Origin of the sequence: Rhodococcus sp. BP-349, assembly GCF_019835845.1 — a bacterium.
Classification (GTDB): domain Bacteria; phylum Actinomycetota; class Actinomycetes; order Mycobacteriales; family Mycobacteriaceae; genus Rhodococcoides.
Window position 1 is genome coordinate 285,329 of record NZ_JABUDR010000001.1, and the last position, 227,832, is coordinate 513,160.

At 68.8% G+C, this 227,832-nt stretch carries 228 protein-coding genes, 1 tRNA gene, 1 pseudogene and 3 riboswitches (1 of these 233 running past the window's edge); of the genes and pseudogenes, 141 read left to right on the top strand and 89 right to left on the bottom strand.

Annotation, left to right across the window (positions count from 1 at the left end):
• Positions 1-9: 9 nt before the first annotated feature.
• The 6 genes from HQ325_RS01345 to HQ325_RS01370 all read right to left on the bottom strand — a co-directional run bounded on the left by HQ325_RS01345 (position 10) and on the right by HQ325_RS01370 (position 6,895).
• A complete protein-coding gene (locus HQ325_RS01345; protein ID WP_222626388.1) occupies positions 10-147 on the bottom strand; it encodes a hypothetical protein in 138 nt (45 codons plus the stop codon).
• Between the two features lie 239 nt (positions 148-386).
• Positions 387-1,013, bottom strand: coding sequence for an isochorismatase family protein (locus HQ325_RS01350; RefSeq protein WP_222626389.1), 627 nt, complete (start codon positions 1,011-1,013; stop codon positions 387-389).
• Positions 1,010-2,899 (bottom strand): hydantoinase B/oxoprolinase family protein, encoded by a 1,890-nt coding sequence (locus tag HQ325_RS01355; protein WP_037186312.1) that lies wholly within the window; start codon positions 2,897-2,899, stop codon positions 1,010-1,012. Before HQ325_RS01355 ends, HQ325_RS01350 begins: the two co-directional genes overlap by 4 nt.
• Positions 2,900-2,934: 35 nt before the next feature.
• Positions 2,935-4,989 (bottom strand): hydantoinase/oxoprolinase family protein, encoded by a 2,055-nt coding sequence (locus tag HQ325_RS01360; protein ID WP_222626390.1) that lies wholly within the window; start codon positions 4,987-4,989, stop codon positions 2,935-2,937.
• Positions 4,990-5,027: 38 nt separating this feature from the next.
• Positions 5,028-6,233, bottom strand: a complete 1,206-nt coding sequence (locus tag HQ325_RS01365; RefSeq protein ID WP_056443476.1) for a CaiB/BaiF CoA-transferase family protein — start codon at positions 6,231-6,233, stop codon at positions 5,028-5,030.
• Positions 6,230-6,895 carry a GntR family transcriptional regulator gene (locus HQ325_RS01370; RefSeq protein WP_222626391.1) on the bottom strand — a complete coding sequence of 222 codons (666 nt, stop codon included), beginning with the start codon at positions 6,893-6,895 and terminating at the stop codon, positions 6,230-6,232. Before HQ325_RS01370 ends, HQ325_RS01365 begins: the two co-directional genes overlap by 4 nt.
• Positions 6,896-7,032: 137 nt before the next feature.
• Between HQ325_RS01370 and HQ325_RS01375 the strand changes: the two genes are divergently transcribed.
• Complete coding sequence (locus HQ325_RS01375; protein WP_222626392.1) at positions 7,033-7,929, top strand: hydroxymethylglutaryl-CoA lyase; 897 nt, start codon at positions 7,033-7,035, stop codon at positions 7,927-7,929.
• A 76-nt stretch (positions 7,930-8,005) separates the two neighbouring features.
• Here the strand turns inward: HQ325_RS01375 and HQ325_RS01380 are convergent, their stop codons facing one another.
• The 4 genes from HQ325_RS01380 to HQ325_RS01395 all read right to left on the bottom strand — a co-directional run bounded on the left by HQ325_RS01380 (position 8,006) and on the right by HQ325_RS01395 (position 11,094).
• Positions 8,006-8,407, bottom strand: a complete 402-nt coding sequence (locus tag HQ325_RS01380) for an ASCH domain-containing protein (RefSeq protein WP_222626393.1) — start codon at positions 8,405-8,407, stop codon at positions 8,006-8,008.
• Between the two features lie 347 nt (positions 8,408-8,754).
• Positions 8,755-9,264: a GNAT family N-acetyltransferase gene (locus tag HQ325_RS01385; RefSeq protein ID WP_222626394.1), complete on the bottom strand. Its 510-nt coding sequence runs from the start codon at positions 9,262-9,264 to the stop codon at positions 8,755-8,757.
• Complete coding sequence (locus HQ325_RS01390; RefSeq protein WP_222626395.1) at positions 9,261-10,472, bottom strand: MFS transporter; 1,212 nt, start codon at positions 10,470-10,472, stop codon at positions 9,261-9,263. The genes HQ325_RS01385 and HQ325_RS01390 overlap by 4 nt, the downstream gene beginning before the upstream one ends.
• Positions 10,450-11,094, bottom strand: a complete 645-nt coding sequence (locus HQ325_RS01395) for a TetR/AcrR family transcriptional regulator (protein WP_308014210.1) — start codon at positions 11,092-11,094, stop codon at positions 10,450-10,452. Before HQ325_RS01395 ends, HQ325_RS01390 begins: the two co-directional genes overlap by 23 nt.
• Before the next feature lie 149 nt (positions 11,095-11,243).
• Between HQ325_RS01395 and HQ325_RS01400 the strand changes: the two genes are divergently transcribed.
• The 8 genes from HQ325_RS01400 (at position 11,244) to HQ325_RS01435 (ending at position 18,876) form a co-directional block, all read left to right on the top strand.
• Positions 11,244-12,047 (top strand): SDR family NAD(P)-dependent oxidoreductase, encoded by an 804-nt coding sequence (locus HQ325_RS01400; RefSeq protein WP_042574244.1) that lies wholly within the window; start codon positions 11,244-11,246, stop codon positions 12,045-12,047.
• Between the two features lie 57 nt (positions 12,048-12,104).
• Positions 12,105-13,232: a DUF5938 domain-containing protein gene (locus HQ325_RS01405; RefSeq protein ID WP_056443486.1), complete on the top strand. Its 1,128-nt coding sequence runs from the start codon at positions 12,105-12,107 to the stop codon at positions 13,230-13,232.
• 1 nt (position 13,233) lies between these two features.
• Complete coding sequence (locus HQ325_RS01410) at positions 13,234-14,766, top strand: AMP-binding protein (RefSeq protein ID WP_222626397.1); 1,533 nt, start codon at positions 13,234-13,236, stop codon at positions 14,764-14,766.
• Between the two features lie 98 nt (positions 14,767-14,864).
• On the top strand, positions 14,865-15,149 hold the full coding sequence (locus tag HQ325_RS01415; RefSeq protein ID WP_222626398.1) for a hypothetical protein: 285 nt from the start codon (positions 14,865-14,867) through the stop codon (positions 15,147-15,149).
• A 138-nt stretch (positions 15,150-15,287) separates the two neighbouring features.
• Positions 15,288-16,181 carry a LysR family transcriptional regulator gene (locus HQ325_RS01420; protein ID WP_222626399.1) on the top strand — a complete coding sequence of 298 codons (894 nt, stop codon included), beginning with the start codon at positions 15,288-15,290 and terminating at the stop codon, positions 16,179-16,181.
• 75 nt (positions 16,182-16,256) lie between these two features.
• On the top strand, positions 16,257-17,384 hold the full coding sequence (locus HQ325_RS01425; RefSeq protein WP_222626400.1) for a TDT family transporter: 1,128 nt from the start codon (positions 16,257-16,259) through the stop codon (positions 17,382-17,384).
• A gap of 35 nt (positions 17,385-17,419) precedes the next feature.
• Entirely contained in the window at positions 17,420-17,989 is a 570-nt protein-coding gene (locus HQ325_RS01430) for a hypothetical protein (protein ID WP_222626401.1), read from the top strand.
• Entirely contained in the window at positions 17,989-18,876 is an 888-nt protein-coding gene (locus HQ325_RS01435) for a polysaccharide deacetylase family protein (protein WP_222626402.1), read from the top strand. The genes HQ325_RS01430 and HQ325_RS01435 overlap by 1 nt, the downstream gene beginning before the upstream one ends.
• Here HQ325_RS01435 and HQ325_RS01440 read toward each other — a convergent pair.
• From HQ325_RS01440 to HQ325_RS01450, 3 genes are read right to left on the bottom strand one after another with little or no spacing between them, the layout of a single operon-like run.
• A complete protein-coding gene (locus HQ325_RS01440) occupies positions 18,857-19,033 on the bottom strand; it encodes a hypothetical protein (protein ID WP_222626403.1) in 177 nt (58 codons plus the stop codon). The genes HQ325_RS01435 and HQ325_RS01440 overlap by 20 nt on opposite strands.
• On the bottom strand, positions 19,030-19,581 hold the full coding sequence (locus HQ325_RS01445; RefSeq protein ID WP_222626404.1) for a DUF2231 domain-containing protein: 552 nt from the start codon (positions 19,579-19,581) through the stop codon (positions 19,030-19,032). Before HQ325_RS01445 ends, HQ325_RS01440 begins: the two co-directional genes overlap by 4 nt.
• Positions 19,578-20,093 carry a polyketide cyclase gene (locus HQ325_RS01450; RefSeq protein WP_222626405.1) on the bottom strand — a complete coding sequence of 172 codons (516 nt, stop codon included), beginning with the start codon at positions 20,091-20,093 and terminating at the stop codon, positions 19,578-19,580. The genes HQ325_RS01445 and HQ325_RS01450 overlap by 4 nt, the downstream gene beginning before the upstream one ends.
• Before the next feature lie 81 nt (positions 20,094-20,174).
• Here HQ325_RS01450 and HQ325_RS01455 point away from each other — a divergent pair, with 81 nt between their 5' ends.
• A complete protein-coding gene (locus HQ325_RS01455; protein ID WP_222626406.1) occupies positions 20,175-20,921 on the top strand; it encodes a 3-hydroxybutyrate dehydrogenase in 747 nt (248 codons plus the stop codon).
• Here the strand turns inward: HQ325_RS01455 and HQ325_RS01460 are convergent, their stop codons facing one another.
• Together HQ325_RS01460 and HQ325_RS01465 are read right to left on the bottom strand one after the other, a co-directional pair.
• Complete coding sequence (locus HQ325_RS01460) at positions 20,922-21,734, bottom strand: GAF and ANTAR domain-containing protein (RefSeq protein WP_308014211.1); 813 nt, start codon at positions 21,732-21,734, stop codon at positions 20,922-20,924. It lies immediately after the preceding gene.
• A 202-nt stretch (positions 21,735-21,936) separates the two neighbouring features.
• Positions 21,937-22,395, bottom strand: coding sequence for a hypothetical protein (locus HQ325_RS01465; protein WP_222626407.1), 459 nt, complete (start codon positions 22,393-22,395; stop codon positions 21,937-21,939).
• 42 nt (positions 22,396-22,437) lie between these two features.
• On the opposite strand from HQ325_RS01465, the gene HQ325_RS01470 reads away from it, so the two are divergent.
• Positions 22,438-23,091 carry a DedA family protein gene (locus HQ325_RS01470; protein WP_051613522.1) on the top strand — a complete coding sequence of 218 codons (654 nt, stop codon included), beginning with the start codon at positions 22,438-22,440 and terminating at the stop codon, positions 23,089-23,091.
• Here HQ325_RS01470 and speB read toward each other — a convergent pair.
• Positions 23,055-23,996 carry an agmatinase gene (gene speB, locus HQ325_RS01475; RefSeq protein WP_027506493.1) on the bottom strand — a complete coding sequence of 314 codons (942 nt, stop codon included), beginning with the start codon at positions 23,994-23,996 and terminating at the stop codon, positions 23,055-23,057. The two genes, HQ325_RS01470 and speB, sit on opposite strands and share 37 nt — an antisense overlap.
• Positions 23,997-24,071: 75 nt before the next feature.
• Between speB and HQ325_RS01480 the strand changes: the two genes are divergently transcribed.
• From HQ325_RS01480 to HQ325_RS01520, 9 genes are all read left to right on the top strand, one after another.
• Positions 24,072-24,644: a helix-turn-helix domain-containing protein gene (locus tag HQ325_RS01480; RefSeq protein WP_222626408.1), complete on the top strand. Its 573-nt coding sequence runs from the start codon at positions 24,072-24,074 to the stop codon at positions 24,642-24,644.
• Positions 24,641-26,344: an NAD(P)/FAD-dependent oxidoreductase gene (locus tag HQ325_RS01485; protein WP_222626409.1), complete on the top strand. Its 1,704-nt coding sequence runs from the start codon at positions 24,641-24,643 to the stop codon at positions 26,342-26,344. The genes HQ325_RS01480 and HQ325_RS01485 overlap by 4 nt, the downstream gene beginning before the upstream one ends.
• 62 nt (positions 26,345-26,406) lie before the next feature.
• Positions 26,407-27,192, top strand: coding sequence for a M23 family metallopeptidase (locus HQ325_RS22915; protein ID WP_374107176.1), 786 nt, complete (start codon positions 26,407-26,409; stop codon positions 27,190-27,192).
• A gap of 47 nt (positions 27,193-27,239) precedes the next feature.
• A complete protein-coding gene (locus tag HQ325_RS01495) occupies positions 27,240-28,091 on the top strand; it encodes a triacylglycerol lipase (RefSeq protein ID WP_222626410.1) in 852 nt (283 codons plus the stop codon).
• 366 nt (positions 28,092-28,457) lie between these two features.
• Positions 28,458-28,925 carry an RNA polymerase sigma factor gene (locus HQ325_RS01500; protein ID WP_222626411.1) on the top strand — a complete coding sequence of 156 codons (468 nt, stop codon included), beginning with the start codon at positions 28,458-28,460 and terminating at the stop codon, positions 28,923-28,925.
• Entirely contained in the window at positions 28,922-29,494 is a 573-nt protein-coding gene (locus HQ325_RS01505; RefSeq protein WP_222626412.1) for a methylated-DNA--[protein]-cysteine S-methyltransferase, read from the top strand. Before HQ325_RS01500 ends, HQ325_RS01505 begins: the two co-directional genes overlap by 4 nt.
• A gap of 19 nt (positions 29,495-29,513) precedes the next feature.
• On the top strand, positions 29,514-31,292 hold the full coding sequence (locus tag HQ325_RS01510) for an acyl-CoA dehydrogenase (protein ID WP_222626413.1): 1,779 nt from the start codon (positions 29,514-29,516) through the stop codon (positions 31,290-31,292).
• Positions 31,293-31,577: 285 nt separating this feature from the next.
• The gene (locus HQ325_RS01515) at positions 31,578-32,264 is read left to right on the top strand and encodes a GntR family transcriptional regulator (RefSeq protein WP_222626414.1); all 687 of its coding nucleotides are present in this window, start codon (positions 31,578-31,580) and stop codon (positions 32,262-32,264) included.
• A gap of 11 nt (positions 32,265-32,275) precedes the next feature.
• Entirely contained in the window at positions 32,276-33,487 is a 1,212-nt protein-coding gene (locus HQ325_RS01520) for an MFS transporter (protein ID WP_222626415.1), read from the top strand.
• On the opposite strand, the gene HQ325_RS01525 is transcribed toward HQ325_RS01520, so the two are convergent.
• Both HQ325_RS01525 and HQ325_RS01530 read right to left on the bottom strand, forming a co-directional pair.
• The gene (locus tag HQ325_RS01525) at positions 33,470-34,768 is read right to left on the bottom strand and encodes a M1 family metallopeptidase (protein ID WP_222626416.1); all 1,299 of its coding nucleotides are present in this window, start codon (positions 34,766-34,768) and stop codon (positions 33,470-33,472) included. The two genes, HQ325_RS01520 and HQ325_RS01525, sit on opposite strands and share 18 nt — an antisense overlap.
• Entirely contained in the window at positions 34,768-38,628 is a 3,861-nt protein-coding gene (locus tag HQ325_RS01530; protein ID WP_308014212.1) for a Pls/PosA family non-ribosomal peptide synthetase, read from the bottom strand. The genes HQ325_RS01525 and HQ325_RS01530 overlap by 1 nt, the downstream gene beginning before the upstream one ends.
• Before the next feature lie 163 nt (positions 38,629-38,791).
• Positions 38,792-38,907, top strand: a riboswitch (SAM riboswitch).
• A gap of 63 nt (positions 38,908-38,970) precedes the next feature.
• Between HQ325_RS01530 and HQ325_RS01535 the strand changes: the two genes are divergently transcribed.
• The 3 genes from HQ325_RS01535 to HQ325_RS01540 are packed head-to-tail and all read left to right on the top strand — an operon-like array spanning position 38,971 to position 40,773.
• Positions 38,971-40,224: an aminotransferase class V-fold PLP-dependent enzyme gene (locus HQ325_RS01535; protein WP_222626417.1), complete on the top strand. Its 1,254-nt coding sequence runs from the start codon at positions 38,971-38,973 to the stop codon at positions 40,222-40,224.
• The gene (locus tag HQ325_RS22920) at positions 40,221-40,298 is read left to right on the top strand and encodes a putative leader peptide (protein WP_371831743.1); all 78 of its coding nucleotides are present in this window, start codon (positions 40,221-40,223) and stop codon (positions 40,296-40,298) included. Before HQ325_RS01535 ends, HQ325_RS22920 begins: the two co-directional genes overlap by 4 nt.
• A 58-nt stretch (positions 40,299-40,356) precedes the next feature.
• Entirely contained in the window at positions 40,357-40,773 is a 417-nt protein-coding gene (locus tag HQ325_RS01540) for a hypothetical protein (protein WP_222626418.1), read from the top strand.
• A gap of 3 nt (positions 40,774-40,776) precedes the next feature.
• On the opposite strand, the gene HQ325_RS01545 is transcribed toward HQ325_RS01540, so the two are convergent.
• Positions 40,777-41,268, bottom strand: a complete 492-nt coding sequence (locus HQ325_RS01545; protein ID WP_222626419.1) for a YbaK/EbsC family protein — start codon at positions 41,266-41,268, stop codon at positions 40,777-40,779.
• A gap of 68 nt (positions 41,269-41,336) precedes the next feature.
• Here HQ325_RS01545 and HQ325_RS01550 point away from each other — a divergent pair, with 68 nt between their 5' ends.
• Positions 41,337-42,167, top strand: coding sequence for a crotonase/enoyl-CoA hydratase family protein (locus HQ325_RS01550; RefSeq protein ID WP_222626420.1), 831 nt, complete (start codon positions 41,337-41,339; stop codon positions 42,165-42,167).
• A gap of 24 nt (positions 42,168-42,191) precedes the next feature.
• On the opposite strand, the gene HQ325_RS01555 is transcribed toward HQ325_RS01550, so the two are convergent.
• The gene (locus HQ325_RS01555) at positions 42,192-42,644 is read right to left on the bottom strand and encodes a histidine kinase (RefSeq protein ID WP_222626421.1); all 453 of its coding nucleotides are present in this window, start codon (positions 42,642-42,644) and stop codon (positions 42,192-42,194) included.
• A 107-nt stretch (positions 42,645-42,751) separates the two neighbouring features.
• Positions 42,752-43,243 (bottom strand): inorganic diphosphatase, encoded by a 492-nt coding sequence (locus tag HQ325_RS01560; RefSeq protein ID WP_222626422.1) that lies wholly within the window; start codon positions 43,241-43,243, stop codon positions 42,752-42,754.
• Positions 43,244-43,425: 182 nt separating this feature from the next.
• On the opposite strand from HQ325_RS01560, the gene dacB reads away from it, so the two are divergent.
• From dacB to HQ325_RS01675, 23 genes are all read left to right on the top strand, one after another.
• On the top strand, positions 43,426-44,814 hold the full coding sequence (gene dacB / locus HQ325_RS01565; RefSeq protein WP_308014213.1) for a D-alanyl-D-alanine carboxypeptidase/D-alanyl-D-alanine-endopeptidase: 1,389 nt from the start codon (positions 43,426-43,428) through the stop codon (positions 44,812-44,814).
• 34 nt (positions 44,815-44,848) lie between these two features.
• A complete protein-coding gene (locus HQ325_RS01570) occupies positions 44,849-45,871 on the top strand; it encodes a zinc-dependent metalloprotease (protein WP_222626423.1) in 1,023 nt (340 codons plus the stop codon).
• A 31-nt stretch (positions 45,872-45,902) separates the two neighbouring features.
• Positions 45,903-46,880 carry a tRNA lysidine(34) synthetase TilS gene (gene tilS / locus HQ325_RS01575; protein WP_222628769.1) on the top strand — a complete coding sequence of 326 codons (978 nt, stop codon included), beginning with the start codon at positions 45,903-45,905 and terminating at the stop codon, positions 46,878-46,880.
• A 10-nt stretch (positions 46,881-46,890) separates the two neighbouring features.
• Positions 46,891-47,445, top strand: a complete 555-nt coding sequence (gene hpt, locus HQ325_RS01580; RefSeq protein ID WP_027506476.1) for a hypoxanthine phosphoribosyltransferase — start codon at positions 46,891-46,893, stop codon at positions 47,443-47,445.
• 4 nt (positions 47,446-47,449) lie between these two features.
• Entirely contained in the window at positions 47,450-48,796 is a 1,347-nt protein-coding gene (locus tag HQ325_RS01585) for an amidase (RefSeq protein ID WP_222626424.1), read from the top strand.
• Between the two features lie 204 nt (positions 48,797-49,000).
• Positions 49,001-51,631, top strand: a complete 2,631-nt coding sequence (ftsH, locus tag HQ325_RS01590) for an ATP-dependent zinc metalloprotease FtsH (RefSeq protein WP_222626425.1) — start codon at positions 49,001-49,003, stop codon at positions 51,629-51,631.
• A gap of 104 nt (positions 51,632-51,735) precedes the next feature.
• Positions 51,736-52,362 carry a GTP cyclohydrolase I FolE gene (folE, locus tag HQ325_RS01595; protein WP_027506473.1) on the top strand — a complete coding sequence of 209 codons (627 nt, stop codon included), beginning with the start codon at positions 51,736-51,738 and terminating at the stop codon, positions 52,360-52,362.
• 45 nt (positions 52,363-52,407) lie between these two features.
• The gene (gene folP / locus HQ325_RS01600; RefSeq protein ID WP_222628771.1) at positions 52,408-53,235 is read left to right on the top strand and encodes a dihydropteroate synthase; all 828 of its coding nucleotides are present in this window, start codon (positions 52,408-52,410) and stop codon (positions 53,233-53,235) included.
• Positions 53,232-53,597 carry a dihydroneopterin aldolase gene (folB, locus tag HQ325_RS01605; RefSeq protein WP_204869743.1) on the top strand — a complete coding sequence of 122 codons (366 nt, stop codon included), beginning with the start codon at positions 53,232-53,234 and terminating at the stop codon, positions 53,595-53,597. The genes folP and folB overlap by 4 nt, the downstream gene beginning before the upstream one ends.
• Positions 53,594-54,121: a 2-amino-4-hydroxy-6-hydroxymethyldihydropteridine diphosphokinase gene (gene folK, locus HQ325_RS01610; protein ID WP_222626426.1), complete on the top strand. Its 528-nt coding sequence runs from the start codon at positions 53,594-53,596 to the stop codon at positions 54,119-54,121. Before folB ends, folK begins: the two co-directional genes overlap by 4 nt.
• Positions 54,118-54,585, top strand: coding sequence for a DUF3180 domain-containing protein (locus tag HQ325_RS01615; protein WP_222626427.1), 468 nt, complete (start codon positions 54,118-54,120; stop codon positions 54,583-54,585). Before folK ends, HQ325_RS01615 begins: the two co-directional genes overlap by 4 nt.
• 79 nt (positions 54,586-54,664) lie before the next feature.
• Entirely contained in the window at positions 54,665-55,780 is a 1,116-nt protein-coding gene (locus tag HQ325_RS01620; RefSeq protein ID WP_222626428.1) for a DUF6779 domain-containing protein, read from the top strand.
• A 140-nt stretch (positions 55,781-55,920) separates the two neighbouring features.
• Entirely contained in the window at positions 55,921-56,847 is a 927-nt protein-coding gene (locus HQ325_RS01625; protein ID WP_222626429.1) for a Rossmann-like and DUF2520 domain-containing protein, read from the top strand.
• A gap of 10 nt (positions 56,848-56,857) precedes the next feature.
• Positions 56,858-57,787 carry a pantoate--beta-alanine ligase gene (panC, locus tag HQ325_RS01630; protein WP_222626430.1) on the top strand — a complete coding sequence of 310 codons (930 nt, stop codon included), beginning with the start codon at positions 56,858-56,860 and terminating at the stop codon, positions 57,785-57,787.
• A 187-nt stretch (positions 57,788-57,974) separates the two neighbouring features.
• The gene (gene panD, locus HQ325_RS01635; protein WP_027506465.1) at positions 57,975-58,415 is read left to right on the top strand and encodes an aspartate 1-decarboxylase; all 441 of its coding nucleotides are present in this window, start codon (positions 57,975-57,977) and stop codon (positions 58,413-58,415) included.
• Complete coding sequence (locus HQ325_RS01640) at positions 58,415-59,209, top strand: type III pantothenate kinase (protein ID WP_222626431.1); 795 nt, start codon at positions 58,415-58,417, stop codon at positions 59,207-59,209. Before panD ends, HQ325_RS01640 begins: the two co-directional genes overlap by 1 nt.
• 139 nt (positions 59,210-59,348) lie before the next feature.
• Entirely contained in the window at positions 59,349-59,885 is a 537-nt protein-coding gene (locus HQ325_RS01645; RefSeq protein ID WP_222626432.1) for a cysteine dioxygenase family protein, read from the top strand.
• Positions 59,885-60,331 carry a rhodanese-like domain-containing protein gene (locus HQ325_RS01650; RefSeq protein WP_222626433.1) on the top strand — a complete coding sequence of 149 codons (447 nt, stop codon included), beginning with the start codon at positions 59,885-59,887 and terminating at the stop codon, positions 60,329-60,331. The genes HQ325_RS01645 and HQ325_RS01650 overlap by 1 nt, the downstream gene beginning before the upstream one ends.
• Complete coding sequence (lysS, locus tag HQ325_RS01655; RefSeq protein WP_222626434.1) at positions 60,258-61,886, top strand: lysine--tRNA ligase; 1,629 nt, start codon at positions 60,258-60,260, stop codon at positions 61,884-61,886. The genes HQ325_RS01650 and lysS overlap by 74 nt, the downstream gene beginning before the upstream one ends.
• Positions 61,887-61,997: 111 nt before the next feature.
• Positions 61,998-62,351 (top strand): Lsr2 family protein, encoded by a 354-nt coding sequence (locus HQ325_RS01660; RefSeq protein ID WP_222626435.1) that lies wholly within the window; start codon positions 61,998-62,000, stop codon positions 62,349-62,351.
• A gap of 387 nt (positions 62,352-62,738) precedes the next feature.
• Positions 62,739-65,273, top strand: coding sequence for an ATP-dependent Clp protease ATP-binding subunit (locus HQ325_RS01665; RefSeq protein ID WP_027506459.1), 2,535 nt, complete (start codon positions 62,739-62,741; stop codon positions 65,271-65,273).
• A gap of 103 nt (positions 65,274-65,376) precedes the next feature.
• On the top strand, positions 65,377-66,126 hold the full coding sequence (locus tag HQ325_RS01670; protein ID WP_222626436.1) for a VOC family protein: 750 nt from the start codon (positions 65,377-65,379) through the stop codon (positions 66,124-66,126).
• Positions 66,127-66,192: 66 nt separating this feature from the next.
• Positions 66,193-66,630, top strand: coding sequence for an OsmC family protein (locus HQ325_RS01675; RefSeq protein ID WP_222626437.1), 438 nt, complete (start codon positions 66,193-66,195; stop codon positions 66,628-66,630).
• Positions 66,631-66,664: 34 nt separating this feature from the next.
• On the opposite strand, the gene HQ325_RS01680 is transcribed toward HQ325_RS01675, so the two are convergent.
• Positions 66,665-68,080 (bottom strand): serine hydrolase, encoded by a 1,416-nt coding sequence (locus HQ325_RS01680; RefSeq protein WP_222626438.1) that lies wholly within the window; start codon positions 68,078-68,080, stop codon positions 66,665-66,667.
• Between the two features lie 96 nt (positions 68,081-68,176).
• Complete coding sequence (locus HQ325_RS01685) at positions 68,177-68,503, bottom strand: antibiotic biosynthesis monooxygenase (RefSeq protein WP_222626439.1); 327 nt, start codon at positions 68,501-68,503, stop codon at positions 68,177-68,179.
• A gap of 36 nt (positions 68,504-68,539) precedes the next feature.
• Here HQ325_RS01685 and HQ325_RS01690 point away from each other — a divergent pair, with 36 nt between their 5' ends.
• Positions 68,540-69,328: an alpha/beta fold hydrolase gene (locus HQ325_RS01690; RefSeq protein WP_222626440.1), complete on the top strand. Its 789-nt coding sequence runs from the start codon at positions 68,540-68,542 to the stop codon at positions 69,326-69,328.
• On the opposite strand, the gene HQ325_RS01695 is transcribed toward HQ325_RS01690, so the two are convergent.
• On the bottom strand, positions 69,260-70,132 hold the full coding sequence (locus tag HQ325_RS01695; protein WP_222626441.1) for an A/G-specific adenine glycosylase: 873 nt from the start codon (positions 70,130-70,132) through the stop codon (positions 69,260-69,262). The two genes, HQ325_RS01690 and HQ325_RS01695, sit on opposite strands and share 69 nt — an antisense overlap.
• Positions 70,133-70,201: 69 nt before the next feature.
• Between HQ325_RS01695 and HQ325_RS01700 the strand changes: the two genes are divergently transcribed.
• Together HQ325_RS01700 and HQ325_RS01705 are read left to right on the top strand one after the other, a co-directional pair.
• Positions 70,202-70,894, top strand: a complete 693-nt coding sequence (locus tag HQ325_RS01700; protein WP_222626442.1) for a carbonic anhydrase — start codon at positions 70,202-70,204, stop codon at positions 70,892-70,894.
• A 42-nt stretch (positions 70,895-70,936) separates the two neighbouring features.
• A complete protein-coding gene (locus tag HQ325_RS01705) occupies positions 70,937-71,644 on the top strand; it encodes a hypothetical protein (protein WP_222626443.1) in 708 nt (235 codons plus the stop codon).
• 201 nt (positions 71,645-71,845) lie between these two features.
• Here the strand turns inward: HQ325_RS01705 and disA are convergent, their stop codons facing one another.
• The 3 genes from disA to HQ325_RS01720 all read right to left on the bottom strand — a co-directional run bounded on the left by disA (position 71,846) and on the right by HQ325_RS01720 (position 75,141).
• A complete protein-coding gene (gene disA, locus HQ325_RS01710; protein WP_222628773.1) occupies positions 71,846-72,937 on the bottom strand; it encodes a DNA integrity scanning diadenylate cyclase DisA in 1,092 nt (363 codons plus the stop codon).
• A gap of 121 nt (positions 72,938-73,058) precedes the next feature.
• Positions 73,059-74,480 carry a DNA repair protein RadA gene (radA, locus tag HQ325_RS01715; RefSeq protein WP_222626444.1) on the bottom strand — a complete coding sequence of 474 codons (1,422 nt, stop codon included), beginning with the start codon at positions 74,478-74,480 and terminating at the stop codon, positions 73,059-73,061.
• A 52-nt stretch (positions 74,481-74,532) separates the two neighbouring features.
• Positions 74,533-75,141, bottom strand: a complete 609-nt coding sequence (locus HQ325_RS01720; RefSeq protein WP_222626445.1) for a copper chaperone PCu(A)C — start codon at positions 75,139-75,141, stop codon at positions 74,533-74,535.
• A 235-nt stretch (positions 75,142-75,376) separates the two neighbouring features.
• Here HQ325_RS01720 and HQ325_RS01725 point away from each other — a divergent pair, with 235 nt between their 5' ends.
• From HQ325_RS01725 to HQ325_RS01760, 8 genes are all read left to right on the top strand, one after another.
• A complete protein-coding gene (locus tag HQ325_RS01725) occupies positions 75,377-75,865 on the top strand; it encodes a CarD family transcriptional regulator (protein WP_027506450.1) in 489 nt (162 codons plus the stop codon).
• A 7-nt stretch (positions 75,866-75,872) separates the two neighbouring features.
• Positions 75,873-76,553: a 2-C-methyl-D-erythritol 4-phosphate cytidylyltransferase gene (ispD, locus tag HQ325_RS01730; RefSeq protein WP_222626446.1), complete on the top strand. Its 681-nt coding sequence runs from the start codon at positions 75,873-75,875 to the stop codon at positions 76,551-76,553.
• Positions 76,554-76,563: 10 nt separating this feature from the next.
• On the top strand, positions 76,564-77,076 hold the full coding sequence (gene ispF, locus HQ325_RS01735) for a 2-C-methyl-D-erythritol 2,4-cyclodiphosphate synthase (RefSeq protein ID WP_222626447.1): 513 nt from the start codon (positions 76,564-76,566) through the stop codon (positions 77,074-77,076).
• Positions 77,077-77,087: 11 nt separating this feature from the next.
• The gene (cysS, locus tag HQ325_RS01740) at positions 77,088-78,494 is read left to right on the top strand and encodes a cysteine--tRNA ligase (RefSeq protein ID WP_222626448.1); all 1,407 of its coding nucleotides are present in this window, start codon (positions 77,088-77,090) and stop codon (positions 78,492-78,494) included.
• The gene (gene rlmB / locus HQ325_RS01745) at positions 78,494-79,450 is read left to right on the top strand and encodes a 23S rRNA (guanosine(2251)-2'-O)-methyltransferase RlmB (protein ID WP_027506446.1); all 957 of its coding nucleotides are present in this window, start codon (positions 78,494-78,496) and stop codon (positions 79,448-79,450) included. Before cysS ends, rlmB begins: the two co-directional genes overlap by 1 nt.
• 152 nt (positions 79,451-79,602) lie before the next feature.
• Positions 79,603-80,151: a dihydrofolate reductase family protein gene (locus HQ325_RS01750; RefSeq protein ID WP_222626449.1), complete on the top strand. Its 549-nt coding sequence runs from the start codon at positions 79,603-79,605 to the stop codon at positions 80,149-80,151.
• 19 nt (positions 80,152-80,170) lie between these two features.
• The gene (locus HQ325_RS01755) at positions 80,171-81,007 is read left to right on the top strand and encodes a DUF4436 family protein (protein ID WP_222626450.1); all 837 of its coding nucleotides are present in this window, start codon (positions 80,171-80,173) and stop codon (positions 81,005-81,007) included.
• A gap of 48 nt (positions 81,008-81,055) precedes the next feature.
• On the top strand, positions 81,056-81,685 hold the full coding sequence (locus tag HQ325_RS01760; RefSeq protein ID WP_222626451.1) for a heme-binding protein: 630 nt from the start codon (positions 81,056-81,058) through the stop codon (positions 81,683-81,685).
• Here HQ325_RS01760 and HQ325_RS01765 read toward each other — a convergent pair whose 3' ends face one another.
• From HQ325_RS01765 to HQ325_RS01790, 6 genes are read right to left on the bottom strand one after another with little or no spacing between them, the layout of a single operon-like run.
• Entirely contained in the window at positions 81,686-82,528 is an 843-nt protein-coding gene (locus HQ325_RS01765; RefSeq protein WP_222626452.1) for a biotin-dependent carboxyltransferase family protein, read from the bottom strand.
• A 13-nt stretch (positions 82,529-82,541) separates the two neighbouring features.
• A complete protein-coding gene (locus tag HQ325_RS01770; protein ID WP_374107203.1) occupies positions 82,542-83,132 on the bottom strand; it encodes an allophanate hydrolase subunit 1 in 591 nt (196 codons plus the stop codon).
• A 2-nt stretch (positions 83,133-83,134) separates the two neighbouring features.
• Positions 83,135-83,890, bottom strand: coding sequence for a LamB/YcsF family protein (locus tag HQ325_RS01775; RefSeq protein ID WP_222626454.1), 756 nt, complete (start codon positions 83,888-83,890; stop codon positions 83,135-83,137).
• Positions 83,891-83,907: 17 nt separating this feature from the next.
• Positions 83,908-84,780, bottom strand: a complete 873-nt coding sequence (locus HQ325_RS01780; RefSeq protein WP_222626455.1) for a metal ABC transporter permease — start codon at positions 84,778-84,780, stop codon at positions 83,908-83,910.
• A 2-nt stretch (positions 84,781-84,782) separates the two neighbouring features.
• Positions 84,783-85,586: a metal ABC transporter ATP-binding protein gene (locus HQ325_RS01785; protein WP_222626456.1), complete on the bottom strand. Its 804-nt coding sequence runs from the start codon at positions 85,584-85,586 to the stop codon at positions 84,783-84,785.
• The gene (locus HQ325_RS01790; RefSeq protein WP_222628776.1) at positions 85,583-86,518 is read right to left on the bottom strand and encodes a metal ABC transporter solute-binding protein, Zn/Mn family; all 936 of its coding nucleotides are present in this window, start codon (positions 86,516-86,518) and stop codon (positions 85,583-85,585) included. The genes HQ325_RS01785 and HQ325_RS01790 overlap by 4 nt, the downstream gene beginning before the upstream one ends.
• A 162-nt stretch (positions 86,519-86,680) precedes the next feature.
• Here HQ325_RS01790 and HQ325_RS01795 point away from each other — a divergent pair, with 162 nt between their 5' ends.
• Positions 86,681-87,769 carry a LacI family DNA-binding transcriptional regulator gene (locus HQ325_RS01795; protein WP_222626457.1) on the top strand — a complete coding sequence of 363 codons (1,089 nt, stop codon included), beginning with the start codon at positions 86,681-86,683 and terminating at the stop codon, positions 87,767-87,769.
• On the opposite strand, the gene otsB is transcribed toward HQ325_RS01795, so the two are convergent.
• Positions 87,766-90,318 carry a trehalose-phosphatase gene (gene otsB, locus HQ325_RS01800; protein WP_222626458.1) on the bottom strand — a complete coding sequence of 851 codons (2,553 nt, stop codon included), beginning with the start codon at positions 90,316-90,318 and terminating at the stop codon, positions 87,766-87,768. The genes HQ325_RS01795 and otsB overlap by 4 nt on opposite strands.
• 232 nt (positions 90,319-90,550) lie before the next feature.
• On the opposite strand from otsB, the gene HQ325_RS01805 reads away from it, so the two are divergent.
• A complete protein-coding gene (locus HQ325_RS01805; RefSeq protein WP_222626459.1) occupies positions 90,551-90,844 on the top strand; it encodes a WhiB family transcriptional regulator in 294 nt (97 codons plus the stop codon).
• Positions 90,845-90,974: 130 nt separating this feature from the next.
• Complete coding sequence (locus HQ325_RS01810) at positions 90,975-91,244, top strand: DUF2277 domain-containing protein (RefSeq protein ID WP_222626460.1); 270 nt, start codon at positions 90,975-90,977, stop codon at positions 91,242-91,244.
• Here HQ325_RS01810 and HQ325_RS01815 read toward each other — a convergent pair.
• Entirely contained in the window at positions 91,241-92,401 is a 1,161-nt protein-coding gene (locus HQ325_RS01815; RefSeq protein WP_222628778.1) for a globin domain-containing protein, read from the bottom strand. The two genes, HQ325_RS01810 and HQ325_RS01815, sit on opposite strands and share 4 nt — an antisense overlap.
• Before the next feature lie 206 nt (positions 92,402-92,607).
• On the opposite strand from HQ325_RS01815, the gene clpB reads away from it, so the two are divergent.
• Positions 92,608-95,154, top strand: a complete 2,547-nt coding sequence (clpB, locus tag HQ325_RS01820; RefSeq protein ID WP_222626461.1) for an ATP-dependent chaperone ClpB — start codon at positions 92,608-92,610, stop codon at positions 95,152-95,154.
• On the opposite strand, the gene HQ325_RS01825 is transcribed toward clpB, so the two are convergent.
• The 3 genes from HQ325_RS01825 to HQ325_RS01835 form a co-directional block, all read right to left on the bottom strand.
• Positions 95,058-96,326 (bottom strand): GTP-binding protein, encoded by a 1,269-nt coding sequence (locus tag HQ325_RS01825; protein WP_222626462.1) that lies wholly within the window; start codon positions 96,324-96,326, stop codon positions 95,058-95,060. The genes clpB and HQ325_RS01825 overlap by 97 nt on opposite strands.
• A gap of 22 nt (positions 96,327-96,348) precedes the next feature.
• Positions 96,349-98,121, bottom strand: a complete 1,773-nt coding sequence (locus HQ325_RS01830; protein WP_222626463.1) for an EAL domain-containing protein — start codon at positions 98,119-98,121, stop codon at positions 96,349-96,351.
• Between the two features lie 62 nt (positions 98,122-98,183).
• A complete protein-coding gene (locus HQ325_RS01835) occupies positions 98,184-99,779 on the bottom strand; it encodes an MFS transporter (RefSeq protein ID WP_222626464.1) in 1,596 nt (531 codons plus the stop codon).
• 194 nt (positions 99,780-99,973) lie between these two features.
• On the opposite strand from HQ325_RS01835, the gene HQ325_RS01840 reads away from it, so the two are divergent.
• Complete coding sequence (locus tag HQ325_RS01840; RefSeq protein ID WP_222626465.1) at positions 99,974-101,602, top strand: HNH endonuclease signature motif containing protein; 1,629 nt, start codon at positions 99,974-99,976, stop codon at positions 101,600-101,602.
• Positions 101,603-101,620: 18 nt separating this feature from the next.
• On the opposite strand, the gene HQ325_RS01845 is transcribed toward HQ325_RS01840, so the two are convergent.
• A complete protein-coding gene (locus tag HQ325_RS01845) occupies positions 101,621-103,027 on the bottom strand; it encodes an amino acid permease (RefSeq protein ID WP_261777620.1) in 1,407 nt (468 codons plus the stop codon).
• 118 nt (positions 103,028-103,145) lie between these two features.
• Between HQ325_RS01845 and HQ325_RS01850 the strand changes: the two genes are divergently transcribed.
• Positions 103,146-103,994, top strand: coding sequence for a hypothetical protein (locus tag HQ325_RS01850; protein WP_222626466.1), 849 nt, complete (start codon positions 103,146-103,148; stop codon positions 103,992-103,994).
• A 70-nt stretch (positions 103,995-104,064) separates the two neighbouring features.
• Here the strand turns inward: HQ325_RS01850 and HQ325_RS01855 are convergent, their stop codons facing one another.
• Complete coding sequence (locus HQ325_RS01855) at positions 104,065-109,533, bottom strand: biotin carboxylase N-terminal domain-containing protein (RefSeq protein ID WP_222626467.1); 5,469 nt, start codon at positions 109,531-109,533, stop codon at positions 104,065-104,067.
• A gap of 234 nt (positions 109,534-109,767) precedes the next feature.
• Between HQ325_RS01855 and HQ325_RS01860 the strand changes: the two genes are divergently transcribed.
• From HQ325_RS01860 to pyrE, 4 genes are all read left to right on the top strand, one after another.
• Complete coding sequence (locus HQ325_RS01860) at positions 109,768-110,397, top strand: hypothetical protein (RefSeq protein ID WP_222628783.1); 630 nt, start codon at positions 109,768-109,770, stop codon at positions 110,395-110,397.
• Positions 110,398-110,452: 55 nt separating this feature from the next.
• Positions 110,453-111,241, top strand: a complete 789-nt coding sequence (locus tag HQ325_RS01865) for an SDR family oxidoreductase (RefSeq protein WP_222626468.1) — start codon at positions 110,453-110,455, stop codon at positions 111,239-111,241.
• A 69-nt stretch (positions 111,242-111,310) separates the two neighbouring features.
• A complete protein-coding gene (locus HQ325_RS01870) occupies positions 111,311-111,877 on the top strand; it encodes a hypothetical protein (protein WP_222626469.1) in 567 nt (188 codons plus the stop codon).
• Positions 111,878-111,901: 24 nt separating this feature from the next.
• Complete coding sequence (gene pyrE, locus HQ325_RS01875; RefSeq protein ID WP_308014217.1) at positions 111,902-112,438, top strand: orotate phosphoribosyltransferase; 537 nt, start codon at positions 111,902-111,904, stop codon at positions 112,436-112,438.
• A gap of 19 nt (positions 112,439-112,457) precedes the next feature.
• Here the strand turns inward: pyrE and thiD are convergent, their stop codons facing one another.
• The 4 genes from thiD to HQ325_RS01895 form a co-directional block, all read right to left on the bottom strand.
• Positions 112,458-113,246 (bottom strand): bifunctional hydroxymethylpyrimidine kinase/phosphomethylpyrimidine kinase, encoded by a 789-nt coding sequence (gene thiD, locus HQ325_RS01880; RefSeq protein WP_222626470.1) that lies wholly within the window; start codon positions 113,244-113,246, stop codon positions 112,458-112,460.
• Positions 113,247-113,321: 75 nt separating this feature from the next.
• Complete coding sequence (locus HQ325_RS01885; protein WP_222626471.1) at positions 113,322-114,809, bottom strand: hypothetical protein; 1,488 nt, start codon at positions 114,807-114,809, stop codon at positions 113,322-113,324.
• A 205-nt stretch (positions 114,810-115,014) separates the two neighbouring features.
• Positions 115,015-116,256: an MFS transporter gene (locus HQ325_RS01890; RefSeq protein ID WP_222626472.1), complete on the bottom strand. Its 1,242-nt coding sequence runs from the start codon at positions 116,254-116,256 to the stop codon at positions 115,015-115,017.
• A complete protein-coding gene (locus HQ325_RS01895; protein ID WP_222626473.1) occupies positions 116,253-116,702 on the bottom strand; it encodes a MarR family winged helix-turn-helix transcriptional regulator in 450 nt (149 codons plus the stop codon). Before HQ325_RS01895 ends, HQ325_RS01890 begins: the two co-directional genes overlap by 4 nt.
• 71 nt (positions 116,703-116,773) lie before the next feature.
• On the opposite strand from HQ325_RS01895, the gene HQ325_RS01900 reads away from it, so the two are divergent.
• On the top strand, positions 116,774-117,472 hold the full coding sequence (locus HQ325_RS01900; protein WP_222626474.1) for a lysoplasmalogenase: 699 nt from the start codon (positions 116,774-116,776) through the stop codon (positions 117,470-117,472).
• On the opposite strand, the gene HQ325_RS01905 is transcribed toward HQ325_RS01900, so the two are convergent.
• Entirely contained in the window at positions 117,393-117,899 is a 507-nt protein-coding gene (locus tag HQ325_RS01905) for a methylated-DNA--[protein]-cysteine S-methyltransferase (protein WP_222626475.1), read from the bottom strand. The two genes, HQ325_RS01900 and HQ325_RS01905, sit on opposite strands and share 80 nt — an antisense overlap.
• The gene (locus tag HQ325_RS01910; protein ID WP_027506420.1) at positions 117,896-118,306 is read right to left on the bottom strand and encodes a hypothetical protein; all 411 of its coding nucleotides are present in this window, start codon (positions 118,304-118,306) and stop codon (positions 117,896-117,898) included. Before HQ325_RS01910 ends, HQ325_RS01905 begins: the two co-directional genes overlap by 4 nt.
• A 110-nt stretch (positions 118,307-118,416) precedes the next feature.
• On the opposite strand from HQ325_RS01910, the gene HQ325_RS01915 reads away from it, so the two are divergent.
• From HQ325_RS01915 to HQ325_RS01925, 3 genes are read left to right on the top strand one after another with little or no spacing between them, the layout of a single operon-like run.
• Positions 118,417-119,235 carry an SDR family oxidoreductase gene (locus tag HQ325_RS01915; RefSeq protein ID WP_222626476.1) on the top strand — a complete coding sequence of 273 codons (819 nt, stop codon included), beginning with the start codon at positions 118,417-118,419 and terminating at the stop codon, positions 119,233-119,235.
• Between the two features lies 1 nt (position 119,236).
• Positions 119,237-119,911: an RNA methyltransferase gene (locus HQ325_RS01920; RefSeq protein WP_261777622.1), complete on the top strand. Its 675-nt coding sequence runs from the start codon at positions 119,237-119,239 to the stop codon at positions 119,909-119,911.
• Positions 119,912-119,958: 47 nt separating this feature from the next.
• Positions 119,959-121,056 (top strand): glycoside hydrolase family 76 protein, encoded by a 1,098-nt coding sequence (locus tag HQ325_RS01925; RefSeq protein ID WP_222626477.1) that lies wholly within the window; start codon positions 119,959-119,961, stop codon positions 121,054-121,056.
• 26 nt (positions 121,057-121,082) lie between these two features.
• Here HQ325_RS01925 and HQ325_RS01930 read toward each other — a convergent pair whose 3' ends face one another.
• On the bottom strand, positions 121,083-121,760 hold the full coding sequence (locus HQ325_RS01930) for a DedA family protein (protein WP_051613508.1): 678 nt from the start codon (positions 121,758-121,760) through the stop codon (positions 121,083-121,085).
• A gap of 15 nt (positions 121,761-121,775) precedes the next feature.
• Positions 121,776-122,609, bottom strand: coding sequence for a DedA family protein (locus tag HQ325_RS01935; RefSeq protein ID WP_374107177.1), 834 nt, complete (start codon positions 122,607-122,609; stop codon positions 121,776-121,778).
• Positions 122,610-122,800: 191 nt separating this feature from the next.
• On the opposite strand from HQ325_RS01935, the gene fbaA reads away from it, so the two are divergent.
• Positions 122,801-123,841, top strand: a complete 1,041-nt coding sequence (gene fbaA, locus HQ325_RS01940; protein ID WP_204869798.1) for a class II fructose-bisphosphate aldolase — start codon at positions 122,801-122,803, stop codon at positions 123,839-123,841.
• Between the two features lie 14 nt (positions 123,842-123,855).
• On the opposite strand, the gene HQ325_RS01945 is transcribed toward fbaA, so the two are convergent.
• A complete protein-coding gene (locus HQ325_RS01945) occupies positions 123,856-124,407 on the bottom strand; it encodes a hypothetical protein (protein WP_222626478.1) in 552 nt (183 codons plus the stop codon).
• 57 nt (positions 124,408-124,464) lie between these two features.
• On the opposite strand from HQ325_RS01945, the gene HQ325_RS01950 reads away from it, so the two are divergent.
• The 8 genes from HQ325_RS01950 to HQ325_RS01985 all read left to right on the top strand — a co-directional run bounded on the left by HQ325_RS01950 (position 124,465) and on the right by HQ325_RS01985 (position 131,117).
• Positions 124,465-124,881, top strand: a complete 417-nt coding sequence (locus HQ325_RS01950) for a DUF3151 domain-containing protein (protein ID WP_222626479.1) — start codon at positions 124,465-124,467, stop codon at positions 124,879-124,881.
• Positions 124,882-124,891: 10 nt separating this feature from the next.
• Positions 124,892-126,064 carry an aromatic acid exporter family protein gene (locus HQ325_RS01955; protein ID WP_222626480.1) on the top strand — a complete coding sequence of 391 codons (1,173 nt, stop codon included), beginning with the start codon at positions 124,892-124,894 and terminating at the stop codon, positions 126,062-126,064.
• 154 nt (positions 126,065-126,218) lie between these two features.
• Positions 126,219-127,091 (top strand): hypothetical protein, encoded by an 873-nt coding sequence (locus tag HQ325_RS01960; protein ID WP_222626481.1) that lies wholly within the window; start codon positions 126,219-126,221, stop codon positions 127,089-127,091.
• 129 nt (positions 127,092-127,220) lie between these two features.
• Positions 127,221-128,135: a cation diffusion facilitator family transporter gene (locus HQ325_RS01965; protein WP_222626482.1), complete on the top strand. Its 915-nt coding sequence runs from the start codon at positions 127,221-127,223 to the stop codon at positions 128,133-128,135.
• 221 nt (positions 128,136-128,356) lie between these two features.
• A riboswitch (cobalamin riboswitch) is annotated at positions 128,357-128,486 on the top strand.
• Between the two features lie 33 nt (positions 128,487-128,519).
• Entirely contained in the window at positions 128,520-129,203 is a 684-nt protein-coding gene (locus tag HQ325_RS01970; protein ID WP_222626483.1) for an energy-coupling factor ABC transporter permease, read from the top strand.
• Positions 129,196-129,522 (top strand): energy-coupling factor ABC transporter substrate-binding protein, encoded by a 327-nt coding sequence (locus HQ325_RS01975; RefSeq protein ID WP_222626484.1) that lies wholly within the window; start codon positions 129,196-129,198, stop codon positions 129,520-129,522. The genes HQ325_RS01970 and HQ325_RS01975 overlap by 8 nt, the downstream gene beginning before the upstream one ends.
• A complete protein-coding gene (gene cbiQ / locus HQ325_RS01980; protein ID WP_222626485.1) occupies positions 129,523-130,278 on the top strand; it encodes a cobalt ECF transporter T component CbiQ in 756 nt (251 codons plus the stop codon).
• Positions 130,275-131,117, top strand: a complete 843-nt coding sequence (locus HQ325_RS01985; protein ID WP_222626486.1) for an energy-coupling factor ABC transporter ATP-binding protein — start codon at positions 130,275-130,277, stop codon at positions 131,115-131,117. Before cbiQ ends, HQ325_RS01985 begins: the two co-directional genes overlap by 4 nt.
• Here the strand turns inward: HQ325_RS01985 and HQ325_RS01990 are convergent.
• Complete coding sequence (locus HQ325_RS01990) at positions 131,114-131,776, bottom strand: hypothetical protein (RefSeq protein WP_027506407.1); 663 nt, start codon at positions 131,774-131,776, stop codon at positions 131,114-131,116. The genes HQ325_RS01985 and HQ325_RS01990 overlap by 4 nt on opposite strands.
• 293 nt (positions 131,777-132,069) lie before the next feature.
• Between HQ325_RS01990 and HQ325_RS01995 the strand changes: the two genes are divergently transcribed.
• The 3 genes from HQ325_RS01995 to HQ325_RS02005 all read left to right on the top strand — a co-directional run bounded on the left by HQ325_RS01995 (position 132,070) and on the right by HQ325_RS02005 (position 135,357).
• On the top strand, positions 132,070-133,359 hold the full coding sequence (locus HQ325_RS01995) for an adenylosuccinate synthase (RefSeq protein WP_027506406.1): 1,290 nt from the start codon (positions 132,070-132,072) through the stop codon (positions 133,357-133,359).
• A 127-nt stretch (positions 133,360-133,486) separates the two neighbouring features.
• A complete protein-coding gene (locus tag HQ325_RS02000) occupies positions 133,487-133,849 on the top strand; it encodes an LGFP repeat-containing protein (RefSeq protein ID WP_056443694.1) in 363 nt (120 codons plus the stop codon).
• 44 nt (positions 133,850-133,893) lie between these two features.
• The gene (locus HQ325_RS02005) at positions 133,894-135,357 is read left to right on the top strand and encodes a PLP-dependent aminotransferase family protein (protein WP_222626487.1); all 1,464 of its coding nucleotides are present in this window, start codon (positions 133,894-133,896) and stop codon (positions 135,355-135,357) included.
• Positions 135,358-135,388: 31 nt separating this feature from the next.
• Here the strand turns inward: HQ325_RS02005 and HQ325_RS02010 are convergent, their stop codons facing one another.
• Positions 135,389-135,550 carry a hypothetical protein gene (locus HQ325_RS02010; protein ID WP_222629216.1) on the bottom strand — a complete coding sequence of 54 codons (162 nt, stop codon included), beginning with the start codon at positions 135,548-135,550 and terminating at the stop codon, positions 135,389-135,391.
• 158 nt (positions 135,551-135,708) lie between these two features.
• On the opposite strand from HQ325_RS02010, the gene HQ325_RS02015 reads away from it, so the two are divergent.
• Complete coding sequence (locus HQ325_RS02015; protein WP_204869810.1) at positions 135,709-135,942, top strand: DUF3072 domain-containing protein; 234 nt, start codon at positions 135,709-135,711, stop codon at positions 135,940-135,942.
• Here the strand turns inward: HQ325_RS02015 and HQ325_RS02020 are convergent.
• Entirely contained in the window at positions 135,939-136,337 is a 399-nt protein-coding gene (locus HQ325_RS02020; RefSeq protein ID WP_222626488.1) for a helix-turn-helix domain-containing protein, read from the bottom strand. The genes HQ325_RS02015 and HQ325_RS02020 overlap by 4 nt on opposite strands.
• A gap of 146 nt (positions 136,338-136,483) precedes the next feature.
• Between HQ325_RS02020 and HQ325_RS02025 the strand changes: the two genes are divergently transcribed.
• Positions 136,484-137,341, top strand: coding sequence for an NmrA family NAD(P)-binding protein (locus tag HQ325_RS02025; RefSeq protein ID WP_222626489.1), 858 nt, complete (start codon positions 136,484-136,486; stop codon positions 137,339-137,341).
• Between the two features lie 9 nt (positions 137,342-137,350).
• Here the strand turns inward: HQ325_RS02025 and HQ325_RS02030 are convergent.
• Positions 137,351-139,285, bottom strand: a pseudogene (locus HQ325_RS02030) (acetoacetate--CoA ligase).
• A 165-nt stretch (positions 139,286-139,450) separates the two neighbouring features.
• Here HQ325_RS02030 and HQ325_RS02035 point away from each other — a divergent pair.
• Entirely contained in the window at positions 139,451-139,858 is a 408-nt protein-coding gene (locus HQ325_RS02035; protein ID WP_222626490.1) for an STAS domain-containing protein, read from the top strand.
• A gap of 7 nt (positions 139,859-139,865) precedes the next feature.
• On the opposite strand, the gene HQ325_RS02040 is transcribed toward HQ325_RS02035, so the two are convergent.
• Genes HQ325_RS02040 through HQ325_RS02050 form a run of 3 tightly spaced genes read right to left on the bottom strand, consistent with a single transcriptional unit; the run spans position 139,866 to position 143,104 of the window.
• Complete coding sequence (locus tag HQ325_RS02040) at positions 139,866-141,047, bottom strand: zinc-dependent alcohol dehydrogenase (RefSeq protein WP_222626491.1); 1,182 nt, start codon at positions 141,045-141,047, stop codon at positions 139,866-139,868.
• Between the two features lie 35 nt (positions 141,048-141,082).
• Complete coding sequence (locus HQ325_RS02045) at positions 141,083-141,997, bottom strand: SDR family oxidoreductase (RefSeq protein WP_222626492.1); 915 nt, start codon at positions 141,995-141,997, stop codon at positions 141,083-141,085.
• Between the two features lie 45 nt (positions 141,998-142,042).
• On the bottom strand, positions 142,043-143,104 hold the full coding sequence (locus HQ325_RS02050) for an NAD(P)H-binding protein (protein WP_222626493.1): 1,062 nt from the start codon (positions 143,102-143,104) through the stop codon (positions 142,043-142,045).
• Positions 143,105-143,199: 95 nt separating this feature from the next.
• Here HQ325_RS02050 and HQ325_RS02055 point away from each other — a divergent pair, with 95 nt between their 5' ends.
• Positions 143,200-143,901 carry a GAF and ANTAR domain-containing protein gene (locus HQ325_RS02055; protein ID WP_222626494.1) on the top strand — a complete coding sequence of 234 codons (702 nt, stop codon included), beginning with the start codon at positions 143,200-143,202 and terminating at the stop codon, positions 143,899-143,901.
• Positions 143,902-143,910: 9 nt separating this feature from the next.
• On the opposite strand, the gene HQ325_RS02060 is transcribed toward HQ325_RS02055, so the two are convergent.
• Entirely contained in the window at positions 143,911-144,843 is a 933-nt protein-coding gene (locus HQ325_RS02060; RefSeq protein ID WP_261777623.1) for a DAPG hydrolase family protein, read from the bottom strand.
• A gap of 209 nt (positions 144,844-145,052) precedes the next feature.
• Here HQ325_RS02060 and HQ325_RS02065 point away from each other — a divergent pair, with 209 nt between their 5' ends.
• From HQ325_RS02065 to HQ325_RS02090, 6 genes are all read left to right on the top strand, one after another.
• Complete coding sequence (locus HQ325_RS02065; protein WP_222626495.1) at positions 145,053-145,637, top strand: TetR/AcrR family transcriptional regulator; 585 nt, start codon at positions 145,053-145,055, stop codon at positions 145,635-145,637.
• Between the two features lie 102 nt (positions 145,638-145,739).
• Positions 145,740-146,417 (top strand): methyltransferase, encoded by a 678-nt coding sequence (locus HQ325_RS02070; protein WP_308014218.1) that lies wholly within the window; start codon positions 145,740-145,742, stop codon positions 146,415-146,417.
• Between the two features lie 46 nt (positions 146,418-146,463).
• The gene (locus tag HQ325_RS22280) at positions 146,464-146,637 is read left to right on the top strand and encodes a CDGSH iron-sulfur domain-containing protein (protein ID WP_261777872.1); all 174 of its coding nucleotides are present in this window, start codon (positions 146,464-146,466) and stop codon (positions 146,635-146,637) included.
• A gap of 46 nt (positions 146,638-146,683) precedes the next feature.
• Positions 146,684-147,142 (top strand): transcriptional repressor, encoded by a 459-nt coding sequence (locus HQ325_RS02080; RefSeq protein WP_308014219.1) that lies wholly within the window; start codon positions 146,684-146,686, stop codon positions 147,140-147,142.
• Complete coding sequence (locus tag HQ325_RS02085; protein WP_222626497.1) at positions 147,139-147,576, top strand: hypothetical protein; 438 nt, start codon at positions 147,139-147,141, stop codon at positions 147,574-147,576. The genes HQ325_RS02080 and HQ325_RS02085 overlap by 4 nt, the downstream gene beginning before the upstream one ends.
• A gap of 16 nt (positions 147,577-147,592) precedes the next feature.
• Entirely contained in the window at positions 147,593-147,817 is a 225-nt protein-coding gene (locus tag HQ325_RS02090) for a hypothetical protein (RefSeq protein ID WP_222626498.1), read from the top strand.
• A 110-nt stretch (positions 147,818-147,927) separates the two neighbouring features.
• Here HQ325_RS02090 and HQ325_RS02095 read toward each other — a convergent pair whose 3' ends face one another.
• The gene (locus HQ325_RS02095; RefSeq protein WP_222626499.1) at positions 147,928-149,256 is read right to left on the bottom strand and encodes a lipase family protein; all 1,329 of its coding nucleotides are present in this window, start codon (positions 149,254-149,256) and stop codon (positions 147,928-147,930) included.
• 73 nt (positions 149,257-149,329) lie between these two features.
• A complete protein-coding gene (locus HQ325_RS02100) occupies positions 149,330-150,136 on the bottom strand; it encodes a transglutaminase family protein (RefSeq protein ID WP_222626500.1) in 807 nt (268 codons plus the stop codon).
• 254 nt (positions 150,137-150,390) lie between these two features.
• Here HQ325_RS02100 and HQ325_RS02105 point away from each other — a divergent pair, with 254 nt between their 5' ends.
• Both HQ325_RS02105 and HQ325_RS02110 read left to right on the top strand, forming a co-directional pair.
• Complete coding sequence (locus HQ325_RS02105) at positions 150,391-150,819, top strand: hypothetical protein (protein WP_222626501.1); 429 nt, start codon at positions 150,391-150,393, stop codon at positions 150,817-150,819.
• Between the two features lie 254 nt (positions 150,820-151,073).
• Complete coding sequence (locus tag HQ325_RS02110; RefSeq protein ID WP_222626502.1) at positions 151,074-151,625, top strand: hypothetical protein; 552 nt, start codon at positions 151,074-151,076, stop codon at positions 151,623-151,625.
• A 158-nt stretch (positions 151,626-151,783) separates the two neighbouring features.
• On the opposite strand, the gene HQ325_RS02115 is transcribed toward HQ325_RS02110, so the two are convergent.
• Positions 151,784-151,857: transfer RNA gene (locus tag HQ325_RS02115), tRNA-Gly, on the bottom strand.
• Positions 151,858-151,929: 72 nt separating this feature from the next.
• Here HQ325_RS02115 and dcd point away from each other — a divergent pair.
• The 4 genes from dcd to HQ325_RS02135 all read left to right on the top strand — a co-directional run bounded on the left by dcd (position 151,930) and on the right by HQ325_RS02135 (position 156,403).
• Positions 151,930-152,496 carry a dCTP deaminase gene (gene dcd, locus HQ325_RS02120; protein WP_027506388.1) on the top strand — a complete coding sequence of 189 codons (567 nt, stop codon included), beginning with the start codon at positions 151,930-151,932 and terminating at the stop codon, positions 152,494-152,496.
• Between the two features lie 98 nt (positions 152,497-152,594).
• Positions 152,595-154,178 (top strand): Hsp70 family protein, encoded by a 1,584-nt coding sequence (locus HQ325_RS02125; protein ID WP_222626503.1) that lies wholly within the window; start codon positions 152,595-152,597, stop codon positions 154,176-154,178.
• A gap of 64 nt (positions 154,179-154,242) precedes the next feature.
• On the top strand, positions 154,243-155,346 hold the full coding sequence (locus HQ325_RS02130; RefSeq protein ID WP_222626504.1) for a hypothetical protein: 1,104 nt from the start codon (positions 154,243-154,245) through the stop codon (positions 155,344-155,346).
• Positions 155,347-155,458: 112 nt separating this feature from the next.
• Positions 155,459-156,403, top strand: a complete 945-nt coding sequence (locus tag HQ325_RS02135) for an Hsp70 family protein (RefSeq protein ID WP_222626505.1) — start codon at positions 155,459-155,461, stop codon at positions 156,401-156,403.
• Positions 156,404-156,406: 3 nt separating this feature from the next.
• Here HQ325_RS02135 and HQ325_RS02140 read toward each other — a convergent pair whose 3' ends face one another.
• Together HQ325_RS02140 and HQ325_RS02145 are read right to left on the bottom strand one after the other, a co-directional pair.
• A complete protein-coding gene (locus HQ325_RS02140; protein WP_222626506.1) occupies positions 156,407-156,850 on the bottom strand; it encodes an ATP-binding protein in 444 nt (147 codons plus the stop codon).
• A 49-nt stretch (positions 156,851-156,899) separates the two neighbouring features.
• Positions 156,900-157,430 (bottom strand): DUF6328 family protein, encoded by a 531-nt coding sequence (locus tag HQ325_RS02145; RefSeq protein WP_222626507.1) that lies wholly within the window; start codon positions 157,428-157,430, stop codon positions 156,900-156,902.
• Positions 157,431-157,642: 212 nt separating this feature from the next.
• Here HQ325_RS02145 and HQ325_RS02150 point away from each other — a divergent pair, with 212 nt between their 5' ends.
• From HQ325_RS02150 to HQ325_RS02160, 3 genes are all read left to right on the top strand, one after another.
• Positions 157,643-158,917, top strand: a complete 1,275-nt coding sequence (locus HQ325_RS02150; RefSeq protein ID WP_222626508.1) for an EAL domain-containing protein — start codon at positions 157,643-157,645, stop codon at positions 158,915-158,917.
• A gap of 76 nt (positions 158,918-158,993) precedes the next feature.
• Positions 158,994-159,641, top strand: a complete 648-nt coding sequence (locus HQ325_RS02155) for a PhoU domain-containing protein (protein ID WP_222626509.1) — start codon at positions 158,994-158,996, stop codon at positions 159,639-159,641.
• A gap of 271 nt (positions 159,642-159,912) precedes the next feature.
• Positions 159,913-161,316, top strand: a complete 1,404-nt coding sequence (locus HQ325_RS02160; protein WP_222628797.1) for a sugar transferase — start codon at positions 159,913-159,915, stop codon at positions 161,314-161,316.
• A gap of 9 nt (positions 161,317-161,325) precedes the next feature.
• Here HQ325_RS02160 and HQ325_RS02165 read toward each other — a convergent pair whose 3' ends face one another.
• Positions 161,326-161,595, bottom strand: coding sequence for an ANTAR domain-containing protein (locus HQ325_RS02165; RefSeq protein WP_222626510.1), 270 nt, complete (start codon positions 161,593-161,595; stop codon positions 161,326-161,328).
• A gap of 193 nt (positions 161,596-161,788) precedes the next feature.
• On the opposite strand from HQ325_RS02165, the gene HQ325_RS02170 reads away from it, so the two are divergent.
• Genes HQ325_RS02170 through HQ325_RS02185 form a run of 4 tightly spaced genes read left to right on the top strand, consistent with a single transcriptional unit; the run spans position 161,789 to position 165,496 of the window.
• A complete protein-coding gene (locus tag HQ325_RS02170) occupies positions 161,789-162,535 on the top strand; it encodes a GAF domain-containing protein (protein ID WP_222626511.1) in 747 nt (248 codons plus the stop codon).
• Positions 162,532-163,272 (top strand): ANTAR domain-containing protein, encoded by a 741-nt coding sequence (locus HQ325_RS02175; protein ID WP_222626512.1) that lies wholly within the window; start codon positions 162,532-162,534, stop codon positions 163,270-163,272. Before HQ325_RS02170 ends, HQ325_RS02175 begins: the two co-directional genes overlap by 4 nt.
• Before the next feature lie 41 nt (positions 163,273-163,313).
• A complete protein-coding gene (locus tag HQ325_RS02180) occupies positions 163,314-164,732 on the top strand; it encodes a cytochrome P450 (RefSeq protein WP_222626513.1) in 1,419 nt (472 codons plus the stop codon).
• Between the two features lie 23 nt (positions 164,733-164,755).
• Complete coding sequence (locus HQ325_RS02185) at positions 164,756-165,496, top strand: hemerythrin domain-containing protein (RefSeq protein WP_222626514.1); 741 nt, start codon at positions 164,756-164,758, stop codon at positions 165,494-165,496.
• On the opposite strand, the gene HQ325_RS02190 is transcribed toward HQ325_RS02185, so the two are convergent.
• On the bottom strand, positions 165,480-166,304 hold the full coding sequence (locus HQ325_RS02190) for a GAF and ANTAR domain-containing protein (RefSeq protein ID WP_222626515.1): 825 nt from the start codon (positions 166,302-166,304) through the stop codon (positions 165,480-165,482). The genes HQ325_RS02185 and HQ325_RS02190 overlap by 17 nt on opposite strands.
• Positions 166,305-166,530: 226 nt before the next feature.
• Between HQ325_RS02190 and HQ325_RS02195 the strand changes: the two genes are divergently transcribed.
• Positions 166,531-167,277 carry a GAF and ANTAR domain-containing protein gene (locus HQ325_RS02195; RefSeq protein ID WP_222626516.1) on the top strand — a complete coding sequence of 249 codons (747 nt, stop codon included), beginning with the start codon at positions 166,531-166,533 and terminating at the stop codon, positions 167,275-167,277.
• Here HQ325_RS02195 and HQ325_RS02200 read toward each other — a convergent pair.
• Positions 167,262-167,987: a TetR/AcrR family transcriptional regulator gene (locus HQ325_RS02200; RefSeq protein ID WP_308014221.1), complete on the bottom strand. Its 726-nt coding sequence runs from the start codon at positions 167,985-167,987 to the stop codon at positions 167,262-167,264. The genes HQ325_RS02195 and HQ325_RS02200 overlap by 16 nt on opposite strands.
• 82 nt (positions 167,988-168,069) lie before the next feature.
• On the opposite strand from HQ325_RS02200, the gene bluB reads away from it, so the two are divergent.
• The 8 genes from bluB to atzF all read left to right on the top strand — a co-directional run bounded on the left by bluB (position 168,070) and on the right by atzF (position 177,724).
• Positions 168,070-168,717 carry a 5,6-dimethylbenzimidazole synthase gene (gene bluB, locus HQ325_RS02205; protein ID WP_222626517.1) on the top strand — a complete coding sequence of 216 codons (648 nt, stop codon included), beginning with the start codon at positions 168,070-168,072 and terminating at the stop codon, positions 168,715-168,717.
• A gap of 9 nt (positions 168,718-168,726) precedes the next feature.
• On the top strand, positions 168,727-170,073 hold the full coding sequence (locus HQ325_RS02210; protein ID WP_222626518.1) for a putative nucleotidyltransferase substrate binding domain-containing protein: 1,347 nt from the start codon (positions 168,727-168,729) through the stop codon (positions 170,071-170,073).
• Positions 170,070-170,894 carry a Fic family protein gene (locus HQ325_RS02215; RefSeq protein WP_222626519.1) on the top strand — a complete coding sequence of 275 codons (825 nt, stop codon included), beginning with the start codon at positions 170,070-170,072 and terminating at the stop codon, positions 170,892-170,894. The genes HQ325_RS02210 and HQ325_RS02215 overlap by 4 nt, the downstream gene beginning before the upstream one ends.
• Positions 170,895-170,996: 102 nt before the next feature.
• Positions 170,997-172,574 carry an amino acid permease gene (locus tag HQ325_RS02220; RefSeq protein WP_222626520.1) on the top strand — a complete coding sequence of 526 codons (1,578 nt, stop codon included), beginning with the start codon at positions 170,997-170,999 and terminating at the stop codon, positions 172,572-172,574.
• Positions 172,571-173,392, top strand: a complete 822-nt coding sequence (locus HQ325_RS02225; RefSeq protein ID WP_222626521.1) for an urea amidolyase associated protein UAAP1 — start codon at positions 172,571-172,573, stop codon at positions 173,390-173,392. The genes HQ325_RS02220 and HQ325_RS02225 overlap by 4 nt, the downstream gene beginning before the upstream one ends.
• Positions 173,389-174,033, top strand: coding sequence for an urea amidolyase associated protein UAAP2 (locus tag HQ325_RS02230; protein WP_222626522.1), 645 nt, complete (start codon positions 173,389-173,391; stop codon positions 174,031-174,033). The genes HQ325_RS02225 and HQ325_RS02230 overlap by 4 nt, the downstream gene beginning before the upstream one ends.
• Positions 174,030-176,051 carry a 5-oxoprolinase/urea amidolyase family protein gene (locus HQ325_RS02235; RefSeq protein ID WP_222626523.1) on the top strand — a complete coding sequence of 674 codons (2,022 nt, stop codon included), beginning with the start codon at positions 174,030-174,032 and terminating at the stop codon, positions 176,049-176,051. The genes HQ325_RS02230 and HQ325_RS02235 overlap by 4 nt, the downstream gene beginning before the upstream one ends.
• Entirely contained in the window at positions 176,048-177,724 is a 1,677-nt protein-coding gene (gene atzF, locus HQ325_RS02240; protein WP_222626524.1) for an allophanate hydrolase, read from the top strand. The genes HQ325_RS02235 and atzF overlap by 4 nt, the downstream gene beginning before the upstream one ends.
• Positions 177,725-177,754: 30 nt before the next feature.
• Here atzF and HQ325_RS02245 read toward each other — a convergent pair whose 3' ends face one another.
• Entirely contained in the window at positions 177,755-177,949 is a 195-nt protein-coding gene (locus HQ325_RS02245; protein ID WP_222629218.1) for a hypothetical protein, read from the bottom strand.
• 112 nt (positions 177,950-178,061) lie between these two features.
• On the opposite strand from HQ325_RS02245, the gene HQ325_RS02250 reads away from it, so the two are divergent.
• From HQ325_RS02250 to HQ325_RS02265, 4 genes are read left to right on the top strand one after another with little or no spacing between them, the layout of a single operon-like run.
• Positions 178,062-179,981: a hypothetical protein gene (locus tag HQ325_RS02250; RefSeq protein WP_222626525.1), complete on the top strand. Its 1,920-nt coding sequence runs from the start codon at positions 178,062-178,064 to the stop codon at positions 179,979-179,981.
• Positions 179,978-180,166 carry a hypothetical protein gene (locus HQ325_RS02255; RefSeq protein ID WP_222626526.1) on the top strand — a complete coding sequence of 63 codons (189 nt, stop codon included), beginning with the start codon at positions 179,978-179,980 and terminating at the stop codon, positions 180,164-180,166. Before HQ325_RS02250 ends, HQ325_RS02255 begins: the two co-directional genes overlap by 4 nt.
• The gene (locus HQ325_RS02260; RefSeq protein ID WP_308014222.1) at positions 180,163-180,618 is read left to right on the top strand and encodes a hypothetical protein; all 456 of its coding nucleotides are present in this window, start codon (positions 180,163-180,165) and stop codon (positions 180,616-180,618) included. Before HQ325_RS02255 ends, HQ325_RS02260 begins: the two co-directional genes overlap by 4 nt.
• On the top strand, positions 180,615-181,913 hold the full coding sequence (locus tag HQ325_RS02265) for a hypothetical protein (RefSeq protein WP_222626527.1): 1,299 nt from the start codon (positions 180,615-180,617) through the stop codon (positions 181,911-181,913). The genes HQ325_RS02260 and HQ325_RS02265 overlap by 4 nt, the downstream gene beginning before the upstream one ends.
• 76 nt (positions 181,914-181,989) lie before the next feature.
• On the opposite strand, the gene HQ325_RS22925 is transcribed toward HQ325_RS02265, so the two are convergent.
• On the bottom strand, positions 181,990-182,184 hold the full coding sequence (locus HQ325_RS22925) for a DUF2946 family protein (RefSeq protein WP_374107204.1): 195 nt from the start codon (positions 182,182-182,184) through the stop codon (positions 181,990-181,992).
• Between HQ325_RS22925 and HQ325_RS02270 the strand changes: the two genes are divergently transcribed.
• The 3 genes from HQ325_RS02270 to HQ325_RS02280 all read left to right on the top strand — a co-directional run bounded on the left by HQ325_RS02270 (position 182,105) and on the right by HQ325_RS02280 (position 186,310).
• A complete protein-coding gene (locus HQ325_RS02270) occupies positions 182,105-184,021 on the top strand; it encodes a CocE/NonD family hydrolase (protein WP_374107178.1) in 1,917 nt (638 codons plus the stop codon). The two genes, HQ325_RS22925 and HQ325_RS02270, sit on opposite strands and share 80 nt — an antisense overlap.
• A 92-nt stretch (positions 184,022-184,113) precedes the next feature.
• Positions 184,114-184,233: riboswitch (cobalamin riboswitch) on the top strand.
• A 41-nt stretch (positions 184,234-184,274) separates the two neighbouring features.
• On the top strand, positions 184,275-185,297 hold the full coding sequence (locus HQ325_RS02275) for an ABC transporter substrate-binding protein (RefSeq protein WP_222626529.1): 1,023 nt from the start codon (positions 184,275-184,277) through the stop codon (positions 185,295-185,297).
• Positions 185,294-186,310: an iron ABC transporter permease gene (locus HQ325_RS02280; RefSeq protein WP_222626530.1), complete on the top strand. Its 1,017-nt coding sequence runs from the start codon at positions 185,294-185,296 to the stop codon at positions 186,308-186,310. Before HQ325_RS02275 ends, HQ325_RS02280 begins: the two co-directional genes overlap by 4 nt.
• A 37-nt stretch (positions 186,311-186,347) precedes the next feature.
• On the opposite strand, the gene HQ325_RS02285 is transcribed toward HQ325_RS02280, so the two are convergent.
• Positions 186,348-187,223, bottom strand: coding sequence for a type IV toxin-antitoxin system AbiEi family antitoxin domain-containing protein (locus HQ325_RS02285; RefSeq protein WP_222626531.1), 876 nt, complete (start codon positions 187,221-187,223; stop codon positions 186,348-186,350).
• A gap of 87 nt (positions 187,224-187,310) precedes the next feature.
• Positions 187,311-187,952, bottom strand: a complete 642-nt coding sequence (locus HQ325_RS02290; RefSeq protein WP_222626532.1) for a class I SAM-dependent methyltransferase — start codon at positions 187,950-187,952, stop codon at positions 187,311-187,313.
• Positions 187,953-188,063: 111 nt separating this feature from the next.
• Between HQ325_RS02290 and HQ325_RS02295 the strand changes: the two genes are divergently transcribed.
• Complete coding sequence (locus HQ325_RS02295; protein WP_222626533.1) at positions 188,064-189,245, top strand: RtcB family protein; 1,182 nt, start codon at positions 188,064-188,066, stop codon at positions 189,243-189,245.
• A gap of 37 nt (positions 189,246-189,282) precedes the next feature.
• Here HQ325_RS02295 and HQ325_RS02300 read toward each other — a convergent pair whose 3' ends face one another.
• Positions 189,283-190,113, bottom strand: a complete 831-nt coding sequence (locus HQ325_RS02300) for an SDR family oxidoreductase (RefSeq protein WP_222626534.1) — start codon at positions 190,111-190,113, stop codon at positions 189,283-189,285.
• Positions 190,114-190,130: 17 nt separating this feature from the next.
• Positions 190,131-191,870 (bottom strand): bifunctional diguanylate cyclase/phosphodiesterase, encoded by a 1,740-nt coding sequence (locus tag HQ325_RS02305; protein WP_222626535.1) that lies wholly within the window; start codon positions 191,868-191,870, stop codon positions 190,131-190,133.
• Between the two features lie 340 nt (positions 191,871-192,210).
• On the opposite strand from HQ325_RS02305, the gene HQ325_RS02310 reads away from it, so the two are divergent.
• The 3 genes from HQ325_RS02310 to HQ325_RS02320 are packed head-to-tail and all read left to right on the top strand — an operon-like array spanning position 192,211 to position 195,555.
• Positions 192,211-193,182, top strand: a complete 972-nt coding sequence (locus tag HQ325_RS02310; RefSeq protein ID WP_222626536.1) for a diiron oxygenase — start codon at positions 192,211-192,213, stop codon at positions 193,180-193,182.
• Between the two features lie 4 nt (positions 193,183-193,186).
• Positions 193,187-194,839 (top strand): FAD-dependent oxidoreductase, encoded by a 1,653-nt coding sequence (locus HQ325_RS02315; protein ID WP_222626537.1) that lies wholly within the window; start codon positions 193,187-193,189, stop codon positions 194,837-194,839.
• 14 nt (positions 194,840-194,853) lie between these two features.
• Positions 194,854-195,555, top strand: coding sequence for a TetR/AcrR family transcriptional regulator (locus HQ325_RS02320; protein ID WP_222626538.1), 702 nt, complete (start codon positions 194,854-194,856; stop codon positions 195,553-195,555).
• A 49-nt stretch (positions 195,556-195,604) separates the two neighbouring features.
• Here the strand turns inward: HQ325_RS02320 and HQ325_RS02325 are convergent, their stop codons facing one another.
• A complete protein-coding gene (locus tag HQ325_RS02325) occupies positions 195,605-195,961 on the bottom strand; it encodes an SRPBCC domain-containing protein (protein WP_222626539.1) in 357 nt (118 codons plus the stop codon).
• A gap of 76 nt (positions 195,962-196,037) precedes the next feature.
• Here HQ325_RS02325 and HQ325_RS02330 point away from each other — a divergent pair, with 76 nt between their 5' ends.
• From HQ325_RS02330 to HQ325_RS02340, 3 genes are all read left to right on the top strand, one after another.
• On the top strand, positions 196,038-196,541 hold the full coding sequence (locus HQ325_RS02330) for a hypothetical protein (RefSeq protein ID WP_222626540.1): 504 nt from the start codon (positions 196,038-196,040) through the stop codon (positions 196,539-196,541).
• 1 nt (position 196,542) lies between these two features.
• The gene (locus HQ325_RS02335) at positions 196,543-197,181 is read left to right on the top strand and encodes a DUF6226 family protein (protein ID WP_222626541.1); all 639 of its coding nucleotides are present in this window, start codon (positions 196,543-196,545) and stop codon (positions 197,179-197,181) included.
• A 75-nt stretch (positions 197,182-197,256) separates the two neighbouring features.
• Positions 197,257-198,114, top strand: a complete 858-nt coding sequence (locus HQ325_RS02340; RefSeq protein ID WP_222626542.1) for a DUF72 domain-containing protein — start codon at positions 197,257-197,259, stop codon at positions 198,112-198,114.
• Here the strand turns inward: HQ325_RS02340 and HQ325_RS02345 are convergent.
• A complete protein-coding gene (locus HQ325_RS02345) occupies positions 198,063-199,502 on the bottom strand; it encodes an HNH endonuclease signature motif containing protein (RefSeq protein WP_222626543.1) in 1,440 nt (479 codons plus the stop codon). The two genes, HQ325_RS02340 and HQ325_RS02345, sit on opposite strands and share 52 nt — an antisense overlap.
• A gap of 337 nt (positions 199,503-199,839) precedes the next feature.
• Here HQ325_RS02345 and HQ325_RS02350 point away from each other — a divergent pair, with 337 nt between their 5' ends.
• The 5 genes from HQ325_RS02350 (at position 199,840) to HQ325_RS02370 (ending at position 202,814) form a co-directional block, all read left to right on the top strand.
• Entirely contained in the window at positions 199,840-200,202 is a 363-nt protein-coding gene (locus tag HQ325_RS02350) for a hypothetical protein (RefSeq protein ID WP_222626544.1), read from the top strand.
• Complete coding sequence (locus HQ325_RS02355; protein WP_222626545.1) at positions 200,199-200,360, top strand: hypothetical protein; 162 nt, start codon at positions 200,199-200,201, stop codon at positions 200,358-200,360. Before HQ325_RS02350 ends, HQ325_RS02355 begins: the two co-directional genes overlap by 4 nt.
• A 56-nt stretch (positions 200,361-200,416) precedes the next feature.
• Complete coding sequence (locus HQ325_RS02360; RefSeq protein ID WP_222626546.1) at positions 200,417-201,160, top strand: polyprenol monophosphomannose synthase; 744 nt, start codon at positions 200,417-200,419, stop codon at positions 201,158-201,160.
• Positions 201,161-201,267: 107 nt separating this feature from the next.
• Positions 201,268-202,053: a GAF and ANTAR domain-containing protein gene (locus tag HQ325_RS02365; protein WP_222626547.1), complete on the top strand. Its 786-nt coding sequence runs from the start codon at positions 201,268-201,270 to the stop codon at positions 202,051-202,053.
• Positions 202,050-202,814, top strand: a complete 765-nt coding sequence (locus tag HQ325_RS02370; protein WP_222626548.1) for a GAF domain-containing protein — start codon at positions 202,050-202,052, stop codon at positions 202,812-202,814. The genes HQ325_RS02365 and HQ325_RS02370 overlap by 4 nt, the downstream gene beginning before the upstream one ends.
• A gap of 66 nt (positions 202,815-202,880) precedes the next feature.
• Here the strand turns inward: HQ325_RS02370 and HQ325_RS02375 are convergent, their stop codons facing one another.
• Complete coding sequence (locus HQ325_RS02375) at positions 202,881-203,918, bottom strand: diguanylate cyclase (RefSeq protein WP_222626549.1); 1,038 nt, start codon at positions 203,916-203,918, stop codon at positions 202,881-202,883.
• A 148-nt stretch (positions 203,919-204,066) separates the two neighbouring features.
• Positions 204,067-204,549 (bottom strand): Lrp/AsnC family transcriptional regulator, encoded by a 483-nt coding sequence (locus HQ325_RS02380; protein WP_222626550.1) that lies wholly within the window; start codon positions 204,547-204,549, stop codon positions 204,067-204,069.
• 82 nt (positions 204,550-204,631) lie between these two features.
• Here HQ325_RS02380 and HQ325_RS02385 point away from each other — a divergent pair, with 82 nt between their 5' ends.
• Positions 204,632-206,281: a polysaccharide biosynthesis tyrosine autokinase gene (locus tag HQ325_RS02385; protein WP_222626551.1), complete on the top strand. Its 1,650-nt coding sequence runs from the start codon at positions 204,632-204,634 to the stop codon at positions 206,279-206,281.
• Entirely contained in the window at positions 206,278-206,865 is a 588-nt protein-coding gene (locus HQ325_RS02390; RefSeq protein WP_308014223.1) for a YdcF family protein, read from the top strand. Before HQ325_RS02385 ends, HQ325_RS02390 begins: the two co-directional genes overlap by 4 nt.
• An 18-nt stretch (positions 206,866-206,883) precedes the next feature.
• On the opposite strand, the gene HQ325_RS02395 is transcribed toward HQ325_RS02390, so the two are convergent.
• The 3 genes from HQ325_RS02395 to HQ325_RS02405 form a co-directional block, all read right to left on the bottom strand.
• The gene (locus HQ325_RS02395; RefSeq protein ID WP_222626552.1) at positions 206,884-207,249 is read right to left on the bottom strand and encodes a hypothetical protein; all 366 of its coding nucleotides are present in this window, start codon (positions 207,247-207,249) and stop codon (positions 206,884-206,886) included.
• 84 nt (positions 207,250-207,333) lie between these two features.
• The gene (locus tag HQ325_RS02400) at positions 207,334-207,846 is read right to left on the bottom strand and encodes a low molecular weight phosphatase family protein (protein ID WP_222626553.1); all 513 of its coding nucleotides are present in this window, start codon (positions 207,844-207,846) and stop codon (positions 207,334-207,336) included.
• 26 nt (positions 207,847-207,872) lie between these two features.
• Positions 207,873-208,985 carry a GGDEF domain-containing protein gene (locus HQ325_RS02405; protein WP_222626554.1) on the bottom strand — a complete coding sequence of 371 codons (1,113 nt, stop codon included), beginning with the start codon at positions 208,983-208,985 and terminating at the stop codon, positions 207,873-207,875.
• Between the two features lie 113 nt (positions 208,986-209,098).
• Here HQ325_RS02405 and HQ325_RS02410 point away from each other — a divergent pair, with 113 nt between their 5' ends.
• Together HQ325_RS02410 and HQ325_RS02415 are read left to right on the top strand one after the other, a co-directional pair.
• On the top strand, positions 209,099-210,421 hold the full coding sequence (locus HQ325_RS02410) for an NAD(P)/FAD-dependent oxidoreductase (RefSeq protein WP_222626555.1): 1,323 nt from the start codon (positions 209,099-209,101) through the stop codon (positions 210,419-210,421).
• A 145-nt stretch (positions 210,422-210,566) separates the two neighbouring features.
• The gene (locus tag HQ325_RS02415) at positions 210,567-212,132 is read left to right on the top strand and encodes an Hsp70 family protein (protein ID WP_222626556.1); all 1,566 of its coding nucleotides are present in this window, start codon (positions 210,567-210,569) and stop codon (positions 212,130-212,132) included.
• 202 nt (positions 212,133-212,334) lie between these two features.
• On the opposite strand, the gene HQ325_RS02420 is transcribed toward HQ325_RS02415, so the two are convergent.
• From HQ325_RS02420 to HQ325_RS02430, 3 genes are read right to left on the bottom strand one after another with little or no spacing between them, the layout of a single operon-like run.
• Positions 212,335-212,871 carry a YdcF family protein gene (locus HQ325_RS02420; protein ID WP_308014224.1) on the bottom strand — a complete coding sequence of 179 codons (537 nt, stop codon included), beginning with the start codon at positions 212,869-212,871 and terminating at the stop codon, positions 212,335-212,337.
• 5 nt (positions 212,872-212,876) lie between these two features.
• A complete protein-coding gene (locus tag HQ325_RS02425; RefSeq protein ID WP_222626557.1) occupies positions 212,877-214,439 on the bottom strand; it encodes a sugar transferase in 1,563 nt (520 codons plus the stop codon).
• Positions 214,436-214,726 carry a phosphopantetheine-binding protein gene (locus HQ325_RS02430; protein WP_308014225.1) on the bottom strand — a complete coding sequence of 97 codons (291 nt, stop codon included), beginning with the start codon at positions 214,724-214,726 and terminating at the stop codon, positions 214,436-214,438. Before HQ325_RS02430 ends, HQ325_RS02425 begins: the two co-directional genes overlap by 4 nt.
• 180 nt (positions 214,727-214,906) lie before the next feature.
• On the opposite strand from HQ325_RS02430, the gene HQ325_RS02435 reads away from it, so the two are divergent.
• Both HQ325_RS02435 and HQ325_RS02440 read left to right on the top strand, forming a co-directional pair.
• Entirely contained in the window at positions 214,907-215,683 is a 777-nt protein-coding gene (locus HQ325_RS02435) for a GNAT family N-acetyltransferase (RefSeq protein WP_222626558.1), read from the top strand.
• 230 nt (positions 215,684-215,913) lie between these two features.
• Positions 215,914-217,173 (top strand): glycosyl hydrolase family 28-related protein, encoded by a 1,260-nt coding sequence (locus HQ325_RS02440; protein WP_261777626.1) that lies wholly within the window; start codon positions 215,914-215,916, stop codon positions 217,171-217,173.
• A gap of 3 nt (positions 217,174-217,176) precedes the next feature.
• Here the strand turns inward: HQ325_RS02440 and HQ325_RS02445 are convergent, their stop codons facing one another.
• The 8 genes from HQ325_RS02445 to HQ325_RS02480 all read right to left on the bottom strand — a co-directional run.
• Positions 217,177-218,529: a glycosyl hydrolase family 28-related protein gene (locus HQ325_RS02445; protein ID WP_222626559.1), complete on the bottom strand. Its 1,353-nt coding sequence runs from the start codon at positions 218,527-218,529 to the stop codon at positions 217,177-217,179.
• Positions 218,526-220,211 (bottom strand): alpha/beta fold hydrolase, encoded by a 1,686-nt coding sequence (locus HQ325_RS02450; RefSeq protein ID WP_222626560.1) that lies wholly within the window; start codon positions 220,209-220,211, stop codon positions 218,526-218,528. Before HQ325_RS02450 ends, HQ325_RS02445 begins: the two co-directional genes overlap by 4 nt.
• A 68-nt stretch (positions 220,212-220,279) precedes the next feature.
• The gene (locus HQ325_RS02455; RefSeq protein ID WP_222626561.1) at positions 220,280-222,271 is read right to left on the bottom strand and encodes a Wzz/FepE/Etk N-terminal domain-containing protein; all 1,992 of its coding nucleotides are present in this window, start codon (positions 222,269-222,271) and stop codon (positions 220,280-220,282) included.
• Entirely contained in the window at positions 222,262-223,668 is a 1,407-nt protein-coding gene (locus tag HQ325_RS02460; protein WP_222626562.1) for a hypothetical protein, read from the bottom strand. The genes HQ325_RS02455 and HQ325_RS02460 overlap by 10 nt, the downstream gene beginning before the upstream one ends.
• Before the next feature lie 36 nt (positions 223,669-223,704).
• Positions 223,705-224,706, bottom strand: a complete 1,002-nt coding sequence (locus tag HQ325_RS02465) for a glycosyltransferase (protein ID WP_222626563.1) — start codon at positions 224,704-224,706, stop codon at positions 223,705-223,707.
• The gene (locus HQ325_RS02470; protein ID WP_222626564.1) at positions 224,703-226,106 is read right to left on the bottom strand and encodes a lipopolysaccharide biosynthesis protein; all 1,404 of its coding nucleotides are present in this window, start codon (positions 226,104-226,106) and stop codon (positions 224,703-224,705) included. The genes HQ325_RS02465 and HQ325_RS02470 overlap by 4 nt, the downstream gene beginning before the upstream one ends.
• Positions 226,096-227,271: a glycosyltransferase family 4 protein gene (locus tag HQ325_RS02475; protein ID WP_222626565.1), complete on the bottom strand. Its 1,176-nt coding sequence runs from the start codon at positions 227,269-227,271 to the stop codon at positions 226,096-226,098. Before HQ325_RS02475 ends, HQ325_RS02470 begins: the two co-directional genes overlap by 11 nt.
• A protein-coding gene (locus tag HQ325_RS02480) for a glycosyltransferase family 4 protein (protein ID WP_222626566.1) crosses the window boundary here: on the bottom strand, positions 227,268-227,832 show its 3' portion. The gene runs 518 nt beyond the window's last position; the window shows 565 of its 1,083 coding nt (coding positions 519-1,083); the start codon falls outside the window, past its right edge; it ends in the stop codon at positions 227,268-227,270. Before HQ325_RS02480 ends, HQ325_RS02475 begins: the two co-directional genes overlap by 4 nt.

The window sequence follows — 227,832 nt, forward strand, 5'->3', positions numbered from 1 at the left end:
GACATGGCATCACGTACCGCCGACGAGGGAATTCGTCGGCACCGTCCCTCTCGACCGCGGCGCGATGGCGCGGCGCTCCGGTACCTCGACGAGTGGCGTGACCACGTCGAGCGCATGGAACGGCGCGTCGCTCGCGGTGGCGCCCACCCCGTGTCACGTGCATGGGAATGGACCGGCCCCACAGGGTGCCCGATGTGTGACGGTGACCTTTCGACCGATGCCCGGGCGCGTCTCGCCGGGCTGCTGCACAACGGCGGGCGGCGCGCTCATCGCCTCGCGGTCGCCGTCGACACCCTCGATACTCGCTTACGCTCGGCGACAGTCGAATCGGAGCGACCGCAATCGATGCCGTGGTGGCAGCGACGAGTGCCGTGGATGTGACGCAGTCATCCTGACCGTCCCCAGTGCCCCACCGCCTCGTCGAGGGTGAGAACGTCCGCGTACTTCGCACGCAGGTCGAGCAGGTTCGACTCGTGCATCCCCGCCTCCCGATCACCACATGCGTCCGCGACCACGAGTGGCCGGAATCCGTGTTGCAGAGCGTCGGTGGCGCTGGCGCGGATGCAGCCACTGGTGGTCAGGCCGCAGATGTAGAGGGTGTCGACACCGCGTGCGGTGAGGGTCGCGGCGAGCGACGTGCCGAAGAAGGCACTCGCGTACTGCTTCGTCACGACGGTCTCGCCCGCGGTGGGCCGCGGGGCCGACGGGAAGTCGCCGAGCGCCGAGCCCTCCTCGAACACGCTCAGCGCCGGGATCTTCCGCATGAACAGCCCACCGTCGGCGCCGCCGGCCTGATAGCTCACGCGAGTGAAGACGACCGGTACCCCGGCGTCGCGGGCTGCCGCGACGAGAGTCGCGGCAGCGGCGACGGCGTCCTCCACGGGAGCGCGCAGGGGCGACCCGTCGACGAGGTACGCCTGCACGACGTCGACCACCAGTACCGCCGCGCTGCGCCCCGGTCCGAGATCGCCGGCGAAACCCGACTCGCGATACGACCCGAGTGTGTCCGTCACGCGCGCACCGCCTTCCGTACGTTGACGGGCGGACGCGGCGCCGGCAGACCGGTCTCCTCCTCGCACCGTTCGAGGATGACCTCCAGGGACGGACCCTTGTCGAACACCTCGATCTCGCCCCGCTCGGCTGCCATGCTCTCGCGTCGGCCCGCGGATGCGTCGGCATCGATGACACCGTCCGCGTCGCAGACGACGCCGTAGCCGGTCAGGGCGCCGTCGGCGCTGACAAGGCCGCGACGCACCTCGAGCGCCACCAGCTCGGGATCGCGCGTCAGCGGGTCGCCCCAGCCGCCGCCGCCCCACGTCACGAAGTGCAGTACATCGCCCCGCGACACCTCGACGTCGTGAATCTTGCTGGGGAGGATCTCCGTCTCACCCGACGCGCGGATCAGCCACTTGCGTCCGCGCGCACCGGGTTTGCCGCCGTTCACACCCCACGGATAGGTGAGCCAGCGATCGTCGTGGATCGCGATGGTGCCCGGCTCCTCGAAGTAGTAGGCCACGTCCACGCCGTTGCCGCCGCGATGCAGACCGGCGCCGCCCGTGTCGGTGACCGTCTCCCACCGCTCGATGCGCAGCGGGTAGTACGACTCGAGATACTCGCAGGGGATGTTGACGAACGACGGCCACAGCGAATGTCCGTCCGGACCGTCACCCATCGGTCGGCCGGGGATGCCACCGAAACCGATGGAGTACAGCTGGAACCACTCACCGTCCCGCGGTCCGCCGTCGTAGTGGCCCGAGTACATGAAGTGGGGTGACGACGAGAACCCGGCGGCATTGAGGATGTCGGGGTTGTTCTTGCCCAGGAGCCCACCGAAGAGGTCGAACACCCGCCCGATGCCGTGGTTGCGGCCGTTGAGCGCCGCGGGATAACGCGGTTTCCAGAACGAGTCCTCGGGAATGGTGACGTCGATCAGTGGGTAGAAGCCGTCGTTCCAGAGGATCTGCGGATCCGCCACGGTGATGACGTAGATCCCGAAGAACATTCGGACGAGGTTCTCGTTGATGAAGTAGTTGATCGGACCGACCGCCTGCGGCGCCGCCTTGCTGAAGTCGAGGTGGATCTTCTCGCCGTGCCGGGTCAGTGTGATCGCGAGTTCGTAAGGTCCGTAACCACATCCGTCGTCGCAGATGAAGTCGTTGAACTCGATGGTCTCGCCGTCGACGAAGAGCATCGCGAGCAGCACCTTCATCGCCTGGTAGTTGCGGTCCAGCAGTGCGTCGAGGGCGGACAGGTAGACGTCGACACCGAACCTGTCGCACAACTCGACGATGCGCCGGGACGCCGTCGAACACGCGGCGACGAGGCCGTTGAGATCGGCTCTGTTCCAGTCGGGCTTGCGGACCTGGTTGAGGATGATGTCGAGCGCGGTCTCGTTGAGCTGCCCCTCGCTGTACAGCTTGAAGGGCGGGATGATGACGCCCTCCTCGAAGATGGTGTGCGCGTCGGTGGGCATCGACGACGGGGTCTTTCCGCCGACGTCGGACATGTGGCCGAACATCGACGACCATCCGACGACGCGGCCGCTGTGGAAGATCGGCAGCACGATGAGCCAGTCGTTGGCGTGGCTGATGGCGGCACCGCACGCGTACGGATCGGAGGTGAGGAGGATGTCGCCCTCACCGACGGTCCCGTTGAAATTGTCGAGGAAGTCGGGCACGGACAGACCGAACTGCCCGACGACCATCTTCCCGCTCGGATCGGCGATGAGCGGGAACTCGTCGTGCTGCTCGCGGATACCGGGTGAGAGTGCGGTACGGAAGAGCACCTCGTCCATCTCGTATCGCGCGTTGCGGAGCGCGTTCTCGATGATGTCGAGCGTGATCGGATCCACGGGAACCGTGGTGAAGGGCGTGGTCGAGGTCTCGATGATCGTGGCCATCAGGTCTCCTGAGATGAGTTCCGGGCGAGGGGGGATCAGCGGGGAGCGATGAGAAGGCTGGCGCTGGAATGGACCGTGGCGGCGTGACCGGAGAGGACCAACGTGGTCGAGTCCATCTCGGTGATCACGGCGGGTCCCTCGACGACGTTGCCTGCCAGCAACTTCGCCCGGTCGTAGATGCCGGCCTTCGCGTACTCGCCGTCCATCCACACGTCGTTCGTGGACACCAGTGCGGCCGACGGATCCGCACCGCCCTCCTCGAGCGGCTGGAAGGCCACGTCCGGTCGCGGCCCGCTGACCGTGACGCGCAGGTTGATGACCTCACGTTCGTTCTTCAGCAGGAAGGAGAAGAGACGCTCGTGTTCGGTGTCGAAGGCCGTTCCCAGCGTGGACAGGAGGTCACCGGACTCGAGTGCGCTCGCGTCGAGGTCTACGGGGATCTCGAAGCCCTGGCCCTGGTATCGGAGATCCACCTGGTACTTCGCCGTCTGCTGATCGGTGGGCACGCCCTCGGCCGACAGTCGTGCGGCCGCGGACGTCGCGAGTTCCGCCAGGGCGGTGCGCAGCTCGGCGTCGTCGGTGTCGGAGAACGCACGGATCATCGTGCGAGCGCTCTCGTCGCGGACGCAGGTGGTGGCGTCTCCGTAGGCGCAGAGGACGCCGGGCGACGGCGGGACGATGACAGGCCACGCGCCGGTGAGGCGCCCGAGTGCGTTGGCGTGCAGCGGACCTGCGCCACCGAACGACACCAGTGCGAAGTCGCGGGGGTCGTAGCCCTGCTGCACGCTCACCAGTCGGAGTGCGCCGAACATGTTCTCGTTGACGATGTCGACGATGCCCGACGCCGCTTCCTCGGGACTGCCGAGCCCGATGGCGTCGGCGATGGTCGCCACTGCCGTCCTGCTCGCGTCGACGTCGAGGGTCACCTCACCGCCCGCGAGAGCGGCGGGCAGGTACCCCAGTACGACGTTGGCGTCGGTCACCGTCGGCTCCGTGCCGCCGTTGCCGTAGGCCGCGGGCCCGGGGTCGGCTCCCGCGGACTGCGGACCCACCCGCAGCGCCTTCGTGAGCTCGGGGACATGGGCGATCGACCCGCCGCCGGCACCGACCGTCCGGACGTCCACACTGGTGGCGCGCACAGCGAGGTCGCCGACCTTGGTCTCACGACCGATCCGCGGCTCACCGCCGAGGACCAGTGCGACGTCCGTCGACGTGCCGCCCATGTCGAAGGTCAGGAAGTCGGAGTAGCCGGCCTGCTCGGCGAACCACACCGCGCCGGTGACGCCTCCCGCCGGGCCCGACAGCAGCAGGGACACCGGTGACTCGGCCGCCTTGGCCGACTGCACCAGACCACCGTCGCTGCGCAGGATCGACAGCGGCGCCGTGATGCCCTTCTCCTGCAGCGACCGGTCGAGGTTCCGCACGTAGCGGGAGACCTCCGGCTGCACGTAGCTGTTGGCCACCGTCGTCAGAGTGCGCTCGTACTCGCGCATCTCGGGCAGTACCTGGCTCGAGATGGAGACCGGAATGCCGGGCAGCTCGCTCTCCGCCCAGGCAGCGACCTGCTTCTCGTGCGCGTCGTTCGCATACGAGTTGATCAACGAGATGGTCAGCGCCTCGATGCCCGCACCTGCCAGTCGACGCAGTTGCGCGCGGGCCTGCTCCTCGTCGAGAGGAGTGATCTCCGACCCGTCGGCAGCCAGTCGTCCAACCACCTCGACGGTGTTCTCGAGCGCCGCGAGCGGTTCCGGCTTGGGCCAGATGATCCACCCCGCGAGCCCGCCCGGGACGAAGGAGCGCGCGATCTGCAGCACCTGGCGAAACCCGTCCGTGGTGACGAGCCCGACGCGCGCACCGCGTCCCTGCAGGATGGCGTTGGTCGCGACCGTGGTGCCGTGCAGAACCTGCCCGATCTCCGACGGCTCGATCTCGGCCTCCGCGCAGACCTTCGCGATGCCGTTGAGCACACCGATCGACTGGTCCGCAGGGGTGGACGGTGTCTTGGCTCTGAAGGTGGTGCCGGTCGTCTCCTCGAGAAGCAAGACGTCGGTGAAGGTGCCGCCGACGTCGACGCCGAGTCGATAACGCATGGTGTTCTCCCGTGCTGTGAGGGTGAGAGGAGCGAGGGTCAGATGATGCCGCGCTCCGCGAGCGCCGCCCGGTCGGATTCCGTGACTCCGAGGAGTCGGCCGTAGATGTCGGAGTTGTGCTCTCCCAGTTCGGGTCCGGCGTGCCGCACCGAGCCGGGACTGTCGCTGAGCTTCGGTGCGACGTTCGCCATGGGGATCTCGCCGAAGTCCGGGTGCGCCAGGCGCACGATGGCCTCGCGCGCGGCGAAGTGTGGATCGTCGAACATGTCCCGCGCCGTGTAGATGCGCCCGGCGGGAACGCCCGCCTCGTGCAGAAGGTCGAGCACGGTGTCGGTGTCGAGGGCGGACGTCCAGGCCCCGACGATGTCGTCGAGCTCGGTCATGTTCTTCCCGCGCGCCTCGTGATCGCGGTAGCGGGCGTCCTCGATCAGGTCGGTCCGGTCCATCGCGGTGACCAGTCGGCCGAACACCGAATCCTGGTTGGCGGCGACGAGAATCATCTCGCCGCCCAGGGTGGGATAGACGTTGCTGGGCGCGATGTTCGGCAGCACGGAGCCGGTCCGCTCACGCTGGTACCCGCCGATCTCCCACTCGGGCAGCAGGGATTCCATCATGGCGAGCACCGCTTCGTAGATGGCCGAGTCGACGAGCTGCCCCCGTCCGGTGTTCTCCCGGTGATGCAGCGCGGTGAGGACGCCGATCGTGGCGAACACGGCTGCGAGTGAATCACCGAGGGAGATGCCGGTACGAGACGGCGGCATCTCGGGATTGCCGGTGACGTAACGGATTCCGCCCATGGCCTCGCCGATGGACCCGAAGCCCGCCCGCGGTGCGTAGGGGCCGTTCTGGCCGTACCCGGTGACCCTGGCCATGATGAGGCGCGGGTTGATCTCCCGCAGTGCGTCGAACCCGAGCCCCCAGCGCTCCATCGTGCCGGGGCGGAAGTTCTCGACCACGATGTCGGCGTCCGCGATGATCCGGCGGGCGAGATCCTGACCCTCGGCGCTGCGCAGGTTGCAGGTCACGGACTTCTTGCCGCGCGCGACGACGGGCCACCACAGGGACTTGCCGTGCGGCTTCTCCCGACCCCACTGGCGCATCGGATCGCCGGTGCCGGGCGGCTCGAGTTTGATCACCTCGGCGCCGAAGTCGGCCAGCAACTGTCCGCAGAAGGGGCCGGCGAGAAGCTGACCCATCTCCACGACACGCAGATCGGACAGTGGGCCGGTGGGTGCCTCGCTCATGAGGACTCCTTCGTCTCGTCGGTCGTGAGGGCTTGGAGCAGAACATGTTTGGCGGCGCGGACGTGGGCGCGCATCACCGAGTCCGCCCACGTCTCGTCGCCGGCGCGCAGAGCCGCGACCAGGTCGCGATGGTGGGCGTGACTGCGTGCGAGATCGACGGGGGCATAGCGATGGAAGGTGCGCATCACCAACGGCAGCTGGATCACCGCTCCGAGCATCGAGATGAGGCGGGTGCTGGCCGCGGCGGTGCGCACGATGGCGTGGAACTCGTCGTTGAGCTGCGCCATCAGGTCCAGGCGTTGATCCGCTCCGTCCGCGGCCGCGGTCTCCATGAGGTCGCACAGCTCGGCGAGTCGGTCGACGTCCTTCTCGCCGATACGTGAGGCCGCCCGTGCCGCGGCCATGGCCTCGAGCGTCATCCGCAGGTCGTAGATCTCCTCGAGGTCGTCCGCCGTCCACTGGTACACCCGAGCCCCGCGATGCGGCAGAACCTCGACGAGTCCCTCCATCTCGAGCTGTCGCAGCGCCTCACGCACCGGTGTCCGGCTGGTCTCGGTGAGTTCGGCGATCTCGACCTCTCCGAGACGTGCACCGGGCGCATACGTCCCGGACACGATGCTGTCGCGGATGTGCGCGTAGACGCGGTCGACGGCTCTCGCCATGGATGCGACTCCCTGTGGTCGGTGGTGAATTGTTCACAATGTAGGCCGATTACGATGGCGTGTCCCGGTAATCGTCGTTAAATTGTCGTTTCCGATCCGCTATTGCATACAACGGCGTGTCGGCGCAGGATGGGCCCATGACTGCGGTGCAACTTGTCGAGGTGGGTCCCCGTGACGGACTGCAGAACGAGGACGCTGTCCTCTCCGTCGACGACAAGATCGAACTGATCACGCGCAGCGTCGCCTCGGGTGCCACGCGCATCGAGGCGGTGAGCTTCGTGAACCCGAAGCGGGTGCCGCAGATGGCCGGCGCCGAGGAGGTCATGGCAGGCGTCCCGCGCGGCGGCTCCGTCTCGTACATCGGGTTGGTGCTCAATCGACGTGGACTCGACCGCGCACTGGCGGCCGGCGTCGACGAGGTCAACGTCGTGGTCGTCGCGACGGAGGAGTTCAGCAGGCGCAACCAGGGGTGCTCCGTCGACGAGGCGGTGGCGGCGGCGCACGACATCATCACGGATGCGCGTACGGCGGGGGTGCCGGGCACGGTCACCATCGCCGCATCGTTCGGATGCCCGTTCAGCGGTGAGGTGGATCCGGTGCGAGTCGGCGAACTCGTCGCGCGGATCGCCGAATGCGCACCGGCCGAGATCGCCCTCGCCGACACCATCGGCGTGGGAGTGCCGGCACAGGTTCGTCGACTGGCGGAGCTCGCCACCCGGAACGCTCCGAACATCCCGCAGCGCTGGCACTTCCACAACACGCGCAACACCGGTTACGCCAACGCGCTGACAGCACTGGAGACGGGGGCGCAGGCCCTCGACGCCAGCATCGGCGGCTTCGGTGGGTGCCCTTTCGCGCCCGCCGCCACCGGGAACATCGCGTCCGAGGACCTGATCTACGCGCTCGACCGCTCCGGCGTCGAGACGGGCGTGAGCATGGACGTGCTGGTCGATGCCGCGACCTGGCTCGGCTCGGCGCTGGGCAAGGACGTGCCGGGGTTCCTCGGGCGTGCGGGTGGCTTTCCTCCGCGGTGAACTGCGGGAAGGCCGGCCGGCCGGCCGTGACGGGAAGGCCGGAGGCCGGCCGTTTCCCAGCGGGAAGGCCGGAGGCTCAGACGACCCGGAACCGTTCGAGGACCACGAGAGTCGAGTCGTCGATGGTGAGGCCGACCAGCGTGTCCGCCATCTCGTCGGATCGCCAGAACCGTTCGTGCCCGGCACGCCATGCGGCGACGTCGGCGTGACCCTCACCCTCCGCGACGGCATGCGCATCGTCGACGTCGCCGAGAGCGCTGACGCGTACGTCGGTGATCTCGATGACGCAGGCAGTGGCGCTGCCGGAGTCGATCACCCTGTGACGCTCGCCCACTCGGGGCAGCGGCTCGTTCTCGTACTCCACCCGCAGTGAGGTGGTCGCCGTCTTGCGGCCTGCGACGATCGCCGACACGAGGGCGTCGCGTAGCGGCCCGGGGAAGGCGAACTCGGCCACGGGGAGAGAGTCGATGTCGGCCATTCCTCGAGTATGGCGCACGCGGGTGGGGTTCCCGCGGACGTTCCCGGTTGCTGCGGACGCTGCAACACCTACGAGAACCTTTGCGGTCAGCGGGAAGGCCGGAGGCCGGTCGAGGTCACCGGGAAGGCCGGAGGCCGGTCGAGGTCAGCGGGAAGGCCGGAGGCCGGTCGAGGTCACCGGGAAGGCCGGAGGCCGGTCGAGGTCAGCGGGAAGGCCGGAGGCCGGTCGAGGTCAGCGGGAAGGCCGGAGGCCGGTCGAGGTCAGCGGGAAGGCCGGAGGCCGGTCGAGGTCAGCGGGAAGGCCGGAGGCCGGTCGAGGTCAGCGGGAAGGCCGGAGGCCGGTCGAGGTCAACGGCTCAGCGAGTACACGAGCGTGTCCGTCCACTCACCCTTGCACCAGCAGTCCTGCAGGCGCAGTTCCTCGTCGCGCAGTCCCACGCGCTGGGCGAGACGTGCGGAGGCTGCGTTGCGCGCATCCATCTCCGCGGTGACGCGCCGAACCCTGTCCAGGGCCAGTACTTCCTCGAGCACTGCCTGCACCGCTTCGGTGGCGTAGCCGTGGCCGGAGACGTCGCGCGCGAAGGTCCACCCGAGTTCGACGGTGTCCTCGGCGACGAACCACGCGGAGACGGTGCCGATCACCCGGCCGTTCAGCTCGACCAGCGCGTTCAGCGCACCGTTGTCGAGACTCGTTCGCTCGCACCGTCTCTGCACCGCGATCCGCGCCTCCTCCGCCGTCCACGGCTCGTGCATCAGGTACCGGCAGACCTCGGGATCGGTGTAGAAGTCGAGCCGGTGCTCGTCGTCCGGGGAATAGGTGCGCAAGGTGAGCCGCGCGGTGGCGGCGACGACGGTCACGAGCGCGGCCTCGTCACCGCTGCCAGCACGAGGAGGAGAGCCGCCGCAGCACCGCCGATCAGGAATCCTGTACCAGGAGAACGCGAGTCGACCACCACGCCGATACCCGCGGAGGCGAGGGCGGCGCCCGCGTTGACGGCGGTGTTGATCCAGCTCGACGCCTCGGTGCGCACGTCCGCGGTGGTGAGGTGATCGGACAGCAGGTACCCCGTCACCAGGGCGGGGGCGATGCAGAAGCCCAGCAGGAACAGCCCGACGTGCAGCGGCACCGTCGTCGAGACCGACGACAGCACGGTGGTGAGGACGGCCATCGTCAGAACCGTCGTCAGGAGTCGACGGGTCAGCGAGCTGGCCCAGCTCCGGCGCCCGTACAGCAGTCCACCGCAGACACTCCCGGCTCCGAGGGCTGCCAGAAGTGTTCCGACCGATCCGATGGCTCCCTGCTTCGCGGCGAACGCGGTGGCGGCGATCTCCACGGTTCCCAGGACGGCCCCGACTCCCGCCATCGCCGTCAGGACTCCGATGAAGCCGGGCCGGCGGAGCGGACGCGACGAGGGGGTGGTCCCTCTGGTGCGCGGGCCGTGTCCGCGCGAGTGCCGGCTGGTGGTCATGCCGACCGTGCCGACGACGGCGACGCATCCCGTGGCGGCGAGTGCGATCGACGGGGACAGGGCGGTGACGAGGGTGGCGCCGAGGAGGGGGCCGATGGTGAACATCGACTCCTCGCTCACGGCATCGAGACTGTAGGCGCGGGTGCGGGTCGGGCCCGGCGGCGTCAGCGAACTCCAGACGACACGCATCGAGGCACCGAGTGGGGGAGGGAAGAACCCGGTGACCAGACTGCCGAGCACCAGGGACCAGGCAGGGGCATCGACGTACGTCAGAACGGCCAGAGTGCCCAGGGCCGTGGCGAATCCGACGGCCATCGAGACGAGGGCTCGCCGCTGACCGATGCGGTCGACGAGACGTGCCCGATACGGCGACGCCACCACGTTGGCGACACCGAACGCACCCGTCGCGGAACCCGCGACCGCGAACGATCCGGTGGCGCGCTGCACCGCCAACAGGATTACCAGTCCGACCATCGCGAAGGCCAGACGGCCGAGCAGTGCGGGGAGGAAAGCACGTGCGGCACCGGGTAGTCGGACGATGCCGAGATAGCCGAGCGGATCGGCGGCGCGGTCGTCAGTGGGAGGTGGGTACGCCACCGGTCACCATGTCGAAGACGGCGTCGAGTTGAGCCCGGCCCTCGTCGACGTCGGGGTGGCGCTCGGCGATCTGGTTCAGCAGGGCTCGCTGGAAGATGCCGTCGATGGTGATGTAGGCGGTGGCCGGCGTGAGAACAGGCGCCGCTCCGACCAGGTCGCAGTACCGGGCGACGACGCGCCAGATCATCTCCTCGCGCCGGGACTCGATCTCGAGGACGTCGGCGCGGAAGGAGGAGTCGAACAAACTCTGATTGCGCAGGTCGTACCAGAGGCGGTGGATCGCCGCGTCGGCCAGCAGAGTGCCGAAGAAGGTCTCGGTGAACGAGCGGCGCAGCTGCTCGGCGGACTCGGCGCCGGCGACGACGTCGTCGTACCGCGTCACGCAGATCTCCTCGTACTGCCGCACGGCATGCGCGATGAGATCGAGCTTGTTGGAGAAGTAGTAGTGCAGGACGCCGTGCGAGTACTCCGAATTCTGGGCGATCTCGCGGAGGCTGGTGCGGGCGTAACCGAGTTCCGCCAACGTCGCCAGAGTCGCCAGTGCGAGCTCGCTGCGACGCGCCTCGAACTTGTCTCGAGAGCGCTCCTCGACGCGAAGTCGGGGGTCGGTGGTCTGGGTCACCACGAAAGCATACCGCCGCATCGACGAACTCTTGACAGTCGTCAAGATTTTTCTTGACGACTGTCAAGACCGGTCCCTAGTGTTGCCTGCATCACATCGGACAACGGATGTGATCCACGCGTAGAACGCTTCGAACAAGGAGAGCGGACATGACGAGTTACGACCTGACCGGACGAACGGCACTGGTCACAGGCGGCGCGCAGGGCCTCGGCGCAGGAATGGCGCAGGCTCTCGCGGCGGCAGGAGCGTCCGTCGCCATCGCCGACATCAATGCCGCGGGTGGTCAGGAGACGGTCGAGGCGCTGCGGGCCACAGGGGCGAAAGCGGAGTTCGTCCAGCTCGACGTCACGGACGACGCGGCCTGGGAGGCGGCGGTCGAGTCGACCATCGGCGCACTGGGCGGCCTCGATATCGTCGTCAACAACGCGGGTATCGAGGTCACCAGCCTCATCGCCGATCTCGATGCCGAGGCGGCGTCCGCGATGCTTCAGGTCAACGTCATCGGCACCGCACTCGGCGTGAAGCACGCGTTCCGCGCGATGCGCCCCGGTGGCAAGGCAGGCAAGGGCGGATCGGTGGTCAACATCGCCTCGGTCGCCGCCACCATCGCGTTCCCCGGAATCAGCCTCTACTCCGCTACGAAATCGGGCATCGACCGACTGACCCGGGTCGCGGCCGCCGAATCCGGGAAGCTCGGCTACGGCGTGCGCGTCAACTGCATCTATCCGGCACTGACCCCGACCGCGATGGGCAACAAGCTCGCGGTCGACACCGCGGAACTCGGCCTGTTCCCGTCGGTCGAGGCGGCAGTGCAGACCGTCGTGGAACTGACGCCCCTCGGTCGACTCGGTCAGGTCGACGACATGGCGGACGCCGTGGTGTTCCTGTCGTCCGACGCCGCGAAGTTCATCACCGGCGCGGGGCTCCCCGTCGACGGCGGCATGGGCATGTGACCTGCCGCCCCACCAGCACGGCTCTCGACCACCCCACTTCGAACCAGGAGATCAACCATGCCCACTGACAAGCGCGTCGTCGTCTACGGAGCGTCCGGCTACACGGGTCGACTCATCTGTGAGTACCTGCGCGAGTACAACATTCCCTTCCTGGCCGCCGGCCGCGATCACGCCCGACTGAAGGACGCCGTGAGCGCCGTCCCCGGTATCGACACCGTCGAGCACGAGATCGTCGAGGTCGAGCACACCGTGGAGGCGCTGACCGAGGCCTTCCGTGGCGCGACCGTGGTGCTCAACACCGTGGGGCCGTTCGCCCGCTACGGCCACGAGGTGGCGCAGGCCTGCCTGGCCATCGGTGCGCACTACACCGACACCAACGGCGAGCAGAACTGGATGATCGACGCCGAGGCGCAGTACAGCGCCGATTTCGCCTCGCAGGGACTGGTTCTCACGCCGGGCCTCGCGCAGATGTACTCCATCGGTGAGATCGCCGCGAACATCTGCCTGGAGAACCCGGGTCTGAACAGCCTGGACATCCAGGTGTTCTGGAAGGGACACCCCACCGTCGCCTCGACCAACACCATCCTCACCAACGCCGCGTTCTCCAAGGCGTACTACCTGGAGGAGAACGAGTACGTCGAGTGGCCCGCCGACGCCGGGCTCTACACCGTGAGCGTTCCCGGTCAGCACGATCTCGGCCTGGCGTTGCCGTGGGGCGGCACGTCGCATCCGGTGTGGTTCAAGAACGACCCCCGGGTCACCACCGCGAAGGCTCTCGGCGGTGTCTTCAATCCGCCTCTGATGAAGGCGGTTCCGCTGTTGGTGGCCGCCGCCCTCGAACAGATGGAGGGCAAGTCGGACGAGGAGAAGTACCGCATCATCGACGAGCAGTCGTCCGCGATCCGCAGCGAGATGCCGCCGAGGGAGAACCCGCGCCTGAACACCTCCCTCGACTCGGTGTACGCATCGGGTCCGCTCGGCCGCGCACACTGCGTCATCCACGGCAACTGCAACTACAAGCAGACCGCACTGCTCAACGCACACGGGGCTGCCGCACTCCTGCAGGGAGCTCCGCGCAAGGTCGGATTCGCCTCCAGCTGTGAGGCGTTCGGTCATCGCGAGTTGCTCGGCACGCTGCGGGCGTTCGGTCTGGTCCTGGACCCGATCGTCTCCGTGCACCGCTGAGATGCGACTCTCCGACTACCTGGACAAGGGCGTCTCGCTCGGCCGTGGGGCACCGTGCCTCACGGCCGGGGGTGACACCTCCACCTACGGTGAGGTGTACGACCGGTCGGTCGAGATCGCCGCGGCGCTGCAACACGACGGTGTCGAGGCCGGCGATCGCGTCGCCGTCCTGTCCGGTAACGACCCGCTGGCGCTGACGTGCGTGTTCGGCATCTCGCGCGCCGGCGCGGTGTGGTGCCCGGTGAATCCGCGGAACGAGGCCGACGAGAACCGCCAGCTGTTCGATCTCTTCGGATGCCGAACTCTGTTCTTCCAGAGCCGATTCACCGATCTGATCGACCGGATCCGAGGCGATCTGCCGCACCTCGTCCGACTGGTCTGCCTCGACGGTGACACGGAGTGGTCGATCCCGTTCGAGTCGTGGCTCGCCGAACACCGCGGCGAGCTCGACGTGGGCAGGCGGCCGCCGCGGGGGCTCGCGATGCTGGCGGGAACGGGCGGCACCACGGGAAAGCCGAAAGGGGTGCGGCTGACCGAGGACAACATGATGACCTCGACGGCGCTCGCGCTGATGAGCTATCCCTTCGGTGTGCGTCCGCGGTATCTCGCGCTGGCGCCGCTCACACACTCCGCCGGTGTGCTGACGTTCCCGATCCTGAGTCTCGGCGGCGAGGTGGTCATCATGGCGGCCCCCGACATCGGGGAGTTCCTGGCGCTGATCGAACGGCACCGCATCACCCACGCGTTCCTGCCTCCGACGGTGATCTACGGCGTGCTCGACCACCCGGATCTGGATCATCGGGACCTGTCGTCTCTCCGCTGCCTCTGGTACGGGGCGGCCCCGATGTCGCCGACGCGGCTCGAGGAAGCGCTCACGCGCATCGGGCCGGTGCTGGGGCAGCTGTTCGGACAGACCGAGGCGCCCAACATGATCGCCACCCTGGCGCCGGCGGACCACTTTCGTCCGGACGGCACGGTGGCGACGGAACGGCTCACCTCGGCCGGTCGTCCGACACCCTTGACCACGGTCGCGATCATGACCGAGAAGGGCGACCTCGTCGGCACCGGTGAGCGTGGCGAGATCGTCGTGCGCGGTCCCCTGGTCATGGACGGCTATCACGAGAATCCGGTGGCGACGGCAGAGGTGGGCGCTCACGGTTGGCACCACACGGGCGACATCGGGTACCTCGACGACGAGGGGTTCCTCTTCGTCGTCGACCGTGCCAAGGACATGATCATCACGGGCGGATTCAACGTCTACTCGGCCGAGGTGGAGCAGGCACTGCTCGCGCATCCTGCGGTCAAGGAGTCGGCCGTGGTGGGACTTCCCGACGAGAAATGGGGAGAACGGGTGGTGGCCGCGGTCGAACTGCGCTCGGGTCAGGACGCCGAGGTGAGCGAGATCATCGCGTTCGTCAAGTCCCGCATCGGCAGTGTGAAGGCGCCCAAGGAGATCGAGATCTGGGACGTCCTGCCGCGCTCGAAGGTGGGAAAGATCCTCAAGAACGAGGTCAGGGCGACCATGACGACGTGATGCGTGGTCACGTGAGCGCCAACTCGACCTCTGGACACGGCGGAAGGCCGGGCCTATCGTGAACAGACCGATCGGTACGTACGGCCAGGAGGTCCATCATGTCTCGTCGAATCACCCGCGCACTCGTCGGCGCCACGGCCGCCGGCGCCGGAGCAGTCGCCATCGCCCTGTCGGGCGGGGCAACGGCGTCGGCGGCACCCGCTCAGGGGCCCATCTACTGGCAATCGTTCGGCGTGCTCGTCATTCCGGCGAGCGAGAACTGCCAGAACACGGCGGAACGGTATCGCGAGCGGGGCGACATCATCCTGGTCGACTGCGCCATGAATCTCGCGTACCCCGGCTATCAGCTCGTCGGAATGCGTACGGATCTTTTCGGGAGCTGATCGCCGGCGAACTCTACTGAGGAAGCGCCGCGCAGCTCGACCTCTGTACAGGGCGGAAGGCCGGGTCCACCGTCGACGGACCTCACAGTACGTCCAGCCAGGGCCCGAAACCACCGGCCCAGTCACTACGGTGGGCAGATGCCACTGTCGCCGCGAGTCCCGGATCTCGGAGCCCTCGACGTGATGGTGTCCGTTGCCCGGTTGGGAAGCATGACGGCGGCCGGCCGGGAACACGGGTTGAGTCAGCAGGCGGTCAGCGCACGTGTGCGTGCGGCGGAGCGGGACATCGGTGTCCGCATCTTCGATCGCGGGGCGAGCGGTGTCGCCCTGACCCCCGAGGGCGTCGCGGTGATGGAGTGGGCGGGCGGCATCCTCGACTCGGCCGAGAAGTTCGCGACCGGAGTGACATCGCTTCTGCACGAGGGCAATGCGACGCTGACCATCGCCGCCAGCATGACCATCGCCGAGCACCTGGTTCCCGCGTGGATGCTCTCGATGCGCAGGAAGTCGCCCGACGTCCAGGTGCAGATGCGACTGATGAACTCGGCGGAGGTCGCCGAGCAGGTGCTGGACGGGCGCGCGGACATCGGCTTCGTCGAAGGGCCCGACGTGCCGGCCGGGCTTGGGGTCGCCGTCGTCGCGCACGACGAGTTGGTCATCGTCACCGGACCGACCCACCCTTGGGCGACGAGCCGCGAGGCCTCGGTGGAGCTGCTGCAGTCGACGGCTCTGGTGCAGCGCGAGCCGGGGTCGGGAACCCGCACCACGTACGAGAGCGCCGTCCGCCCGACGGTTCCGCCGCTCATCGAGCTCAACTCCGTCACCGCTGTCACGTCGGCTGCCATATCGGCGAATGCGCCGGCAGTGGTGTCGTCCCTCGCGGTGCAAGGGGAGCTGCGGAGCGGCGCGTTGGTGCGCATCGTCATCCCCGGTCTGGCGATGACACGGGAACTGCGCGCGGTCTGGAGCCTGTCGTCGGCGTTGCGCGGTTCCCGTCGCGACTTCGTCGACATCGCCGCTGCTCGGCGGTAGCCCACAACCAGCAGTTGTGGGGTGACAATAGCCCGACCACTACAGACTCTCGCCGTCCCGGCGCACCGTGAAGGCATGACGACTTTCCGGACCGCCACACCGCATGGGATGCTCCGCGACCTGGACTCGCCCGGCAGCGTGATCGAGCACATCACGCCGAACTGGTTCGCATCGGTGATGGGGACCGGAATCGTCGCCACTGCCGCAGCAACGCTGCCCGTGCAGAATGTCGTGCTCCACGTGGCAGCCGTCGTCATGTGGCTGCTCGCCTCGGCCGTGCTCGTCGTCGTGTCGACCGTGTTCGCCGCGCACTGGGTCGCGCACCGCAGCGTCGCGCTGGCGTACACGGCCCACCCCGTGATGATGCAGTTCTACGGAGCGCCACCCATGGCTCTGCTCACCGTCGGTGCCGGTGCGAGTCTCGTCGGCGTAGACATCCTCGGGCAGAGCCTGGCCACCTCGATCTTCGTCGTCCTCTGGACGGTGGGTACCGCGCTGGGGCTCGCGACCAGCGTCGTCGTCCCGTACGTGATGATCACCCGCCGCCGCAGCGCCGACACGGTCGCGCTCCCGGCATGGCTGATGCCCGTGGTGCCGCCGATGGTCTCGGCATCCACCGGTGCACTTCTCCTCCCGCACATCGCCGACGGGCAGTGGCGGCTCGCGATGCTCGTCGGCTGCTACGCGCTGTTCGGATTGGCACTCGTGACCGGGCTGATGGTGACGACCGCGGTTCTCGGCCGATTGCTGCACGGCGACGTCCTCCCGGTCCAGGCTGCACCGACGATATGGATCACTCTCGGCGTCATCGGCCAGTCCGTCACCGCGGCCAACCTCCTGGGTGCCGATGCGGCGATGGTGTTCACCGGTGACCGGAGCGAGGTGGCGGTGGTCCTGCGTGCGGCGGGAATCCTCTTCGGAATGGTGATGGGCGGCTTCGGAGCGATGATGTTCGCCCTGGCCACGGCGCTGACCGTGCACGCGGCGCGCCGAGGACTGCGCTACTCGTTGGCATGGTGGTCGTTCACCTTCCCCGTCGGAACGTGCGTGACCGGTGCGGCGGCGTTGGGGCGCGCGCTGGAGTCGTCCGTCGTCGAGGCACTGGCGGTCGTGCTGTTCGCCGTGCTGGTGGCGGCATGGACGACGGTGGCGACGAGGACGGTGCGCGAGGCGTATCGCGGCCGGGTGTTTCTTCCGGCGTGAGAGTCGCACGACGGCGAAGTGGGCACACTGGAGGCATGGAGATCACCGGCCACCTCACGTCCGACGAGTTCTGGACCCAGCAACGCGCGATCGAGGATCAGATCCGCGCCGAGTCCACCACCTTTCCCACCTACACGGTGGCGGGTTGGAGCGGGGCGCGCGTGATGGGTCCGTGGAAACGGGAGAACGACGTGCTGACCAACGTGACACTGCGGCACGGTGAGGTCGACTGGGACGGCGACGGCATCGACGGTCCTTTCGTCGAGGTCACCACCACCACGAAGGACGCACACCGCACGGCGCTGAAGGCGATGCTGTCGGCGATCGGTCTGACGCCGATGTCGCCCGAGTACAAGCGGCGACGCGGCGCCATCGCGGCGACGGAGGCGCGTCGCGTCGTCGTGCCGGTGGACGGCGCGGACACCGACTTCGAGGTGCACGGCGGGCAGGAACGGTGGTGGGCGTCGGCGACGGTGGGCGACCACGGTGTGGTGATCGAGGCGCGGCGCCACCCTGTCGAGGCGGTGGCGCTGACGTCGGAGACCGATATGGAGCCCTATCTCGACGGCCTCCGCGCCGCGATCCGTACGAGTCGGGGCGAGTGATGGCACTGCCCTCGCACGGCCGATTCCCGTATTCGCCCATCACGTCCCGTCAACCGTTCTCGTGGCCGGGCGGCGCATCCCTCGCGGTGTACGTCGCCGTCAACTGCGAGCACTTCCCGTACGACGACGGGGCTCCCGGGCTGGGATGGACCCCGGGAATGGACCAGCCGAACACCTACAACTGGGGTTGGCGCGAGTACGGCAACAGGGCGGGCGGCTTCGCATTGGCCGACACGTTGCGCGACAGCGGGATTCGCCCGACTCTGCTCGTCAACGCCGAGATCTACGAGCATGCTCCCGATCTGGTGGCGGCGTATCGCGCACTCGGCGCGGACGTCGTCGCCCACGGCCGCACCAACGCCGAGCAGCCGAACCAGCAGGACGAGGACGCGGAACGTCGCACCATCGAGGCGGTACGACGGGCGATCGAGTCACACGAGGGATCGCCGGCTCGGGGTTGGATGAGCCCCGGCGCGAACCCGAGCCGGGTGACGGAGGACCTGTTGGCGGAGCAGGGCTTCGAGTACACGCTCGACTGGCCGATCGACGACCAGCCGGTGTGGATGGCCACGCGCGGTGGACCTCTACTGAGTGTTCCGTACCCGCACGAGGTCAACGACCTTCCGGTGTTCGTCCATCACCACGGGTCCGCGGAGGATTTCGAGCACATCGTCGTCGACTCGTTCGACGAGCTGAAGGAGCAGTCGCGGCGCGCACCGCGCGTGTTGGCCATCTCCACCCACACGTTCCTCACCGGGCAACCGCACCGGCTCAGACGCTTCCGTCGCGCGCTGGACCACCTGACGTCGCATGCCGACGGTGTCTGGTTCACCACCGCCGGCGACATCGCGGAGCACTATCGGACGGTCACTCCGCCGCCCGCATGACGTAGTCGTGCAGCTGCGCCTCGGTCAGGTTCGCCTCGGTGAGTGCCGCGAGGGCCTCCGGATCGAGGTTCTCGGCACTACCGTCTGCGAAGCGCCGTGCACCCTCGGCCGTGACACCGCGTGCTCGCAACTGGGCGAACACCTCGTCGGTACTCACACGCCCGCCGGGAGTGCCCGTGCCGCGACTCCCGCCCCCATGTTGTACCCGAGATGACCGCCGAGAGCGCCGCCCAGCCCGGCGACGGCGAATCCGGCGAGTGCGAGCGCTTTCGACGTGGTGTCCGGCGACGATGACGCGTCCGCTGCCTTCGCGCGTCGGCGGTACGACGCCGTGAAGAGTGCCAGCGCGACGGCGTTGGTGCTCGCGTGGATCAGACCCACTCGACGCTGTTCCGCGCTGAGTGTCGACCACGTGGCCCACCCCGTCACCAGTGCCGTCGGGGCGGTCACCAGTCCGGCACCGATGAGGCGCCGCGCTGCCGCGGAGTCTCCACCGGTGACATCGAGAAAGACTGCGCTGGTCCACAATCCGACCGAGGAGTAGGCCATGATGGGATGCATCGGGTGGCCGACGAAGGTGCCACGGAGGAGACCGTCGATCTTCGTCCCCTCGAGAGCGGATCGGAGCTTCCCGGCGATGGGGTCGCTGACCGGATCGAGGAACGTCGCCTTCTCGAGCGGGTGGAACAGCGGTGTGAGATTCATACTCTGTCGGATACCCGCAGCGGTCGAGGGTAACCGCGGCGCACGGTGCGCTCGAGAATGCCGAGGGTCACGCGCAGGGACGATCCGGACACCACGGGGAAGATGTCACGCTCCCGCCAGTCGGGATGGATGTCGGACCAGTCGTAGTAGGACGTGACGAGGGTGCCCTCCGTGCCGTCCTCGAAGGAGTGCGGCGCGAGCCGGTACCCGTAGCGGTGGCCGATGGGCGGTCGGACCGTGCCGACGATCGTCCACGAGATGTCCCGATCGCGCTCGAAGGTCGCGATGGTGACCTCGACGTCGTAGGTACCCATCGGGAGGTCGCCGAGTGCCTCGCGATCCATGTGCACGACGAAGGTGTCTCCCGCGGACGTCACGGGTGCGCCGTCCGCGCTCATCAACATGCCCGAGCCGTCGATGGCGACGTGGCCGTCGGGATCGCAGAGCACGTCGAAGACGTCCGCCGCGGGCAACGGCATCACGCGCTGGAACTCGAGTCGTTCGTCGGTCATGGGTCCAGTCTGCACTTGTGCAGGAAGCGGGTGCGCAGGTCGTCATTGAAGACGGAGCGCGACGGGCACAGACTCGTGACCATGACGGACCTCACAGGACGATCGGCTCTCATCACCGGTGGTGCCAGCGGAATCGGGGCCGCGATCGCCCGCGCTCTCGCGGCGAACGGCGCTCGGGTCACCGTCGCCGACCTCGACGGTGACGCCGCCACGGCGCTGGCACACGAGATCGGGGGAGAGGCGTGGCAGGTGGACCTCTCCGACGTCGACGCGCTCACGGACCTCACCCTCGAGACCGACATCCTGGTGAACAACGCGGGAATCCAGCACGTGTCGCCGATCGAGGACTTCGACCCGGTGATGTTCCGGCGCATCCTGACACTCATGGTGGAGGCGCCGTTCCTGCTGGTGCGTGCCGCTCTGCCGCACATGTACGAGACCGGGTACGGGCGCATCGTCAACATGTCGTCCGTGCACGGCATCCGGGCGTCGGCCAACAAGTCGGCGTACGTCACGGCGAAGCACGCCCTGGAGGGACTGTCGAAGGTCACCGCCCTCGAAGGCGCTGAGCGGGGCGTCCGCAGCAACTGCGTCAACCCCGGCTACGTGCGAACACCCCTCGTGGAGAAGCAGATCGCCGATCAGGCGCGCGTCCACCGCATCGACGAGTCCGAGGTGCTCGAGAAGGTGCTGCTGACCGAGAGCGCGATCAAACGGATGGTGGAGCCGGAGGAGGTGGCCGCACTGGTGTCCTTCCTCGTCGGAGACGAGGCGTCGATGATCACCGGTGCCGCCTACACGATGGACGGCGGCTGGAGCGCGAGCTGATCACTCGCCCCGCGAGACGCTCTCCACGAAGTCGCGGGCGATGTCGCGAAGCTTGCGGTTGGCACGCTGAGATTCCGTGGACAACATGCCGAACGCGGTGTCGCTGTCGACGCCGTGCAGCGCCATGAGGATGCCCTTGGCCTGCTCGATGGGGGCGCGGTGCTCGAGTGCGTCCTGCAGGCCCGACGCGACCTCGCGGGCCGACCGCACCCGGGCGTAGTCGCCGATCGCGGTGGACACGGTGGAGGTCAGCAGCTCGAGGATCGACTCGTCGATCGCCCCGAACGCATCGGGGGCGGTGCCGTACAGGTTGAACGATCCGAGCTTCATGTCGGCGGTGTGCAGGGGCGCGGCGAGGAACGAACGCACGCCTTCCTCGCGAGCAGCGTGTACGAACTCCGGCCAGCGCTGCTGCGCCGCATCGACGTCGACGCGGACGATCTCGCCGGTCCGGGCGGCCTCGAGGCACGGACCCTCACCGATCTCGTACTGATGGCGGTCGACCTCGAGCGTGCGGTCGTCGGTGTGCACGGCCGTGTACGTCAGGCCGCCGAACAGGATGCTCACACCGACGCTCGACGCACCGTCGACGGCCTCGTGTGCGATCTCCGCGGTGCGCTTCAGCAGCACCGCCAGATGATCGTCGTCGCGGACGCTGCCGCCGACCGCGCTGAGCATGGCGGCGAGTCGACGGGGAGCGACCGACCCGGTGGCCACCTCGGTGACCAATTCCGCCGCACGCGACGTGGACCCGGCCGCGTCTGCGCGTACCGAGTCCGCTGTCGCCGCCACGGCGCTGTCCCTGCTCTCCACGGTTGAGAATCATCGCACGACGCGGGGACACCAGCAGCGACTCCGGTTGAGTTGGGTGGCCAGCGGGTATCGCAAGCATCAGGTACTCGTGTTGTCCGGACATCACGAAGTGCCAGAGCCGTCGAGTGAAGAAGCCCGCCGATGTCTCGGAGACCCCCACTGTGTGCCTGCGCACCGGTGGGGTTCTTCGTGTGCGGTGGGCTCAGCCACGGCGTGCGTGCTCCTCGATCACGGCGGCATTGAGCGCGGCCGCGGCGCTGACGATCGCGGCGGCGTCGTCCGGGTCGCACTCGCCGTCCGCGACGCGCGCGACGGCATCCTGCATGCGTACGCACAGTGCGGCGACGGAATCGTCGTCGGTCGGCTCGTCCGCCACGGCGCTCACACCCGCCGGTTCGTCGTCGGCCGGCTCGGTCTGACGGACGTCCTCGATCACGTCGTCGCGCCCGGCGTCCGCGAGTCGCTCGAACTCCTCGGCCGGCGTCTCGGGACGGTAGTTGCGAGGGCTGCCGTTCACCACGGTGCGCGTGCTCGGCGACAGCGCCACGAAGTTGACCCGATCCCCGCCGGGATCGCCGCTGACCCGGAAGACCCGATCCGGGCGTGTGACACTGCGCACGGTCATGCCGTCCGCGATGGCGTGTGGATTGCGTGGAGCCACGTCCGACCTCCATTCACTGGTTGTGGGGGCCATCATGGTCGTATGACTTCCGTGATGGAGCGCCTGCTGGACATCGCACCGATCTGGGTGTTCCTCATCGTCTTCCTGCTGGTGTTCCTCGAGGACGCGATCTTCGTCGGTTTCGTGATTCCCGGAGAGACGGCCGCGGTCATCGGCGGCGTCGCGGCGAGTCAGGACCACGTGAGTGTCGTCGCGATGGCGGCGGTCGTGGTCGTCGCGGCCGTGGTGGGTGACTCGGTGGGCTTCGAGATCGGCAAGCACTTCGGCCCACGACTGTTGGCCATGAAGATTCTGGACAAGCGTCGCGACAAACTGGACAAGGCGCGGGACCTGTTGGCGCGCAAGGGCGGGACGGCCGTCTTCCTCGGCCGGTTCGTCGCCTTCTTCCGAGCGGTGATGCCGGCGTTGGCCGGAATGTCGCGCATGCCGTACCCGAAGTTCCTCGCGTACAACGCACTCGGTGGGCTCGTCTGGGGGACGGGGTTCGTGGTGCTCGGATTCGTCGCCGGCAACTCGTACGAACAGGTCGCGAAGACGGTGGGACGGGACGCGGCGATCATCGTGGTCGCGGTGGTGGTGATCGCGCTGATCGTGTGGCGCGTCCGGGCTCATCGCTCCGAGAAGGGCGCGGCGCGGGCCTACGATCCCAGCGCGAGCACCGACAGCAGCTCGTAGGCCACGTGTGACGCGGCGATTCCGGTGATCTCCGCGTGGTCGTACGCGGGCGCGACCTCCACGATGTCCGCACCGACGATGTTCGCTCCCACCAACCCGCGCAGGGTGTTCAGCAGTTCCCGCGACGTCATGCCGCCCGCCTCGGGTGTGCCGGTACCCGGGGCGTGGGCCGGGTCGAGAACGTCGATGTCCACCGAGACGTACACCGGGCCCGTGTCGAGACGGCGGCGCATCCGCTCGACGATCGAGGCCACCCCGTCCGTCTCGTAGTCGTCGGACCGGATGATCTGGAACCCCAGGACAGCGTCGTCCTCGAGGTCCTTCTTGCCGTACAGCGGACCGCGGATCCCGATGTGCTGCGACCGCTCCAGGTCGATCAACCCCTCCTCGCTCGCCCGTCGGAACGGCGTTCCGTGCGTGAAAGGTGCACCGAAGTACGTGTCCCACGTGTCGAGGTGGGCGTCGAAGTGCAGCACGGCGATCGGACCGTGGTCGCGGTGCAGCGCGCGCAGGATCGGCAGCGCGATGGTGTGGTCGCCACCGAGAGTGAGGACCGTGCTGCCGTCCTTGCGCAGATCGGTGATCGCGTGCTCGACGGTCGTCAGGGCTTCGGCGATGTCGAACGGATTGACCGCGATGTCGCCGGCGTCGGCCACCTGGCGGTGCGCGAACGGCGACACGTCCAGCGCAGGGTTGTACGGCCGGAGCAGCTTGGACGACGCGCGGATGTGGCCGGGACCGAAGCGCGCGCCCGGCCGGTAGCTCACGCCCGAGTCGAAAGGCACTCCGACGATGCTCACGTCCGCACGGGATACCTCGTCGAGCCGTGGCAGCCGCGCGAAGGTCGACGGTTCCATGTACCGCGGGTACCGCGATCCGTCCAGAGGTCCCCTGATGTCGGTCATGAGCAGTGATGTTTCCCCACTCGAGCCAGTTGGTCAACACTTGTTTCCTGGCGGTGGGCAGGGCATGATCGCGGCGTGTCCACCATCGGAAACCGGCTCCGGGAGGCCCGGGCCGCTCGTCGTCTCACTCTCGACGCGCTCGCGTCGACAGTCGGTGTGACCAAGGGGTACCTGTCCAAGGTCGAGAACGACCGCGCGTCCGCGTCCGTCGCCGTCCTGGTGCGCTGGTGCGACGCGCTCGAGATTCCCATGGGGTCCCTGTTCGACGACGTTCCGCACGGGGACGTCGTCCGCGCCGGCGAGTACCCCCCGATCGCCCTCGGAGGACACGCCCAGTCGGAGCATCTGCTGACCCCGCCGGGCGAACAGCGCGTGCAGGTCATCCACGGCAGGATCGAGCGCGGGGGAGGCAGCGGCGACGAGTCGTACGCACTACCGGCGGAGGTCGGGTTCGTCCTGGTGCTCGCCGGTCGGCTGATCCTGACGCTCGACGAGCGCACCGTGCAGCTCGACGACGGTGACGCGGTCACCTTCGACCCCCGTCGTCGACACAGCTTCCGCGCGGAGGTCGAGACCACGGTGCTGTGGGTCCTGACGCCGTCCCTGCCCTCTCGCCACGACAGAACCAGAATCGAGACGACCCCATGACCACGCCCGTCACGCCCGACAGCTCTGCCCGGGAGGACCGGGAACCACCGGTCACGATGTTCGGACCCGACTTCCCCTTCGGTTACGACGATTTCATCGCCCACCCGGCCGGGCTCGGGTCGGTCCCTCCGGAGCGCCGCGGCACCCGCGTCGCCATCGTCGGTGCCGGTCTCGCCGGCACCGTCGCCGCCCGCGAGTTGCTGCGGATGGGACTCGAACCCGTGGTGTACGAGGCCGGCTGGATCGGCGGCCGCATGCACTCGGTTCCCCTCGGCGGGCATGCCGACATCGTCGCGGAGATGGGCGCCATGCGGTTCCCGCCGTCGTCCACCGCGCTGTTCCACTACCTCGACCACCTCGGTATCGAGACCACTCCGTTCCCCAACCCGCTCGCCGAGGCAACGGCCAGCACCGTCATCGATCTCAAGGGCACCAGTCACTACGCGCGGCAGCTGACCGATCTCCCCGACGAGTACGCCGAGGTGGCCAGGGCGTGGCAGCGCACGCTCGAGGAACAGTCGGAACTCGTCCCTCTCCAGCGCGCCATCCGCGCCCGGGACGCGGCGGCGGTCAAGCGCATCTGGAACGACCTCGTGGTGCGACTCGACGACACGACGTTCTACGGCTTCCTCGTCGGATCCCCCCACTTCGCGTCGTTCGCACGTCGAGAGTTGTTCGGGCAGGTCGGTTTCGGCACCGGCGGCTGGGACACCGACTTCCCCAACTCGATTCTCGAGATCCTGCGCGTGGTGGCCACGGAGGCGGACGATCACCACCGCGGCATCGTCGGCGGATCCAGCCGCCTGCCGCGCGGTCTGTGGTCGGAGGCCGTGTCGGACGCGGCGCACTGGCCGGCGGGCACTTCGGTCGAGTCGCTGCACGGCGGCACACCGCGGCCGGGCGTCACGGAGATCCGGCGACGGACCGACGACGGCACCGGCGGTCACACCTTCGCGGTGACCGACACTTCGGGCCGGACAGACGAGTTCGCCTCGGTCGTCGTGACCGCGCAGAGCTGGATGCTCCTCAACACCATCGACACCGACGACGATCTGCTGCCCATCGATCACTGGACGGCCGTCGAGCGTACCCACTACATGGGGTCGACCAAGGTGTTCGTGCTCGTGGACCGACCGTTCTGGAAGGACGTCGACCCCGAGACGGGTCGAGAACTGGTCAGCATGACCCTCACCGACCGGTTGAGCCGGGGAACGTATCTCCTCGATCACGGCGACGATCGGCCCGGCGTGATCTGCCTGTCCTACACGTGGAGCGACGACTCGCTGAAGCTGATACCGCTCTCACCCGACGAGCGGTTGACGCTGATGCTGGGATCGCTCGAGGAGATCTATCCCGGCGTGGACTTCCGCAGCCACATCGTCTCCGATCCGGTGACGCTGTCGTGGGAGACCGAGCGCCACTTCATGGGTGCCTTCAAGGCCAACCTGCCCGGTCACTACCGCTATCAGGAACGCCTCTTCTCGCACTTCGTGCAGCACGAACTCGCCCCCCGGCATCGCGGGATCTTCCTCGCCGGAGACGACATCTCGTGGACGGCGGGATGGGCCGAGGGCGCCATCCAGACCGCGCTCAACGCGGTGTGGGGAGTCATGAACCACCTCGGCGGATCGACGCACCCGGACAATCCCGGGCCGGGCGACGTCTTCGCGAGCATCGCCCCGCTCCGCCTCGGGGACTGATGTCGCGACCAGCGCGATGAATCTCGGTCCGGGAGGACTTACCGAGCGGTAGCGTTCCTCCGGTGGTTCAGTTGCTCTCGCGCTCACAGGCGGCCGATCGGCCGACCGTGACGACGCCTGCGACCGTTCCGGTGCGAACCGTCTCGGCGCAGGCACTGGCCATCGTGCTCGTGCTCGCAGTCGCGGTGCTCGCATTCCACCTGACCCGGCCGACGGCCGAGGACCCGGCTGTCGGGGCGGTCGCCGTCCCCGCTGCGGATCTGCGGCCGAGCTTCCTGGCGGAACCGGAGCGCAACCTGGGCCCGCTGCGCCAGATCGCGAAGGTCAACCGCGCCACCGCGGAGGAGGAGTACGCGGCCGCCATCGCCGTGCTCTCGACCGCGGCGAGCGCCGAGGAGAAGGATCGCCGGCTGTACGAGTTGCCGCCGGCCGTGATCGGCGCCCGCATCGGCAGCTACGCCTCGCCGGCTCGCGGCACGTACACGTCCGGTTTCGGCCCGCGGTGGGGAACGATGCACAACGGCATCGACATCGCCGGTCCGATCGGCACACCGATCCTGTCGGTGGCGGACGGCCAGGTGATCGAGGCCGGCCCTGCGAGCGGCTTCGGGTTGTGGGTGCGCGTGCGACACGACGACGGCACCGTGTCCATCTACGGTCATGTGGACACCCTGGTCGCGGTGGCCGGTCAGCGGGTCGCGGCGGGGCAGCAGATCGCGACGATGGGGAACCGCGGCGACTCCACCGGGCCGCACCTGCACTTCGAGACCGTCGTCGCGGACAAGCACGTGGATCCCGAACTGTGGTTGATCGGCCGCGGTATCTCGCTCGGACCGGAAGGCGACTGACGAGTCCCATCCGTCACACCAGTAACACGCTCGGATACGATCAGGGCATGAGACGGGCACTTCTGACGGCGGCGACGGCACTCGCCGTGGCCGTGGGCACCGCACCTCTCGGCGCCGGTCCGGCCGCGGCCGACACCGCCGGCTCCTGCTCACCCGAGCATCCCCGTCCCGTCGTGCTGGTGCACGGCACCTGGGTCGACGGTCCGGACACCTGGTCCACCCTCACTCCGCAGCTCGAGGCGGAGCGCTACTGCGTCTTCACTCTCGAGTACGGCTACCGCGCCGAGCCCGGCGAGAACCTGCTGCAGACCTACGGCGGCGACGACATCGCCGCGTCCGCGCGAGAACTGCGCGCCTTCGTCGACGACGTCCGATCACGCACCGGCGCCGCCGACGTGGACGTCGTCGGGCACTCCCAGGGCGGGGTCGTGGCGCGGCAGTACCTGAAGTTCGAGGGTGGAGCCGAGGCCGTGCACACCCTCGTCACCCTCGGCGCCACCAATCACGGCACCACGTTCTCGGCGGGTCAGCTCATCGGTTCGCTCGCGCAGCAGTTCGGACTGCCGGTCGGCGAGGTCGCCGCCGCGGCCGTCGGACCGTCGTTCGTCCAGCAGATGGTCGGCTCGTCGTTCCTCGACGTGCTCAACGCGGGCGGCGACACCGTCCCGGGCGTCGACTACACCGTGATCGCCACCCGCGCGGACACCGTCTCCACGCCGCCCGAGAACACCTTCCTCGCCGCGGGCCCGGGAGCGAGCGTGGACAACGTCTGGGTGCAGGACGGCTGCCCGAGCAACGCCGCCGGGCACATGGAACTGACCACCGACCCCCGCGCACTGTGGATGGTGCAGCGCGGGCTCGACCGGTCCTACGCCGATCGGGTCCCCAGCCCCTGCTGAGTGCCGGGTGCGCTGGGCTGGTGCGGTGGCCGGCTGGAAGGGGTGTGCACACGGCTGGCGTGGGGTGAACACCCGTTGCTGCAGGCTGGAGAGTGTGTGCGGTTCATGCAGGGGGTGTGCACACGGCCGGCTGCACCTCGCGCTGCGGTGCCTGGCCTGAAGGTGTGTGTGCACGGCTCGCCACGCCACGCCCCGCCGCCTTACCCGGCCGGAAGGGGTGTGCACACGGCTGGCGTGAGGTGAACACCCGTTGCTGCAGGCTGGAGGGTGTGTGCGGTTCATGCAGGGGGTGTGCACGCAGCTCGCTGCACCTCGCGATCCCGCCGATTCTCACGTTCCGCCGCCCTCACGCGTTTACTGATCGTGATGCTTCCGTTCGAGACCGTCGTGGCGACCCACGGCCCCGTGGTGCTGCGGGTCTGTCGCGCCGTGGTCGGTCCCGTCGACGCCGACGACGCGTGGTCGGAGACCTTCCTCGCCGCACTCCGGAAGTACCCCGACCTGCCCGAGGACGCGAACGTGCAGGCCTGGCTGGTGACCATCGCGCACCGCAAAGCCGTCGACGTTCATCGCGCGGCGGCTCGTCGGCCCGTGCCCACCGACTCCGTTCCGGACGTCGCCACGACGGTGCCGGACGAGAACCACGCCCTGTGGTCGGCGGTCGCGGCTCTGCCCGACACTCAGCGACTGGCCGTCGCGTACCACCACATCGGGGGCCTTCCCCATGCAGTTGTCGCTGCGCTGCTGGGTAATTCGACCACCGCCGCCCGGCGCGCGTGTGCCGACGGCATCGCGACCCTGCGCCGCACGACCACGAGGAGTGAGTTGCTGTGACCACCGCTGCCGATCTGACCGCGCTCCACGAGCGGCTGACGCACCGCGCCGCCGAGGAGGGACTGCTCGACGTCGCTTACCGCACCCTCGACTCACCCGTCGGCACGCTCCTCGTGGCGGCCACCGAGCGAGGCGTCGTGCGCGTGGCCTTCGACGTCGAGAACCACGACACGGTCCTGCAGATGCTGGCCACCCGCATCAGTCCGCGGGTGCTCCGAGTTCCGGCCCGGCTCGACCCGGTGGTCCGCGGGCTCGACGCGTTCTTCGCCGGGGCGTCCCGCGTCGTCGACGTCGACCTCGATCTGCGCCTCGCTGCCGGGTTCCGTCGCGACGTCCTGACGCATCTTCAGCGCATCCCCTACGGCGAGACCCGGAGCTACGCAGCCGTGGCCGCGGAGACGGCGAGCCCCACAGCAGTCCGCGCCGTGGGGTCGGCTTGCGCGCGCAATCCGCTGCCCCTGGTCATCCCATGTCATCGCGTGGTGCGGTCGGACGGAACGCCCGGTCGTTACGCCGGCGGTGAGGCCGCCAAGCAGCTTCTGCTGGAGCTCGAGACACGGAACTACTAGGCGGTATTAGTCTCGAAGCATGTCCTCTGCTGCCGATGTTCCCGCGCACCTCGTTCTGTCTCGCCGCGATCTCGAGTTCCTCCTCTACGAGTGGCTCGACGTCGAGTCGTTGACCGAGCGGAAGCGTTTCTCCGACCATTCCCGCGAGACGTTCGACGCGGTGATGGAGCTCAGTGAGCAGATCGCGGTGAAGCACTTCGCGCCGCACAACAAGAAGGCGGACGCGAACGAGCCGCACGTCGGCGAGGACGGCAAGGTCGTCCTGATTCCCGAGGTCGAGCAGGCGCTGAAGGTATTCAACGACGCCGGCCTCATCTCCGGGCAGTTCGACGACTCGCTCGGCGGCATGCAGCTGCCGACCACGGTGTCGAAGGCGTCGCTTGCGTGGTTCCAGGCCGCGAACACCGGCACCGCGACCTATCCCTTCCTCACGATCGGCAACGCCAATCTTCTCATCGAGTACGGCAGCGAGGAGTTGGTCGACGCCTACGTCCGGCCCATGCTCGAAGGTCGTTTCCACGGGACCATGTGCCTGTCCGAGCCCGGTGCCGGATCATCGCTCGCGTACATCACCACCAAAGCCGTCGAGCAGGGTGACGGCACCTACGCGGTGACCGGAACCAAGATGTGGATCTCGGGCGGCGAGCACGAGCTCGGCGAGAACATCGTGCACCTCGTCCTCGCCAAAATTCCCGGCGGTCCGGCGGGTGTGAAGGGCATCTCGCTCTTCGTCGTACCGAAGACGCTGGTGAACGCGGACGGGTCGCTGGGCGAGCGCAACGACGTGAACCTCGTCGGCCTGAACCACAAGATGGGGTACCGCGGAACCACCAACACGCTCCTCGCATTCGGCGAGAACGGTGGCGCCACAGGCTATCTCGTCGGCGAGCCGCACAAGGGCCTGTCGTACATGTTCAAGATGATGAACGAGGCGCGCATCGGCGTCGGCATGGGCGCGACCGCGCTGGGCTACACCGGCTACCTGCACTCGGTGGCGTACGCCCGGGACCGTGCGCAGGGCCGGCCCGTCGGTGACAAGGATCCGGCCGCCCCGCAGGTGCCGATCATCGACCACTCCGACGTCCGCCGCATGCTGCTCGCGCAGAAGTCCTACGTCGAGGGCGGTCTGGCCCTGGGCCTGTACTGCTCGCGACTGGTCGACGAGCAGATCACCGGCGAGCAGGACGCGGCGGATCGCGCCGGGTTCCTCCTCGACGTGCTCACCCCCATCGCCAAGGCGTGGCCGTCGCAGTGGTGCCTCGAGGCCAACAACCTCGCGATCCAGGTGCACGGTGGATACGGCTACACCCGCGACTACAACGTCGAGCAGTTCTACCGCGACAACCGTCTCAACCCCATTCACGAGGGAACGAACGGCATCCAGGGCCTCGACCTCCTCGGACGCAAGGTCGTCGCGCAGGGCGGCCGCGGGCTCCAACTCCTCGTCGAGACCATCACGGAGACCATCGACGCGATGTCGGGCGAGTACGCCGACGCCCTGCGAGCGGCAGTGGATCGCCTCGTGGCCGTCACCGGCACGCTGTGGGGTCAGGGCGACGCCGAGGTGGCGCTGGCCAACTCGTCCGCGTACCTCGAGGCGACCGGTCACGTCGTCGTCGCGTGGCTCTGGCTCGACCAGCTCCGCGCGATCGGCGACAAGGAAGGCGCCTTCTACGACGGCAAGCGCGTCGCGGCGCAGTACTTCTTCCGGTACGAGCTCCCCAGGACGGGCCCGCAGTTCGACCTGCTCGAGAACCTGGACCGTACGACGCTGGACCTCGACACCGCGGTTCTGTAGGGCAGCGCTTGCCGGGTGTGGTGCTGCCGGGCGCACCGCGCGGTGTTGCGCGCACCGTTCAGCGTGCGCAGAGAGTCGGGCGCTGCGCGTGGGGAGGCACCGCACTCCGGGTGGTGCGGTGCGCGCCTGATCACGGGTGCTGCCGGGCGCACCGCGCGGTGTTGCGCGCACCGTCCAACCTGCGCACACCACCGCGCGCAGCGCCCGGACGCCCGGCGACGGTACCCAGTAATCCCAGTCACACCTACCTGGTCAGGTCGCGCAGCGACTGCTTAGATACAAGATGTGCGCAACACAGATGCAACCGAGACGTCGTCCGACCGGGCGTACGCGACGGTCAAGGAGCTCATCGTCTCCGGCGAGCTGCCGGGCGGGGAGCTGATCAGCGAGGGGCAGATCGCCGAGCGCACCGGCACCAGCCGCACCCCGGTCCGCGAGGCCTTCCTCAGGCTCGCGGCCGAAGGATGGATGCGGCTCTACCCCAAGCGCGGGGCCCTCGTGGTTCCCGTCGCCCCCGACGAGGCCACCCATCTCGTCGCCGCCCGTCGACTGGTCGAGACCGGATCGCTCGAGGCATTCGCGCACGACTCGGGCAGCCGGGCCTCCGCCGCCGCACAGATGCGGGAGAGCCTCGACCGGCAGTGCGTTCTCGCGGTGGCGGGCGACTCCCTCGGCTTCGCTGCCGAGGACGCAGACTTCCACACCATCGTCGTCACGCACGGGGACAACCCGCTGCTGTCGACCTTCTACTCAGGATTGCGCGACCGGCAGCGCCGCATGACCGCGAACTCCGTGGCGCGCAATCCGGACGTGTTGGCGTCGATCATCGACGACCACACCCGTCTCACCGCACTCGTCGAGCAGGGCGACGTCGCCGCGTACGACGACGCCCTCTCCCTCCACATGGCAGCCACGCACGCGCTGCCGCGTGCCTCGCGACCGGCCTCCGGCCTGCCCGACGGAATCCGCTGAAGGACCCCACCATGACCGTTCTCGACCGCACGACCACCACCCGCACCTGGCTGCCCGTGGCGCTCGGCATGCTCGCCGTCGCCTGGGGCGGCAACGAGTTCACGCCGCTCCTCGTGATGTACCGCGAGGGTCACGGCTTCTCGCCCGTCGTCGTCGACGTGTTCCTCTTCGCCTACGTCGTCGGCATCGTGCCGGCCCTGCTGATCGGCGGCCCGCTCTCGGATCGCTACGGACGGCGGCCGCTCATGGTGCCCGCGCCGGCCGTCGCCGCCGCGGGATCTCTCGTCATCGCCCTCGGCGCGCACTCGGCCCCGATCCTCGCGACCGGCCGCGTGCTCAGCGGCATCGCGTTGGGACTGGGCATGGCCGTCGGCGGCAGTTGGTTGAAGGAGCTGTCCGCGGACGGCTCGGGGGCCCGCCGCGCCGCGATGTCGCTCACGGGCGGATTCGCCACGGGCGCAGGGGTCGCCGGGGTGCTCGCGCAGTGGGCGCCGTGGCCCGAGGTGCTGCCGTACCTGGTGCACGTCGCGTTGGCAGCGCTGGCCACCGTGGCCCTGCTCGGGGTGCCCGAGACGCGAGCGCGCGCGGTGGACGGCGCCTCGTTGCTGTCCGATCTGCGCATCCCGTCGGCGGGTCACCGTAGGTTCGTGTCCGTCGTTCTTCCCATGGCGCCGTGGGTCTTCGGCGCGGCCAGCGTCGCGTACGCAGTGCTGCCCGGTCTGATGGCCGACCACTCCGGCGCGTTCCCCATCGCGTTCTCCGCACTGCTCGGCGTGGTCGCGCTGTCGTCCGGCTTCGCCATCCAGGCTGTCGGCCGACGCATCGACACCGCGTCGAGTGCGCGCGCCGTCCTGGTCGCGCTGGGGATCATCGTCGTCGGCATGGTGCTGGTCTCGGTCGCCGCCGACGTGCTGACGATCCCGATGGCGCTGCTCGCCGCCGCGGTGCTCGGGTGCGGCTACGGCATGGCGATGGTGTCGGGCCTGCAGGAGGTGCAGCGCATCGCGGGACCGCGTGATCTGGCCGGACTCACCGCGGTGTTCTACTCGGTGACGTACCTCGGCTTCGCGGTGCCGGCGATTCTGGCGCTGCTCGTGCAGGAGTTCCCCGGCGCGATCACCTACCCCGAACTGTTCACGGCCGGTGCGGTTCTCGCCGCGATCTCATTGGCGCTCGTCGCGACGAGAACGCGGTCGCACCTGCCGTCAGGGCAGTCGGGGTAGCCGCTTCTTCTCGAGCCAGGACTCCCAGAACTCGTCGGTGCTGCCGTACTGCTTCGCCAACCCGACGAAGTCCGACGTCGCCACGGTGGCGTGGCGGAAGGTCGTGGTCCACTCGCGGATCAGATCGAAGAACGCCGCGTTGCCGATGGTGCGCCGAAGTGCGTGCAGGGCAAGGGCTCCGCGCTTGTACACGCGGTCGTCGAACATGTCCTCCGGTCCCGGATCTCCCAGCACGATGTCCTGCGGAAGGGACGACAGGCGGCTGTGTGCGCGGGTGGCCTCCTGGTGCGCGGACGGTCCGCCCGAGCTCTCCGACCAGATCCACTCGGAGTAGCAGGCGAAGCCCTCGTGCAACCAGATGTCGCTCCACCGCGCGATGGTGAGGCTGTTGCCGAACCACTGGTGCGCCAGTTCGTGGGCGACGAGTCGCTCGTACTCGCGGTCGCCGTCACAGTGATTGGCGCCGAAGATCGACAGCGTCTGTGCCTCGACGGGGATCTCCAACTCGTCGTCGGTGACGACGACGGAGTACGACTCGAACGGATAGGGGCCGAACGACTCGACGAACGTCTCCATCATCTGCTGCTGACGGCCGAAGTCGTGATCGAAGTTCTGGCGCAGATGCGCCGGCAGGATCGCGTCGATCGGCACGGGGGAGTCGCTGACCCGGTGTTTCTCGTACTGGCCGATCTGCACGGTCGCGAGGTACGAAGCCATCGGTTCGGGCTGGTCGTACACCCAGGTGGTGCGCGAGGACTTCACGTCCTTCCGCGTCAGTGTCCCGTTCGAGACGACGTGGTACGGGGAGTCGGCGGTGATCGAGAGGGTGTACGCCGCTTTGGAACTGGGATGGTCGTCGCACGGGAACCACGATGCAGCGCCGTTGGGTTGGCTCGCGACGAGGGCGCCGTCGGTGAGCTCCTCCCACCCGACCTCGCCCCACACGCTGCGGATCGGTGCGGGGTTGCCGCTGTAGGCGACGGTGGTGGTGAAGGAGGCACCCTCGTCGATCGCACGCTGCAGCGTGACCGTCAGCTTGCCGCCCCGGTGGGTGAATCGGACACCGCGCATGCCGGCGACACTCACCTTGGACGGGCTGAGCGCCGGACCCATGTCGAGGGAGAACTTGGTGATCGACCGGGTCGCGACAGCGTGCACGACGGCCTTGCCGGACAGGCGGTTCGACTGCACCTTGTACTCGAGGTCGAGCTCGTATCGCTCGACCGAGTACCCCCGGTTGCCGTTCTGCGGCAGGTACGGGTCGATGGGAGAGTCCGGCATCACTTCTCGGTCCAGGGTGCGATGGGGTTGCCCTGCCACCGGCTCGACTCGGGGACGGTGTCGCCGCGCATCACCAGCGAGGCCGGTCCGACCGTGGCACCCGCCCCGATTCCCGCTGCGGGCAGTGCGACGCAATGCGGGCCCAGCGTGGCTCCCGCCCCCAAACTCACCGTGTCCATGCTCATGATCCGATCATGGAACAGATGTGTCTGCACGACGCACCCTCTGTTGACGGTGGCACCGTCGCCGAGCGTGATGAGGTCGGCCTCCGGCAGCCAGTAGGTCTCACACCAGACTCCCTTCCCGATGTGGGCGCCGAGCCAGCGCAGCCACAGGTTCAGCACCGGGGTTCCCTCGGCGGCGCGGGCGAACCACGGTGCCGCGACGACCTCGACGAATGTGTCGGCCACTTCGTTGCGCCACACGAACGAACTCCACAGCGGGTGCTCCACCGCACCGATGCGGCCGACGAGCGACCACTTGGCGACGGCGGAGATTCCGGCCGCGACGGCGCCGGCGATCAGCAACACGACACCGCTGAGCAGGGCGGCGGCCCAGTAGCCCAGCGTTCCGGCGATCCAGGTCAGGGCGGCGAGGACGCCGAACCCGATGCCGAACGACACGACGACGGGCACGAGTCGACAGGTCTCGACCACGGCGCGGGCGATCTTGAGTCGCCGCGGCGGGTCGAAGGTGCGGGTGGTGTCGGACGAGTTGGGCGCTCGGCGCAGGCGCACCGGCGGGCTGCCGAGCCACGACGATCCCGACTTCGCCTTGGCGGGTGCGGCCGACAGCACGGCGACGAGGCCGTTCTTCGGCACGCGTCGACCCGCGGCCGCCATGCCGGAGTTGCCGAGGAACGCACGCTTGCCCACCTTGGCCTCGCCGAGCAGCATCCAGCCGCCGCCGAGCTCGTAGCTGGCGATCATGGTGTCGTCCGCCAGGAACGCACCGTCGCCGACTGTCGTGAACTTCGGGACCATCAGGACCGTCGACGCCTCCACGTCCTTGCCGATGGTCGCGCCGAGCAGCCGGAGCCATCCCGGAGTGAGCAGACTCGCGTAGAGCGGGAAGAGGAATGTACGGGCCGAGTCCATCAGGCGTTCGGTGGCCCACACCTGCCAGCCGATGCGACTGCGTACCGCGTGGTGGCCGGGAATCAGCCCGATCGACAGCAACCGCACGGACACGAGCGTGACCGCTGCGAAGACGAGCAACGACACCGCGGTGGCGGGAGCGAGCAGCGCCAGCCCGAGGCCGATCGCACCGGGCAGCGTGGTCGCGTGCGCGACTCCGACGGCGACGAGGAGCAGGCCCGCGGCAATGGACAGGAGGGGAAGTCCCGACAGCAACAGCGACGTCACGCCGTAGACGGGCACCCAGCCGCGACCGCGCGGCGGCGCCTCGTCCGGCCACGGGTGCATCGCCTTGCCGACCTTCGCGGCGGGCGAGCCGGACCACTGCTGACCGGCCTTGACCTTGCCGGAGACGGCCGATCCCGCGGTGATCTCGGCGCGGCGGCCGATCCTGGCTCCGGGGAGCAGGGTCGACCGCGCACCCACCGTCGCGCCGGCACCGACCTCGATCGAGCCGATGTGCACGACGTCGCCGTCGATCCAGTAGCCGGACAGGTCGACCTCCGGCTCGAGCGAGCAGCCGTCACCGAGAGTCAGCATGCCGGTGACCGGAGGCAGGGTGTGCAGATCGACGTCGCGGCCGACGGTCGCACCGAGTGCGCGGGCGTAGTAGACCATCCACGGCGCGCCCGACAGGTTCGAGGCACCGCTGGCGTCGGTCAACCGGTTGGCGGTCCACAGCCGGAGGTGCACGCTGCCGCCGCGCGGATGGGCGCCCTCCGTGACACCGCGCATGAGGAGCCGCGATCCGGCGACGGAGATCGCCATCCGGCCCACGGGCGTCACGAACAGCAGGAACCCGAGCGCGAGCCACCACCAGGACACCGTCGGCAGCCAGGGGCGGGGAGCGAACCAGCTGAACGTGTTCGCCATGATGCCGAGCCAAGTGACCCACTGCAGCCCGGTCAGCGTCGTCAGCGGCAGGGTCGCGAGGACCTGCACCACCTGAGCCGTCCGGGGTGTGGGGACGACGATGCGCTTCTCGGTCACCGGCGGGGGGACGAGCGAGTCGAGCAACGCGACGAGCGAGCCGAGACGCGGATGGTCGTAGAGCTGCGCCACCGTGATCTCGGGGAAGCGCTCGCGCAATCGAGTCACGAGCAGTGCGGCCGAGAGCGATCCGCCACCGGCAGCGAAGAAGTCCGAGTCCAGGGATCCGATCTCGGCGCCCAGCACGTCGCTCCACAGCTCGGCCACCCAGCCGGCGGTCCCGGCGAGAGAGGCGTCGTCCGGAGTCGAGCCGCGCTTGGGCAGCGGCCACGGCAGGGCCGCGCGGTCGACCTTGCCGGACGTGCGGGTGGGCAGTTCGTCGACGAGTGCGAGACGCGGAACCATCGCGGCGGGAAGCTGTTCCGCGAGGAGTTCGCGCGCGCGGACGAGGTCGAACTCCGGGTCGGTGCTGGCGAGATAGCCCACCAGCACGGGTGTTCCGGAGCCGGTGGTCCGCACGGCGGCGGCAGCGCCGCTGACGCCGGGGAGGGCCTGCAGGGCGTTGTCCACCTCGCCGAGCTCGATGCGGCGCCCGCCGACCTTCACCTGATCGTCGGCGCGGCCCTGGAAGAGCAACCCCTCGAGCTCGAGCCGCACGAGATCGCCGCTGCGGTAGGCGCGGTCCCATCCGAGAGTCGCCATGGGAGCGTACTTCTCGGCGTCCTTCACCGGATCGAGGTAACGCGCGAGGCCGACGCCGCCGATGACGAGCTCGCCCACCTCGCCCACCGCGACCGGCTCCTCGTCCGGGCCCACGACGGCGAGGTCCCATCCGTCGAGCGGCAGCCCGATGCGCACCGGTCCGACACCGTCCATGAGAGCTGCGCAGGCGACGACGGTGGCCTCGGTGGGGCCGTAGGTGTTCCAGACTTCGCGGCCCGGAACAGCCAGTCGCTCAGCGAGATCCGGCGGGCAGGCCTCGCCGCCGAAGATGAGCAACCGAACGTCCTCGAGCGCTTCGCGAGGCCACAGCGCCGCGAGGGTCGGCACCGTCGACACCACGCTGATGTCACGTGCGACGAGCCAGGGGCCGAGGTCCATGCCGCTGCGCACGAGGGACCGAGGCGCGGGAACGAGGCAGGCGCCACTGCGCCACGCGAGCCACATCTCCTCGCACGACGCGTCGAACGCCACGGAGAGCCCCGCCAGCACCCGATCGCCCGGGCCCATCGGTCGGTCCTGCAGGAACAGTCGTGCCTCGGCGTCCACGAACGCCGCCGCGTTGCGATTGCTCACCGCGACGCCCTTGGGCTTGCCGGTCGAGCCCGAGGTGAAGATGACCCAGGCGTCGTCGTCGGGTGTGGGACGGCCGACCGGGCGCCCGGTCCCCGCGGTGTCGGTTCGGGTGACGCCGCCGTCCGCGATGATCGCGGTGACGCCGGCCTCCGAGAACACCAGCTCGGCGCGCTCGTCCGGGTCGTCGACGTCCACCGGGACGTAGGCCGCACCGGCGGCGATGACCGACAGGATGGCCGCGTAGAGCGAGTAACTGCCCGACGGCATGCGGACCCCGACGCGATCGCCGGCGCAGACGCCGTGTCGGGACAGCCACCGAGCGCCCTCGTCGATGTTGTCGAGCAGTTCGCTGTAACTGATGGTGGTGTCGCCGTCGTCGATGGCCGGCGCATCGGGGAATGCCCGCGCGGTGTCCTCGAGGATGTCGACGAGGGTGCGCACCGGGGCCGCCATGGAGGAACGGAGGTAGGCCTCGGGAACACGGGTCTGCAGTGACAAGACGAACGGCCTCTCGCATCGAACAGGGACGACGGAACGCTGGCGGGTGTGACGACACGTTATTGCACGCTCAGTTTGCGGGTTGGTGAACAACTCCGCCGACCCGGCGCGCGTGCGGCGAACCAGTTGACAACTCGAGCGACCGTTTGCCATCCTGCTTCCAGGTCACGAGTACCAGCATCAAGCCCCGGCTCGCTGGTCGGCAACCCTCCTCCGCGGTGGGGTGCTCCGGGTGACGACCTGGCCGCGCTCCGACGACGGAGGCGGCAAGCGCGGATCGACGCCTCTCGTCAGATCGCGGCCCTCGTGCCGTGCGTCGATCCCTCGACGGAGGGATTCATCATGACCACAGTTCTGCAGCGCCCCATCGCATCCGTGCACGGCCGCGACCAGCAGGTGACGTGTGCCGACGGCCGCACCACTCGCAGCATCGATCTCGACTACGCGGCCAGCGCTCCCGCGCTCGACGCGGTGGTCGAGCGAGTCCGAGAGGTGTTGCCGCACTGCGCGAGTGTGCACCGCGGCGCCGGCCACAAGTCGCAGGTCTGCACCCGGGAGTACGAGTCCGCCCGGAACACGGTGCACCGCTTCTGCGGCGCGGATCCCGACGACGTGGTCGTGTTCACGCGCAACACCACCGACGCGCTGAATCTTCTGGCGGGCTGCGTTCCGGGGGACACGGTGGTGTTGGACATCGAACATCACGCGAATCTGCTGCCGTGGCGGAACCGCCGGGTGGTGCGATCGGCGGACTCGGTCGAGGAGACTCTGACTCGGCTCGGCGACGAACTCGCGTCCAGACCTGCTGCGCTGCTTGCCGTCACGGGTGCCTCCAACGTGACGGGCGAGATCCTGCCCCTCGATCGACTCGCGGATCTGGCGCACCGGCACGGTGCCCGCATCCTCGTCGACGGGGCACAACTCGTTCCGCACCGCGCCGTGGACATCACCGCGGCGGGCATCGACTACCTGGCTTTCAGTGGTCACAAGCTGTACGCGCCCTTCGGAGCGGGAGTGCTCGTGGGACGGCGTGACTGGCTCGACGTGGCCGAGCCGTATCTCGCGGGTGGTGGAGCCACCCGGCACGTGTCCGTCCTCGGTGCGTCGGTCGACATCGACTGGGCGCCGTCCCCGGCGCGGCACGAGGCCGGCACCCCCAATCTCCTCGGTGCCGTCGCGATCGCTGCGGCATGCGACGAGATCGGCGCGATCGGCCACGGCGCCATCGCTGCCCACGACCATGAGTGCACGGACGCCCTGCTCGGCGGACTCGCCGCTCTGGCCGGTGTATCGGTCCTCCGCCTGTGGAGCGACTCCGCCGACATCGTCGGCATCGTGTCCTTCACCGTCGACGGTGTCGACGCGGGTGCACTCGCCACCGCGCTGGCCGATGATCACGGCATCGCGGTGCGGGCCGGGAAGTTCTGCGCCCATCCCCTCCTCTCGCGGGTCGGCGCGGCCGACGGTGCCGTGCGGGCGAGCATCGGGCTGGGGACCACCGCCGACGATGTCGACCGGTTCGTGGAGGCGGTGCGTGTGACGTGCCTCTCACTGCGGGATCGCGTCACCACCGGATCGTTAGCATCAGCATCATGACGAGGAGCAGGTTGTGGGGTCGACGACACGTCGATCTCTGCCGTGCGACCTCGAGCGCCTGTCCGGTCCGGTGATCGTGCGACTCACTTCACCTCACAGCCACCGCTGCACCCACGACTGACTGGACAACTCATGACCACGGTGTCTTCCGACTCCCTCGTCTTCCTCGACGGCGTCTCCGAGCCCTCCCCGGACGTCGTCCGTTTCTCCGCCGCCGATCTCTCCGAGGCCCAGAGCCGCTACGCGACCCTCAAGGCCGAGCACCCCGGTGCTCGTGTCGTGGTGGACATCGACGTGCACATCGCCGCCGACGCCCGGACCGCGCGCCGCGAGGTGCTGGCGTCGGACAGCAAGCCTCGCCCCGGCACGCTGCAGTACGTCGGCACCGCGTCGGGTCTCGCGGGCCTCGTCGCCGACATCGTGACGGTCGACGTGGCGGACGGCGTGACTCTGCGTCCGGTGGTGGAGCAGACACGGGAGTCCGTGGTCCGGGCCATCACCACCGAGGTCGTCCCCGCCCTGGAGGTCCGGCGCCTGCGCGCGTCCTGAGGCTCAGACGTCGCGGGCCTCGGGGCCCATGTCCACAGCGAGCCCGGCGGTGATGCGCAGCAGTTCGGGGTAGGTCGTGCGAAAGAGGGTCGCGGGGTGACCCGCTGCGGCCCACAGCCGTTCGAAGCGTTCCAGCGCCGTGTCGACGAACGTCGGGAGATTCGTGGGGTGGCCCACGGGCGCGATCCCGCCCACAGGTTGCCCGGTGGCGTGTTCGACCACGTCGATCGGTGCGCGGGTCAGCGTGCCCTCGAGACGTCGACCGGTGGCATCGAGGTCCACGTTGTGTGCACCCGACACCAGCAGCAGCACCGGGTCGGTGTCGAGCAGGAACACCAGCGACTTGCAGACGGCACCGAGCGGGACCCCGCTGACCGCCGCGGCCCGACGCGCCGTGTGCGTCGGCTCCGGTTGCGTCACGATCACGCCGTGATGACCTCGAGCGATCAGAACGTCCGACACGTGTGCCGCAGCGGGATGGTGGATCCGCGTCATGGTCGCAGGATAGTCAGTCCACGCCGCCGCGACATCCGGTGAGCGGGAGCGCTGGCTATCCTGACCGGATGACACACACGGATGCGTGGAAAGCCTTCACGGTGACGACCGACGCTCATGTCGCGACGGTGACCCTCGTCGGCCCGAACAAGGGCAATGCGATGGGTCCCGACTTCTGGTCGGAACTGCCTCTCGTCTTCTCCGCGCTGGACGCGGACCCGGAGGTACGCGCCATCGTGCTCGCCGGCTCGGGCCGCAACTTCAGCTACGGTCTCGACCTGCCCGCCATGGCAGGCGATTTCGGTGCGGTCATGGGGGACAAGGCGCAGGCCGGTCCGCGCAGCACGTTCCACGACATGATCAAGCGCATGCAGGCGTCGATCAACGCGGTGGCCGACTGCCGCAAGCCCGTGGTGGCCGCCGTGCAGGGGTGGTGCATCGGCGGTGGGATCGATCTCATCTCGGCCGCCGACATCCGCTACGCGAGTGCGGACGCGAAGTTCAGTGTGCGCGAGGTGAAGGTCGCCATCGTGGCGGACATGGGGTCGTTCGCCCGTCTGCCCGCGATCATCGGCGACGGTCATCTTCGCGAACTCGCGTTGACCGGAAAGGACATCGACAGTGCCCGGGCGCAGCAGATCGGTCTGGTCAACGACGTGTTCGACGACGCGGAGGCCGTGCTCGCCGCAGCGCGTGCCACGGCCACCGAGATCGCGGCGAACCCGCCTCTCGTGGTGCACGGGATCAAGGCGGTTCTCGACCACGGTCGCGTTGCGGCAGTGGAGGATTCGCTGCGCTACGTCGCCGCGTGGAACGCCGCGTTCCTGCCGTCCGAGGATCTGACGGAGGCCATCACCTCGGTGTTCGAGAAGCGCCCCGCGTCGTTCCAGGGCAAGTAGAGAGACCCCGGTGGAACGGCCCGATCAGCGGAAGGCGCTCTTCGGGTCGTTCCACAGCTGATCGGTGAAGTCCTCGAGGACGACGAGCACCACCGAGTCCTCCGCGCGGCGCAGGATCGACTTGCTCGCCCGGACCTGGAGGATGTCGCCCTTCGAGTCCGTCATGCGCCAGAGCGAGTCGGCGCGGGTGGCGACGGTGGTCAGGAACGTCTCGGCGATGTTGACGCCGAGCGGTTCGTTGGCCGGGAAGATGTCCTGCAGTGTCAGGGTCTCGCTCGACCGGGGGGACTCCTCGTCGAAGCCCATCAGTTCGTCGAAGGCCTCGTTGGCGAAGACGACCGTGCCGCCGGGTTCGACGGCGAGGACGGCCAGCGGGATGCGGTCGAGCACGACGGTCACCGGCAGAGACGGGAACTGCGTCGTGGTCGAGACAGCCTCGGACGTGGGATTTCTCCGGTCGCTCACAGCGTCACTCATCGGTGGTACCGCACCCTTACGTCGTGGCTCGTCGTCCTGACACGGCCCGGGGGACCGCGGATGCGATGCTATCAGCGGACAGCACCGCATCCGGGTTTCCGAACGTCTTAGTGCTCGCCCTGATTCTTCAGTCGCTCGACCGATGCCTCGAACTCCGCCTCGGCCTCGGCGCGACCGACCCAGTTGGATCCGGTGACGTGCTTGTTGGGCTCGAGATCCTTGTAGTGCAGGAAGAAGTGCTCGATCGCGTCGAGCTCGAACTGCGAGACGTCCGAGAGATCCTGGATGTGGTCCCACCGCGGATCGCCCGCCGGGACGCACAGCACCTTGTCGTCGCCGCCGGCCTCGTCGACCATCTTGAACATCGCCACGGGGCGAGCCTCGACGAGGACGCCGGGGAACACCGACTCCGGCAGCAGGACGAACGCGTCGAGCGGATCGCCGTCCTCGCCGAGGGTGTTCTCGATGAAGCCGTAGTCCGCGGGGTAGCCCATCGCCGTGTAGAGGTAGCGGTCCAGGCGCACTCGCCCGGACTCGTGATCGACCTCGTACTTGTTGCGCTGACCCTTGGGGATCTCGATGGTCACGTCGAACTTCACGTCCACTGTCCTTTGCTCGGTGGCCCTCGTACCTGCTCGGTGGCCACGTACTGTCGTGCAGTCGTCTGTCGGGCGCATCGAAGGACGCGCCGGTGGTCAGACAGTAACCGGCCGCGTCGATAGGGTGCGAGGAGAGGGGCACCGCCGGAGAACGGCCACGGGCCCGCGAGTGGAGGAGAGACGTGAGCTCAGGGAAGCGGCCGTCCGGCACGCCGTTACGCACGCGCGTGCTGCTGATCGTTGCCTCGGTCGTGGTGCTCGTGCTGGCGATCGTCGGCGTCGCACTCATCACTCCCACGCTCTCCGAGGACTCGACGTCCGTGGCGACGTCGCCCGAGCCGTCGCCCGTTCTTCCCGCCCCGCAGGTGGTTCCGGTCTCGCCCGACGCTCCGAAACCGAGCCCGGCGGGCCTCGCAGCCGTGCTCGCCGCACCGCTGCGCAATCCCGATCTGGGCCGCTTCACCGGATCCGTCGCGGACGCGATCACCGGCGAGGTGCTGTGGAGCGCCGATGCGGACACCCCCATGACGCCGGCGTCGACCACCAAGATCCTCACGGCCGCGGCCGCCATGATGGCGCTGCCCGCAGACCATCGCGTGACCACCAAGGTCGTGGCGGGCGACGCGGCCGGCCAGGTGGTCCTCGTCGGTGACGGCGACCCCACGCTCACGGCGGAGCCGGTCGGACGACCCGGGTTCTACGACGGGGGAGCCCGCATCGACGACCTCGCCGAACAGATCCGCAGGTCCGGCACCACCGTCACGTCCATCGCCGTGGACGGCGGCGCGTACTCGGGGCCGGAGCAGGCGCAGGGCTGGTTCCCCGGCGACGTGGCCGCCGGATACATCGCACCCATCGAACCGATCACCCTCGACGGGGGTCGCTCGGTACCGACGGTCGACGAGTCGCCACGCAGCGCCACTCCCGGTCTCGACGCCGGTCGGGCGTTGGCACGCGCTCTCGGCCTGGACCCGGCCGTCGTGACGGACGGTCGCGCGCAGTCCGGTGCCGGATCTCTCGCGACGGTGCAGTCCGCGCCTCTGCGGCAGCGGCTCGGGCAGATGCTGGGGTTCTCGGACAACGTGCTCGCGGAGGCCGTCGGGCGCGAGATCGCCGAGGAGGTGGGTCGACCGGCATCGTTCGACGGGGCCACCGACGCCGTTCTGGAGACACTGCAGAAGAACGGCGTCGACGTCACCGGGGTCACGCTCGAGGACACCAGCGGACTCTCCGTCGACAATCTCATTCCTGCTCGGGTGCTCGGCGCACTCGTCACCCGGGCCGCCGGGTCCGGTACCGAGAACCTTCGGCCGATGCTCGACTACCTGCCCGTCGCCGGCGCCACGGGTACGCTCGCCGCCCGCTACGCGTCGGGTGACCGTACGGCCGCCGGGTGGTTGCGCGCCAAGACGGGAACGCTCTCGACCGCCAGTGCGTTGGCCGGATACGTGACCGACGAGAGCGGCCGGGTGTTGACGTTCGCGTTGATGTCCAACGACAAGCCGCCCGAGGTCGGTCGTCCGGCCCTGGACGCACTCGCGTCGACGCTCCGCTCCTGCGGCTGCACCTGACCGGTCGATTCCGAGAGAGAACAGGGGTGAGGGCATGTCCGACACTGGTGTGATCGATTGGGGTCTGGCGGCCCGGACGGGCGCCCGGCTCGCACCGCGGGGGCCGAAGACGTCGCGGTACACCGCGGACGCGGCGCTGCGCGAGCTCGCGGACGCGTCGGTGCGCGCCGAGGGCCCCGTCCGCGAGGTCACGGGACTCGCCGACGGTCTGCCGGTCCCCGCGGCGCGCGTGCTCGATCGGCCGGAGTGGATCGCCGCCGCGTCCGAGTCGATGCGGCACCTGGTCAGCGACTCCGACGGCGACGACAGTGCGTTCCTCGGCGGCAAGCCGGGCGGCGTGCAGGCGGGCGCGATGCTGGCGTTCCTGTCGACGGCCATTCTCGGGCAGTACGACCCCTTCACCGGGCCGGACGGCACGCTGCTGCTGGTGGCACCGAACATCGTCTCCGTCGAGCGGTCGCTTCGCCTGCGGCCCAGCGACTTCCGGCTGTGGGTGTGTCTGCACGAGGTGACGCACCGCGTGCAGTTCTCGTCGTCGCCGTGGCTCGCGGGCTACATGAAGGACAACGTCACCACGCTGCAGGGCGGCGCGGACGAGCCTCTGGCCGACGTCGTGGGACGCCTCGCGGCGGCGGTGCGGTCCCGCGGGCAGGACGGCGGCGACGGCGGCATCATCGGTCTGCTCCGGGCGACGCAGGCACCCGCACAGCAGGAGGCACTCGATCGTCTGCTGGTGCTCGGAACGCTGCTCGAGGGCCATGCCGACCACGTGATGGACGCGGTGGGTCCCGCGGTGGTGCCGTCGGTCTCGGCGATCCGCAAGGCCTTCGACGCCCGTCGCACGCGGAAGCAGAACCCGGTGCAGCGCGTGATCCGCGCACTGCTCGGGATGGACGCGAAGATGGCGCAGTACGTCCGCGGCAAGGCGTTCGTCGACGCCGTCGTCGGCCAGGTGGGCATGGAGCGCTTCAACACGGTGTGGACCGACGCGGACACGTTGCCGCTGCTCTCCGAGATCGAGGCGCCGGAGAAGTGGACGCAGCGAGTTCTGGGATGACCGGCGTCCCGGCGTGACCGGGGCACGCCCGATGCCGGAGGGCCCGCACCTGCTCACGGTGCGGCGGGCGGTGCGCTCATGGTTCCGTGAGCACTGCCCGGAGCGCAGTGTCGTCGTCGGTCTGTCGGGGGGTGCGGACTCGCTGGCGCTCACCGCCGCCTGTGTGGCCGAGGGCGCGCAGGTGCACGCCGTGGTCGTCGACCACGCGCTGCAGGCGGGTTCGGCCGACGTGGCGCACAGGGCCGCCGAGCAGGCACGAGACCTCGGGTGTTCCCGCGCCGAGGTGAGGACCGTGTCGGTGACCGGGGCGGGTGGACCCGAGGCCGCGGCCCGGCGCGCCCGGTACGCCGCTCTCGACGCGGTCCGCGGTGACCGCCCGATCCTGCTGGGCCACACGCTGGACGATCAGGCCGAGACCGTCCTGCTCGGACTCGCCCGCGGATCCGGGTCCCGATCGCTGCGGGGGATGGCGGCCTGGGACCCGCCGCGAGGTCGGCCGCTGTTGACCGTGCGCCGCGAGTCCACCGTCGGCGCGTGCGCCGAACTGGGTCTCGCCGCGTGGGACGACCCGCACAACCTCGACCCGTCCTTCGTCCGGGTCCGACTCCGCGGCGAGGTGCTCCCGCTGCTGGAGGACGTGCTGCACGGCGGCGTCGCCGGCGCGCTCGCGCGCACCGCCGACCAGCTGCGCGAGGACGGCGCCGTTCTCGACGCACTCGCCGCGGACATCGCCGTGTCCGCCCGCGTCGGCGACGCGCTGGAGGTGTCCGCCCTCGTGGAGGTGCCGGGTGCACTCCGTCGGCGGGTGATCCGTGAATGGCTGGCCGACCGGGGAGTGCCGCTGCGCAACGAGGCGCAGGTGCGCGCCGTGGACGATCTCGTCGGCGCGTGGCGCGGCCAGGGCGGCGTCGCCGTGGCCGGGGGCGGCCCGGTCGAGAGGTTGGTCGTCGAGAGACGACGTGGCAAGCTCGACCTGGTTCGGTGGACCGGCCGGGCCGCGAGCGAGTGAAGGGACACCCGTGTACGAGGGCGACATCGCATCGATCCTGATCTCCCGAGAGGAGATCGACAAGCGTATCGCCGAGCTGGCCGAGGAGATCGCCGCTCGCTATCCGGTGGGGGCTCCCGAGGGTGATCTGCTGCTCGTCGGAGTTCTCAAGGGCGCCATCATGTTCATGACGGATTTCGCACGCGCACTGCCGATCCCGAGCCAGCTCGAGTTCATGGCGGTCAGTTCGTACGGATCGTCCACGTCCTCGTCGGGCGTCGTCCGCATCCTCAAGGACCTCGACCGCGACATCCACGGCCGCCACGTCCTCATCGTGGAGGACATCATCGACTCCGGTCTGACGCTGTCGTGGTTGATGAAGAACCTCGCCACGCGCCAGCCCGCATCGCTCGAGGTGGTCACCCTGCTCCGCAAGCCCGACGCGGTGAAGGTGGACGTCGACGTCGCGAACGTCGGCTTCGACATCCCGAACGAGTTCGTCGTCGGCTACGGACTCGACTACGACGAGCGTTACCGCGACCTGCCCTACATCGGACTGCTGGAACCCCGGGTCTACGGAGGCTGATCGAATGTCGCGCGAACAGGTCGGCCCCACCGCCACGTCCATCGCGGACGACGTCCGGAACGGCCGGGTCCAACCTGCCGCGGTCGCCCGAGAAGCGTTGGACCGCATCGCCGCTCGGAACGACGACCTGCACGCGTTCGTCGTGGTACGTCCCGACGAGGTGCTCCGGGAAGCGGACGCCGTCGCTGTTCGCGCGGATCTGCGCGCCCTGCCGCTCGCCGGCGTCCCGGTGGCGATCAAGGACAACGTCGCGGTGGCGGGCTACCCGATGCGCAACGGATCGCTCGCGACGTCCGACACGCCCGCCGCCACGGACCACCCGGTGGTCGCGCGCCTGCGCGGCGCGGGCGCTGTGGTCGTCGGTCTCACGTCGGTTCCCGAGCTGTGCCTGTGGGGTGCGACGGACGGCGCCGACGGTATCGCCCGCAATCCGTGGAACCGTGACCTCACTCCGGGCGGATCGTCCGGTGGCGCTGCCGCCGCGGTCGCCTCGGGCATGGTGCCCGTCGCCCACGGCAACGACGGCATGGGCTCCATCCGGATCCCGGCCGCGAACTGCGGACTGGTCGGCATCAAGCCGGGGTTCGGCCTCGTCCCGTCCGAACTGGGCAACGGCTCGTGGTTCGGCATGTCGGAGAACGGCCCGCTGACCACGACCGTTGCCGACGCGGCGCTCCTGCTGTCGGTCATGGCGGACGATCCGGATCTCGCCTACGTCGACGCTCCCGAGACCACGCGCATCGGGGTCGCCGTGGAGTCGCCGTCGCCGATCGTGCGAGTGGATCCCCACTTCCGGCAGGCCGCACTCGACGTCGCCCGGGAGCTCGAGCGGATCGGGCACCGCACCAGCACCGCAGCGCTGCCCTACCCGGCGAGTCCACTCGGGCAGCTCGCCCGCTGGACGGCCGGCGGAGCCGCGGACGCCGCCGGGCTCGACGTGTCGGCGCTGCAGAAGCGAACCCGTCGCCACATCGCGGTGGGTCGGCGAGCGGCACGGTTCGTGCGGCCGTCGCAGACCGAGACGCTCACGCGACGCATGCGCTCGTACTTCGAGAGTGTCGACGTGGTGCTGACGCCGGCGCTCGCCGCGCCGCCGATCCGTGCGGACCGGTGGAGCGAGCGCGGGTGGGCAACCAACATGGCGGCCAACATTCGCTACGCACCCTTCGCGGCACCGTGGAACCTGCTGGGGTGGCCCGCCGTGAGTGTGCCCGCGGGACTCCATCCCGAGTCGGGGACTCCGCTGGCCGTGCAGCTGGCGGGCCCTCCCGGGTCCGAGCGTCGACTGCTGGCGCTCGCGGCACAGATCGAACAGCATCGGCCCTGGCCACGCACCGCGGCCGACCGGTAACACTCGTCACGCGCCGCGGTGCGCGGGAACCTCACCGCGTGTCGGCGCGTTGACCGAGATGTGCGCGCCGCCCGGCCGTCCGCATCCGCGGTAACCTGGCTTGTCCGGTGCGCAACCGGCAACGATCGAGAACTGCTGCCGGCCGACCGACGCGAACCATGACCACCTGCCTGTGAGTCCGACTGCCATCGAGGGCGACGCTGTATGAACCGCAAGACTTTGTTCCGCAACCTGGCGATAGTCGCCGGCATCCTGTTGGTGATCTTCGCCTTCAGCTACTTCGGCGACGACACGCGGGGGTGGAAGAGTGTCGACACGTCGGTCGCCGTCGCGCAGCTCGACGACCAGAACGTGCAGACCGCGCAGATCGACGACCGCGAGCAGCAAGTCCGTCTGACGCTGAAGAGCGGCAACGACGCCACCGGCAACGAGACGCAGATCATCTCGCAGTACCCGGACGCCGCGTCGCAGCAGATCTTCGACAAGGTCGCCGCGTCGGGTGCCGAGAGCTACGACACCGAGGTGACGCAGGACAGCTGGTTCACGTCGATCCTGGTGTTCCTGCTCCCCATGATCATCCTGCTGGGCATCTTCATCTTCGTGATGTCGCGCATGCAGGGCGGCGGGCGTGGCGGTGTGATGGGCTTCGGCAAGTCCAAGGCCAAGCAGCTCACCAAGGACATGCCGAAGACGACGTTCGCGGACGTAGCAGGCGCGAACGAAGCGGTCGAAGAGCTCTACGAGATCAAGGACTTCCTGCAGAACCCGGCCCGCTACCAGGCCCTCGGCGCGAAGATCCCCCGCGGCGTGCTGCTCTACGGCCCTCCCGGAACCGGCAAGACGCTGCTTGCCCGCGCCGTCGCCGGTGAGGCCGGCGTGCCGTTCTTCACCATCTCCGGTTCCGACTTCGTCGAGATGTTCGTCGGTGTCGGTGCCTCACGTGTGCGCGACCTGTTCGAGCAGGCCAAGCAGAACAGCCCCTGCATCATCTTCGTCGACGAGATCGACGCCGTCGGTCGCCAGCGCGGGGCCGGTCTGGGCGGCGGACACGACGAGCGCGAGCAGACTCTCAACCAGCTGCTGGTCGAGATGGACGGCTTCGGTGAGCGCACCGGCGTCATCCTCATCGCCGCGACCAACCGCCCCGACATCCTCGATCCCGCGCTGCTGCGCCCGGGTCGTTTCGACAGGCAGATCCCGGTCGGCGCCCCCGACCTCGCAGGACGCCGCGCGATTCTCGCGGTGCACTCGAAGGGCAAGCCGATCGCGCAGGACGCCGACCTCGAGGGTCTGGCCAAGCGCACCGTCGGTATGTCGGGCGCGGATCTCGCGAACGTCATCAACGAGGCCGCACTGCTGACGGCGCGGGAGAACGGCACCGTGGTCACCGAGGCCGCTCTCGAGGAGTCGGTGGATCGCGTCATCGGCGGACCCCGCCGCAAGAGTCGCATCATCAGCGAGCACGAGCGCAAGATCACGGCGTACCACGAGGGTGGTCACACCCTCGCGGCGTGGGCGATGCCCGACATCGAGCCGATCTACAAGGTCACCATCCTCGCCCGCGGCCGCACCGGTGGTCACGCGATGACGGTGCCGGAGGACGACAAGGGTCTGATGACGCGCTCCGAGATGATCGCGCGCCTCGTCATGGCGATGGGCGGCCGCGCTGCCGAGGAGCTCGTCTTCCACGAGCCGACCACGGGAGCATCGTCCGACATCGACCAGGCCACCAAGATCGCTCGCGCCATGGTCACCGAGTACGGCATGAGCAGCAAGCTCGGCGCCGTCCGGTACGGCCAGGAGCAGGGTGATCCGTTCCTGGGCCGCTCGATGGGCGTCCAGTCCGACTACTCGCACGAGGTCGCCCGGGAGATCGACGGGGAGGTGCGCAACCTCATCGAGGCCGCGCACACCGAGGCGTGGGCCATCCTGAACGACTACCGCGACGTCCTCGACATCCTGGCGACCGAGCTGCTGGAGCGCGAGACGCTCACGCGCAAGGACCTGGAGAAGATCTTCACCGGCGTCGAGAAGCGTCCCCGCATCACGGCCTTCAACGACTTCGGTGATCGAGTTCCGTCGTCCAAGCCGCCGGTGAAGACCCCGCGCGAGCTCGCGACCGAGCGCGGGGAGCCGTGGCCGCCCGTCTCGATCGTCAAGGAGCCGAGCTACGCCGGTCAGGCCCAGAACGGTCAGGCACAGAACGGCCAGAACGGCCACGCCCAGAACGGGCATGGCCAGAACGGTAACGGTCAGAACGGGCAGGGCCAGAACGGGCATGGCCAGAACGGGTCGACCCCGAACGGTCAGGGTGGAGCACATCGCGGCGGCCGTCCCGGCTCCTCGATGCCCGACTACGGCGCACCGGCCGGTTGGTCCGCACCGGGATGGCCTCCTCGCGAGAACGAGGCACCGCGGTACCCGGAGCCGCAGGGTTACGGGCAGCCGCAGGGTTACGGGCAGCCGCAGGGCTACGGCCAGCCGCAGGGCTACGGCCAGCCCCAGGGTTACGGGCAGCCTCAGGGTCAGGGTGACCCGCAGGGCTACCAGGGTCCGCGTGGGTACCAGGAACCGCGCGGGTACGACGAGCCCCAGCCCTACCAGGAACCGCAGCCATACCAGGAGCCGCATCCCTACCGGGAACCGCAGGCGTACCAGGAACCGCAGCCGTACGGGCAGTACCCCGGTGCGGGTGTGGGGGAGCCGGCTCAGCCCGAGCCGCGTTACCGCAACCCGCAGAACCCGGAGGGGCAGTACCAACCTCCGCGTGACGAGGCCGAGGATCCCCAGCTGCCGCCGAACACCCAGCGGTGGGAGGGCCCGGACGCGCGCTAGAGTCGCTCGTCCGACCCTCTCGTCCGTGCGGCCGCACCCGCCCGCACATCACCTCCGGCTGCTCGGATCCATCGGCAGCGCGGCCGTCAGCGAAGGGACCTCCCGTGTCCGTCAACCAAGCCGATCAGTCGATCGACGAGCCTGTGTCCGTGGTGTCCGGTCGGACGTTCGATCAGGAGCGCGCCGAGGCGGCCGTCCGTGAGCTGCTGCTCGCGGTGGGTGAGGACCCCGAGCGCGAGGGGCTGAAGGACACCCCGGCTCGAGTGGCGCGTGCATACAGGGAGATGTTCGGCGGACTGTTCGTCGATCCTGACGAGGTGTTGGGAACGACGTTCGACGAGGCGCACCGCGAGCTCGTCCTCGTGCGGGACATTCCGATGTACTCGACGTGCGAGCACCACCTGGTGTCCTTCCACGGCGTCGCGCACGTCGGCTACATCCCGGGTAAGTCGGGCCGGGTGACGGGCCTGTCGAAGTTGGCGCGGGTCGTCGACCTGTACGCGAAGCGGCCACAGGTGCAGGAACGTCTCACCTCGCAGGTCGCCGACGCGATGATGCGCAAGCTCGAACCGCGCGGAGTCATCGTGGTGATGGAGGCCGAGCACCTCTGCATGGCGATGCGGGGAATCCGTAAGCCGGGCGCCAGCACCACCACCTCCGCCGTGCGCGGTGTGTTCCAGTCCAGCGCGGTGTCCCGGTCCGAGGCGCTGGATCTCATTCTTCGCAAGTAGGCACCGCTCGTGTTCACGCTTCCGCACGCCGACGGGCCCGTGGTGATGGGCGTCGTCAACGTCACGGCCGACTCGTTCTCGGACGGCGGCCGCTGTCTTGACGTCGACGCCGCGGTGCGGCACGGCCTCGAACTGCACGCCGCGGGTGTCGACGTCGTCGACGTCGGGGGCGAGTCGACGCGCCCCGGCGCCGACCGGGTCGACCCGTCCGTCGAGGCGGAGCGCGTCGCACCGGTGATCGCGGAGCTGGTGGCCCACGGCGTGTGCGTCAGCGTCGACACGATGCGGGCGTCCGTGGCGAGTGCGGCGATCGGTGCGGGCGTGTCCATCGTCAACGACGTCTCCGGTGGCCGCGCCGATCCCGACATGGCGGGTGTCGTCGCCGATGCCGGTGTCGCCTGGGTGCTGATGCACTGGCGATCCACCGTCGACTGGACCCATCGACCCGGCGCCGCCGAGGAGCACGACTACGGCGACATCGTCGAGGACGTGCGCAGCGGACTTCTCCGCCAGGTCGACGCGGCCGTGGCCGCCGGGGTGGACAGTTCCCGCATCGTCCTCGATCCGGGGCTCGGCTTCGCCAAGAACGCGGAGCACAACTGGGCGTTGCTCCGCCGACTCGATCGTCTCGTCGACACGGGCATTCCCGTGCTGGTGGGTGCGTCCCGCAAACGATTCCTCGGCACTCTGCTCGCCCGCGACGGGCAGCCTCGCCCTCCGCACGGCCGCGACGCTGCGACGGCCGCGATCTCGGTGCTGTCCGCCGTGGCGGGCGCCTGGGGGGTGCGCGTCCACGACGCCGTCGGCACTCTCGACGCTCTCGCCGTGCACCGGCAGTGGCACGGCCCGACCGAACCGAAAGGAACGACATGACCGATCGCATCGAGCTGCGCGGATTGACCGTGCGCGGCAATCACGGTGTCTTCGACCACGAGAAGCGCGACGGTCAGGACTTCCTGGTCGATCTCGTCGTCCACATGGATCTCGCCCCGGCCGCGGCATCGGACGACCTGACGAAGACGGCGCACTACGGTGAGCTGGCCGAGGCCGCCGCCGCGGTGATCGCGGGTCCGAGTCGCGATCTCATCGAGACGGTCGCGAGCGAGATCGCCGACGGTGTCCTGACGGATCCGCGCGTGGAACGCGTCGAGGTCACCCTGCACAAGCCGTCGGCTCCGATCCCCCTGACCTTCACGGACGTGGCCGTCGTGGTCACCCGATCGAGGTCTGCATGACCCGCGCGGTGCTTTCGATCGGGAGCAACATCGGGGACAGCGAACAGCAGTTGCGGGCCGTGGTCGAGGGTCTCGGAGACGCCGTCGTCGCAGTGTCGACCGTGTTCGCCACCGCCCCGTGGGGCGGCATCGACCAGCAGGACTTCCTCAACGCCGTCGTGATCGTGGACGACGAGAACACCGACTGCCGGGGCTGGTTGCGACGGGGACAGCAGTTGGAGACGGCCGCTCACCGCGAGCGGGTGCAGCGCTGGGGACCGCGGACCGTCGACGTGGACATCGTCGTGTGCGACGACGTCGTCAGTGACGATCCCGACTTGATCCTTCCGCATCCCCTGGCGCACGAGCGTGCCTTCGTCCTCGCACCGTGGCTGGACGCCGACCCCGATGCCGTGCTGCATGGCCGGTCGGTACGCGACCTGCTGGCCGAGCTGCCGGAGTCCGAACGTGCCGGCGTGCGACGCACGGAGACACGGCTGTGGGATCCGGTGCGCTGCGGGAGTGCCGGCGGTGACTCCACGTGAGCCCGACGCGTGTGCGCGATCTCGTCGCGCTCGCGGCGTTCGCCGTGGTGGCCACGTGGATCCTCGCCTCGTCCTTCTACGGTTCGGTTCCGCCGATCTCCACGTTCGCGGGTGCCTCGCTGTATCCGGTGGCGGGCGTCCTCGTGGTCGTGGGACTGCTGGTGCGGTCCCGATTGCGCACCCGCAGGATCGGCCCGGGGCCCGGCCAGCTGCATCCGATCACGGTCGCGCGCGCCGTCGCGCTGGCCAAGGCCGCGGCCCTCGTCGGTGCAGCGGCGGCGGGAGTATGGGCCGGTCTGCTGATCCATCTGTTACCGCTGCGATCTTCGGTACGCGCGGCCTCGGAGGACACGCCGGGAGCGCTCGTCGGCCTCGTCGCCGGAATCGTCGCCGTGGCCGCTGCCTTGTGGCTCGAGCACTGCTGCCGGACACCGGACGACGGAGCCGACGAGCCCGCCCACTGACACGATCGCGGCCGTCCTCGGACACCCCGTCCGTGCATGGTGAAGTGCGACAGCCGCCCGAGCCGTTACCCTGGGATTCATGACGGACACCGGCAGGAGCAAGGCGAACCGTCGCACGAAACGCGGCGGCAACCACACGGCTCTCGCCGGTCTGGTTCTGCTGGGCGTGGTGGCCAGCGTTCTGATGATCCTCAGTGACAGCGTTCCGCTGCTGCGCGTGGGCATCGTGGCAGCGCTGTGGGCCGCCGTTCTCGGCGCGTTCGCGATGACGAAGTATCGCCGCGACGCCGCGGTGGATCAGATGAAGGCGCGCGATCTGCAGACCGTCTACGAGCTCCAGCTCGAGCGGGAGATCGCCGCGCGCCGCGAGTACGAGCTCGGCGTCGAGTCCCGGGTGCGCGCCGAGATCGGTGCCGACGGCGACGAGATGCGTGCTCTCCGAGCCGAACTCGCGTCTCTGCGCCGCAGTCTCGAGATGCTGTTCGACGGTGAGTTGCCGGACGACCGTGCTGCCATCGCCGGCGAGGCGATGCGGATGCGGGAGCTGGCAGAGCGCTCCTACAGCGGCTACGAGCCGGCGCCGTCGGGTCTGTACGTCCCCGGATCGCGCACCCGCCCGCCGAGCTTCGCCCCCGATCCGACCTACTCCCGGCCCGGGTTCGCCACTCCCTTCGACGACCCGGTCACGGCGGAGACGTCGGTCATCGGCGGCGAGTTCGATCACGACGGCACCTTCCATCCGGCACCCGCACAGCAGTCGTCCGCACAGCAGGTACCGCGCACCCCCGAGTGGAACCCGTCGAGTCACCGCGCCGACAGCATCCCCGTCGCCCCCGAGCCGGACCCCCTTCCCGAGCCGGAACCCGAGCCCGAGCCGGAACCGCTGCCGGAACCCGAACCCGACCCCGAACCCCTGCCGGAGCCCGAGCCGCTCCCCGAACCCGAGCCGCAGCCCGAACCCGACCCGCTGCCGACCCTGGACGTCGAACCCGAACCCGAGCTCCCCGCGCCCGCTGCACCCACGCAGTCGGGCGGTCGACGACGCGCTGCGGATCCGGACGTCGAGTCCGACGCACCGGTCGACGCAGGATCGGGAGCACATTCGAGTGGGCGCTCTGTCGCGGACATCCTCGCGGGGATGGGCACCGCGGACGCGTCGACAGGATCGGGTCGCCGGCGCCGCCGTGCCGAGTAGTGGCCTCGCCGAGTGAAATCTGCGCCGCGGGTGTGACCGGCGTCGCATGGCGGTCGGTCGACGCCGGACACTAGTGTGGGCGTCGATGAGTCCGGTACCCGCCGAGCGGGACTGGAACTGTATCCCCGAGAGGACCCTTCTTGTCCCCCGATCGAGTCACGTCCGACCCCGCCCCGGCGCGCCTGTCCGTCGGCGTCGTGTCCGCAGGCCGGGTCGGTACCGCGCTGGGTGAGGCGCTCGAACGAGTCGGCCACGTCGTGTTCGGCTGTGCCGCCGTCTCCGACGCGTCCCGGCGCCGCGCCGAGACCCGCCTCCCCGACGCGGAGATCCTGCCGGCCACGGATGTGGCGCGGCGCAGTGAACTGCTGATCCTGGCGGTGCCGGATCAGGAACTGGACGCGCTGGTCCGCGGGTTGGCGCGCACCGATGCGGTGTCGCCCGGAACTCTCGTGCTGCACACGTCCGGCGCCAACGGTGTCGGCATCCTCGCGCCGCTGGCGGGCCGAGGAGTGGTGACGATGGCCGTGCACCCCGCGATGACCTTCAGCGGCAAACCCGAGGACACCGACCGTCTGGCGACCGCGTGCTTCGGCATCACGGCGGCCGACGAGATCGGCCTCGCGATCGCGCAGGGACTGGTGCTCGAGATCGGCGGCGAGCCCGTGGGTGTGCCCGAGGAGGCGCGCACGCTGTACCACGCGGCGCTCGCCCACGGGTCGAATCACCTGGTGACTCTGGTCGTCGACGCCCTCGACGCACTGCGGGACGCGCTGGCCCACGAGGAACTTCCCGGCCAGCAGCCGGTGGAACAGCGTCCCGGTGGTGTGGCGGAGCGGGTTCTGGCGCCACTGCTGTCGGCGGCATTGGACAACGTGCTGCGCAGCGGACAGGGCGCGTTGACCGGTCCGGTGGCGCGGGGCGACGGGGCGACGGTGTCCAGGCATCTCGACGCGTTGACCGATCTCGACCCGCGGATCGCCGCGGGCTATCGCGCGATGTCACTGCGTACGGCCGAGCGGGCCGGCGCGGACGACACCGTGATGAACGTCCTGCGGGACAACGAATGAGGAGGCAGCCGTGAGTGCACTCGACGGCGCGTACACACCGGGTGAACTGACGGTGCATCACGCACCCGATGTCGTCCGGTCGGTCACCCGAGCCCTGCGCTCGGCGGGACGCCGAGTCGCGCTCGTGCCCACCATGGGTGCGTTGCACGCCGGTCACGTCCAGCTCGTGGAGATGGCGAAGCGGAGCGGCGCTGTCGTCGTGGTGTCGATCTTCGTCAACCCGCTGCAGTTCGGGGCGGGGGAGGATCTCGACGCGTACCCGCGCACCCTCGACGCCGACCTGGACGTGCTGCGCGCAGCCGGGGTGGAACTGGTCTTCGTCCCGAGTGTGCAGGACATGTACCCGCACGGTCCGCGGACGACGGTGCACCCCGGTCCGCTCGGTGCCGAACTCGAAGGCGCTTCGCGGCCCGGCCATTTCGCCGGGATGCTGACGGTGGTCGCGACGCTGCTCGGCATCGTCGCACCCACCACGGCCTACTTCGGGGAGAAGGACTACCAGCAGCTGGTCCTGATCGACCAGATGGTGCGCGACCTGAACATCGACGTCGAGATCCGGGGAGTCCCCATCGTCCGCGAATCCGACGGTCTGGCCCTGTCCTCGCGCAACCGGTACCTCGACGAGAACCAGCGGTCCCTCGCGGTGGCCCTGTCGGCAGCGCTGATCGCCGGCACCCATGCTGCCGAGGGTGGTTCGGATGCCGTTCTGGCGGCGGCGCAGTCGGTGCTCGACACGGTGCCGGAGGTGGACGTCGACTACCTCGAGGTACGCGGAGCCGATCTCCGTGACGCACCCGAGGAGGGCGACGGCCGGTTGCTGGTCGCCGCCCGCGTGGGCACCACGCGCCTGCTCGACAACGTGGGCGTCGCTCTCGGTACCGGATTCCAGGGTCGCGATCCGGAATCGGCAGCCGGACAACGCCACCTCGGCCACTCCTGACTCCGCGCCAACCGACCGGCCTCCGGCCTGCCCGCGCCAACCGACCGGCCTCCGGCCTGCCCGCTCCAACCGACCGGCCTCCGGCCTGCCCGCTCCAACCGACCGGCCTCCGGCCTGCCCGCTCCAACCGACCGGCCTCCGGCCTGCCCGCAACTCCCGCCCGGCTCCAGACAGGTAAGGACTGACCATGCTCCGCACGATGATGACCTCGAAGATCCACCGCGCCACCGTGACCCACGCCGATCTGCACTATGTGGGGTCGGTGACCATCGATCAGGATCTGCTCGATGCCGCTGCACTGCTCGAGGGTGAGCAGGTGACCATCGTGGACATCGACAACGGTGCTCGGCTCGAGACCTACGTCATCGCGGGACAGCGCGGTTCGGGAGTGGTCGGGATCAACGGCGCCGCAGCGCATCTGGTGCATCCCGGCGACCTGGTGATCATCATCGCCTACGGCATCCTCGACCCCGCCGAGGTCGCCGAGTACGCCCCGAACGTGGTGTTCGTCGACGCCGACAACCGCCCCGTGCAGGTCGGCACCGATCCGGCGGACAGCCCGGCCGGATCCGGGCTGATCTCGCCGCGCACTCTCACCGCGGACACGCGGGACACGGTCTCGGTCTGATGCTGCTCACCGTCGACGTCCGCAACACCAACATCGTGTTGGGCGTGTTCACCGGTAGCGGTGATCACGCGCGGCTCACGCGGCAACGCCGGATGCGGACTGACCCGTCGATGACGGCGGACGAGCTGGCGTTGACGTTCCGCGGTCTCCTCGGTCCCGACGTGGACACCATCACGGGTGTAGCGGCGCTGTCGACAGTGCCGTCGGTGCTGCGTGAGATCCGCACGATGTTGGGGCGATACTGGTCGCACGTTCCCCACGTGGTCGTGGAGCCCGGTGTGCGCACCGGAGTGCCTCTGCTGGTGGACAACCCGAAGGATGTGGGCGCCGATCGCATCGTCAACAGCCTCGCGGCTCACCACCTGTACGACGCCCCGTGCATCATCGTCGACTTCGGGACGTCCACGTGTGTCGACGTCGTGTCGGCCAAGGGGGAGTTCCTGGGCGGATCGATCGCGCCCGGACTCGAGATCTCCATGGACGCGCTCGCGTCCCGCTCCGCGGCGCTGCGCAAGGTCGAACTGGTCCGGCCCCGAGGCGTTCTCGGCAAGAACACCGTCGAGGCCATGCAGTCGGGTGCGATCTTCGGCTTCGCCGGCCTCGTCGACGGGATCGTCGACCGGGTGTGCCTCGAGGTGCCCGGCTTCGACGGCGACGACGTCGTCGTGGTGGCCACCGGCGACACGGCGTCGCTCGTCATGGACGACTCCTCGTCGATCGATCGCATCGAGCCGGACCTCACGCTGGCGGGACTGCGGCTGGTCTACGAGCGCAATCAGGCCCGTCGCCGCTGATCGAGGCCACGAATGTCGAGGTGGCGCGCTGCCGAACTGTGTGCCACACTTTCGGGGTGACTGATCGTACGGGTGCTCGGGAGTGTTGTCGGGGCTGACGCCTGCCCTGACTGTCATCACACCTCCCTGGAGTCCTGCCGTGCTCTCGCTCTCTGCTGTCGCCCCCACGTCTCTGCGTCCCGCCGATCTGCTGCGCCTCACCGATCAAGGTGCGGCCGATGTGCTCGACGGTCGCCATGATGCGCTCCTCCCGCCCGGTGGTGTGTTCCCTACCGGTGAACGGTGGTGTGTCCGTCTGCATTCGGACGATCTGGTCGACCTGTGGCTCATCAGCTGGGTACCGGACAAGTCCACCGAACTGCACGACCACGCCGGTTCGCTCGGCGCACTGACCGTCTTGAGCGGCTCGCTCAGCGAATACCGTTGGAACGGCGCGGGTCTGCATCACCGCCGCCTCGACGCGGGTGATCAGGCGTCCTTCCCGCTCGGGTGGGTCCACGACGTCACCCACGCCCCGGATCCGATGCCGGACCCGGTGACCGTGAGTGGTCCGACACTGAGCGTGCATGCGTACTCGCCGCCGCTGACGGCCATGTCCTACTACGAGATCGGTGAGCGCGGTGCTCTCCGCCGTACCCGGTCCGTCCTGACCGATCTGCCCGAGGGAGACGCGTGATGACGACTCGACCCACCACCCGATCGAGCATCGACGACATGCTCGACCGCGCACGGTCCACGTACCGCCGCACCGACGTCTCCGAGCTGGCCGATGCCGTCGCCCGCGGCGCGGTGCTCGTCGACATCCGCCCCCAGGCTCAGCGCGTGCTGGAGGGAACCATGCCCGGCGCGCTGGCCATCGAGCGCAATGTCCTCGAGTGGCGGTGCGACCCGACGAGCAGCGCACGCCTGGCCATCGCGGTGGACCACGACGTCGAGTGGATCGTGTTGTGCTCCGAGGGCTACACCTCGTCGCTCGCCGCCGCGGCGCTGCAGGAACTGGGGCTCACGCGCGCGTCCGACGTCATCGGTGGGTACCGCGCCATCGTCGATGCCGGACTCACCGGCGTCGTGGGGAGTGCGCGGCACTGCCTGCGCGAAGGGCGCACTCTCGTCGCGCACTGACCTCTCTATAGGCTGGGCAGTCGTGACCGAGACTCCACGCGCAGACACCGACCCCGCCGCCGTTCCCACCGACGACACCCCGGAACAGGTGCGCATCCGCCGCGAGAAGCGCGCGCGGCTGCTGGAGTCCGGGCGCGAGGCGTATCCGGTGTCGGTCGCGAGGACGCACTCGCTGGCCGAGGTACGGGCGGCCCATCCCGCACTCGAGCCGGACGCGCACACCGGTGAGCAGGTGGGGGTGGCCGGTCGCGTCATCTTCCTGCGCAACACCGGCAAGCTCTGCTTCGCGACGCTGCAGGACGGCGACGGCACACAGCTCCAGGCCATGATCTCCCTCGCCGGTGTCGGTGAGGAGTCGCTGGCGCTGTGGAAGTCGGACGTCGATCTCGGCGACATGATCTTCGTGCACGGCGAGGTGATCAGCTCCCGACGCGGCGAGCTGAGCGTCATGGCGGACGAGTGGCAGATGGCGTCCAAGTCGCTGCGCCCCCTGCCCGTCGCCCACAAGGAGATGAACGAGGAGTCCCGCGTCCGCCAGCGGTACGTCGACCTGATCGTGCGCCCCGAGGCGCGGGAGAATGCCCGCCGCCGCGTCGCCGCGCTGCGCGCACTGCGTGACGGGCTCGAGCGCCGCGGATTCCTGGAGATCGAGACCCCGATGCTCCAGACGCTGCACGGCGGCGCCGCGGCCCGGCCGTTCACGACGCACTCGAACGCGCTCGACATCGACCTGTTCCTCCGCATCGCTCCCGAACTGTTCCTCAAGCGGGCGGTCGTGGGCGGCATCGACCGGGTCTTCGAGATCAACCGCAACTTCCGCAACGAGGGCATCGACTCCACGCACTCGCCGGAGTTCGCGATGCTCGAGACGTACGAGGCCTACGGCACGTACGACGACTCCGCGGTGATGACGCGCGAGCTCGTGCAGGAAGTCGTCCAGGCCGTGTACGGGTCGCTGCAGGTCACCCTCGCGGACGGTTCCGCGTACGACTTCGCGGGCGAGTGGACCACCATCGAGATGTACCCGTCGTTGTCGGCGGCCGTCGGCATCGAGGTGACACCGGCGACTAGCCCGGGCGACCTGCGTGCGCTGGCCGATCGGGTGGGTCTCGCCGTGCCGACGGACAAGGGATGGGGCCACGGCAAGCTGGTCGAGGAGCTGTGGGAGCACAGCTGCGGGGACCAGCTCCACACTCCGACGTTCGTCCGCAACTTCCCCGTGGAGACGTCGCCTCTGGTCCGCGCCCATCGCAGCATCCCCGGTGTGGTGGAGAAGTGGGATCTCTACGTGCGGGGCTTCGAGCTCGCCACCGGTTACTCGGAGCTCGTCGACCCCGTCGTGCAGCGCGAGCGCTTCGTCGATCAGGCCCGGCTGGCGTCTGCCGGCGACGACGAAGCCATGGTGCTCGACGAGGACTTCCTCACCGCCATGGAGTACGCGATGCCGCCCACAACGGGTACGGGAATGGGCATCGATCGCCTTCTGATGGCACTCACGGGGCTCGGTATTCGCGAGACCATCCTCTTTCCATTGGTGCGTCCCGACCGCGGCTGAGGGCCGAAAAGAACATTCCACCCGGTACGCTGCAGTGTCTCGGTAATGCGCGCTATTATCGAACTCGCTCGGCGAAGAGTGTCGCCGTGTTCGGAGGGGGGAATGCGTCGAATGGTCAAGAAGGTGACGGTCACGCTGGTCGACGACGTCGACAACGTACCGGCTGACGAGACGGTGTCGATCGGATTGGACGGCACGTGGTTCGAGTTGGATTTGTCCAACTCGAACGCCGATGAGCTGCGGAAAGTGATGGACCAGTGGATCCAGCACGCGCGGCGGGTGTCGACGCGGACGACCGGGGGAGGGTCGGCCGCGAGCACGTCCGGGGGCACGCGGACGCGCGGCGCGGCGGATCGCGCGCGCAGTGCTGCAATACGGGAATGGGCGCGCACGCAAGGTTTCGAGATCAGCGCGCGGGGTCGCATATCGTCCGAGATCGTGCGCGCGTGGGAACTCTCTTCTTGATTCTGCCTACCAGTCGGAGTCATTGTCATTCAATCGGATGACAATGACTCCAATGGATGGGCGAAATGTCCGTCACGGCTCATCACGCCGACCCATTGCCGATGGTGCCGATCAGGAGTAGGCCGTTCGCTGCGGGCGAAGGCAGGAACGGCGAATCCACCGCTGCGCGTGGTAACGAATCTCTGCTGTAGTGCGTTGTGTCTGCATACAAGGGTGCCGGTGTCGCCTGTGAGGGCGCGCCGAGGGCGCGGAAGCCACCGTTCGCCGTCGGATGAACTTCCCCGGCGGAGCGGCACTCGAAGGTCACGGCAACTAGAGTGAGAGTCGGGCTCGAGGTTCGGACTAGAGGGTCCGACGCCTGCCCCGTCATCAGTGTGAGGGAGAGCGATGTTCGAGAGGTTCACCGACCGCGCACGGCGCGTCGTCGTCCTGGCCCAAGAAGAGGCCCGGATGCTCAACCACAACTACATCGGCACGGAGCACATCCTGCTGGGTCTCATCCACGAGGGTGAAGGCGTGGCGGCGAAGTCTCTGGAGTCGCTCGGGATCTCCCTCGAAGGTGTACGCAGCCAGGTCGAGGAGATCATCGGCCAGGGCCAGCAGGCACCGTCCGGGCACATCCCGTTCACCCCGCGTGCCAAGAAGGTCCTCGAGCTCAGCCTGCGTGAGGCGCTGCAGCTCGGACACAACTACATCGGCACGGAGCACATCCTGCTCGGCCTCATCCGTGAGGGTGAGGGTGTGGCGGCGCAGGTGCTGGTCAAGCTCGGCGCCGATCTCAACCGCGTGCGCCAGCAGGTCATCCAGCTGCTGTCCGGATACCAGGGCAAGGAGCCCAGCGAGTCCGGTAGCAGCCGCGGCGAGGCGGGAACACCGTCCACGTCGCTGGTGCTCGACCAGTTCGGTCGCAACCTCACGCAGGCCGCACTCGAGGGCAAGCTCGACCCGGTCATCGGACGCGCGAAGGAGATCGAGCGCGTCATGCAGGTGCTGAGTCGCCGCACCAAGAACAACCCCGTACTCATCGGTGAGCCGGGTGTCGGCAAGACCGCCGTGGTCGAGGGCCTCGCGCAGGCGATCGTCAACGGCGAGGTTCCCGAGACGCTCAAGGACAAGCAGCTCTACACGCTGGACCTGGGCTCGCTCGTCGCCGGCAGCCGGTACCGCGGTGACTTCGAGGAGCGCCTCAAGAAGGTGCTCAAGGAGATCAACACCCGCGGCGACATCATCCTGTTCATCGACGAGCTGCACACGCTCGTCGGCGCGGGTGCTGCCGAGGGCGCGATCGACGCGGCCTCCATCCTGAAGCCGAAGCTCGCTCGTGGTGAACTCCAGACCATCGGTGCCACCACGCTGGACGAGTACCGCAAGTACATCGAGAAGGACGCCGCACTCGAGCGTCGTTTCCAGCCGGTGCAGGTCGGCGAGCCGTCGGTCGATCACACGATCGAGATCCTCAAGGGTCTGCGTGACCGGTACGAGGCGCATCACCGCGTCTCGATCACCGACAGCGCACTCGTGGCGGCCGCGACCCTGGCCGACCGGTACATCAACGACCGCTTCCTGCCGGACAAGGCGATCGACCTCATCGACGAGGCGGGCGCGCGCATGCGCATCCGTCGGATGACGGCGCCGCCGGACCTGCGCGACTTCGACGACAAGATCGCCGATGCTCGTCGGGAGAAGGAGTCCGCGATCGACGCGCAGGACTTCGAGAAGGCCGCCAACCTGCGCGACAAGGAGAAGCAGCTCGTCGCGCAGCGCGCCGAGCGCGAGAAGCAGTGGCGTAGCGGAGACCTCGACGTCATCGCCGAGGTCGACGACAACGAGATCGCCGAGGTCCTGGGCAACTGGACCGGCATCCCCGTGTTCAAGCTGACCGAGGAGGAGACCACGCGTCTCCTGCGCATGGAGGACGAACTCCACAAGCGCATCATCGGCCAGGTCGAGGCGGTCAAGGCGGTCTCGAAGGCCATCCGCCGTACCCGCGCAGGACTGAAGGACCCGAAGCGTCCGTCCGGCTCGTTCATCTTCGCCGGCCCGTCCGGTGTGGGTAAGACGGAGCTGTCGAAGGCTCTGGCGAACTTCCTGTTCGGCGAGGACGACGCGCTCATCCAGATCGACATGGGCGAGTTCCACGACCGGTTCACCGCATCGCGTCTGTTCGGTGCGCCCCCCGGATACGTGGGCTACGAAGAGGGTGGCCAGCTCACCGAGAAGGTGCGCCGCAAGCCGTTCTCCGTGGTGCTGTTCGACGAGATCGAGAAGGCTCACCAGGAGATCTACAACACGCTCCTGCAGGTGCTCGAGGACGGTCGTCTCACCGACGGCCAGGGTCGTACGGTCGACTTCAAGAACACCGTGCTGATCTTCACCTCGAATCTCGGTACGTCGGACATCTCCAAGGCCGTCGGGCTGGGCTTCTCCTCGGGTGAGGGCAGTGGCTCCAACTACGAGCGCATGAAGCTCAAGGTGCACGACGAGCTGAAGAAGCACTTCCGCCCCGAGTTCTTGAACCGCATCGACGACATCGTCGTCTTCCACCAGCTCACCAAGGACGAGATCATCCAGATGGTCGATCTCATGCTGGCGCGAGTGGAGGTTGCGCTCAAGAACAAGGACATGGCCATCGAGGTCACCGACAAGGGCAAGGCGCTCCTGGCCAAGCGTGGATTCGACCCGGTGTTGGGTGCGCGTCCGCTGCGTCGCACGATCCAGCGCGAGATCGAGGACCAGCTGTCCGAGAAGATCCTGTTCGGCGAGATCGAGCCGGGTCAGATCGTGCTGGTCGACGTCGACAACTGGGACGGCGAGGGACAGGGCGAGGACGCGGTCTTCACCTTCCGCGGCGAGAAGAAGCCGATCAGCCTTCCCGACGAGTTGACCGTCGACCTGGCGAAGTCGGGCGAGAGCTCCGAGTAGTACGTACGCACGGCAACGGGCGGGACCCTCACGGGTCCCGCCCGTTCTGCGTTCGTGGTGTCTCTCGCGATGAGTTCGGCCGCACCGCGCGGTCTGTACCGGTATGGCCACAGCAAGCGTGAACAGCATCCTGCTCTCCAGTGACGACCCGGACGCCCTCTCTCGGTGGTACGAGACGGTGTTCGAGGCCACTGTCTCGCGTGACGAGCACCCGTACCAGGTGCTCGACCTCGACGGCTTCTTCATCATGTTCGACAGGCGGGACGACGTCGCGGGTCCGAGCACGGCCGGCGCCCGCATCATCCTCAACGTCGAGATCGACGACCCCGTCGCGACCGCCGCCAGGATCGACGAACTCGGCGGCGAGTGGGTCAGTCCCCTCGAGAATCGCGACGGGCACCACTTCGCGACGGCGAAGGATCCCGACGGCAACTGGATCCAGCTGGTCCGGCTCAGCGACGAGGCAGAGGCCGAGATGGGTCAGCCGACGACGCCGTTCTCCGGTTTCGCCGTCCGCGACATCGACGAGACGGCGGAGTTCTACTCGACCGTGCTGGGGATGCGGGTGATGCGCAACAGCATGGGCATCCTCATGATCCGCATCGACCGTCGTACCACCGTGATCGCGTACCCGAAGCCCGATCACGAGCCGGCGTCGTTCACCGTTCTCAACATCCCCGTCACCGACATCCACGCGTCGGTGGCTGAGCTGACAGAGAAGGGCGTCTCGTTCCTGCGCTACGACGGCTTCCCGCAGGGGGACAACGGCGTCATGACGAACAACGGCCCGTCCATCGCGTGGTTCACCGACCCGTCCGGCAACGTGATATCGGTGATCTCCCGCGAAGGCTGACCCCTTACCGAGTCGAGCTGTCTACGCTGGGTATCGACAGTGATCCGACTCGATACAAGGACGGCAATGCCCACACGCACAGCACGGACAGCATGGAACGGTTCACTCGAGGAGGGCTCGGGACAGGTCGAGCTCTCCAGCTCCAAGGTCGGCACGTACGACGTGTCGTTCCCGAAGCGTGCGGCGGACGACGCGGGCGGCACCACCAGCCCCGAGGAGCTCATCGCCGCGGCGCACTCGTCCTGCTACGCCATGCAGCTCTCGGCCGTCATCGCCGAGGCCGGTGGCACTCCGCAGAGCCTCGACGTCACCGCCGAGGTGTCGCTCGGACCGGACGAGGTCGGCTTCAAGCTGACCGGCATCGCGATCACGGTGCGCGGTGAGGTCGACGGTCTGGACGCCGACGGTTTCGCCAAGGCAGCGCAGAACGCCAAGGAGACCTGCCCGGTGAGCAAGGCTCTGACAGGCGTCGAGATCACGCTCGACGCCGCGCTGGAGAGCTGACCCACCTGCGGGGCCCCGGGTGTGAACCCCGGGGTCACCGCAGCAGGTCGAAGGTGTCCTGGACGACGGCGAACGCGTAGGCGTTGTCGAGCGGCCCGATCGCCTCGTCGGTCTGCAGCTGGGTGGCCACCACCCAGTCCTGGCCCTGCGCATCGGTCAGCAGCCACGACCCGGACACGTCGCCCGCGGCATTCCCGTTCTTGTAGCCGACGTACGGCCACCGGCCGGGATCGACCTCGGCACCTGGGTTCAGTGCGAGGATCTGGCGCACCGTGTCGCTCTGCGGACCCGTGACCAGTGCCGCGTACGCGCGGCAGATGTCGTTCGCGCTGCCGAACCACTCGACTCCGTCCGGGGTACCGGGTCTCGTCGCAATGCCCTGGTAGTCGAGATCGGCATTCAGCGGATCCACGGGCTCGCTGTCGATGGTGCGATTCTCGATGCCGGCCAGGATGTCGCGACGTGTCTGGGTGTCGGCGTTTCGCCACTGCGCACGCAGATCCGGCCGACCCCAGCCGAGAACGAAGAACTCGCGTGTCGTCGGGAACGGCGTCAGCGCCGCAGGATTCGCGTTGCCCATGATCGTCACCTCGGACTCGACGGCGTCCCGTCCGATGCGGTCGATCAGCAGATCGGTGGCCGTGTTGTCGCTGATCGCGATCATCGCGTCCGTCGCCTCGCGCACTGTCACCGGGGTGCCCTCGGGCGCGAACTGCAACTGGCCCGACGGGGCGGACTTGCGTGCGTCGGTCACGATCAGCTGCTCGTCCCACGACAGCGTCCCGTTGTCGACTGCCCGGGCGACCGCGCCGAGCACGTACAGCTTCGCGACGGAGGCGAGCGGCAGAGAGTCGTCCGCGTTGAGGCTGTGGACGGGAGCGCAGGTGCCGTTCGTCACCCGCGAGGCGACGTAGGACGTGCGAGCACCGAGGGCGGTGAGCGCGGCGTCCGACGAGGCGAAGGAGTCGACGCCCTCGGTGTCGGGCAGAGCCTGGATCCCGGACAACAGGCCGTCCTCGGTGGCGCGCAGTCGCAGCGTCACGGGAGCGTTCCGGCCGGTGTCGAGCTGCACGGTGGACTCGAGGCCGTCCTCGGTCCGCTCGCCCACGGTGAGGGGTCCACTCGCCAGGATCTGCGCGACGGGACCGAGCAGCCCGCCGACCTGAGCCAGTGCCTGCGCCAGTTCCGGTGCGGCGAACGAGTCGATCGCGGCCGGGTCGAGTGTGGTGGGGTCGGACGCCGTGATCCAGCCGAGGACCGTGTCGGTGACCGTCGTGATGGGTGCGTCGGTCACCGGTGCAGCGGTCGTGTCGGCGGGTTCCGTCGTCGACCCGTCGCCGCGCGCGGCTCCGGACTCGAGCAGCGGATCGACGCCTGCGGAGCATCCAGCGAGCGTCAGAGTCGCGGTGACGGCAGCGGCCAGAAATGCGTACCTACGTGACGTGGGCATGTGGTGACGACCTCGTTCCCGCTCGAACAGCTGCGGCTCGAACTGCTGGGGTTCGAACTGCTGGAAAACCGACCTTACCTACAGTCGTGTCCGGGTTTACCGGTCGGCCGGTCCGTCTCGGCGGGCCGGAACGTCCAGCACGACGTCGAACTCCAGTAACGAGGCGCCCGACGCGACCGGCTTCGCCCGCTCACCGGAGTGGGCCTCGCGAGCCGGCCCACCCGACCAGGCCTGGAACGACTCCTCGTCCTCCCACTGCGTGACGACGAAGTAGCGGTTCTCGCCCTTGACCGGGCGGAGCAGCTGGAAGCCCAGGAAACCGGGCGAGCCGTCGACCGATCCGGCGCGGGCGGCGAAGCGCTTCTCGAGTTCGGGGCCGGCGCCCTCGGGCACCTCGATGGCGTTGATCTTGACCACTGGCATGGACCCGAGGCTACCTGCGACGGTTACGGTCGAACGATGCTGGACGACCACGGCGGCTCCGGAGTGCCCCTCGTGCTGCTGCACGGGCTGATGGGCGGCCCGGACACGTGGCGGCGACAGGTTCCCTGGTTGAGGGCGCACGGCCACGTCCTCGCCGTGCGGGCAGCGGGACACGGGCGCGCTGCTCCGGCGACCCTCGCGACGGAGGCTTTCGTCGACGAGCTGAGCGAGGCGCTGGCTCCGTTCGAGTCCGTGATCCTGATCGGGCACTCCATGGGCGCGCTCCACGCGTGGTGCCTCGCGGCGCGCGAACCGGAGCGGGTGCGCGGCATCGTCGTCGAGGACATGGCACCGGACTTCCGCGGTCGCACCTCCGACGGGTGGGCCGCCGTCATCCGTGCGTGGCCCCACCCGTTCCCCGACGAGGCTGCGGTCCTGGCGTACTTCGGTGACGTCGCGGGGCAGTACTTCCTCGACTCCTTCGAGCGGACGCCGGACGGGCTCCGTCTGCACGGTGACGTGGACACGTTCGCGGCGATCTCGGACGAGTGGGGACGACGCGACTTCTGGGACGAGTGGCGAGCGGTGCGTGCTCCCGCGCTGTTGCTCGAGGCGGAGCACACGGTCACTCCAGCGGGTCAGATGGCGAGAATGGCTGCACTGCATCACGACTCGACGTACGAGGTGGTCGCCGGTGCCGGGCATCTGGTGCACGACGATCGGCCGGGGGAGTACCGGCGCGCTGTCGAGTCGTTCCTACGAGCCCTCCCCGGCGAGCGCGAAGGCGCCGGCGGACGTCTGCTCGACGAGCCCGTCGACCAGTAGCGAGTTCAGGGCACGGTCACGTTGGCCGGGATCGGTCGTCCACACCAGATCGAGCTCCGCCTTCTCCACCGGACCCATCGTGGAGCGCAGCACGTCCATCAGCTTTCCGCGTACCTGCCGATCGGTTCCGGCGAACTTCTGCACCTTCCTCGGCGGGCCGTCGTGCGCCGGCCGACCGGCCTCGACCCACGCGCACGACGGGAGCGGACAGTCCGCGCACGCGGGATTGCGTGCGGTGCAGATGACGGCGCCGAGCTCCATCAGTGCCGCCGACAGAGTGGCCGCGGTGGCGACGTCCTCGGGTAGCAAGGCCTCGGTGTCCGCGAGATCTCGTGTGGTGCTCGGGTTTCCGGGCTCGGCGCGACCGTGGACCGCACGGGCGACGACGCGCCGCACGTTGGTGTCGACGACGGGGACTCGCTGTCCGTAGGCGAAGCAGGCGACGGCGCGCGCGGTGTACGCCCCCACACCCGGCAGGGTCAGCAGCGTCTCGACGTCCGACGGCGTCTCGTCGCCGTGGTGCTCGGCGAGGACGGCGGCGCAGTCGTGCAGGCGCGCGGCGCGACGGGGATAGCCGAGCTTGCCCCAGGCCCGCAGGACGTCGGCTCGCGACGACGCGGCCATCGCGGACGGTACCGGCCATCGCTGCACCCACTCGACCCAGATCGGAGCGACCCGCGCCACCGGTGTCTGCTGCAGCATCACCTCGCTCATCAGGATCTGCCACCCGCTGACACCGCCACGGCGCCACGGCAGATCGCGTGCCTCGCTGTCGAACCAGTTCACCAACGCATCCGTGTCCATCTGGTGACTCCTCCCGGTTCCTCGGTCCCGTGCGGGCGGGATCGGCCCCCATCGGACACAATGAACCCCATGCCGAATACGAGTCCCCGCTCAGCATGGAACGCACTCGTCGAGGGTAATCGCCGATTCGTCGACGGCCGCCCGGAGCATCCCAGCCAGGGGGTGGATCACCGCGCGTCGCTCGTCGACGGTCAGCACCCCACCGCGATCGTCTTCGGATGCTCCGATTCCCGGGTCGCGGCCGAGATCATCTTCGACCAGGGCCTCGGCGACATGTTCGTCGTCCGCACGGCCGGCCAGGTCGTCGACTCGGCCGTCCTCGGTTCCCTGGAGTTCGGCGCCGAGGTCCTCGAAGCGCCCCTGATCGTCATTCTCGGCCACGACAGTTGCGGTGCGGTCAAGGCGACCATCAATGCCCTGGACGAGGGCACCGTCCCCGGTGGCTTCATCCGCGACATCGTCGAGCGGGTCACGCCGTCGGTTCTCAACGCCCACCGACTGGGGTACACGCGCGCCGACGACGTCGAGGCGCGCCACGTTCTCGAGACCGGAAAGCTGCTGATCGATCGGTCGTCGATCCTCGAGAAGCGCGTCGCCGCGGGCACGCTCGCCATCGTCGGGCTGACGTACAAACTGGCCGACGGCAAGGTCGAGTTCCAGGGCGCGCTGGGCGACATCGGACCCGTCGAGATGGGGGCGACCGACCGGACCGACTCGAGTGATCTGCTCACCTCGTCGGCGATGACGAGCGACACGCCGTAGTAGGTGCCGCTCGGTCACCGCGTCGGCACATACGGTTGACCTGTGCTCGAGCCGAACGGACCTCTGCCTCCCGAGATCTACTGGCGACGCCGCGCGCTCGCGATCGGTGGCGCAGTGGTGGTCATCGGACTCGTGGTGTGGCTGGTGGTGTCGCTCGCCGGCGGCGGGTCGCAGGATTCCGAGTCCACCGCGGCATCCGCCTCGCTCGCACCGTCCGCTGCCACGACCTACCGTCCCGACGCGTCCGCGACCGGAGGTTCTGCTCCGGCCGGCGGTTCCGGGGGCGGCGGCGGAGACGCCGCGTCCTCGTCGTCGGCGACGTCCACGTCCGCCACGACGTCCGCTGCGCCCGTGGCTCCCGGTCAGTGTGCAGACCAGTCGCTCGCCGTGAAGGCCTCGCCCGATCAGCCGTCCTACCCCGCGGGGCAGGAGCCGGCGTTCACCGTCGTCGTCACCAACATCGGAACCTCGTCGTGCGAGCGGGATCTCGGCTCGGGTCTGCAGCAGGTGCTGGTCTACACCCTGGAGGGTCAGCGACTGTGGTCGAACGTCGACTGCTTCCCGTCGACGACTCCCGACATCCGCACCCTCCAGCCCGGTGAGCAGGCTCCGTTCGCGGTGAAGTGGTCCGCCACCACCTCCGAGCCGGGGTGCGCGGCGCCGCGTGAGCCTGTCGGGCCCGGCGGCTACAGCGTCGTCGGTCAGCTCGGTCAGCTGCGCAGCGCGCCGGAGACGTTCAACATCACGTAGCGCCGCATTTGCCGACCGTTGTCGTATTCGCTGACGCTGCAGTGCAACGTCCCCAGAACTGCTCGGGGTCACCCGTGGTAGCGAACTGTTCCCTGAATCGGATTGCACACCGGCGCCTCATCGAAGTCGGCTTGTGACGTCTCGGTCTTCACACCGTCGTCGGTCGGCTCCACGATGGCGGGCAGCACTCTCCGACGAGGCTCAGTCGAACGGCCCCGAGATGCTGGCCTCGGCCATGCGGGACAGGCCTTCTCGGATGTGGCGGGCCCACAGCCCGCCGATCCCCTCGACGGACTGCAGGTCGGCTGCCGTGGCGGCCAGCAGGGTCTGCAGGGTCCCGAAGTGCCCGACCAGTCGGTGGATCTGCGTGAACTGCAGCCGCGGAACGCGGGTGAGCAACCGGTAGCCGCGGGGACTCATCGGTGCGTCGAGCGCCTCGATGGTGCCGGGGTAGCCGAAGGCGCGAGCGATGACCGTGAGGTCGAGCAGGTCGACGTCGGTGAGCCGATCGAGTGCGGCGAGCGACCGTTCGACGGCCGCCGTGGTGGGTGTGTCGGTGCCGGCGAGGTAGTCGCGGACGACGAGTTGGCGCGCGGAGTCGTTGTCGCCCACCAGTTCTTCGAGCTGCAGGGCGAGCTGGCGCCCGTCGATACCGAGCTCGAGAACGTTCTGTTCGATCTCGACGGACACGCGCCGCACCATCTCGAGGCGCTGCGCGACGGTGAGCGCGTCCCGCAACGTCACCGAGTCCTCGATCTCCGTCACAGAGAGCTGGCGACCGACCTCGTCGAGGCGCGCCTTGTACCGCTCGAGGGTGGCGACGGCCTGGTTGGCGCGGGAGAGGATGGTCGCCGAACCCTCGATGACGTGCCTCGTTCCGCCGACGTAGACGCTGAGGATGCTCATCGACTGGCTGACGGACACCACGGGGTAGCCGGTGTGGATCGCGGTGCGCTCGGCGGCGCGGTGGCGGGTACCGGACTCGACCGTGGGGATGGTGTGGTCGGGGACGAGTTGCACGTTGGCGCGGACGATGCGCGAGCCGTCGGTGGACAACACGACGGCGCCGTCCATCTTGGACAGCTCGCGGAGCCGGGTGGGGGCGAATTCGACGTCGAGGTCGAAGCCGCCGTCGCAGATGCTCTCGACCTGCTCGTCGTAGCCGAGGACGATCAGTCCGCCGGTGCGCCCGCGCAGGATGCGCTCGAGACCGTCGCGCAACGTGGTGCCGGGGGCGAGATCGGCGATGGCGTCGCGCAGGGAGGAGTGAGGTGTCGGGAAGCCGACGGGCAGGTCCGGAGTCGTCACGGTGTCGGTCACTGGTCCCCCTCCCACGTCGTTCCCGGTTGCCGGTGGTGCAGGGTCAGGGTACCGGTACTCACCGCACCGGCGTTCCGTCCGCGGGCCGGGTGGTCTACTTCCGCTTACGCTCGAAGGCTCCCTGCATCGCACCGGCGACGTCGGTGACCCGGACCACCCGCATTCCCGGTGGATCACCGGCCGTGTCGTCCTTCACGCCGCGACGCTGGTCGGACGGGACGATCGCGGAGGTGAAGCCCAGGCGAGCGGCCTCGGCGAGGCGCCGGTCGACGCCGACAACGCGGCGGACCTCCCCGGCCAGTCCCACCTCGCCGAGCACCACCATTCCCGGGGGCAGGGCGGTGTCTCGGGCCGCGGAGGCGACCGCGAGTGCCAGCGCGAGATCGACGACCGGCTCGGTGGTCCGCATGCCGCCGATCGTGGCGGCGTAGACCTCCCGGCTGCTGAGCTGCACGCCGCAGCGACGTTCGAGGACCGCGAGGATCATCGACACCCGGGCGGCGTCGAGACCACTGACGGCCCGCCGGGGCGTGGGCATGTGGGACGGCGCGACGAGGGCCTGGACCTCCGCGAGCAGTGCCCGCTTGCCGTCCATCGTGACGGTGACTGCGGTGCCCGGGACCGAGTCGGCGCGGTGGTGCAGGAACAGGCCGGACGGATCGCTGACGCCGTGGATGCCGCCCTCGCGCAGTTCGAAGCAGCCCACCTCGTCGGCGGCGCCGAAGCGATTCTTGACACCCCGGACCATCCGCAGAGTGGAGTGCTTGTCGCCCTCGAAGTGCAGGACGACGTCGACGAGGTGCTCGAGCGAACGGGGCCCGGCGACCGCGCCGTCCTTGGTGACATGGCCGACGAGGATGACGGCCGTGCCGCTGCCCTTCGCGAGGGAGGTCAGCGCCGAGGTGATGGCACGAACCTGCGTGACGCCGCCGATGACACCGTCCACGTCGGACGCCTGCATGGTCTGCACCGAGTCGACGACCACGAGGGTGGGAGAGACCTGCTCCACGTGGCCGAAGATGGTGGCCAGGTCGTTCTCCGCGGCGAGGAACACGCGTTCGTGCACGGCACCCGTTCGATCGGCGCGCAGACGCACCTGGCCCGCGGACTCCTCGCCCGTGACGTACAGCGCGATGTCCTGCGGGCTGCGGTCGGCCCACTGCTTGACCACCTCGAGCAGGAGGGTGGACTTGCCGACGCCCGGTTCACCCGCGAGCAGCACCACCGAGCCGGGCACGATGCCGCCACCCAGCACGCGGTCGAGCTCGTCGACCCCGGTGGGACGGGCGATGGAGGACGTGCTGGAGACCTGCGTGAGCGGAAGCGCCGGCGACGTCGGGATCATCGACGCGCCGCCCGCACGCACGGCGCTCGCGCCGGGGCGGGACGACACGGAGGCGAGGAGGGTGACCTCGTCCATGGAGCCCCACGTCTCGCACTCGGGGCAGCGGCCGACCCACTTGGCCACAGTGTGCTGACAGGCCGAACAGCGATAACTGGTACGAGTCTTGGCCACTCGCGAAGACTAGAGGTGGCTACCGACAGGAAAGCTCGGCCGACAGGGAACGTCAGCCGTTGGCTGCCTCGTCCAGGCGCGGGGTGACGGGGCCCGGGTCGACGGGCACGCTGACGGTGACGTCGCCGGCCTGCTGGAAGGTGAAGGTGACCGGGACGGTGAGGCCGGGTCGCACGTTCTCGGACAGATCCTCCATCACGGCGGTGATGGACTGCGATCCCTCGGGGGCCGTGGGGTCCTGGTCGGCAGGCACGCCGGATGCGACGGACGCCTGCGCCGGGATCTCGATGGAGGTGCCGCCAGTGGGGCCCGTGACGACGACGTCTGCAGCATCGCCGGTGTCGATGCCGGTGATGCGGTCCGGGGTGGTCTCGCTCGTGTTGATCGCCGTGAAGATCAGTTCCGCACGGCCGCCGGGCTCGAGGGTGAACTCCTCGGAGGACGGGTAGGCGACGTGCACGTTGCGCAGGGAGATGGTGCCCTGGTCCGCGCCGTTGCCGTTGACCGCGGCGACCTGCGTCGCCGTCTGGGCGATCTGCCCGGCGCTGCACGCGGAGAGGCTGATCACCGCGCCGAGAGCGAGCGCGACGCCGGTCGCGACTCGGGTAGGCCGGATCCGGGCGGTAGATGCGGTCACTGGTCGTCCTCCACTGGTCGTCATCGAGAGTTGTGCCGACGGGCGGCCACCACCACGCAGCGTAGTAGTTCGCCGTCCGGACGTGTGGATCGGGTGACGCCAGTCGGTGCCGGAGCGGGCCGAACGACCTGCTCGATACATGTATCCCGCCCCCTGTCAAGAGCGTCCCCACCAGCCCTGTGCCCCTGACCTGCACCGTTGGAACGACCCCGGATCGGAGGCGTGTTAAACTGGCCATATCGAAAGGGGCACCGAACACATGATTTTCAAGGTCGGAGACACCGTCGTTTACCCGCACCACGGAGCGGCGCTGATCGAAAATATCGAGACACGCACCATCAAGGGCGAGGCCAAGGAATACCTCGTTCTCAAGGTAGCCCAGGGTGATCTCACCGTTCGAGTTCCTGCCGACAACGCCGAGTACGTGGGTGTCCGGGACGTCGTCGGCCAGGAGGGTCTGGACAAGGTGTTCCAGGTTCTCCGCGCGCCGCACACCGAGGAGCCCACCAACTGGTCGCGCCGCTACAAGGCCAACCTGGAGAAGCTCGCGTCCGGTGACGTGAACAAGGTGGCCGAGGTCGTGCGCGATCTGTGGCGTCGTGAGCAGGATCGCGGCTTGTCCGCAGGTGAGAAGCGCATGCTGGCGAAGGCGCGTCAGATTCTGGTCGGCGAGCTCGCACTCGCCGAGGGAACCGACGAGGTCAGGGCGGACTCCATGCTGGACGAGGTTCTGGCCGCGGCGTCCTGACGCGCGTGTGACGGACGTCGTCGCGCTCGTTCCGGCTGCCGGATCGGGCGTACGCCTCGGGGAGAACATGCCCAAGGCGTTCGTGGAACTCGCGGGACGCACTCTGCTCGAGTGGGCGCTGGACGGCCTGTCGGCCTCCGGCGCCCTTTCTCGTGTCGTGGTGGTGGTCCCGAACATCCTGCAGGACACGACTTCTCGTCTGGTCGAGTCCTGCGTCCTGCCGGTGGACGTCGTCGTCGGCGGAGCCGAGCGCACCGATTCGGTGCGGGCCGGCCTCGCGGTCGCCGGTGCGGCGGACATCGTGCTCGTGCACGATGCCGCACGCTGCCTGACGCCGCCGAGCCTGATCACCCGCGTCGTCGAGGCGGTCTGCGCCGGCGCGTCGGCCGTGGTGCCGGTGCTGCCCGTCGTCGACACCATGAAGTCCGTCGACGCTCACGGTGTGGTCACCGGAACCGTCGACCGTGCCACGCTGCGCTCGGTGCAGACGCCGCAGGGATTCGACGGGGTGACCCTGCGCCGCGCCTACGACTCCTTCCCCGAGACGGCCACCGACGACGCCGGTCTGGTCGAACGTCTCGGAGTCGACGTGCACACGGTCGTCGGCGATGCCGAGGCCTTCAAGATCACCACCCCGATGGATCTGGTCCTGGCTCGCGCACTCGTCGCCCGCCGGACACAGTCGTGAGAGGGAGACCATGCGCGTAGGGATCGGTTCCGACGTCCACCCGATCGAGGTGGGGCGAGAGTGCTGGATCGCCGGACTGCTGTTCGAGGACGCCGACGGCTGCGCCGGACACTCCGACGGCGATGTCGCGGCGCACGCCCTGTGTGACGCGTTGCTGTCCGCGGCCGGTCTGGGAGATCTGGGCTCGGTGTTCGGCACCGGTCGCCCCGAATGGGACGGCGTCAGCGGCGCCACCATGCTCATGCACGTCCGCGAGCTTCTCGCACAGCACTCGATGCGCGTGGGTAACGCAGCGGTCCAGGTCATCGGCAACCGACCGCGTGTCGGTCCGCGTCGGGTGGAGGCGCAGACACTGCTCTCGAACATCCTGGGGGCGCCCGTCTCCGTCTCGGCCACGACGACCGACGGGCTGGGCCTGACCGGCCGCGGCGAGGGTGTGGCCGCGATCGCCACCGCTCTCGTGCTGGAGAGCGCGGTCCCGGAGGCCGGTCGCGTGGTACAGGACGAGCCGAATCCCCGGTAGGATCGGCCGTCGTGACCCTGCGCTTCTACGACACCGCGACCAGGGCCGTGCGTGAGTTCACTCCGCTGGCCCCCGGACACGCCTCGGTGTATCTGTGCGGCGCCACGGTGCAGGGGCATCCCCACATCGGTCACGTGCGCAGCGGAGTCGCGTTCGACGTCCTCCGACGATGGCTGACGGCCGCCGGCTACGACGTAGCCTTCGTCCGCAACGTCACCGACATCGACGACAAGATCTTGAACAAGGCCGCGGACGCGGGTCGTCCGTGGTGGGAGTGGGCGGCGACGTACGAGCGATCCTTCACCGCGGCGTACGACGCGCTCGGTGTCCTTCCTCCGTCGGCCGAACCGCGCGCCACGGGCCACATCACGCAGATGGTCGAGCTGATCGGTCGGTTGATCGACGCGGGTCACGCGTACGCGGCCGCCGGCGACGTCTACTTCGACGTGCGGAGCTGGGGTGAGTACGGCGCCCTGTCCGGGCACAAGCTCGACGACGTCCACCAGGGCGAGAGCGTCGGCGCGGGCAAGCGGGATCCGCGCGACTTCACGCTGTGGAAGACGGCCAAGCCCGGCGAGCCGTCGTGGCCGACGCCGTGGGGGCCGGGCCGACCGGGGTGGCACATCGAGTGCTCCGCCATGGCCGAGGCGTACCTGGGTTCCGCGTTCGACATCCACTGCGGCGGACTCGACCTGGTGTTCCCGCACCACGAGAACGAGCTTGCCCAATCACGTGCTGCCGGTGACGGTTTCGCCCAGTACTGGTTGCACAACGGCTGGGTCACGATGAGCGGCGAGAAGATGTCGAAGTCGCTCGGCAACGTCGTGTCCATCCCGACCATGCTCGAGACGGTGCGCCCGCAGGAGCTGCGCTACTACCTCGGCAGCGCGCACTACCGGTCGATGCTCGAGTACTCCGCGGAGGCACTGCAGGAAGCGGCATCGGCCTACCGGAGCATCGAGGCGTTCGTGACGAAGACCGCGGAACGCGCGGGCGAGGTGCCGATCGGTACCTGGACGCCCGCGTTCGCCGAGGCGCTCGACGACGATCTCTCGGTGCCCAAGGCGCTCGCCGAGATCCACGGACTCCGCCGCGAGGGCAACAGTGCGTTGGCCGCGGGGGATCTGGACAAGGCCGTGGAGGACGCGTCGTCCGTCCGCGCCATGACGTCGATCCTCGGCGTGGATCCCCTCGATCCGCACTGGGCGTCCGGCTCGGCCGACGCGTCGGCGGAACGGGCGGCGCTCGATCTGCTCATCGCGGACGACCTCGAGCTGCGCAGCGCCGCCAAGGCAGGCAAGGACTGGCCGACGGCCGATCGTATTCGTGACCGCCTCGCCCGCGCGGGCGTGGAGGTCACCGACACCCCGAACGGCCCGGAATGGTCGATCGCACAGCCGGAAGGCACGGAGAAGTAATGGCAGGCAATTCGAGTCGTCGCGGAGCGGTGCGCAAGACCGGCACCAAGAAGGGCCAGACCGTCGGGTCCGGCGGCAAGCGCAGCAAGGGCCTCGAGGGCCGCGGCGCGACACCGCCCGCGGCCGAGCGCACCAAGCACGCCCGGCGCGCACGGCCGACCAGCCGGGACGCGTCCGGCTCGGGTCGCGGCCGCCCGCCGGTCCGCAAGACCGAGGACGGTCCGGAGAACGTGCTGGGCCGCAACCCGGTGCTGGAGTGCCTGCGCGCGGGAGTGCCGGCGACGGCGCTGTACGTCGCGTCGGGCACCGAGGCCGACGATCGGCTGAAGGAGAGCGTCCAGATCGCCGCGGACAAGGGCATCTCGATCCTGGAGGTCTCCCGCACCGATCTCGATCGGATGAGTGCCAACGGCATGCACCAGGGCATTGCGCTCCAGGTGCCGCCGTACCGGTACGCCCACCCCGACGATCTCCTCTCGCAGGCGCGCCAGCGTCAGGAGCCGCCGCTGCTGGTCGCTCTCGACAACATCACCGACCCCCGCAACCTCGGTGCCGTCGTCCGGTCGGTCGCGGCATTCGGCGGGCACGGCGTGGTCATCCCGCAGCGACGCAGCGCGAGTGTCACGGCCGTCGCGTGGCGCACCAGTGCCGGCGCGGCAGCGCGTCTCCCCGTCGCCCGTGCGACCAATCTGACTCGGACACTGAAGGACTGGGCCGACAAGGGCGTCATGGTCGTCGGTCTCGACGCCGACGGTGACACCTCGCTGGACGACTTCGACGGCACCGGGCCGATCGTGGTGGTCGTGGGTTCCGAGGGCAAGGGTCTGTCCCGCCTGGTCCGCGACAACTGCGACAGCATCCTGTCGATCCCGATGGCCGGTCCGGTGGAGTCGCTCAACGCCTCCGTCGCAGCGGGTGTCGTGCTCGCGGGCATCGCGCGGCAGCGCCGGGGCTGATCCGACTCAGCGGACGCGGACGGGGGGCGCACACCTCTTGCCTGAACCGCACACCCTCTGCAGCCGGCGGTGAGGGGTGTGCGCTCACCGGAGAGGGTGTGCACACGCTCCGCAGTGCGACCGGTGTCGGCGGTCGGGTGCAGAATGGCCCCGTGACCAGGACCACCTACTTCACCGCCAGCACCCTCGACGGCTACCTGGCCGACGAGAACGACTCGCTCGCGTGGCTCTTCCGTCAGGACATCGACGAGGCCGGTCCGATGAACTACGGCGACTTCATCGCGGACATCGGCGCGATCGTCATGGGCGCCACCACCTACACCTGGATCCTCGACCACAACGCGTCGACGCGGGAGCCATGGTCGTACGACATGCCGGCGTGGGTGGTGACCCATCGAGATCTCGTGGCCTCCGAGCACGACGTTCGATTCGCCGCCGGAGACGTCGCCGACCTGTGGCCGGCCATCGAGGAGTCCGCCGGCGGGAAGGACGTCTGGATCGTGGGTGGCGGCGATCTGGCAGCGCAGTTCGCCGAGGCCGGTCACTTGGACCGAATCGTCGTCTCGATAGCGCCGGTCACCCTCGGTGCCGGCAGGCCACTGTTCCCGCGTCGGTTCGATCTCCGTCTCGTGGACTTCGCTCGGAACAGCGCGTTCCTCTGCGCGGAGTACGAGGTGCTGGAACCGCACGCCCAGACCTGAGCCCTGTCATCATCTGTCCATGACAGCGGCGGGTCGCAGAGTGCGCGGTGTGGTCCTGGTGGCCGTGGTGATCGCCGCGTACGTCGCGGTGGTGCTCATCTACGCGGTGGGAAGCCCGCCGAACGGCCCCGATCTCCGTGAGGCAGCGCCCGACGCCGCGCTCGTCTACCTCGACGTGGACACCGTGTCCGGTGAGAACTTCTCGCTCGACGCCCGCGTGTCCGTGTACCCGGGGACCGAGCTGACCGATGCCGACGGCAACCTGGTCGACGACCTGATCGTCGACGTCACCCCGACTGCGAGCGCCGGCACCCTGACGTTCCCCAGCGGTACCCGAGTGGGCCCGCTCCCGGTCTCCCTGTACGCGGACGGCGACATCCGGCACTGGCCGTTCGACACCTACGACGCGTCATCGATCCAGGTGCGGGTGTTCTCCGGCGCCGGCGCGGACCGGCAGCCCGTACCCGCCGAGATCGTGGTGACGGACTCCCTCACGTCGTGGAGTGTCGAGGCCGTCGACATCGACGCGTCGTCGGCGCAGGCCTTCGATATCCGGATCTCCCGCACGGTCGGAACCACCATCTTCGACATCGCGATCTGTGTGGTTCTGGTGGTGCTGCCGCTGTGCACGCTGTTCGTGTCGATCCAGACGCTGCGCCGCCGCAAGCAGTTCCTGCCGCCGATCATGACGTGGTTCGCGGTGACGCTCTTCGCGGTGCTGCCCATCCGCAACCTGTTCCCCGGCGCTCCGCCGATCGGGTCGTGGGTCGATTACACGGTGGTGCTGTGGGTGGTGGCAGGACTGGTGACGGCGATGGTGCTCTACGTCGTCGCGTGGTGGCGCCAGGGTCCCTAGGTCGAGCGCCGACCGGGGCCGGGGCTCGTCCGCGCGTACCGTCGAGTCATGATCGAACGGCTGAGGACGACGGTGACACAGGTGGCCGAGGCCGCACTGGGAATCGTGGGGGTTCGTGTGGGTACCGAGGAACCGCCGCACACCACCGAGACGCTCACGGATGCCGTGGAGATTCGCCGATACGAACCCCGGATCGCGGCGGAGACCGTTGTGGACGCCGACGAGGAACGCGCGCGCAACGAGGGCTTCCGTCGGCTGGCCGGGTACATCTTCGGCGGCAATCGGGGATCCGACACGATCGCGATGACGGCGCCAGTGGCTCAGTCCGCCTCGCGCGGGCAGACCATCGCGATGACGGCACCCGTGTCGCGCGCCGCGAGCGACGAGGGATGGGTCGTCCGGTTCTTCATGCCGTCGCGATGGACGATGGACACTCTTCCGGCGCCGAAGGACGATCGGGTGCGCCTGGTGGAGGTGCCGGCCGAGACGGTGGCGGTGCTGCGATTCAGCGGTGACCGCGGTGCGGAGGCCGTGGCCGCGCGTACCGCCGAGCTGCTGGACACCCTGCACTCCCGCGGCATCGACACGACCGGCGAGCCGATGTCCTGGTTCTACGACCCGCCCTGGACGGTGTCGTTCCGCCGGCGCAACGAGATCGCCGTTCCCGTCGCCCGGTGATCAGACGCTGAAGCGGATCGTCTGTCCCGGAGCGCACTGCGCCGCGGATCCCAGATCCGCCGACGCCACGACGGCGATCACCGGGTAACCGCCGGTCACCGGATGGTCGACGAGGAACAGCACGGGCAGTCCCGACGGCGGCACCTGCAGTGCGCCGGTCACCATGCCCTCGCTCGGGAGCTCGTCGTCCCGCGATCGTGAGAGTGGCCTCCCCTCGAGTCTCATGCCGACGCGATCGGAATCCGTCCCGACCGTCCAGGGCTGGGCGAGCAGCAGGTCGAGCGCGTCGTCGGTGAACCGGTCCGCGCGCGGGCCGGGAATCACCCGCAGGGTCGTACGGTGCTCGAACGGGTACGGATTCACGTCTGCTCGAGGCCAGTCCTGGGCGTCGTGACCGATCGGCAGCAGGGCGCCGGGCGCCACTCGCTCGGGTCCGATACCGGACAGGGAGTCGGTCGATCGGCTCCCCAGTACCCGAGGCACGTCGATGCCACCTCGGGCGGCGACGTAGGTGCGCAGTCCCACCGGTGCCCAGTCGAGGCGGATCTCGGCGCCCGACCCCACCACGACCACGGCGCCGTGCCCCTGCGGTACGCCGTCCACCGTGAACGGGGCCGGAGCCCCCGTCACCGCCAGAACCACCTCGGCACGTGCGCGCAGCACCAGCCCGCCGAGCGTCACCTCGAGCGTCGCCGCGTCGACAGTGTTCCCCACCAACCGATTCGCGGCGTCGTGCGAGCGACGATCGGCCGCGCCGGACGTGCCGACGCCGAGGGAGGACCACCCAGTGCGTCCGCGGTCCTGCACGGTCGTCAGCGGCCCGGTTGCCAGTACCTCGAGCATCACGTCACCGCACTCATGACGACACCGCACGGAACTGCACGCGCGTGCCCGGCGCGAGCAGCGCGGGATCGTCACGGTCCACGTCCCACAGCGCCGCGTCGGTGTTGCCGATGATCTGCCACCCGCCGGGCGACGATGTCGGGTACACCCCGGTGTACTCGCCGGCCAGCGCCACGGATCCCGCCGGCACCGAGGTGCGCGGATCGGCGCGGCGCGGGATCGACAAAGGATCGGATCCGACCAGGTACGCGAAGCCGGGGGAGAAGCCACAGAACGCAGCAGTCCAGACTTGGCCGGTGTGCACGGCGACGATGTCCAGTCCCGTTGTCGCACAGACGTCGTCGAGATCGGGGCCGTCGTATCGGACGTCGATCGTGATCGTGTCACCGGAGTGGCCGAGCACCTCCGCCGGTGGCGTCTCGCGGAGCCACGCCGACACCCGTGCGGGTTCCGCGTCCTCGGTGAGAATCACCAGCACGGTGGCGGCGGCGGGGATCATCTCGGCGATTCCCGGATGTCCGCCGGACCACCCGGCGTGGTGTGCCGCGACCGCGCGGACGTCGTCGAGATCGACCAGCAGAGCGCGGTCGCCCGCCGGGGCGATCCTCACGACACGAACGGGGTCAGGGTGACGCCGTTGCGCGACAACACCGCACGTACGGCGAGGGCCATGTCCACCGCGGCGGGAGTGTCGCCGTGCAGGCACACCGAGTCGGCGTTCACCGGCACCGTCACCCCGTCGACGGAGTCCACGACGCCCTCGGTGACCATTCGCAGCACGCGCTGCGCCACGTCGTCGATGTCGGACAGGACCGCGCCGCTCTCCCGTCGTGAGACCAGGGTTCCCTCCGCGGTGTACCCGCGGTCGGCGAACGCCTCGGTGACGGTGCCCAGGCCGGCGTCCGCGGCGATCTCGAGGAAGGCCGAGCCGGGCAGCCCGAGCACGGGGAGCGAGGCGTCGTACGCCAGTACGGCGTCGACGACGGCACGGGCCTGGACGTCGTGGTGCACGATCGTGTTGTACAACGCACCATGTGGTTTGACGTACCGCACGCGTCCGCCGACGGAGCGGGCCAGGCCGTCGAGAGCCCCGATCTGATAGATCACGTCGGCGTGCAGATCCTCCGCGGTGATGTCGAGGAAGCGCCTGCCGAAGCCCACGAGGTCCCGGTACCCCACCTGGGCGCCGATACGCACGTCGGACCGGACGGCGTCGGCGCACGTCCGCAGCAGCGTGGCCGGATCACCCGCATGGAAGCCGCACGCGATGTTGGCGCTGGTGACCACGCGCAGCATCGCCGCGTCGTCACCGAGCGTCCAGGTGCCGAAGCCCTCGCCGAGATCGGAGTTCAGATCCACCATCTACAGGAGCGTAACGGTCAGGCGTGGACGATGGTCTTGCGTGCCGGGGTGCGACGACCCACCGCCCGGCAGACCAGGTAGATCACGAACGAGATGGTGGTGACGAACGTCGACACGGGAACGCCCGGAGCGAGCGAGAGCAGGATGCCGCCCACCGCGGCGGTCTCGGCGAACAGGATCGACAGCCAGGTGGCGGTGACCGGGTTGGCGGTGACGCGGGACGCCGCTGCCGCGGGCGTGATGAGGAGCGAGAGCACCAGCAGGGCGCCGACGATCTGGACGCCGAGCGCACACGCGACACCGACGAGGATCGCGAACACGATGGACAGCAGTCGCATCGGTACGCCGCGCGCCTCGGCGCCCTCGGGGTCGGTGCTCGCGAACAGCAGCGGCCGGTAGACCACGAAGAGCACGACGATGACGACGAGCGCCACCGCGAGCAGCAGGCCGAGACCCGTGCTGCCGACGCCGACGATCTGCCCGACCAGCAGTGAGAAGCTGGTGCCGGTGCGACCGGGATAGGCCCACAGGAACAGCACCGACAGGCCGAGTCCGAAGCTCATGATGACGCCGATGACGGAGTCGCGTTCGCGCGCACGACGGCCCAGCAGGGCGAACAGGACCGCCGCGATGACGGACCCCAGGATGGCGCCGACCCCGACGGCCAGCCCCACCAGCAGCGCCGCGGACGCACCGGTGAGGGACAGCTCCGACGAGCCGTGGACGGCGAACGACCACTGTCGACTGACGATGAGGGGGCCGAGTGCCCCGGCGAGCACACCGAGGATCGCTGCCGCAATGAGTGCCTGCTGCACGAAGTCGTAGGTGAGGAGATCCGCCGTCGTGCCGAAGTCGAATGCCTTGCTCAGGGCGTCGAGAACCTTGTCCATGCCTACTCCGACTCGTCCACGTGGTGTGTTCCGCCGGCGCTCCCGAGGGCGTCCATGGCGTCTCCGGTACCGACGACCACCAGCCGCCCGCGGACGCGCAGGACCTCGACGTCGGTGTCGTACAGCTCGGAGAGCACCTCGGAGGTCATCACCTCCGCGGTGGTGCCGATGCGGAACTTTCCGTCGACGAGGTAGACCACCCGGTCGACGATCGGGAGGATCGGGTTGAGCTCGTGCGTCACGAACACCACCGAGGTGCCGTGCGAGCGCCGACGTTGGTCGATCAGGTGGGCAACGACCTGCTGATTGGCGAGGTCCAGGCTCAGCAGCGGTTCGTCGCAGAGCAACACGTCCGGATCGCCGACCAGTGCCTGCGCGACGCGCAGCCGTTGCTGCTCGCCGCCGCTCATCTGCCCCAGGGGTGCGTCGGCGAAGGCCTCCGCACCGACGGAGGCGATGGCCGTGCCCACGGCCTCGCGACGGGCGTGGCGGCCCCGGAAGCCGATGCCCCAGCGGTGTCCGTCCCACCCGAGTCCGACGAAGTCGCGCCCACGCAGCGGAACGCCCTCGTCGATGGCCTTCTGCTGGGGGATGTAGCCGACGGAGGATCGACCCCCGGCGATGGTCGCGGTGCCGGCGGTGAGGTGGGCCTGCCCGAGCAGCACCTTCAGGAGCGAGGTCTTACCGGAGCCGTTCGGGCCGAGCACGGCGACGAACTCTCCCGGTGCGACCTCGAGGTCGAGATCGGACCAGAGCACCCGATCGCCGTAGGCGAGGGTGGCTCCGCTCAGTCGAACAGCGGTCACACGACCCCCAGCGCGTCGGCGAGGTCCTGCGCCGCCGTGCGCTGCCAGGAGACGTAGTCCTGCCCGGCGGGCAGGGTCTCGGTGACCTCGACGACGCGGATGCCGTTCTCCTCGGCGATGCGGCGCACGTCCTCGGTCACGGCGTCCTCCGTCTGGATGTTGTAGACGAGTACGTCGACGCCCTTGCCGGTGAACAGGTCACGCGTCGCGGCGACGGCGGCGGGCGAGGGATCGTTGCCCTCCTCGATCGCGTCCTCGAAGTCCTCGGGGGTCTTGTCGTCCACCCCGGCTCCTTCCAGCAGGTAGTGCGCGATCGGCTCCGTCTGCGCGACGGGTGCGCCCGGCTTCTGCTGGGCGATGCGATCCGTGATGTCGGTGATCTCGTGGATGTCGTCGTGGAACGCCTCGGCGTTCTCGGTGTAGTACGCCGCGTTGTCGGGGTCGACCTTACCGAGTTCGGTGGCGATCGCCTCGGCGGTGGCCGCCGCGATCTCCGGGTCGTACCAGACGTGCTCGTTGGTCTCCCCCGAGTGGTCGTGGGCATGGTCCTCGCCCGCGGCGTGATCAGCGTCGTCCGCGTGCCCCTCGAGCAGCGAGTAGGCGTCCACGCTGGGCACGTCGCCCGCGGAGCCGAGCACGTCGTCGACGAACTCGTCGTAGCCGCCGCCGTTGTACACGACGAGCGAGGCCTCGGACAGTGCCGCGGCGTCACCGGGGCTGGCCTCGTAGGAGTGCGGATCCGCGGACGGATCCGAGATGATCGCCGTGACGTCCGCCCGGTCACCGACGACGGCCTCGGCGACGGAGCCCCACACGTTGGTGGACGCGACGACGGTGGGTCGGCCGGACTCGGTCGTGGCGGAGTCGCCGGAGCTGCAGCCCACCAGGGCGGTCGCCGTCAGGGCGGTCGTACCCAGGGCGGTGACGAGCATGCGGAGGGAGATTCGGGCGGGTGCGTACACGGGGGGTGCTCCTGGGTCGGTGGAACGTTATCGCTAATGGAAACCGTTGTCGCGACCTTACCGCCCCACCGCCCCGCAGGCGAAACCGTGCCGGAGCCGACGCTCGCGACCCCGACCGGATACCGTCACGTCATGGCGAGGTCGACGGAACCGCGACGGATGGCCACGCTCGCATCGCTGGCCGCCGAGTTGAACGTCTCGCGCACCACCGTGTCCAATGCCTACAACCGCCCGGACCAGCTCTCACCCGAGATGCGGGAACGTGTCCTCGATGCGGCCAGGGCCCGCGGCTATCCGGGGCCGGACCCGGTCGCCCGTTCACTCCGTACCCGGCGCGCCGGTGCGGTGGGGCTCGTCCTCACCGAAGCGCTCAGTTACTCGTTCTCCGATCCCGCCGCCGTGCAGTTCCTCACCGGCCTCGCGGAATCGTGCGAGCGAGCCGGACGCGGTCTGCTCCTGATACCCGCGGGACCGGCCTCGACGCCGGAGGAGGCCGCGGCCGTCGTGCAGCAGGCCGGCGTGGACGCCTTCGTCGTGTACTCGGTGTCCGACGACGATCCCCATCTCACTGCGGTCCGCGATCGTCATCTGCCGACGGTGGTGTGCGATCAACCTCGGGACGCGGAGGACACCTCACTCGTCGGGATCGACGACAGGGTGGCGATGCGGCGGATGGCCGAGGAGGTGCTCGCGAAGGGCCACACCCGCGTCAGCGTGGTGTGCATGCGACTGCGCCGCGACCGGCACGACGGACTCGTCGACACGGAACGTCTGAGCGGCATCACCTTCCACGTCCAACGCGAGCGACTCGCCGGCATCCGAGACGCGATGATCGCGGCGGGTGTCGATCCCGACATCGTGATCGTCGAGCGCTTCGATCACACGCGGGAGGCCGGCCGGTCGGCGGCCGCCGAGGCGCTCCGGGCGGCACCGGACACCACCGCGCTGGTGTGCACGTCCGACGTGCTGGCTCTGGGCGCGCTCGATCACTGTGCCGCGCAGGGCGTCTCGGTGCCCGCGCAGATGTCGGTCACCGGCTTCGACGGGGTCGACGAGGCGCGCCGCATCGGCCTGACCTCGGTGCAGCAGCCGGTCCTCGAGAAGGGTCGGCTCGTCGGTGAGATCGTGCTGGGCGTCAGTCATTCCGGGGTGGACCGGACCGAGCACCTCCCGACGCATCTGCTCGCCGGGGTGACACTCGGTCCGGTGCGGACCGGCTAGCGGGCCAGCAGCTGGGCGCAGCGCAGCAGGCCGAGGTGGCTGTAGGCCTGCGGGTGGTTGCCCAGCGAGCGTTCGGCCACGGGGTCGTACTCCTCGCTCAGCAGGCCCGTCGGGCCTGCCGCGGCGACGAGCTGGGTGAAGAGCGCCTCCGCCGGAAGCCGTTGCCCGATCAGGAGATACGCCTCGACGAGCCAGGCGGCGCACAGGTGGAACCCGCCCTCGCCGCCGGGCAGCCCGTCGTCGTGGTGGTAGCGGTACACCGTGGCGCCGCTGCGCAGCTCGGCCTCGGTCGCGGTGACCGTCGCCGCGAAGCGCGGGTCGCTCGGATCGACGAGTCCGGACAGGCCGATGTGCAGTGTGGCCGCATCGAGATCGGTGCCGCCGTACGCGGCCGTGAAGGACTGCGCCTCGTCGCTCCAGCCCTTGTCGAGCACCTGACGACGGATGACGTCGCGCAACGTGCTCCACCCGAGTTGGGCGTCGCGGCTGTAGGTGTCGGCGAGCCTGATGGCGCGATCGACCGTCAACCAGCACATCACCTTCGAGTAGACGTGGTGGCGCGGGTTCCCGCGGATCTCCCAGATGCCGTTGTCGGGTTCGGACCATCTCCGTTCGACGGCGTCGACCATGGCGCACACGAGGTCCCAGTCCTGATCGGTCAGGATCTCGGTGTGTTCGGCGATGCCGCTCGCGGTGCGCGAGTCGGCCAGCGTCGTGATCAGGTCCACGATCGGACCGAACACGTCGAGCTGCACCTGCTGATTCGCCGCGTTGCCGACGCGCACCGGACGCGATCCCGCATAACCGGGAAGCGCGTCGATGACGGCCTCGGGCGGCAGCGACTGACCCCACAGCGTGTAGAGCGGATGCAACCGCTCGGGTCCGGTGACGGTCTGCAGGACGTCGTGCACCCACAGCAGGTAGTTCTCGGCTTCGGAGCGTGAGCCGAGCGACACCAGTGCCGACGCGGTCAGGGCGGCGTCGCGGAGCCAGCAGTAGCGGTAGTCCCAGTTGCGGACGCCACCGATCTCCTCGGGAAGCGACGTGGTCGCGGCGGCCATGATGGCCCCCGAGTCGGCGTGCACCAGACCGCGCAGCGTGAGTGCGGACCGCTTCATCAGGTCGGGCTTGAGCTGCGGCAGCGTGAGGCCGGCAGCCCAGTCGTGCCAGTACGACTCGGCCTGCGCGCGACGCTCCGCTTCGGGCACCTCGGACGGGCCCAGGTCCGATGTGCCGCAGCGCAGTTCGAGGACGACGGGACCGGTCGACGGATCGATCTCGGCCCGTGCGGTCTCCTGGCCGTGCTCGCTGGTGACGGTCCACGTGATGCCCGGCGCCCGCAGCACCATCGGGTCGTTGGTGCCGAACACGCGCAGGCCGTCGTCCTCGGCCTCGAGCCGGACGCGTGCCTGTCCGAACTCCGGACGCGGGGCGAAGGTGACCACGGCCCTGGCCTTGCCGGTGATCACGCGGGTGAAGTCGGTGCGATCGCTCGGCACGTCGTGGGCGAGGTAGTCGTCGACCTGCAGGCTCGCCCAGCGGGTCTGCACGGTCATGGTGCTGTCGATGTACTGCTGGCTCAGGGGGAGGGACGGACGCAGCGGGCCGACGGTGAAGTGGCCCGCCTCGTCGCCGCCGAGCAGATGTGCGAAGACGGCGGCGGAGTCGGGTTCGGGGTGACACAGCCACGTGAGGCCGGCTTCGGGCGTCAGGAGGGCGACCGACCGTGGGCTGGCCATCATGGTGAGACGTTCGATACGCGGTGCGTCCGCACCGGAGAGCCAGGTGCGGCGCTCCTCCAGCAGGAAGGCGAGCGCCGCGGCCACCTGCTCGAGCGTGTCGACGCGATAGCCGGCGAGCGACTCGCCGTCGCCGACCTTGACGCCGATGTCCGGCCCGTGCAGGCGTCGGAACGCCTTCTCGTCGGTGACGTCGTCGCCGAAGAAGACGGCGGCCGAGGCGCCGCCCTGATGGCGCAGGATGTCGAGGGCCTGGCCCTTGTCGGTCGCGATGACGGCGAGTTCGATGACGGACTTGCCCTCGGTGACCTGCACACCGTCCCAGGTGGCGGCACCGGCACGGACCTCGTCGAGGGCGCGCTGTCCGGCCTCCGGCTCGGCGTTGCGCACGTGCAGCGCAGCGCTGGCGGGCTTGGTCTCGACGCTGATGTTCGCGCCGCGGGACGCGACCGTGCGGAGCTCGGCGACCACACGCTCGAGCAGTGCCGTCGCCTCGCCGCCGAGCTCGGTGACGAAGCCGGCGTCGAACTCGGACCCGTGGCTGCCCACGAGCTGGACCTCGACGGGTAGGCGGGAGAGGATCGCCAGGTCACGCAGCGCGCGCCCCGAGATCACGGCGGCCTGCGTGCCGTCGAGACCGGCCAGTGCGCGGAGCGCGCGGACCGATTCCGGTAGCGGGAACGCCTTCTGCGGGTCGGAGACGAACGGCGCCATCGTGCCGTCGTAGTCGGAGGCGACCAACAGCCTCGGAACCCGTGCGACGCCGACGAGGGCGCGCCGAAGGTCGAGGGGGAGGTCCACAGCGCTCACAGCGCACGACCTGGACGGTGACCGGGGCTTCTCACTCGGTCAAACCTAGGCGACGGAGGCCCTGCTCGCCTCATCGGGGAGAGGGGTCGGTGGCGGAACCCGGCAGGTGTCTGTGACGCGGGATGACTGCAATTCGTCGGTCACAACTCTTCGCATTAACTTTTTGGACGATTGTTCGTAATGTAATACTGAGAGCGTGACGTCGCATACGAGGCGAACAACGAGGAGCGTCATGTCGAAGCCCGTCCAGTTGCCCGAGCCTATTGCCACGACCTGGGAGTGGCAGTTGCACGGGCTGTGCCGCGGTATGGATTCTGCTGTCTTCTTTCACCCGGAAGGTGAACGGGGACATAAGAGAACAGCCCGTGAGGAGCAGGCGAAACGGGTATGCGAGCAGTGCCCCGTGCTGATGAGGTGCCGTGATTACGCGGTCGCCGCCGGTGAGCCGTACGGCGTCTGGGGTGGTTTGTCGGCGCCCGAGCGGATGATCGGAAATGCGCTTTCCGATCGGCGCGCAATCGGTTGAACAGATGATTCTCTGGTGATCGAAAACTGCACGAGGCTGGAAATAGTGGACACTGTCCGACACGGTGCCCGTACGTCGTGAGAATATTCGGGTATTCCCCTCGGGCAGTGCCCGGTCTACCGTGATTCACATGTGCCGAAACATCACCGAACTGCGCGGCCTCGAGCCTGCGGCGACGGACGAGGAGATCGAGGCGGCTGCACGCCAGTACGTCCGCAAGGTCAGCGGTCTCCGCACGCTGTCGGACGCGAACCGGAACGCCTTCGAGACCGCCGTGGCCGAGGTCACGGCGTCGACCACCCGGTTGCTGAGCGTGCTCCCGCCCCGCAAGCAGCCGCCGCAGACCGTGCCGCCGCTACGCCGGCCGGCGCACGCGCACCAGCACTCGCTCCAGCACTAACCCAGGGGATCGTGCTGGACGTTCTGCATCGGCGTCCCCACCTTGCGCAGTGCATACAGGGTGGTGCGCACCATCGACGGCGATCCGCACACCTGGATCTGCCGATCGGCCCACGATCCGAACCGGGTGACCACCTGCCCGAGCTTGCCCACCATGGTGTGGTTCATGCCCGGCGGGAACTCGCGCGCAGGACCGGGCCGCCACCACGGTTCCTCGGGCTGTTCGACCACCGGCACGATGGTGAGCCACGGGTTGGTGCGCGCCAGGTTCCACAGCGTGTCCAGGTCGTAGAGGTCGCTCGGATACTCGCCTCCGACGAACAGATGTACCCGCGGATTGCTGCTCCGCATCGCCATGTCCATCAGCTGGGCACGGAGCGGCGCGATTCCGGTGCCGCCCGCGATCATCAACACGTCCTCGCTGCCCGGCGCGGTGTCCAGGCTGAGTCCACCCAGCGGCGGCCCGAGCAGCCAGCGGTCTCCCACCGTGGTCTCCGAGACGATGGCCGGACTCACCCAGCCGGCCGACACCCGACGGACGTGGAACTCGATGCCGCGGTAGTCGTTGGGTGCGATCGCGGGGGAGAGGTACCGCCACATCCGCGGGCGCTGCGGGATCTGCACGCTGAGGTACTGGCCGGCGGCGAACGGAATGTCGGCGTCCGTCTGCAGGCGGACGATCGCGAGATCTTCGAGTACGCGATGGTGTTCGACCACCGTCGCTCCCCAGTACGGCGGCAGGTCCTCGGTGTCGGCCCCGACGGCCATCGAGTTGCAGATCATGGACACCACGCGGCGCCACGCATCGTCGGTCTCCACGGTCCAGACGCTCGGGTCCACCGTGGTGCGGAACGCGTCGACCAGCGCGTTCTGGGCGGCGAGGAAGTGCGCGCCGGTCAGGCCGTGCTTGCGGTGGTCACGCCCGAGTTGATGCAGGAAGGGTAGGAACTCGCGGTCGTCGAGGTGGCGGACGACGTGATCGACGGCACGTAGGAGGCGGTGGCGCTGCTGATCCATCGCGGCGGGGAAGAAGCCGCGGAAATCGGGGTACTCGGCGAACAGCCGAGCGTAGAAGGCGCCGGCCACGGTGTCCGCACCGTCGTCGGACAGCGCGGAGGCAACTCCGGCGCGCACTCGCGCCAGGGCCTGCGGGTCCAGCAATGGGCACCTTCGATAGTCGTGGCGGGTGACGGGTTCGTGTGCGAGTGGTGTGTCCGAGAGTAGTGGTCGTGTCCGGTCACGGCCAGCGCGCTGGGCGGCGCCCTCCTGCGTGGTGCGGCGTCAACAAACTTGAGCGGAATAGACTCAAGTCGACTAAGGTTGTTCTCGTCGACACACCCGTTCGACCCGAAGGAAGGTGACCGGTGGACTCGTTCACTCCCACCACGAAGACCCAGGCAGCGTTGACCGCTGCACTGCAGTCGGCATCCGCAGCGGGCAACCCGGACATCCGGCCGGCTCACCTGCTCGTCGCACTGCTCGACCAGACGGACGGCATCGCCGCGCCGTTGCTGAAGGCTGTCGGCGTCGACCCGAGCGCGATCCGCTCGCAGGCGCAGACTCTGGTGGACCGTATGCCGTCGGCCACCGGCTCCACCACCCAGCCGCAGCTCGGACGTGACGCGCTGGGCGCGATCACCGCCGCTCAACAGCTGGCCACCGAACTCGACGACGAGTACGTCTCGACCGAGCACCTGGTGGTCGGACTCTCGACGGGCGATTCCGACGTCGCGACGCTGCTCCAGAGGAACGGGGCGACACCGGCGGCGTTGCGCGAGGCGTTCACCACCGTGCGTGGGAGTGCCCGCGTCACGAGCCCGGACCCGGAGGCCACGTACCAGGCTCTGGAGAAGTACTCGACCGACCTCACCGAGGCCGCACGCAGCGGCAAGCTCGATCCGGTGATCGGCCGCGACACCGAGATCCGCCGTGTGGTGCAGGTGCTCTCGCGCCGCACCAAGAACAATCCGGTGCTGATCGGTGAACCGGGTGTCGGCAAGACCGCCATCGTCGAAGGCCTCGCCCAGCGAATCATCGCCGGCGACGTTCCGGAGAGCCTGCGCGGCAAGACCGTCGTGTCACTCGACCTGGGGTCGATGGTGGCGGGCGCGAAATACCGCGGTGAGTTCGAGGAGCGGCTCAAGGCAGTCCTCGACGACATCAAGAACTCGGCCGGCCAGGTCATCACGTTCATCGACGAGCTGCACACCATCGTCGGCGCGGGTGCGACGGGCGAGTCCGCCATGGACGCGGGCAACATGATCAAGCCGATGCTCGCGCGTGGTGAGCTGCGGTTGGTGGGCGCCACGACGCTCGACGAGTACCGCAAGTACATCGAGAAGGACGCCGCACTCGAGCGGCGCTTCCAGCAGGTGCTGGTCGGTGAGCCGTCCGTGGACGACGCCGTCGGCATCCTGCGCGGCCTCAAGGAGCGGTACGAGGTGCACCACGGTGTGCGCATCACCGACTCCGCCCTGGTCGCCGCTGCCACGCTGTCGGATCGCTACATCACCTCGCGGTTCCTACCGGACAAGGCCATCGACCTCGTCGACGAGGCCGCGTCCCGCCTGCGCATGGAGATCGACTCCCGTCCGGTCGAGATCGACGAGATCGAACGCGTCGTGCGCCGACTCGAGATCGAGGAGATGGCGCTGGCCAAGGAGACCGACGACGCGTCGAAGACCCGTCTCGAGAAGCTGCGCGGCGAGCTGGCGGACAGCAAGGAGAAGCTGGCCGAACTCAGCACGCGCTGGCAGAACGAGAAGAACGCCATCGATTCGGTGCGCGACCTCAAGGAGCAGCTCGAGGCGCTGCGCGGCGAGTCCGAGCGGGCCGAGCGCGACGGTGACCTCGGCAAGGCCGCGGAGCTGCGCTACGGACGCATCCCGTCGTTGGAGAAGGAGCTCGCGGAGAAGACCGCGGCCACCGTTCCTCAGGGTGACGTGATGCTGAAGGAGGAGGTCGGTCCGGACGACGTCGCAGATGTGGTCGCGGCGTGGACCGGTATCCCCGCCGGCCGGATGCTCGAGGGCGAGACGGCGAAGCTTCTCCGCATGGAGGACGAGCTGGGCAGACGTGTCGTCGGTCAGGACGACGCGGTCCAGGCCGTGTCCGACGCAGTGCGCCGTGCTCGTGCCGGTGTGTCCGATCCGAACCGGCCCACCGGGTCGTTCCTGTTCCTCGGACCGACGGGCGTCGGCAAGACGGAGCTCGCGAAAACGTTGGCGGACTTCCTGTTCGACGACGAGCGCGCCATGATCCGCATCGACATGAGCGAGTACAGCGAGAAGCACTCGGTGGCTCGACTGGTCGGTGCCCCGCCCGGATACGTCGGGTACGAGGCCGGCGGTCAACTCACCGAGGCCGTGCGTCGTCGGCCGTACACGGTGGTGCTGTTCGACGAGGTCGAGAAGGCGCACCCGGACGTGTTCGACATCCTGCTCGCCGTGCTCGACGAGGGCCGTCTGACCGACGGTCAGGGCCGAACGGTGGATTTCCGCAACACGATCCTGATCCTCACCTCGAACCTCGGTGCGGGTGGCGACCGGGACCATGTCATGGCGGCGGTGCGCAGCGCGTTCAAGCCGGAGTTCGTGAACCGGCTGGACGACGTGGTCGTCTTCGACGCTCTGAGCGAGGAGCAGTTGCAGTCCATCGTCGACATCCAGCTGCTGCAACTGCAGCGCCGCCTGTCGGCTCGTCGACTCACGCTCGACGTCACGCCGTCGGCCCGGTTCTGGTTGGCCGTACGGGGTCACGATCCGCAGTACGGTGCCCGACCGCTGCGTCGACTCATCCAGCAGGCCATCGGCGATCAGTTGGCCAAGCTGTTGCTGGCGGGCAAGGTCGTCGACGGTGACACTGTCACGGTGGGCACGTCGGAGGACGGCGCGACGCTCGAGCTGAGCTGAGACGTCCACGCGGGCAGCGGGTCCGGATAGCCTCTCCAGGCGTCCGGGCCCGCTGCCGTCTCCGCGTCCGTCAGGAGTGCGGTGTCGAGGAGATCGCGGATCAGGTGTGCGCGCAGTCGAACCCCGATGATCACGATCTCCTGCCCCGCCGGAACCTCGATCTCCCGCCAGGGCTGCGCGCCGTCGATGGTGAGTGTCGGACCCGCCTGTGACCACACCGCAGCCCGGTCGGGGCGCGAGGCGATCCAGCAGAAACCCTTGCTGCGCAGAACCCCCTGCAGTCGATCGAGCGCGCGGTCCAGCCGCGTCGGGTGGAACGGTCGATCGGCGGTGTACACGAAGCTGGAGATACCGAACTCCTCGCTCTCCGGTACGTGTGTGCCCGTCAGTTCGTCGTCCCATCCCGGCGCGTGCAGCGCGGCCTCGGGATCGTAGAGGCCGGTGTCGAGAATGCGGGCGGGGTCGACGACCCCCTTCACCGTGCGCATCACCTCGGCACGCGGATTGAGCCGTCGCACAGCGGCTTCCGTGGCTCCGGCGAGAGTCTCGGACACCAGATCCGTCTTGCTGATCAGGACGACGTCGGCAAATTCCACCTGGTCCACCAGGAGGTCCGAGATGGACCGCTCGTCACCCTCGGCGACGTCGAGGTCACGCTCGTCGAGTGTGTCGCCGCGGGAGATCTCGGTGAGAAAGGTGGACGCGTCCACGATCGTCACCATGGTGTCCAGGCGGGCCAGGGTGCCGAGGCTGACGGGCGCTACGCTCTGCGAATCGGCGTCTCGGGGTTCGGTGTCTCGGGGCAGCTCGAAGACCCAGTCGAACGATGCCGCGACGGGCATGGGCTCCGACACACCTGTCGACTCGATCAGCAGGTAGTCGATGTCGCCTGCCGACGCCAGCGTGCCCACGGCCTCGATCAGGTCGTCGCGGAGCGTGCAGCAGATGCAGCCGTTGGTGAGTTCGACGAGCCGCTCCTCGGTGCGCACCAGCGTCGTCGACCCGGTGACCGATCCGTCGATGAGCCTCGCGTCGATGTTGATCTCGCTCATGTCGTTGACGATGACCGCGACCCTGAGGCCCTCCCGATTCGCGAGCACGTGTTCCAGGACTGTGGTCTTGCCTGCACCGAGGAAGCCGGACAGGACGGTGACGGGGAGAAGAGAGGCCATCCCTAAATGATAATCATTGTCATCAAGAGGTAGGGTGCGGGGTGTCCCTGTCCAGCAGTTCCGAGGCGGGTGCGGGGCGTCCGAGCAGATATCCCTGCACCAGGTCCGCTCCGACCTCGCGTGCCGTGGCGAGTTCCTCGGCGGTCTCCACGCCCTCGAAGATGCAGACGGCTCCGATCTCCCTCGAGAACGTCACGATGCTGACGGCGGCGGCGCGGCGCATGGAGTCCGAATCGATGCCGCGCACGATCGAGGCGTCGAGCTTCACCACGCCGGGGCGTAGTTCCACCAGCTGGCGCAGACCCGAGTAGCCGGTCCCCACGTCGTCCACCGAGATCAGGATGCCCGCCGAGCGCAACATCTCGACGGCGACTCCCATCCCGTCGTAGTCGTCGATGCGATCATGCTCGGTGACCTCCACGATCCAGCGCCTTCCCCTGTCTCCGCGTCCGATCAGATCCGCAGCGAGATCGCTGGAGAGGATGGTGTCCGCGGACGTGTTGACCGCCACGAACGCGCCCGGTGGAAGCACGCTCGACGCTGCGATCGCCGCGTGGATGGCACTGAGTTCGAGGTCCACGCGCAGGCCGACGGTCGACGCGTCCGCGAACCACGTCTGCGGGGAGCCGTACCCGTCGGGGAATCGCGACAGCGCCTCGTATCCGACGACGGCTCCCGTGTCGGTGGTGCAGACGGGTTGGAAGACGATGCTCGGGCCGCCCGACGCGATGAGTGCCGCGATGCGCTCCCGCATGTCCGTCGACGCGGAGGCCCTGGTGGCGTGGCGTCGCTGCAGCGTCGCCTCCGCGCGCGTCATCAGGTGGTGCAGCGTGGTGCCCACATCGGCATGCGGGTCGACCGTCTCCACCACCGACCCCGTCAGGACGGTGACCGGTGCGCTCCGCAGAGGTGTGTTCTCGAGTCCGGTGGACAGGTCCCGCATGGCGCGATCGGTGGAACCGTCCGGACCGACGAGCAGCACACACAGGAACTGCGAGGTGCTCAATCTGGCGGCAATGGCATCGGCCGGCGCATCGGCGGTGAGTCGCTCGGCGATCTCCTCGAGCACCTCCCGACCCGATCCGCGACCGAATCGCTGCTCGACGTCCGCGAAGTCCGCGATCTCCACGAAGACCCCGTGCGCGGTAGGACGACTCTGCGCGGACTGCCACTGCGACGTCACCCGGTTGTAGAGCCCGCGTCGCGTGAGCAACCCGGTGAGTGGATCGCGTTGCGAGGCCTCGACCTGTCGGCGGAGGAAGGAGACGTACATGCGGATCACGAAGGGTGTGGCGAACATGCTCATCAGTGCGAGCGTGCGAGACAGCACGATCCAGATCTCCGTGCCCTGCTCGACCGAGACGGCGGCGAGGACGAGGAGCACCCCGCACGAGAAGGCGACATGCACGTTGAGCGTTCGTGTGTCGGTGAACGCCGCCGCGAACAGCGACACCAGCACCAACACGGCGCACGACGGCATCGACAGGAATGCGGAGTCGAACATCGCCACGACCGCGAGTACACCGACATCGGCATAGACCACGTAGGCGGTCTCGAAGTGTCGCGGACGTGTGGTCATGAACCATGCGACCGCCACGGGAACGGTCGTGGCGGAGAACAGAAGTAACCACGCCGCGCCGCCCGGCCGGAGGGCGTCGGAGGGTAGGAGGAGGAGTCCGGCGACACCGACGAGCACCGTGATGCCCGCGATGACGGCGCGAGATCGTTCTGCTGGTCTCGGCGTCAACGCGAGAAACGACAGAACCGGATCAGGGCTGATCCGCTGTGATCTCACGAGGACTCGTTTCGACGGTCTGCGCCGGAGTGCGCTGGGAGTCAGCACACTCCGACGTCAGACTACCGGCGACGAGTGCGTGCTGCGGCCAGAACCGAGTCTGCCGCAGGCTTCCACGGCATGCAGACCGCGACGGCCACGGCGCACGCCAGGCAGGCGGACACCGTGACGTACGAGGCGAACTGGAATCCTTCGAGACTCGCGGACTTCATCGCCAGTACGAGTTCCGCCTTCTGCTGTTCGAACAGCGACGGCGTGGGACGCTTCGCCATCTCGATCACCGCGATGACGGTTTCCGATGCGAAACCCTTCTCGCCGTCCGTCATCAGCGACGAGGGCACCGCGTCGATCAACGGTGTGACGCGAGCGGAGTAGACCGACGCGACGATCGAACCCAGCACCGCCACGCCGAGTGTCCCGCCGATCTCGCGTGTCGTGTCGTTGACGGCCGATCCGGCGCCGGCGCCGTCGAGGTCGACCGCGGACATGATGGAATCGGTCGCCGGTCCCTGGACGATGGCCAGGCCCAGTCCCATCAGGACCATCGACAGCAGGACCGGGCCGACATAGGGGGTGTCCACCTCGATCTGGCCGGCGATGGCCATCCCCGTGCTGACGATGAGCAGACCCGAGACGATGACGGCGGTGGCACCGAAACGTTGAGCGACGACCGTGGCGAGGGGAGCGCCGATGCCGACGGCTGCCGCGAACGGCAGTGAGTGCAGGCCGAACTCGAGCGGTGAGTACTCGCGGACGCCCTGGAAGTACTGGGTGATCATGAACAGGAAGCCGAACATGGAGAAGTAGCCGACGGCGATGGACAGGGCAGGGAGCGAGAAGCGACGGTTCGCGAACAGTGTCAGATCGAGAACCGGAGCGGCTGTGCGCTTCTCCCATGCGATGAAGCCCGTGATCGCCACGGCCGAGAGCACATAGCCGGCGATGGAGGTGGCCGACAGCCATCCGCGATGCGGGGCCTCGATGATGGTCCACACCAGTGCCGTGATGGCCACCAGCGAGGACACGAGCCCGACGACGTCGAAGCGACCGACGTGCTCGGCGCGCGACTCCGGGACGAGAACCCGAGCGGCGAGGGCCACGACGAGTGCCACCGGCACGTTGATCCAGAATACCGAGTGCCACGAGAAGTGTTCCAGCAGATAGCCTCCCGCGGTGGGCCCGATCGCGATGGCGAAGCCGGCCATGGCTGTCCAGGCGGCGATGGCCAGTGCCTTCTCGCGAGGGTCGGCGAAGATGGTGATGATCATGGCCAGCGTCGCCGGGAACACTGCCGCCGCGAAGACGCCCATGACGGCGCGTGCTGTGATCACCTGGCCGAGGTCACCCGAGAGCGCCCCCACGACCGAGAGCGCCGCCACCCCGAGCAGGCCGATGATCATGACGCGGCGACGACCGTACCGATCGCCGAAGTGCCCGAGCGCCAACAGGAAGCCGGCGAAGGTCAGTGTGTAGGCGTCGACCACCCACTGCAGGCCGGACATCGAGGTCTGCAGCTCGACGCCGATGGACGGCAGCGCGACGTTGACGATGGTGTTGTCGAGGACCACCAGGAGTTCGGCCGCGCAGATGACGAGGAGCGCCAGAGCGCGGCCTCGCCCCGACAGCGAGGTGGTGGGTGGTGCTTGATGCAGTGCCATGGAATCTCGCTCCGTCTGTTCTATGCTATTGGGCATAGAATGTGTGCAGACGGTAACTGTGTCCTTGTGTCACGGTCAATCCAGTGTGGTGGCCGTCACGCGAGTCGGTCAGTCGACGGGGCCGGTGTCCGGCCGAACACGTCGTGTTCCAGCACGACCAGACGGTGTCGGTGGGCGCTGCTACCTTCGCACACATGTTCGAGTCGGGGTGGGCGCAGCAGAATCCGGAGGCCATGGGCCTTCCGGTGGCGCTGACCGATGCGTCGATCGAGGAGGCTCTGGACACCGTCGTTCACGCCACCGCCGGCCTCGGCTTCCTGGAGTGGACTCGATACCGGGCGGCCGCGCACCTCCACGCCCTGATCGTCGCGCCGGTCGAGGCCTCGGACCGCCGATGCCTGGACGCGGCGACGCAGTGCGCCGCCCGCATCGCCACCGTGCTGTCCGTCAGTCAGGGTGCCGCCGACGGCATTCTCTTTCGCGCCCTCGTGTTGCGCGATCGCCTGCCGCGTGTCGCAGAGTGCCTGCGGGACGGGCTGCTCGCGCCGAAACACCTGCACACCATCGTCACTCGTACCGATCTGGTGGACGGCCGCGAGTACGCCGACGAAGTCGACGCCGAGATCGCTGCCGCCCTTCGGCGTCGCCGTTCGTGGTCCGACACCCGGCTGCGGGACATGGTCGACTGCATCGTTCATCGTCATGATCCGGATGCGGTGCGTGAGAGGCGCATCAAGGCCAAGGAGAATCGCTCCTTCTGGGTCGAGAACGCTCCCGACGGCATGGCTGCCGTCGGTGCCACCATGGCGGCCGAGGACGCGCTGCTCGTCGCATCTCGTGTCGAGGCTCTTGCTGCAAACGTCTGCTCACGCGATCCCCGCAGCCGCAACGCTCGCGCGTCCGACGCTCTGTTCGCGCTCGTCACCGGCACCGGATTCGGTTGTCAGTGCGGCGATCCCACGTGCACACACTCGGAGACCGACCCCGACTCGATCAGTGCGACCACCGTCGTCGTGCACGTGGTCGGTGACGCGGCCACCCTGGATGCGGCCACCCTGGATGCGGCCACCCTGGATGCGGCCACCCTGGATGCGGCCACCCTGGATGCGGCCACCCCAGCTGCATCGAGCCCTGAAGGTGCAGCCCCCGACACTGGAGGCCCCGATGCAGCGACCCCGGTGTCGGACACCTCCGGCCGCTCCGGCTTCCTGCACGGCTACGGCGTCATCTCGCCCGGTCACCTGCGGGATCTGGCGGACCGTTCCGATGCCGTCCGGCGCCCGATGGATCCGCAGCGCGCAGCCCACCAGCCGGCCGACCCGTACCGACCCAGCGCGGCACTCGAGACGTTCGTCCGTGCCCGCGACCAGTACTGCACCTGGCCTGGATGCAACAACCCGGCGGTGACGGACGACCTGGACCACGTCACCGAGTACGACCACGAGGACCCGGCCGCCGGTGGACAGACCACGGCGACGAATCTCAACGGCAAGTGCCGCTTTCACCACACTTTGAAGACGTTCACCGACTTCCTCGACGATCAGTGTCCCGATCCGGAGCTACCCGGCAGAGTCCTCTCGACCGTCACCACGCCGGAGGGTCGCACCGTTCCGGGCCCGGCTCACAACGGATACGACCTCCATCCGGAACTGGCCGAGATCACCTTCGACGACCCGGTGGTGCACCCGCCGCCCGAGCCCGGTTCGGCACCGATGAGACGGCGCACTCGCCTCGCGGCCCTTCATGCGCGGCGACGCGCCGAACGGGCTCGCAACCGCCGAGCTCGAGAAGCCGCAGCGATCGACGACCCGCCACCGTTCTGAGCGACGGTGGCGGGGCGATCAGACGTGCGCGGATTCGGCGGCAGTCACGCGTCGCTGACGCAGCACACCGGCCACGACGGTGACTGCTGCCAACACCGCGGAGAAGCCGATGGCCGTCCGCTGCTCCGGCATGATCACCATCATCACGAGGACGACGACGATGAAGCCGATCGCCAGATAGGTCAACCACGGGTACAGCCACATGCGGACCGGAGGGCGGCGCCCCTCGCGGTCGAGCGTGCGCCGCAACACCAACTGGCTGGCTGCGATGGCGAGGTAGACGAAGAGAGCCACGGCACCGGTCGTCGCGAGGAGGTACCCGAACAGCTTCTCCGGTAGCGCGTAGTTACCGATGACGGCCACGAATCCGAGTGCAGTGGAGGCGAGCACGGCCACGTAGGGCACGCCGCGGCTCGATACCTTGCGGACCACCGCGGGCGCGTCGCCACGTTCGGACAGTGAGAACAACATGCGGCTCGCCGTGTACAGCGCAGAGTTGAGGCAGGACGCGACGGCGGTGAGGATGACGACGTCCATGATGCGGTCCGCGTGCGGAATGTTCATCTGCCCCAACACGAACTGGTACGAGCCGGTCTCCGCGTCGAGTTCCGCGGCCGGGACCAGGGCGACGACGATGAAGATCGAGCCGAGGTAGAAGATCATGATCCGCCAGATCACCGAGTTGACCGCGCGCGTGATGCCCTTCTTCGGATCGGGCGACTCCGCGGCGGCGATGGTGACGATCTCGGTGCCCATGAACGAGAACATCGTCGTCAGCATGGCGGCGATGACGGCGCCGAAACCGAAGGGCATGAACCCGCCGTCCGACCACAGGTGCGACACCCCGCTGACGTCGCTGCCCGGCAACAGGCCCAGGATCGCGAGAACGCCGAGCGCGATGAACCCGATGATGGCGACCACCTTGATGAGCGCGAACCAGAACTCGAACTCGCCGTAGTTGCCCACGCTCAGCAGGTTGGTGACGGTGAGGATCAGAGTGATGGCGAGAGCCCAGATCCACTGATCACCGCCGATCCACGACGACATGATCAGCGCACCTGCCGTGGCCTCCACCGGGATCACCAGCACCCAGAACCACCAGTACAGCCACCCGACGGAGAACCCGGCCCAGTGGCCGAGCGCGCGGGTCGCGTACGTGGAGAAGGACCCGGTGTCGGGATTGGCGGTCGCCATTTCCCCGAGCATGCGCATCACCAGGACGACGAGAACGCCGGCGAACAGATACGACAACAACACGGCGGGACCGGCCAGGTTGATCGCGGTCGCGGAACCGACGAACAGCCCGGCGCCGATCACGCCGGCGATCGAGATCATGGTGATGTGACGCGGTTTCAGGCTGGTTCCCAGAGCGGCGGGTCGTCCGGTCGCGCCGATCGGGTCCGCGTCCTTGTTGTCGATCGACATGTCAGTTCTCCTCGTGAGATGCGAACCTTCCGAGTCGATCACAACGGTCGGTTCGGTGCGCGGCGCACGGCACATCTCGTCCGAATTGCCCGGTCTTCTCGGGGACTATCCTGAGGTCATGACGACGCCGACCGGACCGCGCGACAACGACGACTCGGCTCGCGACCGCGACCAGCCGACGGAGTACCTCGGCAGTCCCGGCCACACCTCGGATCCCGGCCAGGCCTACGGGCAGTCCGGCTACAACCCGACCGAGGCGCTCCCGGCCGGCGACTGGTACGCCCAGCAACCGCCGTACGAGCAGGGCTACCCCCAGCAGCAGCAGTATCCGACCCAGGGCTATCCGACCCAGCAGGGCTACCCGACCCAGCAGGGCTACCCGACCCAGCAGGGTCACCCGACTCAGGGCTATCCCCAGTACCAGCAGCCCCAGTACCAGCAGAACCAGTACGGCGAGGCGCCCTTCCTCGAGAACGGCGACGATAAGCCCCCACGCGGTCCGAAGACGGCACTGATCGTCGCGGCAGCGCTCATCGTCATCGCGCTCATCGGTACCGGGGTCTATCTGCTGTTCGACTCGACGTCGTCCTCGCGCACAGCGGCACCGGCCATCACTCCGCGATCCGCCCCGCCCACGACCACGGCCCCGCCGTCGACGAGCGTTCCGCCGCTCGGCTCGCTGCCCGGCCTCGACCAGATCCCCGGGGGAGTGGGTGAGGCACTGGGGTCGCAGGGCGCTTCCGTGGGCACGATCATCTCGAACGACGGCACCACCATCGTCATGGACGGGATCGGCGGGTCCACCGTCACCGTGGTGACGAACGCGAACACACAGATTCTCGCTCTCGGTGCACTCACCGTGGCCGATCTTGCGCCCGGCACCTCGATCGTGGTGCAGGGCACCCCGCTCGCCGACGGCTCCATCACCGCCGAGGTCATCGTCAGCGCCGGCATCAGCTTCAACTGACACCACCGGCTCGAACGAGAAACACCCTCCCTCGCACCGCGCGAGGAAGGGTGTTTCTCTGTCTGCAGGGTCAGGCCTGTCGAGCCATTCCGCGCTCGATCGCCGCGACGATCTGCGGGCGCAGTTCGGCGGCCGCCACGATGTGGTGCACCGAGCCGACGGTCCGCGCTCGCTCGATGTTGTGCACCGCCTCGAACTCGGACGCCACCTCACCGAGCTTCTCCGAGCGCACCGCGGTGCGGGTGGCCGAGAGCTCCACCTGCAACCGGGCCCGCTCCGTGTCGTCCTCGGAGGAGTTCATGCGCGCCTCCAGATCGCGGACGGACGGGTCGGATGCGGTGCGCTTGTTGACGTCTCGCGTGAAGACGACCGCCGCGGCCGGCGCACCACCGAGGACGGACGCGAACGAACCCTCGACCGCGAGCACCTCCATGTTCTCGTTGAGTGCTCCGGAGAACACCACGAACGCGCCGCCGTGGTACCGAGAGACCACGCAGAACACGATCGGACCGTCGAAGTTGACGATGGCACGGCCGATCTCGGCGCCGTACTCCAACTGGAGATTGCGCAGCGATTCGGGTGAACCGTCGAAGCCGGACAGGTTGGCCAACACGACCAGGGGGCGATTGCCGCTGGCCGCGTTGATCGCACGAGCAGTCTTCTTCGACGAGCGCGGGAACAGCGTTCCCGACGTCCACTGGTCCGGGCCGTCGGACGGGAACCATCCCTTGCGCGAGATGGCGCGTGACTCGATGCCGATCACCGACACCGGGTAACCGGCGAGGTGAGCGTCGAAGACGACGGACGTGTCCGCGTCGGCCATGTCGGCCCACCGCTCGAGCACGGCGTGGTCCTGATCGACCACGGCGCGCATCACGGTGCGGATGTCGAACGGCTTCTTGCGCTCGGGGTTGGTGGCCGAGGAGAAGATGTCGCCGACGGTCTTGAAGTCGCTCGACGGGTGCACGTGCGGGTAGGTCCGCACGTCGCGGTCGACCGGGTCGACGGTCGTCGTGCGGCGCGGGAAGCGTTCTCCCGGTGCGCGATAGGCGTGGTCGTAGTGCGCGAAGAGGACGTCGCACGCAGCTCCGAGGTTCGGAGCCCAGTACTGCGCCTGCCCGTTGGGGCCCATCACGCGGTCGTAACCACCGATGCCGAAGTTGTCCTCCGCGGAGACGCCACCGGAGTAGTCCAGGGACTGCTTGCCGGTGAGCACCATCGCGCTCTCCGGCGTCATCACCAGGATGCCCTTGGTGTGCATGAGCATCGTCGCCTCGGCGTTCCAGTACGGCTGCGCACCGACGTTGATGCCCGCGACGATCACGTTGATCTCGTGACCGGCCTGCGTGAAGGTGATGATGCGGCGCAGAGCCCGCGACACCCAGTCCATGTTCTCCGTGCCGCTGCCCATGGAGATGGTGGCGCCGGACGAGAGCGCGAACCACTCGACCGGGACGTTCATCTCCTCGGCCAGGTCGATCGCGGCGACGACGCGCGCACACTCGGCCTCGGCCACCGTGCCCAGCGCCTTGGTCGGGTCACCGAACAGGGCGACGCGGGTCATGCCCTCCGGGTACAGCGCCGTCGGCGTGGACACCAGGCCCACGATGATGCCGGCGGTGTTCTGGCCGTACGGACGCGAGATGGGCTGCAGCGCACCGGACTCGTCCAGGTCGTACTCGACGAAGGAACCGTCGCGCTTGGTCAGCACGGGGATCAGCTCGTACGGGTACACGGTGCCGCGTGCCTGCGAGCGCTGCACGTTCTGCGTGTACGTGTCCAGCGGGCGCATGGGCTCGGTGGGCGGGTCGGTGATCTTGGTGACCACACCGGTGCCGGGTCGGTACGAGAAGCGCAGAGCCTGCATGGTGGGCTCCGCGCCGGGACGCACCACGACGCGGGCCATCATGGTGATCTCCTCGAGACCGGCAGCCACGGTGAGCGGCGCGAGATGCCGGGCCACGATGCGCAACTTGTCGAGGGGCAGGTTCAGCACCGGCCACACGTAGAGAACGACGCGGTTGTGGTCGAGGCGGCGGTTACCGCGGCGAGCCTGAGCGCGGCGGATGCCGTCGAGGCACGCGGAGAGCGTGCGCTCGATGGCGGGAACCGAGACCACGTTGCCCTGGGCGTCGAACTGCACTGCGGCGTCGCGGATCTCGGCCAGGGCGACCAATCGCTCGTCCTTGGGGTTGTCCTTCGCCACCAGATCGAACAGGTACGTGCCGGGTGCGGACGGGATGCGGGTGCCGTCGAAGTTCTTCAGGCGCCACAGATCCAGTCGTTGACCGGTGAGCGGATGCAGGTCGCGGAGCGAGACGTCCTCGGTGAGAACACCTGCCTGCGGCCGGAACGTCACCTGGCGCGAGATACCGGTGCCGCGTCCGAAGACGGTGACCGTGACGCGCCGCCACGACGTGGTCGCCGGGTGGGCGGAGATCTCGGAGCGCAGTTCCTCGACCACCTGGTCGCCGTCCTCCGGCGCGGTCGGCCACGAGAGGTAGAGGTCCACCGCGAGGTTCTCGGGTGCCGGCCCCGCGGTCTCGGTGAGCGCCACCAGCGTCGAGGATAGGCCGGCGCGATCGGTCATGGTCGAGAGCAGGTTGACCTTGCCGCCGACGAGGGTGAAGGTGCCCGAGACATAGTGCTGCCCTTCACGATCGAAGGCCTTCACGTCCTCGAAGTCACGGATCTCGTAGTACTGGCGGGTGATCACCTCGAGCAGGGCACCCGGGTCTGACATGCGCTGGGAGAGCAGTTCGACGAGCGGCTCCTCGGTGGCGACCAGGGCGTCGATGCGCTCCTGGTGATCGTCGGAATCGGGCCGCTCGGACAGGTACTGCAGACTGCCGCGCACACCGTCGTAGACCTGCTCACGCGCCCTGCGGATCTGCGGCTCGTCGAACAACTGGAAGCGGAGGTTGCGAGCGACGTCGCCGATCACCGGGTACCGCACCTGGGTCGCGACGACGAGGCGGTCGAGCACCTCGCCGACGGCGCTGTCGGCGTCCGGAGCGACCGACGGGTCGGCGATCCAGCGATCGAGGAGCGCGGCGATGGCCGGGACCTGGTTCTCGATGCGCTGCTGCGCCAGGAAGAGTCGGTAGACGGCCTCCTCGAGATCGGTGCCACGGTCCAGATCGTTCTTGTCGTAGTGCCGCAGTGCGCGAGCGAGCTTGTCGCGGAACTCGTCCGGCAGACCCTGGACGTCGGCGTCGAGCGACTGCAGGAAGGCGTGGAAGTGCTCGCGCGGACTGTGGACGCGCTCGTCGGTGCCCTCCTCGTCCATCGTCGGCCGGTTGCGCGTGAGTTCGCACATGTCGGCGAAGGTGGTGAGCAGGTCCAGCTCGGCGCGGACCAGCTCGCCGTCCTTGCGTGGGAGTGCTCCGCGCAGCGCGTCGTACTCGGCGATGGTGGCGAGCGCACGGGACGCGCTCACGTCGAATCCGCTGAGGAGAGCGCGCAGTTCGTCGAGACGTGCCAACGCGTCGAGGCGGTCGTCACGGACAGCGTCGCCGCACGGCGAGCGGAACTCGACCCGGGCGGTGGTGGAGGCGGCGGCAGTCTCACCGATCGGATCGACGCGCAGCAGCGCCGCACCGTTGTCGACCTGAGCGTTGACGACGGCGAGTACCTCGCTGACCCGGCCGGCCGAGGCGGCACGCACCGCGGTCTCCATCTTCATGGCCTCGAGCACCACGAGGGTCTGTCCGGCCTCGACCTCGTCGCCCACGGCGACCGGGACGGCGACGACGACGGCGGGCGCGGGGGCGCGCACCAGGCCCGCCTCGTCCTGACTGATCTGGTGGCTCACGCCGTCGACCTCGACGAGATACCCGGCGGGGCCGGGCACGGTGACGACGGAGTAGCGGGTGCCGTCGATCTCGGCGCGACGCTCGAACGTGCCGAGCCGCTCGATGTCGATGGTGATCTCGTGGTCGTCGACCGCGACCAGGTAGCGGTGCGGTCCCACCTGTCCGACGGTCAGGCGGTAGCCCTGGCCCTGGTAGTTGAGCTCCACCGTGCGGCCGATGTCATGGCTGGCGCGGGGACGGCCGCCACGGGCGGAGAGCAGGAACTTGGCGCGCTCACGGGCCTCGTCCGCGTCGTAGGCGTCGACGGCCGCGGCGATCAGTGCGACGTCGGCGACGCGGGTGGGGCCCTCCGCGGTGCCCGCGCCGGTGCGGTCGAGCCAGCCGGTGTCGGCGGTGGCGTCGACGAGCTCCTCGCGATCGAGCAGGTCGAGCAGGAACGACTTCGTGGTGGTGCCGCCGTCGATGACGACGGTGGTCTCGCGGAGCGCGGTGCGGAGCCGGGCGAGGGCCTCGGAACGGTCACGGCCCCACGCGATCACCTTCGCGACCATGGAGTCGTAATCGGGCGGGATGACGTCGCCCTGGGCGATGCCCGTGTCGACGCGCAGGCCCGATCCGAGCGGGAACTTCAGCAACCGGACGGTGCCGGGCGCCGGCGCGAAACCGTTGTCGGCGTCCTCGGCGTTGAGTCGTGCCTCGACGGCGTGACCGAACTCGGTCGGGCAGTCGCCCTCGAGCACGTGGCCGCCGGCGACGAGGATCTGCAGCTTGACCAGGTCGAGGCCCGTCGTGACCTCGGTGATGGGGTGCTCGACCTGCAGGCGCGTGTTGACCTCGAGGAAGGTGAAGATCTTCTGCTCGGGCTGGTAGAGGTACTCCACCGTGCCGGCGCCGTGGTAGCCGGCGGCGCGGACCAGCTCGGCCGAGGCGGTGCGCAGCTCGTCGGCCTGCTCCTTGGTCAGGACGGCCGAGCTCGATTCCTCGATGACCTTCTGGTTGCGACGCTGGATCGAGCAGTCGCGAACGCCGGGTGCCCACACGTTGCCGTGCGTGTCGGCGATGACCTGGACCTCCACGTGGCGCGCTTCGGTGACGAGCCGCTCGAGGAAGACGACCGGGTCGCCGAAGGACCGCTCGGCCTCACCCTGGGTGCGCTCGAGTGCGAGTTCGAGCTCGTCCTCGGCGAAGACCTTGCGGATGCCGCGACCGCCACCACCGCTGCGGGCCTTGATGATCAGGGGATAACCGATGGCGGCGGCGTGCCGACGTGCATCGGCGCGGGTCTCGACGGGACCACCGCTCCACGGCGCGACCGGGACGCCCACCTTCTCGGCGAGGATCTTGGCCTCGACCTTGTCACCGAGCAGGCGCATCGAGGCCGCGGACGGGCCGATGAACGTGATGCCAAGGCGCGCGCAGATGTCGGCGAAGGTCGGGTCCTCGGCGACGAAGCCCCAGCCGACCCACACGGCGTCGGCACGGGCCTCGACGAGCGCGCGCTCGAGTTCGGCGTAGTCGAGGTACGGGTTCTTCCCGCCCGTCTTGCGGAGCGTGACGGCCTCGTCGGCCTGGCGGACGAACATCGCCTTCCGCTCGGCGTCGGTGTGCAGAGCGATGACGCGCAGAGGCTCGGCGGACCGCGATTCGTTGTTCAGCTCGCGTACCGCTCGGATGAGGCGAACAGCTGCTTCGCCTCGGTTGACTACTGCTATGCGTGTGAACATGCGCTCCGCCGTCTCGAAGGGAAAGTGTCTTCCGAGCCAGTGTGACGGTCGACGGGCGTACTGGCGAGTACATCCCACCGACGCCGCGCAGGGTCGTGATCGGTCACTGACCTGTGGCGATGCGCTACCCACGGGTATACCGACGGGTAACGACGACGAGGGTCCGACCGCGGCGGCGCACCTCCGAACAAGCGTCGTGCCCCGGGAAAAGTACAGTGGAGCGCGATGACAGCGATGTGGTTCGGCCTTGCTCTGATCGCACTCCTCGGTGCGGTGGCACTGCTGTACATCGATCGCGCCCGTCGCGGACAGCAGGGCAGGGTGCGCCAGATCTGGGCGAAAGCGCAGGGCTACCACTACGTTCCCGCGGATTCCGACCTGCCGTCGACCTTCTCGCGCGCGGCCATGGCGAACCAGGAGTTCCTCGGTGCCGTCGACGTGGTCGAGGGTGTGCGACGCGGCGAGGAGTTCGTCCTGTTCGATCTCGAGGACGCCGCGACCGTCGTGGCGGTGCGCCGCGAGGTGGGATCCGACGTCGACCTCGATCTGCGGTCCCGCACGACGCCGCCGCCCAAGGAGGCCGACATGCAGCTGCTCGGCTCGCTGGGTCCCCGCATCATCTTCGCGACGGACCTCGACGTGGCCCGGCGAGTCTGTGACCAGCGCATGGTCGCCTTCACGCACTCGGTGCCCGACGTGGTGCAGTTGCTGTGGAGCGAGGGCCCGTGGACGCTGGGCACCGTTCCGGTGGGCAGTTCGGGACGCGACTGGGACGCCGCGATCGACGCCGTCACGCGTCTGTCCGGACTTCTGCACGTGTTGCCGCCCTCGCGGCGCCGGCCGGCGTCGCAGCGCGACGACTGATCCTTTCATCAGCCACGTGCTGCCGTGAGGAACCTCACCCGATAGTCTCGTGCGCATGTCGACTCCAACACCGCGGCCCATCGCACTCGTCACCGGTCCGACGTCCGGCATCGGCGGCGGATTCGCTCGCCGTCTCGCCGCCAGCGGCCACGACCTCGTCCTGGTCGCCCGCGACACCGTCAGGCTCGAGGCACTGGCCGACGAGCTCCGCGCGTCGTACGGCACCTCGTCGGAGATCCTGGGAGCGGATCTCGCGACCGAGGAGGGCCGCGCCGCCGTCGTCGCCCGACTGCAGGAGGGCGTGCAGGTCCTGATCAACAACGCGGGCTTCGGTACGTCCGGTGAGTTCTGGACGGCCGATACCGCGCTGCTGCAGTCGCAGCTCGACGTCAACGTCACTGCCGTCATGCAGTTCACCCGCGCAGCGCTGCCGCCGATGATCGCGGGCGCGAAGGGCTCCGTGATCAACGTGGCCAGCGTCGCCGGCCTGATGTCGGGTCGCGGTTCCACGTACTCCGCGTCGAAGGCGTACGTCGTCTCGTTCAGCGAGGGTCTCGCGGGCGGTCTCGCCGGCACCGGCGTCCGCATCCAGGCACTGTGCCCGGGCTTCGTGCGGACGGAGTTCCACGAGCGCGCCGGCATCGAGATGTCGTCGATTCCGTCGTTCATGTACCTCTCCGTGGACCAGGTGGTCGACGCCTCGCTCGCCGACCTGGAGAAGAACACGGTGCTGAGTGTGCCTGGGCTTCAGTACAAGTCACTGACTTCGGTATCGCGTCTGGTGCCCCGTACCATCGCTCGCCGCGTGGTCTCCCTGGTCGGCAGTGCGCGCGGTCGCACGTAGGCCCCAGCGGCACCGACGAACCCTCGACCTCGGGTCGACGTTCACACTCGACGGCGCTATGTTTCTGATGTGACTGTTGTGGCCCTGGTGGCGTTCGTGATGATCATCGGTATCGGCTGGATCGTGTCGGTCGTCCGGCGGACCCGTCGGTCGGCCGACTCCGTCGCTGCCGGACTGAACCTGCTCGAGATCGAACTCGATCGACGACGTGCCGTGATCCCCGATCTCGTGCGCGCTGCCGTCGACGCCGATCTCGACCGCGCTGCCGTGAACCAGCTCGTCGGGGCGCGGTCGCTGTCGGCCATGATGCGCGATCGTCGCGCGGAGCTCGGCGCGCGGGCGGGCGCCGAGAACGCGTTGTCGGTCGCCCTCCACGAGGTGTTGTTCGACGGCCGGGCCGGTGGGCCGCAGGGGTGGGACTTCAGCTCGCCCGCAACGGAACTCGATCGCATCGAGCACCGCGTCGCCGGAGCCGTCCGTGTGTACAACACGCAGGCGTCGTCGTTGGCGTCCCTCGCCGACTCGCCGCTGTCGGGCCCCGTCGTCCGGCTGCTGGGCGTCCAGGCGCCCGAGGTGTTCGCCGAGACGGCCGACGCCGACACGGCATGGTTGCGGGCGCCGCAGCACGCTGCCTGAGTGCACCCGATAGATTCACTGCTCGTGGCAGCTACCGAGAAGTCCGAACTGGCAGAACTGGTCCGCGAACTGGCCGTCGTGCACGGGAAGGTGACGCTGTCGTCGGGCGCTGAAGCCGACTACTACGTCGATCTCCGCCGCGCGACGCTGCACCACCGCGCCGGTGCCCTCATCGGGCAGCTCATGCGAGAACTGGTGTCGGACTGGGATTTCGGCGCCGTGGGCGGACTCACTATGGGTGCCGACCCCGTCGCTTTGGCGGTCATGCACGCGCCGGGCCGTCCCATCGATGCGTTCGTCGTCCGCAAGGCGGCCAAGGCCCACGGTATGCAGCGCCAGATCGAGGGCCCGAACATCGTGGGCACACGGGTCCTGGTCGTCGAGGACACCACCACCACCGGCAACTCCCCGCTCACGGCCGTCGCGGCTCTGCGGGACGCCGGTGCCGTCGTGGTGGGCGTCGCGACGGTGGTGGACCGCGCCACCGGCGCCGACGCGGTCATCGCGGCCGAGGGTCTCGAGTATCGGTCCCTTCTCGGTCTGGGCGACCTGAACCTCTGAATCTCGAGATAGACGAGCTCTACTGCCAGCCGACGGCGGTGAAGGGCGCGCTCGTCGTCACGCGGCCGACGATGCCGGCGTGCGCGAAGTCCTTGGCCGCGGCCACCGCGTCCTGGACCGAGGAACCCTTCGCCAGCTCGGCGGTGATGGCGGCGGCAAAGATGCAGCCGGCTCCGGAGACGCGCTCCTCGCCGATCTTCGGCGCACGGAACACCGAGACGTCGGTGCCGTCGAACAGGACGTCGACGGCCTCGTCGCCCGGCAGACCCGCGCCGCCCTTGACCACCACGTAGCGAGGTCCGAGGTCCGCGATGCGGCGGGCGGCCTCCGCCAGATCGTCGACTGACCCGATCGAGTCCATCCCCGACAGGGTCTGCGCCTCGAAGAGATTCGGCGTGACGACGGTCGCGAGCGGGAGGATCTCGGCTCGCAGGGCGTTGTCCGTGTCCAGCGCCGCGCCCGGCTCCTGGCCCTTGCAGATCAGGACGGGATCCACGACGACGTGGCGCCACGGCTGCGCTCGGAGCGACTCGGCGACGGTGGCGACGGTCTCGGGTGTGCCGAGCATGCCGATCTTCACGACGTCCAGGGAGTGGGCGGCCGTCGCCGCCTCGATCTGGTCGGCGATCACCGGCCCGGCGATGGGGACGAAACGGTGGCCCCACCCGGCCTTCGGATCGAACGACACGATGCAGGTGATGGTGCCGACGCCGTAGACCCCGAGCCGCTCGAACGTCTTGAGGTCGGCCTGCAGGCCGGCGCCTCCCGTGGCTTCGGATCCGGCGATGACGTAGGCGAGAGTCGGCATCACTCCATCATCCCAAAACGCCGAGAGCGCGCGGGTGCGGGGCCGAGAGAGGCTCCGCACCCACGCGCTCGGTCGTCAGGAGCGAGTGCCCTTGCGACGGGAGAGAGCGAAGGCTCCGACACCCGCGACGGCGACGACGGCCACGCCGGTGCCGATCGCCGCGACGGGCAGTCCACCCTCGTCGTTCGAGGCACTCGCCTGGTCCGACCCCGCCTGGTCCGACCCCGCGAGGCTCGACTCGGACGACACGAGACCGATCTCCGGCAGTTCACCGGCGACGATGACGTTGCCCTCCTCGTCGTCGGTGAAGTAGTCGACCACCTTGAACGTGCGCGTCGGGCCGTCGACGTAGAAGCCGATGAGACGAATTCCGGAGGCGGTGACCTCCACTGTGGTGGAGTCGATGGCCGCGACCTCGACGTCCTCCTTCTTCTCGTCGCCGACCTCGACCGTGACGGTCTCCTTGGCGGCGTTCTCCGCGGCAGCCTCGTCGGCGGCCTTCTTGTCCGCGGCATCCTTCGCAGCTGCGTCGGCCTCGGCCTTCGCTGCTGCGGCGGCCTCGGCTGCTGCTGCCGCCTCGGCGTCACCGGCTGCTTCGAGCCGCTTCGCGTTCTCCTCGGCGACCGTGGCGGCCACCTGCGTCGTCGCTGCCTTGACGACAGCGGCGAAGAGCGTCGACGCCTTCGCGTACGCGGCCTGGATCGCCGTGGTGACCTTGGCGGCGTCGAGCGTGGCGAACGCGTCACCCACAGCCTTCAGCGACTCCTCGGCTGCCTTCGTCGCCTCCTCCGCGGCGGTGCGTGCGGTCGCTGCGGCCTCGGCCTTGGCGACGGCGTCGGCGCGAGCGGCCTCGGCCTCGGTCGGGTCGGCGGCGGCGTCGCCCTCGAGTTCGTCCGCCTTGTCCTTCGCGTCGTCGGCCTCGGTCTGCGCGGTGTCGGCCTTGGCCTTCTCCTCGTCGGCCTTCGCCTCGGCGGCGTCCGCATCTTCCTGAGCCTTGGCGGCGACACCGGCGGCGACGATGCTCTCCTGCTCGGCGACCGCGGCGGACTCCTCGGCCTTGGACGCGTCGAGCTCGGCCTCGGCCTCCTCGACCTCGGCTTCGGCAGCCGCGTCGCCGCCCTGCGCTGCGGCGATGGCGGTCTCGAGGAATGCCTGCGCCTTCTTGATCGCCTCGACGGCGGCCTTGGTGGCGTCCTTGGCAGTCTGGAGTGCCTTCTTCTCGTCCTCGGTCAGCTTCGCGTCGATGTCGACCTTGATGGAGGAGTTGCCCTCGTCGTCGACCACGACGGAGCCGGTGACCTGCGGCAGCGGGCGGGCCGGGGGAGCGGTGGTGGGCACGGTGGTCACCGGCGGCGCATCCGTGGACGTGGGGGCCGGCACGGTGGTCGACGTGGCGGGAGCCTCGGTGGTGGTGCTCGTGGACGACTCGCTGCTCTCCGAGCTGTCAGTGGGATCCTCGGCGAGGGCCACGGCGGGTGCGGCGACGGCCAGCGACACGGCGAGCACGGCGCCCGCTGCAGCGAGCCGCGTCCTGCGGGCACGGGTGATGGACTTGTCCGACATGAATGGCCTTTCGATACCGAAGACGGCATTCCTGCCGTATCCGAGAAGCGGTGAAGAATGGTGTACGCGTCCCCCGACCGAACAGAACGTACCTGCCGGTCCGCCTAGACTTTTACTTCAGAGTTACTTCGTCATCGAAGTGTGACCTTTGGTGCTCACGGGACTGATGTGATGAAAGTGACTGGTGTGTTTAAGTTTTCCCTGGTCAGTCGCCCACTGTCAGCGCTGCCGCCTCGTCGACGCTGTGCGGAGCGGGGTCGTGGTCGTCGACATGTGCGAGGACCTTCCGGCCGGTCGCGAGGACACCGATCGCCAGGAATGTGCAGGCGGCGCCCACCCAGAACGGCACGTGCACATTGGATTCACCGAGCTTGCCGGCGAGGTACGGCGCGGCAGCACCACCGGCGAACCGCACGAAGCTGTAGGCCGCGGAGGCGGTGGACCGTTCGACCGGCGCCGAGATCATGACGGTCTCGGTGATGAGCGTGTTGTTGACGCCGAGGAACAGTCCGGCGAGGACGACGCACACGATCAGGACCGGCTTGCTCTCCGTGAACAGAGCCATCGCGGCGAGGTCGGCTGCGAAGAGGAGCAGTGCCAGCATCATCATGTTCAGCGTCCCGAACCGGCGCTGCAGGCGCGGCGCGAGAAACACCGAGGCCACCGCGAGTGCGAGTCCCCAGCCGAAGAAGATGAAGCCGATCGCGTAGGTGCCGAGGTCGAGCGGGAACGGCGTGTAGGCGAGCAGGGTGAAGAATCCGTAGTTGTACAGCAGTGCCGTGATGCCGACCGTGAGCAGCCCGCGGTGCCGCAGTGCGCGGAAAGGGTCCGCGAGAGAGGTTCGGTGCGTGGGCTTCTCGCCCTCCGGCAGCATGACGACGAGCAGCACGACGGCCACGGCCATCAGGACGGCGACGCCGAAGAACGGGCCTCGCCAGCTGATGCTGCCCAGGACGCCGCCGACGAGCGGGCCGGTGGCGATACCGATGCCCAGTGCGGCCTCGTACAGGATGATGGCCCGCGCGACGCCACCGCTCGCGGCGCCGACGATGGTCGCCAGGGCGGTCGCGATGAAGAGTGCGTTGCCCAGTCCCCAGCCGGCGCGGAAGCCGACGATCTGGGTGATGGTGCTCGACGAGCCCGCGAGCGCCGCGAACACGATGATGATCGCGAGACCGGCCAGCAGCGTCTTCTTGGGGCCGAAGCGCGACGAGACGACGCCCGTGACGAGCATGGCCACGCCTGTCACCAGCATGTAGGACGTGAACAGGAGAGACACCTGCGATGGTGTCGCGTCCAACTGTTCGCCGATGGGCTTGAGAATGGGATCGACGAGGCCGATGCCCATGAAGGCGATGACACTGGCGAACGCCACTGCCCACACGGCCTTCGGTTGCTGCAGAAGGCTCGGCTGGGACGCGTCCTTCTTCTCCTCGATCGTCGTCACGGGTGTTCCTTTCGTGCTGTGTTCTTGAGGACCGCGCGCAGGTCGTCGAGGCCCTCGACGATGCGTCGGAGTTGGTCGGGATCGGGCTCGCCCAGGTGGCGGAGCAGTCCGTCGCCGATGGCGCGACGCGAGTCGGCGAGCCAGGTGCGTCCGCGGTCCGAGATCGAGACGACCACGGCGCGGGAGTCCGTCGGATCCGTCATGCGGTCGACGAGTCCGTTCTCGTGGAGCGTGCGCAGCAAGGCCGTCGCCGAGGGTTGCGAGCATCGGTCGAGGCGGGCGAACTCGCTGATCCGGATCGCGCCGTACTCGTCGAGCAGGGAGAGGGCGCGCGACCACGTACGGGGATGCTCCGCGGGCGCGACCGAGGCCGCGAGCCGGGTGAAGCGCGAGGTCGTGGTGACCAGTTCGGACAGCAGGGTCCGTAGCTCGTCGGTTCGCATCATCGTCTGCACCCGCTTAACGTTACATAAGCTAACTATCGAAATCCAGTGTGGGGTCGGTTACGGTGTCGACCATGCAGTCCGGGTCGTCCGCCACGCTGGTCCGCAGGGCCACGGCCCTGGCCTACGCCGTCGCTGCGGCGGGCACCATCGTCGGTGCCGCCACACATCGACCCGTCGTGCAGGCGGTGTGCAAGCCGCTCCTCATGCCGATTCTCGCGGTGCGGTCCGGCGCCCACCGCTCGCCACTGCTGGCTGCGGGACTCTCGGCGGCGACGCTCGGCGACGTCGCGATGATCGATCCGGACGACGATCGCCGGTTCACCGCGGGGGCGTCGTCGTTCGCCGTCATGCAGGGTTGCTGGTCGGTGCTGTTGTATCGCAACGGTTCTCGTGTGCGACCGCACCATGCTCTGCTTCGAGCGGCGGGATGGGCGGGCGGCGCCGTGCTGGCCACGAGACGCGCCCCGGCCATTGCACCGATCTCCATGGCCTACGGCGTCGCCCTCGGTGCCATGTCCGTTCTCGGTGCGGACGGCGGTACCCGTGCCGTCGTCGGATCGACGCTGTTCACCGTCTCCGACGGCATGGTGCTCGTGCGGCGGACCACGTCCGACGCGCGCCTGCGCGACGTCCTCGAGGTCGCGGTGCTCGCGACCTACATCGGCGCTCAGTACGCGCTCGTCGACCCCCTCACGGGAACAGTGTCGGGGTGCCCGACTCGAGATCGAGCAGCAGGCGTTTGCGCTCGACGCCGCCGGCGAAACCGGTGAGGCTGCCGGACATTCCGATGACGCGGTGGCACGGCACGACGATCGACAACGGATTGCGGGCGTTGGCCGACGCCACCGCTCGCACCGAGGTGGGCCGGCCGACGGCGACGGCCAGAGCGGAGTACGTCCACGTCTCGCCGTAGGGAATCGTCCGGAGCGCGGCCCACACCTCGTTCTGGAACTCGGTGCCCACCGGGGCCAGCTCGAGGTCGAAGCGGCGGCGCCGGCCGCCGAAGTACTCCGCCAACTGATCGCGGATCTCGTCGAACCCGTCCGCCCGGGCGGTGCCGATCCGGCCGGGAGCCGGTGCCGGACGGTGACCGGGAAAGTAGACGCCCGACAGCGCCGTCCCGGTGCGCACGACGGTGAGAGGACCCACCGGGGTGTCGAGAACGGTGTGGTGCCGGGTCGAGTCGGTCGGTGTCACAACCGGATCCGCGTCCGGTCGTCGGGATCGACGACGACGGGAACGGTCGCGCCGACCTCGTACCGGACGGACCCCGTGCGTCGGACGGTGCCCGGGTAGGACCCCGACCCGGGCACGGTGATCGTGAGGTCGACCTCCGTCTCGGCTCCGACCTCCCGTACCTCGTCGACGACGGCCCACCCCTCGAGCCCGTGGTCGCGCATGCGGCGTTCGTCGGCGGTCGGGCGCCCGGCAGCCATCATCGCGAGTCCCAGTGCCGCGCCGAAGCCCGCGACCAGCGCAGCGATCTGATACGGAACGGTGCCGTCCGGGGCCTTGGGGAGCAGCACGAGCGCCCAGACCGCCAGCACGACGACGTAGATGGCGGTGACCACGGCCACCGCCCGACCCACTCTCTCGTGGTCCATCGACTCGGATCCCTCCCGTGAGCGCCTCCGAGGACGCCGGAAGCTACTCGGCGGTAAGTTTTCGGCTCACCGCTCTGTTGCAGCTCAGCCCGACCCTTTACTCTTCAGACATGTCTCAACCTACTCCGGCCGACCTCCGGTCTTCCCGCTCCACTGTCTTCATCACCGGCGCAGCAGCCGGCATCGGGCGGGCCACCGCACTCACGTTCGCCGCCGCCGGGTACCACGTCGGTGCGTACGACATCGACGAGACGGGGCTGGCCTCGCTCGCCAAGGAGATCGCGGCGAAGGGCTCGACGTCGACGACGGGAATCCTCGACGTCACCGACACCGCGCAGTTCACCGAGCGACTGAAGGAGTTCGACGAGGCGGCGGGCGGGCGACTCGACGTGCTCATCAACAACGCGGGCATCCTCATCGCGGGCCAGTTCGCCGAGCAGGCCATCGAGACGCATCGCAAGCAGTTCGACATCAACGTCGGCGGCGTGCTGAACGGGCTGCTCGAGGCCTTCCCGTACCTGAAGAAGACGCGCGGCGCCCAGGTGGTGAACCTGTGCTCGGCCTCCGCCATCTACGGCCAGCCCGAGCTCGCCACCTACGGCGCGACCAAGTTCGCGGTGCGCGGCCTCACCGAGGCGCTCGACCTCGAGTGGCACAAGCACGACATCGCCGTGAAGGCCATGTGGCCGCTCTTCGTGCAGACCGCCATGACCAAGGGGATCCAGACCGGCACCACCGGCTCGCTGGGCATCAAGCTCACCGCGCAGGACGTCGCCGACGCGATCTTCAAGTCGACGCAGCCCGCCAAGCGGATCTATCACAAGGTGCACTTCCCGGTGGGGCTCCCGTCCAAGGCGCTGTCCATGGGCTCGCGGTTCTCCCCGGTCTGGTTGACCCGCGAGGTCAACCGCCGTCTGTCCCATTCCTGAGTTGACCGAGAACGACCGCAGCGACGAGGCGGGTGCCACCGAGTGGGGTGAGCACCCGCGCGGCGCACCCGCCTGGGACGTCGAGCGTGACGGGCCTCGGCCCACCGATCCCCGCTACGACCCGGAACTCCTCGACGAGGGGGATCGGCGCAACGTCGTCGACGCGTACCGGTACTGGACGCGCGAGGCCATCGTCGCGGACCTGGACACGCGCCGGCATCCGATGCACGTGGCCATCGAGAACTTCGCGCACGACGCCAACATCGGGACGGTCGTCCGCACGGCCAACGCGTTCGGCGCCGCCGCGGTGCACATCGTCGGGCGTCGACGGTGGAACCGTCGCGGTGCGATGGTCACCGACCGCTACCAACACATCGAGCATCACGCCGACGTCGGCGGACTGATGGCCTATGCCGCCGAGGCCGGTCTGACGGTGGTGGCCGTCGACAACGTGCCCGGGTCCGTCCCGCTCGAGACTGCCGTTCTCCCGCGGAATGCGCTTCTGCTCTTCGGTCAGGAGGGCCCGGGCGTGACCGACGGCGCGCGCGCCGCCGCGTCGATGACGGTGTCCATCGCGCAGTTCGGCTCCACCCGCAGTATCAATGCCGGTGTCGCAGCCGGGATCACGATGCACGCCTGGATCCGGCAGCACGCGGATCCCGACCTGGCCTGGTGACCGTGCCCGACGGCTTCCGAGCCGAGGGGTACTGGCAGGATCGAACCATGCACGACACGTGGTCCTCCAGGGCGGATGCCGCCGAGGAGGCCGTCTTCTCTCGCCACGTCCGCCGTCTGTGGGGACTGCCGGGAACGGCGCTGGGTGTCGTGGCATGGCCGCCGGTCCGACGTGAGCGGTTGTTCTTCCGATGGCACTACTGGTGGCAGGCACATCTCATCGACTGCGTGGTCGACGCCGAGGAGCGGGCGCCGTCGGCGCGCCGCCGACGACGGCTGGCCCGGATCGCGCGCACGCACCGGCTGCGCAACCTCACCGGCTGGACCAACTCGTACTACGACGACATGGCGTGGCTGGGGCTGTCCCTCGAGCGAGCACAACGTCTGCACCTCGTCGACAATCGCACCGCGATCGCGGCCCTGGAGTCGGAGCTGTTCGACGCCTGGGATCCGGCGCACGGGGGCGGTATCCGCTGGTCCAGGAAGAGCGACTTCTTCAACGTGCCGGCCAACGGCCCGGCGGCGGTGCTGCTCGCACGGACCGGCAAGCTGTGGCGCGCCCAGGCCATGGCCGACTGGATCGACGCGACTCTCGTCGATCCGACGACCCATCTGGTGCTCGACGGCATCCACGCCGACGGCCGTGTCGAGACGCCGATCTACTCCTACTGCCAGGGCGTCGTGCTCGGCGCCGAGACCGAACTCGCGATCAGCCTCGGTGACGACAAGCACCGCGAGCGCGTGCATCGACTCGTCGCCGCCGTGCAGCAGCACCTCACCAAGGACGGTGTGATCGTCGGCGGCGGGGGAGGGGACGGCGGCCTGTTCAACGGGATCCTCGCCCGCTACCTCGCGCTGGTGGCGACGTCGTTGCCCGGAGACTACGACGAGGACCACGAGGCGCGCTCGGTCGCCGCCGACATCGTGCTGGCGTCGGCGGAGGCCGCATGGGACAACTGCCTGTCGATCGAGGGTCTGCCTCTGTTCGGCAGCGACTGGTCCGCCATCGCCAAGCTGCCCTCGTTCGGCGCGTCGATCGCCCGGTTCAGCGCCGGCACCGTCACGTCGTCGTCCGTACCGGAGCGCGACTTCTCCGTCCAGCTCGGCGGCTGGATGTTGATGGAGGCGGCGCACAGCCTCGGCTGAACGTCAGACGTCAGAGGTCGTGCACTTCAGAGATCGTGAACTTCGGTGGTCTCCACCGGCTTCTTCATCTCCTTGCGGTACTGGTACAGACCGAAGATGGTGCCGACCACGATCGAGACGATCATCAGCGTGAGCACGGTGGGGAACAGCCACGACACCTTGTCGAGCACCGCTCCGAAGTAGAAGCCGATCAGCAGCAGCACGGGTGCCCAGATGAGCGCACCCAGGGTGCTGGCGATGGTGTAGCGGCGGTGGTTCATCCCACCGGCACCGGCGACCATCGGACACAGGGTTCGCACCCACGGGATCCAGCGCGCGACGAGCACCGCCCAGAAACCGTGCTTCTCGAGGAGTCGGTTGACCTTCTCCAGATTCGCGGTGTTGACGTACTTGCCGTTCTTACGCGCCACGAGGCGATGACCGGTGCGTTTACCGATCATGTACCCCACCTGATTACCGGCGATGGCGGCCAGGAACGCGCCCGCGGACAGCGCCCACACGTGCGAGGTGCCCGAGGCGTGGGCGGCCAGTCCGATACCGGCGGTGATCAGCAGCGAGTCGCCGGGAAGGAAGAGGCCCACGATGACGGCGCACTCGAGAAACACGAAGGACACCACGATGAGCCAGACCAGGGTGGGCCCGGCCGATTCGAGGAATCCCATCGCGCCGCCTTCGGCGAGCACGGTGCTACCGGCGAGAAGCATGAACGGGGGACCGATCTACGAGGACGAGTCGCGCGGAGCGGGCTCGGTGCGCTGGACGGGCTCGGACCACTGAGCTGGTTCCGACCGCTGAGCAGTGTCCGACCTCTGGGCCGGCTCGGACCACGTGGACGGCTCGACCTTGCCGTCGAGCTTGCCGTCGAACGCGTCGACGGCCTCACCGAGCGGGGTGCGGCGCGAGGAGATGATCCGCTTGCCGACCTCCCAGGCGATGGGCAGGACGGAAACGGCGACGATGAGCAGGAAGATGATGTCGACGTTGTCGCGGATGACAGCGATCTGGCCCAGCAGGTAGCCGAGCAGCGTCACACCCGAGCCCCAGACGATGCCGCCGACGACGTTGTAGGTGATGAACGTGCGGTAGCGCATGCCCGAGGCGCCGGCCACGACCGGCGCGAACGTACGCACGATGGGTACGAAGCGCGCCAGGAAGATGGTGATGGGGCCGTGCTTCTCGAAGAACGCGTGCGACTCGTCGATGTAGCGCTTCTTGAGGAAGCGGGCGTCGTCGGTGAACAGGCCCGTGCCGGCCTTCTTGCCGATGAGATACCCCGCCTGATCACCCAGCACCGCGGCGATCGGAATGGTCACCAACAGCACCCACAGCGGTGCGAACGGCTCGATCTCCGCGCTCTTCGACGCGGCGATCAGACCGGCCGTGAACAGCAGCGAATCGCCTGGGAGCAGCGGGAACAGCAGGCCCGACTCGATGAACACCACCAGCAGCAGACCGACCAGGACCCAGGTGCCGAACGAGTTCAGCAGGTTGACGGGATCGAGGAACCCCGGCAGCAGGGCGAGGTCGGTCACGGAGGCGGCCACGGTAGTCACAAGCGCCCACAGTACCGGCGAGAGCAGTCGATACCCGCACGCCGAGTGGCTGGTAGTACAACTCACGAGCAACTCTCAGCAACTACCGGCGAGTAGATCGGGCAGGGCGCGACCGTCGTCACCTCGGTTGACATACTGCTAGTGACCGCACCTGATCAGGTGCCCCGTTCGCTCACCGTGGAGGTTTCTTCGTGCCGATCGCAACTCCCGAGGTGTACGCCGAGATGCTCGGCCGCGCCAAGGAACACCAGTTCGCTTTTCCCGCCATCAACTGCGTGGGATCCGAGTCCGTCAACGCGGCCATCAAGGGCTTCGCCGACGCGGGCAGCGACGGCATCATCCAGTTCTCCACCGGTGGCGCGGAGTTCGCGTCCGGCCTCGGTGTGAAGGACATGGTCACGGGCGCCGTCGCGCTCGCCGAGTTCGCCCACGTCGTCGCCGCGAAGTACGACGTCACCATCGCGCTGCACACCGACCACTGCCCCAAGGACAAGCTGGACACCTACGTGCGTCCGCTCCTCGCGGTGTCGCAGGAACGCGTCGACGCCGGGAAGAACCCCCTCTTCCAGTCGCACATGTGGGACGGCTCCGCGGTGCCGATCGACGAGAACCTCGAGATCGCCAAGGATCTGCTGGCCAGGGCCGCGGCCGCCCGCATCATCCTGGAGATCGAGATCGGCGTGGTCGGCGGCGAGGAGGACGGCGTCGAGGCGGAGATCAACGACAAGCTGTACACCTCGAACGAGGACTTCCTGAAGACGGTCGAGGCGCTCGGTGCCGGCGATGCCGGATCGCGCTACCTGTTGGCCGCGACGTTCGGCAACGTCCACGGCGTCTACAAGCCGGGCAACGTCAAGCTCAAGCCGTCGGTACTCGCGGACGGTCAACGCGTCGCCACCGAGAAGCTCGGACTCGCTGCAGGCTCCAAGCCCTTCGACTTCGTCTTCCACGGCGGATCGGGCTCGGCCAAGAGCGAGATCGAGGAGGCCCTCGAGTACGGCGTCGTGAAGATGAACGTCGACACCGACACCCAGTACGCGTTCAGCCGGCCCATCGCCGGCCACTTCTTCAGCAACTACGACGGCGTGCTGAAGGTCGACGGCGAGGTGGGCAACAAGAAGGCCTACGACCCGCGCAGCTACCTCAAGAAGGCCGAGGCCGGTATGACGGCGCGCGTCGTCGAGGCGTGCAACGACCTGAAGTCCGCCGGTCGGAGTGTGTCAGCAGGCTGACCCCACGAGCGCGGTCAGGCGCAGACCTTCCAGGTCTCGCCGTCCAGCGCGAGGTCGAACGTGCGCGCCGAGGGCTCCGCGCCCTCGGTGCGCGCGGTGACCTGCGCGATCGCCGTCGTCTGATCCGGCGGTTCCGCCTCGGTGATCTGCCCCGGCGGCTCCGCCGCTTCTGAGATCTGGATGGTGTCGACGCTCTGGACCACCGGGACCGTTCCGGAGGCGACGGCGGCGTCGTGCGTCGCGGCGAAGTCGGCGTCGGAGATGCCGCCGTAGAACGACGCCAACGCGCCGCACGTGACGCCGCGCAGAGCAGTCAGGTCGCCGTCACGCAGCGCCGTGGTGAAGGTGTCGATCGAGGTGCGGATCTTCTCGTCGTCGCTGGGGCCCGACACGCTCGTGCCGCCGCGCAGCAGTGCGAACGCCACGACACCCGCGATCGCCAGAACCGCCACGAGGGCCGCCGCGATCCAGGGGCCGCGCCGCCGTCCGTGCGAGGGTGCCGCCGGACTCGAGGCGCGGGGTTCGATGCGGCGCGGTGCGGCGGGGTGCGAGTTATCCGGGGACACGCGTGCACCTTATCCAGCGCCCGACGTCTCTCGCGCGCTCCGTGGGAGACTGTCTCCATGACTTCCTTCGGTGATCTCCTCGGTCCCCAGCCCACCCTGCTGCCCGGCGACGACGAGGCCGAGTCCGCTCTGCTGAACCACACGGCCCCCGAGGAGGTCGCCGCGGCGCACCCCACCGCGTCGATCGCGTGGGCCTACCTCGCCGAGGCCGCCCTGTCCGACGGCCGCACCATCACCGCGTACGCCTACGCGCGCACCGGCTACCACCGCGGGCTCGATCAGTTGCGTCGCAACGGCTGGAAGGGCTTCGGACCCGTGCCGTACAGCCACGAGCCCAACCGTGGTTTCCTGCGCTGCGTGGCCGTCCTGGCCCGCGCCGCGCAGTCGATCGGGGAGACGGACGAGTACGCGCGCTGCCTCGACCTGCTCGAGGACTGCGATCCGCGCGCCGCGGACGCACTCGGCGTCGGCTAGTACCGGCTTCATGGGCCGATTCGGGAGCTACCCACGATTCACGGCCCCGCATCTCGGCCTGCGCACCCGCGGTTCTGCGCGGATCGACGCGTCGCTGCGGCGACTGAGTGTCTCCGGGCTGCCGATCATCCAGTGCGCGCTCGCCGCGGGCATCGCGTGGTTCGTGGCGACGGAGGTCGTCGGGCACGTCACGCCGTTCTTCGCGCCGATCGCGGCCGTCGTCTCGCTCGGCGTGTCCCTCGGGGCGCGGATGCGACGCTCGGCCGAACTCGTCGTCGGCGTCACGGTCGGCATCGGTGTCGGTGACGCGATCATCGCCCTCATCGGGACCGGCCCGTGGCAGATTGCCCTGGTCGTCGCGCTCGCGATGTCGACCGCGGTCTTCCTCGACAGCGGCGCCATCATCGCGATGCAGGCGGGGTCGTCGGCCGTGCTGGTGGCGACGCTCATCCCGCCCGGCAACGCCGGCGGATTCAACCGCATGGTCGACGCGTTGATCGGCGGACTGGTGGGACTCGCCGTCGTCGCGGTCGTGCCCACGCATCCCGTGCGCCGCGCGCGCAAGGACGCGGCCACTGTCATCGCCACGTCGGGCCGGGTGCTCCAACTCGTCGCGGACGGTCTCGTGGCCAACGACGCGGAACCGATCGCCAAGGCGCTGAAGGCCGCGCGCGCGACCCAACCCGCCATCGACACGATGCGCACCGACCTCAAGGGCGGGCGTGAGATCAGCCGCATCTCCCCGCTGTACTGGAACAGCAAGCAGCGTCTGGCCGAGCTCGCCGCGACGGCGGACCCGCTGGACAACGCGGTGCGCAACATCCGGGTGCTCGCTCGGCGCTCCCTGTCCCTGGTGCGTGACGACGAGATTCTCGACCCCCGACTGGTCGACCTGGTCGAGAAGCTCGCGCAGGCCACCGAGGTTGTGCGGAAGATGATGCTCGCGGATCCCGGCGAGCAACCCGACCGAGCCGAGGCGGCGCGGGTTCTCCGGCACGTGGCGGTCGGTGCGAAGGCGGAGCTCATGCAGGACGCCGGCCTGTCGGCGGTGGTGGTGCTCGCGCAGATCCGGTCCATCGTCGTCGACCTGCTCCAGGTGGCGGGGCTCTCGCGGATCTCCGCGCTGGCGACCCTGCCTCCGACCGTCGACCACCCCGCCGTGCCGCCGGAGCTCGACTACTAGGGTTCCCGCGGGCGTTCCGTGTTCCCGCGGACGCTGCAACCCCTCCTCGAGTACGGAAGCCCTGCGGGAGCTGCAGGTACACAGGACGAGGATGCTCCACAGGCGGGCGACAGGAAGGCGTGTCCCCGTCCGCGCGTGATCGACACTCACCGTCATGGACCTGCACCGCCGCGCGACCGGTGACGTGACCGATGCGGCGCTGCGCGGTCTGGTGAGGCGCGGCGAACTGGTCCGCGTGAGCCGCGGCTCCTACGGCCCCGGCTCGGAGTGGGCGTCGGCATCACCAGACGAGCGCTACCGCCTGCGCGTGCTCGGAGTCATGGCGGGACGTACCGCGGTGGCCGTCGCCAGTCACGAGTCCGCGGCGGCGCTGCATCGGCTCCCACTGCTCGCTCCCGACCGAGCCCGGGTGCACGTGAGCGTCGACGGTCGAGGAGGTGGTGCGTCGACGAGGAAGGTCGCCGAGCACCGGGTGCCACTGTCCCTGCTGGACGTCACCACCGTCGACGGTGTGCAGGTCACGACGCCGACGCGGACGGCGCTCGACATCGCGTGCACAGTGGGACTCGATCGTGCGCTGTGCGCTGTCGAGTCCGCACTCCGCACGGAGGCGCCGGATCTGCAGGAGTGCCTCGCACGGCTCGGGCGCCGTCGCGGGATCGCCACCGCCCGCCGCGCGGTGGACCTCGCGAGCCCTCTCACCGAGAGCATCGGCGAATCGTGGAGCCGAGCCCTGATGATGCAGTGGCCCGAGATTCCCTCGCCGAGGCTGCAGCATCGCTTCCTCGACGATCGTGGTCGCATCGTGGCCCGCACCGATTTCGACTGGGACGGTCGGCTGGTGGGCGAGTTCGACGGGCTGATGAAGTATCGCGGCGGAGCACAGTCGGTGATCGACGAGAAGCTGCGCGAGGACGCCCTCCGCGCGCTCGGCTGCCATGTGGTGCGGTGGACGTGGGACGACCTGCGTCATCCCGAACGGCTACGGCGTCTGCTTGCGGCCGGGATGGCCATCGCGTTCCGCTGACGCCGGAGGTCTCTGGGTTCCCGCGGCCGTTCCGTGTTCCCGCGGACGCTGCAACCCCTCCTCGAGTACGGAACCCCTGCGGGAAGCGTGACTCCCCATATGCACACATTCGCATGTATGGTCTCGATCATGGGAGCGGGGCACGGACATGCGCACACACCGGCGGCAGGTGCAGCCGGCACCGGGCGGCTGCGACGCATGGGGATCGCGTGGTTCGTGCTCGTCGCGTTCTTCGCCCTCGAGCTGACCGTCGGCCTGATCATCAACTCGCTCGGCCTGCTCGCCGATGCCGGGCACATGCTCACCGACATCATCGGCATGTCGATGGGGCTCATCGCGCTCACCATGGCCCGGCGCGGATCCAATTCCGCCGCAAGGACATTCGGGTGGCACCGGGCCGAGGTGCTCACCGCTGTCGCCAACGCGGTGCTGCTGCTCGGGGTCGCGGTGTTCATCTTCGTGGAGGCGATCCGCCGCATCGGGGACCAGCCGGACATCCCGGGCCTCGCGATGGTGCTGACGGCCGCCGCGGGACTCGTCGCCAACATCGTCGTCATGCTCCTCATCCGCGCCGACGCGAAGGACTCCATCGCGGTGCGCGGGGCCTACCTCGAGGTGCTCGCGGACACCGTGGGCAGCGTCGGAGTGCTCGTCGCCGGCGTGCTGCTCCTCGCGTTCGACTGGACGTGGGCGGACATCGTCGTGGGTATCGCCATCTCGCTGTGGGTGGTGCCGCGGGCACTCTCGCTCGCCGGCCAGTCGTTGCGCATCCTCACGCAGGCCAGTCCGTCGTCGGTGGACATCGGTGCGCTCGAGGCCGACCTGCGGGCGCTGCCCGGAGTCGTCGACGTGCACGACCTGCACGTCTGGACCCTCACCACCGGCATGGACGTCGCCACGGTGCACATCACGTCGGACGGTTCCGGATCGGTGATGCTGGCCCGCGGGAAGGAAGTGCTCTCGGCCTACGGCTTGGACCACGCCACCGTGCAGGTCGAGCCCGCGGTGCACGGTGCCACCTGCCGCGACGAGCTCACCTGGTAGCAGGCTGGTCGGGACGGTGGCGGGCAGGCCGGAGGCCGGAGGCCGGTCGGGATGGTGGCGGGCAGGCCGGAGGCCGGTCGGGAGAACCTGCGGGCAGGCCGGAGGCCGGTCGGGAGAACCTGCGGGCAGGCCGGAGGCCGGTCGGGATGGTGGCGGGCGGCCGGAGGCCGGTCGGGAGAACCTGCGGGCAGGCCGGAGGCCGGTCGGTGAACAACTGTGCGACCATGACCCGGCAGGTCAGTACCTGCGACGTGCTGGCGAGGGGAATCCGGTGAGAATCCGGAACGGTCGCGCCACTGTGAGCGGGCCTCGTCGTCCGTGAGTCAGATCGCCGATCCGGCACGTGAGACTCGATTCGGACGCGCAATCTGAGGAGTTCCACTCGTGCACATCGCCGAGGGTTTTCTGCCACCCGTTCACGCGGCAGTCTGGACGTGCGCCGCGGCGCCGTTTGTCGTTCACGGCGCTCGCGCCGTCGTCGTCCAGGTCCGGGAGAACCCCCGCAGCCGTCTGCTGCTGGGTGCTGCCGGTGCCTTCACCTTCGTTCTCTCCGCCATCAAGCTGCCGTCCGTCACGGGCAGCTCGAGCCACCCCACCGGAACAGGGCTGGGGGCGGTGCTGTTCAAGCCGCCGGTCATGGCGTTCCTCGGCACGGTGGTGTTGCTCTTCCAGGCGTTGCTGCTCGCGCACGGCGGCCTGACGACGCTGGGGGCCAACGCGTTCTCCATGGCGATCGTCGGCCCGTGGGTGGGGTACGCCGCGTTCCGTCTCACCGGCAGGCTCGGCGGTGGTCTGTCGCTGTCGGTGTTCTTCGCGATGATGCTGGCCGACCTGTCGACGTACTGCACGACGTCGGTGCAGATCGCGCTCGCGTTCCCGGATCCGCAGAGCGGCGTGCCCGGAGCCGTCACCAAGTTCCTGTCCATCTTCGCCGTGACGCAGATTCCGCTCGCCATCGCGGAGGGTCTGCTGGGTGTGCTGGTGTTCCGCGTCCTGCGGACCGTGGCGACGCCGGAGCTGCGGGACCTCGGAGTGCTCCGCCGCGAGAAGGGTGCCGTCGATGCGTAGGAACGTCGTGATCAACCTGCTGCTCGTCCTCGGGATCGTCCTCATCGTCGGCGCCGCGCTGATGCTCGACGCGGGACGCAGCGGCGACGAGGAGCGATTCGTCGGTACCGACTCGGCCGCCACGTCGCAGATCGAGGAGGACCACCCGGACTACGTGCCGTGGTTCGAGTCGGTGTTCTCGCCGACGTCGGGCGAGGTGGAGTCGGGTCTGTTCGCGCTGCAGGCAGCGCTGGGTGGGCTCGTCCTCGGGTACGTGCTGGCGGCACTGCGCGGTCGGCGCACGCTCGACGCGCTCCGCGCCGAACTCGAACGGACGTAGGTGCAGGGTCTCGCGGTCGACGACGCGGCCTGGGCCAGTCCGTGGCGCACGCGTGCGGTGGGAGACAAGGCGGCACTGTCGCTGGGCCTCGTGCTGTGCGCGCTGCTGCTCCCGCCGTGGCCCGGTGCGCTGATCGTCACCGTGGTCGCTCTCGGTGCCGCCGTCGGAGCGGCCCGCACACCACTCCGGCCGGTGCTGCGTGCGCTCACCGCGCCGGCGGCGTTCATCGCGCTCGGCGCCGTCTCCGTCGCCGTCACGGTGACCGCCACGCCGGACTGGAGTGTCGGGGTCACGGCCGACAGCGCGCGGCGGGCGCTGGAGGTGTCCGGTCACGCGATCGCCGGGACGTCGGCTGTGCTCTTGCTGGCCGTCACGACGCCGATGATCGACATCCTGTCCGGGCTGCGACGGCTGCGGGTACCGCAGGCATGCATCGACGTCGCCGCCGTGATGTACCGCTTCCTGTTCGTGCTGCTGTCGTCGGTACGCACCATCCGCCAGTCGCAGACCGCCAGGCTCGGGTACTCCTCGCCGCGTCGGTCGCTCCATTCCGCGGGCCTGCTGACAGCCGCCGTGCTGATCAAGTCGTGGGACCGGGCCTCTCGGCTCGAGGCGGGGCTGGCGGGTCGCGAGTTCGGCGACGCGGTCTCGGCGGATCCGGTCGACCGGCAGCGCAGTTCGCCCACCTTTCTGGTGGTCGTCGTGGCGGTGCTGGGAGCCGTGGTGGCGCTGTCCCTGCTGGGACATCGCGCATGAGCCACCGCACGCTCACCGCCCGCGACCTCGAGGTGCGGTACCAGGAGGGGCCGCCGGTGCTGGCCGTCGCGAGCCTGAGCGTTCCCGCCGCGGCCAGGGTGGCGCTCCTGGGCGCCAACGGCTCGGGCAAGACGACCCTGCTGCGGTGCCTGTCCGGAGCGATCGTTCCCGACGGCGGCCGGGTGGAGATCGACGACGTCGCGCTGCGCCACACCCGGTCGGGTCTGCGGGCGCATCGCCAGGAAGTGCAACTGGTGCTGCAGGATCCGGACGATCAGCTGTTCTCGGTCGACGTGTACAGAGACGTCGCCTACGGTCCGGTCAACCTCGGCCTGGGGCCCGACGAGGTGCGCGAGCGCACGGAGGCGGCGCTCGAGGTGATGGGCATCGATCATCTGCGCTCCCGGCCGACGCACCAGCTGTCCTACGGTGAGCGCAAGCGTGTCGCGACGGCCGGCGCCGTGGCCATGCGGCCGTGCATCCTGCTGCTCGACGAACCGACGGCCGGGCTCGATCCGCAGGGCGTCGACGAGATGTTCGCCGCGCTGCACCGCCTGGAGAATCACCACACCACGGTGGTGCTGTCGACGCACGACGTGGCCCTGGCACTGGAGTGGTCGCACTCGGTGGCCGTGGTCGTGGACGGCGCTGTGGTGCAGGGGGATCCGGTGACGTTGCTGTCGGACACCGACCTGCTCGGACGGGCCAGGTTGCGGACACCGTGGCCGTTGGCGCTCGCGGCGGACCTCGTCCGGGACGGCATGCTCGAACCGGGATCGAGGCCACGGGACGCCGAAGAACTACGAAAGATGCTGAGCAGCAGTATCAGTAGGCGCTAACGTACGAGCAACCACTGCTTGTCGTGGCGGTAGATGGTGGACCTGGTGGTCTCGCGGGGGATGTCGATGCCGTCCTTCGTCAGACGCGCCGCCGTGGCGCCGAGCTGCATCGCCCGGCCGGTGATCCAGCGTCGGCGGAACAGTCCGCGCTTGCCCTGCACCCGAGCGCGGAGTCCCGGCATCTCGAGCGTCGGGGTGACCTCGATGCCCGGCACCTCACCGGAGAAGAGCTTGGTGTCGTCGACGTAGGCCTCGCCGACGAGGTGTCCCGACGGCCCCGAGACGGTGGCGAGCCCGACGACGGCCGATCCGGCGTCGTCACGGATGAGAGGAGTGGGCGAGGCGGTGCCGGACAGCGCGACCTTGGCGGCACGCGATCCGGTGCCGACGCGGAAGAGGTGGCTGGCCTCGCTGGCGGTCTCGGCGACGTAGGCGAGCTCGATGTCGAGACGGTCGCGTCGCATCAACCGGGTGAGGACGGCGGCGAGTGAGGCATCGGTTCCGAGCACGATCAGCCTGGGGTCGTGCACCGCATCCAACTCCGCCAGCAGGGCATCGCACTCCTCCTTCGACGGCACCTCGGGCACCGCGGTGAGCGGTAGCGAGGACAGCGCGATGGGCAGCAAGGGCCTGCCGCACTGCAAGACGAACGGAGTCACGCGAATTCCTTCTCAGCCGGATGGGGTCTGCCCCACCCTAATCAGCACACGGTCGTCGTGGACCGCGGGAAGGCGCTTGCCCGGTCTCGATTACGCGTCGCTTTGACCGTGCCGCCGCGACAGAAGACCAGGCAGTACGGTCGGCGGTCGGCTGTGAGCGGCACGTGTCGCCTCGGGCGGTACACTGTGTCACCGGTCATGGTCGGTGCGCGTTCCGCACGTCACGAAGTGCGTCCCGACACGTGCCACAGCCCGGGATGGTCCGGCTGTCCACCCGAGTGATGGAGCAACACATGCCGGCAATCGTCCTCATCGGCGCCCAGTGGGGCGACGAGGGCAAGGGCAAGGCCACCGATCTGTTCGGCGAGCGACTGCAGTGGGTGGTGCGCTACCAGGGTGGCAACAACGCCGGCCACACCGTGGTGCTGCCGAACGGCGACAAGTTCGCGCTCCACCTCATCCCGTCGGGCATTCTCTCGCCCGGTGTGAACAACGTGATCGGCAACGGCGTCGTCGTGGATCCGGGTGTGCTGCTCACCGAACTCGACGGCCTCGAGAAGCGGGACGTGGACACGTCGAAACTGCTGCTCAGCGCCGATGCGCACCTGATCATGCCGTACCACGTGGCCATCGACAAGGTCACCGAACGCTTCCTCGGTGCCCGCAAGATCGGCACCACCGGACGCGGCATCGGCCCGTGCTACCAGGACAAGATCGCCCGCGTCGGGGTGCGCGCGGCGGATGTCCTCGACGAGAAGATCCTGACCCAGAAGGTCGAGGCCGCACTGGAATTCAAGAACCAGGTGCTCGCCAAGATCTACAACCGACGCGCTCTCGAGTCCGAGAAGGTGGTGGAGGAGGTGCTCGGCCAGGCCGAGGGCTTCAAGCACCGCATCGCCGACACCCGGCTCGCGTTGAACCAGGCGCTCGAGCGCGGCGAGACGGTGCTGCTCGAGGGCTCGCAGGGCACGCTCCTCGACGTCGATCACGGCACCTATCCGTTCGTCACGTCGTCCAACCCGACGGCGGGCGGCGCGGCCGTGGGTTCCGGCGTCGGCCCGGGGCGGATCACCACGGTCCTCGGCATCCTGAAGGCGTACACCACGCGTGTCGGCTCGGGCCCGTTCCCGACGGAGCTGTTCGACGAGTCGGGGGAGTACCTGGCAAAGCAGGGCGGGGAGGTGGGTGTCACCACCGGCCGCGCCCGGCGCACCGGCTGGTTCGATGCCGTCATCGCGCGGTACGCCACGCGCGTCAACGGCATCACCGACTACTTCCTCACCAAGCTCGACGTACTGTCCTCGCTCGACACCATCCCGATCTGCGTCGCGTACGACGTGGACGGCGTGCGTCACGACGACATGCCGATGACGCAGACCGGATTCCACCACGCGAAGCCGATCTACGAGGAGATGCCCGGGTGGTGGGAGGACATCTCGGGGGCGCGGACCTTCGAGGAGTTGCCCGTCAACGCCCAGAGGTACGTGCTGCGTCTCGAGGAGCTCTCGGGGTCGTACATGTCGTACATCGGCGTCGGTCCGGGCCGTGACCAGACCATCGTGCGGCGCGACATCCTGTCCTGACACGGTCGAGATATCACAAATGGCGTGACGATAACGCCAGGATGGCTCATACTGTGGCTCAGGTTCGCTATGAGGTGGAACAAAACGGATCCCCCTCTCGGCGAGAGCAGGTCAGTGGAGGACCGCTATGGACAGCACCTACGTCGGGCTCGAGGTCTTCCAGTGCCAGTTCGAGCGTTTCAGCTTCGAGCACTCGTGGATCGGTGACCGCGTCGGCGAGCTCATGCTCGGCCCGCGCGGCGGCGGCATGCTCGAGTTCCAGCACGCCACGGTCTTCGCGCTCCCCGAGGGCGGCGCACACGAGGTGCACGGCGACATCCTCGCCTGGTACCTCGCGCACGGCGGCCCGAGTGGTTCGCTCGGCTACCCCCTCACCGACGAGAAGCGCACTCCGACGGGCCACGGCCGCTACAACGTGTTCGAGAACGGCACCGTCGGCTGGCTCCCGGGCACGGGGGCCTTCTTGATGGGGTCCGTCCGCACCGCCTGAACTGGACTGCGGGCCGGTATCCACCGAGGTGGATACTGGACGTCATGGTGACTCGCGTGATCGGTGCGTCGACTCTCTCCCGCGACCTCGGGCACTGGCGGCCGTCTGGACGGCACCGGCCGGTCTACCGGGCTCTCGCCGACGGGATCCGGCTCCTGGTGCACGACGGTCGCATCCCCTTGGGCGTCGCCCTGCCCAGTGAGCGCGATCTGGCGGGAGCCCTGTCGCTGTCCCGCACCACCGTCACCAACACGTATGCGGCACTGCGTGACGAGGGGTACCTGCTGAGCAGGCAGGGTTCCCGCAGCACGGTCGCACTGCCGCGGACCACCCTGGCGGGGCGGCCGGCCCGCGCGGCCGCGTCGGTGATCGATCTGACCCATGCTGCCGTCACCGCCCCGTCCGACGAGGTGACACAGGCGTACGCCGCTGCGCTGGAGGCACTTCCGGCCTACTACACGGGTCACGGTATCGAGCCGGTCGGTCTGGCGACACTGCGGCAGGCCCTGGCTCGCCGGTACGACGAGCGGGGGCTCCCAACCTCGCCGGACCAGATCATGGTGACGTCCGGCGCGCAGCAGGCCTGGCGCCTGCTGCTCGAGGTGCTGGTGTCGCCCGGTGACCGGGTGGTGGTCGATCACCCGACGTATCCCAATGCGCTGGAGGCGATTCGACGAACTGCGGCGCGCGCGGTGCCCGTTCCATTGAGGCCGCGGGAGTACTCGCCCCCTGGATCGGCGGATTCGCCACGGCGATGGGACCTCGACGCGATCCGTGACGCGACGGTCCAGACGGGGGCGCGGATGGCGTACGTGCTGCCCGACTTCCACAATCCGACTGGTGCTCTGCTCGATGTCGCCGGCCGCGCGGAACTGGCGTCGAACGCCCGCCGGACCGGAACCACACTGGTGGTGGACGAGTCGATGGCCGACCTGTGGCTGGACGAGGCGCCGCCCGCTCCGGTCGCGTCGGTGGGGCATCCCGGGACCGTCGTCACCGTGGGGTCCGCGTCGAAGGCGTACTGGGGTGGCCTGCGGGTCGGCTGGATCAGGGCGTCGCCTGCGCTGATCTCCCGACTGGCGACGTCGAGGGCCGCCGTCGACATCGGCACACCGATCATGGATCAGCTGGCGTGCGCCGCGCTGATCGAGCGGCACGAGGAGATCCTGGTTCCCCGCCGCGCGGAACTGCGTCGCAACCGGGACGCGCTGACGGCGGCCCTGGCGCGCCACCTGCCGGACTGGTCGTACGACCCGGCGCCGGGCGGCCTGTCGCTGTGGGTTCAGATGCCCGCAGCGGCCTCCACGGCTCTCGCCGCGATCGCGCCGGCGCACGGGGTGGCGCTGGCGGCGGGGCCGCGGTTCGGAGTGGAGGGAGCGTTCGAGCGCCACGTGCGCCTGCCGTACACGGAGAATGGTGACCGGCTGGAGGCTGCGATCGACCGAATCGCGTTCGCGTACCAATCCCTCAAACCGACCGACGGGGATTTTTCAGCCGTGGTCCTGTGAATTCGCGGGATCGACGGAGAATGGTCGGTTGTCAGCGCGAGCCGAAGACCTCGTGATCGAGTTCCGCCATGTCCCAGTGGAACTCGGAGCCGAGTTCCTCGTGGTCGGCGCGCGACGCGGCGCGCCCCAGGAGCACTGCGGCACCCGCGGCGATCAGCATCCACACCACTCCGACGACCACGACTGCTATCACGATTCCGTTTCTAGCACCTCGAACTGAAAACATTCTGTGAAACGCGAGACTCGGATCGGTTTCTCACCGAAGTGACTCTCTGTCGACGCGCCCGGTTACTGTCCGGTCGCGGAGTCGCGGCGGTTTGCGCGACGGAGCGCGTGGGTACAGTCGAACGTATGAGCGATGCGAATGACACCACCAAGACAGGCAATGCGGACGTCGACCAGAGCGCGGAGAAGGATCCGTCCGACTGGGTCACCGGCGACGAGCCGCCCACCGGCCCCCAGCTGAGCTACCTCGAGACGTTGGCCCGCGAGGCCGGCGACGAGGTGCCCTCGGACCTGACCAAGGCGCAGGCGTCCGAGATGATCGACAAGCTGCAGTCCGAGACGGGCCGCGGAACCAGCTAGATCCCGTCCGTGCCGCGCGCGTCGTACTCGGCGCGCGCGGCCGTGACGGTGGGTGAACTCGACTCGACGAGTTCGATGAGGTCGACCAGTCGGGTCGCCATGACTCGTCCGAGGTCTGTCAGGGCGTACTCCACCTTCGGGGGAACGTGTTCGAGGACGGTACGGGTGATCAACCCGTCACGTTCCAGGCGTTGCAGAGTCTGGGACAGCATTCTCTCGCTGACCCCGTCCACGCGCCGCCGAAGCGCTCCGAAGCGGTACGGCCCCTCGTGCAGTGCGGCGAGCGCCAGCACGCCCCAGCGGCTGGTGATGTCCTGCATCGTGTCGCGAGACGTGCAGTGACGAGAGAACACGTCGGCTTCGAGTGTCGGGTCGGCGTCGGGCACGGGTGTCATCCTACCAGCCGGTCCGTAAGTGGTTACCGAATAGATTGCACTGTACGAAAAGTAAGTGCATAGTGGGTGCCGGCGACCCGATCGGTCGCGGCGGTGCGCCCTCCGGGGTGTGTCGGACGACGCTCACTCTCCAGGGAGACATGCTCATGACCACGACAGCGGTGACCGGCGCGACCGGACAACTCGGCAACGCAGTGATTCGATCGCTCCTCGATCACGGAGTCGCCGCGGGCGACATCGTGGCCGTGGTGCGCGACGAGGCCAAGGCCGCCGACCTGGCGGCGCGCGGTGTCATCGTCCGCGTCGCCGACTACGCGGATCCCGCTGCGTTGCGCACCGCCTTCGTCGGTGTCGACAAGGTCCTCCTCGTGTCGAGTTCCGAGGTGGGACAACGAGTTCCGCAACACACCAACGTGATCGAGGCTGCGGAGGCCGCCGGTGTCTCGCTCATCGCGTACACCAGTGTGCTCAAAGCGGCGACGAGCGGCATCAGCCTCGCGCCCGAGCACGTCGCCACGGAGGAGCGCCTCGCGTCTTCCTCCGTGCCGTCCGTGCTGCTGCGCAACGGGTGGTACTGGGAGAACTACGCGGCCTTCGTCGATCAGGCCAGGCACACCGGTGCCATCGTCGGCAGCGGCGGTGCGGGCGTCGTCGCCGGAGCGTCCCGCACGGACTTCGCGGCGGCGGCCGCCGCGGTGCTGATCGCCGACGACCAGGCCGGTGCCGTGTACGAGTTGGGTGGCGAGCGGCTGACGTACGAGGGTGTGGCCGCTGCGATCGCCGAGATCGTCGGCTCGCGTGTGGAGTACCAGAATCTGACCACCGACGAGCACATCGGCGCGCTCGAGGGTGCGGGACTGCCCGCGCCCGTCGCGCAGATGCTGGCGAGCGCCGATGCGGGCATCGCCCGCGGCGACCTCGACACCGAGTCGGGCGACCTGGCTCGACTGCTCGGTCGTGAGCCGGGCTCCGCCGTCGACGCGCTGCGCGCCACGCTGAGCTGAGCCGACCGGTCAGGACCCCGGCGCCAGCTGCGCGAACCAGCGCAGCGCGTCGGGGTCGTCGACCGACTCCGGATCGGCCACGGTCGACGGGTCCGCACCCGACAGGATCTTCTTGACCGGGATCTCGAGCTTCTTGCCGGTCCGCGTGTGCGGCACGGCGCGGACTTCGATGATGTCGTCCGGGACGTGACGCGGCGAGGCCTCCCTCCGCAGCGCCGCCGAGATGCGTTCGCGCAGATCGTCATCGAGCTCCATGTCGTCGGTCGTGACGACGAACAGCGGCATCCAGTAGCTGCCGTCCGGGCGTTCGAGACCCACGACGAGACTCTCTGCGACGCCGGGTAGACGCTCGACCACGCCGTAGATGTCGGCGCTGCCCATGCGCACACCGTTGCGGTTGAGCGTGGCGTCCGATCGTCCGTGGATCACCACGCTGCCCCTGCTGGTCACGGTGATCGAGTCGCCGTGCCGCCAGACGCCGGGGAACGTGGAGAAGTACGCGTCGGCGTAGCGGTCACCGCTCGGGTCCTTCCAGAACCCAACGGGCATGGACGGCATCGGCGCGACGATGACCATCTCACCCGGTTCGTCCACGAGCGGGGTCCCGTCGTCGCTCCACGCCTCCAGAGCGACACCGAGATTCACGGCAGGAATCTCGCCGGGGACCACGGGCACCCCGGTGGGCGCTCCCACGAATCCGCTGACGACGTCCGTGCCGCCCGACACCGGCGCGAGGTGCACCGATCGCCCCACGTGCTCCGCCACCCAGCCGTGCGCCGCGGCGGGGAGGACCGACCCGGTGACCCCGAGAATGCGCAGTGCCGAGAGGTCGTGTGCCCGAGCCGGTTCGACCCCGACACTCTCGCAGTGCAGGAGGTACCCGGGGCTCGTCCCGAGCACGGTCACGCGGTGCCGCGCCGCGAGCTCCCACAGTGCGCCGGCGTCCGGATGGCCGGGGCTGCCGTCGTAGCAGACGACGGTCGAGCCCACGAGCAGCCCGGCCAGCAGGTAGTTCCACATCATCCAGCTGGGTGAGGTGTACCAGAGGAACACGTCGTCCTCGGTCATGTCCGACTGCAGCGCAGCAGATTTGAGGTGCTCGAGCAGCACACCGCCGTGTCCGTGAACGATGCCCTTGGGGCGCCCGGTGGTGCCGGAGGAGAACAGCACCCACAGCGGATGGTCGAACGGCACCGGCTCGGGTGTCACCCTCGGACCACCGCGCCCCTCGTCGAGCAGATCGGCCCATCGGACGGCTCCGGGTACGTCGGTGCCGAGCCGGGAGAAGGCGATCACCGTGCGCAGGGAGGGAATCGAGGCCTGCAGAACTGACACCTCGTCCCGGCGGTCGCGGTCGACGCCGGCGAAGCGGTAGCCGTCGGCGGTCACCAGCACCGTCGGATCGAGCTGTCCGAGCCGGTCCACCGCGGCGGCCGCGGACTAGTCCTGCCCGCACGAGGTCCAGACGGCGCCGAGCGCGGCGGTGGCGAGGAACGCGACGGCGGCCTCGGCCGTGTTGGGGACGTAGCCGGCCACCCGATCGCCGCTCCGCACGCCGAGGCGGTGCAGCGCGGCGGCGATCGAGGAGATCTGCTCGGCCAGGTCCGCGTACGACCACGTGCGGGTGCCGAGCCCGCCCGGTTCGGTGTCGTCGATGATCGCCACGGACTCGGGTGACCGGTCGCACCACGCCAGGACCCGATCCACGTAGTTCACGCGGGCACCCCGGAACCACTGCCGCCCGCTGAACACGCGGGGGTCCTCAGAGGGGGTCAGGACGGCCTCGTGACCGGTCAGTGGTACGTCGAAGAAGGCGCGAACACCCTCCCAGAACTGTTCCGGCTCGGCCACCGACCAGCGATGCAGCCCGCCGTAGTCGGGAAAGGAGTGCCCCGTGGTGGCGGCGATCGAGTCGGAGAACCGGGAGAGGGGACTGGGGCTCATGAGGACATTCTGATGAGCGCGGTTCGTCTGCCGGGCGCCGTGATCGATCCGTTATCCGCCGTGACCTGATCGTGATGTTCCGGTTCGCCGAACCGCGATGTCGGTCGATCAGAGTTGTCCCCAAGGTGGTCCAGACCAGGGCCCTTCGCTACATCCTCGGTACCGGTGCGAGTCATCGCGTCCGAGCAGCGCCGCAGAAGGAACATGATGATCACGGTTGCTCCTTCCCACGATTTCTCCTCCGTCCCGTTCGAGGTAGTCGTCCATGCAGGTCACGACGGTCGACGCGTCGTCGCCGTACGCGGCGACGTCGACCTCGTCACCGCTCGCGACCTGACCAGGTGTCTTCGCGCTGCCGTCACCGAAGGTCCGGTCACCGTCGATCTCACCGGTGTCGAGTTCTTCAGTTCGGCCGGCGTGACCGCGATCGAGGACGTCGTGTCGGACGCCCCGACCGCGATCGACGTCGTGATCTCCCCGTCACCTCGGGTGCGGCGCACTCTCGGTGTCCTCGGACTCACCCGTCTCGTGACGGTCGTGGCCTCGGTGGAGCCGGAACCGCTCGCGAGCTGACGTTCGGTCAGGGACGCAGGATGATCTTCACGGCTCCGTCCTGCTTCTTCTGGAAGATCTCGTACGCGTGTGGAGCCTGCGTCAGCGGCAGGGTGTGGGTCGCGAAGTCGTCCACACCCAGCGGGTCGTCGTCCGTCAGCAACGGCATGATGTCGTCGACCCACTTCTTGACGTTGGCCTGACCCATACGCAGCTGGATCTGCTTGTCGAACATCGTCAACATCGGCATCGGATCCGCCGCCCCGCCGTACACACCCGACAGGGAGATCGTGCCGCCCCGGCGGACGATGTCTACCGCCGAGTACACGGCGTCCAGTCGATCCACCCCGGCCTTCTCCATGAACGGCTTCGCGAGGGCGTCCGGGAGCAGCCCCGCCACGTGCTGCGCGGCCTTGGCCACCGGCGAGCCGTGGGCCTCCATGCCGACCGCGTCGACCACGGAGTCGGTTCCCCGGCCGTCGGTCAGCTCGCGGATCACGTCCCCGACCTGACCGCCGTGGGCACGAAGATCCACGGTCTCGATGCCGCGGGCGCGAGCGCGCTCGAGACGTTCGGGCACCCGGTCCACGCCGATGACGCGGTAGCCGAGGTGGGTGCCGATGCGCGCCGCCATGTCGCCGATCGGACCGAGTCCGAGCACGGTCAGCGAGCCGCCCTCGGGCACCCCTGCGTACTGCACGGCCTGCCACGCGGTGGGCAGGACATCGGAGAGGTAGACGAACCGCTCGTCGCTCGGGCCCTCCGGAACCTTGATGTGGGTGAAGTCGGCGTGCGGCACCCTCAGGTACTGCGCCTGTCCACCGGGAACCGATCCGTAGAGCTCGGAGTAGCCGAACAGTGCTGCGCCCATGCCGGTCTCGCGTACCTGGGTCGTCTCGCACTGGGTGTACAGCGACTGGTCGCACATGAAGCACGAGCCGCACGAGATCTGGAACGGGACGACGATGCGGTCGCCCACCGCCAGCGTCGACACGGCGCTGCCGACCTCGCGCACGATGCCCATGGGTTCGTGGCCGAGGATGTCACCGACGTTCATGAACGGCCCGAGCACCTCGTAGAGGTGCAGATCGGAGCCGCAGATGTTGGTGGACGTCACCTCGATGATGGCGTCCGTCGGATCCTGGATCGTCGGATCCGGGACGTTGTCGACGCGGACGTCGCGCTTGCCGTGCCAGGTCACTGCTCTCATGATGTGCCTCTCGTGTCGTGCGGATGCGGGAATGCTCAGGTGATCGGCGAGCCGCCGGTCACGCCGATGACCTGTCCGGTGATGTAGCTGGACTCGCCCGAGGCGAGGAACACGTACGCGGGTGCGAGCTCCGCGGGCTGTCCCGGACGTCCGAGCGGCACCTGGTCGCCGAAACCGTCGACACTGTCCGACGGCATCGTGGCCGGGATCAGCGGTGTCCAGATGGGTCCGGGTGCCACGACATTCACGCGGATGCCCTGCTGGGCGACGTCGCTCGCGAGCCCCTTGGAGAAGTTGACGATGCCGGCCTTGGTGGTGGCGTAGTCGAGCAGTTCGGGTGAGGCGTTCACGCCCTGGACGGAGGAGGTGTTGACGATGGTGGAGCCCGGATCCATGACGGCCACAGCCTTCTTGGACAACCAGAACAGCGCGTACAGATTGGTCTTCAGTACACGGTCGAACTGCTCCGTGGTGATGTCGGCGATACCGCCGCTCTGCGCCATCTGGAACGCCGCGTTGTTCACGAGGATGTCCAGACCGCCCAGCTCACGCACCGCGGTGTCGATGAGGGTGCCGCAATGCTCCTCGTCGCGGATGTCACCGGGGGCGGTGACGGCGCGGCGGCCGGCCTCCTCGACGAGGCGCACAGTCTCACGCGCGTCGGACTCCTCGGACGCGAGGTAGGACAGTACGACGTCGGCACCCTCTCGGGCGAACGCCAGGGCGACGGCGCGGCCGATGCCGCTGTCCGCCCCGGTGATCAGTGCCTTCCGGCCGGTGAGGCGCCCCGACCCGCGGTAGGTGTCTTCCCCGTGGTCGGGGACGGTACGCATGTCCTCGGTGAGACCGGGATGCGAGATCGGCTGCTGCCCTTCGCGATCCGGTATCGAGTACGCGGTGCGCGGGTCCCTCTTGGTGTACTGGTCGATCGAGTTCGTCGAGGAGGTCATGTCGGCCGGGTACCCGCGTACCCGGCCGGGAATCCTGGTCCGGGCTCAGGAACGCGGGTGCAACAGGGCTCGCGAGAATCGTCCGGCCGTCTCGTGACGTACCCGTCCGTCTCGGTCGATCGACACGACGCCGCCCGCCCACGAGGGGTCGGTGTCCGCCGCGGACTGCGGGTCGGTGGTGCCCTCGGCGTCGGTGCCGTCGTGCGAGCTGACCGTCAGCGACCGACGTATCGACTCGTCGATGCCCACGAGAGTGTCGACGGCGTGCGCGAATGTGTCGGTGGCGGCGTTGCCGCGACGGACGATCATGTCGTGATGCAGGCTGTCCACCAGCGAGATCACGGTGCCGGGCGGCATCTGCGTGATGGCGGCGACGGCCCGCCCCACGATCGGCGTCGGAACCAACGGCACCCGGAACTGCGGCCGCGACAGTTCGGCGATCGTCGCGTAGCGGGTCAACAGCTCGGGATAGGTGAGCACCTCGGTTCCGCCGATGTCGTACGACCCCGGAATCGGCTCGTCACCGAACGCGGCGGCGATGATGTGGAGCACGTCCGTCGTCGCGATCGGCTGCACCTTCTTCACCATCCAGCTCGGCACCGGGGTGACCGGGAGCCGTTCGACCATCCGCCGTACGAGTTCGAACGAGGTGGATCCTGACCCGAGAATGATGGCCGCCCGGAACACCGTCGCCGGAACGGAGGAGTTGAGGAACACCTCCTCGACCTGCAGACGGGACTTGATGTGATCGGAGAGGTCCTCGTCGTCGTCGGGCACGTGACCGGACAGGTAGACGATGCGGCCGACACCGTGCTTCTCCGCGGCACGCGCGACAGCCTGTGCCGCCTCGCGGTCCTTGGTCACGAAGTCACCGTCGTCCATCGAGTGCACGAGGTAGACGACGGCGTCGGCGCCCTCGAGCGCGGCGTCGATGGACTTCTCGTCGGTGATGTCGAAATGGACCGGCGTCACGTCGTCCTCCCAGCTGAAGGAGGACGCCTTGCTGTCGTCGCGCATGGCGGCGAGCACGTCGTGACCGTCGCCCAGCAGGATGGGAACGAGACGAGAGCCGATGTAGCCGGTGGACCCGGTGACCAGGATGCGCAAGACATGCCTTTCGAGTGAGTACCTCTGGTTTACCCGTCCCCGGTCGCGGTCAATCTGTGCCGAGTGTCATGCCCGCTGCTGCTCGAGGAGGTCGGATGAATGCGTCCCGAGAACCGCAGCCGTCGGACATCGCGTCGGCTCTCGCCGCGTTCGCCCGGGACCTGACGAGCCACGCGGACCTCGACGACACGTTGCGTCGGGTCACCGAGGCGGCCCTCGACCTGGTTCCCGGAACGGATGCCGCCGATGTGGTGGCCATCTCGGGCAGGTCGTTCACCTCGCACGGTCCGACGTCGTCCCTGCCGCCGCGGCTCGACGCCGTGCAGATCGAGTACGGGGAGGGCCCGTGCCTGGACGCCGCGACGACCACCGCGGTGGTGCGCGCCGATGATCTGACCACCGAGACCCGGTGGCCGACCTACTCGCCCATCGCGGTGGCGGAGGGCGTGCGGAGTTCGCTCTCGTTCCAGCTCTTCACCCACCGCGACACCTTCGGAGCGCTGAACCTCTTCGCGTTCGAGCCACATGCCTTCACCGACGACGCGATCATGGTGGGGGAGGCGCTCGCCACCCACGCCGCGATCGCCCTGACAGCGGGTCGCGTGGAGGATCAACTCCATTCCGCTCTGGCGTCCCGCGACGTCATCGGGCAGGCCAAGGGCATGATCATGGAGCGGTTCGGCGTCGACGCCCAGCAGGCCTTCACTCTGCTGACCCGGTTGTCCCAGGACTCGAACACCCCGATCAGTCGGTTGTCGGTCCAGCTGGTAGGAAAGGGGTCCGAGTCGGCTCCCTGACGTGCGGCGTCAGGAGAACTCGGCATGCAGTTCCGGAAGGAATGCCGCGAGGTGGTTCATCTCCTGGCCGCAGTGCAGCAGCAGGTCGCGACCGAGTTCGAGGCTGAGCTGTAGATCTGTCGGGTCGACCGATGCTCCGCGGGCCACCGCACACGCCGCCTGTGTCACGTTCGGTACGTGCAGGCCGCGAAGGTTGAGATGGAACCGGCTGCGCATCTCGGCGCCGCCCTCGATCGGCCGGACCTGGTGTGCGAGCCAGCCGAGGTCCACGGGGGCGATGCTGCTCCCGACCCGGCCGAAGACGATGGTCTGATCCGACGGCACGCTGAATCCGTGCACCACTGGATCGCGGAAGTTGATGCCGAGCTGCTGCAGCTTCGGCCCCACGTACTCGTCGACGTAGGTGGTGTTGCCGATGTACTTCTGCCTGTCCGTGAGGTCGGCGGTGGTGAGATCGGTGTCCAGAGCGGCGAACCGGTGGGCGTCGGGATGCCACAACTTGTAGCGCGCGGCCTCGCTGGAGTGCCACCCGAACCACCAGTCCCACATGGCCGCAGTGACTCTCGGCATGACGGTGCGCACCGCCACGAACACCACCCCGTCCGCGCCCTGGCCGTACCCGGTCTCCACCGCGGACGTCCCGGCCGGGCCGAGATCCCGGGTGATGTCCTCGAAACGCGGAACCGCACCGGGCGGTAACGGCGGTCCGGCGAAGGCATCGGCCACGACCTGCGGCGCGGGAGCTGTCCGGACCTGCATGTAGTGGGCGTACGGGAGTGCGGAGTCGGCGCCGCGGTACCCGGGGTAGCGCACGGCGCAGGCGGGTGAGGGGAGTGTCGGCGCTGCCCGGACGCGCGGGGCGATTCCCACCGTGACCGCTCCTGCGGCGACGACGGCCGCTCCCAGCATCCCGCGACGACTCAGGGCCAGATTCCTCAACATCTGTACAGAAAAGACGCACTCGACGACGGTGTCAAGCGCGAGCGGACGCGCCGATCCCCGTGTAACCTCAACACCTGTCATGATCGTGACGCGACAGTCGGGGGGCGGTGGAACGGGCTCGATCAGTCCGTTCCGCCGGCGCGCTCATCGTGAGCCGACCGTGACCGGTGATGGTGGTATCGGCACGTCAGAGCCGTAACATCTCACTGATGAGCGATGGTGAGACGGTGGAGAAGCCTAGAAGTCGGCGCTCCCTCATCGCCGTCGCGGCAGTGCAGGTGCTCGCCGAACGAGGCCCCCGCGGGTTCACGCACCGTGCGGTCGATCAGGCCACCGGTCTCGGGGCCGGCGCCGTCAACTATCACGCGCCCGATCGAGCCACCCTGCTCGCACTGGCACTCGACGAGGTGTTCCGACGCGACCTCGAGGTCGCCGGTCGACACTTCGCCCTCGAGACCTGGCACCACGATGCTGTCGTCGACGCCGTCGTCGGCTTCGTCCGCGACATGTGCAGCGACGAGCATCGTGGCCGGGTCATCGCACGGCACCACCTTCTCGGTGAGGGACTGGTGCGACCCGAACTGAAGGCGGCGTTCGACGCCCAGTTGGCCGCGTTCGTGGGCCTCGTGTCGTCGAAGATGAGCGAGGCCGGCTACCCCGCGACAGTGGCGTCGGCGGAGCTGTTCGCCATGTCCGTGGACGGCCTGCTCACCCGCCAGGTGGTCATCGGGGTCGAACCGCTTGCCGACGAGGAGATTCCGCGCATCGTCTCCATCATCGCCCGAAGGTGGTGACGCACCGACCCCGCGTTTGGATCACGCTCCACAGGGAATGCCATTCCTGAGAAAGGCGGCAGATGCTGCCATCGCGCATCTGCGCCGACGGAAGGTTCTCGTGTGACGACGATTCATCGCGACACGATCAGCATGGTGCGTGCACACCCCGGTGTGTACGCACCCCAGGACGATTCGAGACTGCTCTGCGAGGTCATGCCGGTGGCAGCCTCGCCACTGGGTGCTCGCGCCCTCGATCTCTGCACGGGCACCGGAGTGCTCGCGCTGCAGGCTGCCTGTCTCGGTGCGCGTGAGGTGCTCGCCTACGACCTGGACGCCCGCGCTGTGGCGTGCGCTCTGGACAACGCCGAACGCATCGGTGTCGAGGTCGACGCGCGACAGGGCACGCTCACCGACGCCCTCGCCGAGGCGCCGTTCGACCTCGTGGTCTCCAACCCGCCGTACGTACCGTCGCCGACCGCCCCGGTGGGGCGCGGTGTACACCGCGCCTGGGATGCCGGCGCCGACGGACGGATCGTCCTGGACCCATTGTGCGACAATGCCTTCGATCTCCTCACTCCGGGCGGCACGATGCTGATCGTGCAGTCCGAGTTCGCCGGTGTGGACCGGACGGTCGAGCGCCTGATGCGGTCCGGCACCACGGTCGACGTGGTGGCTCGCCGCCGCATCGCGTTCGGTCCCGTCATGCATGCTCGCGCCGAGTGGCTCGAGGCCACGGGCGCGCTGCAGCCGGGTCGGCGCTCCGAGGAACTGGTGGTCGTCCGTGCCCGACGCGCCTGACGGTGCTCCTGCACGGCTCGTCCGTGTGGTGCCGGGCGGGCCCGTGATGGTGGAGGGTCCCGTCGACGTGGAGATGGAGGACGGTACCCGCGTGCGGTCCGATCGCTTCATGGTCGCGCTGTGCGCGTGCAGGCGCAGTAAGAACTATCCCTTCTGCGACACCAGCCACCGCCGCAAGATCCGCGCGTCCGCCGCCGAGAATCGAGACGACGACGACTGACACGCGTCGGACGTTTCACGGCGCCCTGCGGGGGCACTCCGGCGTCGTGGACACCAAGGAACCGCCGACGATCGTCTCGTCGGAAGAGCAGTGGCGTCGGGTACTGCGGGAGCGCGGGCTGCGGGTGACCCGCCCGCGCCTTCGGGTGCTGAACGTCGTGGCTCGGCACCCTCACGTCGACGCCGGCTTCGTCGCTCGGACGCTGAAGAGTCAGGGGATGTCGCGGCAGACGGTGTACGGGAACCTCGACGCCCTCGTGTCGGTCGACCTTCTGCGCCGCATCGAGCCGGCCAACTCGCCTGCGCTGTACGAACTTCGAGTCGACGGCGATGATCACCACCACCTGATGTGTCGACGATGTCGTCGAGTGTTCGACACAGCACTCACCTCGGACGTGCGTCGGCGTGCCCCGGATCAGGAGGACGACGACTTCGACGTCGACGGTGTCGACGTCTTCTTCTGGGGTGTGTGCCGCGACTGTCGGACGGGTAACCAGCACGTATGAGCGACGATCGCGAGAAGATGCTGACGGACCACCGCCGTCCGGACGGGTCCGACGATGCCACGGTGTCCGCCGTCGGTTCCGTCTCGGAAGCCCTCGAGTGGGTGGAACGCGCTCGCGGCCACCTGTACACGTTCCACCAGCTGATGGGCCACGCCGATCTCCAATTCGGGTCCGCCGCGGACGAGCTCCGCGACGCCGGGCACGGTCGTGCGGCGGACGCACTGGAGCGAGAGGTGATCGGCCGCAACGTCATCGAGGGTCGGTGGACGTTCCAGATGGTCGAGGACTTCGATGACGGGTACTGGACGACCGCGCGCGAACACGAGCGCCGCATCCGCGACGACCTGATGGACGGGCGCCGTCACGTCTTCGAGGCGGAGATGAAGGAGGACCGTCGCACGCACGGTAAGCGCGGTCACGAGGCAACACCCTGACAGGAGGATCGACACGATGACGGTATCCGGTGACACGGTGCGCGGCGTACTCGACGCACCCGACGGAACGCTGCTGGTGATGAGGGACGGCGAACTGACGATGACCGACGACGATTCCGGTGCCGTTCTGGTGACCACCAAGGCGGCACTCGTCGAGCAACTGGGTGACGACAGGTCACCCGAGCGACTCGAGACGGCAGCAGCCGCGCTCGACGACATGGTCGACAAACTCGGCGCGTGACGATGTCGACCCGTGACGAGAAGCAATCGGAACCGTCCGGTGTCGCCGAGGCGTCGGGCCCACCCGACTTCGGAATCGAGCCGACGCGCCGCGACTCCGGCGACGACCGGCTAGCGGACCCGGCCGAGCAGGGCCCTACCGGTCGACGCGGTGAGCCCGAGCAGACCTCGGACACCTGACACCGACAGCGCCGACGACCACACGGTCTCGGTGGTGTTCGGGGGCACCGGCCGGCCGGCGAAGCGGTCTGCCAGCCAGTTCAGCGTCGCGGGGGCGGCGATGGGGTGCAGGGACAGGTGCTCACTCAGTCGATCGCGCACGTAGGTCACGTGAGCCCCGGCGGCGCGGTACCTCTCCACCTGTCCGTCCACGTCGTCGACGGCGATGATCGGATCGTGCACCGCCTGCATGATGAGGAGCGGGAAGCTCGGTGCGGACTTGCCCGGCTGGATGTCCTGGAAGATCTGCACCAGCTCGGGTGTCGCCATGACGTCGGCGAGGGGAATGTCGGTGTAGCGCTCGAGGTCGTGCATCAGCAGCGTCAGGACGGCGTGCACCGTGGTCTTGCGCTCGAGCGAGGACAGGATGCTCATGCCGGGCTGCGCGACGTAATCGCGGATCGTCCGGTCCAGATCGGGGTACGTGCGGCGCAATCCCTCGACCACCATGGTGGGTAACGCGGCGAAGATCGTGCCGTTCAGGCGGGAGAACGCCGATGCCGGGTCGCCGACGGGCGAGCCCAACGCGGCACCGACGACGTCGATCTCCGGTGCGTACTCGTCCGCGGCCTCGGCGGCCCACGACGTGGCCAGGCCACCGCCCGAATATCCCCACAGCGCAACGGGCGCCGAGTCGTCGAGCTCGAGGGGGGCGAAGGACAGGGCGGCGCGGATGCCGTCGAGGGTGCAGTAACCGGGTTCGATCGGCGCGCCCCAGCGGCCGTCCATGCCCTCGTGATCCGGCAGCGACAGTGCCCACCCGCGGCGCAGCGCGTACAGGATGATGAGCAGCTCGAACTGGGGCACGGCGCCGTGGGCGTGTGCGCCGTCCCGCAGCGCGTACGACGGGAAACAGCGATGCGAGACGGCGTCGATGGCGCACTGGTAGGAGAGCAGCGGCCTGCTCGGACCCGGAACCGCGCCGGCCGGCAGCAGGACCGTGGTGACGCCCGTGCGGGGCTCGTCGTGCATGCCGGACGTCCGGTAGAGCAGCTGCCATGCCGACACGCGCTGTCGGATGGTGCCGAACAGGGCGATCTCGACGCGGCGCGACCGCAGCACGGCGCCCAGCTCGGCCTTCTCGAACCCGGCGGGGGAGCGGTAGAACGGGTCCTTGTTCGGCGTCGTCGTCAGTCGCTCGACGCCGTCGTCGGAGTCACTGCTCCGGTCCGCGGCCGTCCCTCGCCCACCCGGGAACGCTGCATCTCGCTCGATGCTCATGTGCGTCTCGCTTCCTGATTCGTCGAGTCACAGTAACCCGGCGACGCAGGATGCGACCGACGCATGCGCCGGATCAGGTGAGGGAGACCAACTCGTGGATGTCGTCCTTGGGCAGGCCGTCGGTCGCCACGGCCGTGACCGTGGAGCTGTTCAGCGTGATCGAACCCTTGTGGTTGTCGAGGAAGGCGGTGTCGGCCGCATCGCGTCCGGTCGCGATCCTGACCAGCGTCGACCGGGGTGCGAGGCACGTTGCATCGACGACGTGCCAGGTGTCGTTCACCAGGGCCTCCGCGACGGCGTGGAAGTCCATCGGGTCGCACCCGGGTGCGTACACGGCGACGAGACGAGCCGGAACGTTCAGCGCGCGCAGCATCGCGACGACGAGGTGCGCGTAGTCGCGGCACACGCCGGCGCCGGCGAGCAGCGTGTCCGCCGCGCCGTCGATGGGATCGCTGCTGCCCGGTACGTAGTGCAGGCGCCGACCGACCCAGTCGGAGACCTCGGAGAGCAGCACCGCGTCGTCCGACTCGCTGCCGAACTCGGTGGCGGCGAAGCCGAAGAACTTGTCGGCCTCCGCGTACCGGCTCGGGCGAAGGTAGACGGAGCGATCGAGATCCGTGACGGGGGACGGTTCCGCGTTCCCGGTGACGGTCGCGTCGTAGTAGACCTGCAGGTTGCCCACCGGCGCATCGAGAACGTGGATCCGGTTGCCGTGGGCTCCGCTGACCTCGCGGGCTTCGACCGTCTTCCCGTCCAGAACGAACGAGAGGGTCTCGGCGACCTGCGCGCCGGGGTGCGGCGCCACGGCGATCTGGAACTCCAGGGTGCTGGCGGCCGTGATGTCGACATCGAGGCGTGCGGAGACGACGCGTTCGGTCATGGAGGTGCTCGTTTCCGGGGGAGAAGGGGGTGTGCGCGGAGGTGTACCCAGCCTGGCCAGGACCGACCCGTGGCGCTGGACACAGTGCCGGCGTCTGGGGTCCCACCATCGACCCCCAGCGCGACTGTGGTCCGTCATGTCGAAAGGCGCCAGTATCTCGTGAGGGTATACAAAAAAATTGCAGTTGCATGATCGGCTGACCGCGGCTGTCGGGACACTCCCGGCGTCGGGGCCACGATCCCGGGGAGATTCGCGTGCGCAGAGCAGTCCTTCGTGCAGTGCTGGCTTCGGCCGCTGTCGTTCCGTCGACCCTCGCTGTGGCGGGGCCCGCGGTGGCCGCGGATGTGGTGACATCGATAGGTGACAGCGCCGGAACCCTGATTGTCGGCGAGTCGTCGATCACTGTCGACGTACCCTCGGGCCCTGATGCGGAGTCCTGCAAGTCGTCTGTTCGAGGCGTCTCGACCCTGTACGGCGCAGGGGACACCAGTTACCGGGAAACGCCGTACGGGGCGTCGTACACCGGATTGGTCTCCGGCATCTATCACGTGATCGTGTACTGCTACAACGACTCCACCGCCGGTGACGTCGACTTCGCCGGTCCGGTCGTGGTCGGGAACTTCGGTGCACCGGGCGTGCCCGGACCCGCAGCGCCGTCGAGTGGCGGATTCTTCGGCAGCTGACCCGGTCATCGGTCTCGCAGTCGCGGCTCGCACACGTGGCTCGCAGTCCATGGGTGCGGGCCCCGAACCTTCGTCATCCGTGAATGGACTCGAATGCCCTGTCGCCCATCGCCGGTCATTCGATCGAATGATTGTTTGTTTTGACCCTGAATCACCAAAGCTGTTGTTGTACAATCAATTTGCGCCGTTCGCGAAGACCGGCATGCGGGGGTGCAGTCGGGTACGACCACGCGGCGCGCGACGGAAGGCCATCGATGACCTCTCGAACATTCACCAAGCCCGCTTTCTATGCTGCGTCCATTCCGCTCGCTCTCGGCGCGGCGCTCTTCGGCGCATCGACTGCATCGGCAGCAGTGACGACAACCAGTTTCGACCTCGATGCAGCGGTGGAGGGTTACCAGGATTCCGGCGTGGTCGCCACCGCGACGGGAACCGCCACCGTCACCGCGACAGGAACTGCGATGTTCGCTGTCACCGAGGGTGCCGTGACCTACCCGAACGGCAACTACGGACTCTGCGGCGCCGAATGCCCGATACCGAACGCAGAGATCGGCACCCTCGTGGTCAAGGTGGGCGACGGGGCCCCCACTGTCGCGGGCGCCGGTCCGACGGTCGTGACCGGGACGGGTCCTGTCCGGTTCGCGTACAACGACGCAGCGGGTGCCGAGAGCTTCGCGGACAACTCCGGCGGCTACACCGTCACCATCACCTACGACGACGGCATCACTCCTCAGCCCGAGCCCGAGCAGCCGAACTGTCTCGACCTCGGCTTCACGTGCATCCCGCTCTCCGCTTTCGGGTCCTGACTCCGGTCGGGTCTCGATGATCCGAAGCCCCTTCGCCCGCCCGGCGAGGGGGCTTCGGCCGTCGTGCAGTCGTGCAGTCAAGGGTGTGGGTGTGGGTGAGAGGCGGCCTGCACCGACGACGAACGCCCGGTCCATGCTGCGTCGACCAGGGCGTTCGGTGGAGCCGATGACGGGAATCGAACCCGCGTATTCAGCTTGGGAAGCTGATGTTCTGCCATTGAACTACATCGGCCTGTGGTGCTGCCCATGAAGATTAGCAGGGCGCCCGGGTGGTCTCGGCGCGCTCGGTCGATAGTCTCTGTGCGTGCTGCTCTCCGATCGCGACATCAAGGCCGAGGTGGATGCCGGAACGCTCGGCATCGAACCGTTCGACGAGGCGATGGTGCAGCCGTCGAGTGTGGACGTGCGCCTGGACGGGTTGTTCCGGGTGTTCGACAACTCGCGCTACACCCACATCGACCCGAAGCTGCAGCAGGACGAGCTGACCACGTTGGTGGAGCCCGCCGAGGGTGAGCCGTTCGTTCTGCATCCGGGCGAGTTCGTTCTCGGGTCGACGCTCGAATTGACGACGTTGCCGAACGATCTCGCAGGGCGCTTGGAGGGCAAGTCGAGCCTGGGCCGGCTGGGACTTCTCACACACTCGACGGCGGGATTCATCGATCCAGGCTTCAGTGGACACATCACGCTGGAGCTGTCGAATGTCGCCAATCTTCCCATCACGTTGTGGCCGGGCATGAAGATCGGGCAGCTCTGCTTGTTCCGTCTCTCCAGTCCCGCGATCAATCCTTATGGCAGCTCAGCGCTGGGATCCAAGTATCAGGGACAACGTGGCCCGACCCCGTCCAAGGCTTATTTGAACTTTCTCCAGTAGACCTGCGGTCGGTTTTCGGCCTCGTATACGTTGCTATGCCCGGTTTGACGCTCTACTATCGGTCTGTCTGATACTCCGACAGTCGATGGTGGTGATCCATGATGCGAACCGAGACGGAAACGTTCGGTGTCTCCATGAGCACCGGCTGCGTGCGCGGAGTCGTGATGGACCCGGAGGGCCGGGTCGTCGAGGTACGCTCGCTCGCCACCGGATCCGACCGCCCCCTGTTCGCTGCCGCCGCGGCAGCGATCGAGATGGCCGCCGATCTGTGTGCGGGTCCGGAGGCGCCGGTGATCGCCGTGGGGGGAGACCCCGAGAACACCTACGGTCCCGGTGGCGTCCGACTGGTCGCGGAGTGCGACGCGCTTCTGGCCGCTGCGCGGATGGAGGGCTGCGTCGACGATGCCCGCACCCTCGCGATCGTCGATCTCGGCCGCGTCGGCACGCGTGTGCACGTTCTCGACACGCAGACGGGTGACCTGTTCTCGAGCGTCGGGATCTCGGAGTTGTCCGGTGACGCGATCGACGCCGCGGTCGCAGACCACCTGTCCACCACCTTCGGGGCCGCGGAGAAGATGAGTCCCGCCGCCGTGCGCACCCTGGCGCGAGACAGTCTCGCGGCCAAGGAGATGCTGTCCGACGAGCGTGCCGTCGATCTGTCGGGGCCGTTCGTCACCGACTCGGTCCGCCTGCGTCGCACCGATGTCGAACTTCTCATCGCCGATTCCACCGCGACGCTCGTCGACCTCGTGGACGACGCCGTGGCCCGCGGAGCCGATGCCGTGCTCCTGGTCGGCGGCGGCGCGCACATCCCGTCGGTGCGGCGCGACATCGCGGCCCGCGTCGCGGTCCCCGTCATCACACCTCGCTGGCCGCAGTTCTTCGCGGCAATGGGTGCCGCGCATCTGTCCACCGTCGTGCCTGCCTCCGTGGGCGCCGCGCCGCTGCCCGTCGTCGTCGCACCTCCGGCCGACGACGAGGTCACGGCCGCCTTCACCACGGTGGCGGAGCCGGCTCACACCCCAGCGGCGGAGCCGGCTCATACTCCGGATCCCGAGGTGGCGCCGGAACCGGGGACTGCTCGGCCGCCGCTTCGCACTCCGCGCACCGCCACCGGTGCGCCTCGACGTGCCCGCTCCACACGGCGACGTCGGTCCCGTGCCGGTGTCGTCGTCGGAACGACGGCCCTGGTCGCCGCAGTCACGCTCGGTGCCGCCGCCGGAGCGTCGGGCAGGTCGGAGATCGAGAACGTGCAGGCGACGGATCGCGTCGTCGTCACGTCGTCGGTCGACGCCACTCCCACCGCGACCACGGTGCCCGCTGCGGCACCTTCCGTCGACGCAGCGCCGTCCTCCGCCTCGGAGTCGTCGTCGACTGTCACGCCCGGGCCGTCCACGACCACGACCACGGGCACCACCGTCGTGTCGCCGTCGACAGTCACCCCGTCGACCTCGATCTCCCCACGCCCGACGCTCGTCCCCGCACCCTCCACCGCGGCGCAGGACGAGCCGAAGGAGACGCAGGTGCCCTCCACGACGCGGCGGCCGAACCCGAACGACGACGCGACGACGACGCGTCCGGCTCCGGCTCCGTCGCCGGCTCCGTCGACGTCAGCGGTACCCACCACGACGGTTCCTGCGACCACCACGGCCGGCTCGACCTCGCGCACCACGACGTCCTAGCGAGCCGACCCTGCCGGACCGAGCAGAATTACGACCATCGAGAACGATTGGCGGACGACGACACATGCACATCGTGCTGGGAATCTCGGCGACGAGTGACGAGGTGACGGCGGTCCTCGTCGACATCGAACTGCCTCGCCTCGGACCTGTCGACGAGCGCACCACGCCGATGCACACAGGGTCACCCGCCGAGGTGGCGGAGGCGGTCGTGACCGCGATCGGCGTCATGAGACTCCGAGCCTCGCGCGCAGACCTGCTCGTCACCGACGCTGCCGTCGTCCTCGACTCACCCGCGTTGCGCGAGCCCGTCGAGTCCGCGCTGGCCGACGGTCACGTGCGGGACGTGGTCATCGTCGATGCGGTCGACATCGATCCGAGCCTGGAACCGGCCGTCGCCGTCGCGCTGTGGGCCGATCTCGACGCCGGTGACGCGACCACCGGTCCGATTCCGGTGGTGCTACCCGAGCCGGTCGACACGTCGACACGCGAGAGGCGCCGGGGATTCGCGGTGGTGGGCGCGGGAGTGGCGGCTGTGGTTCTGGCAGCATCGTTCGCGGTGTGGGCAGCGACGGGATCGCGGGTGCCCGAGCCCGCCGGCGTTGCTGAACCACTGTCCACGTCGGCCGCAGAGTCGGGCGACGGCATCGCACCCAATCCGGCGGCGCCCGCGGGATCGAGTTCCACGGCTGTCCCGGCACCCGTGAGCGGCGACACCCCGGCCGCGGACGCCCTCACCGGTGTCCGACCCGGGGTCACTCGGCAGAACGGCGCCGTGTCGGTGCCCGACGCCGCGACCCCCCTACCGGGAACGTCGTCCTCCGCGCCGACTGTCGGCAGGTCGACGAGCGGCGGTGCCACTCGTGCCGGCTCGACGGGTTCGGGTTCGGGTTCGGCGGGTTCGGGTTCGACGAGCGGTGGGGCCGCGGGCGGGGGTTCGACAGGGGGTGGGTCCACGAGCGGTGGTGTCACCGCCGGTGGGTCCGGGGGCGGCGACTCCGCCGGTGGTGCAGCCGGCTCGGGGGGCTCGAACTCGGGCTCCGAGGAGCCACCCGAGCCGACAGGTGGTACGTCGACGGGTGAGCAGCCCGCGGGCCAGGACACGCCGACCGACTCGCCCGGCTCCGACTCTGCCCCGTCGGGCGAGTCCGGAACCGCGTCCGACGAGTGACGCCTCGACTCCTAGTGAAACCAACCAAACTTTACCAATAGCCACCGAGAACCGACCTTTTCCCTGTTCGAGCGCCTAGGCTTCGGCACGGAACACCAGGAACGGGGCGGGTATGCGAGCAGTGGTAGGAATCTCACTCGGGGCGTCGGCGATACGAGCCGCGGTGATGGATCCCATGGGTCGTGCGCTCCTCGGAACCGAGACCGTCGCTGTGGTGCGAGGGAGTGATCGACTCGAAGCTGCTGTGGACGTGGTCGATTCGGTCTGCGCGCGCCACGGCGCGGATCGCGACGCCGCCGTGCTCGTCGTGCCGGACGAGCCACGGTCACGTGTGGGAACCATTTCCCTGTCGGTCCACACCGGCGGATGTGTCCGCCTCGCTTCGGAACTCGGCGCTCAGCTGATGTATCTCAGGATGCGCGGCCTTGTCGAGTCCGGTTCGACGATCGCCGTCGTCGACATGGGGAAGACCGGTACGTCGGTGTCCGTGGTCGACGTGGCCACGGGCTTCGTCAAGGACGCGACCTGGACCGATCGTTACCGGGGCAGCGCCTTCGCCGACAGCGTGCGCGAGCATCTCCTGGCCGCGTACGGTACCGCGGAACCACTCTCTCCCCACGATTCTCAGCTGTTGACCGAGGGTGTTGAATGGGCGATGGAGATGATCGCCCTGCACCGTGTCGTGCGGGTCGGCGGCCCGTTCGTCGGTGGCACCGTCAACGTCTGGCGGACGACGGTGGACCGGCTGATGCTGGACTACGTCACCGAGGCGGCCGAGTGGGTCAGTGATGTGGTGCGCAGGGGTGCGCACCGGGTCGATGCCGTGGTGCTGGCCGGGGGGCCGGCGAATCTTCCGCTGCTGCGCGGTGTGTTCGCCCGCGAGTGGGGCTCTGCCCTGGTGATGCCCCAGGATCCGCAATCGATCGCCGCGACGGGTGCCGCACTTCTCGCTGCGCGGCGGTCCGAGTCGCCCTTCAGTGCGCCGTTGCCGCTCGTGCCGACGCAATCGGTGCCGTCGCCAGTGCTGTCGACGCGATCCAGGCACGCACTGGTCTGACCGTCAGGCCGCGTCCCACCGCATCCGGACGATCGTGCCGTCGGCGGACGAGTCCACCGACGCCTCGTGCGCGAGTGCGTGAATGAGGGGAAGGCCCCTGCCGCGGCGCGGGTCGTTGCCGTTGTCCACCCAGGATCCCCGGTCGGTCACGTCGATGATCACCTCGCCGGCGCGCGGAGTGCGCGCTTCGAGGCCGACCGTACGGACGACGGTGTCTGCGGAGCGTTCGTAGGCGTGCTCCACGCTGTTGGCCAACGCCTCGTACGTGGCCAGTGTGATGTCCTGGCACAAGTCCTCGTCGAGGCCGCACCGGCGGAGCCACGCCAGCACGGCCGTGCGTACTCCGGTCAGCGCCCGCGGTTCCGCAGGGATGTCGTGCATCACCAGGTCGCCGGTCACGTCGGCACGGTCGGTGACCGGGTGGTCGTCGGCGACGTCGGTGATCATGGAAGCTCTGTACCCACTGCGCGGACATTCTGCACATCCATGGTCGAGATCACTCGCCCGAAACGGACCGATCGTCCACCGGACCGAGCCGGCGGCGCAGCGACACGGGAAGGACGAGGCAGACCGTGACGAACAGAGTCGCCGCCACCGCGCACGCGACGATGCCCGCGGTGGGCCCCACCACGAGGTCGAAGATGAGCAGCGGTACACCGGACATGGCGACGCCGAGCAGGACGAAGCCTGCGAGAGCGAATCGGTTGGCGTGATCGACGAGCTGTCGTAGCGCCCGCCGACGGAACAGGATCCTGTGCAGCGCCACCGGTGCGACCAGCAGGATGGTGGCGGTGACCGACGCTCCGAGAGTCACGAGGTAGACGGCCTGCTCGTAGGTCTGCAGTTCGGGGAACCGAGCCTGGAACGGGAGGGTCAGGAGGAAGCCGGTGAGAAGCTGGATACCCGTCTGCACCACGCGCAGCTCCTGCAGCAGGTTCGACCAGTTGCGATCGAGTCGTTCCGTCTCTGTCTCGTGCCGCTCGCGCGCGTTCCAGTCCGACCCCGTCAGGGGCCTCTCCGCTGTCATTCGGTGATACTACGGCTGCACCTCCGTACCCGGCGTCGTGCCTGTTTGACGGCTTGTACGATGACTCGACAGAGGATTGGGTGAAACCTTTTCCGGCCCGCGACCGATACGGGCCTCGGACAGGTACGAATCACTGAAGATCCGGGGGGTCACGGTGTCGGGACACGCCACGCTGGAACCATTCAGAGGTGGCCTCAACGAACGGACACGTCATGCAGAGGAGCGCACTCCGGCGCCAGAGTGAGTCGGCTCGGCACTATGTCGACTTCTCGGCCACGGACTCCACGCTGCAGACTCTCGCGACGCTCGCGGCCACCACCCTGGGATTCTCCGGCGCTCAGCTCAACATCCTCGACGAGGACGTCCAGTACACCCGAGCTCAGCACGGAGGCCCCTTCCCACACACGTTGCCGCGCTCCGACACCGCCTGTCAGCACGTGGTCACGTCGGCGGAACCTGTCGCGGTCTCGGACTCCCGACTCGACCGGTTCTCGAACGAGCCGGTGCTCGCCGCCACCGCTCGAGCCCTCCACGCTCTGTCTCTCGGGTCCTACGTCGGAGTACCGCTCCGCGGACGCGAGGGCCTGATCATCGGCACTCTCTGCGTGCTGGACACCGAGCCGCATCCTGCGAACGAGTACACGGTCAGCACCCTCACCGAGTTCGGCCGAGTGGTCGAGACCCATCTCGAGGCGTTGCGTGGTCACGGTCGCACGAAGAGTCCCGGGTGCATCCGCGCCGTCGCGGCGGCGATCGATCGAGGTGAGATCACGCCGTTCTACCAGCCGATAGTGGACGTGGCATCGGGTGCTGTCACCGCGGTGGAGGCTCTTGCCCGGTGGACGCGTCCGGGCGACGGCGTGACGCCGCCGTCGATGGTAGGTCCGGCCGACTTCCTGCCCACCATCGAGGGCAGCGACCTCGAGATCGACGTGGACCATGCGGTTCTCGTCGGCGCGCTGGTCGACTTCGAACGATGGATGTCCGTGTCTCCCGAGCTGGACCTCCACGTCAACCTGTCCGCACGGCACCTCGCGGCACCCGACGCTGTACACCATCTGATCGACATCGTCGCCGCGTCCGCGGTACCGGCGACGCGGGTGGTCTTCGAACTGACCGAGACGGTGTCGCACGCCCGTCCGGCGCGAGCCCACGACTTCGTCAGCGCCCTGCAGGCCGCCGGATTCAGGGTGCTGCTCGACGACATCGGCATCGGCTTCTCGTCGCTCGAGCGCCTCGTCGACTTCCCGGTCGACGGTTTCAAGATCGACGCGGGAATCGCCCGTACGTTGGGTACGGCTGCCGGCGACTCGTTGATCCGCGCACTGGCCGGATTCGCTGCCGACACGGGACGCGCCCTGGTGGTCGAGGGAATCGAAAGTGACCGCCAGGTCATGTCCGCCCGTCATACTGGGTGCACTCGCGTTCAAGGATTTCTCTACTCTCGTGCGGTACCCGCGCGCGACGTTCGCTCTCTTCTCGGTTAGAGCGCGAACTCGTGGGTACTCCCCACAGTCGCGTCCTTCGGGACGCTGCGACGGGACGGCCAGAATCGGGGACACCATGCGCAACGCGTACACAGCTCAGCTCGAGGGATTGAACGACGACCTGTGCGCCCTCGCACAGGCCGCGGAGACCGCCATGCGGGACGCCAGCAGGGCTCTGCTCGACGGCGACCTCCTGGCCGCGGAGTCCGTCATCGCTCGCGGCGAGGCGCTCGGTGAACTCGGAGCTCGGTGCGAGGATCAGGCCGTCACCGTGCTGGCGTTGCAGGCTCCCGTCGCGGCGGATCTTCGGCGGGTCTTCTCCGCGGTTCGCATCAGCAGTGACCTCTCACGAATGGTCGGACTTGCCGTCCATATTGCCGAAGCGGCGCGCCGCCGTTTCCCCGAACCTATTGTTCCCGATCATCTCCTCTCGCATTTCCGAGAGATGAGCGAATTGTGTCTCGACATGTCCGGTCGAATTGTCGACGCCTTGCGCACGAGTGACCTCGGGCGTATCGATCGTCTCAGTTCGCAGAACGACCGGGTCGATAACTTGAAGACGACGGTCGTCGACTCGGTCTCCCGTGACGACGAGGCGCAGGACGTGATGAATGCCGTGGACATCGCGCTGCTGGGCCGTTATTTCGAGCGCTACGCAGATCAAACGATCGACGTCGCGTCGCGGATCGTGTTCTTCGTCAGTGGGCGCAAGCAATTGACGTGATGCAACGTCGTCATTCGTTCGACTACATTTCGTGTGAACTCACGGTGTGATTCACGGCACTGTGTTCACCTGAGCGGGCATTGCCGCAAAGCAATATGCTTTTGCCTGCCGCCTCGACTTCGGGCGAACAGTTCAGCTCGAACGGAACGAGGTTCACGTGTCTGCTCCCAGCCCGGCGGAGAGCGAGTCGGCCGAGCGCGGCGACGTCGCACCTCTGCGGGCGCGACGGCTGCGTCGGGCGACCTCGCGGCGTGACTGGGAGCGGGCGTACATGGACCGGCTCCGGGTGACCGACGTCCTCGTCGTCGTCGCCGCAGTCGCCTGCGCACAGGTGGTGCGTTTCGGTCGGCCGGACCTCGAGGCGCCCCGTGCGGCGTTCGACTACACAGTGGTCTCGGTCGCCCTGGCCCTGACCTGGATCACGTTCCTCGCGATCTTCCGCACGCGGTCGCCGCGCGTGCTCGGCGGAGGAGCCGAGGAGTACCGGCGCCTGCTGTCCGCCACCTTCCGACTCTTCGGGCTCGTCGCCATCATCTCGTTGCTCTTCCGCTTCGAACTGGCGCGCGGCTACCTGGCCATCGCGCTGCCGGTCGGGCTCCTCGGTCTCCTCTTCACGCGGTGGCTGTTCCGCAGGCACGTCGCTCGTGGACGTCGCCGCGGCGACTATCAGACCTCGGTCATCATCGTGGGCAGTCACAGCTCGGCCCTCTCCATGGCACGGTCGTTCAATCGTGACGGGAGTGCCGGCTACGCCGTGGTCGGCGTGTGCCTGCCGCGTACCCAGTCGGTCACCGAGGATCAGCTGTCCGTCGACGGTCTCGAGATCCCCGTCCTCGGCAACGAGAACGACGTCCTCGACGCCATCGAGAACACGGGCGCGGACACCGTCGCCGTCACTGCGACGGACCACATCGGTCACGAGGGCATCCGCCGCATGGTGTGGGACCTCGAGAAGAAGAACGTGGATCTGGTCGTGGCGCCGGGTGTCGTCGACGTCGCCGGCCCGCGCCTGCACATGCGACCGGTCGCCGGCCTGCCTCTCATCCACGTCGAGAAACCGCAGTACAACGGCGCGAGCCGCTTCGGTAAGACGGCCTTCGACATGGTGTTCGCCGTGCTGGCCCTCGTCGCCGTGGCCCCGCTGTTCCTCGTCGCCGCGGTTCTGGTCAAGACCACCAGCAAGGGGTCGGTCTTCTACCGGTCCGAGCGCATGGGCCTCGACGGCACTCCGTTCCAGATGATCAAGTTCCGCTCGATGGTGCAGGACGCGGACGCACGGGTGTCGGAGCTGTTGGCCCGCAACGACAGCGAGGGCGGTGTGCTGTTCAAGATGCGCGAGGACCCGCGTGTCACCGCGGTCGGCCGTGTGATGAGGCGGCTGAGCATCGACGAGCTCCCGCAGTTCTTCAACGTGCTGCGCCGGGAGATGTCGATCGTGGGCCCACGGCCGCCGCTGCGCCGCGAGGTGGAGACCTACGACGGTGACGTGCGCCGCCGGCTGTTGGTCAAGCCCGGCCTCACCGGGCTCTGGCAGGTGAGTGGTCGTTCCGACCTGTCCTGGGAGGAATCGGTGCGACTCGACCTGAGCTACGTCGAGAACTGGTCCATGACGGGTGATCTGCTGATCGTGCTGAAGACTCTCAAGGCCGTCGTCGGTAGCGACGGCGCGTACTGAGTCGACCTATCACCGGATGGCCGCGAGCACCTCGGCAGCGATCTCGGGCATCGTGACGGATCGCGACGACGCCGTCGATGCCAGTCTCGCGATCGCGACGGGTGCCTCGCATCCGTGTCTTACCATGAGTGCCCCGACGGCGAGATCGATCGCGGCACGGGCGTCGAGGGACGACCGGATGCGCTCGGTGACCACGGCCCCCAGGCGTTCGAGCAGGACGAGCTCGTCCCCGGCCGCACGAATGCGTTCGTGCAACGGCGGCTCTCGATCGCTCGTCATGGTCTCCGTGTTTCTCGGTCGATCGTCCGTTCGCCTGTTGGCTCGTTCACGAGTGCAACGGTGCGGGAAAACTCTACGCCGGTCGCCCGCGGAGTCCAGACTTGTCGCTACGGTTGACTCGCGGCACACGGGGCATTCTCCGCGTCGCCGGACAACGGTGTGGACGTCGATCGACGAGGAGTGAGTGCAGGTCATGACGACGCGATCGGGTGGTGACGACGACGCGCACGGACCGTTGTCCATCACCGACATCGCCGATCTGTGCCGCAGTGTCGTGCAGTTGGTCGAGGTGGACGGCGCCGCCATCACCGTCATGAGCGGCACCACGCGCGAGCTGGTCTACGCCACCGACGCGGTGTCGCAATACCTCGACGAGCTCCAGTTCACCACCGGTCAGGGACCCTGCGTCGATGCCTTTCACCGCGGCCGCACGGTGTTCGTCACCGATCTCGACAACGAGGCCGAGGAGCACTGGCCCGGGTTCGCCGCCGACGCGTCGGACGGGGGCGCGGCAGCGCTGTTCGCATTCCCGCTGCGCGGTGGCGCCACCGTGTTCGGCGTGCTCGAGCTGTACCGAGCGACCGTTGGTCCACTGAGTGACGAGTACGCGGCGGTGGCTCAACTCACGGCGGATGCTGCGGCGGTCAGCCTGCTGGAAGCCTTCGCACCGGGGTTCGGCTCGGGGCAGTCGATCGTCGACATGTCCGAGGACTCGGTGCTCGACGATCACCGCACCCGGCCGTACGTCAACCTCGCCGTCGGCATGATCACGGTGCAGATGCGCGTCTCCCCGACCGAGGCGCTCGCCCGGTTGCGGGCCGCCGCGTACTCGGCTCGACGCCCCGTCGACGACATCGCCCGTGACGTGGTCGAGCGCAGAGTGCGCTTCTCCACCGACGACACCGCGTCGGACTCGACGACGAAAGGACAGCCGTCGTGACTTTCCCGCCCACTTTCGATCCGCCCGGCACCGGCCCCGTCGGGGACACCGACGTTCCGTCCCCGGTCGTCGTCCTCGCGGAGCTGACGGGCCATCTGGCCGCCGGGGTCGATGCCCCCTACCTTCTCCACCTCCTCGCCACCCGTACTCGCGAGGCTCTGCGGGCCGCCGCGGTGTCGGTGGTCTTCGACGGGTCCGGGTCGACGGACCTCGACCTGGTGGCGGCGGCGTCGACGGGGATGCTCGATCGGTCACTGTCGGTGGGCGGTCCGGTGGCGATGTGCATGCGCACCGGAGCGGCTGTCCTCCTCGACGATCTCGAGAATGCCTCGGGACGCTGGCAGGACTACGCCCGCAGTGCTCGGGCGGTCGGCATCGGCGGCATGCGCGCCTACCCGGCTCGGATCGCGAATCGGGTCATCGGCGCCGTCGTGGTCCACACGTCGAGCCCGTGGCGGGCGCCGGGTCACGCCGCGGCATTCGTGCAGGCCGTCGCGGATCTGGCGGCACTCGCCGTCAGTGTCGACACCGAGGGCGACGTGCGCCTGTCGGTCGAGGCGACGCGGCGACAGCAGGTCCTCGAGGACGCCGCCGTGATCGATCAGGCCATCGGCGTGCTCGCCGAGACCCACGGCCTCGGGATCGGCCCCGCGACAGATCTGCTCGTCACCGACGCCCGCCGCTCACGCGCCTCACTCGCGGATCGGGCACGTGCGGTGATCGATGCCCTGAGCTGACCGGTCCGTTTCACGGCCCCCTGCCGGGGTACCGCACGTCCATGAGCGACACCTCGACCGACGACCGCCCCGCCGTCGCGCCGGCCGTCACCGGCCCACGGGCTCTCGCCTACGCGGCGCGGCTGATGGGACCCTCGATCACCTCGGGGGTGATCCTTCGTCGTCCGGCGGCCATGGCGTTGGCCGAGAAGGTCGACGCCGATGCGGCCACGCTGGCCGCGATGCGGGAGCTGCGACTCCGGTACGGCTCCGCGCCCGTGCACTTGGCTCTGCCCGGTCGCACCATCGCCGTCGTGCTCGACCCTGCCGATGTCCGGCGCATCCTCGTCGACTCCCCGGAGGACTTCACGGCGGCGAACCGGGAGAAGATCGGCGCGCTGGGACCGTTCCAGCCGCACGGTGTGCTCATCTCCCGTGGCCGGGTGCGCGACGAGCGACGTGCGTTCAACGAGCAGGTCCTGGACACCCCTCAGCCGCTGCACCATCTCGCGTCGGCGTTCGTGGCCGTGGTGGACGAGGAGGTCGACACTCTGCTGTCCGGTCCCCGTGCGGGAGCGCTGTCCGGTCCCGGTGCGGGAGCGCTGTCCGGTCCCGGTGCGGGAGCGCCGCGCTCGGTGTCGGCGGACGAGTTCCTGCAGCTGTGGTGGCGGGTGGTGCGCCGGGTGGTGCTGGGTGCGTCCGCGCGCGACGACGAGACGGTGACCGACCGTCTGCGCTCCCTGCGCAGGAACGGCAACTGGTCGTACTTCATACCGCCGCGACGACGTGCGCGGGATCGCTTCATCGAGGACCTGTACTCGTACGTCGATGCGGCGGAGCCGAACTCGCTCGCCGCCGTCGTCGCGCACAGTCGGGTGGGCGGTGCGGTGGACCCGGTGGGTCAGATGCCGCAGTGGCTCTTCGCGTTCGACGCGGCCGGTATGGCGACGCTGCGGGCGCTCGCGCTGCTGGCATCGCACCCCGACCTCGAGCGACGTGCCGTCGAGGAGGCGAGCGCGGGTGACGTCGGCCGTCCGCAGGCACTGCCGTTCCTGCGGGCGTGCATTCTCGAGTCGCTTCGGCTGTGGCCGACGACGCCGGCGATCCTGCGGGACTCGACCGTCGACACGGAGTGGGAAAGTTCTTCGAGCACCCGAGTGGTCCGTGCAGGTACGGCGTTCGCAATTCTGGCCTCCGGGTTCCACCGGGACGCGGACGCGCTGCCCTTCGCCGATCGGTTCTCGCCCGACATCTGGCTCGACGGCACAGCGGAGCAGTACCCGCAGCTGGTGCCGTTCAGTGCCGGGCCGGTGGTGTGCCCCGGTCAGAATCTCGTGTTGTTCACCGCGTCGTCGATGCTGGCGTCGATTCTCGCTCGGTCCGGGGTCGCTCTCACGAACCCCGCGCTCGCACCGTCGCGACCACTTCCCCCGACTCTGAACACCTACGGAGTCGAGCTGTCTCTCGAGCCCCGAACCTGAGCCGACGACCTGAAGGATCAGCTGTGACAGATCAACTTCCGTCCATCGCCACGGCCTCCGTTGCCGAGCTCGGCGGCCGCACCAGCGTGTTGACCCGGCAACGCGACGACCACATCGAGCTCGACCAGTTGCTCCACGAGCTCGGCGAGACGCCGGCCGCAGATCGTGCCGACGTGCTGAACCGCATCTGTCGGCTCGTCTTCCCGCACGCGTTCGCCGAGGAGTCGGTGCTGTGGCCCGCCATCCGGAAGTGGGTGCCGGACGGCGAGTCGCTGACCCTCGAGATCGAGCGCGAGCATCAGGAGATCAACGAGCTGTTCTCCACGCTCGAGGAGCAGGGCCACGGCACCGACGAGGGCAGCGCGCTGCTCGATCGCATCGTCGTCCTGCTGCGTGAGGACGTGCGCGACGAGGAGGACCGGCTGTTCCCGATGCTGCGCCGCGCGATGGACGACGCGCAGCTCCGTCGGCTCGGCGTGGCCTGGATTGCGGTGCGGCGCACGGCCCCGACGAGGCCGCATCCGGTGGTGGCCCGCCGCCCACCGGGCAACGTCGTCGCCGCGCTGCCGCTCACGGTGCTGGACAGATCGCGGGACGCACTGGACGTGGTGTCGAGGCGGGTGACCACGCCGTCGACGGTGCAGTTGCTGCAGCGCACCAGCGGACTGCTCGCGACGGTGGCGGGCGCGGTGGAACACGTGCCGCCGCTGACCCGAGGCGAAGACCCGTCGACGCGGTCGGGGCGCACTACTCGGCCGGAGTGACCTGACCCGACGGCACGCGCGTGTGCGCTGTCATCAGCAGCTTGCCGAGTTCGGTGGACAGAGCGTCCGGTGCATCGCCGAGCGAGCCGATGTCGCGGACCAGTTGCTCGGCGAGAGTCCGTACCTTGATGTTGGTGGTCTGCGAGCGCCAGAGCAGCAGGTCGAAGGCTTTGTCGGCCGACACGTTGAGTCCCAGCATCAGGGCGCCCTTGGCCTGCTCGATCGCGGCGCGGGACTCCATCGCGGCGGCATAGGTCTCGACCTGCCTGGCGGCGTGCTCGGAGTTCTCCGCGCCGGTCAGGGCCGACTGGGCGGCCTGCACGAACACCCGCATCGCGGACTCGTCGACGGAATCGAACCGGTGGCCGGTGCGGCTGTAGAGATTGAGGGCGCCGATGTGGGCACCACCCGAGGTGACGGGCGCGGACAGGAAACTCGCGACGTCGAGGTGATCGATCGCCTTCGCGAACACGGGCCAGCGCTGGGACACGTCGTCGAGATCGGCACGCACCACCTCGTGGGTCAACGCCGACTCGATGCACGGTCCCTGCTCGCTGCGGTACTGGGCCTGGTCCACCTCGAGGACGAACGTCTCGGTGCTCGCGGCGGTCTGCGGCCTGCCGCGGCGGAACACCGTGACGCCCGCTGCGTCGGCGTCGGGAATCGCCGTCACGACGCGCGCGCAGATCGTGTCGAGCGCGCCGTCGGCCGTGTGGGAGACGGCGAGCGCACTGTCCAGATCTGTCAGGGCCTCCGCCAACAGGGCCAACGCTCGTCGTTCGTCAGTGGTGTCCGCGCTGTCGGTCATGCCCGCATCTCCCGCCTTCGTCGATTCATCACTCGACGACCCGTACGCGGAGTGCGAGACCACCGTACCGCCGTCGGGCTGTCCGGTTATAGTTGCGCGGAAGGCGATACCCCGCCCGGCGTCCAGCAGTAGGCGTCGGCACCGGTGGGTGTCGCCTTTTGTCGTCCGGTCTGCGACGACCGAGTGACGACGGATGATGAGAGAACCGAAGGGATCAGCACCACACATGAGCAACGACGGTCGGCCGCCGAGCTCCGAGCACCTCGATCTGGTGCGCACTCTGGCCGAGCTGGCGCGCGAATTCGCCGGGTCGCGCCAGGTCCGGACGATCGACGAGGTTCTCGATCACGTCCTCGCGGTGTCGGTCGATCTGATCGACGCCGCGGATCACGCGTCGGTGCGGCTCGCGGCCGAGGTGTCGGGGCCTGTGGAGCCCAGCCGCACGAGCAGCGACATCGCGGCCGCATTCGACCGGGTGCAGAGGCGACCGGGGGACGGACCGACCGTCGATCTCCTGCATCGGTCCTCCGAGGCGGACGTCGACCTCGCTGCCGTCGTCGCCGGTCCGGTGCATCGTTGGCCCGGTCTGGCGGAGGCGGCCGACGCCGTCGGTGTCCGTGCGCTGGCCGCCGTACCGCTGGCGATGCACGAGCGCACACTGGGAGTGCTCACGCTGTACTCGTCGTCGACCGCGGCGTTCGACGAGGACAGCCTGACCGTGGCGACGGCCATCGCGGCGCACGCGGCCATCGCCGTGCAGAGTCTGCAGAAGGAAGCGCAGTTCCGGTCCGGTCTCGCGTCCCGCGACATCATCGGTCAGGCCAAGGGCATGCTGATGGAGCGGTTCGAGGTGGATTCGGTCCAGGCGTTCGAGATGCTCTCGAAGCTGTCGCAGAACAACAACCGACCGCTGCACAAGCTTGCCGCGGACATCATCGAGGCGGGAGCCAAGCTGCGCTACCCGTCCACCTGAGGCAGGGTGGCGGCGAGTCGGTCGAGCAGAGCCTCGAGCGCTTTCTCGAACTCGGGCAGGCCGAGATCGCGCGCCAGCTCCGCCTTCATCCGCACCACGGTGGGGAACTCCGTCGGGTCGATGTCGTCTCCGGGCTGAGCGGTGGCGCGGGGATCGTCGGGATCGTTGGGGTCCGTCGGACCGATCGAGACTCCCTGCGCCGAGACCTCGAGCAACAGCTGTCCGAGCAGGAAACTCGTGTACGAGCGGTAGGCGGCAGCCGCGGCCGCGTCGTCGAATCCCCATTCCTTCAGGCTGGAGAGGAAGTTCTCGAGCCACCGCACGCTGCGGAGTGGGGGCCGCACCCACGGCGCGCTGTTCGGCCGGGTCGCGATGAGCGGGAACACCTCGGGGTGTTCGAGCGCCATCCGTCGCACGCCGTGCGCCAGCCGCTGTAGGTAGTCCTGCCAGCTCGAGGCGCCCTTCATCAGCACCTGCGGGTCGCTGCCCAGATCGTCGATGACCTGGTCGACGATGCCGTCGAGCAGTTCTTCCTTGCCACCGAAGTAGTGGTAGAGCGCCATCGCCTCGACGCCGAGAAGCGCGCCCAACCGGCGCATCGTCAGATCGCGAGCACCGTTGTCGTCGATGAAGGCGATACCCGCCCGCAGAATGACGGTGCGGGTGAGCTGGCCTCTACCCGTGGGTGTCGTGCCGGGTGTCGAACTCACGATGAATCGACCCCCCGGTTGTCTCGAGACTCGGACGCACCGAGTGATGTCGACACTAGGCGTGTTCTGGCACGGTCTCCACATGAGCACCGAGCACCTGTCCGTGTACGACGCCATCGCCGCACGTCGGGACGTCCGACGCGAATTCAGCGGTGAGGTGGTCGACGACGCCGTCCTCACCCGCATCCTCACCGCCGCCCATCGCGCACCCAGCGTCGGGAACACCCAGCCGTGGGACTTCGTGGTCGTCCGACACCCCGCGACGCTGGGACGTTTCGCCGCGCACGTGGCGCAGTGCCGCGCCGAGTTCGCGGCGTCGCTGCCCGCCGATCGCGCGGAGACCTTCGACCCGATCCGCATCGAGGGGATCGAGACCAGCGGCACCGGCGTCGTCGTGACCTACGACGACACGCGCGGCGGTGAGCACGTCCTGGGCCGGGCGACGGTGCGGGACACGGGCCTGCTCTCCGTGGCCCTCGCCATCGAGAACCTGTGGCTCGCAGCGGTGTCCGAGGGTGTCGGCGTCGGGTGGGTGTCGTTCTACGACGAGGCGGTGCTGCGGGACATCATCGGCCTGACCGGCGACGACGCCGTGCGTCCCGTCGCGTGGCTGTGCGTCGGTCCGGTGACGGAGTTCCAGGAGGTTCCGGACCTCGAGCGGTTCGGGTGGCGTCCGCGTCGGCCCCTGTCCGACGCCGTGCACCGGGAACAGTGGGGCCGTCGGGGTTAACGTGGCCGGGTGACCTCCTCGCGTCGGCGTTCCCCGGTGAGCGCGCTGACGCGTCGCGGTGTCCCGATCAGCCGAGCCGACACCACCATCGCCGAGGCCGCCGACGCGATGACCCGGGCTCGGTCGAGCACCCTCGTCGTGCAGTGCCCGGACTCCGTCTGGGGAGTGGTGACGGACGGCGATCTGCGTCGCCGCGTGGTCGCCGCTGGTCTGAGCACCGCGGCGCCGGTGTCGGCCGTCGCGTCCGTTCCGGCCGTCACTGTCGACGCCGAGGTGCCCGTCGCGGAGGCGGCGGCCGTCGCGCTCGCCGCGGGTGTCCGCCGGCTGGTGGTACTCGACGCGAGTGGGACTGTGCTCGGCATCGCTCATGAAGAGGACCTGCTCTCGCCGGCGCTGCGTGCGGGAACAGCGCTGCGCACCGCCGTGGAGCGCGCGGCGAGTGTCGACGACCTGGTCGAGGCGTGCGAGCGCCTTCCCTCGGTCACGTTGTCGCTGAACGATGCTCGCGTCCCGTCCTCCGACGTGACCGCGGTGCGATCGTCCGTGGTGACGGCCACCGTGCGCCGGGCCGCCGAACTGCTGGGCGACGACGCGTCCACCTGGCTCGTCTCCGGAAGTGTCGCTCGGCGCGAATCGGTCCCGTCGTCCGATGTCGAGACGGCGCGGGTGGGCGGCCCGTCCCCGACAGGGTCGGACGTGCACGCCGTACTCGAACGCTGCGGTCTCGCAGCCGATCCCCACCACGCGAGTGCCGCGTCGCCGCGCTTCGTGCGGACGGTCGACGAGTGGTCCGGTGCGGTGGCGGGCTGGGTGGCCGATCCGTACGGGGACACGGGTGTCGTGATGCTCTCGCTCACGCTCGATGCGCGTCCGGTGGTGCCGGGCGGATGGACACCGGCGGAGCCCGCGCGCGCCGCGCTGGCCGACGCCGCTCATTCGCGTCTGCTGATGTTGCGTGAGGCGACGACGATCAAGGCGCGGGTGACGCTGCGGGACAAGCTCTTCCGTCGTGCGGACACGATGGACGTGAAGGCTGGGATCCTGACTCCCATCGTGGACATCGCGCGCTGGGCCGGTGTCTCCGCCGGGCACGACGCCGTGGGCACGCCGGCGCGGCTCGAGCACGGTGCCCGGGCGCAGGTGCTGTCCGAGGACGACGCCGCGGTGCTCGCGGAATCGTTCGACGTCGTCCAGCGCATCCGGCTGCGCCACCAGTGCGAAGCGCTGCGCGACGGCCGCCCCGTCGACGACCTGGTTCGGCCCTTCGATCTGACTCCACTCGACCGGAGCCTGCTCGACACGGCCGCGCGGGAAGTGGCGGGCGTGCAACGCGCCTCGGCCTACCGGGCTCGATGAGGCCGTCCGAGGAACATCCCGACACGTTCGCCGGACTCACCCCGGAGCAGTGCCACGCCGTCGATCAGGCCGTCGCCGCCGAACGGCTCGAGGGATGGCGTCCCACGCCGGCGGACCTCGCACTCCTCGTCGCCGAGTGTCGCGGCGAGACCGTGCTGCCGTCGGTGCGGGAGGGCCTGATCGGCGACGGCCCGGTGCGCGAATCTCGTTGGGCAGCACTGAGTCCGCGGCACACCCCGTACCTGCTGCCCGGATCGAGGACGCTACGCAACGTGCTGGGCATCGTCGATGCGGCCGCCCTGCACCGCGCGGAGAGCATTCTCACTGCACTGAGGCTGGTCCGCTGTCACGCCGGGCGGGCCGACCTCGGGAGCGCGGTGGGTGTGCACCGCCTGCTGAGCGTTCACCGCTACGTCTTCCAGGACGTCTACGTGTGGGCAGGCGACGTGCGCACCGTGGAACTGTCGAAGAACGGCACCGCGTTCGCGAGGTGCTCCGTCGTGTGGGACGGCCTCATGGGCGTGCACGAGACCATCCTGGGCGCCGACTGGGCGGCCGCCGACCGGGGGGAGCTCGCGTACCTCCTGAGCCGCACCTACGCCGACCTCAACCAGGTGCATCCCTTCCGTGAGGGCAACGGACGGGCCGCGACCATGCTGCTGCATCTGCTCGTCGCACCGACCGGGTTCCGGCTGGATCTGACCGACGTCGAGCGGCGGGACTGGATCGGCGCATCGCAGGACTCGGCACCGTTCCGCCAGGCCGGCGCACCGTCCGCACGCCCCTTCCTCCCCCTCTTCCTGCGCGCCCTGAGCTCGTAACGCACTCGCAACATCTCGATACATCACGGACACCACCGCGGCCAGTGCGTCCGATTAACTATCACTCGACAGATACACCCCTCCCGTCGATGGAGAACACCCATGAGCCAGGCCGTGCTCCCACCCCCGTCGGACCGTCACGCGGACGGCGACTCCGACGATCTCCTCGAGTTCGGGTACGAACAGCAGCTGCATCGCAAGCTGGGGAAGTTCGCGTCCTTCGCCGCGGGCTTCTCGTTCGTCTCGATCCTGACGACGATCTTCCAGCTGTTCGGCCTGGGCTTCAGCTTCGCCGGCCCGGCGTTCTTCTGGGCGTGGCCGGTGGTGTTCGTCGGCCAGTTCATGGTGGCGCTGTGCTTCGCCGAACTGGCCGCGCGCTACCCCATCTCCGGGGCCATCTACCAGTGGTCACGTCGCGTCGGCGGAGAGATCACCGGCTGGTTCGCCGGATGGTTCATGATCATCGCGCAGATCGTGACGGCCTCCGCCGCCGCCATCGCACTGCAGGTGGTGCTGCCGAACGTGTGGAGCGGCTTCCAGATCGTCGGCACCGACACCGCGCTGACCTCGTCCGACGGCGCCACCAACGCCGTCGTGCTGGGCACCGCGCTGCTGGTGATCACCACGACCGTCAACTCCATCGGTGTCAACGCCATGGCGCGCATCAACTCGATCGGCGTGACGTGCGAGATCGTCGGTGTCATCGCGGTGATCGGCGTGTTCTTCACCCACGCACAGCGCGGACCGGACATCGTGTTCGACACCGGCGGCGTGCCCGTCGATTCCGGCTACATCGGGGCGTGGATCGTCTCGGGACTCATGGCCGCCTACGTCATGGTGGGATTCGGCTCCGCCGGCGAACTGGCCGAGGAGACGAAGAACCCCCGTCGCGTCGCACCGCGCACCATCCGTCTCGCGCTGTCCGTCTCCGCGCTGGGCGGCGGGCTCACGATCATCGGTGCGCTCATGGCGGCACCCAGCCTCACCGACGGGGAACTCGCGACGCAGGGTCTGCCGTACGTGCTGAACTCCGTGCTCTCGTCCCCGTGGGGCACCGTGCTCCTGATCGACGTGGCCATCGCGATCCTCATCTGTACGTTGGCCATTCAGACTGCGGCATCCCGGCTCATGTTCTCGATGGCCCGCGACGGCCGGCTCCCCGCGTCCCGTGTTCTCGGATCGGTCAACAAGACCACGGGCACGCCCATCGCCCCGGCCGTCGTCATCGGACTGGGCTGCGTCCTGGTGCTCGTGGTCAATGTCGGTAACTCGGCGATCTTCTCCACCCTCGCCAGCGTGTGCATCGTCCTCATCTACCTCGCCTACATGATGGTCACCGTGCCGCTGCTGCTCCAGCGACTGAAGGGTTGGCCTCACGGCCGATCGGACCGGCCGGCCTCCGGCCTTCCCGCCACCTCGCAGGTCGACTCCGAGGGCAAGCCGCTGTTCACGCTCGGCCGGCTCGGACTTCCCGTCAACATCCTCGCCGTCGTCTACGGCGCCGTCATGGTGGTCAACCTGTCCTGGCCGCGCCCCGAGATCTACGACCCCTCCGGCAATTTCCCGCTGCTGCGCTGGGCCGCACCCCTCACCGTGCTGGCCGTCGTCGCCGTCGGTGCGCTGTGCTTCCCGCGCGGCAAGGCCCACCCCAACGCCGTCACCACAGGAGTGTCCGCATGACCGCCACCACCACAGCCGCCCGCGAGCACGCCCGGTCGCAGGCTCGGGAGATCACCGACTCGATGCCGGTGGTCCCACCCTCCCTGTGGCCGCGCGAGGTTTCCGGAACCGATGCCGCGTCGCTCGTCTGGGCCGAGACGGTTCCCGGCGGGCGGTACACGACGAAGGTGCTCCAGCGCGGAACCCGAGTTCGGTTGCGCGACATCGACGGAGCGGCCTGCGCGCACGTCCTGCTGCACCGTGCCGACGCACCGTGGGAACGCCTCAACACCGCCGACACCGTCAAGGTGCCCTGGCAGGCGTACATGGGGGTGGGTCATCCGCTGCTGTCCGACCAGGGGCGGGTGCTCGCCACCGTACTGGCCGACTCGTCCGGACACCACGACGCACTGTGCGGTACGACGACGCTGCTCACCAACACCGCGAAGTACGGTGACGGCAGCGCGTACTCGGCGTCGCCCGCGGGCCGCGAGTTGCTGATCCTGGCCGCCCTGAAGAACGGCCTCGGTCCCCGCGACGTGCCGCCGACACTCAGCTTCTTCCACGGCGTCACCGTCGATCCCGACGGGGCGCTCCGCAGCACGGGTTCCGCGGGTGCCGGCCGCGAGGTCGACCTGATCCTGCATCTGCCGGTGATCGTGAGCATCGCCAACACGGCGCACCCGATCGATCCGTCGCCCACCTTCGACACCACGTCGCTGGAGGTGCTCGCCTGGCCGTCGCCGCAGGATCTCGACACACTGCCGAACACCGACCCCGAATACCTCCGTGCCGTCGCCAACACGGAGGACACGTACGCAGCAGGAGGCTCGAAATGACTGCGGCACTAGAGGAACTGGCGCTGGTGGCCGGCCGGGTGATCCTCGACGAGGTCGCACCCGCCCGCGGCCCGTGGTCCGCGGTCGTGCGCGCCGGCGACGTCCTCACCATCCTCGATCTCGAGGGCAACCAGGCCGTCGACACCCTGGTCTACGGCGCCGACGACCACACCGTCCGCTACAGCGCACCGGCCACCATGGTGGGCCAGGGCAACGTCTACCTCGCCGCGGGCACGGTACTGCGCGACAGCGAGTCCCGGCCGATGATGACTATCGTCGCCGACGAGGTGGGCAACCACGACACGATCGGCGGCGCGTGCTCGCAGGAGTCGAACACGCTGCGCTACGGCCATCACACCAAGCACCAGCACGCGTGCGTCGAGAACTTCGTGCTCGAGGGCTCGCGGTGGGGGCTGGGCAAGCGCGACATCGTCTCCAACGTCAACTTCTTCATGAACGTCCCGGTCGACGCGGACGGCACCCTGGGCATCGTCGACGGACTGTCCGCGCCGGGCAAGCGGATCGCGCTGCGCGCGGAGATCGACTCGCTGGTCCTGATCTCCAACTGCCCGCAGATCAACAACCCGTGCAACGGTTTCGACCCGACGCCGGTTCGTCTGATCGTGACGCGGCCCGCATGAACATCCGCGTCGAGCGCCCCGGCATGCTCACCACCATTCAGGACTGGCCCGGCCGGGTGGGGTACTGGAAGGTGGGGGTACCCCCGTCGGGGCCGATGGACGACCTGTCGCTGCGGCTGGCCAACGTGGCCGTCGGCAACCCGGAGGGAGCGCCGGCGCTCGAGACCACGATGAGCGGTCCCGCACTGCGTTTCGACGACGAGACCGTCGTGTGCGTCACCGGTGCGGACGCACCCGTCACGGTGAACGGCGAACCCGCCGAGCGCTGGACGCCGATCACGGTGCCCGCGGGCGGGGTGCTGGACGTGGGTGCGGTGTCCGGGGCCGGTCTGCGGATGTACGTCGCGATCCGCGGCAGCGTCCTGGCCGAGGAGTACCTCGGCAGTGCGTCGACCTTCACGCTCGGGACGTTCGGCGGGCTCGACGGCCGTGTGCTGCAGGCGGGCGACGACCTCGCCCCGGCGGATCGCGCCATCGGCACGCCCGCGGCCGTGCCGATGGAACACGTTCCGGCGCTCACGCACTCGTGGCAGCTCGCCGTCACGGAGGGCCCGCACGGAGCGCCCGAGTTCTTCACCCGCTCCGACATGGGCACCATTCTCGGCACCGACTACGAGGTGCACTTCAACTCCGATCGCACCGGCGTGCGGCTGCTCGGACCCCGCCCGGACTGGGCGCGCACCGACGGGGGAGAGGCGGGTCTGCACCCGTCGAACATCCACGACAACGCGTATTCGGTGGGGGCACTGGACTTCACGGGCGACACTCCCATCCTGCTCGGTCCCGACGGCCCGAGCCTGGGCGGCTTCGTGTGCCCGGTGACGGTGGTCGCGGCCGATCGCTGGAAGCTCGGTCAGCTGCGCCCGGGCGACACGGTGCGCTTCGTCGCGCTCGAGGCCGCCGCGGCCGCCTCGAAGAACACGCTGGGCGTCGGCCGGCGCGCGAGCCTGCCCGTGGTGTTCTCGCGCGGCGGCGACGGGGACGACGGTGTCATCGCGCGCCGCGACGGTGTCACGCCGGTCACCTACCGACGTTCCGGTGACGACAACATCCTGGTCGAGTACGGCGAGATGTCCCTCGACCTCGCGCTGCGGGCCCGTGCGCACGCGCTGCACGAGGCCGTCGAGGCCATCGCTCCCGCCGGGCTGGTCGATCTGACACCCGGTATCCGGTCGTTGCAGGTGAAGGTCGACCCCGACGTGCTGCCGACCGCGAAACTCCTCGATCTGCTGCTCGAGGCCGAGGACACGCTGCCGGACACCTCCGAGCTCACGGTGCCCAGTCGGCATGTGCGGCTGCCGCTCTCGTGGGACGACCCGTCCACGCGCGAGGCGATCCAGCGCTACATGCACGGCGTACGTTCCGACGCGCCGTGGTGCCCGTGGAACATCGAGTTCATCCGCCGCATGAACGGGCTCGAGTCGGTCGACGACGTGTACGACACGGTCTTCGATGCCGAGTACATGGTGCTGGGCCTGGGCGACGTGTATCTCGGTGCACCGGTGGCGACTCCGCTGGATCCGCGGCACCGCCTCGTCACGACGAAGTACAACCCGGCGCGGACGTGGACACCGGAGAACGCCGTGGGGATCGGCGGCGCCTACCTGTGCATCTACGGCATGGAGGGACCTGGCGGCTACCAGTTCGTCGGCCGCACCACCCAGGTCTGGAACCACCGACACCCGTCCGATTCCGGCCGGCCTCCGGCCTCCAAGCAGCACGTCACGGGCTTCGAGGAGGGCACGCCCTGGCTGCTGCGCTTCTTCGACCGCATCTCCTGGTATCCGGTCAGCACCGAGGAGCTCGCCGACATGCGCGCCGATCTCGCGGCCGGGCGCGGAGCCGGTGTCGAGATCACCGACGGCACCTTCTCTCTGGCCGACCACGACGAGTTCCTGGCCGAGAACGACAGCTCCATCGCCGAGTTCCGCAAGAAGCAGGCCGAGGCGTTCGGCATCGAGCGTGATGCCTGGTCCGCGGCCGGGGAGTTCGCCCTCACCACAGCACAGGGAGCATGATGACGACCGCCACCGACCGAGTGTTGCTCGCGTACAAACGCATCGCCGAGGTCGACCGCCCCGAGGTGTGGATCACGCTGCGCGACGAGGCGGACGTCCTCGCGGAGGCCGCCGGTCTGGACGAGAGCCTGCCGCTGTACGGAACGGTGCTCGCGGTCAAGGACAACATCGACGTCGCGGGTCTCCCGACCACGGCGGCGTGCCCCGAGTTCGCCCGTACCCCGGACGTCGATGCGACCGTGGTCGCGCGGCTCCGCGCCGCCGGCGCTCTGGTGCTGGGCAAGACCAATCTCGACCAGTTCGCCACCGGACTCGTGGGAACGCGCAGCCCGTACGGCGCCGTGCGGCACGCGCACGACCCCGAGAAGATCTCGGGCGGATCGAGTTCTGGCTCCGCGACCGCGGTCGCGCTGGGCATCGTGGACATCGCCCTCGGAACGGACACGGCAGGGTCGGGCCGAGTTCCTGCGGCCTTCGCGTCCCTGGTGGGCATCAAGCCGACACTGGGACTGGTGCCGAACACCGGCGTCGTCCCGGCGTGCGTGGACTACGACGCCGTGACGGTCTTCGCCGCCGACATCACCGCGGCCACAGCAGCCATGGCGATCATGATCGGTGCGGACTCGGCGGATCCGCGGAGTCGTGCGTGGCCCGCGACGGTGCCGTTGTCGGCCCCGCCGCGCCCCCGTGTCGCCGTTCCACGCACCGAGGATCTCCGCGCGCTGTGCCCCGAGTACGCGGAGGCGTTCGCGCGCACGGTGTCGGGACTGGACGCTGTGGGAATCGACCACGAGATCGTCGACATCTCCGTGCTGCTGGACGCCGCCGTGTTGTTGTACGACGGGGCGATCGTGGCGCAGCGCTACGCCGCGGTCGGCGAGTTCCTGTCGACGTCGCCCGAGCACGCCGACCCGACCGTCTCCCGCATCGTGCTGGGCGCGAAGGAGCCGGCAGCGCACGCGTACGTCGACGACCTCTCGACGCTGCTCGCGGCGAAGGCGCACGCGGCGTCGATTCTCGACGGGCGCGACGGCCTGTTGCTGCCGACGGCCACTGAGCACCCCACCATCGCTGCGGTACAGGCGGATCCGCTCGGCATCAATCGCAGGCTCGGCACGTTCACCAACTTCTGCAACCTTCTCGACATGGCGGCCGTCGCGGTGCCGGGTGCGCGCACGACGGCGGGGGATCCCTTCGGCGTCATGGTCGTGGGCCCCGCGTTCACCGATCAGGTACTGCTCGACATCGGCGCCGCGGTGGCGGATCAGGACACGGCGGTACTCGTGGAGGGCGGCGTGGACGTGCTCGTCGTCGGCGCGCACCTGCGAGGGTTCCCGCTGAACGGTCAGCTGGTCGAGCGTGGTGCGCGATTCGTCGGAGAGGTGAGCACCTGTGCCGACTACCGCCTGGTCGATCTGGGCACCACGCCGCCCAAGCCCGGACTGGTGCGCGGCGGCAGCGCCTCCATCGCGGGCGAGCTGTACCGGATGGCCCCGGCGCACCTCGGCACGTTCCTGGCCGGGCTGCCCGCACCGATGGGCCTGGGATCGGTGACGCTGTCCGACGGTCGGGAGGTGGTCGGTTTCATGTGCGCCGCCGATGCGGCGGAGGCGGGCACCGACATCACCGAGTTCGGCGGCTGGCGGGCCTACACGGCGAATCGTGGAGTCTGAACCCCGGAATCCGGGGTCTGGATTCCACGATCAGGTCGAGCGTGGCCGGTTCTCGTCGATGAGCCGTTCGAGTTCGCGAGGGTTCCCGGTCTGCAGCAGGACGCGGCCCGGACCGGTGAAGTCGAACACCGGCCCCTCACCGGACTTCAGCGTCTGCAACTCCCGGGGCGCCAGGCGGCATCGGGCGACGGTGCTGGAGGGGTTGTGCCGGAGTTCGACGTCCATGCGCAGTCCGATAGAGCAGCGATGACCACCGCGCGCGGCATGTGAGAGTGCCCGAGAAATTACTTCGGGGTAGCTCTGGTGTTGACGCCCGGTTACAGACATAATCCGATGCGTGAACAATGTAGGTGTTACCTCGAGTAACCTGATTGCACAGGCGCCGGCCGGTGGCGGCGCCGCGCTCGATCAGGTCTTCGGCATGACCGCGGCAGCCGGTGTCATCTCGCTGTTCCTGCTGTACCTGGCGGTGATGCACCGGACGAGGCGCATCACGTGGCTGCAGCGCCTCGCGGACTACGCGGGCGAGAAGCTGCACCGCCCCGGGTGGGTGGCGCTGCCGCTCGTCATGTTCATCTCGACGATCCTCACCGCGTTCTTCGGCTTCATCTGGGACGTCAGCCTGCACATCGGACGTGGTCGCGACGAGGGCCCGTTGGCCAACCCGGCGCACTACTTCATCCTGGTGGGCCTGTTCTTCCTGTTCATCGCCGGTGCGCTGGCGATCATCCTGCCGCGCGACGAGAAGCCCGGTCCGGCAGCCATCAAGATCACCCGGACCTGGTACGCCCCCACCGGCGGGCTGCTCATCGCCGGCTCGGGCCTGTACGCGCTCATCGGCTTCCCGCTCGACGACATCTGGCACCGCATGTTCGGCCAGGACGTGACGCTGTGGGGACCGACGCACCTCATGCTCATCGGCGGCGCCGGGCTCTCGCTCGTCGGCGTGCTGCTGCTCGAGCACGAGGGTCGCGTCGCGATGGCCTCCACCGCCGTGACCACCGCCGCCACCGCCGGTGAGCCCGACGGCGAGACGAAGGCGGACCCGGCGCAGGCTGTCGACTCGCGCAAGCGCTCGATCATCACCTGGTTCATGCGCAGCTCCGCCTTCGGTGGTCTCGTCATCGGCCTGTCCGTCTTCCAGATCGAGTACGACTTCGGCGTCGAACAGTTCCGCCTCGTCTTCCAGCCGCTGCTCATGACGGCTGCCGGCGCCTTCGCGCTCATCGCCGCCCGCCTCATGGTGGGCCGCGGATCCGCTCTGTTCGCCGTCGCGTTCGCCGCGGTGATCCGCGAGATCACCGCGCTGATCGTCGGTCCCGTCCTCGGTGAGCCGCACAGCGTGTTCACGCTCTACCTGGGCATGGCCGTGGTCGTCGAGATCATGGGTCTGACCACGCTCGTCCACCGCCGCCTCCTGTTCGGTGCCGTCACCGGTGTCGCCGTGGGCACCGTCGGCCTGTATCTGGAGTCCATGTGGGTCGACGCCGTCTTCCTGTACCCGTGGCCGAACAGCATGTGGGTCGAGGCGCTCGCCACCTGCATCCCGGCCGGCCTCGTCGTCGGTCTCACCGCGGGTCTGTTCGCGCAGGCGCTCAGCGGTGACGGACTCCCGCGTCCCGCCGTCCGGCGTTCCATCGTCGTCGCGATGGTGCTGGTGCTCGGCGGCAGCGTTGCCAACGGCCTGATGATCGACGTTCCGCAGGGCGCGAACGCGACCGTGAGTCTCACCGATGCTCCCCGCGAGGACGGCTTCCGCATGGTCACCGCCTCGGTGAGCATCGACCCGAGCGATCTGGTGTCCGACGATCCCGAGTGGGTCTCCATCCTCGCCTGGCAGGGCGCAGGCGATTCGCTGCACGGACTCGTCGTCGACAATCTCGAGCGCACCGGCCCGGGTGAGTACCGCTCCACGCGTGCCATGCCGGTCGACGGGACGTGGAAGACGTTCCTGCGCATTCAGGACGGCCGCACCATGGCCGGTGCGCCCATCTTCATGTCCGCGGACGAGGGCATCGGCGCCGAGGAGGTCCCCGCGACCACCGAGTTCACCCGTGAGCTGCAGTACGAGACCAAGCTGCTGCAGCGCGAGCGCTCGTTCGACCACCCGGCGTGGCTGTTCACGGCGGCGTGCCTCGTGGTGTTGGCCTGCTCGCTGGCCCTCGTCTGGTCGCTGTCCTGGGGCGCCGCGCGCATCAGCCTGGCCACCCCCGGCAACGCCGCGACGAAGGGCAGCAAGGAGCGCAGTCGCGTATGACGCCCGATCCGAACGTGATCTACCTCGCGGATCACTCTGTGGTGCTGGCGCTTCCGGCCGTCGTCCCCGCGTTGCTCATCGCCCTCGTGGTGATCGTCATCGTCGTGCGCGACCGGCGTGCCGAGCGGGCGGAGAACGCCGAGAACGAGCTGAAGGATGCGAACGAGAGGGAGGGCACGGAGTGAGCGGGAAGGCCGGAGGCCGGTCGGCAATCGGTAGGCGCGTTGCAGTTGCTCTGGCTGCGGTGGGGTTGGCGTTGGCGGGGTGCTCGCAGTCGGAACCGGAAACCGAGGTGACGCTCGAGCAGGATTCGTCGGTATCTGCACCGGCCACATCTGTAGCGGCATCGGATATCCCGCGCATCACGCCCACCACCACGCTGGACGTCGCCATCGCAGGCGGTGAGGTCACGCCGGTGGACCAACGTCTCGAGGGCAGGGCCGGCGAGGAGATCCTCGTGACCGTGTCCAGCGACGCCGAGGACGAGATCCACGTTCATTCGGTTCCGGAGCACAGCTTCCCGGTGGCGGTCGGTGACGATCAGCAGTTCCGCTTCACGGTCGACGTGCCGGGCTCGGTCGACATCGAGTTGCACGAGGCCGACGTCACCGTGGCGACGGTGCTCGTCCGGTCGTGAGCAGCGAGCTCCTCGCGCACGGCCTCGGCGGGTCGACCGACCTGCCGATCCCGGTGACCTATGCCCTCATCGGCGGTGCCTGGGCGCTGGCAGCGTCCTTCGCGGTCCTGTTGCTGGCGTGGAAGACTCCGCGCCTGAACCCTCGGCGCTACTGGACCACGACACCGCTGGCGTGCGTCGTCGATTCTGCCGTGTTCCGCGGAGTTGTCGGTGGGCTGTCCGTCACGCTGGCCGTGTGGGTCGGCGCGGCGTCGGTGCTGGGTCCGCAGGATGCGTCCAACGCGCTGCTCGGCGTGTTCTACGTGCTGGTGTGGGTCGGGCTCGTCCCGGCGTCACTGGCGTTCGGGCCGGTGTGGCGCATCGTGTCCCCGGTCCGTGCGCTGTATCGCGTTCTGCCGCACGGTCGGCCGCGGACACTGCCCGACGGCATCGGTGTGGTCCCGGCGGTACTGGGCCTGCTGGCCTTCGTGTGGCTCGAGCTCGCGTCGAATGATCCCGGTTCGGTTGCGGCCGTACGCACGTGGTGTCTGCTGTACGTGGTGATCCTGCTGGGCGGCGCCCTGATCTTCGGCGAGGAGTGGTTCGCGCGCGCCGATCCGTTCGAGGTGTTCAGCGACACGGTGGCGCGGATGTCGATCCTGGCGCGCGACACCGAGACCCGCGCCCTCGTGCTGCGCAACCCGCTCGACGGTGCCGCCACCCTCCCCGTACGACGCGGAACCGTCGCCGTGACGGCCACGTTGCTCGGTTCCACCGCGTTCGACTCGCTGGCGCAGACGCCGAGCTGGAAGTCGTTCGCACGTGACTTCGGGGACCCGATGCTGGTCCGCACCGCCGGTGTGCTGGCGTGTGTCGCACTGGTGGGCAGTGTGTTCTGGCTCGCGGCGCGCACCACCGGCGGTGTGACGAGGGGGCGGCGCGCGCAGTTGCCGGGTCTGCTGGCGCACTCGCTGATCCCGATCGTCGTCGGGTACTTCTTCGCCCACTACCTCACCTATCTCGTCGAGAAGGGTCAGCAGAGCGCCTTCACGCTGTTCGATCCGTTCGACCGGGGGTGGAATCCGCTCGGGATCGCGGACGCCTCGGTGAACTACGCGCTGTCCTCGCACCCGCCGGTGGTCGCATCGATCACGGTGCTGTGCGTGGTGATCGGGCACATCGTCGGAGTGACACTGGCGCACGACGCGGCTCTGCGGCTCCTTCCGAAGAAGGACGCGCTGCTCGGCGAACTGGCACTCATGCTGGTGATGGTGCTGTACACCTTCCTCGGTCTGTTCCTGTTGTTCGGCGCGTGAATGGTCGTTGACCTTTCCGGGACCGTAGGTTACCGTCCGGTACGTTAGTGGCGCCCATCACAGACGGGGGTGCCGATCAGAGCATGGGGGCTCGTGTGCGGCGTCGTTCCACGGTGATCTCGGGCGTTCTCGTCGCCCTTCTCGTCGCGTCCGGTACCGCGGTGCCGGCCACGGCGGACCCCACCGGCGGCGTGGACGCCGTCGCTTGGACGGCCGCGGCCGATGCGCCGCCGCAGTATCCGCAGGTGGCCATCGACTGGGACGTCCCCATCACGATGAGTGACGGAACGGTGTTGCAGGCCAACATCTACCGGCCTGCCGATGCGTCCGGTCGCCCGGTGGAGACCGACCTCCCGACCGTCCTGAACATCACGCCGTACACCAAGCTCGTGGGCAACCTGATCGACTCGATCCAGCAGATCCCCGGAGTCAGCGAGCCGGTGCTCGACTTCCTGGCGAGTCTCAACTTCGCGGGTACGCCGTTCGACGGCATCACCGATCTCACGCAGGCGGTCGACGGCGGCGGGCTCCGCGTCTTCGCCGTCAACCGGAACCTGGTCCAGAACGGCTACGCCCAGGTGGTCGTCGACGCCCGCGGCACCGGGTTCTCTCAGGGGACCTGGGACGTGTTGGGTCCACGCGAGCAACAGGATTCGGCGGAGATCATCGACTGGACGTCCCGGCAGCCCTGGTCGGACGGTCAGGTCGGCATGTCCGGCATCTCGTACTCGGCCATCAACTCCGTGCAGGCCGCAGCGCTGCGCCCGCCGGCTCTGAAGGCCATCTTCCCCGTGGAGCCCGGCAACGACCTCCTCCGCGACATCGTCGGCACCGGCGGCGCGCTGGGTGTCGGATTCATGCCGCTGTGGCTCACGTTGGTCAACGTGCTGAAGTTCGTCCCGAACGTGCAGTCAATCCTGCAGGGCCAGTTCGACACTCGGTGGCTCGCCGATCGACTGGCTGATCCGGCGATCCTGATCCCCGAACTCGCCAACGCCTTCACGGCTCCGACCATCGGAGACCTCCGCCCCGAGACGTTCGGTGTCGCGCAGGACGGCGAGTTCTACGCGGACCGCTCGGCCGATCTGTCCCAGATCGAGGTGCCGACCATGGTCTACGGCGGCTGGCACGACATCTTCACCAACAGCGAACCGCGCATCTACAACGACATCCCGGTGGAGCCCGGACGCAAGCAGTTGATCATGGGCGACGGCTACCACGTCAATCCCGGTGCGGGCTTCGGACGCCCGGGCAACCCGCCGCGACTCGATGCACTCGAGCGCGCGTGGTTCGACCACTGGCTCAAGGGCGCCGACAACGGCGTCGAGAAGTACGGCCCCGTGACGCTGTTCCAGCAGGGCGGCGGGTGGACCACCACCGATCAGTTCCCCCGCGCCGGAGCGCAGTCGCAGCGCACGTACCTCTCCGCTGCCCCCAGCGGTAGCGCCGGGCACAGCCTGTTCGACGGCACGCTGTCCTCGACGCCGACATCCGACACCGCGCGCCTCACCGTCGCGCCGGGCCTGCGCGGGATCTGTTCCCGCGACGCCGCGGTCGGTACGGCAGGTGCGGCGGCGATCCTGGGGTCCGTGTGCACGAAGGACTCCCGGTTCAACGAAGCGGAGGCGCTGACGTTCACCAGCGCACCGGCCGAGAAGCCCACCCAGATCTCCGGTGCCACCAACCTGCACCTCAACACGGTGCTCGATCGGCCGGACGGCTTCTGGGCGGCGACGATGAACGACGTCGCACCGGACGGCACCTCCACCCCGATCAGCCACGGCGCTCTCACCGCGTCGCTGCGTCAGATCGACGAGGCGAAGAGCACCCGCTCGGCCAACGGCGACTACATCGACGCGAAGCCGGCGCTCACGCTCGCGAGTCGGCAACCACTCGTGCCGGGGGTGCCCACGACCGTGGACATCAACCTGCTGCCGACCGACGCCGTCATCGCGCCGGGCCACCGCATCCGCATCGACGTCTACGCCGCCAGCGTGCCGCGCTACCTGCCGCTGGGGCCGATGCTCGTCGACTCCGCCCTGGCGCCCCAGCACGTGCAGCTCGATCCCGCGAACCCCAGCTTCGTGAACATCCCGTATGTGAACTGAGCGGACACCGTCGCCGTGCGGACGGTGGTGTCGAGCACCCGACTCCTACGAGGTGAGAGTCGGCGGCCTGACGACCGACCGTGGTGATGCGGTTAGAGTGACCCTCGAACAGTCGTTCAGCGAGGGAACCCGGTGTGACTCCGGGACTGGCGCGCAACGGTGACGAGCTTCGGCTCGAAGTCCGATCGCTTGCTGTCCGGCACCACCCTCGAAGCTCCGCGCACGGGCTCCCAGCAGGACGGCACAATCGAACATGACCCCACGCCTCGCGATCGCCGCTGTCGTCACGACAGTCGGCCTCCTCGCCACAGGATGTTCCAGCGGCCCGACCACGACGGCTACGGCCGAGGCCGGAAGCAACTATCCCGTCACACTCGAGAACTGCGGCCGCACCGTCACCGTCGATGTGCCGCCGCAGCGCGCCGTCTCCCTCAACCAGGGCTCCACCGAGATCCTGCTGTCCCTCGGGCTCGCCGATCGCATGGTCGGTACCGCCACCTGGACCGACCCGGTGCGGTCCGACCTCGCCGAGGCGAATGCGACGGTGCCCCGGTTGGCGGACAACCAGCCGTCGCTCGAGGTGGTGCTCGACACCGAGCCCGATCTGGTCACCGCGTCGTTCGGGGGAACGCTGGGGGAGGGCGGGGTCGCGGACCGCGAGCGGTTCGACGCACTCGGAGTACCCACGTATCTGTCGCCGACCGACTGCATCGGCAAGTCGGCCACCAGCGTCAACGCTGACGGTGCCCGTGACGAGCCGCTGAGCATCGAGACGGTGTTCCAGGAGGTGCACGACCTGGCAGCGATCTTCGACGTGCCTGAGCGTGGCGATGCCCTGGTGGACTCGCTGCGGGCGCGCTACGACGCGGCGTCGGCGCCGGTGTCCGATGCGTCGCTCGCGTATTGGTTCGCCGACACCACGGCTCCCTACATGGCCGGCTGCTGCGGAGCGTCGGGTGTCATCTCGAATGCAGTGGGTGTGCGCAACATCTTCGCGGACACGAAGGACGAATGGCCGCAGGTGAGTTGGGAGAGCGTCGCCGATCGCAACCCCTCCGCGCTCGTGCTGGCCGATCTCAGTCGACGCAGCATCGACGGTGACGCACTGGCGAGCAAGATCGCGTTCCTCGAGAGCAACCCGGTGACGAGTCGGATGCAGGCGGTGATCGACAAGCGCTACATCGTGGTGAACGGCGCGGACCTCAATCCGTCGATCCGGACTGTCGACGGCATCGAGAAAGTGGCTGCGGCACTGCAGGAGTGGTCGAACGGGTGAGCGTGCGACCGTTACTGGCGGTCGTCGCCACGCTGCTGGCGGTCGTCGCGTCGGTGGCGGTGTCCATCGCGCTGGGCCCGGCGAACGTGACGGTGCCCGACGTGGTCGCCGTTGTCGTCGCGCATCTCGGTGGCCCGCCGGCGGACGTCAGCCGCATCCAGGACGGCATCGTCTGGGAACTGCGGCTTCCCCGTGCACTTCTCGCTGCGATCTGCGGGTGCGGTCTGGCGCTCTGCGGCGCGATCATGCAGTCGCTGCTGCGTAACCGGTTGGCCGACCCGTTCGTGCTCGGCATCTCGTCCGGCGCCTCGACGGGCGCGGTGTCGGTGGCGGTGCTCGGTGTGGGTGCGGGCGCACTGTCGCTGTCGAGCGGGGCCTTCGTCGGCGCTCTCGTGTCCTTCGTGCTGGTGATCATGCTGGCCACCGGTGCAGGTGGTGGGACGGGGCCTGTCATTCTGGCGGGAGTGGCCGGTACGCAGTTGTTCTCGGCGCTCACCTCGTTCATCGTGCTGTCCTCCGCCGATGCGGAACAGACGCGCGGCGTGCTGTTCTGGTTGCTGGGCTCGCTCGCCGGTGCGGGGTGGAGCGATGTCGCGGTGTGCGCCGGGGCCGTGGGGCTCGGGGCGGTGGCGTGCGTGGTGGCGGCGCCGTCGCTCGACGCGGTCACGCTGGGGTCGGACACGGCGCGCGCTCTGGGTGTCTCGTTGCTACGCCTGTCCGTCGTCCTGCTCGGAGTCACGGCACTGATGACGGCGACCATCGTGGCGTCCGCGGGAGCCATCGGGTTCGTCGGGCTGGTCATCCCGCACGCGGCCCGCATCCTCGTCGGCACCGCCCATCACCGCGTGTTGCCGGCGTCCATGGCGATCGGCGCCGTGTTCATGGTGTGGGCGGACACGTTGGCACGCAGCGTCTTCGCGCCGCAGGAGATCCCGGTGGGGGTCGTGACGGCGCTCGTCGGTGTGCCGGCATTCGCGGTCATTCTGCTGCGGAGCAGGCGCGGGGTTCGATAGTGGAATCGGGACCCCGGAATCCGGGGCGCAGATTCCACTATCGACGCAGTGCTCGACGTACTTCGGCGATCACGGCATCGGGCTCTCGGATCAGCCGGTGGTAGGTGAACCGGAGGACCGTCCAGCCGTCGTTCACGAGCGCGTTCTGACGCACCGCGTCGTGGGCCATGCGCTCGGCCGTGCGGTGATACGCCCAGCCGTCGATCTCGATCGCCACCTGTCGGTCGACGAAGGCCACGTCGATCACGTAGCCGCACGACCGCACCGCGCACTCCCATCCCGTGATGCGCGAGGCGCGCAGCAACCGCAGAAAGATGCGCTCCGCCTCGGATTCGCCGCCGGTCGCCGCGTGCACGAGCATCGTCGCGGCACGAGGGCTGCCGATCCGTCCGGGGTTGCGAGCGTGGGTACTCTGCAGCCGGTCCAGTGACGTGCGGGTCTGCAATGCTCGGTCGAGGAACTGTGTTCCGTCGCCGGGTCGTGCCTCCTCCAGGATCACCGCGGTCTCGAGCACCGTCAGAGCGAGGCCGGTGACGCAAAGATCACGGGCCGTTGCCACGTCGACTGGAGGAACGTCGCGTCGTCGAACGGTGACCGACCGATCGCGGTAGCGCCGAGCACGCGGAATGGTCACCCAGGAGTGGGTAGGCGGGCGCTCGAGTAGGCCCATCCACCACGCAGCGCTGGGCCCACTCGCCAGCGCTCCGCGGCCACATCGGAGCACAGTGATGCGCACCATCGCGTGCTGGGTGACCGGTTGACCTGCCGGCATGTAGATGCCCGACGCCATGCGGGTCCAGCGTCCGGCGGACACGCGTCGCTCGAGCGCGGTGGACGACAGCCCGAGTGCGAGGGCCTGCGCCCGGCTGATGACGCCGTCGTGCCGGCCCGCAAATCTGTCCACTTCGTCCATGCCCTGTTGGACGGGCGTGGGTTCACCGAGGATCCCCGTGGCGTCCGTGGAATCCAGACCCCGGATTCCGGGGTCTGGATTCCACGATCAGCACCCTCGCGCGGGCGGCTCCACGAGGTGGTCGCGGGACCGCGCGACGACGAACGCCTGCGCCGCGGTCTCCGTGCCGTGAGCGGATCGCACAGCGTCTCGGTGCAGCACGTATCCGCTGTCGATGAGCAGCGACTGCACCTCGTCGACGTCGTGGCGGAGGTAGTCGAGGTGCACATCCCGGCCGAACGCGGTGCGCAGTTCGCGGGTGGGTGCGGCGGTCTGGAACGCCAGGAGCAACCAGCCGTCCGGGACTGTGACGCGGCGGAACTCGGCGAACAGAGCCGGCAGATCGGCGGAGGGGGTGTGCACGATCGAGTACCAGGCGCACACGCCGTGCACGGAACGGTCGGCCAAGGGGAGCGCGGCCATGTCGCCCACCACCCAGGAGGCCGGCCCCGATGCTGCGGCGATCATTCCGCGCGAGGCATCGAGGCCCAGGACGTGGAGGCCCGCACCCGCGAGCTCGCGTGCCGCCTGGCCGGGCCCGCACCCCGCGTCGAGCACCGTCGTGCCGCGCGAGGACCGCACCGAACGAGCGAACGACGACAGGAACCCGCGGTCGAAAGGGCGCGAGCCGAGCTCGTCGGCGAAGGCTGCCGCGTAGTCCGGGGCGATCGCGTCGTACTCCGAGTGCATGCGGGACAGCGTAATTGCCTGGCCCCGAAATTGGCTGGCCCCGAAATTAACTGGTCCCGGGTACCCGCACCTCGTACCGTCATCCCCTCACCGACGACGAAGGAGATCACCATGCCACCGACAGGCGCGGGAACGCGGCTGCTCAACTGGGCCTCGGCCATCGAGGACGCCACGTTGGAGCAGGCGCGTCGCACCGCGGCCATGCCGTTCATCCACCCCCACGTCGCCCTGATGCCCGATGCGCACCCCGGAATGGGAAGCGCTGTGGGCACGGTCATCCCGACACTACGTGCGGTCATCCCCGCCGCGGTCGGCGTCGACATCGGGTGCGGGATGATCGGCGTCGAGACGACGCTGACTCACAGCGACATCACGGGCCTCGACCTGGCGCAGCTGCGTCAGGACGTCGAGCGCGTCATCCCCCTCTCGCCCGGCAACTACAACGGGCACCTCGACCGGTTCGAGTTCACGGCGGCGAAGATCGCCGAGCTCGAGGAGCTGGCCGAGAACAGTGGGGTGGACCTGTCGCATTCGCCGAAGTGGCGTCAGCAGCTGGGGTCTCTCGGTGGCGGTAACCACTTCATCGAGCTGTGTCTCGACGAGCGGGACCGGGTGTGGCTGTTCCTGCACTCGGGTTCGCGGGGCGTGGGCAACAAGATCGCCAAGAAGCACATCGCGATCGCGCAGAAGATGTGCGAGAAGTGGTGGATCCAGCTGCCCGACCGTGATCTCGCGTACCTGGCGCAGGGCACGCCCGAGTTCGATCGGTACATCGCGGATCTGACGTGGGCGCAGCGGTTCGCGTACCTCAACCGGGCCGAGATGATGGATCGGTTCCTGCACCAGTTCGCGCATCGGGCCGGTACCGACACGAGTGTCGAGTCGGATCGAATCAACTGTCACCACAACTACACTCGGCCGGAGAAGCATGCCGGCAAGGACGTGTGGCTCACCCGGAAGGGTGCGGTCCACGCGGCCGAGGGTGTGCGGGCGATCATCCCGGGCAGCATGGGTACGCGGTCGTACGTCGTCGAAGGCAAGGGCAGCGCGAGCGGTCTGCAATCGGCTCCACACGGTGCGGGTCGGCGGTTCTCCCGGGCCGAGGCGCGCAAGCGCTACACGCAGGACGACCTGCGTGAGCGGATGGTGGGGATCGAGTACCGGGATTCGGCCGAGTTCATCGACGAGATCCCCGATGCCTACAAGTCCATAGACGTGGTGATGGAGGATGCTCGCGATCTGGTCACGGTGCTCCACGAGCTCCGCCAGATCATGAACGTCAAGGGCACCTGACGACCCCGATGGCCCTGCAGTGCAGGGCCATCGGACGTCACACGCTCCGCCAGGCGTCGTCCTTCACGAACTGGACGGCCTGCGGCCCCATCAGGGCCATGCCGCCGTCCACGACGAGGGAGGCGCCCGTCATGTACGACGACGTCGGGCCGGCGAGGAACGCGACGACGGAGGCGATCTCCCGTGCGTCGCCGGTACGCCCGAGCGGGACACCCGGCCGGGGGTTGCTCTCGGGGTTCTCGTCGGTCTGACCGGTCATCGGTGTCGAGATCTCGCCCGGCGCAACCGAGTTGACGGTGATGCCGTACTGCGCGAGCTCGATGGCCATTACCTGCGTCAGTCCGCCGAGTCCGGCCTTGGCGGCGCAGTACGGCGCAGCACCGACCTTGGGGAGGTGTTCGTGCACGCTGGTGACAGTGACGATGCGCCCGCCGTGACCCTGCTCCACCATCAGCCGTGCGGCGTGCTGTCCGCACAGGAACGCGCCGTCGACGTCCACCGACAGCACCGTGCGCCACGAGTCGAAGTCCAGATCGAGGAACGAGGTGGCGGTGCCCGTGCCGGAGCAGTTCACCAGCACGTCGATCCCGCCCAGCTCACTGGCCAGCGAGTCGACGGCGAACGGGGCGCCCGGGAGGTCGGTCAGGTCCATGTGGGCGCTGAACCCACTGCACCCGAGCGCGCGGATCTCCTCGACCGTGGCCTCGGCGCCCTCGCGGTCGCGGTTCCAGGTCACCCCGACATCGAGGCCGCCGCCGGCCAGCGCGACGGCCACCGCGCGGCCGATGCCGGAATCGCCACCGGTCACGACGGCGGTGCGGGGAACGAAATCGGAACCCGGGATCGAGTCTGCAGTCGGTGTCGTCATGGCGACGCAGTACCCGCTCAGAGGGCGTTCATGCCGTCCTGACGGCTCAGGATCGGAGTGGAGGTGGGACGCCCCAGCAGGAACCCCTGCACCATGTCGGCACCGAGGCTGCGCGCCGACTCCAGCTCCTGCGGCGTCTCGATGCCCTCGTACACGCATTCCGCACCGATGGCGGCCGCGAAGGTGGTGAGGGCGCTGGCGGCGGCGCGGCGCATGGGGTCGGTGTCGATGCCGCGCACGATCGAGGCGTCGAGCTTGATGACGTCGGGCTTGATCTCGACGAGCTGACGGAGACCGGAGTAGCCGGCCCCGACGTCGTCGACGGAGATGGACAGGCCCTCGTCGCGCAGATGATCGAGCGCGGCGCCGAGTGCGGTGTAGTCGCTGACCAGGTCGTGCTCGGTGATCTCGACGACGACGCGTCGGCACTCGGCGGCCTCGTCGAGAATCGGCACCAGATCGGTGGCGACGATGGTGGTCGCCGAGACGTTGACGGCGAGGAAGACGTCGGTCGGGAGGTCTCGGGACGCCGCGACGGCGCGTCGGACAGCAGCGAGCTCCAGCGGGATCTGCAGGCCGTCGGCGGCCGCGTCGAGGAACCAGCTCTGGGTGGTGCCGTGCCCGGAAGGAAAGCGGGACAACGCTTCGTAGCCCATGACGCGACCCGTCGACACCGACAGCACGGGTTGGAAGACGATGGCGGGCCCGCCGTCGGCGATCAGCTCGGCGACATGGTGGTTGCTGCGCGGAGCCACGGCGTCGCCGTACTGCAGGAACGCGGCGGCGGTGAGGGTCTTGCCGAGCGCGACGGTCACGGTGGTGCGGTAGTCGACCGGCACGGTGGAACTGGTGCACGTCATGCTGACGGTAGCGCTGCGCAGGCGAGTGGACTCCACCAGTGTGCGTGCCGCAGCGAGCCGCTCGGCCACGTCGTCCGCGGAACCGAGCCAGACACAGGCGAATTCACCCGGCTGAGTTCGAGCGACGATGGCGTCGGGAAGCGCGTCCGTGAGGAGAGTCGATGTCTCGGCGACGAGGTCGTGGCTCGTGGCGCGGCCGAGGCGTCGCTCGATCTGCACGAAGTCCCGGAGATGGACGACGGCTGCGCCCAGGGTCTGCTCGACCCCACGGGGCACATCGAATCGCGCGACGGCGCCGTCGAGGCCGCGTCGGTTGAGCAGACCGCTGACTCCGTCGCGTCGGCTGTTCTCACGCTTCTCGGTGAGGAAGTCGATGTGCATCTTGAGCAGAACGGGGACGATGATCGCGGTGAGGAGCGTGAGTGCTCGCGACAGGACGAGCCAGCCGTCGACGCCGTCCTGCACCGAGAGCACGGACAGCACGACGAGGATCGCCGCGGCGAAGGCCAGCTGGGCCGCCAGGATCCGTCCGGAGACGTACACGCCGGCGTACAACGACACCAGCATCAGCAGGACGATGCCGGGAAGGGCGTCGAACGGGGACCGGGAGGCGAACAGTACGACGGTGATGCCGATGTCGGCGTAGACGACGAAAGGGATCGAGTAGCGGAGATTCTGCCCGTACAGGTAGATGAGCAGCGCGGACGGAAGGGTCGTCAGCGTCGCCACGGCGACGACGACGAAGGACGTTCTGTCGAACTGCGGCGACAGACCCCACGTGATGCCGGCCAGGCCCACGACGATGACCAGCGCCAGGATGACGAGACGCATCGCGGGCATGCGCGAGCCGAGGTCAGCCGAGGTGTGGTCGGCGGTCGGGATCGGACGTACGGGCAACGCACACTCTCGTTCGTCGTGCCGCGTCGACCCCGACGAACGAAGCGGCAATCAACAGGAGAACAGGTCGAGTCTCCGATAATGGTGACGGCTGAAAATTCGGAACTGCGGGATATTCGGAGCTGCGGTTCGCAAGGACGGGCAAACGGTACCCGATGATCGAAGAATAGATGCCGAGTGAATGCAACAACCGGGAATGGCCTGTTCTCGGCCACGATGACAACGTTCGTTGTACCAATCGACGACGGCTCACTGCTTGCGTGGTACATCGAGTTGCAGTAACTTTTACTGCAACAGCCTGTCGCACCAAGTCGGCCCGGCACTCACGGAGGTTCACGCCATGACGATCACATCCGACACGCGCTCCGAGTACGAGCAGACGCTGCGAACCTTGTCCGAAGCATCCGTTCACCAGCACTTCGATGCCTTCCTCGACATCCCCTGGGACGATCCGCATTACGCGATCGTGGCCGACGATCCCCGCTGGGTGCTCCCGGCTGCAGATCCGTTGGGCAACACCGAGTGGTACCGGTCGCTCCCTCTCGATCGCCAGATTGCGGTCGGTATGTACCGCCAGGCCAACATTTTGAAGGTGGGCCTGCAGTTCGAGCAGGTGCTCATCGCCGGCATCATGAACTACGCGCTGCGGCTCCCCAACGGCTCGCCGGAGTTCCGCTACTCCACGCACGAGGCGACGGAGGAGTGCCACCACACCCAGATGTTCCAGGAGCTGGTGAACCGTATCGGGGTCGCCGTGCCCGGTGGCCCGAGGTGGTTCCGCAAGGCCGGCCCTCTCCTTCCTCTCTTCGCGGGCCCGCTGCCGTTCGGCTTCTTCGTCGGTGTGCTGGCCGGTGAGGAGCCCATCGACCACGCCCAGAAGTCGATCCTGCGCGCCGGTGCATCGCAGCACCCGTTGATGACGCGCATCATGCAGATCCACGTCGCCGAGGAGGCGCGGCACATCGGCTTCGCGCACCAGTACCTGGAGCACCGCGCGCCCAAGCTGTCCCGACGTCAGCGGTTCGCCATGTCCATCGCGACGCCGATCATCATGCGCGTGCTGTGCGACGTCATCATGAAGCCCAGCAAGCAGGTGCAGCGCGAGCTCGGAATCCCGCCCGAGGTGGTGCGTGAGGTGTGGTGGGACAACGAGGCTTCCGCGAAGACGTTGCGCGACATGTTCGGTGACGTCCGCACGCTGTCGGAGGACATGGGGTTGATGAACCGCGTCTCGAAGCGTCTGTGGACGAGTCTGCGGATCGACGGGCGCCCGTCGCGGTTCCGCAGCGAACCCGCCTCCGCCGCGGCCTGAGTCGATGCCCCACGTCGTCACCGGGACGTGCTGCGCCGACGCGTCCTGCGTCCTCGCGTGCCCGGTCAACTGCATCCACCCCGCGCCGGGCGAGCCCGGATTCGGCACCACCGACATGCTGTTCATCGACCCGGCCACGTGTGTGGGATGCAGTGCCTGTGTGACGGCGTGCCCGGTGGGCGCAATCGTTCCCGACACGAAGCTGACCATCGCCACGGCTCCCTACGCGGCCCTGAACGCCGAGTACTTCGAGAGGATGCCGCACGCCGATCGCACGCCGCTGGCTCTCGTTGCGCCCCAACGACGTCTGCGCCGCGGCGGCCCGTTCCGCGTCGCGGTGATCGGTGCCGGTCCGGCCGGGCTGTACACCGCGGACGAGCTGCTCAAGCATCCCGAGGTGGCGTCGGTCGACGTCTACGACAAGCTGCAGACTCCGCACGGCCTGGTGCGGCACGGCGTGGCGCCCGACCACGCGACCACAAAGAAAGTCACCGACCTCTTCGAGGCGATCGAGAACGAGCGCGGCTTTCGTTACGTGCTGGGCGCCGAGGTGGGCACCACTGTCACTGTGGCGCAACTGCAATCGGTATACCACGCGGTGGTGTTCGCCGTCGGCGCTTCGTCCGATCGCGCGCTCGGCATCCCGGGGGAAAGCCTGACGAGTTCGGTCGCCGCGACCGACGTCGTCGGGTGGTACAACGGCCATCCCGACCATCGGGACGCCGCCGTCACGCTCGATCACGACCGCGCCGTGGTGGTCGGCAACGGGAACGTGGCCCTCGACGTCGCGCGCATGCTCACCCGCGACACCGATTGGCTTTCGGAGAGAACGGATATCGCGCCGCACGCTCTCGACCAGCTCAGGAATTCGCGGATCCGCGAGGTGCAGATCCTCGGCCGACGCGGACCGGCCGACGCGGCCTTCACCGTGCCCGAACTGATCGGTCTCGCAGCACTCACCGATGTCGACGTCGTCGTCGAGGCCGATCCGGCGCAGCTGCAGGGTGACGACCAGCGCAGTCGCCTGCTCGCGGAGCTGGCTGCTCGACCGCACTCGACGGATCCCACGCGTCGCCGCATCGTGCTCACGTTCGCGGTGTCGCCGGTGGAGATTATGGGCAAGGACGGCCGGGTGACCGGCGTTCGAGTCGCTCGAAACGATCTCGTGGAGGGTGCTGACGGTGCCGTCGTCGCCGTTCCGACGTCCGACGAGTACGTCCTGGACGCCGGCCTGGTGGTGCGGTCGGTCGGCTTCCGCGGCGTCGGTCTGCCCGGGCTCCCGTTCGACGAGCGCACGGGCACCGTGCCCAATGATCGTGGGCGGGTGGCGCCGGGTGTGTTCGTCGTCGGGTGGATCAAGCGCGGACCGCGCGGCTTCATCGGCACCAACAAGACCTGCGCGCAGGAGACGGTGGAGGCAGTGCTCGACCACCTGGACTCAGACATCACCGAGCCGCACCACACGCCCGACGAGTTGATCGCAGCGGCGATCCCGCGGGCGGGTGACCTGGCGGCATGGCGTCGCCTGGATGCGGAGGAGCTCGCCCTCGGTCGACGGAACGGTCGGCCGCGCGTGAAGATCGTCGATCGGCTCGACCAGGAGGCCGTCGCGGCACGTGTGACGGTCAGGGCGCCGCGGAGACTACTGCGTACGTGAGATGCTTCGGTGCGATGAGCACCGAGCGCACCACCTCCGGTGACGGCCGGAGGCGACGGTGGGATCAGCACAACGCCGACCGCCGCCGTCAGGTGATCGCCGCTGCCCTCGACGTGCTCGAGCGGGGCGTGCAGGCAGGTGAGTGGGTCACGGCGCAGCAGATCGCCGACGAGGCGCGCATTCATCGCACCGGCATCTACCGCTACTTCGCCGACCGAGCCGACCTCGACGTCGCCATTCAGCGCACGATCTGCGAGCACCTGGAACACACCCTGACGGCGTCGGTGACACTCGAGGGTCTGCCGCGCTCGGTCGTGCAACGGGTGGTCGACTCGTACGTGCGCTGGGTCGTGGCCCACCCGACCTGGACGTACGTCATCGAGCAGAACGTCACCGGCTCGTCGGAGTCGCCGCTGCAGAGCACCATCGCCCGCGTGGCCGAGAAGATCGAGGTGGCCGTCGGCGGTTTCCTCGCCCTCGTCGACGCCCATCTGGGCGACGACGACCTGCGCCTGGTCGGACCGTGGGTGTCGAGCCTCATCTCCGGCTGCGTCGGCGCCGTGAGAACGTGGCGCGCACAGGAAGATTCGGTCGATCTGGACACGTTCGCCGCCTTCCTCGCCGACACCATCTGGCTGCAGATCACGGGCCTGGGCGCGTCGCGGGGGATCACGATCCCGAACGTGCCACTCGAGCGGGTGCTGGACGGCCCCTGATTCCTGGCGTCATGGTGGCTCGCACGCTCCCGTCCACTGCTTGGGTCGGTCACTGCCCGTAGGTAAATCGGAGGTTGCCATTGATCAGCCTGTCGATGCGCTTGCGCAAGCCACGAACGGCGTCGTCGTCCGGGCGCGGTGGGTCGAGAAGCAAGGTCCACCGGAGGTTCGTCCCAGCGCCATCGTCGGCCAGGTCGAATCGAATGAGAGCATCGGGTCTCGCCGGCCAGAGCGACGACCACACGACCAATGACGGCGGCTCGGACTCGATGACGCGCGGAAGTGACTCGTCGTCGAGCAGGTGCAACCACGGTCGTATGGTGTCGCGACCCGGGTGCACGAGATCGTCGAAGACCACATGACGGGGCGGTGGCTGGTTCTTCCGTCGGGTCACGACCTCGTCCATGCACCGAAACGTACGGTGTCGACGGCACCATGAAAAACAGTTTCTCGAGCACCGGAATGCTTGCCACACTGGACCGATGTGGGGCCCCGATCTCGGATACGTCGACGAATGGACGTTTCCGCTGCTCCCCGACTCCGGAATGGGTGCGCCCACCCAGATGGTCGACGCGTGTGTCGCGGTGGGGTCGGACCTGCACTGGCGCCGGTCGGGTGCGCACCTGGACCTCGACCGACTTCGGTGGACCCTCTCGCTCCACGAGACGGGTGTCGTCGGACTCGGCGTGAACTCAAGCGGCCCTCTCCCACGAATGAAGGCGAGCAACGTCGACGAGAGGACGCTCGGTATCGCGCGGTACACAGTTGACCTGCACATGGATCTGTCCCTCGCGGAGGCGACCGTGGTCATCGCTGACATCGTGCAGACCGAACTCGCGGGGTACCCGCCGTGGGTCGAGTGGCCCGTCGAGGAGAAGCGTCTGCTGTGGCCGACGGTCGTCGACGGGGAAGCAGTATGGCGCGATCCCCGCACCGACCGGGCGGTAGCACCGATAGGACTGCTCGCAGCGAGAGAGGATGACTGACGTGAGTTCGTACGTACGCCCCACGATCGAGGAACCGGTGTTCCGCGACTCCGACGGTCGGGTCATCGAGTACGGGAATCTGTGGGCCGACTCTCCGCCGGAGAGTGCCTATTCCGTGACCGAACACCCCGAACGCTATGCACCCCTTCATGCCGTTGCCGATGCCCTCATCGAGCACATACGCGAAACCTACGACGTCGAGATCGACGAGGGTCCTGAGGCCATTGCGGAGTTGGTTCGCCCGCATCGCGACACGACTCGTGCTGTTCGAATCCGACCGAGCGATTCCGACTGCGCGACACTGACACTGATCTTCACGTCCTACCCCGGCATCGGCATGCATGCAGGTCTGCTGCACGACTTCTCCTTCCCGAGCTGCGGGTGCGACGCGTGCGACTCGACGTGGCAGACAGAAGCAGACAGATTCGAGCGGCAGGTCTTCGCAGTGGTCACCGGCAACTACCGAGAACGTGTCGGACACGGGCAGCAGCCGTCGAGCGAGTACGCATTCACCTATCCCAACGGCCGAAACTCGGGCGGATCCCCCTCCGCGGGTGTGCCCGCAGCGCGTCTCGACGCTGCGGATCCCATTCTCCGTGCACTGCCTGACGGCTGGGCCGCCTGGCCACCGCGACCGTGATCGCACCAGGCCCCATGTGTCACAGCCCGGCGTGCGGGTATCTGCTGACAAAGGCCGAGAGGACGGAGGTAGTCGATGGAACTGCGCATCGGCATCTCCGGCTGGCGGTATGCGGGTTGGCGGGGCGACTTCTATCCCGCGGGGCTGGCGCAGCGGCGCGAGCTGGAGTACGCCTCGCGGGCCTTGACCTCCATCGAGATCAACGGCTCGTTCTACTCCCTGCAGCGGCCGTCGAGTTACCAGCGTTGGCGCGCAGAGACACCCGAGGGCTTCGTGTTCGCGGTGAAGGGGCCGCGCTTCGTCACGCACATGAAGAAGCTGGCCGGGGTGGACGCCGCGCTGGGCAACTTCTTCGCGTCGGGTGTTCTGGCGTTGGGCCCGCGGCTCGGCCCGATCCTGTGGCAGCTGCCGGCCACGTTCCGTTTCGACGCCACGAGGATGGCGGACTTCTTCGCGCTGCTGCCGCGGTCGACAACGGAGGCCGCTCGGCTGGGGGAGAAGCACGACGACAAGCTCGCCGACGACCGCGTGTTCCTGGACGTCGACGAGGACCGGCCGCTGCGACACTGTCTCGAGGTGCGGCATCCGAGCTTCGACTCAGCGGAGGCGTACGAGCTGATGCGGGCACAGGGCATCGGGTGCGTCGTTGCCTACTATGCCGGGAAATTCCCGATGCTCACCGAGGTGACCAGCGACGTGGTCTACGTCCGGTTGCACGGCGACACGGAGCTCTACGCGAGTGGGTACTCCGACGAGGCGCTCGGCCGGTGGGCCGAGCGCATCGGTGAGTGGCGAGCCGCGAAGCGAGACGTGTACGTCTACTTCGACAACGACGCCAAGGGCTACGCGCCGTGGGATGCGTTGCGGCTCATCGAGATGACTCAGGCCGCCGGCTCGTCGTCCTCCCACAGACAGTCCTGTGGGTGGTGGTAGTGGTTCACTCGGCCCGCCCTCGACGGGTCGATGAGGGCAGGCGGGTGCCACAGAGTGCGCCCGGCGTAAGGATGGCCTGGTGGCGCTGTGCTGGTGGACCATCCGAGTGCCCCGTCATGGACCATCGGGTGGTGCATGTCGCACACGAAGGTGAGCGACTCGATGTCTGTGGGCCCGCCGTCCTGCCACTCGTGGATGTGGTGCGCCTGCGTGGCGACGGCGGGGCGATCGCATCCCGGTGCTGTGCATCCGCGGTCTGTGGCCATGAGGACGAGGCGCTGGTCCTCACTGGCGATGCGGCGGGTGCGGCCGAAGTGCAGTGGTCTGCCGTCGTCGTCGCCGAAGACTGCGAGGTAGTGGTCGGCGTGCGATCCCATGCGGATGACGTCGCGGATCGGCATGGTGGAACCTGTTGCGGTGGTGGCCAGCCCGGTGCCCCGGATCAGATCCTCGAGCCGGGCGACGATGATGACCTTGACCGGCACACCACGGTGCTTGCCGAGATCGTCGGAGGACAGTGTGTCGCGCAGCAGTAGCTTCAGGGCATCGTGTCTGCGTTGCGGTGTGGTCCGGGTGTCGCGTCCGCGCGTCTCGTCGTCCGGTTCGACTGCGATGACGGGCGCGCGTGTGTCCTCGGGATTGCCCACTCCGGGCGCCGCGTACGTGCTGTTGTAGGCGTCGACGTACGCCGCGGTCTCGGGATCGAGCACGAACCTGCCGCTGAGCATGCCGTCGCTGTCCTGCTTGCCCATGAAGATGCCGCGCTTGCGGACGCGCTCCGGCGGGAGCTCGAACTCCCCTTCCTCGACGATGTGCGCGGTGATGCGCTCGGCGAGCGCGGTGAGCTCCGCGGGACGCACCTCGCGCGCCGCGTCGGCCAGGTGGCGCTCCGCGTGGGCGCGGGTGTCGGCATCCACGGCGGCGGGGAGGTTCTTGTCGAACGTCCGGATGACCGTCACGTGCGCCGGGTCGATGGCACCCTCGCGCAGCGCCGCGGCGGTGGCGGGCAGCTCGGGTTTCATGACGTCGCCGAGCAGGGTGGTCCTGTTGCCGAGCTGGGCGGCCACGGACAGACGAGCGACGGCGGCTGCGGGGTCGATGGTGAGGAGTTGAGCCAGTGCACCGGCGTTGTGCGCTCCGGTCTCCTCGAAGCCGCGCTGCTGGACGAGCTCGGCCAGCCACACGTGCGCCTGCGCCTGCCGCGACCGCGTCACCTTCTCGTCCCGCACCAGAAGGGCGAGACGGTCCGCGGTCCCGAGGTGCTGAGTGTCGTAGGCCGCGATGCGCCGCGTCAGCTCTTCCTGCGTGGCGACGAGCTGAGCGAGAACGGGGTCGCCGAGGGAGCCGTCGTCACGACGACCATTCCCCGCGTTTCCCCCCGAAAACATGCCTCACGGTACCTCGGCCCACCGACAAGAATCGACCATGTGTTCGAACTGCCTACATGCACGCACGCGGGCCGAACGCTCGTGGAGTGGCGTACCGCGTGGCGAGACGTGTACGGCCACTTCGACAACGACGCGACGGGCTTCGCGCCGTGGGATGCGATGCGACTCATCGACGTCCTTCGCTGGACTGCCCACCTGGCTGCGCTCCCCCGCCGCAGTCGAGCGTGCGGCCATGTAGGGCAACACAAGTGGTGCGTCCACGTCATGGTGTCGCTGCAGTCGGGCTGCTTCTCTGGACCAGGTGAGCGGCACGGGGTCGCCACAGGACGGGGGAGACGTGAGGTTCGGTCAGTGGGTCATGGGAGTGGTCACCGGTGGGGTGCTCGTGGTGGCAGGGGCGGGGACCGCCGAGGCTGCCGAGGTGCCGGACCCGGTGCGCGGTGTCGCCGAGTCGCTGGAGGTCGTCGTGGACGAATGCTCGTCGGGGATGCTGTCCGGTGCGCTGAGCGGCGCGAGTGTGGGCGGCATGCTGGGTGCGGCGGGAGGACCACTCGGTGTCGCGGTCGGTGCAGCGGTCGGGGGCTTCGTCGGTGAGGTCGGTGGGGGAGAGACGTCGTGCGAGGACCGAGTGGTCACGGGTCGTGCGGTGGCCGACCCCGATCAGATCACGCGTGGACATACGGGGGTACGCCGACGATGACCAGGCGACTCGATGCTCGCACCGCAGCCGCCCTCGCCGTTCTTCTCCTGGCGACGACGGTGGGACTGATGCTGGCCGGCGCACCGCCCGTCATGGTGTGGTGCGTCGCCGCGTCGGCGGTCTCGGCGGGGCTGCTGGCCATGGCCCCGCACCGCTGAGCGACGCGGTATGTCCGGTTCTTGCGATCTTCGGGCCGATCCATCACCATTCCACAGTGTCCGAAGCCTCCGCTGAGCCCCGCATCACCGTCGTCGTACCCACGTACAACGAGCGCGAGAATCTTCCCAAGCTGGTCGGAATGCTCACCGACCTGCAGATGAAGAACCTCGGCGTCCTCGTGGTCGACGACGGATCGCCGGACGGGACGGGCGACGTGGCGGACGAGCTCACCACCTCCGCCGCCATCCCGGTGAGTGTTCTGCATCGCACCACCAAGGACGGGCTGGGCCGCGCCTACGTGGCGGGCATCCTGCGCGCGTTGGAGGAGGGGGCCGACATCGTCGTGCAGATGGACGCGGATCTCTCGCACCCGTGCGAGGCCGTCCCGCGCATGGTGCAGCGTCTCCAGGAGTCGGACGCCGCCGTGGTGCTCGGATCACGCTACGTCTCCGGCGGCGCGGTGGCCGAGGACTGGCCGTGGCACCGCAAGGCGCTGTCGAAGTGGGCCAACCTCTACGTCAACGGCATCCTGCGGCTGAAGGTCAAGGACGCGACGGCCGGCTTCAAGGCGTGGCGCGCGTCGACACTCCGCACCATCGACGTCGCGTCCGTCGGCAGCAACGGCTACGCCTTCCAGGTGGAGATGAACTACCGCGTCGTCAAGCACGGTCTCCGCATCGCCGAAGTGCCCATCCGCTTCGAGGAGCGCGTCGACGGCACCTCCAAGATGAGCCTCGCGGTGCAGCTCGAGTCCGCGGCCGTGCCCTGGAAGCTTCTGCGCAGCGGGATAGGCAAGTAGCTGCTGCGCAGCGGGACAGGAAAGTAGGAGGCGCATTCCGCGTCCTGCACACGTCGCGTGGGACACTGGGTGTCGAGGCGCACAGTGCGTCCTGAGGAGGTTCGCTCGTGGATTCCGTGCCCGACGACCCCACCCGCGACGACGAACGTCGTGGTTCCTCTCGTGACAACGACTCGTCGTTCACCGGCATCCGATACGTCACCGAGACGTCGGTCCGGCTGACGGGTGTGGACGGTGCCGCGGTCGCGCTTCTCGGTACCTCGCACGATGTGCGTGAGCTCGTCTTCGCCACCGACTCGCTCTCGCAGCAGCTCGACGAACTGCAGTTCACCGTCGGCGAGGGTCCGTGTCTGGACGCGCACCGCACGGCGGAACCGGTGCGCGTGGGCGACATTCGCTCGCCCGATTCCGCGGCCCGCTGGCCCATCTTCGGGCAGGGCGCGGCCACTCTGGGAGCTCGCGGGATGTATGCCTATCCGCTGCTGGGTGGCGCCTCGTCGTTCGGGGTCCTGGAGCTCTACCGCTCGACGCCCGTGGATCTGACCGACGTCGAGCACGACGCGGCGCGCATGTGCGCCGTGGCCATCGCGCGTACGGTGCTCGGGCACTACGTGAACCCGGACGGCACCGACGACACGGCGGCGACCCCGGAGGATGCGCCGGCATCGGAGGATGTCGCCGCCATCGAGGGCGCCGGACCGTACAGCCGCGCCGACGTCTACGTGGCGGCGGGCATGATCGCGGTGCAACTGGCCGTGACCACCGATGTGGCGATGGATCGTCTGCGCGCGCACGCCTTCGCGCGGGGGCGCAGCGTCACCGAAGTCGCCGCCGACGTCGTGGCCCGTCGTATCAGCATGAGAGACGAACGAGACAACGGAGGTCCCCGGTGAACACGACGCCCACTCGGCTCGCCCTCGCCGACATCACCGCCACGCTGGTCACTCGCTTCGACCTGCCCGCCCTCCTCGAGCGCATCGCGACCACAGCGCGCACCGGCTTCGACGCACACATCGCCGTCATCTCCCTGCTGGACGGCGATGCCCTGCACGCCGTGGCCACCGCCACTGTCGGCAGCGCGGCCGCCGACGAGCGGCTGTTCACGTCCGGCCCCGTCCGCACCAGTGCACAGGAATCGGCCGTGGCCATGATCGGCGACGCCTCGGCGGCGGGAAGCAGCCGCTGGGAGCAGTACCGCGCACTGGCCGAGGAGAGCGGCGTGGGCGCAGTGCGGGCGTATCCGGTCGTCGCGCTGGGCGTCGGACTCGGCGCGCTCGCCGTCTACACCGCCGAGCCGTGGGGAGGGCAGCGTCCTGACGAGGTGGGACAGATGCTCGCCGACCTGACGGCGCTGGCTCTCACCACCGGAGCGTCGGAGATGCGCCGCGTCGACGCGTCGGCTGCCGTGCAGACGGTGCTCAGCGGCGCCGCCACCATCTCGGGGGCGACCGGTGTGCTGGCCGAGTTCTTCGACGACTCCACGGCGGCGGCACGCACTCGGCTGTCCCGCCTGGCGCGGGCGCACGGCACCACGGACAGCGAGCATGCCGCCGCGATCATCGCCGCGCAGAACGTCGCGCCGGCGGACATCGGATCGTCGGAGCTGATCCACCTGCCGACAAGCCCGGTGCCGCCCCGGCGGTTCGACTCCTGAACTACGCCCTGGTGATGGCTCGTGTGCGAGCTACCCGAGGGGGCGGACGGCAAACCGGTGCGGACGTCAGTCCGCGTAGACCACCACGGTGTTGCGGCCCGCGGCCTTCGCTCGGTACATGGCGATGTCCGCGAGATGCATGCCGTGGTTGATCGTCGAGGCGATGGGGGCCGCCGTCATGCGCGTGGTGTCGAGGCAGGAGACCCCGATGCTGACCGTCACCGGAATGAGGTCGGCAGTGTCGGACAGTGCGAGGCGGATCGACTCGGCGAGAGCGTGCAGTCCGCTGGACTGCGCGTCGAGCACCACCAAGAACTCCTCGCCGCCGCGTCGGGCCACCACCGCCCGATCACCCAGGTGATCTCGCAGGCGCTGCGCGGCCAGCGCGAGCACGCCGTCACCGGCGATGTGGCCGTGATGATCGTTGACCCACTTGAAGTGGTCGAGATCGACCAGCAGGAACCCGACCCGTGATGGTTCGCGGAGCTGCCGCTTCGCCTGCACCTCGAGGCCGCGGAGGTTGAGCAGTCCCGTCAGGGGGTCGGTCCGCGCGCTGTCGATCTGTCGCTCGAGGTGCCGGTGCAGCGACATCGAGGTGGTGCTGACGATGGACATGGTCGCATTCACGGCCAGCCAGATGCTGGTGGCCGCCGCGATGGTCGCCATGGCCCCGATGGGTTGCTCGCGCAGTACCAGGGCGGTCATCCAGGCGATCACGACGGTGGTCAGCACCAGGTGCACCACTACCGTCGTCCGCCCGCCGAAGAAGGCGACGTAGGAGCTGACGACCGCGAACAGGGCGCACCCGGCGAGACCCAGAGCGTGACTGCTGCACAGCAGAAGGAAGATCGACGTGCCCACGTCGGCGTAGACGGTGAAGGCCAGAGCGACCGCGCGCTGGGTGCGGGCCCGGCGCCACCACGTGAACGATTTGCGGGCGGTGGCGACCACTGCGGCCACGGGAAGAGTGGACAGCAGGACGGCGATGGCCGCGATACGCGGAGCGCCGGCGGCCGGGCCGGCCTCGCTGAACATCGTGAGGATGCCGGGGATGGCGAACGTCGGAATCAGGACAGCGATACGGCGACGCACGACGTCGGTCAAGGGTGCCCGGGACCGACCACGACTGCGGCCGCCGGAACCTGGGCGTATCACCCGTCGGACGGTATCAGCGTGGAACCTGCGTGGAGGGGCGGTTGCGCGCTTCCGGTGGGCCCGGCCCTTGTTTTGCGCGCACGTCACAGGAGGCGGATCAGGAATTGTCGTTCTCGCGCGCAAGTCTCTCGATCAGGGGCCGGGTGCGATAGGGAATCGCTTCGCGCATCACCACGGAGACCGTCGTGCGTTCGACTCCGGGGACCGCGAGGATGAGCCCGGCCACGCGATACAGATCATCGGCGTCCGCAGCCGAGACACCGATCTGCAGATCCGCTCCGCCCGAGACGCCGACCACCTCGGTCACCTCGGCTATGCCTCGCAGACGGTCGATGACTGCCTCGAGCCGATGCTGATCAGTCACTGCCCCCACGTAGGCGCGGAGGGGATACCCCAGGTCCCGAGGAGAGACGAGGCGGTCCATCGGCGCGAGGGTATGTGATTCGTCCCAACGAGAGAGCCTGGCCTGAACGGTGTTTCGAGCCAGTCCGAGAACCGAGGCGAGATGCACCCCGGTGGCGCGAGGGATGTCGCAGAGCGCGAGCAGCAGGCGAGCGTCGGTGCGGTCGAGCTTGGTCACCGAGAGAAGATTGCCACAGACCGGACCGGCGCCGGGTCGTAACCGACAGGAAGAGAACGCGAGTCGCGGCTAAGGTCGAGCAGTGTCGCTCGTAGCGACCGCTGCCCCACGGCAGCCGTACCTGCTAGGAGTCGACGTGGATATCTCCGAGTACCTGAGGATCATCAGGTCCCGGTGGCTGGTGATCCTGATCGCGCTGGTGTCGGGCACGGTTGCCGCCGTGGTGTACGTGGTGTCGACCGAGCCGACATACGAGGCATGCACGACGCTGTACGTGTCGACGGAATCCTCGGCGTCCTCGGTGGCCGAGGCATACCAAGGCAATCTCGCGTCTCAACAGCGAGTGAGTTCCTACGCCGAACTGCTCCGCGGCGAAGCGGTCGCTCGACGCGCGCTCGAGGCGTCCGGCGACCCGATGGCTCCCCGCGACCTGGCCTCGAACGTGCGGACGTCGTCGTCGCCCGACACCGTTCTCGTGGCGGCGTGCGTGTCGGACACCGATGCCGGGCGTGCTGCACGACACGCGAATGCTCTCGCGCAGGCCTTCGTCGGTTTCGTCGACGAGCTGGAGACACCTCCGGGCGGGGGAACGCCGATCGCGCAGGTCAGGGTGGTGGAGCCCGCGAGTGTGCCGGAGACCCCGGTGTCGCCACGCATCGTCCCGATCATCGGTCTCGGGGTCGGGCTGGGCCTGCTCCTGGGACTGGTGCTCGCTGTCGTCCGTGAGCGCCTGGACAGAACCGTGAAGACGAGGGACCGCCTCGGCGAGGTGACGGGGGTACCGGTCATCGGCGCTGTGCCGTTCGACGCGTCCGTCGGAGAGAACGTGGCGCGTTCCGGTGTGCATCCGTCGGCGGCGTGGACCGAGTCGCTCCGTGAGGTTCGAACCAATCTGCAGTTCCTCGCAGTGGACACCACGCCCCGTGCGCTGGTCATCACGTCGACGGTCCCGTCCGAAGGGAAGACGACGACGGCGGTCAACCTCTCGCTCGCACTCGCGGAGGCGGGTCACCGAGTGGTGCTGGTCGAGGCGGATCTGCGTCGACCTCGGGTCGTCAAGTACCTCGGACTGGTCGAGTCGGTGGGTCTGAGCACGGTCCTGGCCGGTCGAGCAGACATCTCGGAGGTGTTGCAGGCCACCAGCTTCGAGGGAGTGGACGTGATGGCGTCCGGTCCGCTGCCGCCGAACCCGTCCGAGCTGCTGGGGTCCGAGACGTTCCGTGCGACTCTCCGCACGTTGAAGGACATGTACGACTACGTCATCGTGGATGCTCCTCCTCTTCTTCCCGTGACGGATGCGGCCGTCGCTTCGGTACTGGCGGACGGGGCACTGGTCGTCGTTCGTCACGGGAAGACACGGGTCGACGAAGTGCAGCGCGGTCTGGCATCTCTCGCGAGAGTCGGAGCCCCGGCGCTGGGTACCGTCCTCACGATGGTTCCGGTGCGTGGTCGTCAGGACTCCGAGTACCGGCACTACTACGACCCCGAACCTGGAGCGGCACACCAGACGTCGTTCGTCGTGACGCCACATCCCGCGTCGCCGGTCACCGCGAACGACGAGGCCTCGCGAGCGCGCGGGGCGAGCGCGCCCGATCGACCCCGGACGCAGAGACACTCCAGGAGCGTTGCTCCGGAAGAACCGGTTCCCAGCAGGTCGACCATGCGGGCATCGCCTGACACGAGCCGCCGAAGTGCACTGCTGCGTGGGCGTGGTCCGACTCGACCGACGTGAGAGGTTCCGACCGTCGTAAGCGCACCTCGGTACGTGCTGCGGTGTGGGTCGTGGTCGGTGCCGTGATGGTGTCGGCCGCGTCTGCGATCGCCGGGTATCTGGTGTACACCCGGGCGAGCGAGGACCCTCTGGCCCGAGTCGACGCGATCATCGTCCTCGGTGGCGAACACGACGGGCGCGAACAGTACGGGATCGACCTCGCGGAATCCGGTCTCGCCGACGTGGTGGTCCTGTCCGACCCCTATCGCCCGGACGATGTCGTCATGAGGCACATGTGCAACTCGCCGCGAGAATCCTTCGTGGTGATGTGCGCTCGGCCGACGCCCAGCACCACACGGGGCGAGGCACTCTTCACGCAGGAGCTGGCAGCGGAGCACGGCTGGGAGACCGTCATGGTGATCAGCTGGCGCTATCACCTGCCACGAGCGAGGTACATCTTCGGCCAGTGTTTCAGCGGGCGAGTCATCACCCGGGCAGTCCCTCGCGCGTACGACTTCTCGATGGTGGACTGGGCGTTCACGTACGCGTATCAGACAGCGGGTTTCGTGAAAGCGGTGGTGGAAGGTCCCTGCGACACCGCATGACCGACCGTGCCGTGCCCGTCAGTTCTCGGGCTCGTCCGAGTCGGTGGTCGTCGTCGATGTGCGCGTACGCCGCGTCGTGGTCGGCTCGTCGTCGGTGGTGGTGGCTCTGGTGGTGACACGAGCGGTCGTGGTGGTGGGGGGAGCGGTCGTGGTCGGCCGGGGTGTGGTGACGGGCGCGATCTGCCACGTCGGGGACGGCGGCACCTCGATGGTGGGGGCGTAGGTCAGGCTGCCCACGACCGCGACCGTGCCGTCGATGGGTGGGGGAGAGACTCGGCGAACGTCGGCGTCGAACACTCCGCCGGCGGCGGCAACGGTGAGCCCGCCGGCCAGGGCGGCCGCGGCGATGCCCATCACGACGGCGACAGCAGCTCTCTCACGCATGTTCTCCGTGCTCCGTTTCCGCCCGTGGTGGGGGCCGGTTCACACCGTAGCCGGGGAGGGGGTGGGCAGCAGTCCGAACAGCGATCAGCGTGCGCCCCAGATCTCGAACAGCGGACCGAGTGCCTCCGAGATCGCCTCGCCCACCCACTCGTACACGTCCGTCGACCGGCCGATCGGATCCATGATGTCGAGGTGCGTCACCGGGTTCGCTGCGCGCTCGGCGATCCAGGCGGCAGCGTCGACGACGCCGGTGCGACGCGCGAACTCCGCGGCCTCGGTCAGCGTGAAGGTGCGTCGGAGGTTGCGGGGAGCCACCGTCAGCACCTCGTCCCGGTGCCGCGCGGTCATCGTCAGCACCAGATCCGCGCCGGACGCGATGGTCGGGGTGAGCCGTCGCGCGACGAACCCGGTCGGATCACCGCCCAGGGACTCGAGTAGGCGAGCGGCGTCTGCCTGCATCGGATGTCCGACCACTGCGCGCGTGCCGGCGCTGTCCGTCGTCACGTCCAGGCTCAGATCGCGGGCGAACGCCGCGGTCAATCGTTCTGCGGTGGGCGACCGGCAGATGTTGCCAGTACAGACGTAGAGGACATGCATGAGCGGAGTGTAGGTGCGCCCCGGTGTCAGGTGCGCGCGTTGTCCGTCGTGGTGTACGCCTGGTCGTCGAACCGCAGGCGGTCCCCTCCCGCGCGCTTCGCCTCGTACATCAGACGGTCGGCGCGGCGGATCAGGAGCTGCACCTCGTCCGCGTCGCGGGTCCACCGGCCACCCGGGATCCACGCCACGCCGGCGCTCGCCGTGACCGGCACCGGGTCGGCGTCGCAGCGCACGGAGGCGTGCACGTGATCGAGGCGGTCCCGCAGCTCGGACCGGGGCACGATCCCGACGACGCAGAACTCCTCACCGCCGAGTCGGGCGACGTAGGCCCAGGCCGACGAGCGATTCTGCAGCCGTTCGGAGACCCGCCGCAACACCTCGTCGCCGCCGTCGTGGCCCACGCGATCGTTGACGGATTTGAACCTGTCGAGGTCGATGACCATCACCGCCACCACCTCGTGGTCGCCCACGGTCGCCAGGAGCGGCGCGTGTACCACCCCGCCGAGTCCACGGCGGTTCAGTGCGCCTGTCAGCGGATCGGTGCCCGATCGGTACGCGTCGTCACGCAGGTAGGAGAGCGGGATCTGCGAGAGCAGCGGCGCGAGAAGGAAGAGGGCCAGTTGCACGACGAGCAGAACGGACAGGTACGCCACGTCGCTGTCACCATCGGTCGCGGCCGAGACGAAGAAGTACAGGGACACGGCCACCGTCAGCGCGATGTGTGCGATCAACGTGCGGATCGAGTGGAAGTAGCCGCAGTAGATGCCGAGCAGAGCGAACACCACGGACACGGTGAACGAGGCCTGCACGTCGGCCAGCATGGCCAGCCCCACCACGAGCGCCACGTCGTCGCCGAACAGGAAGAGAAGCGATCCCCGACGTGACGGCCACGTCCCGCGGATCCACGGCAACGCCGACACGGCGCCCGCGGCCAGACAGGTGCCGAACACGGCGCGCGCCAGAGGTGAGGTGGGTGCCCCGCTGGTGAACAGCAGCAGGGAGCCGGCGAGCACCACCATGAGCACGACGGCGGCCATCATGCGGCGGTACGGCCGTTGCAGTCCGCGCTGCGCCATGTAGCCGGGCATGGCGGAGTAGTCGAACGGCCGACTCCACCACTCACCCACAACATGGAACATCGACTGGCAACTCTCGGCTGGGAAGAATGGCGAAAAGGTAAACCTACCCACAGGTTCGTGACGACGCCCCGCTTCGTTACAGCGTCGCCGCCTCGCGTGGCAGGATTTCCGACATGGCTGATGAACTCTCACGACAGCGCCCGAGCGTCGTCGTCGTCGGCGGTGGATTCGGTGGGCTGTACGCCGCCCGGCGACTACGCCACATCGACGGCGACGTGACCGTGATCGACCGCGGCACCTCGCACGTCTTCCAACCACTGCTGTACCAGTGCGCGACCGGGCTGCTCTCCGAGGGATCCATCACCTCGCCGCTGCGGCACCTCCTGCGTCGGCAGAAGAACACGCACGTCGCGCTCGGGGAGGCGTCGGGCATCGATCTCGAGAAGCGCCGGCTCACCGCGTCGCGTATCGACGGGTCGACGTTCGAGCTGCCTTTCGACTACCTCGTCGTCGCCGCCGGGATGCGGCAGAGCTATCACGGCAACGAGGAGTTCGCGAAGTACGCGCCCGGTATGAAGACCGTGGACGACGCGCTCGCGATCCGCCGCAAGCTCATCAGCGCGTTCGAGATGGCTGAATCTCTGCCCACCCCCGAGGAGCGTCGGCCCTGGCTCACGTTCGCCGTGTCCGGCGGTGGGCCGACCGGCGTGGAGATCGCCGGACAGATCCGCGAACTCGCCGTCGGGGCGCTCGAGCACGAGTTCCGCTCGATCGACCCGAGCGAGGCGCGCGTGCTCTTGTTCCACGGCGGTGACCGCGTCCTCGAGTCGTTCGACGCGAAGCTGTCGGCGAAGGCCCAGAAGACTCTCGATCACATCGGGGTGGAGACCCACCTCGGGGTCCACGTGACCGACGTGACAGCCGACCGCATCGAGGTCACCCGCAAGTCGGACGAGCGGAAGACGATGTACGACACCCACACCGTGCTGTGGACAGCGGGCGTCGAGGCGGTGCCGTTCGCCGGCACCCTGGCGTCGGCTCTCGGAGTCACACAGGCACGCGGCGGACGCATCCCCGTGGAGAACGATCTCTCCGTCGCCGGGCACCCCGGCGTCTACGTCGTCGGCGACGTGGCCGCTCTGAACAATCTGCCCGGAGTCGCGGAGGTGGCCATGCAGGGTGGCCGCCACGCGGGCGCGATGATCGCGAAGACCATCGAGAACGGGACGCGTGCGTCGTCGCCGTTCAAGTACCACGATCTCGGCAGCGCGGCCTACATCGCTCGTCGGCACGCGCTGCTGCAGGCCGGCCCGATCCAGCTCTCGGGCTTCGCCGGGTGGGCGGCGTGGGGCGCGATCCACATCGCGTTCCTCTCGGGTCGACGCAACCGCGCCGGCACCTTGATCAACTGGGCCGCGACCCTCGCGTCGGGCACTCGGCGGGAACGGGCGGTCACGTTCGGTGATCCGGAGACGGCCCGGATGCCCTACGCCTGACGCTTCCGGGCGGAAGCGGACGCGTGCCCCGTTTGGGTACCGATAACGGCCGATGTGACGGCGATGGGGCCGCCTGGTTACACTCTGTGATTGCACGCGCGCGTCGAATTCGTCGCGCCGCACATCGGTCCGGACAAGGCGGCTCATGACAGTACTGGGAGTGTCGGTGGGCACCAGTGCTGTGCGCCTGGCCAGGCCCGTTCAGGGTCTGCGCGCCGGCGTCGAAGCAGCGTTCCGGCACCGAGCCATCGACACGACGTTCGACCAGGCCGAGCAGCTCGCGGCCGAGTCCATCGGAGTCATCCTGGCCGACCCTGCCGATCCCGAGTCGATCTCCGCGACCGGCGTCGCCTACCGGGACGACGCGCAGGCCGGCGCCGTCGCGCGGGCCATGGCGCGCCAGCACATCGTCAACTACCGCCTCGTTCCCGAGGTGCATGCAGCCGTGCGGTTCCTGCGGTCCACCGGCGACCTCGACGGGCTCCACGTCGTCGGGTTGTACGACCTGGGCAGCTCCGGCCTCAGCATCACCGTCGTCGACCTCGACAACGGTGAGGTGCTCGCCTCCGAACGCAGCTTCGCGGTCAGCGGCAACATGTTCGACGCCACCATCCGCGACAACCAGATCGGCCGCCAGCAGAGCGGTCTGGACGACGTGGACGGGCGCGAGTTCGAGCTCCGGTGCCGGGTGGCCAAGGAGCAGCTCTCCTCGAGCGGTGCCGTGTGCCTGCCGGGGATCGGTGGCCTCATCCTCCTGTCCCGCGAGGCGTTCGAGTCGATGGTCGCCGTTCCCATCGAACAGTCGGCGCGGCTCACCCGCGACGTCATCGCACGCGCGGGCCGACCCGTCGAGGCTCTCGTCATGATCGGCGGCGGATCTCGCATCCCCCTGGTCCGTGCGACGCTCGCCGGCTGGGTCGGGTTGCCCACGATCACGCCCGCCGAGCCGGAGCTGGTCGCCGCGAAGGGTGCAGCACTCTCCGCGACCCCCGTGGACGGGCAGTCGCACTCCGGTCCCGTCCCGATGGCGGCTCCGCGTGCGGCCGCTCCCGTCGTCTCCGCTCCGACCGTCGCGGCACCGTCGGTGTCCGCTCCCGTGGTCGCCGGGCCCGTCGAGCCGCGCACGCAGGACGCGCCGGCACCGGAGAAGGCGCTCAGCGCACCCTCGGCAGAGACCATGGCATACAGCGACGTCGAGAGCCGCGAGCACTCCGCCCGCGACATCGACCACTCGGTCCGCGACTCGGACCTTCGCCCGGAAGTGGCGGACCCCCGCGCGGCGGAGACCCCGTCGTGGCTGTCCGGATCCGGTTCCGCAGCGCCGGAACAGCGTTCGTCGCGCCCGCGGCTACCGCTCATCGCGGCCGTCGGTCTCGCGGTGATGGCTGCCGTCGGACTGGCGCTCGGATACGGCGCCACACCGTCGCAGTCCACCGCGGACGTCCCGCCGGCGGACCAGGCCGGTACGTCGAGCTCGGACACACCGTCCACGACGACGTCGACCACTACCCGGACGACCACCACCACCACGCCGCCGCCGACGACCACGACGGTGCCGTCGGTGGCTCCCGCTCCGGTGGAGGCGCCCGCCCCGGCGGCCGAGGATCCCTACGTGGCTCCCGCGCCCGCCCCGCCGACCATCCCGGGTCTTCCCGGTGTACAGCTGCCGCCCGGAATTCAGATTCCGCCGGGTCTGATCCCCGGGTTCTGATTCCGCCGGTCACGCCGAGAGTCGTGGTCCCGCTTCACAGATCATCGATGTCCCAGATGATCGTCGTCGTCTGATCATGGTCGTGTGATCATCGTCGTGTGATCATCGAACACGAGCGCCGTAGCCCCCGACGGCATCGCATCGCAGCGATGCCGCACTACGGCGTTCGTGTTCGTCGCGTGTCCGGGCCGTCAGGCCACGGTCACGAGCACTCGCTGTCGAGTGCAGCTTTGATGTAGCCGGCAGTCTGATAGATGTAGCTGCCGATCCACTCTCCGATCCCCTCCTGAGTGGGGTTGGGAGACATGGTGACCTCGCCGTCGAAGCACTGCTGGACGATGTAGCGCGACCGAGACAGGTGCGGCGTGTAGGTCACCACGATGATGTGTTTCCAGTTCTCCGCGGCGGCGCGACGCTCGATCTCCTCCGCCTCGCCCTTCGTGGAGTACGGATCCGGGAGGAAGCAGGACACCTTCACGGTGTAGGTGCCGTTGCAGATCTGCTGCATACGCACGTCGTCCGGGCCCACCGAGTTGGAGAGCACCACTTCGGGTGCGTACCCCTGCTCGGCGATGTCGATGCCGTAGTGGAAGCGCCCGTAAGGCTTTCCTCCGAGCACCACGACGGCGTCGGCTGGTCGGAGTGGGTCTGTCTGAGGGTGTACGTACACGGGCCATCCCGCGGCCACGACGGCCACGAGCAGAACCGAGCACGCCACCAGAAGGCGGCGGAAGGTCACGGGTCTCAGCCACCGGTCCGCCGCAGTACGGACAGGACCGTGCGGAGCAGGATCTTGACATCGAGCCAGAGGCTCCAGTTCTCGATGTAGAAGTTGTCGTAGAGGGCGCGGTCCTGGAGGGAGGTGTCGCCTCGGAGTCCGTGCACGGCAGCCCATCCCGTGAGTCCGCCGGGAACGCGGTGACGCGCGGAGTAGCCGGGGATCTCGGTGGTGAACTTGTCGACGAAGTGCGGTCGCTCGGGGCGCGGGCCCACCAGGTCCATGTCACCCACCATGATGTTCCACAGTTGCGGCAACTCGTCCAGGGACGTCTTGCGCAGGAAGCGCCCCAGCCGCCCGACACGGTCGTCCTGGGAGATGCTCCACGTCGTGTCCGACTCGCTGCGCGATGCGGGCTTCATCGACCGGAACTTGAGGCAGTTGAACAGTTGACCGTTGCCGGTGACGCGCAGCTGCTTGAACAGTACGGGCGCGCTCCGATCGGACAACCGCACGGCCGCCGCGATGGCGAGCAGGAGCGGGGACAACACGAACAGGGCCATACCCGCGAGGATGCTGCTCAGGATGCGCTTGATGCGCCACGCGAGCGACCGGTGCGCGTCGCGCCGGATACGCACCAGTGGAATGGCGTGCAGTCGGTCCATCTCACCGGTGACACTGACGAACTCGAACAGACGCGGCACCACGAAGATCTCGCAGTCCATCCGGTCGCATTCCCGCAGCAGCGTCAGCAGAGCCGATTCCCGCATCGCCGAGAACGCGATGACGATGGTGTCGATCTGGTGCAGGTCGATGTAGGTGCGCAGCTGGTTCGCCAGCGGCTCGACGGGGATGTGGCTGGCCACGCTCCGCGGCATCGGTGAATCGTCCAGCAACGCGTGCGGCTCGAGACCGTGCTCCGGGTAGGACTGCATGCTCTCGACCAGCTGTGTGGCCACCAGCCCGCTGCCGATCACCACTGTGCGGCGCTGGAAACGGGCCCGGCGACGCAATCGGCGGGCGACGAAGTACGACGCCTCTCGGCCGATCATGGTGGCTGCCAGGACGGACAGGGAGACGAGCGCTGCGGTGAGCAGGGTGGTGGACGGTGCCACGATGACGATGGCACTCGTGGAGACCAGCAGCACGATGGCGGCCATCAGCGGCAGATCGTCCAGCATCGACAGAGTCAGGCGCTGGCGACGACGTTGCGGCACCACCGCGAACGTGATGATCAGCAGGGCCACCACGACGGGATGGCCGTCGAGCGGGGCGAGGAGCACCGCGATCGAGACGAACATCGACTCCAGGACGATGCCGAGGACCGCACTGAGGTGCAGAGCCGGCCAGCGCGACAGGCGACTGCGCGGATCCGGGATGTTGGGACGAAGCGGGATGGGCGGGGCGACCTCGGTGGCCGTTGCCTCCTGCGCGGCCTGTGCGTACTGCACGGCCTCGGCGTGCCGGGCGAAGCGGGGGAGCAGGTTCTCCGGCTCCAGGTCGGGCGAATCCGCCCCGCGCAGCTTCTCGCCACGGTGCTTTCCGCCGCGAAGATCGAGCGGCGAGGTGTCGGGGTGCGAGGTGGTCATCGGCTCGCCTCCGGCTGTGCGGCGGCAGAGGTGTCGGTCACATGGTCCAGCGCGTCACGAAGGGTGGCGATCGTCGAGAACGTGGAACGACGCAGAAGATGATCGGGGAACTCGACCTGGGCCGATTCCTCCAGATCCACCAGCACGGCCACACTGGCGTGCGAACTCAGGCCGGCATCGAACAGGTTCTCGTCGTCGCCCAGCGTCCACGGATCGACGGGTAGCCGACCGGCTCGGTGCAGTGAGCTACGGACGATGGTGTCCCGGGTTGGTGACGGGTGCGTCACGAGGGTTTACTCCTTGCCTACGGTTCAGACAGACAGTCACGCTCATATCGCGCCCCGCGGCGAATGCATCGTCGACTTACATGGAAGAACTCGACCGCGTCGGCTCTTGTGGACGCCGCAACAGTCTGTGAGAAGTGTATATGAGAAGTTTCCGTACCGCAGGAAGGTTTTGGTGACGAGGTGAGCGAGATGTCGATCGGACGGTCGTCGGAACGTGAGATGGAGCTGCTCAGGCAGTCGTTCGGACAGACGACCCGTTCGTGGGCCGACCACACCTTCGAGGCGACGGAGTCGGGATGGACGGCCTTCAGCGGGCTGGCTCGCCCCGACTACAACCTCGCCCTGGTGCACGGAGGGGACGCCGCTGAGCAGGTCGGACGAGTGCTCGAGTCGGTCACCGCGCTCCGCCGACCGGCTCTGGTGATGTTGGCCGGCGCCGGCCTGTCGGGTGCGCAGACCCTGGCCGACGCGGGCTGGGTGAGCCTGCAGGCGATGCCGTTCATGCACCGGCCCACCGGCGGGTCCCGGCCGGTGGACGGCGTGCGCGAGATCACAGAGAACGACCTGCCCGCCTGCCAGGAGGTCGCGTCGCTCGCGTTCGGGGTGGGCCCCGAGCTCGCCGCCGCCGTCTACACCGCGGAGACGCTGCGTCGTCCGGACGCGATGGCGTTCGGCCTCTTCGTCGACGACGTCCTCGTCTCCTGCCTTCTGTCGTGCCGCGCCGGGGACACCGTCACGGGGTGGGCGCTGGCCACGCATCCCGACCATCGACGAGCCGGACATGCAGCACGCCTCATCGCGGGCGGCAAACACGTCGAGACCGGTGTGCACGGCCCGTCGAAGGATCTGTGCCTCGCCTCCCCGGCCGGGGTGCCCCTCTACGCGTCACTGGGGTTCCACACGACGGAGTACTGGCAGGTGTGGTCCCGCCCGCGGTGGGTGCTCGGCGCGGCGTGACGGCCGACACACTTCCTGCCTTTGTCTTGGTGGGCGGGCGCGAAACAAGATGCCCGACAGTGAACGGGAGTCGACTCGACAGCCGCGGTCGGTCTTTTTCTCGTCGACGCGTGAAGCGGGTCGCGGTCGACGGCGCGTCGCGCCGCGAATGTGCATTTCTTTGCTTGTGTATGGACAGGCGCAGAGCGGGGGCTGGAGGTGCGCCGACCACGATGGCGAAGGGGTAGACCATGAACGACAGAGGTCCTTCGGGCTCGCGGCTCGATCGTCGTGCACTGCTCATGGGAGGACTGGCGGCCGGAGTGGGCACCACGCTCGCCGCGAGCAGCATCCTCGCGCAGGCGGACGACCCCGTCGCCGTGACCCTGGCGGCGGGCGAGACCGACCCCGGGGCTCTGCTCGGGTGGGTCAACGTCAAGGCGGCGCCGTACAACGCGAAGGGCGACAACGTCACCGACGACACCGCCGCTGTCGCCGCCGCGTATACCGCAGCGCAGCAACAGAACCGACCGCTGTACTTCCCTCCGGGCATGTTCCGGGTGCGGTCGCTGCCGCAGTTCGCCAACTACGCCACCGTGTTCGGTGCCGGCGCCGATCTGACCACGATCGTCCACACCAGCTCCGGAACGTTGCTCACGCTCACGGGTCGCCAGCGGGTAGCGCTGAAGAACCTGGGCATCTTCTCGTTGGATCCGTCGTCGTTGGCCGTGCAGCTCGACGGGTGCTTCCGCTGCTCGTTCGACTCGATCGTCTTCCGCGGCAACCACACGCCGCAGAGCTACCCGAGGTTCCTTCAGCAGAAAGGCGTCTCGCTCATCAACAACACGGGCGGAACGTCGTTCATGAATTGTGATTTCAACAATTATGGAACGGCGATGTCGACGACGGCAATTCAGTCGTACATCGCCAACTGCAAGTTCACCACGAACTGGATCGGGTTGTTGGGGACGGGCAACAATTTCGCGTCGGGAATGTCGATGGTCAACACCGAATTCACGTCCGACATCAATCCGAACACCACCACCTCGCACCTCGTCGTCGACGGCCGCGCCAACGACTGGTGGCTCACCAACGTGTGGTTCGAGGGAGCGGCCACGGCCCTCACGATCGGCAGGGCCGGCACGGGCGGACCGTCCCAGTTCGGCATGGTCAACTGCAAGGTCGCTGCCCGCGGGATCGGCCTCGACCTGCAGCACTGCCGACAGCCGTACCTCGCGAACGTGGTCTTCGACGCGGACCAGCAGTCGAATCCCCAACTCGTCCGGGTGAACGCCCAGTACGTCGCGGAGGGGACCGCGATCAACCTCATCACCAGTCAGGGTGCCGACTTCCCCGGCAGCACCTTCCCGAACGGCTGGTCGGTGCTCGGCCGCGGCAAGCTCGTCTCCGCCGGTGGCGGACCCATCGTCAAGTCACCGGACGGAAAGAGCTGGCGACTGTCGATCAGCAACACGGGTGTGGTGAGCGGGCAGAACCTCGGGGTGCTGTAACGCTCAGCGCGGCCGATCTGTACCGAGAGACTGTGTGGTCAGAGTCCCGTCCGTCCCCACCACGAGGCGCCAGTAGGCGTTCGACTCGTCCTTGAGCACCACGCCCGCCTCGCGGCGGTCGGACAACCAGGTGCCGTCGGACAGGACGGCGGCGGTCACGGCATCGCCGCCGTCCCGCGCCTGCAGCAGGTCGACGTCGTCCTGCACGGTGCGCGTGACCACGGTGCTGGTGAAGGTGGGCCCCGACATGGTGCCGCGACCGATCACCGTCCACGCATCGGGGAAGACCGCGCTGTCCAGATCGTCGTCGACGCCTGAGATCAGGTTGACCGCCGTGCCCGTCGGAACGTGCTCCGCATCGATGACCAGCTCGGCGGGGCGACTGTTCGGGTCCGGATCGAAGATGATGTTGGCCAGGTACGGCTGCCGGCAGTACAGCAGCTCGACACACGTGGTGCGCGCCGAGATCTTGCAGTTGACCATGCCGAACTGGGACGGCCCGCCGGTCTCGCGGGTGCCGATGCTCAGAGCCACCTCGGACCCCTCGAACCAGACGTTGGTGAACCACCAGTCGTTCGCGGGACCGTCGACGCGGACGTGCCGATCCGTCGTGTCCGGGTCGTTGTCCGACACGAACTCGACGTTGGTGAACGCCATGCCGGCGTTGAAGTCGCCACCGGTGCCGAGGACGCCGACGCGGTTGCTCGTGAACTTCGAGGCCGTCACGTAATTCTGGATGCACTCCGACGTCAGACCGATGCCGTGGTTGTTGATGTCGCAGTTGGTGAACGTGGTGCCGCCCGTGTTGTCGGTCAGCACCACTCCGCGCTGGTTCTCGTACTGCGGGAACGTGGACGACGAGTGATTGCCCCGGATGGTCACGGAGTCGAACGAGCAGCGGAAGCACGCGGACAGCGAGAAACACGTCGACGTGTCACCGGTGGTGAAGAACCCCATCCGGCGGAAGTTGACGCGCTGGCGCCCCCGCAGGTCGATCAGGGTCCCGTTCTGCTCGTACAGGACGGTGGTGACGTCGGCGCCGTCGCCGTACACGGTGGCGTAGTCCGCCATCGCCGGCCACGCCGTCACCCGGTAGGTGCCGCCGGGCAGGTAGACCGCGGACGCCTGGGTGATGCCCTCGAACGCTCGCGCGATCGCCTCGGTGTCGTCGGTGGTGCCGTCGCCCGTCGCCCCGAAATCGCGCACGTTGCGCGAGGCCGGGGTGTCCGTGACGTTCGGCGACTGGAACTGCACCGACTCGGCATCGTCGCGTGAACACGCGACCGCGAGAGGGACGGTGGCGGCGACGAGCGTGCCGGTGAGCAACCGTCGTCGCCCGAAGGAACTCGCGGTCACGCGGTGACCTGCTGTCTCTGCGGATCGATGGTCCGGGCGAGCACAGAGGAGATGATCGTGCGGCGCATGTCGGCGTGATACGCCGAGTGATCTCCGACGGGAGCGCTGACGATCAGCGGCACGGTGCCGCTGCGGCGCTGGATGCGCGTGAGCCCCTCGGGCCCACGCTGATCGACGAACCAGCGGTGATCGGCCGGCGCGAGGATCACGGTGGCGTCGACGTCGTTGTCCGCCAGCGAGCGCAGGATGACCTCGGGAACCTGCGTCACGCCGCGCACGCCGAGCAGGCGCCACGCCCGATACGGCAGGTGGGTCTGGAGGGCGTTCTTGATGCGCGCTCGGGGCGTCTTCTGCCACGCCGGATCCGACCGTGGGATGCCCAGATCCGCAGGATCGATCTCGCCCTGCGTCGATTTCTTGCGCTTCCAGCTCCACGCGATGGCGTTCACCATGACGGCGCCGCCCGCGCCGATCTCGGCGGCGGCGTGGGCCGCGTTCCACGAGCCGGAGCAGATGCCCGTGAGCACCACGTGACGCGGATCCGCATGCGCCGCACGGGCAGCCGCGACCACGTCGTCGGCGCTCTCCGCCGAGTAGATCGGGGTGTGCTCGTCGGCACGGACGATCTCCGATTCACCGGTTCCACGTCGGTCGAAGCGCAGCGCGGACGCACCGGCGCGCGCCGCCTCGCGAGCGAGCTCGACCCACAACCGCGCCGGTCCTGTGCGGGTGTCGTTCGCCGTGGCGCAGAAGACCAGGGTCGGCGCGGAGTCCGGTGTCTCGACCGGGGTGGACCGGATGCCGAACAGTCCGTGGGCACCGATGCTCTCGATGTGTTCCGTGAAGGTCGACCCGTCGCTCGCCACGTGCGTGGCGCTGGTGATCGGCGTGAACTCGACCTCGTCGTCGCGGGCGGAGTCGTGTGCGCCGTCGAGGATGTCGACCACCGCGCGGATCGCCGTGTTCGGCAACGGCACCAGAAAGCTCTCGGGCGTGACGAATTCGGTCATCGTGCCGACGTGCTGCACCGCCGCGCCGGATCGCTCGATCGCCTTGTCGAGCCGGGGCGAGGAGTAGCCGTCGCGGAGGGCGAAGACCCACTGCGACACGGCGGGTGCCGCGGCGGTGATCTCGAGCGCGGACAGAGCCGCCGCCGCGTCCGCGGACAGGGAGTGCCCGATGGTGTGCAGATCGGTGTCGGTTCCGACGGTGTCGGTGCCCACGCCGAGCCGATACAGCGCCTGCTGCTCGCGGAGGTACGCGCGGCCGCGCGGCACCGGATCCCACAGCACGACCGTGTGCAGCGGGCCGACCGCGTCGGCTGCGCGATCGAGTAGCAGGGCACCGGCGCGGAGGCCGACGGCGGAGACCGTCGTGCAGCCGAGCGAGCGCATCAGGCTCACCGCGTCCCCGATGCTCGCGAGCCAGCCGTCCATCGCCGCGACGTCGTTCTGGTCACCGCCGGAATCGCCCACACCGAGGTAGTCGAACCGCAGGACGGCGAAGCCGGCAGCAGCCAACTCCTGCGCGAGCAGCTTGAGCCCGCGGTACGTGTCGACGTGCTCCTTGCCCATCGACGGACACAGCACGATCCCACCGCGTGCACGGTCCCCTTCAGGAAGGTGGACCACGCCGAACAGGCGACGGCCGTCCGATCCGAACCAGGTCGGCGTTGTCGACATGGGTGTGCGGTCCTCTCGGGAGTCCGAGCCGATCGGGCTCGGGGTGCGGGTGGAGGGAAGAGTCTGCGTCACTTGGTGACCCGGAAGGTGCGGCGACCGGTCTGGGTACGCGGGCGGACGGGCCGCGAGGTGGTGGGCTCGGCCGGACGCGTCGCCTTGGTGACGGTCGTGTCCTGCGCAGCCTTGTCGGTCTTCTCGGCCGCGGCCTTCTCTGCCTTGTCGGGCGCGACCTCGTCGGTCTTCGTGATCGAGACCGGCTCGGGCGTCGCCGCGGTGTCGGTGTCGTCCTTCTCGGACATCTCCGAGCCGGCGTCCTCCACATCCTCGGTGACGGTGCCGTCCGTGTCGATCTCGGTCGAGTCCAGGTGCGCCACATCGTCCTGCGCGAGCTCCCGCGGAGTCTCGATCGGCTCCGCCGTCACCACGTGGAAGCGGTCGGTCTCGGCATCCGCGGGCGAGTGGACCACGTCGTACCGCTCGTCGTGGCGCGGCTCGGGACGCACGGCGCGCTCGGCACGAGGCGCCGGCTGAACGGTGTCCCAGCGATCCTGGTGGTCGTCGCGGTAGTTGCGGAAGTCGTTGTCTCGGAAGTCGGTGTCCCGGTAGTCGTTGTCCCGGTGGTCGGACTCGTGGGTCGGCGACGGCGCGCGGTAGGACTGCGGTGCGGACGGCCGCGGGGCGGTGGTGGTCCGGGTGGTGGTCGGCACGTCCCTCGTCTCGGCGACGGGAGCGGCCTTCGGTGACGTCGCGGGTACGACGTCGTCCTTCGCGGCGGACGACGTCAGCAGCGACAGCGGCCAGCGGCGGGCCGAGACGTGCGGAACCAGAACGGTTCCAGCCACCACGACGCCGATGCTGTCGAGCTCGGTCAGCAGTGCGCGGAGCTGGGCGGCGGTGGTGGTGCCGTTCTCGACGGCAACGACGACGTGGTCGACGTGGACCGCGATGGCGAGCGCATCGGTGTCGTCCGCGACCGAGGTCGCGTCGATCACCACGTAGTCCCGATCGGACTTCAGGCTCTGCACGATGGTGCCGAAGCGCGGGGAGGCCAGGAACATCGTGGTCCGGTCGTCACCCACGCCCATGGGCAGGATGCTCAGGCCCTCGACCTGACTCGGCCGCGTGAGGTCGGTGGCCGACCGCTTCGGTGAGCGTGCGAGATCGGCGAGTCCGCCGGCGTTCTGCATGCGGGACGACACCCCGGTTCCGTCGGTGCAGGCGTCGACCACGAGGGTCGGTCGGCCCAGTCCGCTGAGTGCGCGGGCCAGGGCGAGGACGGTGTCCGACCCGCCGGCGGGGGAGACGCCGATGACCGCGATGGAGTGCGGCGTCGTCCGGCCGACCGAGGCGTCCAGGCGCAGGGCGGCGCGTCGTGCGTCCGCGGTGCGCGTGGCGGCCTTGATGTCGCCGAGGAACGTGGTGGGGGCCACCGCGGCGACCTGGCCGGTGGTGCGGATGCGCTTGTCCAGTCGATCGCGCAGGTACGCTGCGGCGCAGCCGAGCATCATGCCGGCGACGGCGCCCATCAGCAGTGTGCGCATCGGTGCCGGTCCGCCGACGGCGGCCGGGGTGGTCGCCGGGTCGACGACGGTCACCTTCGCGGCGGGAGCGGCGCCGATCTCGGTGGTCTCGATCTCGTTGACCAGATCACGGAACTCGGCCACGACCGCGTCGTTGATCGCCCGTGCGTTGTCCGGGGTGGTGTCCGACACCGAGATGCCGATGAGCACGGTGGCCGGGGCGAAGGACGTGGTGACCGTCGACGCCAGGGCGGCCGGCGTGGTGTCGAGCTGCAGATCCTCGATGACACCCGCCATCACGCGCTCACTGGTCACCAGATTGACGTAGGACGTGACACGCTGCTGCGCCGCCATGTTGCCCTGGTAGGCGTCGGACACCGAGGTACCGGTGGCCATCGAGACGTACAGCCGGCTCGAGGAGGTGTAGGAGTAGCTCAGCGTCGACGTGTACGCCGCCGCTGCCACCGTTCCCAACACGACGAAGGCCAGGATGGTCATCCACCGGCGTCGTGCGATGTTCACGTAATCGATCAAACCCATGATGTAGATCCTTTGCTCGAAGAGCGGTCGAGTGTGGAGATGTCGTCGGGAACGTGCGTGGTCGGAGGGGGTGTCTCCGCGCACTGTCGGGAGTACTCGCCGACGAGGAGCGTCACGATCCACACGAGAATTGCCAATTGAAGAGATTTGCCGATGGACTCGGTCGTCCCGAGAATCCCGCGCTCGAACAGCACCGGATACTCGATGAGCGTCAGCCCGAGCACCACGAAGAGGAAGTTCCTCGCGAGGAGCCATCGAACGGCGACCAGCACCATGACGAAGGTGAACGTCATGGTGACGGCCACGCCGGCGTAACCGCCGAACACGAAGCCCTCACTGATGTTTCCCTCGGCCAGCGAGACGGACACGTTGCGCATGTCCACCGACGATCCGCGGACCTGGCTGGCCCACGCGGTGCCGGACTGGAACTTCTCCGATCCGAGGAGTTGGGACGGGATGAAGTTGAGGAGGGCGTTCTTCACCACGTCGCCGTGCGAGATCCATTCCCGACCCTGCATGTAGTACGCGTCCGTCGCGGCCTCGAGGAGGTCGAAGCGACGCAGGATCGGCAGGAAGGGCTGGACGACAGGGGGGTAGCTGGCCTCCGCGGCCGCGGAGATGGCGCGGGCCTCCGGGTCGACCTTCAACGACTGCAGGATGCCGAACGCGCCGATGGCGCCCGCCGAGATGCCGAGCACGCCGATGATGGTTCCGCGTGTCCACCCGATGAGGGCGAACCGCACGGCGACGGCGAGAGCCGCACCGAGCACCGGGGTCTTCGATTCCACGATGACGGTCCAGACCAGTTCCATGCCCATGAGGCCGAGCAACAGAACCGCGGTCTGCCACAGCTTCTCCGGCCGCGCGAAGACGATGAGGCCGAGGGCGCCCACCGTCGCCATCGTCGCGGCGAAGTCGAGCAGCGGGTTGGAGCTGGTGACCTCACCGGCGGATCCGGTGTTGCCCGTCGCGAAGGACACGAAGCGTCCGCCGAGCCCCAGCACGTAGATGGTGGCGAGGCTGCGGAAGAAGTACGGATCCGCGACGGCCGCGCCGACGGTGGTCCGCTCCAGCTGTCCCCGACGCCACCGGCGGAACAGCACGTACCCGACGACCAGTGCCACGTAGAACCACAGACCGAACACGACGGGCTTCAGCACCTCGGCGATGCCGATGTCGTACCCGATGTCCGCGAGGCGCGGATCGGCGAGGCTGTCCGCGAACTGCGGCTGCGGAAGCGTCCACAACAGGACGAGGGGACGCGCCACGTAGCTCAGCGACCAGTAAGCGGACTGCGCGAGCAGGAACACCTTGGCGACGCCCGGCACGAACATCGCGGACACGACGAGGGCGACGATGGCCGCGGTGGTGAGCGCGACGGCGGAGTAGGCGGTCACGACGTGACCCCCGGCCGGCAGGGCACGGCGACGATGTCACAACGCATCGGTCATCTCCCGTGCTCGGTCCACGTACGCGTGGTGATCACCGACGATCCGCAGTCGGCCGCGCACCGCCATCTCTCTGGCTGCATCAGGTTCGGTGCGGCACCACGCCAGGATGTCATCGAGTTCTGCCGAACTCGAGAAAAGACGGCAATCCCGTCCGTCCTCCAGGAGAGCCATGTGCTCGTCCGTGCGCTCGCCCACGAACAGACCGCCGGCCGCGGGCACCTCGAACGTGCGGCAGGTGTGGGTGTCGCGGTTGTCGGAGTTCAGCAGGACGAGGTTGGCCAGTACGGCGGACACCGCCACCGAGAACCCCTCGCCGTACACGGCGCCGCCGATGTGGGCGGAGGTCGCGCGCAGGGCGGAGACCCGGCGCCAGCCCGGCCCTTGGACCGTCATCGCCGAGCCGTGCGTGCGGGCGAGCTCCACCATCGAGTCGCGACGGTCGGGGCGACAGGCGCCGATGAAGCCGACGAGGTACTCGGCCGGATCGCGACGGGCGGTCGGGCGGTGCCAGGCCGGGTCGTACGCGCTGTGGACGAAGAGCGTCGACCTCGCACCGCGGGCCTCGAGCTCCGGCACGTTGTGTCGCTTGGTGGTGACGACGAGGTCCCAGTCGGACTCGCGGCGCAGGTACTCCGCCGTGGTGTTGTAAGGGTTGGACACGTCGTCCGGGCTGTAGTGCACGTGCAGAGCGGCCGGCAGTGCCAGCAGCCGGTCCTGGTCGAGATGCACGGTGCGGAAGGCGAACAGCATGTCGGGGCGGAACTGTGCGGCCGCCGCCTCGATGCGGCGATGCAGCGCCTCGAGCACCCAGGGTGCGCGGCCACGGCCGAGCTTGCTGTACACCCACGGCGGGGACAGCCGGGTCGGCAGTGCGACCGGGGTGGTGTCGACCACGAGCACGGTGTGGCCGGCCTCGCGGAACCCGTCCGCCATGGACCGGGCGTTGCTGCCGATCCAGTCGTCTCCGAGAAAGAGGATCTTCATCGACTGACCTCCCGGAAGCGGCGAACGGCGAGTGGAACGGTGGGGGCATCGGACGCGGCGGCAGCAGCGGGATCGATCGCGACCATGGGCACGGTGGGCGCCTCCGATTCCGCGCGCAGTGCATCGTCGTTGCGGCGATGCAGTATGCGTACCCGGAGCAGGTACCAGGCAGCGACCGCGACCTCGCAGGTCAGCGTGCCGTAGACCAGCGCCCACACGGATTCGGTGGACAGTGCGGTGGCCAGGGCCCCCGCGGCGAAGACGGTGCCGATGACGGCGCCGATCAACACGCCCTTCGTGTCCTGGCGGACGGGCAGGATCGCGGTGGTGACGAACGAGGTGATCGCGGTGAAGGGCAGGATGAACACCTGCACGCGCATGATGTCCACCGCGGACGAGAACTGATCGCCGAACACCAGCGAGATCAGCAGCGGTGCACTCACCCACAGCCCGACGGTGGCCACGACGGCCACGCCCACGCACGCGGTCAGTCCGCGCAGCGCGTTCTGCCAGAAGTGGTCCTCGCGGCCGCGGGCGAGCCGTGGCAGCAGGCCGTAACCGATGGCGTCGAGCAACGACTGGAAGGCGCGGACGAGCCGGTCGCTGGCGGAGAAGATGCCGAGCGATGCGGCCGACAACGCCACCGAGTAGAAGGTGGCTGCGCCCTGGCCGTAGCTGGTGATGAGCAGCCGCGAGGTCAGCACCGGCACGCCCATGCGGACCATCGCCGTGACGTCCTTCGGCCTGCTCGGCGGGCCGAATTCGCGGATGGTGAGCCGCCACGTCAGTGCCACGGACACCACCGACGACGCCAACAAGCAGAGCATCGCGACGGCCGCGCTGGGGAACATCGGCAGCAGAGTCACCAGCAGCACGAGGTACAGGATGCGGCCGATGCCCTGGTAGACGACGCCGATGCCGAAGCGCGCCTGGGCGACCAGCACCCAGTCGTCACCGAAGGACGCGAAGCCGCCGGCGAAGAGGCCGAGCAGGATCATGTGCAGGTGCACGTGCGCACCCACGAAGAGACTGGCGAGCAGACCGGTTCCCATCACGGCGAGCACCGTGGCGCGCAGCGCGAGGTAGTTGCCACGCAACTGGTTGAGGTTCTCGTCGTTCGCCATCGCCGCGAGGAACGTGGTGATGCCGAGATCGACGAGCAGCGAGCCGATGAAGTAGGCCGACATGGCGATGGCGAGCAGGCCCAGGCCCTCGGTGCCCAGGATGCGGGCAGTCAGCGGCAGCGTGATGATGGTGACCAGGTACTGGCCGTACTTGCCGAAGCTGACGAAGGCGATGTCGCGTACCGCGGACAGCTTGTGCAGCGATCCACGACGGTGCTTCGTGGGCTCGGTGGTGGGGCCGCCGCGCGTTCCGCCCCGAGTGAGTTCACCGACCATGACGCACGCTCACCCGGGTGCCGCGACGCGGTGCGCTGTCGAGGACGTCCTCGAGGAAGTTCTCGACCGTGCGGGCGGACTCCTCGATGTCGAAGTGCGCGGCCCGGGCCGGAGCGGCCGCGGACAGGCGCGTCCGCAGGTCACGGTCGGAGACGACGCGATCGAGCATCGCCGTGAGGCCGGCGCGGTCACCCGAGTCCACGAGCATGCCGTTGACCCCGTGCTCGACGATCTCCGCCGGTCCGCCCGGACGCGACGCGATCACGGCGCAGCCGGCGAGCATGCCCTCGACCACGACCTGGCCGAACGGCTCCGCCGTCAGGGTGCAGTGCACCAGTACGTCGGACATCCGCATGTAGTCCCGCGGATCGTCGACGTGGCCCGTGAAGGTGACGGGCAGGTCGAGCTCGGCGGCCATGGCCTCGAGCTCTGCGCGGTACGGCTCCTCGCCGAAGAACGTGCCGCCGACGAGGAAGACGTGCGCCGGGCGGGTGGTCATCGCCGCGATCGCCTCGAGGAAGAGGACGTGACCCTTCCACGGGGTGAGGCGGGCGACGAGACACAGCACCGTGTCGGCCGGCGCGGACTGGTCCGGGCGGGCACCGAGAGGACGGTCCGATCCGTCGACACCGGGGTAGGCGACCACGGCCGCCCGACGCCACCTCGGCAGCGATGCCAGCGTGGACGTGCTGTTGGCGATGAATCCGCGGCACGCGGTCCAGCCCAGGACGTGCAGCACCGCGGTGAACAGCGTGCCGAAGTACTCGCGGGAGATGCGGTCGTGGGAGTGCCACACCAGGGGCACGCGGGCCCGTCGAGCGGCGATGGTGCCCATGAGCAACGCCTTGGACGACTCGGCGACGACCACGTCGGCATCCGATTCACGGACGACGGCGCCCACGGCCCAGCCCAGGCGGATCAGGCCGGTGACTCCACCGATCATGCGGCGAACGGACATTCCCTCGATGGTGACGGACCGGCTGTCGAACGCGCCGTCGACGACGACGGTGTCGATGCCGTCGGCACGGAGCTTGTCCACCATCGGACCCGTCTCGGTGAAGACGACCGTGACCTCGGTCTTGTCCATGGCGCGTACGAGGCGATGCAGCGCGATCTCGGCGCCGGACGGTGCCGCGGTGTGGGCGAGGAACAGTGCGCGGGTCATCGCTGGACCAACTCTCGGTACACGTCGACGTGCCGGCGGGCCGAGGACTCCCACGAGAACGACTCGGCGTGCGCCCGGCACTCGGCAGGGGTCGGCACGTCGCCGCTCAACGCGGTGGACAGGCGGTGGGCGAGTGCGTCGACGTCGCCGGCGGGCACCACGAGGGAGGGATCGAGACCCGCGACGGCGTCGGGCAGCCCGCCGCAGTCGGTCACCACGGGGGCGCGTCCGCTGGCACAGGACTCGAGGGCGATGAGCCCGAAGCCCTCGAGGCTCAGGGTGGGGATCACCGAGACGGTGGCCTCGGCGTAGAGCGCGGAGAGCCGCTCGTCGCTGGTCCGCCCGGTGAAGACGATGGAGTCGCCGGCGGTGGACTCGGCGGCCTGGCTGCGCAGTGCTGCCTCCTCGGTACCGGTTCCGACGACGACGAGCTGCGCGTCCGGATGATCCGCCACGACGGTGGGCCAGGCCGCGATGAGCCGGTCGATACCCATCCGTCGCTCGAGGCGACGGACGCAGAGGACGGTGGGCCGGGCACCGTTCGGTGCCGGCGTCACGGCG

Bases quoted from the DNA above. Each gene is read 5' to 3' on its own strand.
- HQ325_RS01355 (WP_037186312.1), bottom strand. From the start codon at position 2,899: ATGGCCACGATCATCGAGACCTCGACCACGCCCTTCACCACGGTTCCC.
- HQ325_RS01360 (WP_222626390.1), bottom strand. From the start codon at position 4,989: ATGCGTTATCGACTCGGCGTCGACGTCGGCGGCACCTTCACCGACGTC.
- HQ325_RS01365 (WP_056443476.1), bottom strand. From the start codon at position 6,233: ATGAGCGAGGCACCCACCGGCCCACTGTCCGATCTGCGTGTCGTGGAG.
- HQ325_RS01370 (WP_222626391.1), bottom strand. From the start codon at position 6,895: ATGGCGAGAGCCGTCGACCGCGTCTACGCGCACATCCGCGACAGCATC.
- HQ325_RS01375 (WP_222626392.1), top strand. From the start codon at position 7,033: ATGACTGCGGTGCAACTTGTCGAGGTGGGTCCCCGTGACGGACTGCAG.
- HQ325_RS01380 (WP_222626393.1), bottom strand. From the start codon at position 8,407: ATGGCCGACATCGACTCTCTCCCCGTGGCCGAGTTCGCCTTCCCCGGG.
- HQ325_RS01400 (WP_042574244.1), top strand. From the start codon at position 11,244: ATGACGAGTTACGACCTGACCGGACGAACGGCACTGGTCACAGGCGGC.
- HQ325_RS01405 (WP_056443486.1), top strand. From the start codon at position 12,105: ATGCCCACTGACAAGCGCGTCGTCGTCTACGGAGCGTCCGGCTACACG.
- HQ325_RS01410 (WP_222626397.1), top strand. From the start codon at position 13,234: ATGCGACTCTCCGACTACCTGGACAAGGGCGTCTCGCTCGGCCGTGGG.
- HQ325_RS01415 (WP_222626398.1), top strand. From the start codon at position 14,865: ATGTCTCGTCGAATCACCCGCGCACTCGTCGGCGCCACGGCCGCCGGC.
- HQ325_RS01420 (WP_222626399.1), top strand. From the start codon at position 15,288: ATGCCACTGTCGCCGCGAGTCCCGGATCTCGGAGCCCTCGACGTGATG.
- HQ325_RS01425 (WP_222626400.1), top strand. From the start codon at position 16,257: ATGACGACTTTCCGGACCGCCACACCGCATGGGATGCTCCGCGACCTG.
- HQ325_RS01430 (WP_222626401.1), top strand. From the start codon at position 17,420: ATGGAGATCACCGGCCACCTCACGTCCGACGAGTTCTGGACCCAGCAA.
- HQ325_RS01435 (WP_222626402.1), top strand. From the start codon at position 17,989: ATGGCACTGCCCTCGCACGGCCGATTCCCGTATTCGCCCATCACGTCC.
- HQ325_RS01445 (WP_222626404.1), bottom strand. From the start codon at position 19,581: ATGAATCTCACACCGCTGTTCCACCCGCTCGAGAAGGCGACGTTCCTC.
- HQ325_RS01450 (WP_222626405.1), bottom strand. From the start codon at position 20,093: ATGACCGACGAACGACTCGAGTTCCAGCGCGTGATGCCGTTGCCCGCG.
- HQ325_RS01455 (WP_222626406.1), top strand. From the start codon at position 20,175: ATGACGGACCTCACAGGACGATCGGCTCTCATCACCGGTGGTGCCAGC.
- HQ325_RS01470 (WP_051613522.1), top strand. From the start codon at position 22,438: ATGACTTCCGTGATGGAGCGCCTGCTGGACATCGCACCGATCTGGGTG.
- speB (WP_027506493.1), bottom strand. From the start codon at position 23,996: ATGACCGACATCAGGGGACCTCTGGACGGATCGCGGTACCCGCGGTAC.
- HQ325_RS01485 (WP_222626409.1), top strand. From the start codon at position 24,641: ATGACCACGCCCGTCACGCCCGACAGCTCTGCCCGGGAGGACCGGGAA.
- HQ325_RS01495 (WP_222626410.1), top strand. From the start codon at position 27,240: ATGAGACGGGCACTTCTGACGGCGGCGACGGCACTCGCCGTGGCCGTG.
- HQ325_RS01500 (WP_222626411.1), top strand. From the start codon at position 28,458: ATGCTTCCGTTCGAGACCGTCGTGGCGACCCACGGCCCCGTGGTGCTG.
- HQ325_RS01510 (WP_222626413.1), top strand. From the start codon at position 29,514: ATGTCCTCTGCTGCCGATGTTCCCGCGCACCTCGTTCTGTCTCGCCGC.
- HQ325_RS01520 (WP_222626415.1), top strand. From the start codon at position 32,276: ATGACCGTTCTCGACCGCACGACCACCACCCGCACCTGGCTGCCCGTG.
- HQ325_RS01525 (WP_222626416.1), bottom strand. From the start codon at position 34,768: ATGCCGGACTCTCCCATCGACCCGTACCTGCCGCAGAACGGCAACCGG.
- HQ325_RS01535 (WP_222626417.1), top strand. From the start codon at position 38,971: ATGACCACAGTTCTGCAGCGCCCCATCGCATCCGTGCACGGCCGCGAC.
- HQ325_RS22920 (WP_371831743.1), top strand. From the start codon at position 40,221: ATGACGAGGAGCAGGTTGTGGGGTCGACGACACGTCGATCTCTGCCGT.
- HQ325_RS01540 (WP_222626418.1), top strand. From the start codon at position 40,357: ATGACCACGGTGTCTTCCGACTCCCTCGTCTTCCTCGACGGCGTCTCC.
- HQ325_RS01545 (WP_222626419.1), bottom strand. From the start codon at position 41,268: ATGACGCGGATCCACCATCCCGCTGCGGCACACGTGTCGGACGTTCTG.
- HQ325_RS01550 (WP_222626420.1), top strand. From the start codon at position 41,337: ATGACACACACGGATGCGTGGAAAGCCTTCACGGTGACGACCGACGCT.
- HQ325_RS01555 (WP_222626421.1), bottom strand. From the start codon at position 42,644: ATGAGTGACGCTGTGAGCGACCGGAGAAATCCCACGTCCGAGGCTGTC.
- HQ325_RS01570 (WP_222626423.1), top strand. From the start codon at position 44,849: ATGTCCGACACTGGTGTGATCGATTGGGGTCTGGCGGCCCGGACGGGC.
- tilS (WP_222628769.1), top strand. From the start codon at position 45,903: ATGCCGGAGGGCCCGCACCTGCTCACGGTGCGGCGGGCGGTGCGCTCA.
- HQ325_RS01585 (WP_222626424.1), top strand. From the start codon at position 47,450: ATGTCGCGCGAACAGGTCGGCCCCACCGCCACGTCCATCGCGGACGAC.
- ftsH (WP_222626425.1), top strand. From the start codon at position 49,001: ATGAACCGCAAGACTTTGTTCCGCAACCTGGCGATAGTCGCCGGCATC.
- folP (WP_222628771.1), top strand. From the start codon at position 52,408: ATGGGCGTCGTCAACGTCACGGCCGACTCGTTCTCGGACGGCGGCCGC.
- folB (WP_204869743.1), top strand. From the start codon at position 53,232: ATGACCGATCGCATCGAGCTGCGCGGATTGACCGTGCGCGGCAATCAC.
- folK (WP_222626426.1), top strand. From the start codon at position 53,594: ATGACCCGCGCGGTGCTTTCGATCGGGAGCAACATCGGGGACAGCGAA.
- HQ325_RS01620 (WP_222626428.1), top strand. From the start codon at position 54,665: ATGACGGACACCGGCAGGAGCAAGGCGAACCGTCGCACGAAACGCGGC.
- panD (WP_027506465.1), top strand. From the start codon at position 57,975: ATGCTCCGCACGATGATGACCTCGAAGATCCACCGCGCCACCGTGACC.
- HQ325_RS01640 (WP_222626431.1), top strand. From the start codon at position 58,415: ATGCTGCTCACCGTCGACGTCCGCAACACCAACATCGTGTTGGGCGTG.
- HQ325_RS01650 (WP_222626433.1), top strand. From the start codon at position 59,885: ATGACGACTCGACCCACCACCCGATCGAGCATCGACGACATGCTCGAC.
- lysS (WP_222626434.1), top strand. From the start codon at position 60,258: ATGCCGGACTCACCGGCGTCGTGGGGAGTGCGCGGCACTGCCTGCGCG.
- HQ325_RS01660 (WP_222626435.1), top strand. From the start codon at position 61,998: ATGGTCAAGAAGGTGACGGTCACGCTGGTCGACGACGTCGACAACGTA.
- HQ325_RS01665 (WP_027506459.1), top strand. From the start codon at position 62,739: ATGTTCGAGAGGTTCACCGACCGCGCACGGCGCGTCGTCGTCCTGGCC.
- HQ325_RS01670 (WP_222626436.1), top strand. From the start codon at position 65,377: ATGGCCACAGCAAGCGTGAACAGCATCCTGCTCTCCAGTGACGACCCG.
- HQ325_RS01675 (WP_222626437.1), top strand. From the start codon at position 66,193: ATGCCCACACGCACAGCACGGACAGCATGGAACGGTTCACTCGAGGAG.
- HQ325_RS01680 (WP_222626438.1), bottom strand. From the start codon at position 68,080: ATGCCCACGTCACGTAGGTACGCATTTCTGGCCGCTGCCGTCACCGCG.
- HQ325_RS01685 (WP_222626439.1), bottom strand. From the start codon at position 68,503: ATGCCAGTGGTCAAGATCAACGCCATCGAGGTGCCCGAGGGCGCCGGC.
- HQ325_RS01690 (WP_222626440.1), top strand. From the start codon at position 68,540: ATGCTGGACGACCACGGCGGCTCCGGAGTGCCCCTCGTGCTGCTGCAC.
- HQ325_RS01695 (WP_222626441.1), bottom strand. From the start codon at position 70,132: ATGGACACGGATGCGTTGGTGAACTGGTTCGACAGCGAGGCACGCGAT.
- HQ325_RS01700 (WP_222626442.1), top strand. From the start codon at position 70,202: ATGCCGAATACGAGTCCCCGCTCAGCATGGAACGCACTCGTCGAGGGT.
- HQ325_RS01720 (WP_222626445.1), bottom strand. From the start codon at position 75,141: ATGACGACCAGTGGAGGACGACCAGTGACCGCATCTACCGCCCGGATC.
- HQ325_RS01725 (WP_027506450.1), top strand. From the start codon at position 75,377: ATGATTTTCAAGGTCGGAGACACCGTCGTTTACCCGCACCACGGAGCG.
- ispF (WP_222626447.1), top strand. From the start codon at position 76,564: ATGCGCGTAGGGATCGGTTCCGACGTCCACCCGATCGAGGTGGGGCGA.
- rlmB (WP_027506446.1), top strand. From the start codon at position 78,494: ATGGCAGGCAATTCGAGTCGTCGCGGAGCGGTGCGCAAGACCGGCACC.
- HQ325_RS01755 (WP_222626450.1), top strand. From the start codon at position 80,171: ATGACAGCGGCGGGTCGCAGAGTGCGCGGTGTGGTCCTGGTGGCCGTG.
- HQ325_RS01760 (WP_222626451.1), top strand. From the start codon at position 81,056: ATGATCGAACGGCTGAGGACGACGGTGACACAGGTGGCCGAGGCCGCA.
- HQ325_RS01765 (WP_222626452.1), bottom strand. From the start codon at position 82,528: ATGCTCGAGGTACTGGCAACCGGGCCGCTGACGACCGTGCAGGACCGC.
- HQ325_RS01775 (WP_222626454.1), bottom strand. From the start codon at position 83,890: ATGGTGGATCTGAACTCCGATCTCGGCGAGGGCTTCGGCACCTGGACG.
- HQ325_RS01780 (WP_222626455.1), bottom strand. From the start codon at position 84,780: ATGGACAAGGTTCTCGACGCCCTGAGCAAGGCATTCGACTTCGGCACG.
- HQ325_RS01790 (WP_222628776.1), bottom strand. From the start codon at position 86,518: ATGCTCGTCACCGCCCTGGGTACGACCGCCCTGACGGCGACCGCCCTG.
- HQ325_RS01795 (WP_222626457.1), top strand. From the start codon at position 86,681: ATGGCGAGGTCGACGGAACCGCGACGGATGGCCACGCTCGCATCGCTG.
- HQ325_RS01805 (WP_222626459.1), top strand. From the start codon at position 90,551: ATGTCGAAGCCCGTCCAGTTGCCCGAGCCTATTGCCACGACCTGGGAG.
- HQ325_RS01810 (WP_222626460.1), top strand. From the start codon at position 90,975: ATGTGCCGAAACATCACCGAACTGCGCGGCCTCGAGCCTGCGGCGACG.
- HQ325_RS01825 (WP_222626462.1), bottom strand. From the start codon at position 96,326: ATGGCCTCTCTTCTCCCCGTCACCGTCCTGTCCGGCTTCCTCGGTGCA.
- HQ325_RS01835 (WP_222626464.1), bottom strand. From the start codon at position 99,779: ATGGCACTGCATCAAGCACCACCCACCACCTCGCTGTCGGGGCGAGGC.
- HQ325_RS01840 (WP_222626465.1), top strand. From the start codon at position 99,974: ATGTTCGAGTCGGGGTGGGCGCAGCAGAATCCGGAGGCCATGGGCCTT.
- HQ325_RS01845 (WP_261777620.1), bottom strand. From the start codon at position 103,027: ATGTCGATCGACAACAAGGACGCGGACCCGATCGGCGCGACCGGACGA.
- HQ325_RS01850 (WP_222626466.1), top strand. From the start codon at position 103,146: ATGACGACGCCGACCGGACCGCGCGACAACGACGACTCGGCTCGCGAC.
- HQ325_RS01855 (WP_222626467.1), bottom strand. From the start codon at position 109,533: ATGTTCACACGCATAGCAGTAGTCAACCGAGGCGAAGCAGCTGTTCGC.
- HQ325_RS01860 (WP_222628783.1), top strand. From the start codon at position 109,768: ATGTGGTTCGGCCTTGCTCTGATCGCACTCCTCGGTGCGGTGGCACTG.
- HQ325_RS01865 (WP_222626468.1), top strand. From the start codon at position 110,453: ATGTCGACTCCAACACCGCGGCCCATCGCACTCGTCACCGGTCCGACG.
- thiD (WP_222626470.1), bottom strand. From the start codon at position 113,246: ATGCCGACTCTCGCCTACGTCATCGCCGGATCCGAAGCCACGGGAGGC.
- HQ325_RS01885 (WP_222626471.1), bottom strand. From the start codon at position 114,809: ATGTCGGACAAGTCCATCACCCGTGCCCGCAGGACGCGGCTCGCTGCA.
- HQ325_RS01895 (WP_222626473.1), bottom strand. From the start codon at position 116,702: ATGATGCGAACCGACGAGCTACGGACCCTGCTGTCCGAACTGGTCACC.
- HQ325_RS01900 (WP_222626474.1), top strand. From the start codon at position 116,774: ATGCAGTCCGGGTCGTCCGCCACGCTGGTCCGCAGGGCCACGGCCCTG.
- HQ325_RS01910 (WP_027506420.1), bottom strand. From the start codon at position 118,306: ATGGACCACGAGAGAGTGGGTCGGGCGGTGGCCGTGGTCACCGCCATC.
- HQ325_RS01915 (WP_222626476.1), top strand. From the start codon at position 118,417: ATGTCTCAACCTACTCCGGCCGACCTCCGGTCTTCCCGCTCCACTGTC.
- HQ325_RS01925 (WP_222626477.1), top strand. From the start codon at position 119,959: ATGCACGACACGTGGTCCTCCAGGGCGGATGCCGCCGAGGAGGCCGTC.
- HQ325_RS01930 (WP_051613508.1), bottom strand. From the start codon at position 121,760: ATGCTTCTCGCCGGTAGCACCGTGCTCGCCGAAGGCGGCGCGATGGGA.
- HQ325_RS01950 (WP_222626479.1), top strand. From the start codon at position 124,465: ATGACTTCCTTCGGTGATCTCCTCGGTCCCCAGCCCACCCTGCTGCCC.
- HQ325_RS01955 (WP_222626480.1), top strand. From the start codon at position 124,892: ATGGGCCGATTCGGGAGCTACCCACGATTCACGGCCCCGCATCTCGGC.
- HQ325_RS01960 (WP_222626481.1), top strand. From the start codon at position 126,219: ATGGACCTGCACCGCCGCGCGACCGGTGACGTGACCGATGCGGCGCTG.
- HQ325_RS01965 (WP_222626482.1), top strand. From the start codon at position 127,221: ATGGGAGCGGGGCACGGACATGCGCACACACCGGCGGCAGGTGCAGCC.
- HQ325_RS01975 (WP_222626484.1), top strand. From the start codon at position 129,196: ATGCGTAGGAACGTCGTGATCAACCTGCTGCTCGTCCTCGGGATCGTC.
- HQ325_RS01985 (WP_222626486.1), top strand. From the start codon at position 130,275: ATGAGCCACCGCACGCTCACCGCCCGCGACCTCGAGGTGCGGTACCAG.
- HQ325_RS01995 (WP_027506406.1), top strand. From the start codon at position 132,070: ATGCCGGCAATCGTCCTCATCGGCGCCCAGTGGGGCGACGAGGGCAAG.
- HQ325_RS02000 (WP_056443694.1), top strand. From the start codon at position 133,487: ATGGACAGCACCTACGTCGGGCTCGAGGTCTTCCAGTGCCAGTTCGAG.
- HQ325_RS02005 (WP_222626487.1), top strand. From the start codon at position 133,894: ATGGTGACTCGCGTGATCGGTGCGTCGACTCTCTCCCGCGACCTCGGG.
- HQ325_RS02015 (WP_204869810.1), top strand. From the start codon at position 135,709: ATGAGCGATGCGAATGACACCACCAAGACAGGCAATGCGGACGTCGAC.
- HQ325_RS02020 (WP_222626488.1), bottom strand. From the start codon at position 136,337: ATGACACCCGTGCCCGACGCCGACCCGACACTCGAAGCCGACGTGTTC.
- HQ325_RS02025 (WP_222626489.1), top strand. From the start codon at position 136,484: ATGACCACGACAGCGGTGACCGGCGCGACCGGACAACTCGGCAACGCA.
- HQ325_RS02040 (WP_222626491.1), bottom strand. From the start codon at position 141,047: ATGAGAGCAGTGACCTGGCACGGCAAGCGCGACGTCCGCGTCGACAAC.
- HQ325_RS02045 (WP_222626492.1), bottom strand. From the start codon at position 141,997: ATGACCTCCTCGACGAACTCGATCGACCAGTACACCAAGAGGGACCCG.
- HQ325_RS02055 (WP_222626494.1), top strand. From the start codon at position 143,200: ATGAATGCGTCCCGAGAACCGCAGCCGTCGGACATCGCGTCGGCTCTC.
- HQ325_RS02060 (WP_261777623.1), bottom strand. From the start codon at position 144,843: ATGTTGAGGAATCTGGCCCTGAGTCGTCGCGGGATGCTGGGAGCGGCC.
- HQ325_RS02065 (WP_222626495.1), top strand. From the start codon at position 145,053: ATGAGCGATGGTGAGACGGTGGAGAAGCCTAGAAGTCGGCGCTCCCTC.
- HQ325_RS22280 (WP_261777872.1), top strand. From the start codon at position 146,464: ATGGTGGAGGGTCCCGTCGACGTGGAGATGGAGGACGGTACCCGCGTG.
- HQ325_RS02085 (WP_222626497.1), top strand. From the start codon at position 147,139: ATGAGCGACGATCGCGAGAAGATGCTGACGGACCACCGCCGTCCGGAC.
- HQ325_RS02090 (WP_222626498.1), top strand. From the start codon at position 147,593: ATGACGGTATCCGGTGACACGGTGCGCGGCGTACTCGACGCACCCGAC.
- HQ325_RS02095 (WP_222626499.1), bottom strand. From the start codon at position 149,256: ATGAGCATCGAGCGAGATGCAGCGTTCCCGGGTGGGCGAGGGACGGCC.
- HQ325_RS02100 (WP_222626500.1), bottom strand. From the start codon at position 150,136: ATGACCGAACGCGTCGTCTCCGCACGCCTCGATGTCGACATCACGGCC.
- HQ325_RS02110 (WP_222626502.1), top strand. From the start codon at position 151,074: ATGACCTCTCGAACATTCACCAAGCCCGCTTTCTATGCTGCGTCCATT.
- HQ325_RS02125 (WP_222626503.1), top strand. From the start codon at position 152,595: ATGATGCGAACCGAGACGGAAACGTTCGGTGTCTCCATGAGCACCGGC.
- HQ325_RS02130 (WP_222626504.1), top strand. From the start codon at position 154,243: ATGCACATCGTGCTGGGAATCTCGGCGACGAGTGACGAGGTGACGGCG.
- HQ325_RS02135 (WP_222626505.1), top strand. From the start codon at position 155,459: ATGCGAGCAGTGGTAGGAATCTCACTCGGGGCGTCGGCGATACGAGCC.
- HQ325_RS02140 (WP_222626506.1), bottom strand. From the start codon at position 156,850: ATGATCACCGACGTCGCCGACGACCACCCGGTCACCGACCGTGCCGAC.
- HQ325_RS02145 (WP_222626507.1), bottom strand. From the start codon at position 157,430: ATGACAGCGGAGAGGCCCCTGACGGGGTCGGACTGGAACGCGCGCGAG.
- HQ325_RS02150 (WP_222626508.1), top strand. From the start codon at position 157,643: ATGCAGAGGAGCGCACTCCGGCGCCAGAGTGAGTCGGCTCGGCACTAT.
- HQ325_RS02155 (WP_222626509.1), top strand. From the start codon at position 158,994: ATGCGCAACGCGTACACAGCTCAGCTCGAGGGATTGAACGACGACCTG.
- HQ325_RS02160 (WP_222628797.1), top strand. From the start codon at position 159,913: ATGGACCGGCTCCGGGTGACCGACGTCCTCGTCGTCGTCGCCGCAGTC.
- HQ325_RS02165 (WP_222626510.1), bottom strand. From the start codon at position 161,595: ATGACGAGCGATCGAGAGCCGCCGTTGCACGAACGCATTCGTGCGGCC.
- HQ325_RS02170 (WP_222626511.1), top strand. From the start codon at position 161,789: ATGACGACGCGATCGGGTGGTGACGACGACGCGCACGGACCGTTGTCC.
- HQ325_RS02180 (WP_222626513.1), top strand. From the start codon at position 163,314: ATGAGCGACACCTCGACCGACGACCGCCCCGCCGTCGCGCCGGCCGTC.
- HQ325_RS02190 (WP_222626515.1), bottom strand. From the start codon at position 166,304: ATGACCGACAGCGCGGACACCACTGACGAACGACGAGCGTTGGCCCTG.
- HQ325_RS02195 (WP_222626516.1), top strand. From the start codon at position 166,531: ATGAGCAACGACGGTCGGCCGCCGAGCTCCGAGCACCTCGATCTGGTG.
- bluB (WP_222626517.1), top strand. From the start codon at position 168,070: ATGAGCACCGAGCACCTGTCCGTGTACGACGCCATCGCCGCACGTCGG.
- HQ325_RS02215 (WP_222626519.1), top strand. From the start codon at position 170,070: ATGAGGCCGTCCGAGGAACATCCCGACACGTTCGCCGGACTCACCCCG.
- HQ325_RS02220 (WP_222626520.1), top strand. From the start codon at position 170,997: ATGAGCCAGGCCGTGCTCCCACCCCCGTCGGACCGTCACGCGGACGGC.
- HQ325_RS02225 (WP_222626521.1), top strand. From the start codon at position 172,571: ATGACCGCCACCACCACAGCCGCCCGCGAGCACGCCCGGTCGCAGGCT.
- HQ325_RS02230 (WP_222626522.1), top strand. From the start codon at position 173,389: ATGACTGCGGCACTAGAGGAACTGGCGCTGGTGGCCGGCCGGGTGATC.
- HQ325_RS02235 (WP_222626523.1), top strand. From the start codon at position 174,030: ATGAACATCCGCGTCGAGCGCCCCGGCATGCTCACCACCATTCAGGAC.
- atzF (WP_222626524.1), top strand. From the start codon at position 176,048: ATGATGACGACCGCCACCGACCGAGTGTTGCTCGCGTACAAACGCATC.
- HQ325_RS02245 (WP_222629218.1), bottom strand. From the start codon at position 177,949: ATGGACGTCGAACTCCGGCACAACCCCTCCAGCACCGTCGCCCGATGC.
- HQ325_RS02255 (WP_222626526.1), top strand. From the start codon at position 179,978: ATGACGCCCGATCCGAACGTGATCTACCTCGCGGATCACTCTGTGGTG.
- HQ325_RS22925 (WP_374107204.1), bottom strand. From the start codon at position 182,184: ATGGGGACGTCCCAGTCGATGGCCACCTGCGGATACTGCGGCGGCGCA.
- HQ325_RS02275 (WP_222626529.1), top strand. From the start codon at position 184,275: ATGACCCCACGCCTCGCGATCGCCGCTGTCGTCACGACAGTCGGCCTC.
- HQ325_RS02285 (WP_222626531.1), bottom strand. From the start codon at position 187,223: ATGGACGAAGTGGACAGATTTGCGGGCCGGCACGACGGCGTCATCAGC.
- HQ325_RS02290 (WP_222626532.1), bottom strand. From the start codon at position 187,952: ATGCACTCGGAGTACGACGCGATCGCCCCGGACTACGCGGCAGCCTTC.
- HQ325_RS02295 (WP_222626533.1), top strand. From the start codon at position 188,064: ATGCCACCGACAGGCGCGGGAACGCGGCTGCTCAACTGGGCCTCGGCC.
- HQ325_RS02300 (WP_222626534.1), bottom strand. From the start codon at position 190,113: ATGACGACACCGACTGCAGACTCGATCCCGGGTTCCGATTTCGTTCCC.
- HQ325_RS02310 (WP_222626536.1), top strand. From the start codon at position 192,211: ATGACGATCACATCCGACACGCGCTCCGAGTACGAGCAGACGCTGCGA.
- HQ325_RS02315 (WP_222626537.1), top strand. From the start codon at position 193,187: ATGCCCCACGTCGTCACCGGGACGTGCTGCGCCGACGCGTCCTGCGTC.
- HQ325_RS02320 (WP_222626538.1), top strand. From the start codon at position 194,854: ATGAGCACCGAGCGCACCACCTCCGGTGACGGCCGGAGGCGACGGTGG.
- HQ325_RS02325 (WP_222626539.1), bottom strand. From the start codon at position 195,961: ATGGACGAGGTCGTGACCCGACGGAAGAACCAGCCACCGCCCCGTCAT.
- HQ325_RS02330 (WP_222626540.1), top strand. From the start codon at position 196,038: ATGTGGGGCCCCGATCTCGGATACGTCGACGAATGGACGTTTCCGCTG.
- HQ325_RS02340 (WP_222626542.1), top strand. From the start codon at position 197,257: ATGGAACTGCGCATCGGCATCTCCGGCTGGCGGTATGCGGGTTGGCGG.
- HQ325_RS02345 (WP_222626543.1), bottom strand. From the start codon at position 199,502: ATGTTTTCGGGGGGAAACGCGGGGAATGGTCGTCGTGACGACGGCTCC.
- HQ325_RS02355 (WP_222626545.1), top strand. From the start codon at position 200,199: ATGACCAGGCGACTCGATGCTCGCACCGCAGCCGCCCTCGCCGTTCTT.
- HQ325_RS02395 (WP_222626552.1), bottom strand. From the start codon at position 207,249: ATGCGTGAGAGAGCTGCTGTCGCCGTCGTGATGGGCATCGCCGCGGCC.
- HQ325_RS02400 (WP_222626553.1), bottom strand. From the start codon at position 207,846: ATGCATGTCCTCTACGTCTGTACTGGCAACATCTGCCGGTCGCCCACC.
- HQ325_RS02405 (WP_222626554.1), bottom strand. From the start codon at position 208,985: ATGTTCCATGTTGTGGGTGAGTGGTGGAGTCGGCCGTTCGACTACTCC.
- HQ325_RS02410 (WP_222626555.1), top strand. From the start codon at position 209,099: ATGGCTGATGAACTCTCACGACAGCGCCCGAGCGTCGTCGTCGTCGGC.
- HQ325_RS02415 (WP_222626556.1), top strand. From the start codon at position 210,567: ATGACAGTACTGGGAGTGTCGGTGGGCACCAGTGCTGTGCGCCTGGCC.
- HQ325_RS02425 (WP_222626557.1), bottom strand. From the start codon at position 214,439: ATGACCACCTCGCACCCCGACACCTCGCCGCTCGATCTTCGCGGCGGA.
- HQ325_RS02440 (WP_261777626.1), top strand. From the start codon at position 215,914: ATGAACGACAGAGGTCCTTCGGGCTCGCGGCTCGATCGTCGTGCACTG.
- HQ325_RS02450 (WP_222626560.1), bottom strand. From the start codon at position 220,211: ATGTCGACAACGCCGACCTGGTTCGGATCGGACGGCCGTCGCCTGTTC.
- HQ325_RS02455 (WP_222626561.1), bottom strand. From the start codon at position 222,271: ATGGGTTTGATCGATTACGTGAACATCGCACGACGCCGGTGGATGACC.
- HQ325_RS02465 (WP_222626563.1), bottom strand. From the start codon at position 224,706: ATGAAGATCCTCTTTCTCGGAGACGACTGGATCGGCAGCAACGCCCGG.
- HQ325_RS02470 (WP_222626564.1), bottom strand. From the start codon at position 226,106: ATGGTCGGTGAACTCACTCGGGGCGGAACGCGCGGCGGCCCCACCACC.
- HQ325_RS02475 (WP_222626565.1), bottom strand. From the start codon at position 227,271: ATGACCCGCGCACTGTTCCTCGCCCACACCGCGGCACCGTCCGGCGCC.